This is a genomic window from Streptomyces calvus, assembly GCF_006782915.1.
GTDB lineage: Bacteria > Actinomycetota > Actinomycetes > Streptomycetales > Streptomycetaceae > Streptomyces > Streptomyces calvus.
This window is the reverse complement of the sequence record NZ_VCNP01000010.1, coordinates 1-230,686: the sequence shown is the minus strand read 5'-3', so window position 1 is coordinate 230,686 and position 230,686 is coordinate 1. Positions and strand designations below refer to the sequence as shown.

Below are 230,686 nucleotides of genomic sequence, written 5' to 3'. Positions count from 1 at the left end.
GCCGGGACAGCTGCGGCTGGGATCCGTCGCGGACCCCGTGTGCCAGCCGGACGAGGTGGTTCTCCGCACGGAAGCGGTGTCGATCTGCTCGACGGACGTGTCCTACTTCCGGGGACACCTTTCGTCACAGACCTGGCCCCTCGTACCGGGCCACGAGTACGTCGGCAGGATCGTCGAGGTCGGCAGCCGCCTCGCGGACGTGCTGCGGCCGGGCGACCGGCTGTGCTACTGGGGGCAGACGGACTTCGGCGGCATGGCGGAGTTCCGCGCCATCCGCCCTCTGCTCCCCGGCCAGTCGGAGCGCGAGACCACCTGGTTCACGGAGCGCGGCTTCACCGACGCCGATCAGGCGGCCGCCGTGGTCGTCCCTTCCCATCTGCCGTCCGGACTGGCGACGGCCCTGGAGCCGCTCACCTCGGTCCTGCGCTCCCTGCTGAGCAACCCCCCACGCCCCGGGGACACGTGCGCCGTGCTCGGGTGCGGCCCGAGCTCGGTGCTCGCGGTCCAGGTCCTCCGCCACCACCTGGGCGCCGACGTGATCGTCCTCGACCGGGACGAGAACCGGTTGCGGACGGCCCTGCGCTGCGGCGCCCGCCGCGGGTTCAACCCCGTTCGGCAGGCCGGCGAGATCGCGCAGCTCATCGGCGACACCCAGGGGAAGGTGGTCGACTACGTCTTCGACGCCCTCCCGCACATCGATGCCGGAACGGGCGTCGACGTCCGGGAACTGGCCATGGGCATGCTGCGCCCGGGCGGCACCTACGTGTTGTACGGCGCGAGCGCGCTGCCGCAGCAGATCAGCACCTGGCTGATCCTGGCCAAGGGGCTCGAGCTCCGCGCGGCTCCCTTCGACGTGGCAGCCTTCCCCATGGCCCGGTCGGCGCGCGTGCTCGAACTGGCTGTCAGGCTGGTGACCAGCGGACTCGTGGACGTGCGACCGGTGTTCACCAAGACGGTCGACCTGCGTGACGAAAAGGGCGTCGTCGAGGCGTTCGAACGCTACGGCCGGGACGGCGCGATGAAGACCTCCATGGTCACGTACGCGCAGGAGCCCGCGCTCGAACCTCTCGGTGCCGTCCCGGCCCAGCGCGGGTCGCTGAATGGCGCGGGGGCGCAGGCGGAGGTCCTCGCCTCCCAGGGGTGAACGCGGAACCGCGACGCCTGTCCGTCTCGGTGTTGACTGTATAGACAACCAGCCCGATATCCTTTCGGCGGAAGTCGGGCTGCCGACCGATCCAGGGGGCACTGCATGGACGAACCCGAAATCTGCCTCATCGTGCGCCGCTTCACCATCGGGGGACTGGAGAGAGTCGTACTGCTGCTCGCCAACGAGCTCTCCGCCCGGGGGCGGCGGGTGCACGTGATCATCCTGGACCCCGTCGGCCTCCGAGCCATGATCACCGAGATGGCCCCCGAGGTGACGATCCATGTGCTGAGCGGTAGCTGGGCCGGCCGCCTCGGCCGCCTCCGCGAGCTCACCCGAGGACGCATCGCACACTTCCACCCGGCGGACGGCAGGATCCACCCCACTGTCCGCTGGGCCCTGCGCGGACATCCGGGCGTCTTCGTCACCTACCACAGTGACTACACACCGGTCCGCAACCGGTTGACGAACATGCTGGACCGGGCGATCACCGGCCGTAGCCGCGGAGTCGTGGCCTGCTCGAAGTCCGTCGAGGACTTCTGCCTCAGGGAGGTCCGCCTCCCGGCGGGCCTCGTCACCGTCGTCGACAACGCCGTCCCGGCACCGTCGGCCGGCTCGGTCCGCGTCGAGCGTGACGGCGTGTTCACCCTGGTGGCGGTGGCCACGATGAACCCGCACAAGAACCACGTGGGGCTCCTCCAGGGCTTCGCCCTGGCCAGGAGGCGCGGACACCGCCTCCGGCTGCGGCTCATCGGTGACGGTCCCGCGGTCGCCGAGGCCTTCGGAGCCGCTGCCGAACTCGGCGTCAGTGCGGACGTCGAGTGGTACGGAGGGCTGTGGCAGAGCTCTGTCGTCGGCGCCCTGCTGAGCGCGAGCGACGCCTTCGTGTCGGCCAGCCGCAACGAAGGGCTGCCCATGTCCGTGCTCGAGGCGCTCCAGCACGGGCTGCCGATGGTCCTTTCGGACATCTCCCCGCACCGCGACGCGGCCGCGGACGCGGCCGTCTACTTCGACCCCGACGCCCCGGCGCAGTTCGCCGACCGGCTGGCGGAACTGCTGGACGCGGACGCCCACCGGCGCCACGCCGCGGCGTCCCGCCGCAGGTCCGCCCTGTTCAGCGCGGAAGAGTTCACCGAACGCCATCTGAAGCTGTACGACGCCGTCCGGTTCCCCGAAGGAACTGGTCGTCCCACCGACCGGCGAGCGATGCGCCGTCAGGAGCTGTCATGAAACTACTCGTCACCGGAGGCGCCGGCTATGTGGGCAGCACGGTCGCTGCCCGTCTCGTGGCGGCCGGACACACCGTCGTCGTCCTCGACGACCTCTCCACGGGGCACGCCGACGCGGTGCCGGCCGGGAGCGAACTCGTCGTGGCCAGTCTGCGCAAGGGCGCGGCCGACGTGCTCGCCGACGGATCCTTCGACGCCGTACTGCACTTCGCGGCGAAGTCGGTCACCGGCGAGTCGGTGGCGAGACCCGGCTACTACTGGGACCAGAACCTCGGCGAGTCACTTGCGCTGTTCGACGCGATGCGGCGGGCCGGCGTCGGCCGGATCGTCTTCTCCTCCACCGCGGCAACCTACGGGAACCCCGAGAACACCCCGATCAGGGAAACGGACCCGACCCGCCCCGTCAGCCCCTACGGCGCGACCAAGCTGGCCATCGACACCGCCCTCTCCTCCTACGCGGAGCTCCACGGCTTCGGCGCGGTGAGCCTGCGCTACTTCAACGTGGCGGGGGCCCACGAAGGGCTGGGCGAGCGGCACGAGCCCGAGACGCACCTCATCGCCAACGTCCTGGCCGTCGCGCTGGGCCACAAGAGCGAGGTGTCGCTGTTCGGAACCGACTACCCCACCCCCGACGGCACCTGCGTCCGCGACTACATCCACGTGTCCGACCTGGCCGAGGCCCATCTGCTCGCCCTGAACGCGTGCGAGCCCGGTCGGCACCGCGTGTACAACCTCGGCAGCGGGTCGGGGCACTCGGTGGCGGAGGTGATCGAGGTCTGCCGAAAGGTCACCGGACATCCGATCCCCGTCCGCACGTGCCCCCGGCGGGACGGCGATCCGTCCGTCCTGGTGGCCTCCTCCGAGAAGATCTTCCGCGAGCTCGGCTGGACCGCCGAACGGGACCTGCTCACCATGGTCTCCGACGCCTGGGCCTTCGCCCGCTCCCTCCCGCACCCGGATCAGACCTGATCTGCCCGTTCCCGTTCCCGTTCCAAGGCACCACACGTGCGAATCGAAAGGGAAGCGATCCAGGATGAGTGCGCGATTACCATCCGAGCACGCCGTCGCGGTCGAGCACGCGCTCAAGACGCTGACGCACAACCGGCGTACCGGAAGCATGGACGGCTTCACGTACGACTTCACCTGCCCCTCGCCGAGCAGCTACCCGTTCCAGTGGGCGTGGGACAGCTGCTTCCACGCCATCGCCCTCGCCCGGACGGACACCGCCCGGGCGCGCGCCGAGATCGAGTCCCTCCTGCACGGCGTCGACGTCCACGGTTTCCTGCCCCACATGCTGCTGTGGCAGGAGGATCTGCGGGCGCGCGCCTCCCAGGACTTCCGGATGGCCGTCTGGGACGGCTGGAAGTCCGTTTCCCTGGCTCCTCCGGTGCTGGCCAGAGCGATCGAGCGGATCCACGAGGTCGACGGGGACGAGCAATGGCTGCACCAGGTACTTCCCGTGACCTGCCGTTACTACGACTGGCTGCACAGGACCCGACGCACCGGCACCGGCCTGCTGGCCATCCACCACCCCGACGAGTCCGGACTCGACTCCAGCCCCAAGTACGACACGGCCCTCGGCATCGAGTCCGGCACCGGACCGGAGGTGGCCCGCGCCTGGCACGCCAGGATGAGCGACATCCTCGCCGCCTACAGCCCCGGCCGCAGACCGGACAGCGATCTGAGCCGGCACGGGCGGTTCCACTGGGCCGACGTCCTCTTCAACTCCATCTACGCCGACGGCCTGGCGCGGCTCGCCCGCCTGGTCGCCCGTGCGGCGACCTACGGCCCCGACGCCGGCCGGCGGTTCGCCGAACGGGCCGAACAGGTCTCCGCCGCTTTGATGCGGGAGTGCTGGGACTCCGAGAAGGGCTGCTTCCACGATCTGGACCTCCTCGCCGCCCGCCGTGAGGAGACCCTGACCATCAGCTCCCTGTTCCCCGTCATCGTCGAGCACATCCCCGATCCCGTCGCCCGCCGGGTCATCGACGACCACCTGACCAACACGGACGAGTTCTGGCTGCCCTACCCGCTGCCCAGCGTCGCCGCGAACGAGCCCGCCTTCGATCCCGACTTCACCACCGAAGCGATCTTCCGGGGCTCCAGCTGGGTCAACCTCAACTGGTACCTGTACTGGGGCCTGCGGGCCCGGGGGGCGCGGGAAGCCGCCGGCGTTCTTGCCGCCCGCACCATCGCGGTCGCCGCCTCGGCCGGGATGCGGGAATGCTACGGACCCTACAGCGGACAGGGGCACGGCGCCGTCTCGTTCGGCTGGAGCAGCCTCGTCCTCGACCTCATCGACGCGGAAGCCCGGGAACCCGGAGGTGAGCGATGACCAACTGGGGTTTCCTGGGAGCGGGCTCCATCGCACGCACCAGTCTCGCTCCGGCGGTGCACCGGCATGCAGGATCCGCCCTCCACACGGTCGCCTCCCACAGCCCGGACCGGGCCCGGGCTCTCGGCCCGAAGACCGTCACCCGGGACTACGCCCGCGTCGTCGAGGACGACGCAGTCGACGTGGTCTACATCTGCCTGCACAACAGCGCACACGCGCAGTGGGCGATCCGTGCGCTCGAGGCGGGCAAACACGTCCTCTGCGAGAAGCCGCTGGGCCTCACCGCCGAGGAGACGCACGAGATGGCCCGGACCGCCACCCGGTGCGGGCGGCTCCTCGTGGAGGCGGTGTGGAACCGCTGGCACCCCAGGACCCGGGACGTGGAACGGTTTCTGGCCGAGGGGGTGATCGGTGAGGTACGTGAGGTGATCGCGGAGTTCCACGGTGACGTGCCCGCGGAGGACAACTACCGTTGGGACCCTGCCCTGGGCGGGGGAGCACTGCTCGATGTCGGTTGCTACGCCGTGAGCGCCGCCCTCGCTGCCTTCTCCTGGCAGCCGCCCCGTGCCGTTCACGCCGATCTGTTCGTCGACCGTCCCGGACAGGCGGACGCGCGCGTCGACACTGTGCTGGCGTTCCGCGGCGGTGTGGCCCGGGTCGGCGCCGCCTTCACCCGCCGGCAGCGGCAGCGCCTGGAGATCCGGGGGAGTGAGGGGTGGATCCGGGCGGGTCAAGACGCCTTCACCGCCGGCGCCCGGCCGGTCCAGCTCTGGGTGAACTCTTCGGGAGCGACCCGCAACCACACCTATTCCGCCGTCGATCCCTACCAGCTCATGGTCGCCGAGGTCTCGTCGGCCGTGGCGGGCGACCCGGCATACCTGGTGCCGTTGGAGCAGTCCCTCGCGGTCGCCGAGGCCCTGCAGGGCATCCGCCGGGCCGCGTCCGCAAGTAAGCGCACACAAGACCAGCACCGCCGTACCAGTGACGCGATATCTGATTCGTCGAAGGGAAGTGGCGCATGATCCCGAGCCAGGTGTTCCACACCGCCATCGTTCCTGCCGCAGGGCTGGGGACCCGCTTCCTGCCGGCCACCAAGTCCGTCCCCAAGGAACTGCTGCCCGTCCTGGACACGCCGGGCATCGAACTCGTGGCCGCAGAAGCGGCCGATGCGGGCGTCGAACGGCTGATCATCGTCACAGCGCCCGGCAAGGACGCCGTCGCCCGCCACTTCGAGCGCGACCACGACCTGGAACGGATACTCCACGCACGGAACAAGCCCGCGCTGGCGGCCAAAGTGCAGCGGGCGTCGAACCTGCTCAGGATCGAGACCGCCCTGCAGCACGAACCTCTGGGCCTCGGTCACGCCGTCGCCTGCGCCGAGCCGGCGCTCACCGGACGCGACGAGGCAGTGGCCGTGCTCCTCCCGGACGACCTCGTGTTCCCCTCGGACGTCCTGACGCGCATGGCGGCCGTCCGCCGACGCTACGGCGGCACCGTCCTCTGCGCCTTCACCGCTCCGCGGGAACAGCTGTCGGCCTATGGCGTCTTCGACCTGACCGACACCGATGACGCCCGGGTGAAGAAGGTGCGCGCCATGGTGGAGAAGCCGGACCCGCAGGACGCGCCCTCGACGTTCGCCTGCGCCGGACGCTACCTCCTGGACCGCGCGGTGTTCGAACCCCTCAAACGTCTGCAGCCCGGCATCCGGGGGGAGATCCACCTCACCGACGCCATCAGCGAACTCATCGACGACGGACACCCGGTACACGTCGTCGTGCACACCGGCAGGCGCCACGACGTGGGCAATCCCGCCGGGATGGTGCGCGCCGCCGTGGACCTGCTGCTGGAGGACCCGGACAGCGGAGCGGACTTCAGGGACTGGCTGCGCACCCGCGTGGGTGCAGACCGGTAGACCACCGGCACCAGAAAAGGACAAGCATGATCATTCTTGGGCTCATCGCGGGTGCCTTGACCACGGGCTGTTGGCTGCCCCAGCTCTTCAAGTCCTGGCGCACACGCTCGACCAAGGACTTCTCCTGGCTCTACCTCGCGGTCTTCGGCACCGGCATCCTTCTCTGGATGATCTACGGCGCCATCAAGGGAGACCTGGCCATCACGGTGACCAACAGTCTGACCCTGACACTCACCCTCGCGGTGGTCGGGCTCAAGTTCTGGCTCGACGTTCTGAAGCCCCGTGTCCGAGCGCGTGCCGAACCACCGGCAGGCGGACCCTCGCAGCGGAGTGTGCTCCCGGTCGACGCGCGAGCCGTCGCGGACGGGACGGGCGACCCGGCGCGAGCAGAGATGTGACCTGAGGGGTCAGGCCGGCGGACCGCTCGTCGTACGTCGCCGCACTCGGTAGAAAGGACGCAACGTCATGTTGGTGAACCCCCTGCCCGCGTACGCCGAGCACGCCCGACCTGTGCCGGACGGAAGACACCCGGTGGTCGCGCTGGACATCGGCGGCACCAAGATCGCCGGAGCGCTGGTCGCCCCCGACGGACAGGTGCTGCACAAGGCACGGCGTCCGACACCGGCCAAGGAGGACGAGACGGTTCTCCTGGCCGCACTCGCCGACGTGATACACGATCTCCGGAGCACATCCGTCTGGGAGGAAGTCCGTGCGGTGGGCGTCGGGAGCACGGGGCCCGTGAACACGGCAGCCGGGACCGTCAGCCCGGTGAACATCCCCGGCTGGAGGTCCTTCCCGATCACCGAGGAAGTCAGCCGCCTCACCGGAGGGCTTCCCGTGCGCCTGGTGGGCGACGCGGTGGCGATGGCCATGGGAGAGCACTGGCGTGGTGCCGCACGCGGTGCCGGCAACGCCCTGTGCATGGTCGTGTCCACCGGTGTGGGCGGGGGACTGCTCATCAACGGCCGGATCCATCCGGGACCGACCGGAAATGCCGGCCACATCGGCCACATCAGCGTCGAGACCAGCCAGGAGCGCTGCGCCTGCGGGGCTCGAGGCTGCGTCGAGCAGGCCGCCAGCGGACCGTCCATCACGCGTACCGCCCTCTGCCTGGGCTGGAGGCCACCGCAGGGCGAGGACGCCACTGCCCGAGCGGTGGCGGAATCGGCCGGACGAGGCGACAGGGCAGCCATCGCCGCCTTCGACAGAGGCGCCCGCGCACTGGCCGCGGGAGTAGCGGCAACCGCCCATCTGCTGGAGGTCGATCTCGCCGTCATCGGAGGGGGTGTCGCGGAGGCAGGGCCGGTGCTGTTCGCGCCGTTGCGTTCCTACTTACGGGAGTACGCCACTCTGCCGTTTGCCACCGCCTGCCGGGTCAAGCCGGCAGCCCTGGGCGGAGATGCCGGCCTCGTCGGTGCGGCGGCTGCGGCACTTGCCGTCCATCCGGAGGACGACGTGAAACGGCCGACGGCCCATCCGAGTGGGCTGGTCACGGTCGACTTCCCGCCGGGGGCGGCGCGGACGGGCTCGGGGTGACCTTGGGCCCTACGCCCGATACGCCCCCGCGGCCTTGTGGGAACGCCCGGTTCGCGCGGCCTTCCTCAGTCCCGGTGCTCACGCGCTCTCCGCCGCGCGGTGGAGGAGACCGGTCCCGCGGAACGAGGTGGTGGGGGTGTCACCGGTGCCAGCATGGCCGCATGTTCATGATGAGCGCACTGCCGGACGTGCCGCGCCGGATCGTCCTCGCGGCCCACGCCGTACCGCTGGTGACACTGCCGTCGGCCCTCTGGCGGCTCGCCCTGGCCGCCGGTGTCCCGGTGTCCGAAGTGTCCGTCGACTCCGCCCCGCAGGCGCTGTACATCGTGTGTCTCGCGGTGTTCTCCGAGGTGCTGGCGCTGCTGACGCTGGGCCTGGTCCGGCCCTGGGGCGAGGTCGTTCCGCGCTGGGTCCCGCTGCTGGGGGGCCGGGCGGTCCGCCCGCTCGCGGCGGCCGTCCCGGCCGTGCTGGGCGGGGTGGTGCTGGCCGTGCTGCTCTCCTGGGCGTTCTACCGGCACACCACGGCCGTCGGGCTGGAGGGCACCGGCACCACGGCGCAGTACGCGCTCCTGCTGGTCTGCTACATCCCGCTGCTGGCCTGGCCGCCGCTGCTGATCACGGTGACCGTCGCGTACCACCGGCGCCGCACGGCCGCCACCGCCCGCTTCGGTGGTTCCGCCGCATCCGGCGGGGCTCGCGGCGAACGGGACGGGAACCCCGAGGCAGAACCGGCCGTGCGCCGCCGCCACGCGGTGTCCGGGTAATCCAGAAGCACCATGACGACGAGCACGTCGTGGCTGTCCGCCGCTGGAGGAAATGAGGTGACCTCGGCCGGACGGCCCGGCTAGGGTCGGGCAATGCCCGAGCTGCAGCGGCTGCATCCTGGTCATGCTCCGGCGGTCCTGGCCTTCGAGCTGGCCAACCGCGCCTACTTCGCTGCCGCGGTCCCCGACCGCGGTGACGACTTCTTCGACCGGTTCACCGAGCGGTACGACGCTCTGCTCGCCGAGCAGGAGGCCGGCATCTGCGCCTTCCACGTGCTCGTCGCCGAGGAAGGCCAGGTACTCGGCAGGTTCAACCTGATCGACATCGAGGACCACACCGCGGAACTCGGCTACCGGGTGGCGCAGCACGTCGCCGGCCGAGGCGTGGCGACCGCAACCGTCCGGGAGCTGTGCCGACGGGCGGCGGCCCAGTACCGGTTGCGCACACTGCGGGCGGCCACCGTCCGCCGGAATCTCGCCTCCCAAAAGGTGCTGACCAAAGCCGGGTTCGTCCGCGTCGGCCCCGCCGACCCGGCCCACCTCGGCGGTGAGCCGGGCACCTGGTATCAGCGCGACCTGGTGCACACGGCCTTGCCGGGGGACCGGCTGCCGGAAGGCCGCGGCCACCGCTGATCAACGGTGGTGTGTGAAGACCGACACCGGCTGATGAGCGCCTCGTCGGGTTCCGATCGGGGATCGGCCGTGTCCGTCCGACCGGAACGTAAGGGTTTCGTCATCTGCCGAACGGCCCAGCGCAGCCCGGCTTTCGCATTGAATGGGTGCAGGTCGACGACTGTTCGGAGGGACGCGATGGGAAGTTTGCGAAACGTGTTGGCCAGACCGTGGGTGATCGGTGCGCTGGGCGTGGTCGTGGCCGTGGGCGGTTTCGGGGCCTACTGGTTCCAGCCGTGGAAGCTGTGGCAGGAGGAGACCGTCAACGAGGCGCCGCCCGAGGCCGTTGCCCCACCGCGGCCGTCGGCCGCGGAGCCGACCGGTGGCATCCCTTCCACTTCGGCCCCGTCCGGGCCGGTGACCCTGGCCGGCGGCGGGCTGGTCAGCCACGAGCACGCGACCTCGGGGACAGTGAAACTCCTACGGCTCACCGACGGCTCCCACGTCGTGCGTGTCGAGAACCTCGACACGAGCAACGGCCCCGACCTGCACGTGTGGTTGACCGACGCGCCGGTGAAGCGGGGAACGGCCGGCTGGCACGTGTTCGACGACGGAGAGTACGTCAGTCTCGGCAAGCTCAAGGGGAACAAGGGCAGTCAGAACTACAGGGTCCCGGCCGACGTCGACCCGTCCCGCTACACGAGTGTGACCATCTGGTGCGACCGGTTCGACGTCTCCTTCGGCGCCGCTGAACTCGTCCGCGCCTGACGGTGAGAGCGCCACTCCGAGCAGTGGCAGCCGTCCAACAGCCGGGTTCCGCAAGACAGTCGGCGTGCACGTGGGACTCGACTCGAGCAGGGAGCGACCTCACTCCCGCCATCCAACTGCCGTACCTGGCGTCGTGGTCGGGCGGGGTGGGTGTGGGGCACGTTCGGGGCGAAGCCGTCGCTGTAGCGAACCCCGGCGTCCGGCAGCCGCTGCGCCAGGGCCTCTTGCGGCCTTGCTGTGCGGGTCCGCGGAGAACTTGGTGGCGGGAGTGATCACGTCCTGCGTGGGTGCGGCCTGCGCCTGCGGCGCGGTGAGCGCGGCGCAGGCGGTGAGGCTTCGGCCGCGGCCGGCCGACGCCCGCTCCACGGCCTCCGCGACGACGGTGTGCCGAGCGGCGCCCGGACTACGTGGATTCACGGACGCCTGCAGGTCGGTGAGACGGTCGGGGGAGTGCCCGCCGCCCCGGCGGACTGCCGGTCGCCTGTGCGGGCGGCGGGAGTCCCGGATCAGTAGCCGTAGATCATCTTGTAGGCGACCTCGGGCAGGAACTGGCCGGCCGTGGAGCCGGTTCCGACACCGCAGTTGCCGTCGGACTCGCCCGGCGTCTTGATCCACAGGAGCATCTCGGCGCCTCCGCCCGTCCGGGTGGGCGTGCCGATGCGGCGGCCGGAGGGGTTGCACCACTGGCCGTCGGAGCCGTTGCCGTTGCGGCTGGTGTCCACGACGAACGGCTTGGTGTAGCCGTAGCGGGCGGCCAGTTCGTTGTTGACGGCGTTGCCGTAGGCGGTGTTCTCGGCGGTGGTGATGTAGTTGGAGACGTTGAGCGAGAAGCCGTGGGCCTGTCGGAGGCCGGCTTCGTGGAGGCGCCGGGCCATGGTCGCCGCGTCGGCCCAGCGCGGGTTGCCGGCGTCCATGTAGACCCAGGTGTTGGGGGCTTGGCGGTTGAACTCGGCGAGGGCGCCGGTGAGCATGGCCTCGCGTTCGTCGATCTGGGCCTGGGTCATGCAGCCGTAGTCTCCGAGGGAGTCCGGTTCGAGGATGACGACGGCCGGGCGAGCCGCGATGCCTCCGGCGAACTGAGCTATCCAGTCGGCGTAGGCGGACGGCGAGGCGGCTCCGCCGGCGGAGTGCCCGCCGCAGTAGTCGCGGTGGTAGATGTTGTAGGCGACGAGGATGGGCAGCTTGTCCCGGGCGTCCGCCGCTCCGGCGTAGGCACCTGTCGCGGTGCCGATGGTGCCGCTCCAGGAGCCGAACCAGCGGGCCATCGGCGTGTTGGCGATGGAGGCGTTGATCGCGGCGGCCCGGCCGTCGCCGGGATTGGCGGCCGCCCACCGCCTCGCGCTCGAGTCGGGGTCCACGTAGAACCCGTTGGTCATGGTGGTGGGGTCGGCCGCGTGGGCGGGGGGTGCGGCGGCGAACGCCAGCGGCAGAGCACAGAGCGCTGCCATCAGGGTGCGGAGTCTGCGGCTCAAGACAGTACCTCGGTTTCAGAAGGAGGTGCGCTTTGGGAGCGCTCCCACTGGAAGCGGTCCCAATCGTCTGGGTGGGTGATTGGGGTGTCAATAGCCAGCGCGTCGTTCACTTTCACAGCATGGTGCAGGTCCTGCGGGCCAGTGCACTGGAAGCGGTCCCATGTCCTGCGTCGTGAGCGCTCCCCGCCTGTGAAAGACTCACGAGCCATGGCAGAAGCAGCGCCGCGTCGGCATCCGACGCTCGATGAGGTGGCCGAACGCGCCGGTGTTTCACGCTCCGTGGCCTCCCGCGCCCTCAACAACGCACCGCACGTCAGCCGCGCCAAGCGCGAGGCCGTCGAACGGGCCGTGCGGCAACTCGGTTACGTACCCAATCCGACCGCCCGCGCGCTGGCCACCCGTCAGACGGGAGCGGCGGCCCTGGTCGTCTCGGGAGAGGATCCGTCGATCTTCGCCGATCCGTTCTTCGCCCGGGTGATCGTGGGGGCGTCGGCCGCCCTGGACGAGGCGGACCTGCATCTGATGCTGTGTCTGGCCGCTTCCGACCGGGGTCGCAAACGGGTCGAGGAACTCCTGCGGTGCAGGGGCGCGGACGGTGTGATGCTGATGGCGCTGCGCGAGGACGATCCGCTGATCCGGATGGCCGACGAGGCGCAGCTGCCCGTAGTGTTCGGCGGGCGCCCGGTCGGTCCGGCTCCCCGGTGGTACGTGGACGTGGACAACGTCGGCGGAGCGCGCGAGGCGACCGAGCATCTGGTCTCACTCGGCCGGAGGCGCGTGGCCGTGATCTGCGGGCGTCTGGACACCGAGGCCGGGCGCGCCCGGTACCGCGGCTACCGGGACGCCGTGCTGGGCGCCGGTCTCGATCCGTTCCCGCCGCTGCAGGGGGACTTCACCGAGCGCAGCGGAGCCGCCGCCATGGCCGCGCTGCTGGCGGAACACCCGGACGTGGACGCAGTGTTCGCCGCCAACGACAACATGGCGGCGGGAGCGCTGCGCACCGTGCGGGAGGCCGGTCGGCGGGTGCCCGCCGACGTCGCCGTGGTCGGCTTCGACGACCTGACGGTCGCCCAGGTCGCCGATCCGCCGCTCACCACCGTCCATCAGCCCATCGAGGCTCTCGGACGGGAGATGGCGCGCATGCTCGTCGCGCTCGTCAACGGGCAGGACCCCACCCCGCTGGTCCTCCCCACCCGCCTGACCGTGCGGGCCAGCGCCTGACTCCTCACTGTGCGGGAGGGGCGGGCCCGTACGAACGGGTTGCTCCCGGAGCGGGCGTCCAGGGAGCCGGCCAGGGTGTTCGAGGTCCAGCAGCGGAAGCAGCACCTGCCGTGCGATCCGATGGCCTCTGTCCTCGTTGCAGCCCGCCCCTTCCTCTGCCGATGCCGGTCGCGGTACCGGGTTCATCAGGACGGTCGCGGGACGGCACGCTCAGGACGGATGCCCGGCGAGGACCGAGCTGTTTCAGCGGGCTCATGGTTCTCCTGGTCGGGGCGGGGGCCGGGCGGTGCGGTCGATGGATCGGTTCAGGGTGTGGACACCTCGAACCGCGTGACGCGGACCGCTCCGCCGAGGGCCTGAGTGGCGTGGTTGAAGAGGGCGAACCGGTATCCCATGAAGAACCGCCAGTCGTTGCCCATGGAGAAGGCGGGTCCGAGACGGGTGAACGTGATGCCGTCGGTGCTGTAGGAGAAGGTTCCGGGGCGCGGTGCGCCAGGGCGGATGTCCGGGTTCGCGCGCAGCCAGATGCGGCTGCCGGAGACGGGCGCGCTCGCGATCTCGGTGCCGGTGCCGGTGGTGTTCCAGTTGCTGTCCATGATCAGCCCGGTGACCATCACCACCCGTGTCGCACCGCCGTCGCGCTTGAGGCCGATCCAGGCGGAGGAGTCACGCAGCAGCGCGAGCCCGGCCCGGTCGCCGTCCCGCATCGCGGAGTGGTCGAGCTGGACCGTGGCGGTGGAGGTGGGGCCCTGGATGCGGTGCGTGAGGGTGTTGCGGGCCCAGTAGAGGTCGTGGGTGACGGTCGCGGTCCGCAGCGTCAGGCCGTCGCCGACCGACCACTTGGTGTTGTCGGGGTTGTGGTTCCACTCCCATCTCGGTTTCAAGGTCGTACCGTCGAAGGTGTCGACGCCGGTCATCGGGGTGACCTGGCGGGGCGGAGTGGGCACGGCCGGACTGGGATACGTGGTGCCCCACGCGCCGTTGACGAGCTGTACGACGGGCCAGCCGTCCGCGGTCCAGGTGACCGGTGCCAGGGCGGGCATACGGCCGCCGGGGTAGGCGTCGACGAAGGCCATGTAGTACCAGGCGCCGCTCTGCGTCCGCACCAGCCCGCCCTGGTGGGGTACTCCGCCGCCGGGGATCGGTCCGCGCAGGTCGAGGAGGACCTGCCGCATCGTGTACGGGCCGAAGGGACCGCTCGAGGACCTGAGGATGTACTGGCCGTTCGCGGGGCGGGTCAGGAAGATGTAGTACTGCCCGTTGATCTTGTAGAACCGGGCGCCCTCCAAGGTGCCGACGCTGGACGGTGTCCTGAACACCTCCTGCGTACGGACCTGGTTGCGGCCGTCGGGCGAGAGCTGGGCCACGCTGATGGTGGTGTTGCCGTACGCCACGTAGAGGGTGTCGTCGGTGTCAACGAGCAGGCCGGCGTCGTAGTAGGGGGTGCTGATCGTCGTCAGCCTGTTCCACGGCCCCTCCACCGCGGTGGCGGTGTAGAGGTACGTCCGGGCGAAGTCGATCTGGCCGAGCCAGTAGAAGGTCCTGTTGCTGGGCCGGTAGGCCAGTGACGATGCCCAGATTCCTCTGACATAGCCGCGGGCGCCGTTCAGGTCGTACTTGGCGCCGAAGTCGAGGACGGGTACCGAATGGCCGGCGATCTCCCAGTTCACCAGGTCGTACGACCGCAGAACGGGCGCGCCCGGCGAGTAGTGCATCGTCGAGGCCGAGGCGTAGTAGGTGTCGCCGACGCGAATGATGTCGATGTCCGCGAAGTCCTGCCAGATCACCGGGTTCGTGTACTGCGCCGCGGTCGCGAGGGCGGGCCCAGGGGGGAGGAGGGCGCCGGCGGCCAGGCCGGTGGCGGCCGCGAGCGTGCGGCGACGAGTGAGGGGTTGATGCGACCATGACAGATCCATGGAGGTGTTCACCTCAAGTTCATCGGTCGGAGTGGCTCTGTCGCATTCGAAATATCGAACGTGGTGCGACTTGTCGAGCGTTCTGGATGATAGGAGGTTGGCGCACTCCGTCAACCCTTCTCGCACAAGTCGTGTGCCGCTTCGAAATGTTCGAGGCGGCTGGTGCGGAGTCGGTGCGCCTCGGCCTTGCTCTCCTACTGATCAGGCGACAAATCCCGTTCCTCCAGGAGGTGTTGACATGACCGGTCGCCTCTCTAGTATCCGTGGGGCATCTGAAGTTTCCGAACGCCAATCGAAATTTCGAACTTCTCCTCTCCTCTCTTTTCCTGCCGAAGGAGTCCCGGGTGCCCAGACGATCAGGCGGACGACTGTTCCGCCTCCTCGCGGCCGCCGTGCTGACGGTGACCGCGTCCGTGACGGCCTCAGCGCAGTCCACCGCCACGGCCGCGCCGGGCAGTCCGGCGCTCACCCCACCGCTGGGGTGGAACAGCTGGAACAGCTTCGGGTGCGGAATCACCGAGGCCCAGGTCCGCCAGGCCGCCGACGCGATGGTGTCCTCGGGCATGCGGGACGCCGGCTACCGGTACGTGGTGGTCGACGACTGCTGGTTCGACCCGCAGCGTGACGCGCAGGGCAACCTGCGGGCCAACCCGACGAAGTTCCCGAGCGGGATGAAGGCCCTCGGGGACTACATCCACAGCAAGGGCCTGAAGTTCGGCATCTACCAGGTGCCGGGCGAACGCACCTGCGCGCAGACCGTGGGCACTTACCCGGGCTCAACGGGCAGCAGGGGCCACGAGGTCCAGGACGCCGCCACGTTCGCCACATGGGGGGTCGACTACCTCAAGTACGACTGGTGTTCCTCGAGCGGCACGCGTGACGAGCAGGTCGCGCGGTTCAAGCTGATGCGTGATGCCCTGCGCGCCACCGGTCGGCCGATCGTCTACAGCATCAACCCCAACAGCTTCCACGCCATCACGGGGTCCACGTACAACTGGGGCGAGGTCGCCGACCTGTGGCGGACGACCGAGGACCTGCTCGACATCTGGCAGAACGGCAACACCAACAGCTACCCGATGGGCGTCGGCAACGTCCTGGACGTCAATGCGCCGCTGGCCGCACAGTCCGGCCCGGGGCACTGGAACGACCCCGACATGCTGGTCGTCGGCCGCCCCGGCCTGACGCTGACCGAGTCCCGCTCCCACTTCGCTCTGTGGGCGCTGATGAGTGCCCCGCTGATGGCCGGCAACGACATCCGCACGATGTCCGCCGACGTCAGCGCGATTCTGCGCAACCCGCGCCTGCTGGCGGTGAACCAGGACTCCCAGGGCGCGGGCGGACGCAGGGTGCGCGACGACGGCAACATCGAGGTGTTCGCCAAGCCCCTGGCGGACGGTTCGGTCGCGGTGGGGCTGTTCAACCGGGGCGGGAGCGCAGCGACGGTCACCACGACGGCCGCCCAGATCGGCCTGAGCGGAGGACCGTTCACCCTCACCGACCTGTGGACCGGCGGCACGTCGAGCACGTCCGGGCAGATCTCGGCGAGCGTCCCCGCGCACGGCGTCGCCGCGTACCGGGTGAGTGGCGGCAGCCCGCTGGCCGCCACCACCTCACGCCTGCGGGGCAACGCCTCCGGCCGCTGCGTGGACGTGGACAACGCCTCCACGGCCGCCGGCGCCGCGACTCTGCTGTGGGACTGCCACACGGCCGCCAACCAGTTGTGGACCACATGGGCGGGCGGCGAGCTCCGCGTCTACGGCGACAAGTGCCTGGACGCCTACGACCAGGGCACCACCAACGGCACCCGTGTCATCACCTGGCCCTGCAACGGCCAGAACAACCAGAAGTGGACCGTCGGCTCCGACGGCTCGATCCGCAACGTCCACTCCGGACTGTGCCTCGACGCCAACGGGGCCGGCACCGCCAACGGGACCCCGCTGGTGCTGTGGACCTGCAACGGCCAGACCAACCAGAAGTGGACCCGCGCCTGAGCGACACGGCACCGGGTCATGGCCGGAGCGACAACACCCCGGCCACGGCCTCCCGCACGGCTGCCGCGTCCGCCGGCACGGCCGCCCTCGGCTCCGGCGGGACCCCGGGCGTCGGTACATCGGCTTCCAGGCCGGCCACCCACACCGGCACCCCCTCCCGCCGGTACCTGCACCCTGCACGGCACCGCCTGCGGCTGAGCGCCGTGTCCGCCCGGGAGATCTCCGGGCGGGCACGGTCCCGGCTCAGGACGTCGTGCCCGTCACCGTGGTTCCCGACGCGGTGAGGCAGTGCGTCGTCGAGCAGCCCGCGACCGTCGGCGTAGCGCTCCAACCGCACTCCTGATGCAAGGTGCCGGGACCTGAGGGGTCACTTCTGCTGCCGGCGACGGTGGAGGCGGGATCAGGAGTAGTTGTCCACGTCACGTCGATTCGGCATCAGATGCCGTTGCACGACGCGACGTTGCCGTACCCGTCAGCGAAGGGTGCCCTGCGTACGTACAGCAAGGGTCTCGCGAACGAACTGGCCCCACGAGGCGTGCGAGTAAACGCCGTCAGCCCCGGGGGATTCAGACCGGAGCGTATGCGGGCTTCATCGACCAGCTCGACCTGGAGCCGACCACGGTCTACAACTATCGGGTGACGCTGGATCGTGTACGCGGGAAGCTCGGGCAGGTCCGGCTGCAGGATCTCACGGAGGACCACGTGATGGCGTGGATGCGCTGGGCGCTCCAGGGAGGCCGTGTGCGGGGCGGGAAGGCGGGAACGGGTCTCGGGGTCACCTCGGTTGACATGAGCCTGGCCAGACTGAAAGACGCCCTGAACCGCGCTGTCACACGCGGTCTGGTGACCGTCAACGTAGCCAGCGAGGTGCACATTCCGCTGAAGGCCCGCAAAGCGGAGCGGAAGACCAAGGAGGTCGTCCAGCCATGGAACGCCTCGGAGGTGGGTGCCTTCGTCGTTCCGACGAAGAGTGACCGCCTGTTGGCACCGCTGCTGTTGTCCCTGATGGGACTCCGTCCGGCGGAGGTCTGCGGTCTGCGGTGGTCGGAGATCGACCTGGACGCGGCCACGCTCGGCATCGCCAACACGCGAACCATGATGGGCAACCGCACGGTGGTGGAGAAGGACACGAAGAGCATGGCAGGGGAGCGTGTGCTGCCGCTCCCGAGCCTCGTACGGGAGGCGCTGAAGACGTTCCGCGCCACGCAGGCAGTGGAACGCCTGGCGGCGGGCGAGGGGTACGAGGGCGGCGGGTATGTGCTCGTGGACGAACTCGGGGCGCGCTGAAACGGTCGGCAGCTCCGAACGCGGGCCTACGAAATGATGGACGCAAACGGCCTTCGCAGGGTCCGTCTGTACGATGCTCGGGCGTCTTGCCTCACGTACCCGGCCAACCACGGGGTGGCGGATCACCTGCTCGCCAGGTGGGCCGGGCACACCACCGTGAAGACGACGAAGAAGTGGTACGTGAAGCCGGACGTGGCGGACCTGCTTCCAGCGGCGGAGGCATGGGGCGGTCTCGCAGGGGGCGTGTGACTGACATGACAGATGAAGGTGTGGACCCGTGACCGAAGCCAAGATCGAAACGCTGCAATACCGCTTTGACGGGCCGGAACACCTCCCCGTTCTGATCCTGGGGCCGTCCCTCGGCACCACCTGGCACATGTGGGACCGGCAGGTCCCCGAGCTGACGAAGCAGTGGCGCGTGTTCCGGTTCGATCTGCCGGGACACGGAGGCGCCCCCGCCCACCCCGCGGGCTCCGTCGCCGACCTCACCACGCGTCTGCTCGCCACCCTCGACGGCCTGGGCGTGCAGCGCTTCGGTTACGCGGGTTGCGCGCTCGGCGGCGCCGTTGGCATCGAGCTGGCCCTGCGCCACCCCGAGCGGCTGGCGTCCCTCGCGCTGATCGCCGCCTCGCCCCGCTTCGGCACGGCGGACGAGTTCCGCCAGCGCGGCGTCATCGTGCGTACGAACGGGCTCGACCCGATCGCGCGGTCCGCGCCGGAGCGCTGGTTCACCGGCGGTTTCGCCGCCGCCCAGCCCGCGATCACCGAGTGGGCCGTGCAGATGGTGCGCACCACCGACCCGGGCTGCTACATCGCCGCCTGCGAGGCGCTCGCCTCGTTCGACGTGCGGGCCGAGCTCGCCAGCGTAGGCGTGCCGACCCTGGTGCTGGTCGGCTCCGAGGACCAGGTCACCGGACCGGCCGAGGCGCGCACCCTGGTCGCCGGGATCCCGGACGCCCGGCTCGCCGTCGTACCCGGCGCCTCCCACCTGGTGCCGGTGGAGCAGCCCGCCGCCGTCACCGACCTGCTGGTGCGGCACTTCTCCACCGCCTGGCAGCCCGGCTTCGACACCACCGGGCACACCGCGCTGCCCGCGGCGCTGGTGCGGCCCGCGCCGGCCGCCGCACCGCCGCAGCCGGTCGCCGTCGCCGAGATCGCCCCGCCCGTCGTGCCGCCGCAGCCGCAGGGCCGACCCGACCCGTACGACGCCGGGCTCAAGGTCCGCCGGGAGGTCCTGGGCGACGCGCACGTCGACCGGGTGCTGGCCGGTACGGACGACTTCGCCGGCGACTTCCAGGAGCTCCTCACCCGCTACGCCTGGGGCGAGGTCTGGGACCGGCCCGGACTGGACCGGCGCACCCGCAGCTGCGTCACCCTCACCGCTCTCGTCGCCGGTGGTCATCTGGACGAGCTCGCCGTGCACACCCGGGCCGCCCTGCGTAACGGTCTCAACCCCGACGAGATCAAGGAGGTGCTGCTCCAGGCCGCCGTCTACTGCGGAGTCCCCGCGGCGAACCGCGCCTTCAAGGTGGCCCAGCAGGTCGTGCTGGAGGAGACCACGCCCCAGGAGTGAGCCCCGGGCCGTTCCGCGCCGGGGCGGGCACGGGAGGCAGGATGGACTCATGAAGCTCACGAAGAAGTCGCACTCCTGTGTCCGCCTGGAGAAGGACGGACGGGTCCTCGTCCTCGACCCCGGAGCGTTCAGCGAGGAGGACGCGGCACTCGGCGCGGACGCCGTCCTGGTCACGCACGAGCACCCCGACCACTTCGACGAGGGCCGGCTGCGGGCCGCTCTGGAGGCCGACCCGGCCGTCGAGATCTGGACGCTGAAGTCGGTCGCGGAGCAGATCTCGGCGGCGTTCCCGGGCCGGGTGCACACCGTCGGCCACGGCGACACCTTCACCGCCGCGGGCTTCGACGTGCAGGTGCACGGCGAGCTGCACGCGGTGATCCACCCGGACATCCCGCGCGTCACCAACGTCGGCTACCTCGTCGACGGCGGGAAGCTCTTCCACCCCGGTGACGCGCTCACCGTCCCCGACCACCCGGTCGAGACGCTGATGCTGCCCGTCATGGCCCCCTGGAACAAGATCTCCGAGGTCATCGACTACGTCCGCGAGGTGCGGCCGCGGCGCGCCTACGACATCCACGACGCGCTGCTCACCGACCTCGCCCGCCCGGTCTACGACCGGCAGATCGGCGCCCTCGGCGGCGCGGAACACCTGCGGCTCGCGCCGGGCGGTTCCGCGGAGCTGTGAGCGGCAGGCCGGCGGTCGAGCGTTGTCACAGGTGCCGGGTAGGTTGTGGGACATGCGCATCGCGACCTGGAACGTGAACTCGATCACCGCCCGCCTGCCGAGGCTCCTGGCCTGGCTGGAGAGCAGCGGCACGGACGTGCTCTGCCTTCAGGAGGCCAAGGTCGCCGAGGACCAGTTCCCGGCGGAGCAGCTGCGCGAGCTGGGCTACGAGTCCGCGGTGCACGCCACCGGCCGGTGGAACGGGGTGGCGGTGCTCTCCCGCGTCGGCCTGGAGGACGTTGTCAAGGGCCTGCCCGGCGATCCCGGCTACGACGGCTCGGTGGAGCCCCGCGCGATCTCCGCGACCTGCGGCCCGGTCCGTGTCTGGTCGGTGTACGTGCCGAACGGCCGCGAGGTGGACCACCCGCACTACGCGTACAAGCTCCAGTGGTTCGAGGCGCTGCGCGCCGCCGTGGCCGGTGACGCGGCGGGCAGCCGCCCGTTCGCGGTCCTCGGCGACTACAACGTGGCGCCGACCGACGACGACGTCCACGACCCGGCCGCCTTCGAGGGCTCCACCCACGTCACCCCCGCCGAGCGGGCGGCGCTCGCCTCCCTGCGCGGGGCCGGCCTGACCGATGTCGTGCCGCGCCCGCTGAAGTACGAGCACCCGTTCACCTACTGGGACTACCGCCAGCTCTGCTTCCCCAAGAACCGCGGCATGCGCATCGACCTGGTCTACGGCAACGAGCCCTTCGCGAAGGCGGTCACCGACTCCTACGTCGACCGTGAGGAGCGCAAGGGCAAGGGCGCCTCGGACCACGCGCCGGTCGTGGTCGACCTGGACGTGTAGTCGCCGCCCGGCCTGCCCGCGTCCGGCCCCGCGCGCCTGTGGTGCGCAGGACCGGTACGAATGACAGGCTGGAGGTATGAACATCCCTTTCCTGGGCAACCGGCGCGGGAAGGCCGGGGTTCCCGACCCGGAGGGCATCGCGGAACTCCTGGCCGAGTGCGAGCTGTTGCGCTCCCAGGCGTACCGCGAGGGTGTCCGACTGGACGACTCCCCGGCCTCGTTGGAGGCGCTGGACCAACTGGTGCCGGGCTGGCGGGACGACGAGGAGACGTCGGCCTGGCTGGGCAACGACGCGGGGCTGTACCTCGGCACCGTCATCGTGCGCACCGTGCCGGGGGCCGCCTGGGAGATCCGTGCCGACGGGCAGCCGGTGGTACGGCTCGCCTCCGGGCGGGAGTTCGACGTCGTGGACGCGGGACATCAGTGGGCGGCCAACGGCGTGCCCGAGCTGTCGCAGCTGTACGCGGAGGTCGCGGAGGCGTGAGGCCAGGGCCCACGCACCGACGTAAATACGGCTAATGCCCGAAAAGTGCGTGTCGCATCCTTCTGGTGATCTTGCCTGGATACCTTGCGGCAACCACCACACGGCGGAGAGTTGAGTAGGGGTGGGTATGGCCGTCGAACCGCTGATCGAGTTGCGCAACGTCAACAAGTACTTCGGGGACCTGCATGTCCTTCGGGACATCGACCTCACCGTGGGCAGGGGAGAGGTGGTCGTCGTCATCGGCCCCTCGGGATCGGGGAAATCGACCCTGTGCCGGGCCGTCAACCGGCTGGAGCCCGTCCAGTCCGGGACGATCGTGCTCGACGGGCAACCGCTGCCGGACGAGGGCAAGGCACTGGCCCGCCTGCGCGCCGATGTCGGCATGGTCTTCCAGTCGTTCAACCTCTTCGCGCACAAGACCGTGCTGCAGAACGTCTCACTGGGCCAGGTCAAGGTCCGCGGGCGACGGAAGGAGGACGCCGACCGGCGCTCCCGCGCACTCCTCGACCGCGTCGGCGTCGCCGACCAGGCGGACAAGTACCCGGCGCAGCTCTCCGGCGGCCAGCAGCAGCGCGTCGCGATCGCACGGGCGCTGGCGATGGACCCCAAGGCGATGCTGTTCGACGAACCGACCTCCGCACTCGACCCGGAGATGATCAACGAGGTCCTGGAGGTCATGCGGCAACTGGCCGCCGAGGGCATGACGATGGTCGTGGTCACGCACGAGATGGGCTTCGCCCGCTCGGCCGCCCACCGTGTGGTCTTCATGGCCGACGGCCGCATCGTCGAGGACCGCGCCCCCGACGAGTTCTTCGGCAACCCGAGCAGCGACCGGGCCAGGGACTTCCTGTCGAAGATCCTCAAGCACTGAGCGGGGTGACGCCCCCCGTCCCGTCCCACCGGACCTCGACTAGGATGTTTCCTTCCTCCCGGAGGGGACTTCGCGTCAGGAGCGGGGACGCCACCGCCGGGAGGGGCCCGCCCGTGAGGGTGGCGGTTCACATCGGCCAGTCCCGTCCGGCGGCAGCCGGAGATCACTGCTCGCGCAGCGGAAGGGACCCGTACCACGGGTCGTCCGCCGTGAGGAGAAGGTCAGCTGCGCGCCGGACGGGTTGCGCCTGATGCGGGCGGACGTCAGCTCGCCCGGTGGGTGGCGCGCGACGCCGGAGCCGGCAGCGGGGTCTGCGCGGCCCTGGTGACGTCCGCGACCAGTTCCACCACATCGGGGCCGTACGCCTGCGAGTTGACGACCTTCAGCAGCAGCACGAAGGAGTGGGAGCCGTACTTGCGGGCCAGCCGCTCGTGATGGCGGGCCAGATAGCGGGTGGCGGCCTGGTTGGTGATCGCGCGCTGACCGCAGAACAGGAACACCGGCCGCGTGTCGCGCCGTTCACCGACGGTCAGCCGGGCCAGCAGCACGTACTCGGTGACGCCCGGGTCCATGCGGTAGGGCTCGCCGCCGATCTGGAAGGCGCCACGGTCCGGGCCCGGCTCCGGATCGATGTTGACCCGCACCCCCGGCAGCATCGCCGACATGTGGGCCACCATCCGCCGGTTCGACCCGGGACCGCCGACACAGAACTCCGTCCGCTCACCGAACCCCTGGTGCGCCGTGTCCTGGGTCACCACCTGGACGTGCGCCCCGCAATCCTTGATGAGCGCGGACAACTCCAGCAGCGCGAACACGTCGAAGCGGTGCACCGCCGGTTCCGCCGTCGCCGGATCGCGGTTGACGACGAGCAGCGACTCGGAGTTGTCCGGCAGCCCGAAGAACGCCTGCTTGCGCCGGAGCTTGCGCTTCCACAGGTAGGTACGGGCGAGCCAGCCCAGTGCGGCACTGATGCCCGCGGCCACCACGCCCAGAACGATGTTGCGCACGTCGTCATTCATGGGCGCGCATGCTAGCGGGCCCACGCAAACCCGTGTTCGACGCGCAGGTCGCGGCCGACCCGGTGACGGCGGCGGCGCGCCCCGGCGGCCTCGCTGACGGGAGCATGGCCACGAACTAAGCTGCGCGGACGTCCCTTTACTGGAGGTGCGGATGCGTCGCCCTGTCGTACGGAGTCTCGCAGTCCTGGCGGTCGGTGCCGCCGTGGTGTCGGTGGCGGCGGCCGCGCCGCCCGGCGCACTCGACCGGCCCGCCCCGCACACGGCCAAGGTCCCGGAGGCCGTCGGCCACGGCGGCGCCGTCTCCAGCGTCGACCCCGACGCCTCCGCCGTCGGCATCGAGGTCCTGAGGAAGGGCGGCAACGCCGTCGACGCGGCCGTCGCCACCGCCGCCGCCCTCGGCGTCACCGAGCCCTACTCCGCCGGCATCGGCGGAGGCGGCTACTTCGTCTACTACGACGCCCGGTCCCGCACCGTGCACACCATCGACGGCCGCGAGACCGCCCCGCTCACCGCCGACTCCGGTCTCTTCCTGGAGAACGGCGAGCCGATCCCGTTCGCCGAAGCCGTCAGCAGCGGCCTGAGCGTCGGCACGCCCGGAACACCCGCCACCTGGCAGCGGGTCCTCGACGCATGGGGCAGCAGAAGCCTGGGCTCCGTCCTGGAACCCGCCGAACGCCTCGCCCGCGACGGCTTCACCGTCGACGACACCTTCCGCGCGCAGACCGCCGCCAACGAGACCCGCTTCCGCTACTTCCCCGACACCGCCGAGCTGTTCCTGCCGGGCGGTGAACTCCCCGTCGTCGGCTCCACCTTCAAGAATCCCGACCTGGCCCGCACCTACGCCGAGTTGCGCCGCAAGGGCGTGGACGCCCTGTACCGCGGCGATCTCGCCCGGGACATCGTGAACACGGTCAACAAGCCGCCCGTGGACCCGGATTCCGGGTGGAACGCCCGCCCCGGCGACCTGTCCACCCATGACCTGGCCGCCTACCGCACCAAGTCCCAGCCGCCCACGAAGACCTCGTACCGCGGCCTGGACGTCTACTCCATGGCACCGTCCTCCTCCGGCGGCACCACGGTCGGCGAGGCCCTCAACATCCTGGAGCGCACCGACCTCTCCGACGCGAGCGACGTCCGGTACCTGCACCGCTTCATCGAGGCCAGCCGCATCGCCTTCGCGGACCGGGGCCGCTGGGTCGGCGACCCCGCCTTCGAGGACGTACCGACGAAGGAACTGCTCTCCCAGCGGTTCGCCGACGCGCGGGAATGCCTCATCAAGGACGACGCCGTCCTCACCAGCCCGCTCGCGCCCGGAGACCCGCGCGACCCCGAACCGTGCGCGAGCGGCGGCACGGCCGCCCCGACCACGTACGAGGGCGAGAGCACCACGCACCTCACCACCGCCGACCGGTGGGGCAACGTCGTCGCCTACACCCTCACCATCGAGCAGACCGGCGGCAGCGGCATCACCGTGCCCGGCCGCGGTTTCCTGCTCAACAACGAGCTGACGGACTTCTCCTTCGCCCCGGCCAACCCGGCCGTGCACGACCCGAACCTGCCGGGCCCCGGCAAGCGGCCGCGGTCGTCCATGTCGCCGACCATCGTGCTCGACCGCCACGACCAGCCCGTGGTGGCGCTCGGCTCACCCGGCGGCTCGACCATCATCACCACCGTGCTGCAGACCCTGACCGGCTTCCTCGACCGGGGACTGCCGCTGGTCGACGCGATCGCCGCACCGCGCGCCAGCCAGCGCAACACGGCCCAGACGGAACTCGAACCCGGCCTGTACGACAGCGAGTTGCGGCGGAGCCTGGAAGCCATCGGGCACTCCTTCCGGCAGAACCCGGAGATCGGCGCCACCACCGCCGTCCAGAAACTGTCGGGCGGCAAGTGGCTCGCGGCGGCCGAGAAGGTCCGCCGGGGCGGCGGCTCGGCCATGGTCGTCCACCCGGCCCGCTAGACACGCGCAGGGGGCGCCCCCGTCCGGGGCGCCCCCTCCAGCTCACAGCTCGGGCGCCGGCAGCTCCTGCGTGCGGAACGTCAGGTGCCCGTCCTCGGCGTCCACGGTCACCCGGCCGCCCTCCTGGATCCGGCCGTCGAGCAGCAGCCGGGACAGCTGGTTGTCGACCTCCCGCTGGATGGTGCGGCGCAGCGGCCGGGCGCCGTACTCCGGCTGGTAGCCGCGCTCGACCAGCCAGTCCACGGCCGCGTCGGTGAAGTCGACCGCGACGCCCTGCCCCTTCAGCCCGCGCCGGGTGCTCTCCAGCAGCAGGTCGGTGATCCGCCGCAGCTCCTCGGGGGTCAGCTGGCGGAACACCACGACCTCGTCGATCCGGTTGAGGAACTCAGGCCGGAAGTGCTCCCGCAGCGGCCGCAGGACCTGTTCCCGCCGCGCCTCCTCGTCGGCCTCCGCGCCGCCCGCGGCGAAGCCCAGGGTGGCGCCGCGCCGGGTGACGGCCTCGGAGCCGAGGTTGCTGGTCATCACGATGACGGTGTTGGTGAAGTCCACCGTCCGGCCCTGCGAGTCGGTCAGCCGGCCGTCGTCGAGGACCTGCAGCAGGATGTTGAAGACGTCCGGGTGCGCCTTCTCCACCTCGTCCAGCAGAAGCAGCGAGTACGGGTGCCGGCGCACCACCTCGGTCAGCTGCCCGGCCTCCTCGTGCCCCACGTAACCGGGCGGCGCACCCACCAGCCGGCTGACCGTGTGCCGCTCCTGGTACTCGCTCATGTCGAGCCGCACCATCCGGTCCTCGCTGCCGAACAGCGCCTCCGCGAGCGCCCGCGCCAGCTCCGTCTTGCCGACGCCCGTCGGCCCGAGGAACATGAAGCTGCCGATCGGCCGGTGCGGACTGGCGAGCCCCGCGCGCGAGCGCAGCACGGCGTCCGAGACGACCCGCACCGCCTCGTCCTGGCCGACCACCCGCTGGTGCAGGTGCTGCTCCAGACCCAGCAGCCGGTCCTTCTCGTCCTCGGTGAGACGGCTCACCGGGATGCCCGTCTGCCGGGCCACCACCTCGGCGATCGCCTCGGAGTCCACCCACAGGCTCTGACCCTCGTCGACCTCGCCGTCCCCGCCGGCCTCCGCGATCCGCCGCTTCAGCTCCACGATGCGGTCCCGCAACTGCGTGGCCTGCTCGTACTGCTCGTCGGCGACCGCCTGGTCCTTGTCACAGGTCAGCTGCTCGACCTCACGCTCCAGGGCCCGTACGTCCGTGCCCTTGGTGCGGGCCCGCAGCCGCACCCGGGCGCCGGCCTGGTCGATCAGGTCGATGGCCTTGTCCGGCAGCCGGCGGTCGCTCACATAACGGTCGGACAGGTCCACGGCCTTCACCAGCGCCTCGTCGGTGTAGCGGACCTGGTGGTGGGCCTCGTAGCGGTCGCGCAGACCGCGCAGGATCTCGATCGCGTCGGCGGGCGTCGGCTCCGGCACCATGATCGGCTGGAAGCGGCGGGCCAGCGCGGCGTCCTTCTCGATCCTGCGGAACTCCTCCAGCGTGGTCGCGCCGACGATGTGCAGCTCGCCGCGGGCCAGCGCCGGCTTGAGGATGTTGCCGGCGTCCATCGAGCCGCCCTCGCCGCCGCCTCCGGCGCCGACGACGGTGTGCAGCTCGTCGATGAAGATGATCAGCCGGTCGGAGTGGGAGCGGATCTCCTCGACGATGTTGTTCATCCGCTCCTCGAAGTCGCCGCGGTAGCGGGTCCCGGCGACGACACCCGTCAGGTCCAGGGCCACCACGCGCCGGCCGAGCAGTACGTCGGGCACGTCGCCCTCGGCGATCCGCTGCGCCAGCCCCTCCACCACCGCGGTCTTGCCGACGCCCGCGTCACCGATGAGCACCGGGTTGTTCTTGCCGCGCCGGGAGAGCACCTCCACGGTCTGCTCGATCTCCTCGTCCCGCCCGATCACCGGGTCGATGCGGCCCTCGCGGGCCAGCGCGGTGAGGTCACGGCCGTACTTGTCCAGGGTCGGCGTGCCGGTGGCCGGGCGCGGACGTTCGGGCCGCGCCTGCTGTGCCTCCGGGGCCTCCGGCGGACCGGAGGGAGCGAACCGGGCCGCGTTGAGGATGTGCCCGGCGGCCGAGTCGGGGTTCGCGGCCAGGGCGCTGAGGACGTGCTCCGGGCCGATGTAGCCGGCGCCGCTGGCCCGCGCCATCTCGTGCGCGTCCAGCAGGGCCCGCTTGACGGCCGGCGTCAGGGACAGCGACGTCGGCGGCGGCGCGTCGCCCGGCCCGTGCTGGACCGGCCCGGACCGGTCGTCGATCTGCGACGCCAGCGAGTCAGGGTCGGCGCCCGCCCGGCTCAGCAGGCTCCGGGTCGGCTCGGCGGCCAGGGCGGCGCGCAGCAGGTGCTGGGTGTCCAGGTCGCGGCTGCCGTGCTCGGCGGCGTACTGGGCGGCGCCGCGCACCAGCTCCCGGGCGGGCTGGCTGAGCAGCCGGCCGATGTCGATCTGGCGGGGGCGCTGTCCGCCGAAGAAGCGGGCGAGGAATTCTGCGAAGGGGTCGCCCTCCGGGCCGACGAAACCACTCGTCATCGTCATCCGTTCCTTCGCTGGGTCGACGTGCCGGGGCCGGGTAACCCGGTCCGGGCTCGCTCATGCCACGATGACACGTTCCGTTCCGGCGGGCATGTCAGGAGACGGCGACCGGGCAGGTCGGAGGGCGCGGGCAGGGGTGGTCGCGACGGCCGGACGGGAGGCTTGGGCGGGCCGGTCGGGACGGTCGACGGGACGGCCGTGGGCGGGCCGGTCGTCAGGGCTCCGTGGCGATCGGTCGGAGGGTGGCGGCGGGCACGGCACGAAGATCGCGGGGAGACCGGCGGCGGGCGCGTCATGGAGACCGCGGAGAGCACGCGGCGGCGGGTGGGTCAGGAAGGGTACGGGGTCCGGCTCGTCGGCCGGGCGTCGTCCGGGCGGGTCATCTGGCTCGCGGCCAGTTCCCGGTAGAGCGGGCTGGTGGTCAGCAGCTCCTCGTGCCGGCCCTGTCCGACGGTGCGGCCGCCGTCCAGGACCACGATGTGGTCGGCGTGCCGCACGGTGGACAGGCGGTGGGCGACGACCAGCAGCGCGCACTCCCGGGACACCTCACGCATCACCCGCGTCAGCGCCGCCTCGTTGATCGCGTCCAGGTGCGAGGTGGGCTCGTCCAGCAGCAGCAGCGAGGGGCGCGCGAGCAGGGCCCGGGCCAGCGCCACACGCTGCCGCTCCCCGCCCGACAGGGTGCCTCCGCGCTCACCGACCACCGCGTCCAGCCCGCCGGGCAGCCGCTCCACGACGTCCCGCAGCCCCGCCATGTCCACCACCCGCCACAGCTCCGCCTCCGGTGCGTCGGGCACGGCGTAGGCGATGTTCTCCCGCAGGGTGCCGTGCACGACGTGGGTGTTCTGGTCCACGACGGCGATGCGACGCCGGCACGCGTCCCGGCCGAGCTCGCCGGCCGGACGGCCGTCGAAGAGCAGGACTCCCGCGTCCGGCTCGTAGAAACGGGCGACCAGCGCGAACACCGTGCTCTTGCCTGCGCCCGAGGGGCCCACCAGGGCGACCTGCCGGCGTGGCGGGACGGCGAACGACACCCCGCGCAGCACCGGCCGGTGCGGGTCGTAGCCGAAGTGGACGTCCCGCAGGGTGAGCGCGGGCGGCTCGCCGCCCTCCTCCGGGACCTCGCGGAGGAGCCGGACGGGTGCGGGCGCGGCGGTCGGCCCGGTGTGTTCGACGGGCAGGCGCATCGCCTGCTCGATGCGCCGGTGGGCGCCCATGCCGCGCTGGATCAGGCCCACCGCGTGGAACACCGAGGACAGCGGCAGGACGAGGTACGAGGCGTACAGCAGGAAGGCGACGAGGTCGCCGAGGGAGCCGGACCGGCCGCCCACGCGCAGACCGCCGACGACGAGGACGATGAGGAACGAGCCCTGGACGGCGAGTTCGACGGCGGGGCTCATGACGGACGCCAGCTTCGCGGTGCGCACGCCCGCGTCGTGCGCCTCCTGCACCCGCGCGCCCACCCGGGCCGTCTCCCGGGCCTCGGCGCGGTGCACCCGGACCATGGGCAGCGCGCCCAGTGCCCGCTCCAGGTCGGCGGCGATGGCGCCGACCGCGTCCTGCATGCGTTCCGAGGCGAAGCGGATCGCCTTGAGCAGCGAGGTGACGACACCGGCCGCGACGGCCACGGTCAGTACCACCAGGAGCAGCAGCAGCGGGTCGATCCACGCCATCAGCACGATCGCGCCGGCGGCGACGATGCTTCCGGTGACCAGGTCGGCCAGGGCCTGCGAGACGACCTCGCGCAGCAGCGTGGTGTCGGCGGTGACCCGCGAGACGAGGTCGCCGCCGCGGTGCCGGTCGTGGGCGCGCATCTCCAGCCGCAGCAGCCGGTCCACCAGGCCCAGGCGCAACTGCCGTACGACGCCTTCGCCCATGCGTTCCAGGAGGAACCGGCCGACCGAGCCGGTCACCGCCTCGGCCACGAACAGCGCGCCGAGCAGGGCGAGCAGGGGCCAGACGACCTGACCGTGGCCGCTCGCGTCGACGGCGTCGCGGGCCACGAGCGGCTGCGCGAGACCCAGGGCGGAGCCGGCCAGGGTCAGGACGACGGCCACGGCGACCGCCCGACGGTGTCCGGCGGTGAGGCGGTAGAGCGTGCGCACCGCCGCCCGCGTGGACCTGTCGCCGTCCGGGGGTGCCGGTGCGCCGGGTGCCGGCACACCGGCCGGTGTCTCGTCCCCGGCCGGTGCGCCGGTGCTCGGTTCGGTGGTGGCCGGTTCGGTGGTCATCGGGTGGTCGGTTCGGTCGTGGCCGGCTCGGCGGTCATGCGGCGGTCGGTTCGGCGGTCGTGGGCACGGCGGTCGTGGGCACGGCGGTCATCGCGGCGGCGGGTCATCGGGCCGGCGGACGGGCGGGTGGTTCGACGGCGACCAGACGGGCGAAGTAGCCGGCCGGCACGCCTTCGCCGACCGGGCCGCCCTCCGCCTCGATCCAGGCGTGTGCGGTGAACGGCGGCACGACGCGCACGCCCGCGCACCAGGTCGGCCACCGGCCCCGCAGCCGGCACAGCAGCACCGCGCCCAGGGAGCGCGGCAGGCATCCCTTCGGTCCGGTGCAGCGCAGGCTGACCGCGCACAGGGCGTCCCGGGCGGCCTGCGCCTGCGCGGCGGTGGCGGGTGCCGCACCGCGCCGCAGCAGGCTGAGCACGGCGCGGATGCGGCGCGGCGGCAGCAGGGCGAGCACCACGGCCGGCAGCAGGACCAGCCGGGCCGCCAGGCGCCGCCCGAGCGGCACACCGGTGGGGCGTTCCAGCGCGCTGGGTGTCGTCATGAGGCCAGGCCCGCCTCACGCAGGTCGGCGACGAGCGCCTCCACGTCCCGCAGCGCCTGCTCCCGCTCGATGTCGAACGTGCGGGTCAGCGCGGTGGCCGCGTCGGCCGGCTCGCCACCGTCCAGCAGAGTGCGCACCACCAGCGTGGCGGTCGGGTTCAACTCCCAGTAGGTACCGGCCCGTTCGTCCAGGAGGACGGTGCCGTAGTCGGTCTCGGCCGTGGAGACGTGCGCGTCGAAACGCAGGGGCATGACATCGCCTTTCTGTGCCGCGAGGTGACCCCCGCGGCCCTGGAGGGCTACGGAATACGGGTACAGGTTCTGCTGCCGCTGCGGGCCAGCCCGCGCAGCCACACCTCGGCGGCGATCGTCGAGTAGAGGATGGCGTCGGACAGTCCGGGAGACGCGGGCCGGCGGGCGAGGCGGCGCAGCTCGGCCCCGTCCACCAGGCCGAGCCGTTCCAGCCGGGAGTCCTCCCACAGCGTCAGCAGGTCGCCGCGGTTCTCGCGCAGTCCGTTGGAGGCGTCCATGGAGGCCGTGGCCTTGTTCGTGCGGCGCAGACAGGCCTCGGGGACCACGCCGCTCATCGCGGCGGTCAGCACCGGCTTGTACCGGTACGGCGTGACGCGCTCGGCCGGGCGGACGGCCAGGCACGCCTCGACGACCCGGTCGTCCAGGAACGGCGAGGCCAGCGGCAGGCCGGCGCGGGCCGCCATGTGGTCCCACTGCCGGATGACACGCGTGGTGGAGCGGATCTGCTCCAGGTCCGCGTGCATGCCGCGGTCGGGGTGCAGGGGCACGGCCGTCGCGGCGGCGTCGAGGATCGCCCGCCGGGCCAGCCGCTCGGCGTCCGTGGTCACCCAGTCGAACACCCGCGGCGCCATGCCCCAGCCGAGGGCGGTGGCGACGGAGGGGACGGCCGGTTCGCGCAGCCGGTCGGCCGCGTCGGCGAGCCACCTCCCGTACGGCCGCGTGTCCGCCAGGGCGCGTACGGTGCCGCCGAGCGGCCACTGCCACAGCGCCCGGAAGCCGCGCAGCTGCCGCAGGGCGTGCGTCGGCCGGGTGCGCAGCAGGCGGTGGTAGTACGCCTCGGAGCACCAGGCGACGTGGTCGCCGCCGATGCCGGTCAGATGGACGCGGCTGCCGCGCGCGGCGAGTTCCGGCAGGTGGTGCAGGGCGCGGGAGCGGTCCATGACGCCGATGGTGGGCTCGTCCAGGACGTCGTCGATCGCGAGCAGGTCGTCGTAGACCAGCGGTGAGGCGTCGGCGTCCCAGACCACGTGCTCCACGTCCGGGAGGTGCCGGGCGGCCTGCTCGGCCCAGTACAGGTCGGTGTCCGCCGGGTCGCGTCCGGGCCAGGTGCCGGCCACCACGCGGGCGGGGGAGCGGTCGGCGAGGAAGCAGACGGACGTGGAGTCCAGGCCGCCGGACAGGTCGCAGCTGACCGTGCCGCCGCGCCGGGTGCGCGCGTCGACGGCCTCCTGGAGCGCCTCGCGGACGCCGTCGGCCGCCGCGGCCAGCGGCACCACCGGCTCCGGCGGCGTCCACCAGCGGGTGTGCCGCGCGGTGCGCCCGTCCGCGGCGACGACCACCGCCTCGTGCGGGGGCACGGCGGTGACCGCGGGCCACAGGGAGGTCTCGTACAACGGGTACGGGGCGGGCCACAGGAGCCGAACGGCGAGTTCCGCCGGGTCCGGGTCGAGTCCGCGGGCGTCGGCGAGGATGTCGGCGCGGGTGGCGGCGACCCGGGTGCCGGCGATCTCCGTGTGGAAGACCAGCCGCAGGCCGGAGGCCGTGCCCTGCACGCGGATCCGCCCGTCCAGGGCGGCGACCAGGTGGAAGCTGCCCGGCAGGGAGCGGGCCAGCGCGTCGACCTCGGAGAGGTCGCGCAACTGCTCGGCCCTGCGCCGCAGTTCGTCCGCCTCGACGGGGCAGCAGCCGATGACGGCCAGGGCCGTGTCCCGGGCGCGTACCACGACGGCCTCGTCGTCCTTCCAGTGGCCGACCAGCCAGGGCCGGCCGGAGGGGTGGTTCACGGTGCGGCAGCCGGGCGGGGAGAAGGAGCGGGCCACGGCGGCCGCCTCCTCGCGGTCGGTGAGGACCGCGAAGTGGGCGTCGCCGGGGCCCGTCCCCGCACTTGCGTGCAGTGGTGTCATGACGTCGGGTGGGAACCGTCGTCCGTCAGTTCTTGCTCAGGATCAGGCGGTCGTTGCCGGCCCGGCCCAGGAGACCGGTCTCCTTGCGGAACGTACCGAGGCGGACGAGGGTCGGCGCTTCGTAAGCCTTCTTCACGACTGCTCCTCACTGCTGGTGACTGCCCGCTCCCCGGGGCGAGGAGCGGTGCGGCACTTAGCTAGCGGCAGAACGGTGCGGAAGGGCAAGGAGATACAGAAAAGTAAGACCATATGTGAATGCCGGGTGATGTCGCTTGTCATCCGGTCCGGTTGTGTCGAGTGGCCGGGGCGCGTCCGGTCGTGGGGCGCTCGCGCACTTGTGTGAAGAAACGTCACCACGTCGGCCTTCGTGGCGGCTGCATGGTCGGGCGCGCGGGGGTGCGACTCGGATGCGCGGGGGAGCCGCTGGGGCGCGCTCGCCATGGTCCGCCGCACACCACGCTCGTGGCGGCGCGGAGCCGGCCGCGGACGTCCATGGCGTCGCGTGCCGTCACGGCGTGTGGTGCGGCGGTGGTGAGCGTGGCCGGCACGCCGCGTTTTCGGTTCCCTTGTGCCAATTACTATACCGGTATTAGAATGAGGTCATGGTGCGCACCCCTCTGACCCCCGAAGAGCGCGAACGCGGCGAGCGGCTCGGCCGGCTGCTGCGCGAGGCGCGCGGCGGCCGCAGCATGACCGAGGTCGCGGCGAGCGCCGGGATCTCCGCCGAGACCCTGCGCAAGATCGAGACCGGACGGGCGCCGACCCCGGCGTTCTTCACCGTGGCCGCCGTCGCGGGCGCCCTCGGGCTGTCCATGGACCGACTGGTGGAGAGCTGCGAGCCGAGCGCACCGGTCGCCGCCTGAGCCCCGCGTCCGGGACGCCCGCTCGGCATCCCGCCGGAAAACTCTCCGTAGCGCGTCCGTAACACGGCGGGTGTTACCTACGGAGCTGAGTACTCCGGACGTGGCGGGAGCTGGCTATGGAAGCGGAGCAACTCCCGGTGCCGGTACGGGAGTTCACTGACTGTCTGCGTGATCTGCTGGCGCGCCTGGACGGCACCGGCGGCTGGTGCGCGGTGTTCTGGCGGCGGGACCCCGACGGCATGCGCGCCTGCCTCGACGGCCGCGAGGCGCCACCCTGGGACGTGATGGAGTCACTGCTCCAGGACTTGGCCGCCGCGTACGGTTCCGCCGTCGCCGTGTCCGAGACGGCGAGGGTCCGCACCCTGCACGCGGCCGCGCTGGCCGCGCACGACGCGCGTCCCGGGGCCCGGGAGGCGCTGCGCGACCGGCTCGACGTCATGCTGCGCGAGCAGCGGTACGCGGCGGAACGCCGGGCGCGGCTCACCCGCCGGCTGGCCTCCGCCGCCACCCGCGAGGAGTCCGAGGCCGCCGCCCTCGACCTCGCCTGGGCCGAGGACGACCACCGGCGCGCCACGGCGCGGTGCGCGGAACTCACCGCCCGCGCGACCGCCCTCGCCCGGCACGGCGCCCCACCGGACGGCCCGCTCCCGGCGCCACGGTCCGCCGCCTCCCACGACCCGGGGCACGCCCCGCCCGGTGTGCGGCAGCGGACAGGCGTACCGCGGACCGGACACTCCGGGACCGTACGCCGCGCCGCCCCGGCACCCACGACCCACCTCCCGCCCGCACCCCAACCCACACCGGCGACCCACCTCCCGCCCGCACCCGCACCGGCGACCGCGCCGGGCCCCGAACCCGCCACCACACGCGAACCGGAGCAGCCCGCCCTCGCATTCGAACCCGAGCAGCCGGCCCCCGCATCCGAACCCGAGCAACCCGCCTCCGCCGTCCCCGCCACTCCCGCCACCCCCACCCCGTCCAGGCAGCGCCCCCGGCGGCGGCGCGGCGGGGCGAGGTTCGCCGGGGTGGAGGAGACGGACGTGGCCGCCGTCGTCGTGCCCGCCGCGAGCGCCCCGGAGGTGCCCGTCGCGCGCGGGGCGCGCTTCGCCGGGGCCGCCGGCGCCGTGGGGGAGGGGCGCGAGGAGCGGGCCGAGGTGCACGCCGACCCGGTGGACCGGCAGGAGGCCGCGCGGATCGTCGGGGTGCTCGGGCGGCTGCGGAGCCAGGGACGCAGCGGGGAGGCGCACGCACTGCTGACCGAGGCCGCCCACGGGCCCGCCGCCCGGTATCCGCTGCTCGCCGACGAGTTGCGGCGGGCCCGGCTGGACGCCGACTGGGCGACCCTGCTGTGGGAGGCCGCCTCGCTGCCCGCCGGCCGGCTGGTCGCCGCGGCCGACGCGCTCACCGCGGCCGGCCTGACGGACGACGCGGAACAGGTCCTGCGGCACGGCGTGGTCCGGCCGGCCGACGAGATCGGTCGGGCCGTGCTCGCCCTGACCGCCGAGGACCGCCACCGCGAGGCGCGGGCCCTGCTCGACGCCTGCGTCCGCACACGCACCCCCGAGGACACGGCCCGCACCGCCGCCCCCGACCCGCAGCGCCTCGTCCCCCTCCTGCTCGCCGCCGCCCGGCACGTCTCGGACGAGCGGCACTGGGATCTGCTGCACGCCCTGCGTGTCGCCGGACTGACCGCCTGACCGGCCCCGGCGGCCCGCCCCGCTCACCCACAGGGGTGTCAAACACGATCGACTCCCCGGCCGTGGCGACGATGGTCTTGGCAAGGCCGCCCGAGAGGCTTACGTTCGTCCCTCTACGGCCCTTTTCTACGGGCGTAGAGGCGCTGACGTCGCGTCGAAGGAGCAACGCATGACCCACGTCGTACGTGCCGCTCTGGTCCAGGCCACCTGGACCGGCGACACCGAGTCCATGCTCGCGAAACACGAGGAGCACGCCCGCGAGGCGGCCCGGCGGGGCGCGAAGGTCATCGGGTTCCAGGAAGTGTTCAACTCCCCCTACTTCTGCCAGGTCCAGGACCCCGCGCACTACCGCTGGGCCGAGCCCGTGCCCGACGGACCGACCGTCCGCCGGATGCAGGACCTGGCCCGCGAGACCGGCATGGTGATCGTCGTGCCGGTGTTCGAGATCGAGCAGTCGGGCTACTACTACAACACCGCGGCCGTGATCGACGCCGACGGCACCGTCCTCGGCAAGTACCGCAAGCACCACATCCCGCAGGTCAAGGGCTTCTGGGAGAAGTTCTACTTCCGGCCCGGCAACCTCGGCTGGCCGGTCTTCGACACCGCCGTCGGCAAGGTCGGCGTCTACATCTGCTACGACCGCCACTTCCCCGAGGGCTGGCGGCAACTCGGCATCAACGGCGCCCAGTTGGTCTACAACCCCTCCGCCACCCACCGCGGCCTCTCCTCCCACCTGTGGCGGCTGGAACAGCCGGCGGCCGCCGTCGCCAACGAGTACTTCGTCGCCGCCATCAACCGCGTGGGCGTCGAGGAGTACGGCGACAACGACTTCTACGGCACCTCGTACTTCGTCGACCCGCGCGGACAGTTCGTCGGCGACGTCGCCGGCGACACCGAGGAGGAACTCCTCGTCCGCGACCTCGACTTCGACCTCATCGAAGAGGTGCGGCAGACGTGGGCCTTCTACCGCGACCGCCGCCCCGACGCCTACGAAGGGCTGGTACAGCCGTGACCGACGACCTCCTCGGCCGCCACCGCGGCGTGCTCCCCGACTGGCTCGCCCTCTACTACGAGGAGCCCATCGAGATCACCCACGGCGAGGGCCGCCACGTCTGGGACTCCGCCGGCAACCGCTACCTCGACTTCTTCGGCGGCATCCTCACCACCATGACCGCCCACGCCCTGCCCGAGGTCACCAAGGCGGTGAGCGAACAGGCCGGACGGATCATCCACTCCTCCACCCTCTACCTCAACCGGCAGATGGTCGAACTCGCCGAGCGCATCGCCCAGTTGAGCGGCATCCCGGACGCCCGGGTCTTCTTCACCACCTCCGGCACCGAGGCCAACGACACCGCCCTGCTGCTCGCCACCACCTTCCGGCGCAGCAACACGATCCTGGCGATGCGCAACAGCTACCACGGCCGCTCCTTCGGCGCCGTCGGCATCACCGGCAACCGCGCCTGGTCCCCGACCTCCCTCTCCCCGTTCCAGACGCTGTACGTGCACGGCGGCGTGCGCACCCGCGGCCCGTACGCGGCGCTCGACGACTACGACTTCGTCGCCGCCTGCGTCGACGACCTCAAGGACCTCCTCGGCCACACCCGCCCGCCCGCCGCGCTGATCGCCGAACCGATCCAGGGCGTCGGCGGCTTCACCTCGCCGCCCGACGGCCTGTACGCGGCCTTCCGCGAGGTGCTGCACGAGCGGGGCATCCTGTGGATCTCCGACGAGGTGCAGACCGGCTGGGGCCGCACCGGCGAGCACTTCTGGGGCTGGCAGGCACACGGACGCGGCGGGCCGCCCGACATGCTGACCTTCGCCAAGGGCATCGGCAACGGCATGTCCATCGGCGGCGTCGTCGCCCGCGCCGAGATCATGAACTGCCTGGACGCCAACAGCATCTCCACCTTCGGCGGCACCCAGGTCACCATGGCGGCCGGCCTGGCCAACCTCACCTACCTGCTGGAGCACGACCTGCAGGGCAACGCACGCCGGGTCGGCGGCATGCTCATCGAGCGGCTGCGCGCCGCCGCCGCCCACGTCCCGGCCGTGCGCGAGGTACGCGGACGCGGACTGATGATCGGCATCGAGCTGACCAGGCCCGGCACCGACGAGGCCCACCCCGAGGCGGTGGCCGCGGTCCTGGAGGCGGCCCGCGCGGGCGGACTGCTCATCGGCAAGGGCGGCGGCCACGACACCAGCGCCCTGCGCATCGCCCCGCCGCTGTCCCTCAACGTCGCGGAGGCCGAGGAGGGCGCCGCGATCCTCGAGCAGGCTCTCAGAAGCATCCCGTAGCGGTACACCGAGACAGAAGGACCCCGCCATGACCCCCTGGGAAGCCTCGGCACCGGCCCTGTCGGTCCGGCAGGTCCTCGCGCTGGAGCGGGTCCTCGCCGGGGAGCCCGAGGTGGTCGCCGGCGCCGGCCGCCTCGACCGGCCGGTGCGCTGGGTGCACGTCGCCGAGGCGGCCGACGTCGGCGTGATGCTCAGCGGCGGCGAGATGGTCCTCACCACCGGAGTGCTGCTCGCCGGGGACGAGGACAAGCAGACCGAGTACGTCCGTTCCCTGCACCGTGCGGAGGCCGCCGCCGTGGTCCTCGGACTCGGCCGTGCCTTCCCCGCCCCGCCGGAGGCGATGCGGCGCGCGGCGGAACGCTGCGGACTGCCCCTGGTGGTCCTCCACCGCCCCTTCCCCTTCGCCCAGTTGACCGAGGAGGTCCAGTCCCGGCTGGTGCGGCGCAAGTTCGCCGCCGTCAGCCTCTCCGAGACCGTCCGCACCGACCTCACCGCCCTGATCACCGCCGGCGCCCCGCTGCAACGCCTGCTCGACGAGGTCGCCCGGCACAGCGGCTGCCCCGTCGTCGTCACCAACCTCGCCCACCGGGTCCTCGGCACGGCGGGGGAGCGGCCGGCCGTGGACGACGTACTGCGCGACTGGGACCGCATCGCCCGGCAGGCCGGCGGCGGCGAGGGCGACGGCTGGATCCGCGCCGAACTCGGCGGGCGGGGCGAGCGGTGGGGCCGCATCGTGCTGTGCGGCTACCGCGGCGACAGGGCCACCGGGCGGCTGCTCGCCGACCGCGCCGCCGAGGCGCTCGTGCTGCACCGCATGCTCGGCGGCGGCACCCGCTCCTGGGAGGAGCAGTCCGCGCAGAGCCTGCTGACCGACCTGGTCGGCGGTGCCGTACCGGCCCGGCAGCTGCTGCCCCGGGCCCGCGCGGCCGGACTGCCCGTCAACCGCCGCACCTTCGTGCCGCTCGTCGTGCGCGGCCGGGAAGCGGCCGGACTCGACCGCGTACTGCGCCTGCTGGGCCTGCCCGGCATCGTCGCCGACCTGGCCGGCCCGGTGACCGCCGTCCTGCTCAGCCTCGCCCCCGACCAGGACGCCGACGCGCTCGCCGCGCACTTCGCGGCCCGGCTGCGCGCCGAACCGGACGCCGGCCCGGTCGTGGTGGCGGGCGCCGGCCCGCGCACCTCCTTCGACGAGGTGCCCGCCGGGCTGCGCGAGGCCCGGCACGTCGCGGACGCCGTCGCGGACTGCGCCGCCGCCCTCGACCTGCCGCCCGTGGTCCGGCTCCGGGACGTCCATCTGCGCGGGCTGATCCGGCTGTTGCGGGACGACCCCGAGGTGCAGTCGTTCGCCGAGCGGGAGTTGGACGGCCTGCTGGGCGCACCCGAGGAGGACCTGCTGTCCGTGCTGCGCACCTATCTCGCCACCGGCCGCAACAAGTCCCGCACCGCGCAGCTCCACCACGTCTCCCGGCCCGCCCTGTACCGCCGGCTGGAGGCGATACAGACCCGCCTCGGCGTGGACCTCGACGACTTCGAACAGGCCGCCTCGGTGCACATCGCACTCCTCGCGCACGACGCGCAACAACGCTGAAACAAGCGATTACCTGCGACAACGGCGGTGAAACATGGGCTCGTCGACGGATGACACGGTGACACGCCGCACCCCCGCAGACGTGACACCGTGCACCTCACAGCGCACTCGTCCGCTCCCTAGGCTCGCCGCACACCCAGCGAGCGGAGGTCCCGATGAGCCGAGTGATCCGTGCCGCCGTCTTCCAGACCGCCTGGACCGGCGACAAGGAGTCGATGATCCAGGTGCACGAGCAGGCCGCCCGCGACGCGGCCGCCCAGGGCGCCCAAGTGCTCTGCTTCCAGGAGCTGTTCTACGGACCGTACTTCTGCCAGGTCCAGGACCCGGAGTTCTACGCGTACGCCGAGCGGATCCCGGACGGCCCGATCGTCCAGCGCTTCCGCTTGCTCGCACGGGAACTGGGACTCGTCCTGGTGCTGCCCATGTACGAGGAGGAGCAGCCCGGCGTCCTCTACAACACCGCCGCCGTGATCGACGCGGACGGCACCTACCTCGGCAAGTACCGCAAGACGCACATCCCGCAGGTCAAAGGCTTCTGGGAGAAGTTCTACTTCCGGCCCGGCAACAGCGGCTGGCCCGTCTTCGACACCGCCGTCGGCAAGGTCGGCGTCTACATCTGCTACGACCGCCACTTCCCGGAGGGCTGGCGGGCGCTGGGCCTCGCGGGCGCCGAACTCGTCTTCAACCCCTCGGCCACCTCGCGCGGCCTGTCCGGCTACCTCTGGCAACTGGAACAGCCGGCGGCGGCCGTCGCCAACGAGTACTTCGTCGGCGCCATCAACCGGGTGGGCGCGGAGGAGTACGGGGACAACGACTTCTACGGCACCTCCTACTTCGTCGACCCGGAGGCCCGGTTCGTGGGCGAACCGGCGAGCGACAAGGAGACCGAACTCGTCGTCCGCGACCTCGACCTGGCCAAGCTGCGCGAGGTCCGCGACCGCTGGCAGTTCTACCGCGACCGCGCCCCCGGCGCCTACGGACCGCTGACCGCCCCCTGACAGCACCGAGCACGCGAGGAGAGGGAGCACCATGAGCAGCCGTACCGTCATCCGTGGCGGCCTCGTCGTCACCGCCTCCGACGAGATCCACGCCGACGTCCTGATCGAGGACGGCCGCATCGCCGCCCTCGCCGCCTCCGGCACCCCGGCGGCCGGCGCCTTCACCGCCGACCGCACCATCGACGCCACCGGGAAGTACGTCGTCCCGGGCGGCGTCGACGCCCACACCCACATGGAGCTGCCGTTCGGCGGCACCTTCGCCTCCGACACCTTCGAGACCGGCACCCGGGCCGCCGCCTGGGGCGGCACCACCACCATCGTGGACTTCGCGGTGCAGAGCGTCGGCCGGTCCCTGCGCCACGGCCTGGACACCTGGCACGCCAAGGCCGAGGGCAACTGCGCGATCGACTACGGCTTCCACATGATCGTCTCCGATGTGAACCAGGAGACGCTCAAGGAGATGGACCTGCTGGTCGAGGAAGGCGTGACCAGCTTCAAGCAGTTCATGGCCTACCCGGGGGTGTTCTACTCCGACGACGGCCAGATCCTGCGCGCCATGCAGCGCTCCGCCGAGAACGGCGGACTGATCATGATGCACGCCGAGAACGGCATCGCCATCGACGTCCTGGTGGAACAGGCGCTGGCCCGCGGCGAGACCGACCCCCGCTTCCACGGCGAGGTGCGCAAGGCCCTCCTGGAGGCCGAGGCCACCCACCGCGCCATCCGCCTCGCCCAGGTCGCCGGCGCTCCGCTGTACGTGGTGCACGTGTCCGCCACCGAAGCGGTCGCCGAACTCGCCCGGGCCCGCGACGAGGGCCTGAACGTCTTCGGCGAGACCTGCCCGCAGTACCTGTTCCTGTCCACCGACAACCTCGCCGAGCCGGACTTCGAGGGCGCCAAGTACGTGTGCAGCACACCGCTGCGGCCGAAGGAACACCAGGCCGCGCTGTGGCGCGGCCTGCGCACCAACGACCTCCAGGTGGTCTCCACCGACCACTGCCCCTTCTGCTTCACCGGCCAGAAGGAACTCGGCCGCGGTGACTTCTCCAAGATCCCCAACGGCCTGCCGGGCGTGGAGAACCGCATGGACCTCCTCCACCAGGCCGTCCTCGACGGGCACATCACCCGCCGCCGCTGGATCGAGATCGCCTGCGCCACCCCGGCCCGGATGTTCGGCCTCTACCCGAAGAAGGGCACCATCGCGCCGGGCGCCGACGCCGACGTCGTCATCTACGACCCGCACGCCGAGCAGGTCCTCTCCGCCGACACCCACCACATGAACGTCGACTACTCGGCCTACGAGGGGAAGCGGATCACCGGCCGGGTCGAGACGGTCCTCTCGCGCGGAGTGCCCGTCATCACCGAGCGGGAGTACACCGGGCGCGCCGGACACGGCGCCTACACCCCGCGGTCCACCTGCCAGTACCTCACCTAGGAGCGCCGCCCATGGACTTCGGACTCGTCCTGCAGACCGACCCGCCGGCCTCGCGGGTCGTCAGCCTGATGAAGCGCGCCGAACGCAACGGCTTCACCCACGGCTGGACCTTCGACTCCGCCGTGCTGTGGCAGGAACCCTTCGTCATCTACAGCCAGATCCTCGCCCACACCACGACACTGAAGGTCGGCCCGATGGTCACCAACCCGGGCACCCGCACCTGGGAGGTCACCGCCTCCACCTTCGCCACCCTCAACGACATGTTCGGCAACCGCACCGTCTGCGGCATCGGCCGCGGCGACTCCGCGATGCGCGTCGCCGGCCGCAAACCCAACACGCTGGCCCGGCTCGGCGAGGCGATCGACGCGATCCGCGACCTCGCCGAGGGGCGCGAGAGCGAGGTCGACGGGCAGCCGCTGCGGCTGCCGTGGGTGAGGGACGGGAAGCTGCCCGTCTGGATGGCGGCGTACGGGCCGAAGGCGCTCGCCCTCGCCGGACGGAAGGCCGACGGGTTCATCCTCCAGCTCGCCGACCCGTACCTGACCGAGTGGATGGTGAAGGCCGTCCGCGCGGCGGCCGTGGAGGCGGGTCGTGACCCGGCCTCCGTCACCATCTGCGTCGCCGCCCCGGCGTACGTCGGCGACGACCTGGCGCACGCCCGCGAGCAGTGCCGCTGGTTCGGCGGCATGGTCGGCAACCACGTCGCCGACCTGGTCGCCCGCTACGGCGAGCACTCCGACATGGTCCCCGAGGCGCTGACGGCGTACATCAAGGAACGCCACGGCTACGACTACAGCCACCACGGGCGGGCCGGAAACCCCTCCACTGACTTCGTGCCCGACGAGATCGTCGACCGGTTCTGCCTGCTCGGGCCGGCCGAGGCGCACATCGAGAAGCTGAAGGCACTGCGCGAGCTGGGCGTGGACCAGTTCGCCGTGTACGACATGCACGACGCGCAGGAGACGACGATCGACGCGTACGGCGCGGAGATCATCCCGGCACTCAGCCGCTGACCGGTACCTCCGCCGAAAGGCACGCCCATGACCGCGACCGTCCCGCCCACGCCGTCAGAGCCGTCCGGGCCGTCCGGGCCGTACGCGCATCCCATACCCGACCCGGCGGGACGCGTCGAACTCCCGCCGGGCGTCACCCTCACCGACAGCCGCTTCGTCAACGACGACCTGCTGCCGGTGCCGCTGGCCCGCCGCCGCTGGACGACGTACAACTTCACCGCGCTGTGGGTGGGGATGGCGCACAACATTCCCTCCTGGCTGCTCGCCTCCGGTCTCGTCGCGCTCGGCATGGACTGGAAGCAGGCCGTGTTCACCATCGCGCTCGCCAACGTCATCGTGCTCGCGCCGATGCTGCTGACCGGTCACGCGGGCCCCAAGTACGGCATTCCGTTCCCGGTGCTGGCGCGCGCCTCGTTCGGGCTGCGCGGCGCGAACCTGCCGGCGATGATCCGGGCCGGGGTGGCGTGCGCCTGGTTCGGAATCCAGACCTGGATCGGCGGGCAGGGCATCTTCGTGCTGCTCGGCAAGCTGTTCGGCGGCTGGACCGAGGCGTCGGAGGTCGGGGGCCAGCCGTGGACGCTGTGGGTGTGCTTCGTGCTGTTCTGGGCCCTCGAACTGGCCATCATCTATCGGGGCATGGAGACCCTGCGCCGGTTCGAGAACTGGGCCGCGCCGTTCGTCATCGTGGGCGCGCTGGTGCTGCTGGCCTGGGTCGCGCACAAGGCGGGCGGCCTCGGGCCGCTGCTCGACCAGCCGTCCCGGCTCGGCTGGGGCGCCGACTTCTGGCCGGTGTTCTTCCCGTCCCTGATGGGCATGATCGCCTTCTGGTCGACCCTCAGCCTGAACATCCCCGACTTCACCCGCTTCGGCGCGGGCCAGCGCGCCCAGGTGTGGGGCCAGACCCTCGGACTGCCCACCACCATGACCCTGTTCGCGCTGCTGTCCGTGTTCGTCACGTCCGGCTCGCAGGCGGTGTACGGGGCCCCGGTGTGGGACCCCGTCGCGCTCGCCGCCCGGACCGACAACGTCTTCGGGCTGCTCTTCGCCCTGGTGACGGTGCTCGTCGCCACCATCTCGGTGAACATCGCGGCGAACGTGGTCTCACCGGCGTACGACCTGGCGAACCTGGCGCCGCGCTTCATCGGCTTCCGCACCGGCGCACTGATCACCGGTGTCGTCGGCGTGCTGATCATGCCGTGGAAGCTCACCGAGACACCCGAGCTGTACATCTTCACGTGGCTCGGCCTGGTCGGTGGGCTGCTCGGCACCGTCGCCGGGATCCTCATCGCCGACTACTGGCTGGTCCGCCGCACGGCCCTGGACCTGCCCGGCCTGTACACGCCCGGCGGACGCTACTGGTACACCTCCGGCTGGAACCTGCGCGCCGTCGCCGCCTTCCTGCTCGGCGGAGTGCTCGCGGTGGGCGGCTCCCACTCGGCGCCCGGCAAGGGGCCCTTCCCGCAGGACGGGCTGATCCCCTTCCTGAAGCCCCTCGCGGACTACGGCTGGGCGGTGGGTCTCGCGGCGTCGCTCGTCGTGTACGTCGCGCTGATGGCGGGGCACCGGCGCGCGTGAGCGCACGGCGCCTACCGTGCCGTGCCGAAGTCCTGGGTCCAGTAGCCGGCCGGCTGCGCGAGACCGACGCCGATCTCCTTGAACGCGCAGTTGACGATGTTCTCCCGGTGGCCCGGGCTGGCCATCCAGCCGGCCATCACCTGCTCGGGAGTGGAGTAGCCGTAGGCGACGTTCTCGCCGTACGTGCTCCAGTCGTAGCCGGCGCGGGTGATGCGGTCGCCGGGCGAGGAGCCGTCCGAGCCGGTGTGGGACATGCTGCCGCTCGCCGCCATGTCCTCGCTGTGCTTCTGCGCGGCCTCGGTCAGGGTGGCGTTCACCGTCACCGGGGAGCAGCCGGCCTTGGCGCGTTCGGCGTTGACGAGTTCCACGACCCGGGCGGTGGCCGAGGAGGACTGGGTTCCGCCCGTCGCGGCGGGGCTCGAGGCGGGGGCGCTGGGCTTCGGGGCGGCCGTCGTGGGCTTCGGGGCCGCCGCGGTCGGCTCGGGGGCCGTGGTGGCGGGCCGGGAGGTGGACGCCTCGGGGGCCGTCTTCTTCGGCTTGTGCGACGGCTTCTTCGAGGGCTTCTGCGACGGCTTGCGTGACGGCTTCTGCGACGGCTCGGCGCTGCCGGGACTCGGCGTGCCGGCCGTCGAGGGGCTCGTGCCGGCGGCCGGTGTGTCCGTCGGGGCCGCCGTGGGCTCGCCGTGCTGCTGGCTGCTCCACCGGCTGTACCAGTCGGGGCCCCAGCTGTTCTCGGGCGTCCCCGGGCGGGCGGTGCTCCGCTCCTGCCGTTCCCCGCCGCCGGGCCAGTCGGTGCAGGCCATGGCGACGGAGGGTATGCCTATGACGCCCACGGCGACCGCTGCGACGACCGTCCGCCGGTACTGCTGCTGATGACGATGCCTGCCCATGCGTGACCTCACCCCTGCTGTCCGGAGGCTGGTCATTCTTGGGAGGGTCCGGCGCCGGGCGCAAAGGGCTCCTCTACTACCGCGCCTCGTAGGTCCACAGGGGTCTTGCGGCGGGCGGAGCGGCGTGCAGAGCCGCCCTCGACGGGCCCGGTGAGGTGCCTGCCGCGTCGTCAGAAACCTTGGCGCGGCGACGAGGCCCCGGCCCGCGACTCCCCACCGGATCACCACCCGCCCCGACCCGCTCCCTTTTCACGGCAAGACGGACAAGTCCCCCATGTCGTCGGCGCGGCTTCTACTAAGCGACCCGCACAGATCGGCAGTGCGGTGTGAGGGATGTCACGGAACCATCAATTCCGGATCGGTGCCGGAGGTCGACCGCCCAGGTCGGCCGGGTGCGGGCCGTCGGGTCAGCCCTTCCCGGCCGTCAGGGTCGCGACCGCCTCCTTGGCGGCCTTGATGGCGCCCTTGTTGATCTCGTCCGTGCTCGGCGCCTTCTTCGACTCGAAGTCGCTGCCGTTGTACGTCACGATCACCAGCGCGTTGGCGGCGCGCGCCAGCACCACACCCTCACGGGTCTGCTGCCCGTCCTCGGTGGTCAGGTTCACGACGGAGTACGCGGCGTCACCGAGCCCGGGAACCGCGCCCCCGCCGCTCTTGTCCTCCACCCGCCCCGCGTACGACTGCTCCGCCGCCTCGTCCGACGCCAGCACCTCGAAGGACACGTCGAGCCAGCGGTACTCGTAGCCCTTGAGCGCGTTCCAGGAGCAGGTGCGGCGCAACTCCTCGTCCGTGGACGGGATCTCCTTGCCGCCCGTCTTCGCGCCCGGCACAAGGGACTTGACGGTCTTCTCGGCCACGCTCGAACAGGGCGCGGGCGCGGCCGTGTACGTCTTCGCCGCCTGCGTCCGGGAAGGCGCGGACTCGGACTGCGTCTCCGTCCGGCCGGTCGGCTTCTTCTCGGCGGCCTGCGGCTCGGCCAGCGGACCGGACGTCAGGGCCCAGCCCGCGGCGGCCAGTACGACCACGGGGGACAGACGCGCGGTCAGGGCGATCGGCAGAGGAATGGAACGCACGGCGCACTTCTCGTGGGGGACGGTGCGGAGGGAGTCCGCACTGCGGACGGGACGCCAGTGTCACACGCATCGTGGTGGGGCGGAAGGGGCAACTCGCTCCGTGCCCGCGCGGTGACGCAGACGTGCCCGACGGCTCCCGGGCCGTGCGGTCAGGGCACGCGGGCGGTCCACTCCGGTGCGGTGAACTTCGTCCGCGCCAACGTCTGCGCGCGGTCCAGTTCCTCGTCCGTCACCTTGCCGTCGGTGAGTCCGTACCGGGCGCGGAAGGAGTCGGTCATCCGCTCGATGACGGCCTCCCGCGGCAGACCGGTCTGGCGGCGCAGCGGGTCCACCCGCTTCTTCGCGCTCCTCGTGCCCTTGTCGGACAGCTTCTCCCGCCCGATGCGCAACACCTCGACCATCTTGTCGGCGTCGATGTCGTACGCCATGGTCACGTGGTGGAGCACCGCGCCGGAGGTGCCGTCCGGGCCCACGATCCGCTTCTGGGCGGCGCCGGCGATCTTGCCCTGGTCCGTGGCGATGTCGTTCAGCGGCTGGTACCAGGCCCTGATCCCCATCTCGCCGAGCGCGCCGAGCACCCAGTCGTCGAGATAGGCGTAGCTGTCCTGGAACGACAGGCCCTGGACCAGCGCCTGGGGCACGGACAGCGAGTACGTGATGGTGTTGCCGGGTTCCACGAACATCGCGCCGCCGCCGGAGATCCGGCGCACCACCTCGACGCCGTGCCGCTCGGCGCCCTCGGCGTCGACCTCGTTGCGCAGCGACTGGAAACTGCCGATGATCACCGCCGGGGCGGCCCACTCCCACACCCGCAGCGTCGGCGGACGCCGGCCGGCGGCGACCTCGGCCGTGATCACCTCGTCCAGCGCCATGTGCAGCGCGGGCGACTGCGGGCCCTCGTGGATCAGCTGCCAGTCGTAGTCGGTCCAGTCGGTGGCGTGCGCGAGCGCCCGGCGCACGGCGATGCCGACGCCCTCCGAGGTCAGCCCGTACATCACGGTGCCCTCGGGGAGGGCCGCGTCGATCCGTGCGGCGAGCCCGGCGGCGTCGGTGTCGGCGGGGGCGCCGTCCAGGGCGCGGTTCACGGCGTCCAGTGCCTCGTCCGGTTCGAGGAAGAAGTCGCCCGCCACGCGCGTCCGGCGCAGCACGCCGTCCTCCACGTCGACGTCCACCACGACCAGCTTGCCGCCGGGGACCTTGTACTCACCGTGCACCGTGTCCGCCTCTCCCTCTGCGCCCGGTGCCAACACCGGCGGGGGCGGGGTTTGTTCCCGGCGCCCGGACCGGGTGGCGTCCCGGAGCGGTCAGACGGTGCCGGCGGCCGTCTCCCGCGCGGCCGGCACCGCGGCGCCCGGCTGCGGGTGCACATAGTGCCAGCGGTGACCGTCCGGCCCGTCGGCGGCGGCCGGGAACGCGGCGGCGCACGCGTCGTCCGCCTTCCAGCAGCGGGTGCGGAACGGGCAGCCGGAGGGCGGGTTGGTCGCCGACGGGACGGGGCCGTGCAGCACGATCCGCTCGGGCCGCTCCAGCAGACCGGGCGTGGCCGACAGCAGCGCCTCGGTGTACGGGTGCCGGGAGTCGCCGGTCCCCCGCGCGGCCCCGCCCTCCTCGGCCACCCGGCCCAGGTACCGCACGGCGATGCGGTCGGACAGGTGGCGCACGGTCTGCACGTCGTGCGAGATGAACACCCTCGCCAGGCCCAGCCGGGCGCGCAGATCCACCAGCAGGTTGAGGATCTGGGCGCGCACCGACACGTCCAGGGCGCCGGTGGGCTCGTCGGCGACGATCAGCTCCGGCTCCAGGGCCGGCGCACGGGCGATGGCCACGCGCCGGCGCTGCCCGCCGGAGAGCTGACCGGGCAGCGCCCGCAGGGTGTGGCCGGGCAGGCCGACCAGGTCGAGCAGTTCCTCGACGCGCCGCTCCCGCTCGTCCCGGGTGCCGCGGTCGTGCACGTCCAGCGGGTCGCGCAGGATGGGCGCACCGGAAACCGCGGGTTCAGCCCGCCCCCACCGCGGGCGGGCGGCCCGGTCCCGTCCCGTTCCACCACCGCACCATTCAGGAGGAGCCCCCGCCATGTCCTCGTCCCAGCCCCTGCGCGGTGTCGTACCGCCCGTCTGCACGCCCCTCGACGCGTCGGGCGAGGTCGACACCGCCTCACTCGTCCGGCACGTCGAGCACCTCGTGGGCGGTGGAGTGCACGGACTGTTCGCCCTCGGCTCCAGCAGCGAGGTCGCCTTCCTCACCGACCGGCAGCGGGCCCTGGTCCTGGAGACGGTCGTCGAGGCCGTCGCGGGCCGCGTCCCCGTGCTCGCCGGTGTCATCGACATGACCACACCCCGCGTCCTCGTGCACGCCGAGGCCGCGCGGGCGGCGGGCGCCGACGCCCTGGTGGCCACCGCCCCGTTCTACGCCCGCACCCACCCCGTGGAGATCGCCCGCCACTTCCGCACCCTGCGCGCCCGCGTCGACCTGCCGCTGTACGCCTACGACCTGCCGGTCTCCGTGCACAGCAAGCTCTCCGCCGCTCTGGTCCGCGAACTCGCCGCGGACGGCACGCTCGCGGGCCTGAAGGACAGCAGCGGCGACGAGGGCTCCCTGCGTCGGCTCGTCGTGGCGCTCGGCGGACGGCACGGCCGCGCGGACGGCCCGGCGCCCTCCTTCAGCATCCTCACCGGTTCCGAACTCACCGTGGACACGGCCCTGTTGGTGGGCGCCGACGGTGTGGTGCCCGGCCTCGGCAACGTCGACCCCGCCGGATACGTGCGCCTCTACGAGGCCGTGCGCGGCGGCGACCTCGACCGCGCCGTCGAGGAACAGGAGCGGCTGGTCGAGCTGTTCGGGATGGTCGACGCCGGACCGGAGGACGAGATGGGCCGCAACTCCTCCGCCATCGGCGCGTTCAAGCACGCGCTGCGGCTGCTCGGAGTGTTCGCCACCGGGACCACCGCCGCGCCGCAGATCCAGCTCGGCGACGCCTCGGTCGCCCTCGTCGAGGCGCGGCTGCGCGGCGCCGGACTGCTCCCGGTCCGATGACGGCGGCGCACGCGCGGCCACCGGTGATCGTTCTCGACCTGGGCGGCACGAAGATCGCCGCCGTCCTGGTCGGCGGCGACGGCACCGTCCTGGTCGGCGGCGGCGGCACCGTCCTGGCCCGGCACGCGCGCCCCACCTCGGCGAGGGAAGGGGGGGCGAGGCCGTACTGGACGCGCCGGCCGAGGCCGCCCGGGCGGTCCGGGCACCGGACGCCACGGCGATCGGCGTGGCCGCCGCCGGCGTGATCGACCCCGTCACCGGAACCGTCACCAGCGCCACCGACACGCTCCACGGCTGGGCCGGCACCGCCTGGCCACCGGCCTGGCCGACCGCACCGGCCTCCCGGTGGCCTGCGACAACGACGTACGCGCCACGGCGACGACGGAACTGCCCCAGGAACCGGCCGGGCGCCGGCGCCACGCTGGTGTACGCCGCCGTCGGCACCCGGCGTGGGATGCGCCGTCGCCGTCGGCGGACGCGTGCTGCACGGCGCGGCCGGCGTCGCCGGACACCTCGGGGACCTGCCCGGCCCGGAGGCGGACGGGCTGCCCTGCACCTGCGGCGCCACCGGGCACCTGGAGGCGATCGCGGCGGACCCGCCATCACCGCCCACTGCACGCGGAGGGCGGATCGCGACGCCGGACCAGGCCGCCGAGGCGCCGGCGGCGGGGGCGCACAGTGTCGTCGTGGGCACGGCCATCACCGCGCCGACCGCACTCACCAGGGCTTTCGTGGCGGCCCTGCCCGCTTGAGGGCCGGACTGCCGCGCCGGGCGGTCCGGCCGGGGTGCGTGTGGTGGTGTCGGCTCGGCGGAGGGGCCGGCGCGGGCGGGTGGCTCAGGCCCAGAGGGCGTCGGCGAGACCGGCGCCGGTGAGCGCGGCGCCGAGGCCGGCGACGACGCCGACGACCACGTTGGCGGCGGCGAGGAACCGCGCGCCGGTCTCGGCCAGCCGCACCGTCTCGTAGGAGAAGGTCGAGTAGGTGGTCAGGGCGCCGCAGAACCCGGTGCCGAGCAGCAGCCGCACCGAGTCGGAGGCGGCGCCGTGGGCCACCGCGCCGGTGAGCAGGCCGAGGACCAGGCAGCCGGTCACGTTCACGGCGAGCGTGCCCCACGGGAACCCGGTGTCGTGCCGGGCCTGGACGGCGCGGTCGGTCAGATAGCGCAGCGGCGCGCCCACCATGCCGCCGGCGACGACGAGCAGCCAGTTCACGCCGCGCCCTCCTCGGCCTTTGCCGGGCCGCCGAGGCCCTCGACGCGGACGCGCACCCGGGCCGGCGTCCGCCGCATCCGGGAGGCGAGCCGACGGGTGACCGCCGCACCGCCCCACGCCGCCAGGAGCGCGGCCGGCACGGTCACCGCCAGGTAGACCAGGCCGGTGCGGGCGTGGCCGTCCGCCAGCAGGCTCGTGACGTCCACCGCGTAGGTGGAGAACGTGGTGAAGCCGCCCAGGACGCCGGTGCCGAAGAACGGCCGCAGCAGCCGGTGCACGGTCCACACCTCGGTGACGGCCACCATGAAGGCGCCGATGACCGCGCAGCCGAGCACGTTCACCGCCAGCGTGGTCCAGGGGAAGGCGCCGACGGCGGGCCACAGGAGGGAGGCGGCGTGGCGGGCCGCGGCCCCGAGGGCGCCTCCCACGGCCACCGCGGCGACGACGGGCGCCTGACCGGACGCCGCGCCGGGGGCCCGCGTGCGGCGTCGGGCGGACGGCTGCGGGGAGGCGGACGGCTGCGGGGTGGGCGACTGCGGGGCGGTGCCGGGGTGCGCGGACGGAGCGGCGGCGGGCGCGGCGATCCGGTCGGGTGGTGCGGTCATGACGTACGTCTCCTACTTGTGTCCTCGCCCGGGTGCACGGGCGGGTTCCTTCACCAGTAGGGACTGTCGGCGGCACAGGTGCTGCGGTTCGGGTGCGGCGAGCCCCACCGCCGCGCGGCCGCCCGTTCGGACAGCCGTTCCCCCAGGGTAACCGGGCTGCCGGACACTGCTCCGGCGGGCCCGGGGTGGGGCCGGGGTCTGCGGCCGGGTCCCGTAGCGTCTGCCGGTGTCGAAGTCCGTCAGAGTGCGGCCGCGCCGCCAAAGGAGTGGGCCATGAGCAAGCCGTCGACCGTCGGGGTGCCGGACGAACTGCGCCGGCGGCTCGGGGTGACCGACGCCGTCGTGATCGGTCTGGGCTCGATGATCGGCGCGGGTGTCTTCGCCGCGCTCGCCCCGGCCGCCCGCGCGGCCGGCTCCGGCCTGCTGATCGGGCTGGCCCTGGCCGCCGTCGTCGCGTACTGCAACGCCACCTCCTCGGCCCGCCTCGCAGCACGCTACCCGGCCTCGGGCGGCACCTACGTGTACGGCCGCGAGCGGCTCGGCGCGTTCTGGGGCTACCTCGCCGGGTGGGGTTTCGTCGTCGGCAAGACCGCATCCTGCGCGGCGATGGCGCTGACCGTCGGCTCGTACGTGTGGCCCGGCCAGGCACACGCGGTGGCGGTGGCCGCCGTGGTGGCGCTGACCGCCCTCAACTACACGGGTGTGCAGAAGTCCGCGCTGGTGACGCGGGCGATCGTCGCCGTGGTCCTGGCGGTGCTCGCCGCCGTCGTGGTCGCCGTGCTCAGCTCCGGTTCGACCGAGGCGGAGCACCTGGCCGTCGGCGGCGACACCGGCTTCGGCGGTGTGCTGCAGGCGGCCGGCCTGCTGTTCTTCGCGTTCGCCGGCTACGCGCGGATCGCGACGCTCGGCGAGGAGGTCCGCGACCCCGGGCGCACCATCCCGCGGGCCGTGCCGCTGGCGCTGGGCATCACCCTGGTCGTCTACGCGCTGGTCGCGGTGTCCGTGCTGCTGGCCCTCGGTCCCGCCCGGCTGGCCGACGCCACGGCGCCGCTGTCGGACGCGGTGCGCGCCGCAGGCGCCGGCGGGCTGGAGCCGGTCGTGCGGGTGGGTGCGGCGGTGGCCGCGCTCGGTTCGCTGCTGGCGCTGATCCTCGGGGTGTCGCGGACGACGCTGGCGATGGCCCGGGACCGGCATTTGCCGCACGCCCTGGCCGCCGTCCACCCGAGGTTCCAGGTCCCGCACCGCGCGGAGCTGGCCGTCGGCCTGGTCGTCGCCGTGGCCGCGGCCACGGCGGACCTGCGGGCGGCGATCGGGTTCTCGTCCTTCGGCGTGCTGGCGTACTACGCGATCGCCAACGCCTCCGCCCTCACCCTCACTCCGGAGGAGGGCCGTCCGCCGCGGATCGTGCCGGTCGTCGGTCTGGCGGGCTGCGCCGTGCTGGCGTTCGCGCTGCCCGTCGCGTCGGTGGTCTCCGGCGCGGCGGTGCTGGCGGCGGGCGCCGCCGTGTACGTCGTCCGCCGCCGGGCCGCAGCGCGCGGCTGAGCCAGGGCGCAGGCCGCGTCTCCTCGGCGCCCCGCTGACCGCCGGGTCCGCACCCACCGCACCCACCGCACCGGCGCACGACGGGTCGGCCGCGACGGGCCGGCCGCGACGGGCCGGGGCACGACGGGTCGGCCGCGACGGGACGGGTGCCGCCTCCGGCACGCGCATCGGCGTCCGCCCCGGCGTCCGACCCGGCGTCGGCCGGACGCCCACGAGACGGCGGGCGAGACGGCCCACGCGACGGTCGACGAGGTGGCGTGCGTGACGGGTCCACGAGGTGGCGTGCGTGACGGTCGACGAGACGGTCGACGAGGTGGCGTGCGAGACGGTCCACGAGACGGCGTGCGAGGCGGCCTGGGAGCCGGCGTGCGAGGCGGGCCCGGACCTGGCCGGACTGGCTCGGACGCGACGTCCGGCGAGGTTCCGGCCCCGGTTAGCCTGAGCGCATGCGCGTCACCCGGGATCTGCCGACGCTCGCCGCGGGCGAGGTCGACGTGCCCTTCGTGATCCAGGGATACGAGGAGGTCGTCGACGCCGACACGGCGTGGAACGAGCACTCGCACCCCTGGCACGAACTCCTCTGGAACCAGCACGGCACCTCCACCGCCGTGGTCGGCTCCCGGGTCTGGTGCATCACACCGACCCTGGGCCTGTGGATGCCGGCCGGGCAGCTGCACTCCGCCTCCGCGGTCGCGGGCACCTCCTACCGCGCCCACTTCTTCCGGCACGGCACGCAGTCGGCACTGCCCGACGAACCGGTCGCCGTGGAGATCACCCCGCTGCTGCGGCTGCTTCTGGAGCGGCTGGAGGAGGACGGACTCCCGCCGAGCTCCCGGGCGGTGACCGAGACGATGGTGCTCGACGTCCTGCGTCCCTCGCCCCGCGCGCTGCTGGTGCAGCTGCCCACTTCTCCGCTGCTGCGGCCCATCGTGGACGCGGTGCGCGCCGACCCCGCCGACCAGCGCACACTGACCGGCTGGGCCGCCGCCCTCGGGCGCAGCGAACGCACGCTGACCCGGGCGTTCCGGGCCGAGACCGGCACCAGCTTCGCCCGCTGGGTCGCCTCGGTCCGGGCCCAGCACGCCGTGCAGCTGCTCTCCCTCGGCTTCGAGGTCGACGTGGTGGCCGAGGCGGTCGGCTACCGCTCGGCGAGCGCCTTCGGCGCGGCCTTCCGCCGCACCACCGGCATGACACCCGGCCGGTTCCGGGCACGGTGAACGCCGCGCGGGTCGGCGGACCACCCGCCACCCGGGCGGAGTGTGCCGGTCCGTATGTCCCGATCGCTACATGGGCTGTCGAAAAGGCTCGATTGATCAGTACGCCTCCGCTCCTTACTCTGAGCAGGCAAGCCTTACCTAACTTGCTCAGCGAGTCGGGTGCCCTCCTGCTGCACGACCCACGGTCCGCGATCCGGACGTGCGCGCCCCGGCACCCCGGACCAGAAGTGGAAGACGGGTCGATGAGAACCCCACGCCTCCGTGCGCTCGCCCTCGCGGCGGCCCTCCTGTTCGGACTCACCGCCTGCGGTGGCGGGTCCGGTGACGACCAGGACACCAGCAGCGCCGCCGGCGCCGACGGCACCGGACAGTTCCCGGTGACGATCAAGCACGCGCTCGGCACCACCGTCATCCCCGAGAAGCCCCGCCGCGTCGCCACGGTGAACTGGGCCAACGACGAAGTGCCGCTCGCCCTCGGCGTCGTCCCCGTCGGCATGGCGAAGGCCAACTTCGGCGACGACGACGGCGACGGCGTCCTGCCCTGGGTCGAGAAGCGGCTCGAGGAACTGAACGCCAAGACCCCGGTGCTGTTCGACGAGACCGACGGCATCGACTTCGAAGCCGTCGCCGACACCCGGCCGGACGTCATCCTCGCCTCCTACTCGGGACTGACCGAGCAGGACTACGAGACCCTCAGCCGGATCGCCCCCGTCGTCGCCTACCCGGAGGCCGCCTGGGCGACCCCGTGGCGCGACATCATCCGCCTCAACAGCAAGGCCATCGGCCTGGCCGACGAAGGCGACGAACTGATCGCCGACCTCGAGGGGCGGATCGCCAAGACCGCCGCCAAGTACCCCCAGCTCAAGGGGAAGACGGCGATGTTCATGACGCACGTGTCGTCCAAGAACGTCAGCCAGGTCGGCTTCTACACCACCCACGACACCCGCACCCACTTCTTCACCGACCTCGGCCTGAAGATCCCCGCCAGCGTCTCCGGACCGTCCGCGTCGACGAAGAAGTTCGTCCTCACCAAGAGCGCCGAGCACATCGACGACTTCAACGACGTCGACATCATCACCGGCTACGGCGACGACACGGGCGAACTCCTCAAGGCCCTCAAGAGCGACCCGCTCACCTCCAAGCTGGCCGCCGTGAAGCGGGACTCCCTCTACCTGCTGCCCGGCAGCACCCCACTGGCCACCGCCGCCAACCCGACCCCGCTGTCCATCCCGTACGTCCTGGAGGACTACGTGAAGGCACTCGCCGAGGCCGCGGACAAGGTCGCGTGACCGTCACCGAGATCCCGCACGCGCCGGACACCGTCCCGCTACGGCGTCCGGCGCGCGTGCGCGTCACCTGGCTCCTCGTCGTCGCCGCGGTCCTGCTCACCGCCATGACGGCCTCGCTCGCCCTCGGCTCCCGCGACGTCGCCTGGGCCGACGTGTGGTCGGCGCTCGGCGGGGCGCAGGACACCCTGGAGGAGGCCGCGGTCGCCAACCGCATCCCGCGCACCCTCCTCGCCGTCGTCGTGGGCGCCGCCCTCGGCCTCGCCGGCGCGGTCATGCAGGGCGTCACCCGCAACCCGCTGGCCGACCCCGGCATCCTCGGCGTCAACATGGGCGCCTCGCTCGCCGTCGTCACCGGCATCGCGTACTTCGGCCTCGCCTCCGTGTCCGGGTACATCTGGGCGGCGATGACCGGTGCCGCCCTGACCGCCGGATTCGTGTACGCCGTCGGCTCGCTGGGCCGCGGCGGCGCCACCCCGCTGAAACTGGCCCTCGCCGGCGCCGCCATCTCCGCCGCGCTCGCCTCGCTGGTCAGCGCCGTCGTCCTGCCGCGCAACGACATCTCCGACACCTTCCGGCTGTGGCAGGTCGGCGGAGTGGGCGGCGCCACCTACGCGCAGCTCGGCAGCGTCGTACCGTTCCTCGCCGTCGGCTTCGTCATCTGCCTGGCCTCGGCCCGCGCCCTCAACTCCCTCGCCCTCGGCGACGACCTCGCCGCCGGCCTCGGCGAGCGGGTGGCCCTCGTCCGGGCCGGCGCCGCGCTCGGCGCGGTCGTGCTGTGCGGTGCCTCCACCGCCGTCGCGGGGCCGATCGCCTTCGTCGGCCTCGTCGTACCGCACGCCTGCCGGCTGCTGGCGGGCGTGGACCACCGGTGGCTGCTGCCGTTCTCCGCGCTCAGTGGCGCCGTCCTGCTGACGGTCGCGGACGTGGTGGGACGGGTCGTGGCACGGCCGGCCGAGATCGAGGTGGGCATCGTGACGGCATTCGTCGGCGCCCCCTTCTTCATCCACATCGTCCGCCGCCAGAAGGTCAGATCCCTGTGAGCGCCCCCGTCGTCACCGCCCCGCCCGCACTGCGCGCCGTCAGCCGCGCCCGGGTCCGGCACGCCCGCCGGCGGCTGCTGATCGTCCTGTCCCTGCTGGTGCTCGTCGTCGCCGCCTTCGCCACCACGCTCATGGCCGGACACACCTTCTACCCGGCCTCCGACGTGCTGCGCGTGATCACGGGCGAGCAGGTGCCGGGCGCGTCCTTCACCGTCGGCACGCTGCGGCTGCCACGAGCGGTGCTCGCCCTGACCGCCGGGTTCAGCTTCGGCATGGCCGGCGTCACCTTCCAGACGATGCTCCGCAATCCGCTCGCCAGCCCCGACATCATCGGCATCAGCGCGGGCGCGAGCGCGGCGGCGGCCGTCGCCATCGTCGTCTTCTCGCTGAGCGAGACCGAGGTGTCCGTCCTCGCGATCACCGCCGCGCTCGCGGTGGCACTGCTGGTGTACGTCCTCGCGTTCCGCGACGGGGTCGCCGGCACCCGGCTCATCCTGATCGGCATCGGCATCTCCGCCCTGCTCGACAGCGTCACCTCCTACGTGCTGTCGCGGGCCGGCGACTGGGACCTCCAGGCGGCGATGCGCTGGCTCACCGGCAGCCTCAACGGCACCACCTGGACGGAGACCGTGCCCGCCGTCCTCGCCGTGCTGCTGCTCGGCCCGGTACTGCTGTTCCAGGGCCGCAACCTGAGCGCGCTGAGCCTCGGCGACGACACGGCGTCCGCGCTCGGCGTCCGCGTCGAACGCACCCGCGTCACGGTCATCGTCGCCGCCGTCGGACTCATCGCGTTCGCCACCGCGGCGGCCGGACCGATCGCGTTCGTCGCGTTCCTCTCCGGCCCGATCGCCGCCCGCCTCACCGGAACCGGCGGCTCCCTGCTGATCCCCGCCGGCCTGGTCGGCTCGCTGCTCGTCCTCGTCGCCGACTTCACCGGCCAGTACGCCTTCGACACCCGCTACCCCGTGGGCGTCGTCACCGGCGTCCTCGGCGCGCCCTACCTCGTCCACCTGATCGTCCGCACCAACCGGGCCGGAGGCTCACTGTGACCGCGTCCCACACCCTCGCCACCGACGACCTTACGCTCGGCTACGGCGACCGCACCGTCATCGAGGGCCTGGACCTGACCCTCGCGGCCGGTCGGATCACGGTGATCGTCGGCGCCAACGCCTGCGGCAAGTCCACGCTGCTGCGCTCGATGTCCCGGCTGCTCGTGCCGCGCGCGGGCCGGGTCGTCCTGGACGGCAAGGAGGTCCACCGCACGCCGGCCAAGGAACTCGCCCGTACGCTCGGCCTGTTGCCGCAGTCGCCGGTCACCCCCGACGGCATCACGGTCCTCGACCTCGTCGGCCGCGGCCGCCACCCCCACCAGCGGGCCTTCTCCCGCTGGACGGCGCAGGACGACGCCGCGGTCGCCGCCGCGCTGGAGGCCACCCGGACGACGGAACTGGTGGAGCGGTCGGTCGACGAACTCTCCGGCGGCCAGCGCCAGCGCGTGTGGATCGCGATGGCCCTGGCCCAGCAGAGCGACCTGCTGCTGCTCGACGAGCCCACCACCTTCCTCGACATCAGCCACCAGATCGAGGTCCTGGACCTGCTCACCGACCTCAACCGGTCGCGCGGCACCACCATCGTCATGGTCCTGCACGACCTCAACCTGGCCGCGCGCTACGCGGACCGGCTCGTCGCGCTGGCCGCCGGACGCCTGCACGCCGCCGGCACGCCCGAAGAGGTGATGACCGAGGAGACGGTACGGACCGTGTACGGCATGGACAGCCGCGTCATCGAGGACCCGGTCTCCGGCAAGCCCCTCGTGCTGCCGATCGGCCGCCACCACGCCACCGCGGGCACCGGCGCCGAGCCGGTGGCGTCGTCCGCGCCCGGACAGGCCGGGAGCCGCTGACACATGACCTCCAAGCTCGCCGCGGTCCTGCCCGACCTCGCGCCCTGGCGTTCCTCGAAGGACTTCCGTCTGCTGTGGGTGCAGGGCCTGGTCACCTACCTCGGCAGCGTGATGGCGCTGATCGCGCTGCCGCTCCAGATCAAGGACCTGACCGGCTCACCGCTCGCCGTGGGCGCCATGGGCGCGGTCGAACTGGTGCCGCTGATCGTCTTCGGCCTGTACGGCGGTGCGCTCGCCGACGCGGTGGACCGGCGCAAGGTCATCGTGCTGACCGAGGCCGGACTGGGGGTGCTGGCCGCCGTCCTGCTGGTCAACGCGCTGCTGCCGGAACCGATGCTGTGGCCGCTGTACCTGGTGGCGGCCGGAGTCGCCGCGCTCGCCGGACTCCAGCGTCCCGCGCTGGACGCGATGCTGGCCCGGATCGTCCCGCACGACCAGCTCGCCGCGGCGGCCGCGCTCAACGCCCTGCGCTGGCAGGCCGGCGCGATCGGCGGCCCGGCGCTGGCCGGCCTGGTGGTGGCGTACGCGGGCAACAGCCCCGCCTACGCCATCACGGTCGTCTGCTTCGCCGTGTCGGTCCTGATGTGCCGCCGGCTCTCGCCCGCGCCGCCCGTCGAACACGCGGCCAAGCCGTCACTGCGCGGCATCGCCGAAGGCGCCCGGTACGCCTGGTCCAGGCCGGTGCTCCTCGGCACGTACGCGGTCGACCTGGCGGCCATGTTCTTCGCCTTCCCCAACGCCATCTTCCCCTTCCTCGCCGACGAACTGGACGCCGACTGGTCGCTGGGGCTGATGTACTCGGCGGGCGCCGTCGGGTCGCTGCTGCTCAGCCTGACCAGCGGCTGGGTGTCCCGGACCAGCCGGCACGGGCTGCTGGTGGTGTTCGGGGCCGCCGGCTGGGGCCTGGCGATGGCGGCGGCCGGCTGGACGTCGAACGTCTGGCTGGTGCTGCTCTGCCTCGGCCTGGCGGGCGCCGGGGACATGCTGAGCGGACTGGGCCGCTCCACCATCTGGAACCAGACCGTCCCCGACCGGCTGCGCGGCCGGCTCGCCGGCATCGAGGTCCTCTCCTACAGCGTCGGCCCGCAGCTCGGCCAGGTGCGCGCCGGGGCGATGGCCGGCTGGACCGGCGTCCGCCCGGCCGTCTGGAGCGGCGGCCTCGCCTGCGTCGCCGCGGTGGGCCTGCTCGCCGCCGCGCTGCCCGGACTCGTGCGCTACGACGCCCGCACCGACGAGGACGCCCAGCGACGGCGAACCGGCCAGGACCCGACGGCCGCCACCGGCCCGTGACAGCCCGCCGTCACCCGGCCGGCCCGCCCGAGCCACTGGTCACACCAACGGCCCGCTGCCCGTGCACGACACGGCCGTCCACCGTGCCGGCGTGCCGCTGTGCCGCCGTCCCTCGTGCCGCCGTCCGCCCGGCGGCACCCGGCCGACCCGCTGATCGCACCGGCGGCCCGCTGCCCGTCCACGGCACGGCCGTCCACCGTGCCGGCGTGCCGGCGTGCCGCTGTGCCGCTGTGCCGCCGTCCCTCGTGCCGCCGTCCGCCCGGCGGCACCCGGCCGACCCTCTGATCGCTGATCGCACCGGCGGGCCCGCTTCCCGTCCACCGCACTGCCGTCCACCGTGCCGCCGTCCCTCGTGCCACCGTCCCTCGTGCCGCCGTCCCTCGTGCCACCGTGCCGCTGTGCCACCGTGCCGCCTGCCGCCGTCCGTCTGCCTCGCGCGTCGTGCCGGCCGCGGCGCCTCGTCGTGGCGGACGGGACGCCGGCGAAATTCCTTGGCGCGGTGGCCGGAAGGGCGGAAGACTCGGTCCATGACCGACATGGGGGCGTTCCGGGAAGCGGCCACCGCGTGGGCGGCCGGCGGTCCCGGCGACCTCGCTCGCGAACTGGCCGCGCGGCTTCCCGTCCGCACGGCCGTGCTGCTCGAAGGGCTGAGCGACGCCGCGGCGGTGACCGCGCTGGCCGTCCGCCGCGGCCGGGACCTCGCGGCCGAGGGCGTCTGCGTCCTGCCGATGGGCGGCGCGATGAACATCGGGCGCTTCGCCCGCATCCTCGGCCCGTCCGGCCTGGGCCTGCGGCTCACCGGACTGTGCGACGAACGCGAACGCCCCTACTACAGCCGTGCCCTGGCGCGGACCGACGCGGCACAGGAGGGCTTCTTCGTCTGCGCGGCGGACCTGGAGGACGAACTCATCCGCGCGCTCGGCGTGCCACGGGTGCAAGAACTCGTCCTGGCGGAGGGCGACTCGCGCGCCCTGCGGACCTTCCTGCGCCAGCCCGCCCAGCAGGACCGCACCCCGCAGCAGCAACTGCGCCGCTTCCTCGGCACGAAGAAGGGACGCAAGATCCACTACGGCCGTGTCCTGGTCGAGGCCCTCGAACCCGACCGCGTACCCGCACCGCTCGACGCCCTGCTCGCCGGCCTCCGGCCACCGCCCGCAACCGGAGACGGTGACCCGTCGACCGAGCAGTCCGCTTCCGGATCCCGTCGGCGCCCGCAGACTCCGAGATGACCGCGCGATACTTCGCGACGGCACCCTCCGCGCCAGCACCCTCCGCGCCAGCACCCTCCGCGACGGCACCCTTCGCGACGGCACCCTCCGCGACGGCACCCTCCGCGCCAGCACCCTCCGCGAAGCCCGACTCACCACCACCGAACCTCTCGGTGCCCCGGCAGCCCCGCCCGTGCCACGGCACGGCGCCTCACACGGTGAACTCCCGTATCACCGTGTTCCGGAACACCGCACGGCCGTCGATGGTGAACAGCGCGAGCCGGTCGTCGATGAGGTACGGGAACACCTCGGAGGTGTGCACATACCGGCCGTCGTCCACGAACACCTCCACCGACGTGCGGTCCACCAGGATCCGCAGCCGCACCCGCCGCGCCGACGGATCGAACGGGCTCTTGCTCTCCTGCCAGCGACCCGAGGCGTCCGGGTTGACGGTGGACCTGCGGTTGAGGAAGGCGTAGTCGCGGTACACGCCCGCGTCGACGTGGCGGCCGCCGTCGTTGGAACGGCGCAGTTGCAGACCTGCGCCGGTGAGCTGGTCCCAGGTGATCTCGCAGCTCACCTCGTAGGCGGTGCCGCGGTAGTCGAGCACACGCGTGCCCTCGACCTCCAGGTCGCCGAGTCGCACCGTGCGTGAGACGTACCGGTCCAGGGCGGCGACCGGGCGGGAGGCGAGGTGGTAGGTGCCGGTGGCGGCGCGCTTCAGGGTCACCTCGCGGACGATGGAGTCGGTGCCGTTGAAGCCGTCGGTGTCGATGGTGGGCGTGGTGTTGGCGTAGTCCCAGTTGTTCAGCCAGCCGATGGCGTAGCGGGCGCGCTCGTCGAGGGTGCCGCCGGCGCTCCGCTTCTCGAAGGTGACGGCGCCGTACCAGTCCCAGCCGTGGTCCAGCCACTGCGGGTCGGCCGCGTCGGGCGTGAAGGCGCTGCCGTCGAAGGCGCCGGTCCAGTAGGCGTACGTGTTGGGCAGCCCGGCGCCCTTGGCGTTGGCGCTCACTCCGAGCACCCACTTCACGGTGCCGTCCTCGGCGGTGATCCGGAACAGGTCGGGGCACTCCAGCACGCCGATGCCGTCCTTGACGAAACCGCCGGCGTACCTCCACGCCTTCAGGTCGGCCGAGTGGTAGAAGCCCACCTTGTTGTTCTCGGCGAGCGCCATCACCCACCGGCCGCGTTCCTCGTCGCGGATCACCTTCGGGTCGCGGAAGTCGCGGCCGCCGGGATTGGGCAGGACCGGGTCGGTGCCGTGCGGGCGGAAGGTGCGGCCGCCGTCGGTGGAGTAGTACAGGTACTGGGCCTGCGCACCGCCCGTCGGTTCCATGGTCGCGAGCACGACCACCGCGCCGGCGCCGAAGCCCGCCGTGTCGCGCGTGTCCACGACCGCCGAGCCCGACCACACGTCCCCGTTGGGCGTGGTGTCCTTCGGGACGGCGATGCCGCGGTCGGTGAAGCGGACCAGGTCGGTGCTGGTGACCAGGCGCCAGGCGGTGCCGGCCGTGGTGCCGCCGGCGAAGTAGTCCGGGTTGTACAGGTAGTAGTAGTGGTACTCGCCATCGATCCAGACCGGGCGCTGCGGATCGTTCATCCACTGGTCGGGGACGGTGAAGTGGTACGCCGCCCGGTAACTGGCGCAGGCCGGGGCGGCGTTGCGGGGTTTCGCCGCGGCAGAACCCGCCGTCGGCAGGAGGGCGGCGCCGGCACCGGCGGCGGACCCGGCGAAGAGCGCTCGTCTGGACAGTCCACGCATCACACATCGTTCCTCTCGTTCGAACGAGCCCCGCAGGCGGCGGCTCGGAACGGCGGCTCCTGTGGAACCAGGACTGTAGACCTAACTCGTTAAAGGTCAAGGGGTTCCCGAGTCTTGACAGGGTCGCGGCGATGTTTCCATCATCGTCGGCATCACTTCTGAACTAACACGAGTTAGGCCCGTCCGATGACCGACTCGCACACCCGCCGCAGCCTGCTGCGGTACGGCGCCTACGGCGCGGCGGCCGCCGCGCTGGCCGGCACCGCCGCCTCCTGGGACCGGCTCACCGCGGCCGACATCCCCGGCCGCGACGACGGTTCCCTCGTCGTCGCCACCCTGGGCCCCGCCTACGGCCCGGCCGCCGTGCGCACCCTCACCGAGGGCTTCGCCGAGCAGTACCCCGACATCAAGCTCCGGATCAACGCGGTGCAGGCCGTCGACTGGTCGGACTTCTTCGCCAAGATCCTCACGCAGATCGCCGCGGGCACGGCCCCCGACCTGGTCTACGTCGCGACGGAGGGCGTGCAGTTGTTCGCGCAGCGGCTCGGGCTGCCGCTGGACCGCTGGGTCCGGCGGGACGCCGACGAACTGCGGGAGTACTTCGCCGACGTCCACCCCTCGCTGGTGGAGTCGATGATGTACGAGGGCAGCCTGTACCAGCTGCCCGTGGAGTTCAACGCGGCCGACATGTACCTCAACCGGCAGGTGCTGCGCCGGGCCGGCGCGGACCGCCCGCCGGCCGACTGGACCCGCGACGACTTCACCGCGCTGCTGCGCCGGATGAAGAAGTCGAGCGACTCCCACTTCACGCCGTACTTCTGGACCAACCGGCTGTGGGGCGGCGTGGTGCCCTGGCTCTTCGCCAACGGCACCAATCTGCTGGCCGAGTCCAAGGCGCCAGGCGGCGACTGGCTGTGGGACACCTTCTATCCGGCGGACCAGCGGCAGGGCCGCGGCGGCGGCTTCCGCTGGACCACGCCGCAGGCGACCGGCGCCCGCTTCGAGGAGACGTACGAGTACCTGGCCTCCCTCATCGAGGAGGGCCTGTGCACCCGTCCCGAGGGCGGCAACGGGCAGAACCTGGTCGGTGTGTTCTCCACGGGCCGGGTCGGGGTGACGCCCGCGGGCGGCTTCTGGGCGGGCGGCCTGCACCAGGCGGGGATGCCCGCCGACCGCTACGACGTGCAGTACTTCCCGCGCTGGCGCACCCAGCGCCACCAGTTCGGCGGGGCGGGCTACGCGCTGCTGCGCACCTCCAAGCGGCAGGAGGAGGCGTGGGAGTTCATCAAGTACGCCGCCCGCAAGGACACCCTGACCCGGCTGTTCACCACCAACCAGACCACCCCGGCGCGCCGTTCGATGCTGACCGCCGACCGCTACCGGGAGACCGGCCCCGACCACTGGCGGGTCTTCTACGACACCCTCGACCGGTTCCCCGACACCGGGCCCATCCCGGCGCCGCCGCAGGTCGCCGAGGTGGAGCAGGTGCTGCTGAAGCACACCGGCACCGCCCTGTCCTCCCCGCGCGCGGTGCGTCCGGCGCTGCGCCGGCTGCAGGGCGATCTGGAGAAGGCCATGGAGCGTGACGCATGACGAACACCCAAATTCCGCCGGCCCGGTCGCAGTCGGCGCCCCGGCCGCCCGCGGCCCTGGTCCGTCCCTCCGCGCGGGAGCGCGGCACACGGCTGCTGGCCACCGTGTTCCTGGCGCCGACGATCGTCGGCATCGTCGTCTTCACGGTCGTCCCGATCGTCGGCTCGGTGGTGCTGAGCCTGTTCCACTGGAACGTGATCGACTCCCCGCGGTTCGCCGGGGCCGCCAACTACGGCGAGGTGTTCGGCGACTCGACCGTGCTGGTCTCCTTCCGCAACACGCTGCTCTTCATGGTGCTGGCGGTCGCGCTGCAACTGCTGGTCGCGCTGGTACTGGCGATCACGGTGAACGGGCGGATGCCGCTCTGGCTGCGGTCGGTGTTCCGGTCGGCGTTCTTCTTCCCGCTGGTGCTGTCCGCGGCGTCCATCTCCGTGGTGATGAAGTACCTGTTCAACCAGGACTTCGGGCTGGTGAACTGGCTGCTCGGCCTGGTCGGGATCGCACCGGTGCCCTGGCTGACCTCGGAGAACGGGGCGATGGCGGCGGTGATCCTGGTCTATGTCTGGCAGCAGTTCGGGTTCTCGTTCCTGCTGTTCGTGGGCGGCCTCAACAACATCCCGAAGGAGGTCCACGAGGCCGCCGCCCTGGACGGCGCCACCGGGCTCCGCAAGCACCTGCACGTCACCCTGCCGCTGCTGTCGCCGACGCTGCTGGTGGCGTCCGTGGTCGGCATCATCAACGCGCTCCAGGTCTTCGAGCAGCCGTACGTGCTGACCAACGGCGGTCCCGGCGACTCCACCCGCACCGTCGTGATGGTCATCTACGAGACCGCCTTCGAGCAGCTGCGGTTCGGCACCGCGTCCGCGGTGGGCGTGCTGCTGTTCGTGCTGATCATGGCGGTGACCGCCCTCCAGTTCCGGCTCAGCCGGCGTTTCGTCCACTACCAGTGAGCCGGGTGAGTCCCATGAGCCACACGACCCTGACCACCGGCCGGGTGCGTCACTCCCTCGCGCCGTGGGCGCGGATCGCCGGACTGGCCGTCTGCGCCCTGCTGACCCTCGGTCCGGTCATCTGGACCGTCTCCACCTCACTGCGCACTCCGGCGGAGTCGTTCGACCTGCCGCCGCAGATCGTTCCCTCCGAGCCGACCGTCGAGGCCTACCGCGGCGTGTTCGCACAGATCGACGTCTGGCTGCTCGCCCTCAACTCCACGCTGGTCACGGCGCTGATCGCGGTCGGCCAGATGATCACCGCGGGACTCGCCGGATACGCGTTCGCCCGCCTGGAGTTCCGGTTCAAGAAGCCGCTGTTCGCCCTGGTCCTGGCGACCATGATGGTGCCGTTGCAGGTCACCATCGTGCCGGTGTTCCTGGTGCTGAAGTCGATGGGGCTGACCGACACCCTGCTCGGACTGATCATTCCGGCCTTCCCGACCGCGTTCGGCACCTTCCTGATGCGCCAGTACTTCCTGGGCATGCCGAAGGACCTGGGCGAGGCGGCGATGCTCGACGGGGCGGGCCCGTGGCGGGTGTTCCGCTCGGTGTACGCGCCGCTCGCCGCGCCGGGTCTCGCGATCGTCGGCGTACTGGCCTTCAACTACCACTGGAACGAGTTCTTCCGCCCGCTGATCCTGGAGACGTCCGGCCAGAACTACACGCTGCCGCTGGGGCTGGTCTCCCTCCAGGGCAACCTCGGCACCGGCTCCGTCTCGGTGGTGCTCGCCGGTGTGGTGCTGTCCATGATTCCCGCCGTCGCCGTGTTCGTCGTCGGTCAGCGCCCTCTCCGCGAGGGCATCACCTCCGCAGGAGTCAACCGTTGAGCCTCGACCGCAACGCGCCGCGCTTCCGGGTCCGTCCGCCCGCCCACTGGATCAACGACCCGAACGGTCCGTTCCGTTGGGGCGACCGCTACCACCTCTTCTACCAGCACAACCCGGGCGCGCCGGTGCACGCCGACGTCCACTGGGGCCATGCCTCCAGCCCCGACCTGGCCCGCTGGCAGCACCACCCGATCGCGCTCGCCCCGACGCCCGGCGGGCCCGACGAGGCGGGCTGCTGGTCCGGCTGCGTGGTCGACGACGACGGAGTCCCGACGGCGGTGTACACGGGAATCGACCACCACCACACCGGCCTCGGCGCCATCTGCCTGGCCCGCGCGGCCGACCCGGGCGACCCGGCGCTGACCGAGTGGAAGCCGCTGCCCGTGCCGGTGGTGCCGGGCCCGCCGGCCGGCCTGGACGTGGTGATGTTCCGCGATCCGTTCGTCTTCCGGCACGCCGGCCGCCGCTGGGGCCTGGTCGGCGCGGGCCACGCCGACGGCACGCCCTCCGTCCTGCTGTACGACTGCGACGACCTGACCGACTGGCGGTTCGCCGGTGTGCTGCTGGACGGCGACGACCCGGTGGCCGTGGACGCGTTTGGCGACAAGGCCGTCGGCTGGGAGTGCCCACAGTTGCTGGTGACTCCGGGAGGGGACTGGGTGCTGGTGGTGTCGCTGTGGGACGGCGACCCGAGCGCGACCGGCTACCTGACGGGCAGTCTGGAAACCTCGGCCGACGGAGAGTTGCGGTTCGCGCCGCGCACCGGCGGCGCCCTCGACCACGGCCGTGACTTCTACGCGCCCGCCGTCCTGCAAGAACCGGAGCGGGCGCTGATGTGGGGCTGGTCCTGGGAGTCCCGCGGGCCCGGCGAGGCCGAGCGGGCGGGCTGGGCCGGTGTGCTCACCGCGCCACGCGTCGTCGACGTCCACGCCGACGGCACCCTGCGCGTTCTGCCGGCGCCGGAGTTGGACGCGCTGCGGGCAACGGAGCCGTTCGTCACGGCACCCGTCCCGGGCACACCGCTCCCGGACGCGTACGACCTGACGGTCACCGCCCGAGCGGTCACGACGGTCCGCCTCGGGGAAGGACTGACGCTGCGCATCGACCCCGCCGAGGGCACCCTGACCGTACGGCGGGCCGGGCGGCCCGCGCCGGTGGAGGTGCGGGTGCCGCGCGGCCCGGAGCTGGACGTCCGCGTCCTCGTCGACGGTTCGCTGTACGAGGTGTTCGCGGGCGACCGGGCCACGGTGACCGAGCGGGTCTACCGGGGCCCCGGCGACGCGCCCGAACTGACCGTCACCGGGCCCGAAGCCGCCGTCACGGCATGGGAGTTGTCCGGACCCACCCTGAACTGATCACCATGCGGGCGCAGGACCGCGCCGGACGGGCCGTTCCCGTCCGGCGCGGCACACCGCTGTCCCGGCGCGGCACGGCGTCCCGGGGTGGCCGCCGCCTCGTCACCCGGTCGGTACCGGACCCACCGACGAGCGGGTCACCAGCGGGCAGGCCAGGCGGCGGACGGTGGCCGGCGGGGTGCGGCCGGTGGTGATGGCGTCGAGGACGAGGCGGGTGGCGGCCTCGCCCATCTCGCGGTGGGGGAGGGCGACCGTGGTGAGCGGCGGCGTGAGGAAGGCGGCCATGTGTTCCTGGTCGTCGTACCCGACCAGCGACAGCTCGCCCGGGACGGCGATGCCGAGCCGGGTCGCGGCGTGCAGGGCGCCCGCCGCGACCCGGTCGTTGTAGCAGAAGACGGCGGTGGGTCGGCGGGCCGGATCCACACCGTCGAGCAGCCGCACCGCTCCCTCGTAACCCCCGGCGATCTCTCCGCCGGTGCGCACCACCCAGTCCCTGGGCACGGTGATCCCCTCGGCGCGCAGCGCGTCGCGGAAGCCGCGCAGCCGCTCGACGGACGCGATGTCGTCGAGACCGCCGATGTGGGCGATCCTGCGGTGCCCGTGGTCGAGCAGCAGCCTGGCCGCCGTACGGCCGCCGGCCCGCTCGGCGGGGATGACGGCGGGCAGGGAGTCGTCCTCCGGCAGGCAGTTGGCGAGGACGGAGTGGGTGCGGTGCAGCCCTTCGGGGACGCGGACCCGGCGCAGCGACATGGCGGCGTAGATGATGCCGTCGACCCGCCGGTCGAGGAGTTCGGCGACGGCCGCGTCCTCCTTGGCCGGGTCGCCGCCGGAGTCGATGGTGAGGACGAGGTGTTCGCTCGACCAGGCCGTCTCCATGGCACCGCGCAGCAGCCGCCCCGCGAACGGCGAGGACGCGATCTCGTCGGTGACCAGCCCGATCACGGCCGTACGGCGGCGGCGCAGGCCGCGGGCGACGGGGTCGGGCCGGTAGCCGAGCTGGGCGGCGGCCTGCCGGATGCGTTCCTGGGTGGCGGGGGAGAGGTTGCCCTGGGCGCGGCCGTTGAAGACGAAGGAGACGGCGGTGTGCGACACGCCGGCGAGCCGGGCGACGTCCCGCGAGGTGGGACGCCCGGATCCCGTCGTAGGTCTGCCCTCGGCGCTCGTCATGACATCCGCCGTCCTCTGCTTCCCCGCCCGTACCGTTGATCGTTGTTCAGCCTAACGGGACACGGCCGTCGCCGGCCGCTCCCTCCTCCCGCCCGGCGGCCCGAGCGGGGACGGGGCGTGCCGGAAGCGGGAAGGAAGGGGCGCGGGGCGATCGACAGCCCTCCGGGGAGCGGGAGAAGGAGATCCCCGGCGTACACTCCCCGGATCCCCCCAGGACGTCCCGAGCACCCGTCGTCCCGGCCGATGCACGTAGAACAGTGAGGTGAGAGGCCCTGTGTTCACGACCCGACCGACCCTCCAGGGAACCTTCGGCATGGTGTCCTCCACGCACTGGCTGGCCTCGCAGTCGGCGATGGCCGTGCTGGAGGACGGCGGCAACGCCTACGACGCGGCCGTGGCCGGAGCGTTCGTCCTGCAGGTCGTCGAGCCGCACCTCAACGGCCCGGCCGGCGAGGTGCCGATCCTGATCGCACCGGCGGGCGGTCAGGTGCGGGTGCTGTGCGGGCAGGGCGTCGCACCGGCCGGGGCGAGCGCCGCCCACTACCGCGGCCTCGGCCTGGACCTCGTCCCCGGCACCGGGCCGCTCGCCGCGGCCGTGCCCGGCGCCTTCGACGCCTGGATGCTGCTGCTGCGCGACCACGGCACCAAGACCCTCGCCGACGTCCTGAAGTACGCCATCGGATACGCCGAGGACGGCCACCCGCCCGTCGAGCGCGTCGGCGAGACCGTCGAGACCCTGCGGGAACTGTTCGAAACGGAGTGGACCTCCTCGGCCGAGGTGTACCTGCCCGGCGGCCGCGCACCCCGCCCCGGTGAGCTCTTCCGCAATCCCGCCCTCGCCGCCACCTGGAAGCGGCTGCTCGCCGAGGTCGCCGGAGCGGGGGACCGGGAGGCGCAGATCGAGGCCGCGCGGGAGGTGTGGCGCACCGGCTTCATAGCCGACGCCCTGGTCCGGCAGGCACAGCGGCCCACCCTGGACACCAGCGGCGAGCACCACACCGGCACGCTCACCGCAGCCGACCTCGCCGGCTGGTCCGCGACCTACGAGAGCCCGGCCACGTACGACTTCCGCGGCTGGACCGTGTGCAAGGCCGGCCCCTGGAGCCAGGGCCCGGTGCTGCTCCAGCAGCTCGCGCTGCTCCCGCCGGAACTGCCCGAGTACGGCTCCGCCGACTACCTGCACCTGCTGATCGAGGGCTGCAAGCTCGCCATGGCCGACCGCGAGGCCTGGTACGGCGACGCCGCCGAGGTGCCGCTCGACGACCTGCTGTCCGCCGAGTACAACGCCGAGCGGCGCACCAAGGTCGGCCCGCGCGCCTCCCACGACCTGCGGCCCGGCAGCCCCGGCGGCCGCACCCCCCGGCTGAGCACCCACGCGCGCGACGTGGCCGCGGACGAACCCGGCTCCGGCCCGATGGGCGCCGGCGAGCCCACCGTGGCCAAGAGCCCCACGTCCCCCGTGCCCGGCGAGCCGGACGTCTCCGGCGACGGCCGCACCCGCGGCGACACCTGCCACCTCGACATCGTCGACCGCTGGGGCAACATGATCGCGGCCACGCCCAGCGGGGGCTGGCTCCAGTCCAACCCCGTCGTGCCCGAACTGGGCTTCCCGCTGGGCACCCGGCTGCAGATGACCTGGCTGGAGGACGGCCTGCCCAACACCCTCACCCCCGGCCGCCGCCCCCGGACCACCCTCACCCCGTCGATCGCGCTGCGCGACGGCGTGCCCGTCATGGCGTTCGGCACGCCCGGCGGCGACCAGCAGGACCAGTGGCAGCTGCACTTCTTCCTCGCGGTGGTCCTGCGCGGGCAGGTGCGCGGCGGACTCGACCTCCAGGGCGCCATCGACGCCCCGAACTGGCACAACGACAGCTTCCCGGGCTCCTTCTACCCGCGCGGCATGCGCCCCGGCAGCGTCACCGTCGAGTCCCGCACGGACCCGCGGGTGGTGGACGGGCTGCGGCGCCGCGGCCACCGGGTGACGGTCGGCGAGCCGTGGTCGGAGGGCCGGCTCTGCGCGGTCGCCCGGGACCCCCGCACCGGTGTCCTGTCCGCCGCGGCGAACCCCCGCGGCATGCAGGGCTACGCGGTGGGCCGCTGACCCACGCCCCGAACGGCCCGGCGCTCCGATTTCATGCCGATTCCACCCGGAGTGCACCGGGCCGGTGGGGATTGTCAGTGGCGCGTGCTCTCATGGAGACATGATCGAGGACAACGAAACCATCGACGAGTTTCTCGGCCGGCACGCCCTGGACGTGGAGGAAGCCGTCCGGAAGGCGGCGGCGCAGGAGATCATGCCGCGCTGGCGGCGCCTCGCCGCACACGAAGTGGATCTCAAGACCGGCCCGCACGACCTGGTGACCGACGCCGACCGCAAGGCCGAGCTGTATCTCACGGAGGCCCTGCCCGCCCTGCTGCCCGGCTCGGTCGTGGTCGGCGAGGAGGCGGTGCACGCCAACCCGGCGTCGTACGAGGCGATACAGGGCGACGCGCCGGTCTGGATCGTCGACCCCGTCGACGGCACCCGCCAGTTCGTGCACGGCGACCCCGGCTTCTGCACCCTGGTCGCCCTCGCCCGGCGAGGCGTCGTGTACGCCTCCTGGACCTACGCCCCCGCCCGCGACCAGCTCGCCACGGCCGTCCGGGGACACGGCGCCCGCCTCGACGGCGAGCGGCTGCACGCCGGTTCCCCGGAACCCGGCCGTGACCTCCACGTGGCCACCTCCCACCCGGACTACACGACGGACCAGCAGAAGCGGGCCCTGCTCGGCCTGTGGACGGACGGCGTGGCACCGCGCGCCTGCGGCTCCGCCGGCCTGGAGTACCTGGCCGTCGCCCGCGGCGAGCTGGACGCCACCGCCTTCAGCTGGGAAGCGGCCTGGGACCACGCCGCCGGTGTGCTCCTCGTGGAGGAGGCGGGCGGCAGCCACCTCACCCGCGCGGGCCGGCCCTTCGCCGTCCGCGGCGGCAACACGCTGCCCTTCACCGCGGCCCGGGACGCCGCCACCGCACGCCGGGTGGTGGAGCTGCTGTCGGACGGAGCCTGATCTCCCGGCCACGGGGCCCCGGCATATCCTGATCCTCCAGTGGCCGCCGGCTGACAAAGGAGTCCGAAGGTGCCGTCGATGCTCGATGCGGTCGTGGTGGGGGCGGGGCCGAACGGGCTGACCGCCGCCGTGGAGCTGGCCCGGCGCGGCTTTTCCGTGGCCCTCTTCGAGGCGCACTCCACCGTCGGCGGCGGCGCACGCACCGAGGAACTCACCCTGCCCGGCTTCCGGCACGACCCGTGCTCCGCCGCCCACCCCCTCGCCGTCAGCTCACCCGCCTTCCGCGCCCTCCCGCTGGAGCGCTACGGCCTGCAGTGGCTGCACCCCGAACTCCCCATGGCGCATCCCTTCCGGGACGGCACGGCCGCCGTGCTGTCCCGGTCCGTCGGGGAGACGGCGGCCTCGTTCGGACCGCGCGACGCCGGCGCGTACCGCCGGCTCGTGGAGCCCTTCCTGCCCAGGTGGGACACCCTGGTCCGGGACTTCATGTCCCTGCCGCTGACCGCGCTGCCCCGCGACCCGGTCACCCTCGCCCGCTTCGGCCTGGTCGGCCTGCCCCCGTCGACCTGGCTCACCCGCCGCTTCCGCGACGAGCGGGCCCGCACCCTGTTCGCCGGCCTCGTCGCCCACGTCATGGCACCCCTCGGCGGCCTGGCCACCGGCGCCGTCGGCCTGGTCTTCGCCCTCGCCGCGCACGCCCGCGGCTGGCCCGTCGCCCGCGGCGGCTCCCAGGCCATCTCCGACGCCCTGGCCGCCTACCTGAAGGACCTCGGCGGCAGCATCCACACCGACTACGAGGTCAAGCGCCTCGACGACCTGCCGCCCGCCCGCGCCTACGTCTTCGACACCTCGCCCACCGCCCTGGCCCGCATCGCCGGCTTCGGCAACCACTACGCCCACTACCGCTACGGCCCCGGCGTCTTCAAGATCGACTACGCCCTGGACGGCCCCGTGCCCTGGACCGCCCCGCAGGCCCGCGCCGCCGGCACCGTGCAGATCGGCGCGGACAGCGCCGAGATCGCCGCCGCCCTGCGCGCCGCCTCCCGCGAGCACCGGGCCCCCGACACCCCCTTCCTCATCACCGTCCAGCCCGGCGTCGCCGACCCCACCCGCGCCCCCGCGGGCAAGCACGTCTTCTGGGCCTACGGACACGTCCCCAACGGCTGGACCGGCGACCTCACCGACGCCGTCGAACGCCAACTGGAGCGCTACGCCCCCGGGTTCCGCGACCGCGTCCTGGCCCGCGCCACCGCCGGCCCGCCCGAACTCGCCGCCCGCAACGCCAACTACGTCGGCGGCGACATCGCCACCGGCGCGGTCTCCGGACTCCAGACCCTGCTGCGCCCGCGGCTGTCCCTGTCCCCGTACACCACCCCGCACCCGGCCGTGTTCATCTGCTCGTCGGCCACCCCGCCCGGCCCCGGCGTGCACGGCATGTCGGGGCACAACGCGGCGAAGGCCGTCTGGAGGAGGCTCCGGCAGACATGACCCCCACCATCACGCTCGTCCGGGGCGACATCACGCGGCAGAGCGCCGACGCGATCGTCAACGCGGCCAACTCCTCCCTCCTCGGCGGAGGCGGAGTGGACGGCGCGATCCACCGCCGGGGCGGCCCGGAGATCCTCGCCGCCTGCCGGGACCTGCGCGCCTCCCGTTACGGCAAGGGCCTGCCCACCGGCCGGGCGGTCGCCACCACCGCCGGACGCCTCGACGCCCGCTGGGTGATCCACACCGTCGGCCCGGTGCACCAGGGCCCCGGCAGCGATGCCTCGCTGCTCGCCTCCTGCTACCGCGAGTCGCTCCGGGTGGCCGATGAACTGGGCGCCCGCACCGTGGCGTTCCCGGCCGTCTCGGCCGGCGCCTACGGGTGGCCGATGGACGACGCCGCCCGCATCGCCGTGGAGACGGTGCGGGCCACCGAAACGGCGGTCGAGGAGGTCAGGTTCGTGCTGTTCGACGAGCGGGCCTTCACGGCATTCGCCGCGTACGTCGACGCGAGCCGTTAGAGACGACCGCTCTTTCCGGAGCCCGGTGCGGCACACGACGAGGGCTCCGTCGTACTCGACCGTCCGACGGAGAAACGATCAAAATCGCACACGGATCGACAGAATGATTGCTTCATTTGTGGTCGAGTTCTAGGGTGACGCTGGCTCAGTAGCCGCTCCGTCACCATGCGTCGTCATCCGACATGCCCTCAGTCCGCGCAGCACTCTGTCGTACCGAGGAAGGCCACGGTCATGCCGTACCCGCACGTGTCCCCCGCCGACCGGCCCCACCGCCCCGAACGCCCCCTCGTCAGCCGCCGTCGGCTGCTGGAGTCCGGCGCCGCCGTGCTCGGCGCCCTCGCCCTGTCGTCGTCCGGCGCGGCGCACGCCGCCGGCCGGCCCGCGGCGGCCGGCGAACCACCTCAGTGGAACGACTTCACCGTGTTCCGGCTCGGCACCGAGCCGCCGCACACCACCCTCATGCCGTACGGCGACCTCGACCAGGCCCTCGCCGCCGACCGCACCCGCTCGCCCTACCGGCTGAGCCTCGACGGCACCTGGAAGTTCGCCCACGCCGACCGGCCCGAGGACCGCGACACCGACTTCCACCGCACCGACACCGACGACAGCGGCTGGGAGACCATCCCGGTGCCGTCCGTGTGGCAGCTGCACGGCCACGACCTGCCGGTCTACCTGAACATCACCTACCCGTACTGGGGGCCCAACGGCCGCGGCGAGGACCCGCAGCCGCCCGCCGCACCGACCCGCTACAACCCGGTCGGCCAGTACCGGCGCACCTTCACCGTCCCCCGCCACTGGGCCGGCAGACGGACCTTCCTGCACTTCGAGGGCGTCAAGTCCGCGCACTACGTGTGGATCAACGGCGAACTCGTCGGCTACGACGAGGACTCCTACACGCCCTCCGAGTACGACATCACCGACCACCTGCGGCCCGGCACCAACCAGATCGCCGTCGAGGTGTACCGCTACGCCGACGGCGACTGGCTGGAGGACCAGGACATGATCCGGCTGAGCGGCATCTTCCGCTCGGTCTACCTCTACTCCACCCCGACCGTGCACCTGCGCGACTTCAAGCTGGACACCCCGCTGGACGACACGTACACGCGGGCCGAACTGGCCGTCACCGCGAGCGTCCGGGCGTACGGCGGCGAGGGCGGCGGCCGGTACACCGTCGAGACGCAGCTGTACGACGCGCGCGGCCACGCGGTCTGGTCCCGTCCGCTGCGGGGGACCGCCGACCTCGGCACGGCCGCCGCCGGCACGGACGTCACCGTACGGGCCTCCCGGGCCGTGCCGAGCCCCCGGCTGTGGTCGGCCGAGGACCCGTACCTGTACACGGCCGTCCTCAGGCTCCGCGACCCGGCCGGCAAGGTGGTCGAGACCCTGTCGCACCGTGTCGGCCTGCGCGAGTTCGCGCTGAAGGACGGGCTGATGCGGATCAACGGGCGGCCCGTCTCCTTCCGCGGCACCAACCGGCACGAGATGCACCCGGCCCGCGGCACCGCCCTCACCCGCGCGGACATGGTCGAGGACGTCACGGTCATCAAGCGGATGAACATGAACTCCGTCCGCACCTCGCACTACCCGAACAACCCGCTGTGGTACGAACTCGCCGACGAGTACGGCCTCTACCTCGTCGACGAGACCAACCTCGAGACGCACGCCATCCGTTCCGAGTACCCGGGCGACCACCCCGAGTGGACCGCCGCCTGCGTGGCCCGCGCCCAGAACATGGTGCACCGCGACAAGAACCACGCCTCGGTGGTCATCTGGTCGCTCGGCAACGAGGCCGGCGGCGGCACCACCTTCCACGCCATGCACGACTGGATCCGCTCCTACGACCCCACCCGCGTCATCCAGTACGAGGGCGACGACCGGCCCGGCATCAGCGACATCCGCTCGGAGATGTACGACACCCCGGCACGTGTCGAACAACGGGCCGAGGACACCACCGACACCCGGCCGTACGTGATGATCGAGTACTCCCACGCGATGGGCAACTCCAACGGCAACTTCAAGAAGTACTGGGACCTCGTCCGGCGCCACGACGTCCTCCAGGGCGGCTGGATCTGGGACTTCGCCGACCAGTCGCTGACCTGGCCGGTCCCGCGGCGCATCCTGCTGACCGAGGAGGGCCCTGCCGGGCTGCGCGGCGAGATCCTCGCCGCCTCCGGCACTTTCGAACGCGGCAAGGGCCTGTCCGGCGGCACGGTCTTCGCCCGCGACGAAAGCCTGGACCTCACCGGCTCGCTCACCCTGGAGGCCTGGGTCACCCCGCACTTCACCGGCTACCACCAGCCGATCATCGCCAAGGGCGACACCCAGTACGCCCTGAAGCAGAACAACCGGACCCTGGAGTTCTTCATCCACTCCGGCGGCCAGTGGATCACCGCCACCTGGACCGTGCCCGAGGACTGGACCGGCCGCGAGCACCACATCGCGGGCGTCTTCGACGCGGACGCCGGCACCCTCACCCTGTACGTCGACGGTGAGCGGCGGGCGACCCGCACCACCGACCGGCTGCCCACCGCCAACACGGCCTCCCTGTCCCTGGCCACCGACTCGGACAACCAGATCCGCGAATTCAGCGGCACCATCCGCCGGGCCCGCGTCTACGCCCGCGCCCTGACCGCCGGTGAACTCGCCGACGGCGGCCGGGGACCCGGCGACGACGGCGTGCGCTTCTGGTTCGACGCGGCGACCGCCGAGGCGGAGCGGAAACAGGCGCGGGAGAAGACGTTCTTCGCGTACGGCGGCGACTGGGGCGACAACCCCAACGACGGCAACTTCGTCGCCGACGGCATCGTCACCGCCGACCGCGGCCACACCGGCAAGGCCGCCGAGATCAAACGCGTCTACCAGGCGGTCAACGCCGCACCGGCCGACGGCGGCCCCGGCGCGGTCACCCTCACCAACGAGTACCTGTTCACCCACCTGACCGCGTTCGACGGGCACTGGGCGCTGGTGGCCGACGGCACGGTCGTCCAACGCGGCCGGCTCACCCGCGACCAGCTCGACGTCGCCCCGCTGAGCACCAAGGACATCACCGTGCCGCTCCGGCTGCCGGACGACCCGGCACCCGGCACCGAGTACTTCCTCGAACTCTCCTTCACCACCAAGGAATCCACCCCGTGGGCGAAGGCCGGCTTCGAGGTCGCCCGGCAGCAACTGCCCGTCGACGCCGGCAGCCCCGCCGTCACCCCCGTGCCCCTCGACCGCGTCCCCGGCCTGCGCCACGAGGACACCGCCGGTGATGTCACCGTCACCGGCCGGGATTTCACCGTCACCGTCGACAAGAGCAGCGGCACCATCACCTCCTACGAGGCCGCCGGCGTCCCGCTGATCACCTCGGGCCCCGTGCCCAACTTCTGGCGCGCGCCCACCGACAACGACCTCGGCAACGGCCAGCACGTCCGCAACCGGACCTGGCGCGACGCCGGCGCCCGGCGCAAGGTCACCGACGTGCGGGTCCGCGCCCTGCGCGACCGCGCCGTGGAGATCACCGTCACCGGAACCCTGCCGACCACCGTCGAGTCCCGGTACAGCACCACCTACACCGTCTTCGGCAACGGCGAGATCAGGGTCGACAACACCCTGCACCCGGGCGCCCGGGACCTGCCGTACATCCCGGAGGTCGGCACGCTGCTCCTCCTGCCGCGCCGGCTCGACCGGCTGCACTACTACGGCCGCGGCCCGGAGGAGAACCACTGGGACCGCCGCACCGGCACCGACGTGGGCCGGTACTCCTCGACCGTGGCCGACCTGTGGACGCCGTACATCCGACCGCAGGAGAACGGCAACCGGACCGACGTCCGCTGGGCCGCCCTGACCGACCGCGACGGGCGCGGGCTGCTGGTGTCGGGCGAACCCCTCCTGGAGGTCAACGCCTCGCACTTCACCCCGGAGGACCTGTCCACCGGGGCCCGGCACGACTACCAGCTGACCCCGCGGGACGCGGTCGTCCTGCGGGTCGGCCACCGGCAGATGGGCGTGGGCGGCGACAACAGCTGGGGCGCGCACACCCACGACGAGTTCAAGCTGTTCGCCGACCGCGACTACGCCTACACCTACCGGCTGCGCCCGCTCACCGACGTGGACGAGGCGACGGCGGCCTCGCGCAGGCCCACGGCTTCCGAGTAGGACGCACACTCCCGGGAGCCCGGGGTAACCGGGCTCCCATGGGTGAGGTTCTGGTAGGGGCCTGTTCGTGGACGGACCCGCAGCTCGTGAAGAGCGGCTGGTATCCGCGTGGACGGCGGGACGCCGAGGGACGGCTGCGGCACTACGCGTCGCGGCTGCCCCTCGTCGAGGTGGACTCCGCGTACTACGCGCTGCCGGGCCGGCGCAACAGTGAGCTGTGGGTGGCGCGCACCCCGGACGGGTTCCGTTTCGACGTCAAGGCGTTCTCGCTGCTGACCGGCCATCCCACACGCCCCGGTGCGCTGCCGCCCGACCTCAGGACCCGGCACGCGGACGGGACACGGCGGCGCGAACCGGCGGACCCCGCGCTGCTGGACGAGGTGTGGAGGCGGTTCGCGGAGGGGATCGGGCCGCTGCGCGAGGCCGGGCGGCTGGGCACCGTACTGTTCCAGTTCCCGCCCTGGTTCGCGCCCGGCCCTCGGGCGGAACGCACGCTGGAGGACTGCGTACGGCGCGCGGCGGGCTGGCCGCTCGCCGTCGAGTTCCGGCATCCCGCCTGGTGGGCGGCGGAACGGGCGGACGACACCCGCGCCCTGCTGACCGGGCTGGGCGCGACGGCCGTGGGCGTGGACACGGTCCAGGGCACCACCGGTTCACTGCCGCCCGTCGTGCCCGTCAGCCGCCCCGGCCTCGCCGTCGTGCGCTTCCACGGCCGGAGCGCGGCCTGGGGGAGGGGCAGCAAGGAGGACCGCTTCCACCACGACTACGACGTGACCGAACTCGCCGCCTGGGTGCCCCGGTTGCGGCGTGCGGCACGTCAGACGGACACACTGCACGTGCTGTTCAACAACTGCTGCGCGGACGCCGCCGTACGCGCCGCCGAGAGCATGCGGGAGCTGCTCACTCGGCGGCGTCGCTGAGGCCCAGCCGCAGGTGCTCCACGTGGTAGACGGCCTGGTCCAGCAGTTCGGCGACATGGTGGTCGTGCAGCGCGTACACGACCGAGCGGCCGCGGCGCTCGCCGACCACCAGGCCCAGGTTGCGCAGCAGCCGCAGCTGGTGCGAGCAGGCCGACTGCTCCATGCCCACCTCGGCCGCCAACTCCGTGGCCGGGAGCGGGCCTTCGCGCAGCCGGGCGAGGATCAGCAGGCGTGAGGGTGTGGACAGGGCCTGGAGCGTGGTGGCGACCTTCGCGACGTTGTCCGCGTCCAGGCGGACGCGCTCGGCGTCGTCCTGCGCGGCGATGACGGCTCCATGACCCATGGGGACCATCCTACCCATTGCACATGAACGAATGAATGAGTCTTCATGTGTTCCTGTATGGTGGTCGGGTGTCCGTGACTCTCGCTCCCTCGTCCCCGTCGTCCACCGGCCTGCCGGTGACCCGCCGCCGCACCCGGGTGCTGGCCCTGCCGGAAGCACGGTGGGCGCTCGTCTCCCTCGTGGCCTTCCTGCTCGGCCTCGCCGCGGACCTCGGCGGCGCCTCGCCCTGGATCAGCGGCGTCCTGTACGCCGTCGCCTATGTGTCCGGCGGCTGGGAACCGGCCCTCGAAGGACTGCGCGCGCTGCGCGAGAAGACCCTCGACGTCGACCTGCTGATGATCGTCGCCGCGCTGGGCGCCGCCGCGATCGGGCAGGTCCTCGACGGCGCCCTGCTCATCGTCATCTTCGCCACCTCCGGCGCCCTGGAGGCCCTGGCCACCGCCCGCACCGCCGACTCGGTGCGCGGCCTGCTCGACCTCGCGCCCACCACCGCGACCCGGATGACCGACGGCGGCGAGGAGACCGTGCCCACCGCCGAACTCGCCGTCGGCGACGTCCTCCTGGTCCGCCCGGGTGAGCGCATCGGCGCCGACGGCACCGTCCAGGACGGCGTCAGCGAGGCCGACCAGGCCACCATCACCGGCGAGTCCCTGCCGGTGGTCAAGCGCCCCGGCGACGAGGTCTTCGCCGGCACCCTCAACGGCACCGGCGCCCTGCGCGTCCGCGTCGACCGCGACCCGAAGGACTCGGTGATCGCCCGCATCGTCGCCCTGGTCGAGGAGGCCTCCCGCACCAAGGCGCCCACCCAGCTCTTCATCGAGAAGATCGAGCAGCGCTACGCGGTCGGCGTGGTCGTGGCCACCCTCGCCGTGTTCGGCATCCCGCTCGCCTTCGGCGAGAACCTCACCGACGCCCTGCTGCGCGCCATGACCTTCATGATCGTCGCCTCGCCGTGCGCGGTCGTCCTCGCCACCATGCCGCCGCTGCTGTCCGCCATCGCCAACGCCGGCCGGCACGGCGTCCTGGTCAAGTCGGCGGTCGCCATGGAACGCCTCGGCGAGATCGACGCGGCCGCCCTCGACAAGACCGGCACCCTCACCGAGGGCACCCCCGAGGTCACCGCCGTACGCCCGCTGCCCGGCTCCGGACTCGACGAGGACGCCCTGCTCGCGCTGGCCGCCTCCGCCGAACACCCCAGCGAGCACCCGCTGGCCCGCGCCGTGGTCGCCGCCGCGCAGGCCCGGAACCTGCCGCTGGCGCCCGCCGCGGACTTCACCGCCCTGCCCGGACGCGGCATCACCGCCACCGTCGACGGCCGCGTGGTGACCGTCGGCCGCGCCGAGGCCACCGACACCACCGACGGCGAGACCGTCATCCGCGTCACCCGCGACGGCACCCCCGTGGGCACCCTCGCCCTGACCGACCGCCTCCGCCACGACGCCCCGGCCGCCACGGCCGACCTCACGGCCCTCACCGGCACCGCCCCCGTCCTCCTCACCGGCGACAACGAGCGGGCGGCCGCCCGCGTGGCCACCGCGACCGGCCTCACCGACGTCCGCGCGGGCCTCCTGCCCGAGGACAAGGTGAACGCCGTACGGGACCTGCACACCGACGGCCGCAAGGTCCTCTTCGTCGGCGACGGCGTCAACGACGCGCCCGCCCTCGCCGCCGCCCACGCCGGCATCGCCATGGGCCGCGCCGGCTCCGACCTGGCCCTGGAGACGGCCGACGCCGTCGTCGTGCGCGACGAGCTGGCCGCCGTCCCCGCGGTCGTACGGCTCTCCCGCACCGCCCGCCGCCTGGTGCTGCAGAACCTCGTCATCGCGGGCACGGCCATCACCGTCCTGGTCCTGTGGGACCTCATCGGCCACCTCCCGCTCCCGCTCGGCGTCGCCGGCCACGAGGGATCGACCGTGCTGGTCGGCCTGAACGGACTGCGGCTGCTGCGCGAGTCGGCCTGGCGATCCGGAGGACCGCAGGACACGCAAGGGTGATGTCGGATTCCCGCCAGACCCGGTGCCCTTGCGTGCCCGATCCTTGAGGCATGCAGAAGGGGATGCACATCGACACCGAGCGCTGCGTGCGCGCCGTGCGGTCCAAGGACGCCCGGTTCGACGGCTGGTTCTTCACCGCCGTCCTGACCACCGGCATCTACTGCCGGCCCAGCTGCCCGGTGGTGCCGCCGAAGCCCGAGAACATGGTCTTCCACCCGAGTGCGGCGGCCTGCCAGCAGGCCGGGTTCCGGGCCTGCAAGCGGTGCCGGCCCGACACCAGCCCCGGCTCACCGGAGTGGAACCGGCGGGCCGACGTGGTGGCCCGCGCCATGCGGCTGATCGCGGACGGAGTGGTGGACCGCGAGGGTGTCACCGGGCTCGCCGCCCGGCTCGGCTACAGCAGCCGGCAGGTCGAACGCCAGCTGCTCGCCGAGCTGGGCGCGGGCCCCCTCGCGCTCGCCCGCGCCCAGCGCGCCCAGACCGCCCGGCTGCTCATCGAGACCACGGACCTGCCGATGGCCGAGGTCGCCTTCGCGGCCGGCTTCTCCTCCATCCGCACCTTCAACGACACCGTGCGCGAGGTCTTCGCCCTCGCCCCGAGCGAGCTGCGCACCCGGGCACCGAGGAACGCCTACCGCAGCACCCCCGGCGTGGTGTCCCTGCGGCTGCCGTTCCGCGCCCCGCTCAACCCCGACAACCTCTTCGGCCACCTCGCCGCCACCGCCGTACCCGGCGTGGAGGAATGGCGGGAGGGCGCCTACCGCCGCACGCTGCGCCTGCCGTACGGACACGGCATCGTCTCCCTCGCCCCGCGGCCCGACCACATCGCCTGCCGCCTCACCCTCGGCGACCCGCGCGACCTCACCGTCGCCATCAGCCGCTGCCGGCGCCTGCTCGACCTGGACGCGGACCCGGTCGCCGTCGACGACCAGCTGCGCACCGACCCGATCCTCGCGCCCCTGGTCGACAAGGCGCCCGGCCGGCGCGTCCCGCGCACGGTCGACGAGGCGGAGTTCGCCGTACGGGCCGTCCTCGGCCAGCAGGTCTCCACCGCGGCCGCCCGCACCCACGCCGCCCGCCTGGTCGCCGCGCACGGCGAGGCGGTCGAGGACCCCGAGGGCGGCCTGACGCACCTCTTCCCGTCCGCGGCGGCACTCGCGGAGGTCGACCCCGACACCCTGGCGATGCCCCGCACCCGCCGCACCACGTTCACCACCCTGGTGTCCCACCTGGCCGACGGCTCGCTCAATCCGGGCATCGAGACCGACTGGGCCGAGACCCGCGCACGGCTCCTCGCCCTCCCGGGCTTCGGCCCCTGGACGGTCGACGTGATCGCCATGCGCGCCCTGGGCGACCCGGACGCCTTCCTCCCCACCGACCTCGGCGTCCGCCGCGCCGCCCGGGAACTGGGCCTGCCCTCGACGCCGGCCGCGCTCACCGCCCGCGCGGCGGCCTGGCGGCCCTGGCGGGCGTACGCGGTGCAGTACCTGTGGGCGACGGACAGCCACCCGATCAACTTCCTCCCGGTGTGAGGAAAGGGAGAGCCGAACCGATGAAGCAGCACACCGTGACCGACAGCCCCTACGGCCCGCTGACGCTCGTCGCCGACGACGGCGTCCTGTGCGGCCTCTACATGACCGGCCAGCGTCACCGACCGCCGGAGGAGACCTTCGGCGTCCCCGACGACACGCCCTTCGCCGCGGCGCGGGAACAGCTCACCGCCTACTTCGCGGGCGAGCTGACGGAGTTCACCGTCCCCCTCCGCCTGCACGGCACGCCGTTCCAGCGCCGCGTCTGGGAGGAACTGTCCCGCATCCCGTACGGCGAGACCCGCACCTACGGCCAACTCGCCGACGCCCTCGGCAACCCCAAGGCCTCCCGCGCGGTCGGTCTGGCCAACGGCCGCAACCCGATCGGCATCATCGTGCCCTGCCACCGCGTCATCGGCGCGAGCGGCGGCCTCACCGGCTACGGCGGCGGTCTGGAGCGCAAACAGCGACTGCTGGACTTCGAACGAGGAAGCGTGGGAGCCGTCGAAACCGTGCTGTTCTAGGGTCTGTCGTTTGGATCAGGTCGGCTGGGAGACGCAGCGCTTCTCAGCCCACCCGAGCGGGGCGTGGTGCGTGCAGCTGCAAGGCGGAGGAGGGCGGCGACGCGGAGCGTCGACAACCGACGACAACGCTGCAGATGTGCGTGCCACGCCCCGCGAAACCGACATGATCCAAACGACAGACCCTAGGTTCCGTTCAGGCGGCGATCCGGCGCAGCAGCAGCGGCAGCGCGGTGCCGATCGGCTCGCGGATCACCTCGTCCGCGAGGTCGTCGTACGGCGTCGGCTCGGCGTTGACGACGATCAGCCGGGCGCCGTGGTCCGCGGCCACGCCCGCCAGTCCGGCGGCGGGCTGGACCTGGAGGCTGCTGCCGGCGGCGACGAAGACGCTGCAGGCCTTGCTGATCGCCAGCGCGTCGGACAGCACCACGGGGTCGAGCCGCTCGCCGAACATCACCGTCGCCGACTTCAGGATCCCGCCGCACGCCGGGCACGGCGGATCCGGCTCGCCTGCCTCGACCCGGGCGAGAGCGTCCTCCATCGGGCCCCGCGCGTGGCAGGACGTGCACACCACGCTCCGGGCCGTGCCGTGCAGTTCGAGCACCTTGCGGTCCGGCAGCCCGGCGAGCTGGTGCAGCCCGTCCACGTTCTGCGTGATCACCCGCACCGGCACCCCGGACCGCTCCAGCTCGGCCACGGCACGGTGCGCGGCGTTGGGTGCGGCGCCGAGCGCGTGGGTCCGCAGCCGCATCTGCCAGGAACGGCGGCGGATCTCCGCGTCGCCCATGTAGTACTCGTACGTCACGAGCTTCTCGGCGTCGGGATCACGGCGCCACAGCCCGTTCGGCCCGCGGTAGTCCGGGATGCCGGAATCGGTGCTGACGCCGGCGCCGGTGAGGAGGGCGACGAGGGGCTTGCTCATGCGCCCGAGGGTAGGCCGCCGGCCACCGGACCGGCGAACGAATAAGCACCGGTGCGACGGACGCGTGCGACGGACGCGTGCGACGGGGCCGGTGGGGCCGGCGGGCCGGGCGTGGCCTGGTGGGGCGGGCGCGGACGGCGCCCGGGTGGAGCGGGGCGGACGGGCCTGGCGTGGCCTGGCGGGGTAGGGGTTGGGGGACGGGGGACGGACGGCGCCCGGTGTGGCGCGTGGATCGCGGGCCGCCGCCGGTTCAGCGCACCCGGTAGCCGTCCTCCAGCTCCGCGGTGCCCGAGCCGTCCGCGAGGACGTCCAGACCGGCCAGCACCCGTCGGCCCAGATCACCACGGAGGAAACCGGTCACGTCCTCGCGCGGCACGAGCCGCCACGACAGCAGCTCCGACTCCTGCAGGCGGATCGCCCTCAGCTCCTCCTCGCCGAGCACCCCGCCGTCGTACAGGTACACCACCACCGGAGGACGCGCGCTGCCCCGCACCCAGTCCACCGCCAGCAGCCGGCCCGGCTCCCGGTCCAGCCCGATCTCCTCGGCCGTCTCCCGGCGCGCCGCTTCCCGCGGACTCTCCCCGTCGTCGGACTCGATCGTGCCGCCGGGCAGCACCCAGCCCTCCCGGTAGTTCGGCTCGACGATCAGCACGCGTCCCTCCTCGTCGCGGAAGAGAACGGTGGCTCCGGCGAGGACCCGGGGCAGGGAGGCGATGTAGGCGGCGTAGTCCTGGGTGTCCTGAGTGGTGGTCATGCGGGAAGGGTAACGGCGGCGCGGGGCGCGTTCCGGGGGCCGGCGGCCGCCCGGTCGGGCGCACGGCAGCACACGCCGTCCCGTGACCGCCACCGGGCGGCGCGCACGCCGGGTGCACGGCCGGACGGCCGGATCCGTCAGCCGGCGGCGGCCTTCGGCGGCACCACGCGGATCCCGAAGCCGTAGGAACCGATCGCCTCGGCGACGCCCATGAACAGCAGCGCGTGCAGCTTCCTGGCCCCGGGCCGCCGCGATGCCGCCGAGGTCGAGCAGCGAGTCCGCCGGGGGGCCGAGTCCGCCGGCCGGCCGAGGTCGCCCGGCAGCCGCCGACCGACCGCCTGTTCGAGGGGCGATGGGCCGCCGTGTGGTGCGTGGCCGGCGGATACAACTGATCCATCGCGCGCTGTTCGGCCAGGTCCGATGGCTTTGTGCCATTCGTTGGCAACCCGCCTCCGACATCACCGCGACGCCGCTACACAGGAAAGCCGCAGCGGCATTGAGTCGTCCGTGGAGTGAAGGCCGGTCGGTGGGGGAGGTCGGGCGCGGTTGGTGACCATCAATGTGGCGTGGCAGTGCTGCTCGCAGTCGCAGTCGCAGTCGCAGTCGCAGCCGTCGTCCGGCGGCTGCGGCGGCGTACGGAGGCCCGCAGCCGCTTCGACGAGAAGCCGACCGGCGTCATCGTCCTGGCGCTGGAGTCCTTGTCGCCGCCACCCCGGCCGGTCAGGGGATCGTGAACATCCTGGGGCAGCTTGCGAGCGGCGTCAGCGAGGCCGGCCGGTGACCCCACGCGCACGCACGGGCCGGACGGCGCCCGACGGCGCACCCTGCGGATCACGGACTGCGGGAGCGGGAGCGGGGGAGTGATGGCGGCACGTCGACGGCGCCGGCGCTTGAAGAAGCAGACCCGCAGGCAACTGCGGGTCTGGGGCACGGTGGCGGCGTCGGCCGCAGCGGTGTGGGTCGTCGGGAACTGGTCGACGGTGTGGCCCGTCCTGGCGGTCGTACTCGCCACGGCCGTGTCGGGTGGAGCCGGCTGGGCGCTGTTGCGGGCGCACCGCCGTGCGGTCGGCCAGGACCGCGCGTGGCGGGCACAGGAAGAGGCCCGGGCGCGCGAGTTGTCCATGGCTGAGGTCGACGCCTTGTCGTGGCAGGAGTTCGAGACGTACATCGCGGAGCTGTGCCGACGGGACGGCTGCACGAAGGTCGTCGTCAGCGGCAGGAGCGGCGACCTGGGCGCGGACGTCGTCGGCTACCTCGCCGACGGCCGCAAGCTGGTCGTCCAGTGCAAGAAGTACGCCCCGCACCGGAGCGTGTCCTCGCAGGACATGCAGAAGTTCGTCGGCACCGCCCGGCTCGAGCACGGCGCGGACGTCGCCTTGTTCGTCACCACCTGCCGCACGTTCACGAAGGCCGCGCTGGGCCTGGCACTGCGCCAGGACATCGTGGCCCTGCACCGCGACCTGCTGGGCTCCTGGGTCAAGGGTGCTCACCTGGAGACGCTGATCCCGCTGAACGGCCGCGGCGGCGGCACCAGAGGGCGCCCCTCAGCCTGACCGCAGCGTGGTCCGACGCCGATGGTTCGGCGCCCGGCGTCGAGGCCCGCCGCCGACCGTGCGACGACCGGGCCGGCGGTAGGTCTGCCGTGCGAGCGGCGACGTCGCCGAGCTGATCACCCGCCGCCTCACCACGCTCGCCGGCAGCGGCTCCCGGCTCTCGACGCAGAAACGGTGCAAGCGGTGGTCCGCCAGGCCGACCGCGACATTCCGCACCGCTCGGACCCCGGCGCCCGCCGATGCGCCGGCGGACCCGACCGTCGGCGCGCTGGGCCGCGTCGAACGGTCGCGCGGTGGGGACATATTCCGGTGCGTGTCGTGGGCGGTCCGGTCAGACTGGCGGCATGACAGCGAAGATCAACCGCATCAACCCCGAACGGTTGCACGAGACGCCGGGCTATCACCACGTCACGGTGGTGGAGGCCGGCCGAACGGCATATCTGGCGGGGCAGTGCCCCCTCGACAGAACCGGCTCTCTCGTCGGCCCGGGCTCCCTCGACGTGCAAGTCGACCAGGTCGTCGTGAACGCACTCGCTGCCCTTGCGGCGGTGGCTGCCGAGCCCCAGCACGTGGTGCGTTCGGTGATCTACGTGCGGAGCGACGACAGGGAGGACCTGGGCCTCGCCTGGCACAGGCTTACCGCTTCCGCTCTCGGGCCGGCCTTCACTTCCGCCAGCACGCTCTTGGGGGTCGCGCAGCTGGGCTTCGCAGGACAGCTGGTCGAGGTGGACCTCACCGTGGCGCTGCCCGACTGACCGATCCGCGCCCCTCGCGCACCGCCGCCGCAGCCACTAACCGCCCCATCCCGCATCGGTCGACTGGTCCGCCGACCAGGTCCTCGCCGGCCGCATCGACACCGCAGGCCGTGACTGGGCCAAGGACGATCCGAGCACGTACCTCGGCTACGGCCTGAAGGCCCTGGAGGACGCGGGCTTCAACCCCGGTCCGGCGAACACCGATCCTCTCGCCGAGGAGAACGCCACGTACCTGGGCCCGGGCGGGCCGTCGGCGCCTCGGGCCGCGGCTGTGGGCGTCGTACGCCGTCTGTTCGACGACGTGCGGCCCACGGTTCACGGCCCTCAGTGCTCAGCCCCCGGACCGCGCCAAGCGGACGGTCCGCTCCGCCAGTTCGCTGATCCGTACGCCGTCGAAACCGAAGACGGCGCTGCGCACCGTGTCCCGGAGGGGCTCCTTCCACTGGTCGGGGACGGCCGAGGCGCCGCACAGGACGCCGGCCACCGAGCCCGCCGTCGCGCCGTTGGAGTCGGTGTCCAGGCCGCCGCGCACGGTCAGCGCGACGGTACGGGTGAAGTCGCCGTCGCCGTACAGCAGCCCGGCGGTGAGCACGGCCGCGTTCGGGACGGTGTGGATCCAGTGCAGGCCGGACGTCTCCTCCTCGAGCGTGGCCAGCGTGTCCTCCCAGGGCAGCCCGCTGTCGTGCAGGGAGGCCACCCGGCGCACGGTGCGGGCGAGGCGGCTGCTCGCCGGGACCACGGTCAGCGCCTCGTCCAGCGCGTGCCGCACCGTGGGTGCCGTGAACGCCGCCGCGATCAGCGCCGCCGCCCACATCGCGCCGTACACGCCGTTCCCGGTGTGGGACAGCACCGCGTCCCGGCGGGCCAGCGAGGCGGCGCGGCGCGGCTCGCCGGGGCTGGTCCAGCCGTGGATGTCGGCGCGGATGAGGGCGCCGATCCACTCCTGGTACGGGTTGTCCCGGGTGGCGGTGAGCGGCGGCCGGAGGCCGTTGGCGAGGTTGCGGTAGGCGGCCCGTTCCGCGGTGAACGTCTGGAGGTACGGCAGCCGCAGCAGCCACAGGTCGCCCACCTGCTCGGTGGTGAAGTCGAAACCCCGGGTCTCCAGCAGGTGCAGGCCCAGCACCGCGTAGTCGATGTCGTCGTCGCGGCAGCTGCCGTCGATGCGGCCGCGGACGCACAGCGGCCACTCCGGGCGCAGGTCGAGCGCGTCGCGTTCACCGGCCGGCTCGGGCAGGTAGTCGGTGAGCGGGAGGGCGTCCGCCTGCCGCAGGTAGCGGTCGATGCGTTCCCGCGTCCACACCTCGCCCTGCTCCACCGGCTTGCCGAGCATGTTGCCCGCGATCCGGCCCAGCCAGCCTCCGAGGATGCGGTCGGCGAGTCGTGACCCCGTGCCCACAGCGCTCATGGGACCGGTGTACCCGATTCCGCACCGGGTCGCGCCCCGCCGCGCTGTTCCACGGGCTGGGCAGGGCATGACGGCGACGGCGGCCTGCGGTTAAGGTCACAGCGGCGCGACTGGCCTCGACGCGCGCGCGGGGCCCGGAGAGCGAGGGGAATGCAAGTGGCGGACGCTGCAGTGGGCGGCACTCGTACGACGCAGTCGGCACAGCGGGTGCTCGTCGCCGCGGACAAGTTCAAGGGGTCGCTGACGGCCGTGGAGGTCGCCGAGCGGGTCACGGCCGGGCTGCGCCGGGTCGTACCGGACCTGGTGGTCGAGGCGCTGCCGGTGGCCGACGGCGGCGACGGCACCGTGGCCGCGGCGGTCGCGGCCGGCTTCGAACGGCGCGAGGTCCGGGTCGCCGGTCCTCTCGGGGACGAGGTGACCGCGGCGTACGCGCTGCACGGTGACACCGCCGTCGTGGAGATGGCGGAGGCCAGCGGTCTGCAGCGGCTGCCGGACGGGGTCCTCGCCCCGCTGACGGCGTCGACGTACGGCTCCGGCGAGCTGCTGCGGGCCGCACTGGACGCCGGGGCGCGCACCATCGTGTTCGGGGTGGGCGGCAGCGCCACGACGGACGGCGGCGCGGGCATGCTGTCGGCGCTGGGCGCCCGCTTCCTCAAGGCCGACGGCGAGCCGGTGGCGCCGGGCGGCGGCGGACTCGCCGAACTGGCCACCGCCGACCTGTCCGGCCTCGACCCGCGGCTCGGCCCGGTCGAGTTCGTGCTCGCCAGCGACGTCGACAATCCGCTGACCGGCCCGAAGGGCGCGCCGGCGGTCTACGGCCCGCAGAAGGGCGCGTCGCCGCAGGACGTGGAACGGCTGGACGCGGCGCTCGGGCACTTCGCCGAGGTGCTGGAGGGCGTCCCCGGCATCGGGTCGAAGGCTGCCGAGTACGCCGCCGCCCCGGGCGCGGGCGCGGCGGGCGGCATCGGGTACGGGGCGCTGCTGCTCGGGGCGGTCTTCCGGCCCGGCATCGACGTCATGCTGGACGTGCTGGGCTTCGCGCCGGCGCTGGAGCGGGCCGATCTGGTCATCACCGGTGAGGGATCGCTGGACGAGCAGACGCTGCACGGCAAGGCGCCGGCGGGCGTCGCGGCGGCGGCGCGTGCGGCGGGCAAGGAGGTCGTCGCGGTGTGCGGGCGCCTCGCGCTGCCGCCGGAGGTGCTGGGACGGGCGGGCATCCGCCGGGCGTACGCGCTGACGGACCTCGAACCGGACGTGGCCCGGTGCATCGCGGACGCGGGACCGATCCTGGAGCGCACGGCGGAGCGCATCGCCCGCGACTTCCTGAGCTGAGCTGAGCCGAGCGAGCCGAGCCGAGCGGTACGGGCCGGGCGAGGGGCGGGCGGTTCCGCTTTGCGCCCGGCCCTTTCCGTGCCGAGGCCCGGGGCGCGTGCTTCCGGGCGGGTGCACGCACGCTTCCGGCGGTCCCGACGCCGCCCACGGGCCGTGTCGCCCGGCCGCCGGGTGTGCGCCGGCCGGCCTCCGGCCTCCGGTGGACGTGCGGCCGTCTCCATCGCTCGAGTCGGTCCCGTCCTCGAGGGGCCTGCGGGGCGGCGCACGCGGGCCGGTCGAGCCGCGCCCGTACCCGCCGGGGCCCGGACCGGCCCTGTCCGCGGCCGTGTTGCGGTCTTCCTCACCAGTGGTTCCATGGAAATGAAGGCATACGTGCAGGCGGATGTCCGCGAGACGGACGTACTCGCCACGCGGGGCGGCGTCATCGGGCCCGCGGCGACTTCCCGGTGTTCATGACATTCCGCCGGGAGACGCAGCGCGGAGGGAACGGACTACATGCCCACCAAGGTCATCCGCAATCCGGAGGGGAGGACACGTCCGCACGACGCCGCCTGGCTCACGCTGTATCCGCGGCGCTGGTGGTCCCGGACCCTGGGTGCGGCGGACAAGCGGTGGCGCACGTTCCGGACCGATCGGGAGGCGCGCAAGAGCATCGTCCCGAACCGCAGTTGGCGTCACTGGGGCATCGCCCGCGGCCGCTTCCTTCGCGCATACGCTCTGCTCGGCACCCTCGTCCTGCTCACCTGGATGGGACTGGCCTTCTACGACTCGGCCAACAACGAGGGCTCGTGGTTCCACGGTGTGCGCACGTCGTCGTGGTTCACCACCCTTTTCGGCTTCGTGGGCCCGGTTCTGACGGCCTCCCTCATTCTGGCCGTCTTCCTCTTCTTCTGGTACCGCAAGGTCAAGAAGCCGCTCATCAAGAAGGCGCGCACCAAGCCGCACGAACTCGTGCCCACGGCCGGAACGCTCGTCGACAGGATCGTGGGCCGTCACGAACTGGCCCAAGTGCTGGCCCAGGCACTCCGCAACAGGAGCACGCGCAAGCCCTACCTGCTCGTCGGTGGCGTGGGCGTCGGCAAGACGGCCGTCCTGGTGGAACTGACGCGCATGCTGGCGCAGCAGTCGGCCGTTCCCGTGCCCATACGCCTGCGCGACATGGACGACGGCGAACTCGACTTCGAGACGATGGCACGTCGCCGCTTCGCGGAGGTGACGGACCCGGAAGTGGCGGACCCGGGAGTGGTCGGGAGCGACATCGACAAGGCGTGGCGGCAACTGCGGCTCGACGACAAGGTCGTGGTCGTCGCCGACGGCCTGGAGGAAGCCCTCCTCGACGAGCGTTACCGGGAGGACCGCGACAACATCATCCGCCGTGCCATAGCCCGGGCCGACCGCCAGCGGCTTCCCCTGGTCATCGCCTCCCGCCCGCACGCGCCGCTGGAGGGCACCAGGGCCGCGATCGCCGAACTGGAGCCGCTGAGCGAGGAAGCGGCCCTGGAGTACCTGGTGCGGGAACCCGGCGCGGCGGACGAGCGCCGGCTCGGCTGGGTGGTGGAGACCGCCGAGATCGCGGACTCGCCGATCTACCTGCGGATCGCCCGTCTGCTCCAGCAGCGCGGGCTGCTGGAACACCTGAAGCCGCGTGAGGACCCGGGACGTCTGAACACCCGCAGCAACGACTGCTCCACCATCAGGCTGTGGCTGCTGGACACCTACCGCCAGGCCATGGAGGACGGCCGCATCCTCGACGAACTGGTGATGGACCGCCGGGAGCGCCAGGAGACCGTGTGGGTGGTGTCGGCGCTGGCCTGCCTGGGACTCCTGCAGGACAGCCTGGAGGTGACGTTCGACGACTTCGTCGGCGCCTACCTGGACGACCTGCGGGGGCAGTCCCCGGGGCAGCCCGACGAGCCGGTGAACCAACGGCCGGTGGTGGGCCGGCTGGACTCCGAACCGCAGCAACGCGCCGCGATATGGGGCGTACTGCGCCGTAAGATCGACAAGTCGGCTTCCTGGACCAACCCGCTCGAGTACCCCAACGAGTGCTACGCCGAGCTGGCGAGATACGCCACCAACGGGCAGCTCCTGGGACTGGTGAGGGGCTACGAGAACAAGGTCCGGTTCCCCCACAGCATCATCCAGGCGTATCTGGGACACCGTCTGCTCGGCGAGGTGGACGTCGACCACCTCGGTGCCGTCGTGAAGCCGGCGCTGCGCAGCCCGGGACCGTCCCGGGAACTCCTCATCGCCCTGGTGCTGCTGTCACGTCACCGGGCGGTGACCGGGCCGTCCGTCCGGCCGCCGGACCGGATGGCGGGGACCACGCCCGGGAGATCCGGGGCCACGCCGCCGAAGAGGACGGCCGAACTGCTCTGCGACGCCACGGCGAAGCGGCACGACCCGAAGTACTTCGACCTCTTCGCCGCGGCCCTGGAGATCGACAGTGTCGACCCGGAGCCGCTGCAGGACACGCTGGCGCGGAAGCTGGACGAGGAGTGGGAGGGCCTGCTCGTCAGAGGTGACCAGCGGACCATCGAGGACGCGAAACTGGGGCTGGTGCGGCGCTTCGGAGCCGCTCTGCGTGAACGGGACCGCCGCAGCCGGGGAGACCGTCCGCTCTCGGGCCGGGCATCCGTGGCACCGTCCCTGCCGTACGAGCACCTCTTCCGCATCGGTACGCACGAGCCCTCGCACCCGGTGCGGATGGCGATCGCGCATCAGATCGCCTCCGGTGGCGACGCGGCCTTCCAGGCGCTGCGGCAGTTGTTCCCCCTCGGAACCGATCCCGTGGCGCAGTACCTGGCGCAGACCCGCGAGGCCAAGGAGAAACTCGACCGCGACTACACCGCCTGGCTCGCGGGGGCGGACGCGGACGGCGCCGCCGATCCCGGAGCGGCGGCCGACAGAGCGCAGCAGCACGCCCGGTTCGTGGCGGAGTACGAGCGCAGCCGCACCACGCTCTGGCGCCACTTCGCCCTGCGGGCCTGGCTCGTTCCCATGATCGTCGGATCCGTCTCCGACACGTACCGCAACGAGACCAAGGAGCGGCTGAACCTCTGGCTGCAGCACCTGGCTCCCGCGGACGGCCGGCAGAGCGCCCTCCAGCGGCTCGCCGGGCCCGGTGAGCCGGACCTGCCGATCTCCCTGGAGAACGCCCTGGCCCAGGGCTTCAAGAACGCGGCCAACCGCAGACGCCGGCACCCCAACGCCCATGCGGAGACCCGGGCTCATCTGGTGAAGCAGGCGGAGCGGATGCTCATCTGCAGCCGCTACTGGTATGCGCAGCTCAGCCTGCTCCACGCGCTGTGCCTGTGGGAACTGCCCGACACCTCCGGATACCCGGCCGGCCCCGACGGGGCGGACCCGCGCCCGCCCCGGACCACGCCACCGGGCAGTGGCGGCACGGCGGACGGCTCCACGGTGTCCGGACCTCGCATCGAGCCGGTGCGCGCGGTCACCCGATGGCTCGGCATGGCGGGGAGCGCGCATCACACCGCGGCCGCCGGCGGCCTCCGGGAACGTCACGCCGGCAAGGTGCTCCACCCGTTCGTCGCCGAAGCCGGCGACCTGGTGACGCTGGCCCTGGAGACGGGGCACCCCGAGCGGTTCCTGTGGATCGACGAGCACAGGGCCATCGACAACGTGGGTTCCACCCCGGCCGACCCCGAGCGCTACCGCAAGCACAGCCTGTGGATCGCCCCCTCGGCCGGCTGGAGCGTCCTCCACCCGCGGGCCCAGCGCCTTCTCGCGGACGTCCTGGTCATGCTCAACCTCACCGAACGCGACGGCAGCGCGGACGACATCGAGGAACGTCTGGCTCTCGCGAACCGGAACACCCTTCCGCCGTGCCTCACCCACGACCGCGGCCCGCTCCACCCCGAGCGCAGTGTGGGCCGGGCCGACGGGAGCGAGCCGGGCTCCACCTGCCTGCCGACCTGCAAGTTCCGTCTGTGCCCGTATCCTCCCAAGGCCGGCAAGGCGCAGACGGAGATCGAGGAGCTGTTCTGCCGCCAGCAGCAGGCCCTCCTGCACAGCCGCTCACGCTGGCACACCCCGTCCGTGGTCCGGCGCACCGCGCCGTGGGTGAGCATCCCCGTGAAGGAGCTGCACGCCTTCTGGGAGAAGATGGCCGACCGGAACCGCAAGGCGCCCGGGCAGGACGAGCGGATCGTCTGAACGCGCGTCCACCGCCGGGCCGGGTGTCCGGGAACGCGCAAGGCCCCGGACCCTGCCCGGGTCCGGGGCCCACACACGTGTCTGGCGTTACGGCAGCTGCGCCGCCCGCGCCTCGCGCCGGTTGTCGCGGAAGTTGTTCACCCGCCGCGCCGTGGCGAACAGCGGGATCACCGCTCCCATGACCAGCTGCAGCGCGCAGCCCGTCTGGAGCAGCAGCTGACCGCTCGGCGCGTCGAACGCCCAGGCCGCCAGCAGGCCCATGGACAGCACGATCCACGACAGCATCGCCACCGCGAGGCGTCCCCGCGGCTTCGGGTACTCCACCCGGCTCACCATCAGCCACGCCGTCCCCAGGATCGCCAGCAGCGTCGCCACGAACGGCAGCTCAAGCAGCACGATCGAGACGACGGTCAGCGCGCCGAACGGCGACGGCATGCCCTGGAAGGTGCCGTCCTTCACCGTGACGCAGGAGAATCTCGCCAGCCTGAGCACCACCGCCAGCAGCACCACGATCGCCCCGACCGCGGCCACCCGCTGGTGCGCGTCGTCCGCGACCATGCCGTACACGAGGACGAAGTACGCCGGTGCCAGGCCGAAGCTGATCAGGTCGGAGAGGTTGTCCAGCTCCGCGCCCATCGGCGAGCTGCGCAGCTTGCGCGCCACCAGGCCGTCGAACAGGTCGAAGACCGCCGCGCACAGCATCAGGATCACCGCCGTGGCCGCGCTGTGGCGGGCCATGCCCGTCTCCTGGCTGCCCTGGAGGTGCGGGATCAGGATGCCGGTGGTGGTGAAGTACACCGCCATGAAGCCACAGGTGGCGTTGCCCAGGGTGAGGGTGTCCGCTATCGACAGGCGCAGCGAGAGGGGCATCTCCTCCTCGTCGTCCGCCTCGTCGGCATCCGGCACCCAGCCGGCCTGTGTCTCCGGATCAACCACGGTCAATGCGAGTCACCCCAGCCACGGTCTTCTGGCCGACCTCGACCGCGACCTCCACGCCCTCGGGCAGGTAGAGGTCGACGCGCGAGCCGAACCGGATCAGACCGATGCGCTCACCCTGCTCGACCTTGGTGCCCTGGGGCACGTAGGGGACGATGCGGCGGGCCACCGCGCCGGCGATCTGGATCATCTCGATGTCACCGAGCTCGGTGTCGAAGTGCCACACCACGCGCTCGTTGTTCTCGCTCTCCTTGTTGAAGGCGGGAACGAAGCCACCGGGGACGTGCTCGACCGACGTCACGGTGCCGGCCAGCGGCGCCCGGTTGACGTGCACGTTGAGCGGGCTCATGAAGATCGCGACGCGGGTACGGCCGTCCTTCCACGGCATGATGCTCTGCACCACACCGTCGGCGGGCGAGATGACCCGGCCCTGGGCGATCTCGCGCTCGGGGTCGCGGAAGAACCACAGCATTCCGGCCGCCAGCGCGGTGGCGGGGACGGCGACGGCCTTGGCGGCACCCGAGCGGCGGGCGCGGAGCAGGCTGACGGCTGCGGTGGCGACGGTCGGCAGAAGCCACGGCGATGCTCCGCGCGCGAGGCGTACGCCGGCGAGGCTGTCGCGGTGTGCAGAGGTTTGGCTGTGGGGCATGGATGACCTTCGTAGCGGATGATGCCGCGCACTTGCGGGGGACGGCGGCTTTCCGGCGATCGTAGCGGCTCCGGGCGGCAACTGGGTAAGCCAGGCAGCCGAGTCGACGGCCGAAGAGTGCATACGGGGTGTGATCCTCTTCTCCAAGAAAACACCCCGTATCCGGACATTCAGCCCTGGAATCGATACTCTTCGAGCAGCCGCCTGCCGATGATCATTTTCTGGATTTCGGCGGTGCCTTCACCGATCAGCAGCATCGGCGCCTCCCGGTAGAGGCGTTCGATCTCGTACTCCTTGGAGAAGCCGTACCCGCCGTGGATCCGGAAGGCGTCCTCCACGACCTCTTTGCAGTATTCGCTGGCGAGGTACTTCGCCATCCCTGCCTCAAGGTCGTTTCGTTCCCCGGAGTCCTTTTTGCGTGCAGCGTTCACCATCATCGCATGCGCGGCCTCGACCTTGGTAGCCATCTCCGCGAGTTTGAACTGAATGGCCTGGTGCTGGGCGATCGGCTTGCCGAAGGTGTGCCGCTGCTGGGCGTACCGGACACCCAGCTCGAAGGCACGCTGCGCGACGCCGCAGCCACGCGCCGCGACATTGACGCGGCCGACCTCGACGCCGTCCATCATTTGGTAAAAACCCCGGCCGGTGGTCCCGCCGAGCACCCGGTCGGCGGGAATCCGCAGGTCGTCCATGATGAGCTCGGTGGTGTCGACGCCCTTGTAGCCCATCTTGTCGATCTTCCCGGGGATGGTGAGGCCGGGACGCACCTCGCCGAAGCCGGGCTCCTTCTCCACCAGGAAGGTGGTCATCGACCTGTGGGGCGCCGTCCCCTCGGGGTGACCCTCGTCACTGCGGACCAGGACGGCCACCAGTGACGACGTGCCGCCGTTCGTCAGCCACATCTTCTGGCCGTTGAGGACGTACTCGTCGCCGTCCCTGACCGCCTTCGACGTGATGGCCGACACGTCCGAGCCCAGGCCCGGCTCCGACATCGAGAAGGCGCCGCGGACGTCGCCGGCCGCCATCCTCGGCAGGAAGTGGTCCTTCTGCTCCTGCGTGCCGTGCTGCTTGAGCATGTACGCCACGATGAAGTGCGTGTTGATGATGCCGGACACCGACATCCAGCCGCGGGCGATCTCCTCCACGCACAGCGCGTAGGTGAGGAGCGACTCGCCCAGACCCCCGTACTCCTCGGGAATCATCAGACCGAAGAGGCCGAGTTCCTTCAGGCCGTCGACGATCGCTTGCGGATACTCGTCACGGTGCTCCAGCTCGGTCGCGACCGGGATGATCTCCTTGTCCACGAAGTCCCGGACGGTGGAGAGGATCTCCTGCTGGACGTCCGTGAGACCGGCGGTCTGGGCGAGGCGGGCCATCGCTACTTCCCCTGTTCCTTCAGCTCGGGGCGGCCGGGCTGCTCGCCGCCGCGCTCCTTGATGTACGTCTCGGTCGGCACCATCACCTTGCGGCGGAACACGCACACCAGCGTGCCGTCCTGCTTGTAGCCCTTGGTCTCGACGTACACGATGCCGCGGTCGTCCTTCGACTTCGACGGCCACTTGTCGAGCACCGTCGTCTGGCCGTACACGGTGTCGCCGTGGAAGGTCGGCGCCACGTGCTTCAGCGACTCGATCTCCAGGTTGGCGATCGCCTTGCCGGAGATGTCGGGCACCGACATCCCGAGCAGCAGGGAGTAGACGTAGTTCCCGACCACCACGTTCTTGCCGAAGTCCGTCGTCTTCTCGGCGTAGTTGGTGTCCATGTGGAGCGGGTGGTGGTTCATGGTGAGGAGACAGAACAGGTGGTCGTCGTACTCGGTGACCGTTTTGCCCGGCCAGTGCTTGTACGTCGCCCCGACCTCGAACTCCTCGTAGGTGCGCCCGAACTGCATCGCGCTCAGCGCCTTTCTAGTCGGTGGGGATCTCGAACTTGCTGGTGCGCTGCATGCCGGCGGCGCGTCCCTTGCCGGAGATGACCAGGGCCATCTTGCGGCTGGCCTCGTCGATCATCTCGTCGCCGAGCATCGCCGAGCCCTTCTTGCCGCCCGCCTCGGACGTGTAGTAGTCGTACGCGTCCAGGATCAGCTCGGCGTGGTCGTAGTCCTCCTGCGACGGCGAGAAGATCTCGTTGGACGCCTCGACCTGGCCCGGGTGCAGCACCCACTTGCCGTCGAAGCCGAGGGCGGCGGCCCGCTGCGCGACCTCGCGGTAGCCGTCCACGTTGCGGATCTGGAGGTAGGGGCCGTCGATCGCCTGGAGGTTGTTGGCGCGGGCGGCCATGAGGATCTTCATCAGGATGTAGTGGTAGGCGTCCGCCGGGTAGCCGGGCGGCTGCTCGCCCACGACCAGGGACTTCATGTTGATGGACGCCATGAAGTCGGCCGGGCCGAAGATGATGGTCTCCACGCGCGGGGAGGCCTGCGCGATCTCGTTGACGTTGTTCAGGCCCTGCGCGTTCTCGATCTGCGCCTCGATGCCGATCCGGCCGACCTCGAAGCCCATCGTCTTCTCGATCTGGGTGAGCAGCAGGTCGAGGGCGACGATCTGCTGGGCGTCCTGCACCTTCGGCAGCATGATGCAGTCGAGGTTCTGGCCGGCGCCCTCGACGACCGTGACCACGTCGCGGTACGTCCACTCGGTCGTCCAGTCGTTGACGCGGACCACGCGGGTCTTGCCCGTCCAGTCGCCCTCGTTGAGGAACTTCACGATGGTGTGCCGCGCCTCGGGCTTGGCGAGCGGCGCGCACGCGTCCTCCAGGTCGAGGAAGACCTGGTCGGCGGGGAGGCCCTGGGCCTTCTCCAGGAAGCGGGGGTTGCTTCCCGGCACGGCGAGGCAGGAGCGCCGCGGGCGAAGGCGGTTGACCTGCGGGGCGGGCGTGGTCATGCGGGGACCTCCAGGGGGTCGAGCTTGTTCGCGTTCCGGATCTCGTCGACGATGCGGCCGATGATCCCGGTGATGTCGAAGTCCTTCGGGGTGAAGACCGCGGCCACTCCGGCGGCCCGCAGCTGTTCGGCGTCACCGCTGGGGATGATGCCACCGGCGATCACCGGTATATCTGTGGCACCGGCCACACGGAGCCGTTCGAGCACGTCCGGCACCAGCTCCGCGTGGGAGCCGGAGAGGATGGACAGCCCCACCGCGTGCACGTCCTCGGCCAGTGCGGCGTCCACGATCTGCTCCGGAGTGAGCCGGATGCCCTGGTAGACCACCTCGAACCCGGCGTCGCGGGCCCGCACGGCGATCTGCTCGGCGCCGTTGGAGTGCCCGTCCAGGCCCGGCTTGCCGACCAGGAAGCGCAGCTTGCCGACACCGAGGTCACGGGCGGTCAGCTCCACCTTGCGGCGCACCTCGGCCAGGGCCGAGCCCTCCTCCGCGGTGACCGCCACCGGGGCCGAGGAGACGCCGGTGGGCGCCCGGAACTCGCCGAACACCTCGCGCAGCGCCCCGGCCCACTCGCCGGTCGTGACACCGGCGCGGGCGCACTCCAGGGTGGCCTCCATCAGGTTGTCGGTGCCCTTGGCGGCCTCCTTCAGCTTCTCCAGCGCCTTGCAGGGGCGCGGGTGGTTGAAGGGCGGCTGGTAGCGGGTGTCGCGCCAGGCGCGGAGCGAGGCGACGACGCGGGCCTCCACCGCCGGGTCCACCGTCTGGATCGCGGTGTCCAGGTCGGCGGTCAGCGGGTTCGGCTCGGTGGACTCGAAGGCGTTGACACCGATGATCTTCTCCTCGCCCGACTCGATCCGGGCCCGGCGCGCGGCGTGCGAGGAGACCAGCTGCGACTTGAGGTAGCCGGACTCGACGGCCGCCATCGCGCCGCCCATCTCCTGGATCCGCTCGATCTCCGCGAACGCGTCCGCGACCAGCTGGTCCACCTTCGCCTCGATCACCTTCGAGCCCTCGAAGATGTCGTCGTACTCCAGCAGGTCGCTCTCGTAGGCGAGGACCTGCTGGATGCGCAGCGACCACTGCTGGTCCCAGGGGCGGGGCAGGCCCAGGGCCTCGTTCCAGGCAGGCAGCTGCACGGCACGGGCGCGGGCGTCCTTGGAGAGGGTGACGGCCAGCATCTCGAGGACGATCCGCTGGACGTTGTTCTCCGGCTGCGCCTCGGTCAGTCCCAGGGAGTTGACCTGGACGCCGTAGCGGAACCGGCGGTGCTTGGGGTTCTCGATGCCGTACCGCTCGTGCGTGATGCGGTCCCAGATGCGGTTGAAGGCGCGCATCTTGCACATCTCCTCGACGAAGCGGACGCCCGCGTTCACGAAGAAGGAGATCCGGCCGACGACATCGCCCATGCGTTCCTGCGGCACCTGGCCGCTGTCGCGCACCGCGTCCAGCACGGCGATGGCGGTGGACATCGCGTACGCGATCTCCTGCACCGGCGTGGCGCCCGCCTCCTGCAGGTGGTAGCTGCAGATGTTGATCGGGTTCCACTTCGGCATGTGGGAGACCGTGTACGCGATCATGTCCGTCGTCAGGCGGAGCGAGGGCCCCGGCGGGAACACGTGGGTCCCGCGGGACAGGTACTCCTTGACGATGTCGTTCTGGGTCGTGCCCTGGAGCCGGGTGACGTCCGCGCCCTGCTCCTCGGCGACGACCTGGTAGAGCGCCAGCAGCCACATGGCGGTGGCGTTGATCGTCATCGAGGTGTTCATCTGCTCCAGGGGGATGTCCTGGAACAGCCGGCGCATGTCACCGAGGTGGGCCACCGGCACCCCGACCCGGCCGACCTCGCCGCGGGCGAGGACGTGGTCCGGGTCGTAGCCGGTCTGGGTCGGCAGGTCGAAGGCGACCGACAGACCCGTCTGGCCCTTGGCGAGGTTGCGCCGGTACAGCTCGTTGGACGCCTCGGCCGTGGAGTGGCCGGCGTACGTGCGCATGAGCCACGGCCGGTCCTTCTGACGCTCAGTCATCTATGACCCCGGGTGTCCTCAGATGTTGCGGAAGCGGTTGATGGCGTCGATGTGCTTCGCGCGCTTCTCGTGGTCGCGCACGCCCAGGCCCTCCTCGGGCGCCATGCACAGCACGCCGACCTTGCCCTGGTGCAGGTTGCGGTGGACGTCGTAGGCGGCCTGGCCGGTGTCCTCGAGGGAGTACACCTTCGACAGGGTCGGGTGGATTTTGCCCTTCGCGATGAGCCGGTTGGCCTCCCAGGCCTCGCGGTAGTTGGCGAAGTGCGAGCCGATGATGCGCTTCAGGGACATCCACAGGTAGCGGTTGTCGTACTCGTGCATGTAGCCCGAGGTCGAGGCGCAGGTGGTGATCGTGCCGCCCTTGCGGGTGACGTAGACGCTCGCGCCGAAGGTCTCGCGGCCGGGGTGCTCGAAGACGATGTCGATGTCCTCGCCGCCGGTGAGTTCGCGGATGCGCTTGCCGAAGCGCTTCCACTCCTTCGGGTCCTGGGTGTTCTCGTCCTTCCAGAACTTGTAGCCCTCGGCGTTGCGGTCGATGATTGCCTCGGCGCCCATCGACCGGCAGATGTCCGCCTTCTGCTCGCTGGAGACGACGCAGATCGGGTTGGCGCCGCCGGCCAGCGCGAACTGCGTGGCGTAGGAGCCGAGTCCGCCGCTCGCGCCCCAGATGAGCACGTTGTCACCCTGCTTCATGCCGGCGCCGTTGCGGGAGACCAGCTGCCGGTACGCGGTGGAGTTGACCAGGCCCGGCGCGGCGGCCTCCTCCCAGCTGAGGTGGTCCGGCTTCGGCATCAGCTGGTTGGACTTCACCAGCGCGATCTCCGCGAGGCCGCCGAAGTTGGTCTCGAAGCCCCAGATGCGCTGCTCCGGGTCGAGCATGGTGTCGTTGTGGCCGTCGCTCGACTCCAGCTCGACGGAGAGGCAGTGGGCGACGACCTCGTCACCGGGCCGCCAGGCGTTGACGCCGGGGCCGGTGCGCAGCACGACGCCCGCGAGGTCGGAGCCGATGATGTGGTACGGCAGGTCGTGCCGCTTGGTGAGCTCGCTGAGCCGGCCGTAGCGCTCCAGGAAGCCGAACGTCGACAGCGGCTCGAAGATCGAGGTCCACACGGAGTTGTAGTTGACCGAGGAGGCCATGACGGCCACCAGGGCCTCGCCCGGGCCGAGTTCGGGCAGCGGCACCTCGTCGAGGTGGATCGACTTGCGCGGGTCCTTGTCGCGGGTTTCGAGCCCGGCGAACATCTCCGTCTCGTCCTTGTGCACGGTGATCGCGCGGTACGACTCGGGGAGCGGCAGGGCGGCGAAGTCCTCCGACGTGGAGTCGGGCGACTGGATCGCGTCCAGGATGTCCTTCACGGTCACGGTGTTGCCTCCGGCGATGAGCGCCCCGGGGGAGGGGCGCTGAGGGTTACGTCGGTGTGCTGCTGAGGGTTTGGGGGTGGGTGCCGTCGGTTCGGCGGATGGTGCTTCGGCAGCGCTTTGTGGCGCGGGAGGTTGCCTGTGACGCAGGCGTCCGGACGTACGGGCGGTGAGCCCGCCGGGACAGCCGCCCGGACTCCTTCAACGTATGGCACGCCGTGTCACACGGCAAGGCACTGCGTGCCAGAAGTTCGGCTCAAGTGAAATCTTTACGCATCAGATGAGCGATGATCGATCGAACGGCCCCGGAAAGCGGTGCGAAAAGGGCCCCTGACATGGCAAAACGGCCACCCGGTGGGGTGGCCGTTGTCACATCGGTGCGGGGGCGTCGACGTCCGTTCCGGCGCGGCGGGCGGGGCTGACGGTCCGCCGCTCGGCGCGGGGCTGTGGCTCCGCCGGACTGGCGCGGAATGGGGGGTCTGGAGGGGCGGGGTGTGGACGCGCCAGCCACTGCGGGCGAACATCCCCGCCCGGCCCCTCGCGCCGTACGCGGCAGCCGCGCAGTCGTGCGCGCGCCGGTCCCGTCGCGAGCAGTCGTGCGTCGTTCCCGTATGGGGCCCGGGGGCGCCCCGGCGCGGGCTGTGGATCCGCCGGGGCGCGAGGCGGGGTACGGCGAGGTACGGGGGCGCGGGGACCGTCGGGGCGCCGGGGTGTGGGGCCGGTCAGCGGTCCTTGAGGGCCTGCTCGATGGTCCGCATGACCTCGTCCAGCGGCGCGTCGGTGCGGGCGACGGTCACCAGGACCTCGCCGTGCACGGACGCGGAGGCCGTGGCCGGCTTCGGGGGCGTGGTGCGACGGCCCGCCATGATGCCGCTGCCGAAGGTCTTGCGGACGATCGCGAAGGCGTGGTCGAGCTGCGCCTCGACGTCGCCCTGGCCGCCGGCCCTGAGCCAGCGCCGCAGCACGTGGTTGTGCGCGGTGACCACGGCGGACGCGGCGACCTCCGCCAGCAGCGGGTCGTCGTTGGCGTCGTCGTCGTGCGCGTGCTCGTCGAAGTGGCCGAGGAGATAGCGGGTGAACAGGCGCTCGTAGCGGGCCACCGACGCGATCTCCGCCTCGCGCAGGGTGGGCACCTCGCGCGTCAGCTTGTAGCGGGCGACCGAGATCTCCGGTCGCGCCGCGTACATCTTCATGACCTCCTTGATGCCACGGCACACCGTGTCGAGCGGATGCTCGTGCGCGGGCGCGGCGTTGAGCACCGCCTCCGCGCGGACCAGGGTGTCGTCGTGGTCCGGGAAGATCGCCTCCTCCTTGGAGCGGAAGTGGCGGAAGAAGGTGCGGCGGGCGACCCCGGCGGCGGCCGCGATCTCGTCGACGGTCGTCGCCTCGTACCCCTTGGTCGCGAAGAGCTCCATCGCGGCGGCCGCCAGTTCCCGGCGCATCTTCAGCCGCTGGGCGGCGGCGCGGGAGCCTGCGGCGCTCTCCGGTGGCTCGGTCGTGGCGGACGTACGTACGGACTTGGCGGGCTGGGACATGCCCTGAACGTACTGCATGTGCGCAGCTCGGTGCGCGTGACCGGGGGCTCCCCCGCCCTCGGCGGGCGGGGGAGGGGCACCGGGGACGGGCGGCGGGAACCGGTCGGGGTCCAGCAGCCCGCCCCACTCCGTACCGTCCTGGAACCGGTCGCCGCCGTCCTGGAACCGGTCTCCGGGGCGCGGCTCAGCGCTTGGCATATTCGCGGAAGCCGCGGCCGGTCTTGCGGCCGAGGCAGCCCGCGGCCACCAGGTGCTCCAGCAGCGGCGCCGGGGCCAGACCCGGGTCCCGGAACTCGCGGTGCAGGACCTTCTCGATGGCGAGCGAGACGTCCAGCCCGACGACGTCCAGCAGTTCGAACGGGCCCATCGGATAGCCGCCGCCCAGCTTCATCGCGGCGTCGATGTCGTCGAGGGAGGCGTAGTGCTCCTGCACCATCTTGATCGCGTTGTTGAGGTACGGGAACAGCAGCGCGTTCACGATGAAACCGGCGCGGTCGCCGCAGTCCACGGCGTGCTTGCGGATCGTCCCGCAGACCTCGCGCACCGTCGCGTGCACGTCGTCGGCGGTCAGCACCGTGCGCACCACCTCGACCAGCTTCATGGCCGGGGCGGGGTTGAAGAAGTGCATGCCGATCACGTCCTGCGGGCGCGAGGTGGCGCGGGCGCAGGCGACGACAGGGAGGGAGGAGGTGGTGGTGGCGAGCACCGCGCCCGGCTTGCAGACCTTGTCCAGCGTCGCGAACAGCTGCCTCTTGACCTCCAGGTCCTCGGCGACCGCCTCGACCGCGAGATCGACATCGGCGAAGTCGTCGTAGGTGCCCGTCGGGCGGATCCGCTCCAGGGTCTGCGCGGCGGCCTCGGCGGTCGTACGGCCCTTGTCGACGGAGCGCGCCAGCGACTTGCCGATGCGCGCCTTGGCCACCTGCGCCTTCTCCTCGCTGCGGGCCGCCAGGACCACCGCGTAACCCGCCTTGGCGAACACCTCCGCGATCCCGGACGCCATGGTTCCGGAGCCGGCGACGCCCACCGAGCGCACCGCACGGCCCGCGACGGACGAACCGTCCGCCCGCGGCGTCAGGGCGTCGGGCACCACGGTCCCGCTGCCCGGCGCCTCGTACGTGTAGAAGCCGCGCCCGGCCTTGCGGCCCGTCAGGCCCGCCTCGCTCAGCTGCTTGAGGACGGGGGCCGGTGCGTGCAGCCGGTCGCGGGACTCGGCGTACATGGCCTCCAGCACGGTGCGGGCGGTGTCGATGCCGATCAGGTCCAGCAGCGCCAGCGGGCCCATGGGCAGCCCGCAGCCGAGCCGCATCGCGGCGTCGATGTCCTCCCGGGAGGCGTAGTTGGCCTCGTACATGGCGGCGGCCTGGTTGAGGTAGCCGAACAGCAGCCCGTCGGCGACGAATCCGGGCCGATCGCCGACCGCGACCGGTTCCTTGCCCAGGTCCAGGGCGAGGTTGGTGACCGCGGTGACGGCCGCGGGGGCGGTCAGCACGCTGGAGACGATCTCGACCAGCCTCATCGCCGGGGCCGGGTTGAAGAAGTGCATGCCCAGCACGCGTTCCGGGCGTGCGGAGTCGGCGGCGAGCCGGGTGACCGACAGGGCGTTGGTGCCGGTCGCCAGGATGGTCTCGGGCCGCACGATCCGGTCCAGTTCGCGCAGGATCTGCTGCTTGGTGTCGTACGACTCCGGCGCGACCTCGATCACCAGGTCGGCGTCGGCCGCGGCGGCGAGGTCGGTGGAGGTGGTGACGCGGGCCAGGAGGTCCGCGCGCTGCGACTCGGTCAGCCGGCCGCGTTCCACGGCGCGGGCGGTCGAGGACGCAAGGGCCGCGACGCACCGGGCGGCCTGCGCCTCGCTGATGTCGATGCCGACCACGGTGCGGCCGGCTCCGGCCAGGACCTCGGCGATACCGGTGCCCATGGTGCCGAGGCCGACCACGGCGACGGTCCGGAGCGGGGACAGAGGGGTGTCGGACAGGGGAGTGGCCATCGCGGGACTCCAGGAATGAGGGTGACGACGGGAAACACGCCCGGGTGCGCCGCGAGGGGCGCACCAGGTGCGTGCGTGATGGCGGGTGTTGTCCGGGCTGCGAGCGCACACGCCCGGTGCCGTCGGCGGATCCTCGGCCCGACGGAGAAGCCCCGGGCGGGGAGGGCGCGCACAACGCCCACGACGACGGTGGATCCGACCGGCCCTGTCCCGGGGCCGAGCCGTACTGCGGTGCACAGGGCACCGAACCGACCGCGACTCACAGCGGCCGCGTCACCAGACCGCCGTGAGGAGGTACGCGAGTGGGTAACTCGCTCGTCTGAGCTTAACTCGCGGGTAACGAGCGCGCCAGCCCCCGGCTTTGTGATGTAGGTCCCGAGCGGCGCGCGGCACGCCTAATCTCTGGAGCATGGACGAAGAGTTGCGATCGCTCACGGAGCGCTTACGGTCCGAGTCCGGGAACTCGCCGGCCTACGGCCGCCTCCTGGCCACGGACGACCTCGACACCCTGGCCGGCGTCCTCACCGAACCCGGACAGCCGCTGTGGGCGCGGGAACTCGCCGCCTTCCGGCTCGGGCGCGCGGGGGACCGGCGGGCCTTCGAGGCGCTGGTGCTCCTCCTCAACCACCGTGACCCGCCGCGCTGCGCCTCCGCCGCCCACGCGCTGGCCCGCCTCGGCGACCCGCGCACCGCCCGCGCCGCCGCCGCCCTCGCCACCAACGAACTCCGCGTCGCCTACGCCCTGCACCCGGTCCGTCTCCTGACCGAACTGCGCGCCCCGGAGGCCGTACCGGCGTTGATCACGACGCTGCGCCGGCGGCTGCGCCCGCACGACCCGTACCGGCGGGTGGCACTGGCCTGCGTGGAGGGCCTGGGCGAACTCGGCGACGCGCGCGCCGAACCCGTCCTGACCGAGGCGCTCGCCCACCCCGCGCTCGCCGAGGCCGCCGTCCACGCGCTGGCCCGCATCCCCCGGCAGGGCGGTGCCCGAGGGCGCATCCCGGGACAGCACAGCTAGGGCCTGTCGTTCGGATCATCCCGGGGTCGCGGGGTCCGGCACGCGCATCTGCGGCGTTGTCGTCGGTTGCCGACGCTCCGCGTTGTCGCCCTCCTCCGCCGTGCAACTGCACGCACCGGACCCCGCTCGGGCCGGTCGAAAGGGCACCGCACCTCACAGCCGCGCTGATCCAAACGACAGCCCCTAGCCCGGTCAGCCGGCGAGGTCCCTCACGTACCGCACCTCGGGCACCTCCACCCCGTCCACCTCGAAGGGCTCCTCGGCGCCGTCCGCGGCGAATCCCGCGCGCTCGTAGAAGCGGCGGGCGCCGGTGTTGTCCCTGAGCACCCACAGGTACACGCGCGGATGGCCGACCGCCGCGCAGCGGTGGACGACCTCGGTGAGCAGGGTCCGGCCGAAGCCCCGGCCGATGCGCTCCGGGCGCAGGTACAGGGCGTACAACTCGGCGTCCCCGGTGCGCCGGTCGCCGTCCCGGTACGGGCCGAACGCGGCCCAGCCGGCGAGTTCGCCGCCGTCCGTCTCGGCGACCAGGTTCACCGCGCTGCCGTCGCCCTCCAGCAGCCGGGTGCGGTGCCGCGCGGCGTCCGCGGCGATGTCGAGGCCGTCGAGGTACGACTGCGGGACGAGACCCCGGTAGGCGTGCTGCCAGCCCCGTACCCGGATCTCGGCCACGCGGGCGCAGTCGTCCACGGTCATGGGGCGCAGCCGGCCGGCGGTCACGCGTCCACCACCGCGAGGGCCTCGATCTCCATCAGGAACTCGGGCCGCACCAGGCCCGCGACCCGGACGGCGGACATCGCGGGCAGCCGGTCGTCGGGTATGTGCGCGGCGCGGGCCGCGCGGACGGCCGGCATGTGCGCCATGTCCGTGACGAAGCAGGTGAGTTTCACGACGTCGTCGAAGGTGGCGCCGGCGGCCGCCAGACAGCGCCTCAGGTTCTCGAACACCTGCCGGGCCTGCGCCCCGGCGTCGCCCTCGCCGACGAGCCGGCCGTCCTCGTCCAGGGCGAGTTGCCCGGAGACGGCGACGAGGCGGCCCGTGCCCGTCACCACGTGGGAGTACTGGGCCGCGGGGGCCACGCCGGCGGGGGCGGGGATCCTGGTCAGGTCGCTCATGCGCCCATCATGGACCACGGGTCCGACAGCGCCCTGCTCCGGCGGACGGTCACCCGCTCAGCCGCGGAAGCCCAGCAGGCCGTGCAGCATGGAGCCGCGCGCGGTGGCCGGCGCGGCCTTCGACGTCGGCGGCTTCGGGTCGGGCAGCGCCGGGCACACGGCGTCGGCGTCGCCGTGGTTCCCGCGCGGCACGGTCCCGTCCGCGAGGTAGGCCGCCAGATGCCGGTCCAGGCAGGCGTTCCCGCTGAGCGTGATGCCGTGGTTGCCGCCGCCCGACTCCACCACCAGGCTGGAGCGGTCCAGTTGGCGGTGGACGGTGACGGCGCCCTGGTACGGGGTGGCCGCGTCGTGCGTCGCCTGGAACAGCAGCGCCGGAGGCAGGTCGCTGTTGCGGATGCGCTCCGGCCGCAGGGAGTCGGTCGGCCAGAACGCGCACGGCGCGTTGTACCAGGCGTTGTTCCAGGTCATGAACGGCGCCCGCTCGTACGCCTCCCAGTTGTCCTTGCGCCACTGCTGCCAGTCGCGCGGCCAGCCGGCGTCCCGGCACTCCACGGCGGTGTAGATGCTGTAGCCGTTGTCATCGGCCGCGTCGGCGGCGCCCAGGTTCTCGAACGCCTTGACCAGCGGCCGGGCGTCCCGGTCGTTCACGTACGCCGAGAAGGCCGCCGCGAGATGGGGCCAGTAGCCGTTGTAGTAGCCGCCCGGGATGTAGGTGTCCTCCAGCTCGGCGGCGCCCACCCGGCCGCCGGCCGGTTTCTCCTTCAGGGCCGCGCGCATCGCGTACCACGCGGCCTCGACCCGCTCCGGGTCGGTGCCCAGCCCGTACGTCGTGTCGTGCTTCGCGACCCAGGCCAGGAAGGCGCGGTGACGGTCGTTGAAGGCGTGGTCCTGGTTCAGGTTGGCGTCGTACCAGACCTGTGTGGGATCGACGACCGAGTCCAGGACCAGGCGGCGCACCCGCTGCGGGAACAGCTTGGCGTAGACGGCGCCCAGATAGGTGCCGTAGGAGTAACCGAAGTAGTTGAGGCGTTCCGCGCCCAGGGCCCGCCGCACGACGTCCATGTCGCGCACCGCGCTGCGGGTGTCGATGTACGGCAGCAGGTCCGCGTACTTCTCGGTGCACGCCTCGGCGAAGGACCGTACGCGCGTGAGGTTGGCCTCCTCGACCGCGGGCGTGGTCGGCACGGAGTCCGGGCGCACCGGTGCGAAGTGGTCGGGTGCGCAGTCGAGGGCGGGCCGGCTCGCGCCCACGCCGCGCGGGTCGAAGCCGATGACGTCGTACTGGGCGGCCACCTCGGCGGGCAGCGACGCGGCGACGAACCCGGCCAGGGTCAGACCGCTGCCGCCCGGGCCGCCCGGGTTCACCAGCAGGGGGCCCTGGTAGGTGGCCGAGGTGTGCGGGACGCGGGACAGCGCGAGGGTGATCCGGCGTCCGTCGGGGGCGGCATGGTCGAGGGGTACCTCGACGGACGCGCACTGCAGCGTCGGGTAGTCCTCGGTGCCGCACTTCTTCCACGCGGGGTGCGCGGTGGGGAAGGGTTCCGCGGCGCGCGGTGTGCCGGCCTCGGCGGGCACGGCCGTGAGGCCCGCGGCCACGACGACGGCGGCACCGCACAGCGCGACTGCGCTTCTTCTCATGGGGGGTCCTCCCGGGACGGAGGTGCTGCGGGCCGCGAGGCTCACGGTCCACGCGGCATCGTCCCGACATGGGACCCCTGGTGAACGTCTCTGATCGATTGTTGACCCGATCGGGCCGCTGGATGCGCTCGAATGATCCTAGAGCAGCGTGAGTTGGGTCGGCTCGGTCACCGGGGGCGGCGTGGGGCGGTCCGGGGTGCGGATCCGCCGCGGCATGCCCGCGCGGGCCGGGCCGATGCCGTACTCCTGGGCCAGCTCGTGCACCTGGCGGGTGACGCGGCGCTGGTACCACTTCGGGGCGTAGGCGCCCTCCGCGTACAGCCGCCGGTAGCGGTCGACCAGGTGCGGGCGGTGCCCGGCGAGCCAGGACATGAACCACTCGCGGGCGCCGGGCCGCAGGTGCAGCACCAGCGGAGTGACGGAGGTGGCACCGGCCGCGGCGATCGCCCGCACGGTCTCCCGCAGTTGCTCCGGCCGGTCGCTCAGGAACGGCAGCACCGGCGCCATCAGGACCCCGCAGCCGATGCCGCGCCCGGCGAGCGCGCGGACCACGTCCAGCCGCCGCTCGGGCGCCGGTGTGCCGGGTTCGACCGTGCGCCACAGCTCCTCGTCGGTGAAGCCCACCGAGACCGAGATGCCGACGTCCGTCACCTGCGCGGCCTGCTCGATCAGCTCCAGGTCCCGCAGGATCAGCGTGCCCTTGGTGAGGATCGAGAAGGGGTTGGCGTGGTCGCGCAGGGCGGCGAGGATGCCCGGCATCAGCCGGTAGCGGCCCTCCGCGCGCTGGTAGCAGTCGACGTTCGTGCCCATCGCGATGTGCTCGCCCTGCCAGCTGCGCGAGGACAGCCGGCGGCGCAGCAGCTCGGGCGCGTTCACCTTGACCACGATCTGGCTGTCGAAGCCGAGCCCGGTGTCGAGGTCCAGGTAGCTGTGGGTCTTGCGGGCGAAGCAGTAGACGCACGCGTGCGTGCAGCCGCGGTAGGGGTTCACCGTCCATTCGAACGGCATGCGGGAGGCCCCCGGCACCCGGTTGACGATCGAGCGGGCCCGGATCTCGTGGAAGGTGATGCCGCGGAACTCCGGTGTGTCGAAGGTGCGGGTGGTCACCGCGTCCGCGCCGAACAGCGCGGCGTCGGCCCGGCTGTGTTCGGACTCCGGGCTGAGGTTCTCCCAGCGCATGACGCCTCCTCGGTAGCACTGGCCCACAGAATAGAACACATGTTCCCTTGATTGTGCGGGCGTCATCTTCGGTCACTTACGGAACCCCGATTTGGGTGGCCGGGCACGGGGGTGGTTGGCTTGCCCCGACCCCGAGAACCCATGCCCTGGAGGAAACCGATGGCGCAGGTCGAGGCCACTACGGAGCGGATCGTCGCGGCGGACGCGGAGACGGTGTTCGATACGCTCGCCGACTACAGCGGCACCCGCGCGAAGGTCCTGCCCGAGCAGTTCAGCGAGTACGAGGTCCGCGAGGGCGGCGACGGCGAGGGCACCCTGGTGCACTGGAAGCTCCAGGCCACCAGCAAGCGGGTGCGCGACTGCCTGCTGGAGGTCACCGAGCCCTCCGACGGCGAGCTCGTCGAGAAGGACCGCAACTCCTCCATGGTCACCACCTGGCGGGTCACCCCGGCCGGCGAGGGCCGCTCCCGCGTCGTCGTGACCACCGTCTGGAACGGCGCCGGAGGCATCGGCGGCTTCTTCGAGAAGACCTTCGCGCCCAAGGGCCTCGCCCGCATCTACGACGCCCTGCTGGCCAGGCTGGCCGCCGAGGTCGAGAAGTAGTCCGGCCGCAGGCCGGCCAATCCGCCCGAACCGGCGGGGAGTTGTTTTCCTCACCGGTTCGGGTGATCTCTTTGCGACCCTTCTCTGTCCCGTAACTCGCCGCACGTGCTCGTAGTTGTCGCTTTCACGCGGGAAATGTCCGGCGGTGCGACGAGGGGAGCGGCACGTGGGCGGGATCACTCTGACGCAGGACGAGCCGGTCGCGGCACCACGGACCGAGGGCCCGCCACCCCCGCCACCCGCCCCCGTCCCGAGTCCGCGCCGGGTCCGGCTGGTCTTCCTCGCGCTGATGCTGGCGCTGCTGCTCGCCGCCCTGGAGCAGATGATCGTCGCCACCGCGCTCCCGAAGATCGTCGGTGAGCTGCACGGCCTGGACCGGATGTCCTGGGCGATCACCGCCTATCTGCTCACCGCCACCGTCGGACTGTCGATCTACGGCAAGCTCGGCGACCTCCTCGGCCGCAAGGGCGTCTTCCAGTTCGCCATCCTCGTCTTCGTCGTCGGCTCCGCCCTCGCCGGCCGCGCCTCCACCATGGACCAGCTGATCGCCTACCGCGCCGTGCAGGGCGTCGGCGCGGGCGGCCTGATGATCGGCGTCCAGGCGATCATCGCGGACATCGTGCCCGCACGGCAGCGCGCCCGCTTCATGGGACTCATCGGCGCCGCCTTCGGCCTCGCCTCCGTCGCCGGCCCGCTGCTCGGCGGCTACTTCACCGACCACCACTCCTGGCGCTGGTGCTTCTACATCAACGTGCCCTTCGGCATCGTCACCATGGCCGTCGTCGCCCTCGCGCTGAAACTGCCCAAACCCGGCGCCCGGCCCCGCTTCGACGTCCTCGGCTCCCTGCTGCTCACCGCCGCCTCCACCTGCCTGGTCCTGCTGACCAGCTGGGGCGGCACCGAGTACGCCTGGGACTCCCGCGTCGTCCATGGGCTCGCCGCCGGCGCCGCCGCGACCGGCCTGCTCTTCCTCCTCGTCGAGCGCTTCGCAGCCGAACCCCTCATCCCGCTGCGGCTGTTCCGCGACTCCGTCTTCAACGTCAGCGCACTGGTGGGCCTGGTGATCGGCGTCGCCCTGTTCGGCGCCGCCGGCTACCTGCCGACCTACCTCCAGATGGTCGACGGGGCCACGGCCACCGAGTCCGGACTGCTGATGCTGCCCATGACGGGCGGCATCGTCGGCGCCTCCGTCGTCTCCGGGCAGCTCATCAGCCGCACCGGCCGCTACCGGCGGCACCCCCTCGTCGGCTGCGCCCTCGCCGTGACCGGCATGTGGCTGCTGTCCCGCCTGGAGCCCGGCACACCACGGCTGCACTACGGCCTCTGGACGGCCGTCCTCGGCATCGGCATCGGCATGGTGATGCCGGTGCTGATCCTCGCCGTGCAGAACTCCGTGCGCCCCACCGACCTCGGCACCGCCACCAGCGCCCACAACTACTTCCGGCAGATCGGCGGCAGCGTCGGCGCCGCCGTCTTCGGCACCCTGTTCGCCGACCGCCTCACCGACGCGCTCCGCGCACACCTGCCCGCGCAGGCCGGCGCCGCACCGCACGACGTCGAGTCGATCACCCCGCAGTTCGTGCACGCGCTGCCGCCCGAGCTGCGCGACGCCTACGTCCAGGCCTACGCCGACGCCATGCCGCGCATCTTCCTGTACCTGGTGCCGGTACTCGTCCTCGGCCTGCTCACCGCCTTCTTCCTCAAGGAGAAACCACTGGTGTCCCACCACACCCCCACCGCCGACCCGATGCAGGAAGCACCCCGCTTCGACCCGCGCGTGCCACAGGCCCGCGCGCCGCACACCGGCGGCGTGCCCGTCTGCGGAAGCGTGCAGCATCCCGACGGAACCGCCGTGCCCCGCGCGGCCCTCACCCTCATCGACGTCACCGGCCGGCAGACCGGCCGGGGCGCCAGCGGCGACGACGGGCGGTACGCGCTCGCCACGCCCGGCCCCGGCTCGTACGTGCTGATCGCCGCCGCCGGCGGCCACCAGCCGCAGGCGGTCTCCGTGACCGTCGGCGAACGTCCCGTCGAACTCGACGTCGTCCTCGGCGGTGCCGGGCGGCTCGCCGGCAGCGTCGTCACCGCCGACGGCACACCCGTGCGCGACGCCGCCGTCACCCTCACCAACGTCCACGGGGAGGTCGTGGCGAGCACCCGCAGCGGCCGCGAGGGCGGCTACGTCATCAGTGAACTGGTGGCGGGCGAGTACACCCTCGCCGCCAGCGCCCCCGCCTTCCGCCCGGCCGCCCTGCCCGTCACCGTCCAGGCGGCCCGCGAGACCCGCCAGGACATCGAACTCGCCGGCGGCGCCGTGTTGCGCGGCACGGTGCGGGCCGGCGGCGGACGGCCCGTCGAGGAGGCCCGCGTCACGCTGCTCGACGCGGCGGGCAACGTCGTCGACACCCTCACCACCGGACCCGACGGCACCTTCCGGTTCGTCGACCTGTCGTCCGGCGAGTACACGGTCATCGCCGCCGGCTACCCGCCGGTCGCGACCGTGCTCCAGGTGGCGGGCGGCGGACGGACCGAACGCGACCTCCAGCTGGGGCACGAGGACTGAACCGGCCGGTCACGCGCGGGAGTACACGCCGGTGCGCGCCGACGCGGGCAATTCCCGCAATGACGCACATCGCATCCGACCGTGGCCGTACGGTGGTGACGGCGGTACAGATCTTGCACAGCCGGGGGAGAGAGGGCCTGGGCCATGGACCGTGGCACCGAGCGGGACGCGCCTCCCGATCGCCGCGCCGGGGACGGGGCGGCGGGCGACCCCGGCAGTGCCGGCCGTATCCCGCTCGCCGTCGTCGTGGTCGACCGCGAGGGACTCGTCTCCCACTGGAGCAGGGGCGCGCGCCGCCTGTTCGCACTTCCCAAGGAGGAGGCGCTCGGCCGTCCCGCCGTCGACCTGCTGCCGGTGACCGGCGCCCTGCCCGAGGACGACGAGGACACCCCCTACGGGACGTACCCGGCCCACGACGGACCGGGACCCGGTCTCGGCGGCTCCCTCGGCGGCCAACCGGCCTACCCCGCCGCGGGCCGGGCCCGCCTCGACGCGTCCGGCGCCGGACGCGTCGACGTGCTGTGGTGGGCCTATCCCCTGGTCGGCCCCGGGCGGGAACGGCTGCTGGTACTGGCCGCCGACGCGGAAGCACTGCGCCAGGAGGGATCCGGGACGTCCGAGCGGATCGCACCCGGCTTCGCCCCGCACACCGACTTCCCCGGCTCCGAGGACCTCGCCCGCCGGCTCCCCGAGATCCTCCCCAGCACGAGCGTGGACGACAGCGCCCGCATCGTCTCCCAGGTCCTCGAACTGGGCTATCCCATCCTGGAGTTCAGCCGCAACGACCGGGTGCCGGTCACCCCGCACTGGGGCGTGCCCCGGCGCGCCGAACGCCGACAGCGCCGGGAGCGGGCCGCCCGCGCCCTCGCCGCCGGCGAGCCGGTGCCCGAGGAACTGCGGGACGAGGGCGAGGACCTCGAGTACGCGGCCGTCCGCGAACACCTGGAGTTCCTCAACGAGGTCAGCTCCCGCATCGGCACCTCGCTCGACCTCTCGCGCACCATCGTCGAGGTCAGCAAGGCCGTGGTGCCCCGCTTCACCGACGTCGCCGGCACCTATCTGCGCGAACAGGTCGTCGCCGGTGAGGCGTTCGACGAGGGCGTGCCGGACACCACCACCATGTGGCACCGGGTCGCCCTGGAGCACACCGACGAACCCGGCCGCTGGGACGACGTCGTACCGGTCGGCGAGGCCATGCCCTTCCCGGCGCACACGCCGTTCTTCCAGTGCATGACCACCGGCGAACCCGTCCTCGTGCCGCGCATCAGCGAGGAGACGGGCCACGCCATCGCCTCACAGTTCGACAAGCGCGACATCCGGCCGCTGATCACCGGCCGTTCGATGCTGGTGGTCCCGCTGAAGGCCCGCCACGTCGTCCTCGGCTTCATGATCCTGCTGCGCCACCCGGAGCGGCAGGTCTTCGACGACATGGACCGGGTCACCGGCGCCGAACTCGCCGCCCGCGCGGGCCTGGTGCTCGACAACGCCCGCATGTACACGTACCAGGAGAACGTCGCCGAGACGCTCCAGGACAGCATGCTGCCGCACATCCCGCCGCGCATGGCGGGCTGCGACATCGCCACCCGCTACCTCCCGGGCACCCTGCTCGGCCGGGTCGGCGGCGACTGGTTCGACGCGGTGAAACTGCCCGGCGCCCGCACCGCGTTCGTCGTCGGCGACGTCATGGGACACGGGCTGAACTCCGCCGCGATGATGGGGCAGTTGCGCACCGCCGTGCAGACCATGGCCGGTCTCGACCTGCCGCCCGCGCAACTGCTGCGCAACCTCGACGACCTGGCCCAGCGCCTCGGCGACACCTACCTCGCGACCTGCCTGTACGCCGTCTACGACCCCATCGCGAGCGAACTCCACCTCGCCAACGCCGGTCACATCCCGCCCGTCCTGGTCCGGGCCGCCGACGGGCGCAGCGAACTGCTCGACCTGCCCACGGGCGCGCCCATCGGCGTCGGCGGGGTGCCCTTCGAGGCGGTGCGCGTACCGGTGGAGCCCGGCGACCGGCTGGTGATGTGCACCGACGGACTCGTCGAGGTGCGCGGCGAGGACATCGGGGTCGGGCTCGCCACGCTGTGCGAGTCCGCCGCCCACCCGGCCGCCTCCATGGACGACGCCTGCGACACCATCATCCGGGCCCTGAACACGCGCGGCGGCCGCAAGGACGACGTGGCCCTGCTGATGGCCCGGCTGGGCGGCATCGAGCCGGACGCCGTCGCCGAGTGGCGGATCCGCCCGGAGCCGTCCGAGGTCGGCCGGGCCCGCGCGGCGGTCCGCGAGCAACTGCACGACTGGGGGCTGCCCAAGGCCGCCGACAACGCCGAGCTGATGGTCAGCGAACTCGTCACCAACGCCGTACGGCACTCGCACGCGCGGCCCGTCGCGCTGCGGCTGGTGCGCGGCGACACCCTGCTGTGCGAGGTGGAGGACGACGACCACGAACTGCCGACGCTGCTCAACGCCCGGCCGGCGGACGAGTCCGGCCGCGGACTGCGGGTCGTCAGCACCCTCGCCCGCGAGTGGGGCACCAGCCGGACGGCGGCCGGCAAGAACGTGTGGTTCGAACTGACCCTGCCGCGCCGCTGAGTCCGGGTGGTGCGACGGCGCGTCGCGCGGCGGACGAGCGGTGACGGTGTGCGCCGTGTTCTTGTCCGGGCGCCCGGGGCGCGGTACACCGTACTGGCCCGTCGTACGGGACGGGGCGGCGTCGCACCGTGGGGAGTTGGGCATGAGCGTGACCAGTCGGTACCGGGAGTCCTGGGAGAGCTTCTGGCGGGAGGCGCCGCAGGAGCAGGGGGCGGTGTTCTGGGACGCGGAGCCGGTCCTGGCCGTGGCCCGCCATCTCGCCCTGTTCGAACCGCGTCTGGCCGATCCCGGGCTGCCCCTGGTGGACCTCGGCTGCGGCAACGGCACCCAGACCCGCTTCCTCGCCGACCGCTTCCCGCACGTCCTCGGCGCGGACCTGTGCGCCGCCGCCCTGGACCGCGCCCGCGCCGCCGATCCGGACGGACGGGCGGCCTACCGCCGACTGGACGCCGCCGACCGGGCCGAGATCAAGGCCCTGCACGCCGAGATCGGCGACGCCAACGTCTATGTGCGCGGGGTACTGCACCAGTGCGAGGAAGGTGACCGGCAGGCCCTGGTGGAGGCGATCGCCACGCTGGCCGGGGACCGGGGCCGGGCCTTCCTCGTCGAGCCGTCCGAGGAGGCCGGAGGAGTCCTGCGGGACCTCGCCGCCGGCCCCGCGGGACCGCCGCCCAAACTCGCGCCGGTCCTCCGGCACGGCATGGCCCCCGGCGAGGTCGCCGACGCCGCGGTGCCCGGATTCCTGGCCGCGGCCGGGCTGACCGTTGCGGCGAGCGGCACCCTGCCGCTGACCACCACGGAGTACGGCCCCGACGGCACCCGCATCGAACTGCCGTCCCTGTGGTACGTGGCGGGCCGCGCCACCGACTGAGACGTCGCAGGCCAGGAGGGCCGGGACGACACCGCACGGACCCGTCACTGGTCTGGACCGGTGAGAGTTATCCACAGGCTGGCCGGAATTCGGCGGAAGCACGTAGCGTGTCCCGCATGAAGATCCTCATCAGCGCCGACATGGAGGGCGCCACCGGTGTCACCTGGCCGGCCGACGTCCTGCCGGGGACTCCCCAGTGGGAGCGGTGCCGGTCGATGTTCACCTCGGACGTCAACGCCGCCGTCCAGGGCTTCTTCGACGGCGGCGCCGACGAGGTGCTCATCAACGAGGCCCACTGGACCATGCGCAACCTGCTGCTGGAACAGCTGGACGACCGGGCGCAGATGCTCACCGGCCGGCACAAGTCCCTGTCGATGGTGGAGGGCGTGCAGCACGGCGACGTCGACGGCATCGCCTTCGTCGGCTACCACGCCGGAGCCGGCATGGAGGGCGTCCTCGCCCACACCTTCCTCGCCAACTCCATCACCGGGGTGTGGATCAACGACGTACGGGCCAGCGAAGGACTGCTCAACGCGCACGTGGTCGCCGAGTACGGGGTGCCGGTGATCCTCGTCACAGGAGACGACGTCGCCTGCGAGGACGCCCTCGGTTACGCGCCCGAGGCGCTGAAGGTCGCCGTCAAGGACCACGTGTCCCGGTACGCGGCCGTGTGCCGGACACCGGCCCGCACGGCCGCCGACATCCGCGCCGCGGCCAAGGAGGCGGCCGCGCTCGCGGTGCGCCGGGAGCCGGTCGACGGCGGACCGTTCACCGTGGCGGTGGAGTTCGACGCCGAGCACCTGGCGATGGCCGCCACCGTGGTGCCGGGCGTGACCCGCACCGGTGAGCGGAAGGTCCAGTACACCAGCGGGACCATGTACGACGGGATCCGCACCTTCAAGGCGGTCACCACGATCGCCTCGGCCGCGGTGGAGGAGCAGTATGGCTGACGAGCGGGCCCTGGACGAGGTCGTGACGTTCACGTCGGACCTGATCCGGATCGACACGACCAACCGGGGCGGGGGCGACTGCCGGGAGCGGCCCGCCGCCGAGTACGCCGCCGCGCGGCTCGCCGAGGCCGGCCTGGAACCGGTCCTCCTCGAACGCACCCCCGGCCGCACCAACGTCGTCGCCCGTCTGGAGGGCACCGACCCGTCCGCCGACGCGCTGCTCGTCCACGGCCACCTGGACGTCGTACCGGCCGAGGCCGCCGACTGGAGCGTGCACCCGTTCTCCGGCGAGGTCCGCGACGGCGTCGTCTGGGGACGCGGCGCCGTCGACATGAAGAACATGGACGCGATGATCCTCGCCGTGGTGCGGTCCTGGGCCCGTGAAGGCGTCCGCCCCCGGCGCGACATGGTGATCGCGTTCACCGCCGACGAGGAGGCCAGCGCCGAGGACGGCTCCGGGTTCCTCGCCGACCGGCACGCCCACCTCTTCGAGGGCTGCACCGAAGGCATCAGCGAGTCCGGCGCGTTCACCTTCCACGACGGCGACGGACGGCAGCTCTACCCCATCGCCGCCGGCGAGCGCGGCACCGCCTGGCTGAAGCTCACCGCGCGCGGCCGGGCCGGCCACGGCTCCAAGGTCAACCGGGAGAACGCGGTGACCCGCCTCGCCGCCGCCATCACCCGCATCGGCGAGCACGAATGGCCGCTGCGCCTCACCCCGACCGTGCGGGCCGCACTCGGTGAACTCGCCGCCCTGTACGGCATCGAGACCGACCTGAGCGACGTGGACGCGCTGCTGGACAAGCTGGGCACGGCCGGGAAGCTCGTCGAGGCCACCGTCCGCAACAGCGCCAACCCGACCATGCTGGACGCCGGCTACAAGCTCAACGTGATCCCCGGAGAGGCCGTGGCGCACGTCGACGGCCGCTACCTGTCCGGCGCCGAGGACGAGTTCCGCGCCACCATGGACCGGCTCACAGGACCGGACGTCGACTGGGAGTTCGCGCACCACGAAGTGGCCCTCCAGGCTCCGGTGGACTCGCCGACGTTCGCCCGGATGCGGGCCGCCGTCGAGGAGTTCGCACCCGAGGGACACGTGGTGCCGTACTGCATGTCGGGCGGCACGGACGCCAAGCAGTTCTCCCGGCTCGGCATCACCGGCTACGGCTTCGCCCCGCTGAAGCTGCCCGAGGGCTTCGACTACCAGGCCCTCTTCCACGGGGTCGACGAGCGCGTCCCGGTCGAGGCGCTCCACTTCGGCGTCCATGTCCTCGACCGGTTCCTGCGGACCGCCTGAACGAGTGGGGGAGACAGTGCAGACCCTGGCGTACGGCGAGTGGCCCTCGCCCATCGACGCGGCCACCGCCGCGGCCCACGACGGCAGCCCCGAGTTCGTGGGCTTCGTCGGGGACGAGGTGTGGTGGACCGAGCCCCGGCCCGCCGAGGCGGGCCGGCGCGCCCTGGTGCGGCGGCACGCCGACGGCACCGAGGAGTCCGTCCTCCCGGCGCCGTGGAACGTGCGCAGCCGCGTCATCGAGTACGGCGGCCGGCCCTGGGCCGGCACCGTCGGCGACGACGGCAGCCCGCTCGTGGTGTTCGTGCACTTCGCCGACCAGCGCCTGTACCGGTTCGAGCCGGGCGGCGAGCCGCGCCCGCTCACTCCTGTGTCGCCGGTCGGGCAGGGGCTGCGCTGGGCCGAGCCCGTCCTGCTGCCGGAGCGCGGCGAGGTGTGGTGCGTCCTGGAGGAGTTCACCGGCGACGGCCCAGGCGACGTGCGCCGCGTCCTGGCCGCTGTACCGCTGGACGGCTCCGCCGCCGAGGACCGCGGCGCGGTGCGCGAACTGAGCGACGGACGGCACCGGTTCGTCACCGGGCCGCGCCTCGCGCCGGACGGGCGGCGCGCCGCCTGGATCGCCTGGGACCACCCGCGCATGCCGTGGGACGGCACCGAACTCCTCGTCGCCGACGTCACCCCCGACGGCACCCTGGGCGAGGCCCGTACGGTGGCCGGCGGACCCGAGGAGTCCGTCGCCCAGGCCGACTGGAGCCACGACGGCCGGCTGCTGTACGCGAGTGACCGCACCGGCTGGTGGAACCTCTACCGCGACGGGGAGCCGCTCTGCCCGCGCGAGGAGGAGTTCGGCGGCCCGCTGTGGAAGCTCGGACACCGCTGGTTCGCCCCGCTGGACGGCGGCCTGGTCGCCGTCCTGCACGGCAAGGGCGCCCTCGCGCTCGGCATACTCGACCCCGAGACCGGTGAGGTGGTCGACGCGGCAGGCCCGTGGAGCGAGTTCGCGGCCTGTCTCGCGGCACACGGCGAACGGGTCGTCGCCGTCGGGGCCGGCCCGCGCACCGCCCACGAGGTGGTGGAGCTGGACACCCGGACGGGACGGGCGCGCGTGATCGGCGCCGCGCACCGGGACGCCGTGGACCCCGCCTACTACCCCGAGCCGCAGGTCCGCACGTTCACCGGACCGGACGGCCGCGAGATCCACGCCCACCTTCACCCGCCGCGCAACCCGGACTGCACCGGCCCCGCCGGTGAGCTGCCCCCGTACGTGATCTGGGCGCACGGCGGACCCACCGGCCGGGTGCCGCTCGTGCTCGACCTGGAGATCGCCTACTTCACCTCGCGCGGCATCGGCGTCGCCGAGGTCAACTACGGCGGCTCCACCGGCTACGGGCGCGCCTACCGCAACCGGCTGCGCGGACAGTGGGGCGTCGTCGACGTCGAGGACTGCGCCGCCGTCGCGCTGGCCCTCGCCGACGAGGGCACCGCCGACCGGAACCGGCTCGCCGTCCGGGGCGGCAGCGCAGGCGGCTGGACCACGGCCGCCTCGCTCACCACGACCGACGTCTACGCCTGCGGCACCATCATCTACCCGGTGCTCGACCTCACCGGCTGGAGCAGCGGCGAGACCCACGACTTCGAGTCGCAGTACCTCGAGACCCTGATCGGCCCGCTCGCCGAAGTCCCCGAGCGGTACGCGGAACGCTCGCCCACCACGCACGCCGACCGCCTCTCCGTACCGTTCCTGCTGCTCCAGGGGCTGGACGACGTGATCTGCCCGCCCGTGCAGTGCGAGCGGTTCCTGAACCGGCTGGCCGGCCGGGGCGTACCGCACGCCTACCTCACCTTCGCAGGCGAGGGGCACGGCTTCCGGCGGGCGGAGACGATGGTGCGCGCCCTGGAGGCCGAACTCTCCCTGTACGCCCAGGTGTTCGGCTTGAAGGTGCCCGGCGTCCCGGTCCTGGAGCTGGGCACGTGAGCGGGGCACGACCGCTGCGCCGCCCGGCCCGGCTGGCCCCCGGCGCCCGCGTGGCCGTCGTCGCGCCCAGCGGCCCGGTGCCCGAGGAGCGGCTCCAGACCGGGCTGGACGTGCTGCGCGGCTGGGACCTCGACCCGGTGGTGGCTCCCCATGTGCTGGACCGGCACGGCGAGTTCGACTACCTGGCGGGCAGCGACGCCGACCGGGCCGCCGACCTGCAGTCCGCCTGGTGCGACCCGGCCGTCGACGCGGTGATCTGCGCCCGCGGCGGCTACGGCGCGCAGCGCATGGTCGACCTGCTGGACTGGGAGGCGATGCGGGCGGCCGGGCCGAAGGTGTTCGTCGGCTTCAGCGACATCACCGCGCTGCACGAGGCGTTCGCGGTGCGGCTCGGCCTGGTCACACTGCACGGGCCGATGGCGGCGGGCGTGGACTTCGCCAAGAGCGCGCGGGCCCAGGACCACCTCCGAGCCACGCTGTTCGCGCCCGAGACGGTCCGCACCGTCCGCTCCGACGGCACCGCGCTGGTGCCGGGACGGGCGCGCGGGGTCACGCTCGGCGGCTGCCTCTCGCTGCTCGCCGCCGACCTCGGCACTCCGCACGCCCGGCCCTCGGCGGACGGCGGGCTGCTGTGCCTGGAGGACGTGGGGGAGGAGCCGTACCGGATCGACCGCTACCTCACGCAGCTGCTGCGGTCCGGCTGGCTGGACGGGGTACGCGGGCTGCTGCTCGGGTCCTGGGCGCAGTGCGAGCCGTACGACGGGGTGCGGGCGATGCTCGCCGACCGGCTCGGCGGGCTCGGGGTGCCGGTGGCCGAGGAGTTCGGGTTCGGCCACTGCGACGACGCGCTCACCGTTCCCTTCGGTGTGACGGCCGAACTCGACGCCGACGCGGGCACGTTGACGCTGGACGAACCGGCGCTGGACTGAGCCGTCCGAGGCCGCGCGCGGTGGGCCGCGGTGCCGTGCGCCGGGACCACCGGGCATCGCGCGACCCGAGGGCCCGTCGTAGGCTGGCAGGATGCCGCACACCGCTTCCCGCTACCTCGCCGAAGGCCGCCGCGTGGGGCTGCGCCACTTCACGTACGCGGACGGTGCCGAGTTCACCGCCCGCGTCCGGGAGAGCAAGGACCTCCACCACCCGTGGCTGTTCCCGCCGGACAGCGCCGACGCGTACACCAGCTACGCGGGACGGCTCATCGAGGACCCCACCAAGGCGGGGTTCCTCGTCTGCGAGAAGGAGGCGGACGGCGCCCTCGCCGGGTTCATCAACATCAACAACATCGTCGAGGGCGGCTTCCGGTGCGGGGCGCTCGGTTACGGCGCCTTCGCCCACGCGGCGGGACGCGGACTCATGCGCGAAGCGCTGGACCTGGTGGTGCGCCACGCCTTCGGGCCGATGCGGCTGCACCGGCTGGAGATCAACGTGCAGCCGGGCAACACCGCCTCCATCGCGCTGGCCCGCGCCTGCGGTTTCCGCCTGGAGGGCTTCTCACCGAAGATGCTGTTCATCGACGGGGCCTGGCGCGACCACCAACGGTGGGCCATCACCAGTGAGATGACCGGGACGACACCGCCCTCGACCTGACCGCCCCCGCGTCCACGGGTCGTGCCCGCCGCGCCGTGCAAAGTCGTTGAATACCGAACTCCCTGTGGGTGAGGATGATCGGCATGCGGAACATCGTCGTGGTGGACGCCCCCTCCAACCTGGGGCTGCGCCCGCCCGCTCCCGGCACCGTGCCCGGCTGCCACAAGCTGGCCGGAGCCCTGCGCGAACAGCGGATCGTCCAGCGGCTGAACGCGGCGGAGGGCGGGGTGGTGGTGCCGCCGCGCTACGACCGGGGCGACTGGCAGGAGGGCGACGGCGTCTTCAACGCGGCCGCCCTCGCCGCCTACACCCGCAAGCTCGCCGACCGGATCGAGCACCATGTGCGCGCCGGTGATCTGACCGTCGTCCTCGGCGGCGACTGCTCCGTCCAGCTCGGTGCCTCGCTCGCGCTGCGCCGCCTGGGACGGTACGGGCTGGTCGCCGTGGACGCCTCCCCGGACTTCCGCCATCCCGGCAACTCGGACCGTGTCGGCGCGGCCGGCGGCGAGGAGGTCGCCCTGGCCACCGGGCGCGGCCAGCGGGACCTCACCGACCTGGAGGGGCTCAGGCCGTATCTGCGGGACGAGGACGTGCGGTTCCTCGGCATCCGCGACTACTTCGAGGAGGAACGCGCCGAACTCGCCGCGCTGAAGATCCCCGTCGTCACCGTCGGGGACCTGCGCGAGTGGGGCGCCGACGCGATGGCCGGCGCCACCGTGCGGTCCTATGCGGCGCCGGGACTCGACGGCTTTTGGGTGCACCTGGACGCCGACGTCCTCGACCCGTCCGTCATGCCCGCCGTCGACAGCCCCGACCCGGACGGCCTCCAGCCGGACGAACTCCTCGCACTGCTGCGCCCGTTGCTCACCGCGCCGCAGTGCGTCGGCCTCACCGTCACCATCTACGACCCCGACCTCGACCCCGACGCGACGGCCGGTGCGCTCCTGACCGACACCGTGGTGTCGGCCTTCACCTGAAGTTTCGGCGGGCCGGGGGCGGCCTCCACGGAACCCCGGCCGCAACCGCTGCGCGCCGGCCGGCTTCCGGATGCCGCCCCGTGCCCCGACCGCGCCGTCAGGAGCGGCGGTCGGCGTACTCGTAGACCGCGCCGTCCGGGTGCCGGGCGATGAGGTTGCGGCCCACCGGTGTGGGGACCGGGCCCGCGATGATGTCGGCGCCCATCTCCGCGAGCACCCGGCCGGCCTCCTCGACGTCCTGCACCGCGATGGTCGCCGCGACGCGGCGCAGCACGTCCAGCTCGGCCGCCGGACCGCTCATCAACAGGAAACAGCCCACCGCGGCGACCTCGACGCCGCCCCGTTCGAACCGCAGCGCTCTGCCGCCGGCCAGCCGCTCGTAGAACGGGATGGCGGTCTCGATGTCGTCGACGCAGACGCGCAGTGTGGCACCCAGAATCTCCATGGGGAGGAGCCTAGTTGGGAGCGCCGGGAGCGGGCATCTGGGCCCCGGGCCCCGCAGGACCGGGGCGTCGCGGGTGACGTTCGACCGGTCCTCAGCCGACCCGGTACTGCGCGACCTCCTCCGTGCGCAGGGTCAGACCGTGGCCGAGGCCCGCGCCGGGGGCGACGGTGCCGCCGGTGGGGTCCAGCGCGCCGTCGAAGAGCATGTCCTCGACCCGGACGTGGTCGTGGAACCACTCGATGTGCCGCAGGTTCACAACGGCGGCCGCCACGGCGGCGTGGGCGTGCGGCGCCCCGTGCGCCGAGATCTCCAGACCATGGGCCTCCGCGAGCGCCGCCGCCCGCAGGAACCCGGTGAGACCGCCGCAGCGCGTCGCGTCCGCCTGGAGGCAGTCCACCGCACCGGAGGTGATCAGACGCGCGAAGTACGGCAGGTCGTACCCGTACTCCCCGGCCGTCACGTCGCTGACCACGGCGTCGCGGACCAGCCGCAGCCCGTCCAGGTCGTCGGAGGACACCGGCTCCTGGAACCAGCCCACCCCGTGCTCCGCGAACGCGTGACCGACCCGCACGGCCTGCTTGCGGGTGTACGCCCCGTTCGCGTCGACGTACAGCTCGGCGTGGTCGCCGATGACGTGCCGGGCGGAGCGCACCCGGTGCAGATCGCGGGCCACCTCCCGCCCCCACTCCGCACCGACCTTGATCTTGACGCGCGGGATGTGCTGGCCGTGCACCCAGCCGTTGAGCTGTGCGGCCATGTGCGTGTCGTGGTACGTCGTGAAGCCGCCGCTGCCGTACACCGGCACCCGCTCCCGGCACGCCCCGAGCAGCCCCACCAGCGGCAGTTCCAGCAGCCTGGCCTTGAGGTCCCACAGGGCGACGTCCAGCGCCGAGATCGCGCACGAGGCGATGCCGGGGCGGCCCGTGTCGCGGACCGAGTGGCACAGGGCGTCGTGCACGGCCGGGATGTCCAGCGCGCTCCTGCCCTCCACCAGGGGTGCCAGCCGTTCGGTCAGGAAGTCGCCGACCGCCACCGGACCGTACGTCCAGCCGGTGCCGGTGGCATCACCGGCAGACACCTCGACGACCACCACCGTGGTGGTTTCCCAGGCCAGGGTGCCGTCCGCCTCGGGGGCGTCGGTCGGCACGGTGTAGACGGAGACGCCCGGTCGGTGCAGTTGCATGCTCGGACCGTCCTCCCTGCAGTCAGCCGGCCTGCTGGAGCTGCGGCAGCACCTTCGTGCGGTAGAAGTCGAAGAAGCCGCGCAGGTCGGGGCCGATCTGGTTGACGTAGATCCGGTCGAAGCCGGCGTCGGCGAACCGGCGCAGCTCGGCGACGTGCTCGTCCACGTCGTCCCCGCACACCCGGTTGCCTCCCACCATGTCCTCGGTGACCAGGCTCTGCGCCTGCTCGAAGTGCTTGGGCGAGGGCAGCACCTGGCCCAGTTCGCCGGGCAGCAGCTCGTTCGCCCACAGCCGGTGCACGGTGCGTACGCAGTCGTCGCGGTCGGTGCCGTAGCAGACTTTCGTGCCACCGCTGACCGGCTTCCCGCCGCCCCCGCCCTTGCGGTACTGCTCGACCATGGAGGCGTCCGGCATCATCGTGATGTAGCCGTCCCCGACGCGTGCCGCGAGTTTGGTCGCCGCCGGGCCGAAGCCGGAGATGTCGATCGGGACGGGCCCGTCCGGCACCGTGTACAGGCGGGCGTTCTCCACCGTGTAGTGCGTGCCGTGGTGGTTGACCTCCTCGCCCGTGAACAGCCGGCGCATCACCTGGATGGCCTCCTCCAGCATCCCCAGCCGTATGTGCGCGGGCGGCCAGGGGTCGCCGAGGATGTGCTCGTTCAGCGCCTCGCCCGTTCCCACGCCCAGCCGGAACTCCTCCGGCGACATCACCGCGGCGGTCGCCGCCGCCTGCGCCACCACCGCCGGGTGGACGCGCACCGTCGGACAGGTCACCGCCGTCCCCACCGGCAGGGACACCGCCTCCGACAGCGCGCCGAGCACCGACCACACGAAGGGACTCTGTCCCTGCGCGTCGCTCCACGGGTGGTAGTGGTCCGAGATCCACAGGGCCTGGAAGCCGGCCTGCTCGGCCATCCGCGCCTGCTCGATCAGCTCGGCGGGACCGTACTGCTCGCACGAGAGGAAATAGCCGTACTGGGGCATGGGGCCTGCCTCCGCGACATGGGCGGTTCGGGTCCGGGTCCGGGTACCCGGGCGGCCCGGCGGCAACCGGCGCACGTTTGGCGGCCCCGCCCGGGGGGACGCGGAAGTCTCCCGACGTACGCGACAGCGCCGGAGGCGAACCGTGAGTCGACCCCGCACAGTGATCGTCGGTGCCGGCTTCGCCGGTTACCGCACGGCCCGGACCCTGTCCCGGCTGGCCCGGGGCCGGGCCGAGATCGTCCTGCTCAACCCGACCGACTACTTCCTGTACCTGCCGCTGCTGCCGCAGGTGGCCGCCGGTGTGCTGGAGCCGCGCCGCGTCACGATCTCCCTCTCCGGCACGCTGCCGCAGGTGCGGCTGGTGCTGGGGGAGGCCGACCGCATCGACCTCGACGGGCGGCAGGTGCACTACACCGGCCCCGAGGGCGACGAGGGCACCCTGTCGTACGACCGGCTGGTGCTCGCGGCCGGCAGCGTCAACAAGCTGCTGCCGATCCCCGGGGTCGCCGAGCACGCACACGGCTTCCGCGGCCTGCCCGAGGCGCTGTACCTGCGCGACCACGTCACCCGGCAGGTGGAGCTGGCCGCCGCCACCGACGATCCCGGGCGGTGCGCCGCCCGGTGCACGTTCGTCGTGGTGGGCGCCGGCTACACCGGCACCGAAGTCGCCGCGCACGGGCAGCTGTTCACCGACGCGCAGGTGAGCCGGCACCCCCTGCGGAGCGGTATGCGGCCGCGTTGGATGCTCCTCGACATCGCCGACCGGGTCCTGCCCGAGCTGGACGAACGGCTCTCCCGCACCGCCGACACGGTGCTGCGCGAGCGGGGCGTGGACGTGCGGATGGGCACCTCCGTCAAGGAGGCCACGCGCGACGGGGTGCTGCTGACCGACGGGGAGTTCGTCCGGACGAACACCCTGGTGTGGTGCGTGGGCGTGCGGCCCGACCCGCTGGCCGAGTCGCTCGGGCTGCCCATGGAACGCGGCCGCCTGCTCGTCGACCCGCACCTTCAGGTGCCGGGCCGGCCGGAGGTGTTCGCCTGCGGTGACGCGGCGGCGGTGCCCGACCTGGAGAAGCCCGGCCAGTACACCCCGATGACCGCGCAGCACGCCTGGCGGCAGGGCAAGCTGTGCGCGCACAACGTCGCCGCGTCGTTCGGTGACGGTGAGCGGCGCGCCTACCGCCACAAGGACATGGGGTTCGTGGTCGACCTCGGCGGCGTCAAGGCGGCCGCGAACCCGCTGGGCGTGAACCTCTCCGGCGTGGCGGCGGGCGCGGTCACCCGCGGCTACCACCTGGCGGCGATGCCGGGCAACCGGGTACGGGTCGCGGCCGACTGGCTCCTCGACGCGGTACTGCCGCGCCAGGCCGTCCAGTTGGGGCTCGTACGGTCCTGGTCGGTGCCCCTGGACACGGCGTCGCCGGAACTGGCCCGGGTGCCGGGCGGAGGGGGCGGCGAGCCCGCGAGGCAGCAGTCGGGTGGCGCGTCGGCGACGAAGCGGCCGGGCGGCGGATCCGGGGAGCAGCCGTCGGGCGGTGAGCCCGCGAAGAACCAGCCGGGCGGTGAGCCCGCGAAGAACCAGCCGGGCGGTGAGCCTGCCAAGAACCAGCCGGGCGGTGAGCCCGCCAGGAGCCGGCCCGCCGTCAGCCCGCCGCCCGGTCAGCCGCCACCCGGACCCGACGTCGCGCCCGGCCCCGTCAAGCGCACCGATCACCCCGCCGAAGGAGACTCATGAACACCGGTGAACTCACCGAACTCGGGCAGCAGTTGAGGGTGGACAGCGTCCGCGCGGCGGCCGCCGCCGGCTCCGGGCACCCCACGTCGTCGATGTCCGCGGCGGACCTCATGGCCGTCCTGTTCGCCCATCACTTCCGCTACGACTTCGCACGCCCCGACCATCCCGCCAACGACCGCTTCGTCCTCTCCAAGGGCCACGCCTCGCCCCTGATGTACGCCACCTACAAGGCCGTCGGCGCCATCGACGACGAGGAGCTGCTCACCTTCCGCAAGAGCGGCAGCCGCCTCGAAGGACACCCCACCCCGCGGCAGTTGCCCTGGATCGAGACGGCCACCGGCTCGCTCGGCCAGGGCCTGCCCGTCGGTGTCGGCATCGCGCTGGCCGGGAAGCGGCTGGAGCACGCCGAGTACCGCGTGTGGGTGCTGTGCGGGGACAGCGAACTGGCCGAGGGGTCGGTGTGGGAGGCCGCCGAGCACGCCGCCTACGAGCACCTGGACAACCTCACGGTGATCGTGGACGTCAACCGGCTCGGCCAGCGCGGCCCCACCCGGCACGGTCACGACCTCGACGCCTACGCCCGCCGCTTCCAGGCCTTCGGCTGGCACACCGTCGAGGTCGACGGCCACGACGTGGACGCCGTCGACCGCGCCTACGGCGAGGCCGACTCCACCAAGGGCCAGCCCACCGCGATCCTCGCCCGCACCCTCAAGGGCAAGGGCGTCGCCGCGGTGCAGGACCGCGAGGGCCTGCACGGCAAGCCGCTGCCCGAGGCCGAGGAGGCCGTCGCCGAGCTCGGCGGCCCGCGCGACCTGCACGTCCGGGTGCGGCAGCCGTCCGCCGCCGGGTCACCGCCCGCCCGGGCCGCCGGGCACCTCGAACTGCCGCGGTGGGACAAGGGCGAGGAGGTGGCCACCCGCAACGCCTTCGGCGAGGCGCTGGCCGCGCTGGGCACCGCACGCGGCGACGTCGTGGCCCTCGACGGGGAGGTCGGGGACTCCACCCGCGCCGAGTTCTTCGCCAAGGCACACCCCGAGCGCTACGTCGAGTGCTACATCGCCGAACAGCAGATGGTCGCGACGGCCGTCGGTGTCGCGGCGCGCGGCTGGACGCCGTACGCCTCCACTTTCGCGGCCTTCCTCACCCGCGCCCACGACTTCGTCCGCATGGCGTCGATCAGCGGCTCCGGCCTCGCCCTCGTCGGCTCGCACGCGGGCGTCGCCATCGGCCAGGACGGCCCCAGCCAGATGGGCCTGGAGGACCTGGCGATGATGCGGTCGGTGCACGGCTCGACCGTGCTGTACCCGTGCGACGCCAACCAGACGGCCCGGCTGGTCGCCGCGATGGCCGACCTCGACGGGATCCGCTACCTGCGCACCTCGCGCGGCGAGAGCCCGGTGCTGTACGGGCCCGACGAGGACTTCCCGGTCGGCGGCAGCAAGGTGCTGCGCTCCTCCGACCACGACCGGTTCACCCTCGTCGCGGCGGGTGTCACCGTGCCGGAGGCGCTGGCGGCCGCGGACGCGCTGGAGGGCGAGGGCATCGCCGTACGGGTGATCGACCTGTACTCGGTGAAGCCGGTCGACCGGGAGACCCTGCGCGCGGCCGCCGAGGAGACGGGCTGCCTGGTGACGGTGGAGGACCACCGTCCGGAGGGCGGCCTGGGGGACGCGGTGCTGGACGCCTTTGCCGACGGGCGTCCGGTACCGCGTCTGGTGCGGCTGGCCGTGCGCAACATGCCCGGCTCCGCGTCCCCGGACGAGCAGCTGCACGCCGCCGGCATCGACGCCGAGTCGATCGCGGCGGCCGGCCGGCTGCTGGTGGGGGAGGCGATCGTGTCGTGAGCGACGGCGGTGCGCGCACCGTACGGGCCGGCCGCCGCTCCGTGCAGATCCACCGCCCGGACAAGGTGCTCTTCCCGGGCGGCGCGGACGCCGCGGCGTACACCAAGGGCGACCTCGTCGACTACCACCGGGCGGTCGCCCCGTACATGCTGCCGCACCTGCGGGGCCGTCCGCTGATGCTGGACCGCCGCCCGGACGGCGTCGACGGGCCGGCGTTCATGCAGAAGAACACCCCGGACGCCTACCCCGACTGGATCACCCGCGCCGAGGTCGCCAAGGAGGGCGGCACCGTCACGCACACCGTGTGCGACGACACCGCCACCCTTCTCCATCTGGTCGACCAGGCGAGCATCACCCTGCACCGCTGGCTGTCCCGCACCCGCCGGATCGACCGGCCGGACCGGCTGGTCTTCGACCTCGACCCGCAGGGCGACGACTTCGAGGCCGTGCGGGAGGCGGCGCGGCTGCTCGGCGGGCTGCTGGACGAGCTGAGGCTGCCCTCGGCCCCGATGACCACCGGCTCCCGCGGACTGCACATCGTGGTGCCGCTGAGCGGGGAGCACGACTTCGACGACGTGCGGGCCTTCGCCCGCGACGTCGCCGAGACGCTCGCCGCGGCCCACCCCGACCGGCTCACCACGGCCGCCCGCAAGAAGGACCGCGGCGACCGGCTCTACCTCGACGTGCAGCGCAACGCCTACGCGCAGACCGCCGTCGCCCCCTACACCGTCCGCGCCCTGCCCGGCGCGCCCGTCGCCACCCCGTTCCCCTGGGACCGGCTGGACGATCCGGACCTGCACGCCCGGCGGTGGACCGTCGCCGACGCCGTCGAGCAGGCGCGCAGCGACCCGTGGGCGGCCCTGCCGCGCCGCGGACGCGCCCTGGGGCCCGCGCGCCGTCGGCTGGCGGCGCTGCGCGGCTGAGCAGGCGGAGGTTTGGCGAACAGACTTGCGGCCACACGGAGGGGGAGGTGGCCATGTCGAACACGAAGAACACCGAAGAGCCACAGAGTGCACAGAAAACCCGCGACCCCGAGGGATCCGACGACTTGACGGACAACAGCGACCGCACCGAACGGCCCGGCCCGATGGAGCTGCTGCGTCTGGCACGCGGACAGCTCGCGGAACTCACCGGGAGGGAGGTCGAGTCCGTGTCGTCCTTCGAGCAGAACGAGGAGGGCTGGGCGTTCGAGGTCGAGGTGGTGGAACTGGAGCGAGTGCCCGACACGATGAGCCTGCTGGCGAGTTACCGCGTGCAGCTGGACCCCGAGGGCCGGCTCACCGGCTATCGGCGGGTCCGCCGCTACGAACGAGGCCGGGCCGACGCGCACCGGCCCGGCGGCCGCTAGACCGGCCGGTACCGCACCGGTACCCGGGGCGGCTCCGCGCCGGTCCTCGTGGCCGTACGCGTGACGGAGCGGGTTCCGCGGTCGTCCGGCAGCGGTGGTCCAGCCGTTCCGGAGCGGATCCACGGCCCCACGAGAAGTGCTCCGCGGGTCGCACGGACCGGGTCGCGGCCGTACGAACCGGGTCGCGGCCGTACGGACCGGGTCGCGGCCGTACGGGCCGGGTCGCGGTCGCACACAACAGGCGCACGACACCGCAGACAACAGCCCGCAGAGACCCACGAACCCGCACACAACACGGCACGCAACGCGACGGCACACAACACCGCACACAACACCGCACACAACACCGCACACAACCCTAGGAGGAATCAGCGGCATGACAGTCGTACCGGCACAACAGACCGGCGGTGGGGGCGGCAGCAGTGGCCTCTACGACGTGCTCGAACTCGTCCTGGACAGGGGGCTCGTCATCGACGCGTTCGTGCGCGTGTCCCTGGTCGGGATCGAGATCCTGAAGATAGACGTGCGGGTCGTCGTGGCCAGCGTCGACACGTATCTCCGCTTCGCCGAGGCGTGCAACCGGCTCGACCTGGAGGCCGGGCCGCGCAAGAGTCCGGGCCTGCCCGACGTCGTCGGCCAGGTCACCGAGTCCGGCGCCCGCGGCAAGTCCAAGGGAGTCCTGGCCGGCGCCGCCGAAAGCGTCTCCGACGCCTTCAGGTCGGTGCGCGAGGGCGGTTCGGACTCCGAGGAGGAGTCCCGTCCGCGGGCCCGCAAGAGCACCTCGGCCCGCCGGAAGGAGGAGCAGGAGTGAGCACCTACGTCTACGGCATCACGGCGGCGTCGCACCCCTCGCTCCCCGAGAACATGGGCGGTGTCGGCGAACCGGCGCGCCCGGTCCGCGTCCTGCGGGCGGGCGACCTGGCGGCCGTGGTCAGCGACGCCCCCGACGACCTGCGGCCCAAGCGCCGGGAACTGCTCGCCCACCAGAACGTGCTCGCCGAGGCCGGCGCGGGCGGCTGTGTGCTGCCCATGCGCTTCGGCAGCGTCGCCCCGGACGACGAGGCCGTCACCGGTGTCCTCGTCGAGCGCGCCGACCACTACGCGGAGCGGCTGCGGGCGCTGGACGGCCGGGTCGAGTACAACGTCAAGGCCCACCACGTGGAAGAGGCCGTACTGCACCACGTGATGGCCGGAAACCCGGAGATCCGCGCCCTCGCCGAAGCCAACCGCCTCTCCGGCGGCGGCAGTTACGAGCAGAAGATCCAGCTCGGTGAGATGGTCGCCGCGGCGGTCAAGGACAAGGAGGCCGAGGACGCGCAGGTACTGGAGCGCACCCTGGAGCCGGCCGCCGACGCGGTGAGCGTGGGCCCGGAGTCCACCGGCTGGCTCGCCAACGTGTCCTACCTGGTCGAGCGGGCGAGGGCGGAGGAGTTCCTGGCCGCCGTGGAACGGGCCCGCACGGACATGCCGCACCTCGAACTGCGGGTGAACGGCCCGCTGCCCCCGTACAGCTTCGTCGAGCCCGGCCCGGCCCAGCCGGCGGGCACCGCGGCCGGCGGGGCGGACGCCGGGGCGGAGTGACGACATGGGCCTGATCTCGGAACTGGCGCTGCTGCCGTTCGCCCCGGTGCGCGGCAGCGCCTGGGTCGTCCGGCAGGTGCTCCAGGAGGCGGAACGCCTGTACTACGACCCGGCGACGATACGGACCGAGCTGGCCCGGCTCGAAGAACTGCTGGAGGCCGGTGAGATCACCGAGGAGGAGTTCGACCGCCAGGAGGACGCCCTCCTCGACCGGCTGGAGACCGCGACCCGCACCGGCGCGGGCACCGGGGACGGGGGCCGCCGATGACCACCCCCAGCCGGCTCCCCGAGCCGTACGGACAGGGCGGCGGCGCCAACCTCGCCGACATCCTGGAAAGGGTGCTGGACAAGGGCGTCGTCATCGCGGGCGACATCCGCATCAACCTGCTCGACATCGAACTCCTCACCATCAAGCTGCGCCTCGTCGTCGCCTCCGTCGACAAGGCGAAGGAGATGGGCATCGACTGGTGGGAGTCCGACCCGGCGCTGTCCTCGCGCGCCCGCAGCGACGAACTGGCGAAGGAGAACGCCGAGTTGCGTGAACGGCTGGCCCGGCTGGAGGCACTGGAGCCGCGCCGCGCACAGGAGGAGGCCCCATGACCGGACTGCGGTACGTCTACGCGGTCTGCCGGCCCTTCGGCACACCGCTCCAGGCGCAGCTGACCGGGGTCGGGGGCGACCCGCCCCGGCTGCTGCCGCACCACGACCTGGTGGCCGTGGTCAGCCACGTCCCCGAGGCGGACTTCGCCGAGGAACCGCTCCGGGCCCACCTGGAGGACCTCGACTGGCTGACCGCGGTCGCCCGCGCCCACCAGGGCGTGATCGACGCGCTCACCACCGTCACCACTCCGCTGCCGCTGCGGCTCGGCACCGTCTTCCGCGACGACAGCGGGGTACGGACGATGATCGAGGCGCGGGAGGAGAGCTTCCGGCGCACCCTGGACCGGCTGGAGGGCCGGGTCGAGTGGGGCGTGAAGGTGTACGTGGAGTCCGGACCGGAGGAGCGGGCGCCCGCCCCGCCCGCTCCCCGGCCCGCCTCCGGCCGGGACTACCTGCGGCAGCGGCGGACGGCGAGCCGCGCGCAGGACGACCTGTGGCGGCGGGCCGAGAATTTCGCGACCCGGCTGCACGAGACCCTTTCCGAATGCGCCGAGGACTCCCGGATCCACGCCCCGCAGAACCCCGCGCTCTCCGGCGCCTCCGGCCGCAATGTGCTCAATGCCGCCTATCTGGTGCCCCGCACGCAGTCCGAGGAATTCGTGGAAAGGGTGGACCGGACGAAGGACGGCGAGCCCGGAATACGCGTGGAACTCACCGGGCCCTGGGCGGCCTATTCGTTCGCCGGTGAGGAAACGTCCGGGGAGGAGGAGCGGTGACCGTCGTCGAACGCCGCGAGATCGCGCTGGTGGACCTGCTCGACCGGCTCCTCGCCGGTGGCGTCGTCATCACCGGCGACATCACCCTGCGCATCGCGGACGTCGATCTGGTGCGCATCGACCTCAACGCGCTCATCAGCTCGGTGAACGCGCAGGTGCCCTCGCCGTTCGAGGAGGTGTCGCGTTGACCACCCGACCCGACGACCGCCGCGTCGAGCCGCACGACGGCCGGCGCAAGCGGCTGGAGCTGGAGCCGGACACCGTCGAACGCGACCTGGTGAAACTGGTCCTCACGGTCGTGGAACTGCTGCGCCAGCTCATGGAGCGCCAGGCGCTGCGCCGCTTCGACGAAGGGGGCCTGACCGAGGAGCAGGAGGAACGGATCGGGCTCACCCTCATGCTGCTCGAGGACCGCATGGCGGAACTGCGGGACCGCTACGGACTGCGGCCCGAGGACCTGAACCTGGACCTCGGGCCGCTCGGACCACTGCTTCCGCGGGACTGAACCCGCCGCGCCACGCCACACCGTTCCAGGGACCCGGGTCCGCATCCACTGCGGAGCCGGGTCCGCGGCGTCTGCGGGTCCGGGTCGGCGGCGTCTGCGCGGCCGGGTCCGCGCACGCTCGCGCGGCGCCAGGTCCGCGGACGCCGCCGAAAACGACGGCGACCCGGTTCCGGGAAAATCCCGGAACCGGGTCGCCTAGACGCCCGTCAGATCACCAACGGTACCAGCGGCCCCTGCCCCCGCCTGCCGTCGTACTGCGCATGAAGAATCCCAGCAGCCATACGATCAGGACCGCCAGAGCGATCCACCAGAGAACCTTTACGGCGAATCCGGCACCGAAAAGGATCAGCGCCAGCAGCAGAACAAGAAGAATGGGAACCATAGTGTCAACCTCCTGACCCTCTGGTTGCCCGTAAAAAGCGATTCAGGCTTCCTTCCGGCAGAGAATTTCGCCGTGCAGCACGCTGAACCACCCGTCGTCCGCCTCGCCCCAGGCGCGCCAGGCCCCGGCGATCTCCCGCAGCTGCTCCCGGGTGGCGTGACCGCCCTCCACGGCCCGGTCGGCGTACGCCGACGCCTCGGTGCGCTCGGCCCACAGACCGCTCCACCAGGACCGTTCACCGGCGGTCGCGAAGGTCCAGGTGCCCGACGTGGCGGTGATGTCCGTGCAACCCGCGGCCAGCGCCCAGGACTTCAGCCGCCGCCCGGCGTCCGGCTCGCCGCCGTTGGCGCGGGCCACCCGCCGGTACAGGTCGAGCCAGCGGTCCAGGCCCGGCGACAGCGGATACCAGGTCATCGCCGCGTAGTCCGAGTCCCGGACGGCCACGTAACCGCCCGGCCGGGTCACCCGCAGCATCTCGCGCAGCGCCCGCACCGGATCCCCGACGTGCTGGAGCACCTGGTGGGCGTGGACCACGCAGAACGTGTCGTCCGGGAAGTCCAGCGCGTGCACGTCCCCGACCGCGAAGTCGGTGTTCGTCAGCCCCCGCTCGCCGGCCACCGCCCGGGCCCGCTGAAGGATCCCCGGCTCCCGGTCGACTCCGGTGACGTGGCCCTCGGGCACGAGACCGGCCAGGTCGGCGGTGATCGTCCCGGGCCCGCACCCGATGTCCAGGATCCGCATGTGCGGCTGGAGCACCCCGAGGAGGTACGCCGCCGAGTTCTCGGCGGTCCGCCATGTGTGCGACCGCAGTACCGACTCGTGGTGACCGTGCGTGTAGACGGCCGTCTCCCGCGCCTCGGGCATGACGGGCCCACCCCTTCCACTTCGTTGGCGATCACTCGGTAGGAGATCGCTCGGTAGGAGATCACTCACGCTACGCGCACAGGCCGAATAATGAGACCCGCGTATCGCATGCTGGATGAGATGCAGGTCCGAAACCCGTTTGCCCCTCGCGCCGGCCACCCCGCAGAATCCCCCCATGGGCCATCTGGAAGCAGCACACCTGGAGTACTACCTCCCCGACGGGAGGGCCCTCCTGGGCGACGTGTCCTTCCGGGTGGGGGAGGGCGCCGTGACGGCCCTGGTCGGGCCCAACGGCGCGGGCAAGACGACGCTGCTCCGCCTCCTCGCCGGCGAGCTGAAGCCGCACGGCGGATCCGTCACCGTCACCGGCGGGCTCGGCGTCATGCGCCAGTTCGTCGGCTCCGTGCGCGACGAGACGACCGTGCGCGACCTCCTCGTCTCCGTCGCGCCGCCCCGCATCCGGGAGGCGGCGCGCGCCGTCGACCGGGCCGAGCACGCCGTCATGACGGTCGACGACGAGGCCGCGCAGCTGTCGTACGCGCAGGCGCTCGCCGACTGGGCCGAGGTGCGCGGCTACGAGGCCGAGACGCTGTGGGACATGTGCACCACGGCCGCGCTGGGCGTGCCGTACGAGAAGGCGCAGTGGCGCGAGGTGCGCACCCTCTCCGGCGGCGAGCAGAAACGCCTCGTCCTGGAGGCGCTCCTGCGCGGCACCGACCAGGTGCTCCTGCTCGACGAACCCGACAACTACCTCGACGTACCCGGCAAACGCTGGCTGGAGGAACGGCTCGCGGAAACCCGCAAGACCGTCCTGTTCGTCTCCCACGACCGCGAACTCCTCGCCCGCGCCGCCGAACGCATCGTCTCCCTGGAGCCGGGTCCCGCCGGCGCCGACGCCTGGGTGCACGGCGGCGGCTTCGCCACCTACCACGAGGCACGCCGTGAACGCTTCGCCCGCTTCGAGGAGTTGCGCAGGCGCTGGGACGAGAAGCACGCCCAGCTCAAGAAACTCGTACTGAACCTGCGGCAGGCCGCGTCCGTCAGCCACGAGATGGCCTCCCGCTACCAGGCGGCCCAGACCAGGCTCCGCAAGTTCGAGGAGGCCGGCCCTCCGCCGGAGCCGCCGCGCGAGCAGAACATCACGATGCGGCTGAAGGGCGGCCGCACCGGAGTGCGCGCGGTCATGTGCGAGCAGCTCGAACTCACCGGCCTGATGAAGCCGTTCGACCTGGAGGTGTTCTACGGCGAACGGGTCGCCGTGCTCGGCTCCAACGGCTCCGGCAAGTCGCACTTCCTGCGCCTGCTCGCCGGCGACGACGTGACGCACACCGGCGGATGGCGGCTCGGTGCCCGTGTCGTCCCCGGCCACTTCGCGCAGACCCACGCGCACCCGGAACTCGAGGGCCGCACGCTGCTGGACATCCTGTGGACCGACCACGCCCAGGACCGCGGCGCCGCCATGTCGCGGCTGCGCCGCTACGAGCTGACCGGCCAGGCCGAGCAGACCTTCGAACGGCTCTCCGGCGGCCAGCAGGCCCGCTTCCAGATCCTGCTGCTCGAACTCCAGGGCGTCACGGCGCTGTTGCTCGACGAGCCGACGGACAACCTCGACCTGGAGTCCGCCGAGGCGCTTCAGGAGGGCCTGGAGGCCTTCGAGGGCACCGTCCTCGCGGTCACCCACGACCGCTGGTTCGCCCGCTCCTTCGACCGCTTCCTCGTCTTCGGCAGCGACGGCAGGGTCAGGGAAACGCCGGAACCGGTGTGGGACGAACGCCGGGTGGAGCGCGCGCGGTAGACGCGCCGCCCCCGCACGCCCACCTGGTCACATCGCCGGTCATCCGTCCGGTGGCGGCGGCCACCGGGTCGGCGGGGCCTGGGTCCGGGCCACCCGTCCCGACACCAACACCGACACCAACACCATGGGGCTTCCCTCTTTGAACGTGCGCGACGGTCCGCGATCGTGCGCGCCGGTCTTTGCACGTGCGCGCAGGTCACTTCCAGCGCAGCAGCGCCCCCAGCCCGCCGACCGGCGCGTCCCGCGGCGCGTCCGGCGCGAGGCTCACCGCCAGCGCGGGCGCGTCGGTGGCGACCGCCGAGCGGATCAGCGCGTCGTCCGCGCGGGCCGACCACGAGTTCTGCTCACCGAGCACCTTCAGATCCGTACGCCGCACCGCCACCTGGTCCGGGTCCTCACCGATCCACACCTCACGGTGCGCGTCCGGCCCGTCGGGGCGGATCAGCAGTTCGTCGATGCGGTGCTCGCGGGCGGCTTCGACCAGCGCGGGAACGCCTTCCACGGCACCGGCCCGGCCCTCGTCGTCGGGGCTGCGGGCGGCGAGGAACCGCTCCACCTCGGCGGCCGCGCGCTCACCGATGTGGTCGGCGCGGATCCGCTCGACGTCCTCGTCGAGCAGCCTGCTGCCGGCACCGCGTGACGCCTCGACCACCATGTCGTGCAGCCGCTGCGGCAGCCGCTCGTGAACGGAGCGCTGCTCACGGTCCTCACCGACCAGGATCAGCAGGTCGGCGCCGGTCTCCTCCTGGCAGACGGCGAGCGCGTCGGCGATCTCCGCGGCGTTGTGCTCCCAGGTGTTCTCCACCCGCAGCTGGAAGTGGCGCTCCGACCAGTCGACCGACCCGGTCCGGTGCAGCGGCCACTGCCGCCCGGTGACCGAGCCGACGTCGTCCCGGCCGAGGGCGCTGCGCAACTCGAAGTCCGCACCCTTGCGGTCCACGTAGGCGACCACGCACACCGGGTCCTCACCGGCGAGCTCCAGCAGCGGCGCGACCCGGGGCAGCGGCGCCCACTCGGCCCAGTCACGGCCCGGCGACCGGGCCAGCGGCGGATCGAGAACCACCTCGCCGTCCCGCGCGAACAGGGCGCGCCCGTGCGGCTCGGTGGAGTGCCGCAGCTCCTCCAGCGCGTGGCGCACCGCCTGGCACGTCGCCTCGTCGGCGCCCTGGACGGCCAGCTCCCGGGCCATCGCCTGGGCCGTCAGCTGCCGCTCCTGAGGGGTGGTCTCCGTGTGCCGGGAGGTGTCGACGTAGACGGAGGCCCAGGGGCCGGGGCGTTCGTAGAGTGGATGCAGGAAAGCGAGTTCCATGGTCCCTCCCGGTTGCTGCTCCGATGGTGCCTGTGCGGACCGGGCGGGTACCCGGACGGCATGAACGCACACGACGAGCGGGGCACCACGATGACCGGAGTCGAGCCCGACCGCCTGGACGACCAGCAGCTCATGAAGGAACTGGAGACCATCCACCGCACGCGGCACGACACGCTGCTGTACGGCTCCAACGACGCGCTGCGCGCCCACAACGAGCGCATGGCCCAGCTGGAGGGCGAGTACCTGCGCCGCAACCCGCGCCGCCCGGTGGCGGCGGGCCGCACCCGCGAGGGAGCCCGTGAACGCGGCTCCGCCGACACGACGACGCCCACGACACCCGGCACCTGACACCTCACGGCCCCGGGCGCACGCCCCGACCAGGCATGCCCCTGGACCGGGACACGCGCCGGACACACGCCCGGGAGACAGGCTGAGGACAGACACGCTCCCGGAACCACGCCCCGGACAGGCACGCCTCCGCACCCGCACGCGCGTCCCGGACGCACGCCCAGGCCGAGCACGCCCCGGACTCGCGCCGGACGCACGCCCGGGAGACAGGCCCAGGACAGACACGCTCCCGGAACCACGCCCCGGGCGCACGCCCCGAACGCACGCCCCGGACAAGCGACCGGGGCTCGCCGAGAAGCGAGCCCCGGTGCAGGCGGCCTGATGCGGGCGGCCGTCAGGCCGGTGGTCGCCGGTGACACCGGCCGTAGCGGCCGTGCGGCGTCAGGCCGGTGTCAGGCCGGTGTCAGGCGTGCTGCGCCGCCCCTTCCTTCGCGAACACCTCCAGATACGTGGCGCAGAACGCCTTCAGGTCGTCCGGCTTGCGACTCGTGACCAGCTTGTTCGACCCGTGGTCGCAGACCTTCACCTGCTCGTCGACCCAGGTCCCGCCCGCGTTGCGGATGTCCGTCCGCAGGCTCCGCCAGCTGGTCAGCTCGCGCCCCCGGACCACATCGGCCTCGACCAGGGTCCACGAGGCGTGGCAGATCGCGGCGACCGGCCGGCCCTGCTGGAAGAAGTCCCGCACGAACGCGACGGCCTTCTCGTCCATGCGCAGGAAGTCCGGGTTGGCCACCCCGCCCGGCAGCACCAGCCCGTCGAAGGAGTCCGCCGACGTGTCGCCGACCACCTCCTGCACGGGGAAGGTGTCCGCCTTGTCGAGGTGGTGGAACGCCTGGATCTTCCCGGGCCGCGTCGACACCAGCACGGCCTCGTGACCGGCGTCCACGGCGGCCTTCCACGGCTCGGTCAGCTCGACCTGTTCGACGCCCTCGGGCGCGGTCAGAAATGCGATGCGCATGGTGGTCCTACATCCCTTCGTCTGCTTTCGGCGGCTCGCTGCGCGCTGTGCCGCTCTCGTCCGGCTCCGCACGGCTGATGTCGGCCAGTGCCGAGCCGGGATCCTGCGCCTCGGCCAGATCGCCGAGACTGACCAGCCCGACCGGCAGTCCGCCCTCGATCACCGGAATCCGCCGAATGGCGTGCTCCCGCATCAGGGCGACGGCCCTCGGCACCGGGTCGTCCGGCGCCAGCGTCACCGGGTTCGGGGTGCACACCGAGCCGGCGCTCACCCCGAGCGGGTCCGCGCCCTCGGCGACCGCCCGGACGGTGATGTCCCGGTCGGTGAGCACGCCGACGACCCGCTGCCCGTCGGCCACCACGACGTCGCCGATGTGCTGCGCGCGCATCAGCTGCGCCGCCTCGACGATCGAGGCGTCCGGACGCACGGCGACCACGCCCGGCGTCATCACGTCCTTGACGAACTCGGCCATGGCTCACGGCCCTTCCTCCGGCACCGGCCGACGGGGCTCGCGTCCGCCCGTCCGCCGCGGGCGCGTCCGGACGCGGAACCGCCGTGGCCGGCCGGTCACGCGTTCTCCGTCTCCCGGTACCGGGTCAGCGCCTCGGCCAGCTCCTGGACGCTGCCGTAACGGGCCTGCCGCGGCAGCCGCTCCAGCGCCTCGATGAGCGCGTCGGGCGCGTGCCGCCGGTCCAGGGCCCGCATCAGCTCCCGGGGACCCGCGGGGAACGCCCCGCGGCCCAGGATCCTGGCCAGCTCCAGTCGCACCGACTCCAGTGACGTCGGGCCCCGGCTCGGTGTCACCGGTCCGCGCGCGACCTCCGGGTCGTCGTCGGCGTACGGCTCCGGGTCGTGCCACTCCTCGGTGCGGGTGGGGTGCCCGGACCGCAGCAGGCCCTGCAGTTCGTGCTTCATCTCGTCGTCGCGGTGGACGCTGAGCCGGTCACTGCCTCGCTGCATGTCTCCCTCCAGATCCTTCGGGGGTGGGCTCCGCGTACCCGGCAGGCGCGGGCCGACACGGGCTCTCGCGACCGGATCGGCACGGGCTCTCGCGACTGGATCGGACGGGTTCACGCGACTGGATCGGCACGGGCTCTCGCGACCGGATCGGCACGGGCCGGGTTTGGCCGCCGGGCACGGGGAGACCCGACACCGCACGCCCCCCGCGCCTCCTGGAAAGGACCGGCCATGGCGGTGCTCGCCGTGCTCATCCCCCTGTCCATGCTCGGCGTGATCCTAGTGCTGGGCCGCTACGAAGAGCTTCTGCTGCCGTCCCCGCGGACCGATGTGGAGCCCGCTGAGAACGGGGTGGGACGTTTGGGGCGGTGACGTGCGGGCAGGCGGACTCGCAGTGCTTCGGACAGAAGGCACGCCCGTGGCGGCGGCACACGACCGCTCCGGGCGCACCCGTCCCCGAGCAGTGCGCCCGCCACGGTGACCGTCCGTCCCCGCCCCAGGGAGCTGCGACGCACCATGCCGACCACAGCCACCGCGAAGCGCCACCCGCACGACGACGCCCCCGACACCGCGGAGGCCTTCCGCAGGCTCGCGGCACTGCCGCCGGGCGAAGAACGCGACGAACTGCGTGACCGGATCGTCGAGGCGTGGCTGCCCATGGCCGACCGTCTCGCCGGACGTTTCCGCAGCCGCGGCGAGAGCCTCGACGACCTGCGCCAGGTCGCCGCTCTCGGCCTGGTGAAGGCGGTCGACCGGTACGACCCCGCGCTCGGCAACGCCTTCGAGAGCTACGCCGTGCCGACCGTCACCGGCGAGATCAAGCGGCACTTCCGCGACCACATGTGGACCGTGCACGTACCGCGGCGCGTCCAGGAACTGCGCAACCGCGTCCGGCGCGCCTCCCAGGACCTCGCCGCCACCACATCAGGCCGCCCGCCCACCGTGACCGAGATCGCCGAGCACAGCGCGCTGAGCGAGGACGACGTCCGCACCGGGCAGCAGGCCCTGGACAGCTTCTCCGCCCTGTCCCTGGACGCCCAACTGCCCGGCAGCGACGACGGCTTCTCGCTCGCCGACGCCCTCGGCGCGCCCGACCCCGCGCTGGACACCGTCGTCGACCGCGAGGCCGTCAAGGAACGGCTCGCGGCACTGCCGGAACGCGAGCGGGCCATCCTCTACATGCGGTTCTTCGGCGACATGACGCAGAGCAGCATCGCCGAGGAACTGGGCATCTCCCAGATGCACGTCTCCCGCCTGATCAGCCGCTCCTGCGGGCGGGTGCGGGAGCAGGTGATGGGCGACGCCGAGGCGTAGCCGCCGCTTCACCCACTCGGGCGTGCCCGGTCCCGCCAATGGCGTGCGAACGCGCGCGGCGGGCCGACGGGCGGGCTGTGATGGCGGGGGAGCGCGACCCACCGCCGCGCCCCGCCCGTCGCTCGAAGGAGCCCGCACCATGCGCCGCACCGCCCGTGCCCTGACCCTCGCCGCCGTCGCCGGCACCGCGCTCGGCGCGCTCGCGCCGGCCGCGTCCGCGGGAACCGTCCCGGGCAGCGGACCCTCGTGGGGCACCGCCACCCACGCACCGTGCCCGACCCCTCAGGGACAGCAGTGGGAGGGGTACGTGCCGAAGGGCGGCGAAACGGGGGCGGCCGAACCGGACGCCCTCGAACCCGACGCCGCGGCGCCGGAAGCGGCCGTACCGGACGGCACGGCCTTCGACGAACTGATCCCGGACCCGGGCGAGGACGTTCCGGCCGAGGAGGTCCCGGCGGAGGAGGTCCCGGCCGAGGACGGTGCGCAGATCCCCGCACCCCCCGGCGGCGCGTCCCCCGCCGCCGGGGCCGCGGCCGCCCCGAGCGCCCCGCAGCACACCGGCACGGCGCACACCGGCACGGCGCACACCGGCACGGCGCACACCGGGCCGACGACCGCCCCGCCGAAGCCGACGACCGCCCCTCCGAAGCCGACGCCGCCCGGGAAGACCCCGTCGAAGGAGCCCGACCCGAAGGAGACCCACTGCGCCGACGCCCCGGTGCACCGGGGCGTCCACGCGGGCGAGGGCGGCACCTTCACCGATTCCGTGCCCGCCCTGGCCGCAGGCGGCCTGCTGATCGCGGGCGCCCTCGGCGCCGCCGCGCACCGCCTGTACCGGGACCGGACCGGCCGCCCGGACGCCTGACGTCCGCCGCGCTTCCCGCAACCGCCGTACCGCCGTGAACCGCGCGACCCGAACCGGCCCCCATGGCTCGCGGCACGATGGGTACTGACTCCGGGGGCACCAGGAAGGTGCCGGGGCGGCACCAGGGACTGCGGAGGTAGGGATGCGGCGGACGGACCCGGAGAGCCACGGCCCCGTCCGCTTCGGGCCGCCGGTCCCCGACGACGGGCTGCCCGTCCTGCCCGAGCTGACGGCCGTCCTCGCCGCCGCGGCCTCCCGCGCCGACGCCGAGCCGGTCGGCGGCGGCCCCGCGCTCCTGGACGCCGCCCGCGGCTTCGGCGAACGGCGCGGACTGCCCGCCGGCCGCACCGCCGTCGCCCCCGGCGCCCCCGCCCTGCTGGTGGCGCTGACCGCCGCCATCGGCGGCGACGTACTGGTGCCCAGACCCTGCGCAGCCTGGTGGGCGCCCTACGCCCGCCTGCTCGGCCGGCCCGCCTTCCACGTGCCGACTCCGGCCGAGAGCGGCGGCGTCCCGGACCCGTACGCCCTGCTGGAGACCGTCCGACGGGTGCGCGACGAGGGCGGCGACCCGCGCCTGCTGGTGCTCTCCGTCGCCGACGACCCCACCGCCACCGTCGCCCCGCCCGAACTCCTCCACGAGACCCTGGAGGCCGCCACCGGCGAAGGGCTGCACCTGGTCAGCGACGAGACCTGGCGCGACACCCTGCACGACCCGCACGGCACCGTGCTGCTCAGCCCCGCCGAGATGCTGCCCGACCGGGTCACCGTCGTCACCGACCTGGCCGGCGCGCTGCTCCCGCCGGGCTGGCCGGTCGCGGTGGCCCGCTTCCCGGCGGGCGCCGGCGGAGCGGCGCTGCACGCGCGTGCGCTCGACGTGCTCACCGCACTCGACGCACGGGTCCCCGGTCCCGTCGCCGCTGCGGCCGCCTACGCGCTGTCCGAGCCGGAACCGGTCACCGCGCGCGTCGCCGCCACGGTGCGCCTGCACGCGCGCGTGGCCGCCGCCGCGCACCGGGCCGTGGTCGCCGCGGGCGCCCTGGCCCGGCCCCCGTCCTGCGGCCGCCACCTGTACCTCGACCTCAGCCCGCTGGCCCCCGCGCTCACCGCCCGCGGCATCGGCGACGCCCAGGAACTGGAGGACTTCCTCACCGCCCGGCTCGGCATGCCCGCGCCGGGCGGTCACCGCTTCGGCGACGGCCTGGAGGTGCCGCGCGTGCGCCTGTGCACCGCGCCGCTGCTGGGCGACACCGCCGAACAGCGCGCGCAGGCACTGCACGCACCCGCACCCCTGGAACTGCCGCAGGTGCGAGCCGCGCTCGCCCACCTGACATCGGTCTTCGACGATCTTTCGTGACGACGCTCGGCGATGGGAGTCTCCTCGATGACGCAGCGGCCCGAGTCGACCACCGGCACGGCCACCCCGGAACCACCGGCCGTCCCCTCCCCCCTGGCCCCCGCGCACCCCCCACTGGCCGAACCCCGCCCGCTCGCCGAACGCCGGGTGTGGCCGCGCACCTTCCACGACCGGCTCACCGCCCCCCTGCCCGGCCTGAAGGCCATGGCCCGCTTCGCCCGCGAAGGCTCCGTACGGCCCACCCGGGACGGCCTCGCCGACATCCCCCGACTGCCCTGCGCCCCCGCCCCGCTGCCCCGTGCGGACGCCCGCACCGTCGCCGTCACCTGGGCCGGGCACGCCAGCTGGGTGGTGCGGATCGGCGGACTCACCGTCCTCACCGACCCGGTGTGGTCCCGCCGGATCCTCGGCACCCCGGCCCGCATCACGCCCGTCGGAGTCGCCTGGGAGGACCTGCCGCGCATCGACGCGGTCGTCATCAGCCACAACCACTACGACCACCTCGACGCCCCCACCGTGCGCCGACTCCCGCGCGACACCCCGGTGTTCGTGCCCGCCGGGCTCGCCCGCTGGTTCCACCGCCGCCGGTTCACCCGCGTCACCGAACTGGACTGGTGGGAGGCCGCCGAACTGCGTCCGGAGGGCAGTGGCGGGCGACGGCCGGGAGTGCGGTTCGACTTCGTGCCGGCCCACCACTGGTCCAAGCGCTCCCTCACCGACACCTGCCGCTCCCTGTGGGGCGGCTGGGTGCTCACCGACCCCGACGGGCGGCGCGTGTACTTCGCCGGTGACACCGGCTACGGCCACTGGTTCTCCCGCATCGGCCGCCGCCACCCGGGCATCGACCTCGCGCTGCTGCCCATCGGCGCCTACGACCCCCGCTGGTGGCTGGCCGACGTGCACTGCGACCCGGAGGAGGCGGTGCGCGCCTGCCAGGACCTCGGCGCGCGCCGCATGGCACCCATGCACTGGGGCACGTTCGTCCTCTCCGCGGAACCCGTCCTGGAACCGCTCACCCGGGTACGCGCCGCCTGGGAGAAGGCGGGCCTGCCCCGCGAGGACCTGTGGGACCTGCCGGTGGGCGCCTCCCGCGTCCTTGAGTGACCGGCGGAAGGGACGGCGGCGTCACTCCGCCGCCGTCCCCCGCAGCCGCCGCCACACACTCGGCACGGCGCTGATCAGCACGGTCAGCACGACCGCCGCGAGCACGCCCTCCCACGGCTCGGCGAACAGCGAGCCGCCGAGCACACCGATCAACTGGTACGTCACCGCCCAGGCCAGACAGGCCGGCAGATTGCCGCGGACGAAGCGGCGCAGCGGCCACTGCGCGAGCAGACAGGCCAGCATCACCGGGAGGCGCCCGGCCGGCATCAGCCGGGACAGCACCAGCACCGCCACCCCGTGGTCGGCGAGTTTGCGTTGCGCCTGCGCCAGCCGGTCCTCCGGGGCACGCGACCGGATCGCCTCCAGCCAGCGCGAGCCGTTCCTCGACCGCATCCCGCGCCGGCCCAGCCAGTACAGGGCCACGTCCCCGAGGAACGCGGCCAGCGACGCCGTCACGAACACCAGCGCCATCGAGAACGGCGCCGTCTGGTGGACGGCGACCACGGCCGCCGAACTCACCAGCGCGCCCGTCGGAACGACCGGCACCAGCGCCCCGATCAGCACCAGCAGGAACAGCGAGGGATAGCCGATCGCCTGCTGGGTCGACTCCGGCGCCACGGCCGGCACGACCGCCAGCGCGGCCGCCGACGACAGGGACGCGCCGGCCGCGGGCCCCGGGGCGGCGGGCAGGATCACCGCGCGACCTCCAGGCGCACGCTCTCTCCGTGCCCGAGCCGGTGCACCGTCGCGCCGGGCGCGTACCGGGCCGCCAGTCGCTCGAACTCCTGGCCCGGCGCGTGGAATTCGTGCGGGCGCACGGCGTCCATCCCGATCGGCCAGTACGTGCCGTAGTGCACCGGCACCGCGCTGGGCGCCCCCAGCCGGGCCAGTGCCTCGGCCGCGCGCCCCGCGTCCAGATGCCCCTCGCCGAGGTACGGACCCCAGCCGCCGACCGGGAGCAGCGCCACGTCGACCGGTCCGACCTCCTTGGCCATCGCGTCGAACAGACCGGTGTCCCCGGCGAAGTACGTCCGCGCCTCACCTTCCAGGACGTAGCCGAGGGCGGGGGAGCGGTGCGGTCCGACCGGCAGCCGCCGCCCGTCGTGCCGCGCGGGCACGGCCCGTACCGCCAGGCGGCCGACCGTCGTCACCTCGCCGGGCGCCACCTCCGTCACGTCGAGATGCCGGAGCCGGCGCAGCCCCGGCACCGCGCGTCGTGCGCCCCGGGGCACGAGCAGGCGCGTGCCCGGGGCGAGCCGGGCCAGCGACGGCACGTGCAGATGGTCCGCGTGCAGGTGGGAGACGAGGGCCACGTCCGCGTGCCGGGCCTCGTCGGGCGGCACCGCGCCGCGCCGGCGCCGCAGGTGCGCGAGCCGGCGGGCGAACAGCGGGTCGGTGAGCACGCGGGTGTGCGAGTCCTGCACCGTGCAGGTGGCGTGCCCCCACCAGGTGATGTCCACCGGCACTTCACCGCCTCCTTCGCGCGACTCCCCGAAGCCTACGTGCAGGAGTAGGGTCGGCGACGAAACCGGAGGTGAGGGGGCGCCATGGGGCCGGTGCGGGTGACGGCGATCGCGAGTCTGACGCCGCTGGTGGAACTCGACGCGGAGCCCTTCCTCGTGGACTCCCGCAGCCAGCACGCCATGTGCGCCCGCTGGGCCGCCGAGCACGGCTACGTGGTGGTCCGCGAACTCCTGGTACGGGGACTGCGCGCCGACCACTGCGTGCTGTGGGAGGGCGTGCGTCCCGGCACCGACCTGTTCGTCGCGCCCAGCCTGCGGGTGCTGGAACGCGCCCTGGCCTCCGTCGAGGAGTTCACCGAGGAGTGCGCGCGGCGCGGGGTGCGCGTGGAGACCGTGGGCCGCGCCGAACCGTCGTACGACGCGGCGATGAAGGCGTGTGTGCACCGCAGGCTGTCCATGCCCACCGCCGGCTACGACGGCCGCTGAGCCGCCGCGGTCCGCACGGTCGGGGACAAAACGGCTCTTCCGGTCGTTGTGGCAGGGTGGGGGCGGGCCAGAGCTCCGTCAGGGTGACGGACGGACCGGGACGTGAGGTGTGCGGGGCGTGGGTGGCGGGCGTTGGCGACGGGTCGCCAGTCAGATCGGGCGGAGCGTCGCCGTGTGGGCGGTCTCCACGCTCACCATGCTGCTGCTCGCCGGGATCCTGCCGGACTTCCGGCTGCGCTCGGCGGACGGCGACAGCGCCACCGACATCGCCGTCACCGCCGCCCTCGGCGCCGGCGCCTTCGGTCTGCTCTCCGCGCTGGTCTGGCCGCTGCTGGTGCGCCTGTTGCTGCTCGTGCCGGCGCTCGTCCTCGGCCTGCTGGTGTTCTTCCTCAACGGCGCCCTGCTCTGGCTGGCCCTGCGCGTCAACCCGGTCGAACGCGGCGCGGCCGCACCGGAGACGGCGGTCGTGGTCGCCGCGGTCATGTCCGCGGTCGCCTCGGCCACCGGTGCCGCTCTCGCCGTCCGCGACGACGACGCCTACCGCCGCCGCCTCTACCGCCTCGCCGACCGCAGACGGCGCTCCACCCCGCCCTGCCCGGCCACGCCCGGCACGGTCTTCCTGCAACTCGACGGCGTCGGCCACGACGTGCTGCTGGACGCGGTCGGCAAGGGGCTGATGCCGACCGTGGCGCGCTGGCTCGGCACCGGCAGCGGCGGCGACCGCCCCTCCCACCGCCTCACGCCCTGGCGCACCGACTGGTCCAGCCAGACCGGCGCCAGCCAGCTCGGCATCCTGCACGGCAGCAACCACGACGTCCCCGCCTTCCGCTGGTACGAGAAGGCCCGCCGCGAGGTGATGGTCTGCAACCGGCCCACCAGCGCCGCCGAACTCCAGGCCCGCGCCATCGAGTACTCCGGGCACGCCGGGCTCCTCGCCCACGACGGCGCAAGCCGCGGCAACCTGTTCGGCGGCGGCGCCGCCGAACAGGCCCTGGTGCTGTCCATCGCCACCCGCCGCCGCGGCCCCGCGGCCCGCTCCCGCGCGGGCTACTTCGCCTACTTCTCCGACCCCGCCAACGCCGTGCGCACCGCCCTGTCCTTCGTCGCGGAGGTGTGCCGCGAGGTCGGCCAGTCCACGCGGTCCCGGTTCCGGGGGCAGCGGCCGCGCGTCTCGCGCGGCGGGCTCTACCCGTTCGTCCGCGCCTTCGCGACCGTCGTCGAACGGGACGTGGTGGTGGCGGCCGTGACGGGCGACCTGCTCGCCGGCCGCACCGCCGTCTACGCCGACCTGGTCGCCTACGACGAGGTCGCCCACCACTCCGGCCCGGCGAGCAGGGACGCCGAGAAGGTCCTCCAGCGTCTGGACCGCTCCCTCGCCCTGATCGAGAACGTCGCCGAGCACGCCCCGCGCCCCTACCGCATCGTCGTCCTCTCCGACCACGGGCAGAGCCCCGGCGAGACCTTCCGCTCCCGCTACGGCCTCACCCTCGGCGACCTGGTGCGCGCCGGCTGCGGACTGCCCGTGCCGCGCCGCGCCGGGCGCACCCACAGCGGCGCCGAGGCCCGCGCGGCCGTCCGGGCGGCACTGCGCCGGCCCGTCGAGGAGGGGGCCGAGCACTACCGGCCCACGCGTGGTTCGGAACCCGTCGTGCTGGCCTCCGGCAACCTGGGCCTGGTCTCCTTCCCGGACGTGCCGCACCGCATGACCAAGGAGGAGATCGACGCCCGCCACCCCGCGCTGCTGCCGACCCTCGCCAACCACCCCGGCATCGGTTTCCTCCTGGTCCGCAGCGAACGGCACGGCGGGGTCGTGCTCGGCGCGTACGGCGCGGAGATCCCGCTGGACCGACTGGACGACCAGCCGGGCCCGCTGGCCGCGTTCGGGCCCGGTGCCGCCGACGTGGTGCGCCGCACCCACACCTTCCCGCACACCGCCGACATCATGGTCAACTCCTTCCACGACCCGGCCGACGGCGAGGTCCTCGCCTTCGAGGAGCAGATCGGCTCCCACGGCGGTCTCGGCGGTGCCCAGTCCCGCCCCTTCCTGCTCTCCCCGCTCGCCCTGTCCGCCCCGGTCGCCGACGGCACCGAACTCGCCGGTGCCGAGCGGATCCACGAGGTACTGCGCCGCTGGCTGACCGAGTCGGGCGCGGCGGCGGCGCCGGCTCCCGGCGACCGGGAACGCGCGGCCTGACCCGCGGCGCCGCCCGGCTCCCGTCCCGCGGGGACCCGCCGGACACGCGCCCGCCGTTCACCGTTCACCGCGGAGGGGCCCGTCTTCCGGGTCCGTCGAGCCGTGATGTGATCGTATGGGGCGGGAACCCGGGGGCAGCGGCTCCCGGGCCGGTACCGCCGGACACACGGCCGGACTTTTTTCGAAAGGATGCGTCATGGCAGCCACGCGCTCCGCACACACCGTTTGGGAAGGCAACCTATTCCAGGGGAGCGGGGTCGTCTCCTTCGACTCCTCCGGTTCCATCGCCGAGCAGCCGGTCACCTGGGCGTCGCGGGCCGAGGAGGCGAACGGGAGGACCAGCCCGGAGGAGCTGATCGCCGCCGCCCACTCCAGCTGCTTCTCGATGGCCCTCTCCAACGGTCTCGACAAGGCCGGCACCCCGCCGACCAGGCTGACCACCTCCGCCGACGTGACCTTCGTGCCGGGCCAGGGCATCACCGGCATCCACCTCACCGTCGAGGGCACCGTGCCCGGCCTGGACGAGGCCGGTTTCGTCGCCGCGGCCGAGGACGCCAAGGTGAACTGCCCGGTCAGCCAGGCGCTGAAGGCCACCAACATCACCCTGACGGCGAAGCTGGCCTGACCGGCCCTGCGCACCGAAGGACCGAGAAGCCGCAGGCCGCCCCGACCCGGGCGGCCTGCGGCACACCCCTCCGGGAGTGACCGCCCATGACGTCACGGCCCGCCGTCTCCGCCCACCAGGGAGGCTCCGAACGCGCCGCCCCGGCCACCCTGGACGCCTACCGGGACGCGCTGCGCTGCGGCGCCGAGTACGTCGAGTTCGACGTCCGGCGCACCGCCGACGGCGTCTTCGTCGTCCACCACGACCCCCGCGTCGGCCACACCGGCCCGCCGCTGTCCACGCTCACCCACGCGGAGCTGAACGAGCGCGCCGGGTACCCGGTGCCCGCCGTGGAGCAGGTCATGGAACTGATCGCCGGCCGGGTCCTCGGCCATCTGGACCTGAAGGAGACGGGCCACGAGCGGGAGTTGATCGACCTCGCGGTCGACCTGCTCGGCGAGGACGGATTCGTCGCCACCACCCTGGAGGACCGTTCCGTCGCTGCCATCACTGCCTCCCACCCGCGCGTGCGCACCGCGCTGTCCCTCGGCCGGAACGGCAGTGACCTCGGCCGGGGCCGGCTGGTGGCGACGCGGATCGGCGAGCTGCTGCCCATGCGCCGGGTGCGCGCCTGCGGCGCCCGCGGAGTCGCCGTGCACTGGCGGCTGGCCCGCGCCACCGTGCTGCGCGAGGCGGCCCGCAACAGACTGTTCTCCATGGTGTGGACCGTCAACGAGGACGCGGCGCTGCGCGGCTTCCTCGACGACCCGCGCGTCGACGTGCTGATCACCGACCGGCCCCGGCGCGCCGTGGAACTGCGCGACGGGACGGACCCGCGACCCCGTCGTTGACAACCACCCACTCAACCTATTGACAAGCGGCCGCTCAAGTTTTGTGCTGGAATTCCGGAGAGGTGCCCTGCGGAAGGGGACAGCGATGGGACGCGCCGTCGGAATCGACCTGGGAACCACGAACTCGGTGGTGGCCGTGCTGGAGGCCGGCGAGCCCACCGTGATCGCCAACGCGGAGGGCGCGCGCACCACGCCGTCCGTCGTCGCCTTCGCCAAGAACGGCGAGGTGCTGGTCGGCGAGGTCGCCAAGCGGCAGGCCGTCACCAACGTCGACCGCACCGCCCGCTCGGTCAAGCGGCACATGGGCGATGCCCAGTGGCGCTTCCCCGGGCAGGGGTCCGTCGACGGCACCCGCTACCGGGCGCAGGAACTGTCCGCCCGGGTCCTGCAGAAGCTGAAGCGCGACGCGGAGTCCTACCTCGGCGAGGACGTCACCGACGCGGTCGTCACCGTACCGGCGTACTTCGACGACACCCAGCGGCAGGCCACCAAGGAGGCCGGGGAGATCGCCGGCCTGAACGTCCTGCGGATCATCAACGAGCCCACCGCGGCGGCCCTGGCGTACGGACTGGACAAGGAGAACGACCAGACCGTCCTCGTCTTCGACCTCGGCGGCGGCACCTTCGACGTGTCGCTGCTGGAGATGGGCGAGGGCGTCATCGAGGTGAAGGCCACCAACGGCGACACGCACCTGGGCGGCGACGACTGGGACCAGCGCGTCGTCGAGTACCTCGCCAAGCGGTTCAAGGGCCAGTACGGCATCGACCTGATCCAGGACAGGATGGCGGTGCAGCGGCTGCGGGAGGCCGCCGAGAAGGCGAAGATCGAGCTGTCGTCCTCCTCGGAGACCACCGTCAACCTGCCCTACGTCACCGCCTCCGCCGAAGGCCCCCTCCACCTCGACGAGAAACTGACCCGCGCCCAGTTCCAGGAGCTCACCGAGGACCTGCTGGAGCGCTGCAAGAAGCCCTTCCACCAGGCCGTCAAGGACGCCGGCGTGCAGCTCTCCGCGATCGACCACGTCATCCTCGTCGGCGGCTCCACCCGGATGCCCGCCGTCACCGACCTGGTCCGCGAACTCACCGGCAAGGACCCGCACAAGGGCGTCAACCCGGACGAGGTGGTGGCCGTCGGCGCGGCCCTCCAGGCGGGCGTCATCCGCGGCGACGTCAAGGACGTGCTGCTGCTCGACGTCACCCCGCTGTCCCTGGGCATCGAGACCAAGGGCGGCATCATGACCAAGCTGATCGAGCGCAACACCACGATCCCCACCCGCCGTTCGGAGATCTTCACCACCGCGACCGACAACCAGCCCTCGGTCGGCATCCAGGTCTACCAGGGCGAACGCGAGATCGCCGCCTACAACAAGAAGCTCGGCGTCTTCGACCTGACCGGCCTGCCCCCGGCCCCGCGCGGCGTCCCGCAGATCGAGGTGGCCTTCGACATCGACGCCAACGGCATCATGCACGTCTCCGCCAAGGACCTCGCCACCGGCCGGGAGCAGAAGATGACCGTCACCGGCGGCTCGGCGCTGCCCAAGGACGACATCGACCGCATGATGCGGGAGGCCGAGCAGTACGCCGAGGAGGACCGCAGGCGCCGCGAGGCCGCCGAGACCCGCAACCAGGCCGAACAACTCGTCTACCAGACCGAGCGGTTCCTGCGGGACAACAGCGACCGCATCCCCGACGACACCCGCTCCGAGGTCGACTCGGCCGTCACGGAGGTGAAGCAGCTGCTCGAGCGGGAGGCCACCGAGACCGCCGAGCTGCGCGCCGGCTTCGACAAACTCGCCGCGGTCAGCCAGAAGATGGGCCAGGCGATGTACGCGCAGACCGCGCAGTCCGCGCAGCCGGGCTCCGAGGACACCGGCCGGCACACCTCACCGCCGGACGAGGAGGGCGTCGTGGACGCGGAGATCGTCGACGACGACAGGGACACCGGCGGCACCGGGGACCGCAAGGACGGAGCCGCCTGACCCGCCCCGCGGCCCCGCCGCTCACGGTTTGCGGGCGACCCCCGCGTACACCGGCACGATGCCCTCCGCCTGCGCCGCCACGTCCTCCGGGTCCGGACGCCACCCGTGCACCGGGATGACGCCCGGGCCCAGCAGCTCCAGCCCGTCGAAGAAACGGGAGAACGCGGCCAGCGACCGCGGGTGGAACGGCGTGCCGCCGCGCCGGAAGTGCTCCGCCGCCTGACCGACGGCCCCCGGGCTCAGATCCGCGGTGACCTGGGACAGGATCAGATGACTGCCCGGGGCGAGCGCGGCCGTGTACCGCCGGAGCAGCCCGTACACGTCGTCGCCGTCCGGGTCGTCGTCCAGGTAGTGGGTCAGCGCCACCAGCGACAGCGCCACCGGCCGGTCCAGGTCCAGCGACTCGGCCGCCCGGCCGAGCAGCGTGTCCACGTCCCGCACGTCCGCGTGCACGTACGCGGTGCTGCCCTCCGCCGTGCCGCGCAGCAGCGCCTCCGCGTGCCGCAGCACGATCGGGTCGTTGTCCGCGTAGACCACCCGGGACTCCGCCGCCACGCCCTGCGCCACCTGGTGCAGGTTCGGCTCCGTGGGAATGCCCGTGCCGATGTCGAGGAACTGGCGCGTCCCCTCCCGGGCGACGGTGCGCACCGCCCGCTGCATGAACCGGCGGTTGGCCCGCGCCCCGCGCAGCACCGTGGGGTCCGACGCGAGGATCCTGCGCGCCAGTTCCTCGTCCACCGGATAGTTGTCCTTGCCGCCGAGCCACCAGTCGTAGACCCGCGCCGGATGCGGCCGGCCGGTGTCGACGGCCGGCGGCGCGATGTCGGAATCGGTCATGGGCAGTCCCCTCCTCGTCGGTTCGACGTGCTGCGCCGGCGTTCCCGCCCGCTCAGTAGCGCTCCCGGAACTCCCGCAGCAGCTTCTGCGTGCGCTGCGTGGAGGCCGCCCGCGCCGTCATGTGGTCCAGGACCTCCAGATGGGCCGAGACCTCCCGGCGCGAGTCCAGGTACAGGGCGCCCGTCAGATACTCGGTGAACACCATGTCCGGCAGCTCCGGCTCGGCGAACCGGAACAGCGAGAACGGCGCGTACGTCCCCGGGTGCGGCCCGTCGGCGAACTCGGCGATCTGCAGTGTGATCCGGTCCTGCGCGGACCAGTCGAGCAGCTTGTCGAGCTGGTCGCGCATCACCCGGCCGTCGACGCTCACCGGGCGCCGCAGCACCGTCTCCTCCATCAGCACCCACAGGTGCGGCGGATCGGGGCGCTCCAGCAGCCGCTGACGCTCCATGCGCAGCGACACGTGCCGCTCGACCGCGTCGCCCCCGGCGTTCCCGATGGTCCCGGCCTCCAGGACGGCCCGCGCGTAGTCCTCGGTCTGCAGCAGTCCCGGCACGAAGTGCGGCTCGTAGGAGCGGATGATCCGCGCGGCGCCCTCCAGGCTCACGTACAGGCTGAACCAGTCGGGCAGCACGTCGTGGTACCGCTGCCACCAGCCCGGCAGGTTCGCCTCCTCGGCGAGGTCGACGAACGCGAGCGCCTCGCTCTCGGGCACCCCGTACGCGGCCAGCAGCATCTGCACGTACGGGATCTTCAGCGCGACCTCGGCCGTCTCCATCCGCCGCACGGTCGCCGGCGCGACCCGCAGGATGCGGGCGGCCTCCTCCCGTGAGAGGCCCGCGGCCTCCCGAAGTTCCTGCAGCCGCCTTCCCAGGACCACTTGTCCCACGGTGGGTGCGGCCCGCCGCTCACTCACGCCACGCCTCCCCAACGCGCCCGGGCATGCGCTCAGTCTGTCATGTCCCCCCGACCCTCTCACGCGCGGCCGGAAACCGCCCATGTTCCCGCCGTCATTACCCCGCTGGTAATCGACCCCGCCGCGGCCCCCGGGGGATCGTGAACGCACCGGGTCCCGGGGCGGCGCACTCCGCTCCGGGGCCCGGCACCGGCCGCCGCAATCCGAACCCGACGGAGGGATCCACCATGTCCGCGACCCAGCTTGCCGCGTTCGCCCGCACCGTGGAGCCGCAGCGGATGCTGCGCCGCTTCCTGGCCCTCGACGCCGTGGTGACCGGCGCCAACGCCCTCGCCTACCTGGCCCTGTCCGGTCCGCTCGGGCGGCTGTTCGGCGCCGGCTCCGGGCTGCTGCTCGGGCTCGGCGCGTTCCTCGCGGTGTACGCGGCCGGCGTCGGCCTGCTGGCCGCCCGCCCGCACCCGCCGACGCTCGCGGTCCGGGTCGTCGTCGAGGCCAACCTCGCCTGGACGGCGGTCAGCCTGGCCGCCCTCGCGCTGTGGCTGACGCCCACCGCGGCGGGCGCCGTGTGGACGGTCCTCCAGGCACTGGCCGTGGCCGGTTTCGCCCTCCTCCAGCACCTGGCGCTGAAAGAGCGTCAGCTCAACCAGGAGTGAAGGTACTTGGCCGTCGCCGGGTCCGCCGGGAGCAGGGTCTCCACGGCCAGCTCGGCGACGGTGACGTCCATCGGCGTGTTGAAGGTGGAGATCGACGAGACGAAGGACAGCCTGCGCCCCTCGTGCTCGATCACCATCGGCAGCGCGAAGTACGCGACCGGCGTGTCCGGTTCCGTCACGCGCCCCTCGCCGGTGTCCGGCACCGGGAACGCCGCGACCTCCTCGTACAGCGCGCGCAGCGGCTCCGAGCGGCGCAGCGCGATCTGCCGTTCCATCTGCTCCAGCAGATGGCCGCGCCACTCCCGCAGATTGCGGATCCGCGGCGCCAGCCCCTGCGGGTGCAGGGTGAGCCGGACTGCGTTCAGCGGCGGCTCCAGCAGCGACTCGGGAACCCCGTCGAACAGCATCATCACGCCCCGGTTGGCGGCGACCACGTCGTACATCGCGTCCACCACCAGCGCCGGATACGGCTCGAAGCCGCCGATCAGCCGCTCGATGCCGTCCCGCAGCGCGTCCAGCGCGGGATCGTCCAGCGGGGTGTGCGGGTACCGGGGCGCGTAACCGGCGGCCAGCAGCAGCGCGTTGCGCTCCCGCACCGGGACGTCCAGGTGCTCGGCCAGCCGCAGCACCATCTCCTCGCTGGGCCGGGCCCGGCCCGTCTCGATGAAGCTGATGTGCCGGGCGGAGGAGTCGGCGCGCAGGGCCAGCTCCAGCTGGCTGACCCGTCGCTGCTCCCGCCAGGCCCGCAGCAGCGGGCCGACGCCGTCGGTGGCGGACGCGGTACCGGACGGTGCAGTGGTCATGTCAGGACCGTAGTCGAGAAACGGCCCTACCGGGGAGCCGGGCGCCGGCCGGCGGGTCCGCGGCAGCCATCTGTGGCAGCCTGTGAACGGGCCCTGGAGCAGATCCGAACCGGCGAAGGAGCACAGCCCATGTCCGTCGAACCGCTGTCGCAGAAGGAGATCGAGGACCGGCTGGCCGAGCTGCCGGGCTGGACCCTCGACGGGGACCGCCTCACCCGCTCCTACCGGCTCGACTCGCACTTCGCGGCGGCGGCGATGGTCGTGCACGTCGCCCGGACGCAGGAGGAGCTCGACCACCACTCCGACCTCACCCTCGGCTACCACACCGTGTCGCTGGCCGTGCACACCCACAGCGCGGGCGGCGCGGTCACCGAGAAGGACTTCGAGCTGGCCCGAAAGGTGGAGGCCCTGGCACCCGGCCACGGTGCACACTGAGGTGCGTGCTGGACTACGACGAGGAAGCGGAACGGTACGACGCCCTACGCGGCGGTGAACCCCGGGCCGCGGCCGCCGCGGCCGCCGTGCTGAGCCTCGTACCGGGGCGGGCGCGGGACCTGCTGGACGTGGCCTGCGGCACCGGCATCGTGACCCGGCGGTTCACCGACCGTGCCGGTCTGCGGGTGACCGGTGTCGACCGGGCCGCGTCGATGACGCGGCGGGCCGCCGCCCGCCTGCCGGGCGCCGTGGTCCGCGCCGACAGCCGCCGGTTGCCCTTCGCGGACGCCCGCTTCGACGCCGTCGTCAGCGTGTGGCTGCTGCACCTGCTGTCCGGCCCGCAGGACGTGCGGGCCGTGGTCGCGGAGTGCGCCCGCGTGCTGCGGCCCGGCGGTGTCTACATCACCACCGTCCACAAGGGCGCCTCCCACAACGTCGGCAGCGACATCGACGCGATCCTCGCCGCCCGCCCGCCCAGTCCGGTGCCGGACGACCCCGCCGAGGTCGAGACGTGGGCCGCCGGTCACGGCCTCCTGCCCGCGGGGCGGGCCCGCTTCCGGGGGCACGGCCAGGGCCGCAGTCCCCGGCGCACCATCGAGGACCTGCGGCGCGGCTGGTTCGTCACGCTGCCGCCCGGTGAACCCCTCGCGGAGCGGTTCGCCGCCCGGCTGGCCGAACTCCCCGACCAGGACCGCCCCCGCCCCGACCCCGTGTTCAGCCTCCGCGCGTACCGGAAACCGGAGCACGGCAACCCGGCGGGCGCCGGCGGCGACTGAGAGGCGGAACACTTCCGTCCTCCCAGGAGGCCCCCGTGAAGCACCCGCACCGGCACGGCAGACGCCGTGTCCTGCTGCCCGCGGCACTCGTCGCGGCGGCGCTGGCCGGCACCGGCCCGACCGCGCTGTCGCCGTCGTCCGCCGACGCCGCCGCCCTCCCCCGAGTTCTCGACTCCGCTCGAACAGGGGAGACCCACATGGTCGAGGCCCTCGACCGGGGCGTGGTCAGCGTCCACACCGGCACCGGCAACCTGGTGAGCTGGCGCTGGCTCGGCACCGACCCGGACGACGTCGCCTTCAACGTCTACCGGGCCGGCACCAAGGTCAACTCCACTCCCGTCACCCGCTCCACCACCTACTTCCACTCCGGTGCGCCGTCCCACGCCGACTACACCGTCCGCGCGGTCGTGGACGGCGTGGAGCAGGGCGACTCGGTCCACGCGATCCAGTTCCGCAGCGGCTACAAGGACGTACCGATCAGCCCACCGGCCGGCGGCACCACCCCCGACGGCGTCTCCTACACCTACGAGGCCAACGACGCCTCCGTCGGCGACCTCGACGGCGACGGCGCCCTCGACCTCGTCCTCAAGTGGCAGCCCACCAACGCCAAGGACAACTCCCAGTCCGGGTACACCGGCAACACGATCGTCGACGGCATCAAGCTGGACGGCACCCGGCTGTGGCGCATCGACCTGGGCCGCAACATCCGCTCCGGCGCCCACTACACGCAGTTCCAGGTGTACGACTACGACGGCGACGGCGAGGCCGAGGTCGCCATGAAGACCGCCGACGGCACCAGGGACGGCACCGGCGCGGTCATCGGCAGCGCGTCGGCCGACCACCGCAACTCCGGCGGGTACATCCTCTCCGGCCCCGAGTACCTGACGATGTTCAACGGCCGCACGGGCCGTGCCATGGGCACCGTGGACTACGTGCCGGCCCGCGGCACCGTCTCCAACTGGGGCGACTCCTACGGCAACCGCGTCGACCGCTTCCTCGCCGGCACCGCCTACCTGGACGGCACCCGACCCTCCCTGATCATGGCCCGCGGCTACTACACCCGCACGGTCATCGCGGCCTGGGACTGGCGGAACGGCTCCTTCACCCGCCGCTGGACCTTCGACACCAACTCCTCCACCAACAGCGGCAAGGGCTACGACGGTCAGGGCTCCCACAGCCTCTCCGTCGGGGACGTCGACAACGACGGCCGGGACGAGATCGTCTACGGCTCGATGGCCGTCGACGACAACGGCAACGGCCTGTGGACCGCGAAGACCGGCCACGGCGACGCCCAGCACCTCGGCGACCTCGACCCGTCGACCGCCGGCCTGGAGTACTACAAGGTCTCCGAGTCCACCGGCCAGCCCGCCGCGCTGTACCTCGACCCGGCGAACGGCGCGGTCCGCTGGAAGCTCGCCGCCTGCTGCGACAACGGGCGCGGCGTCGCGGCGGACATCTGGTCGGGCAACTCCGGCCCGGAGATGTGGTCCTCCGCCGACGCCTCCGTCCGTGACGAGGGCGGCGCCACCAAGGGCCGCAAGCCGTCCTCCGCCAACTTCCTGTCCTGGTGGGACGGGGACCCGGTCCGTGAACTCCTCGACGGCACCCGCATCGACAAGTACGGCACCTCCTCCGACACCCGCCTGCTGACCGGCACGGGCGTGTCGTCCAACAACGGCACCAAGGCCACCCCGGTGCTGTCCGGCGACATCCTCGGCGACTGGCGGGAGGAGGTCGTCTGGCGCACCAGCGACAACACGGCCCTGCGCATCCACTCTACCCCCCACGACACCGACCGCAGGATCACCACGCTCCTGCACGACCGCCTGTACCGCACGTCCCTGGCCTGGCAGAATTCCGGCTACAACCAGCCCCCGCACACCGGCTTCTTCATCGGCTCCGGCATGCCCACCCCACCCCGCCCGGCGGTGTACACACCCTGACCCGGCCTACGCGCAGCTCTCCGCGGCCTTCACCACCTCGAAGACCACCGGGTACGCGGTGATCTGCTCGTTGGGACCGGGGCGGGAGTCGCAGATCTTCCACTCGGCGGGGTCGTCCACCGGACGGCTCCGCCCGCTCGTGTCCTCGAAGACCATCTCGAGTCCGGGGTCCATCTGCTCCTGCGCGCGGCCGGCATTGCCGCCGATGACATCGGGCATGGTGGCGGTGACCGGTGTGGCGTCCGCCGAAGGGCGCGTCTCCGCGGTGGCCGCGCCGGTCGCCGCAGCCGCCGGGGTCTTCGGCTCGGACGACGCACCGCAGGCGGTGGCCGATGCCAGCACCGCGACGGCGAGGGCGGGTCTCAAGAAGTCGATCACAGTCGTGTCCTTCCGGCGGTCTCACCACTTCGGCCCGCCCGTACCGGAGCACGGGCGGGCCGAGGTGCACTGGGGTCAACCTACCGTGCAGGTTCTCCCGCCCAACTGGAAAGCGGTGGGCCCGGTGTTGGCCGCCGACCTGCCGGCCGTGAAGCCGAAGCTCACCGAGGAGCCCGCCGCCACGGCGGCGTTCCAGTCGGTGTTGCGGACCGTCACGTCCGGTCCCGACTGGGTGTGGGACGCGTTCCAGAGCTGGGAGATCTTCTGGCCGTCCGGGAAGGACCAGGTCAGGGACCAGCCGTTCCAGCCGGTCGAACCCGTGTTGGTGAGCCGGACGTCGGCCTGGAAACCGTCGGCCCACTGATTGGTGATCCGGTAGGTCACCTGGCAGGCGCCGGCCGGGCCGGGGCCCGTGCCGCCGCCGGTGTCCGCGGTGTCGCCGTAGACGACGCCGCGGCCGTTGGTCGCCACGTAGACCCGGCCGTAGACCCGCGGGTCACCGGTGATCGCCGCGCCGGTCCAGCCCCACTGGTGGGCGTCGTCGTTGATCCGCGTCCAGCTCGCGCCCTTGTCCGTGGAGCGGAAGATGCCGCGCACGCCGTCGATCTCCGCGCTGGTGAACAGGGTCTGGTACGAGGCGCCCGGTGCCGCCTTGCCGAAGCCGACGGTGTCGGCCTCCTGGACGTTCGGCAGCTTGGTGAACGTCGCCCCCGCGTCCGTCGAGTGCCACAGCCCGTACGCCCCGTCGCCCGCCCCGCCCGCCAGCCAGATGTCGCCCTTCGCGCCGGGCAGCGCCTTGAAGCGCACGCTGTCGCCGCCGGGCAGACCGGACGCGGACGACGCCGTGAACGTCGCGCCGCCGTCCGTACTGACGTAGAACTTCCCGGACTTGAAGCCGTAGAACGTCTTCGGGTCGACCCGGTCGGACTCCACGACCGCTCCGGCCGGGATGCCGCTCGACGCCGACCACGACGTGCCGAAGCCGGTCGCGTAGTGCACGCCCGCGCCCTCGGGGCTCCACACGAACCGGCTGCCGTCGGCCGCCGCCGCGACCGTACCGCCGCCGCTGACGCCCGAGGGGTCGGTGCCCGCGAACCAGTTGGCGCCGTTGTCGGTGGAGAACGCGATGTGCGGGCCGGAGTCCAGGTTGCCGGAGCGCACCACCGTGTCCGGCTTCGACTCGGCGAAGTCCAGGCTGGTCGTCGTGGTGAAGTTCGGCTGCGTGAACATCATCGACGGCACCTCGGTCAGGTCCGTGTGCCGGAAGCCGCCGATGTCACCGAGCGCGCTGATCAGCGGGGCGCCGGACGGCGGGGAGACGAGGTCGTTGACGGCCGTCTCCTCCAGGCCGCGCACCATCGGGGTGATGGTGAACCTCGATCCGGAGTCCCAGTTCGTCAGGTTCTCCGTGCCGTAGACCGTCGCGCCCGTGCCGTACATCATCCGGTCGGAGTCGAACGGGTCGATCTCCAGCGCCTCCGTCATCCAGCCCAGCTTCGGCGTCTGTTCCGGAGGTGACGGGTTCGCGCCCCAGGTCAGCCAGGGGGAGGAGGACACGTCCATCGTGTAGCGGTTCTCGCGGTTCGGGTACGAGGTGTAGCTCCACGCCTGGGTCCAGGTGCCGCCGCTGTCCTTCGAGCGGAAGATCTGCGTGTCCGGCCACCAGGAGCTGTACGCCGTCGCCATCACCGTGCCCGGGTTCTGCCGGTCCACGGTCAGCCCGCTGAAGCCGTAGTAGGTGTCGGCCTCGGCGGCCGGGCTGATGTCGGTCCAGGTGCCGGTCGCCGTCGCGTACCGGTACAGGCGGCCCTTGCCGCCGTCGTAGGGCCCGCCGGTGTCGCTGTACGCGAGGTACAGGTAACCGTTCTCCGCGTCCAGGACGCCCTTGTGGGCCAGATAGCCCGTGGGCTGACCGGCCAGCCGCTCCCAGGTCGCGCCGGCGTCCGTGGACCGGTACACGGCGTTGTCCTTGTCGGCGACACCGACGTAGACCGTCCTCGTCGCGCTGCCGGGCGTGCCCGTCGACTCGTCGAAGGTGACCCAGACGATGCCCTGGTTGTCGGAGGCGTAACCGGACGTGTCGCTCGGGTCCTGCGCGTAGTTGCCGACGTTGGGGAAGTTCGTCACCTGCGACCAGCTCGCGCCCGAGTCGGTCGACCGCCACAGGCCCTTGCCGCTGGGCGCGCCCAGGTACAGCACGCTGTTGCGGTGCGGGTCGACGGCCAGGCGCTCGCCCATGCCCCGGCCCGGCATGTTCCCGCCCAGCTTGAACGGCAGCGAAGCCTTCCGCCAGGTCGCGCCCCGGTCGGTGGAGCGCAGCACCGCGCCGTTGCCCGGGTCCCAGTCGTTGGTGTACGTGCCGACCGCCGCGTACACCCGGTCCGGGTCGACGGAGTCGGAGGCGAGGCTCACCACACCGGTGTGCCCCCAGTCGTCCCAGCCCACCGAGTCCAGCAGCGGGGTCCAGGTCTTCGTCGCCTCCTGCCACCGGTAGGCGCCGCCGATGTCGGTGCGGGCATAGGCGAGGTCCTTCTCGCTGCGGTTGAAGACGATGCCGGGCACGAAGCCGCCACCGTCGATGCGCGCGTTCTTCCAGGTGTAGGTGTCGGCGGCGAGGGTGGTGGCCGCGGCCGGTTCCGGGCGGTCGCCGGCGGCCAGGGCGGGCGGGCCGCCCGCGAGCAGACCGGCCGCCAGCGCGAGCACGGCGGTGAGGATGCGGGTTCTTCGCACGGTGCGTTCCTTCCTCATGGGGGGAGGGGAGGCTGGGGAGCGTGCGAGGGCCGGGCGGCCTCCCGTGCGCGAGAAGGCCGCCCGGCCCGGTGTGGCCCCGGCGTCAGGTGCCGGGGCCGGTACGCGGAGCGTCGGCGGGGGCTATTCGAGAAGCTCCGCGTACGAGCCCATGGCCAGGGCGATGTCGGCCTGGGCCCAGAACCGGTGGTACGTGAACGTCGGCGCGGCGCCGCCCGCGAGATAGCTCTCGATCTTCGACCAGGCCGGGTCGTCCTGGTAGAAGGACCGGATCGACTCGAAGGTCGACGACGAGTTGATCGCGTCGCCGTTCGGCATGGTGCCGCTCCAGCCGCTCGGCACGTACACCGGGTCGTCGAAGCGGTTGTAGTCGGCGCGGGTCTCCGGGACGGCGATGCCGAGCGCGTCCTGGTTGTTCTCCCACATGCCGTCGAGCAGCGCCTTCGCCGTGGCCGCCGCCTCGGTGTCACCGGAGCGGTCGGCGTAGTACGTCAGCGTCTTGGCGTACGCCGCGGCCACACCGACGTCGTTGGTGTAGTCGGCGACACTGACGTGCAGCCCGCTGTTGGCGCCGGGCGAGGACGGGTTCCAGGTGTCCGGCTTGCCCGACCACTGCAGCGTCGACGGGATCCGGAAGGAGCCGTCGGGGTTGACGGTGGTCTCCGACAGCGCCCAGTCGACCCACTTGTCGAGCACCGACTTGGCGAGCGCGTTGCCGGTCTGCTGGTACAGCTCGGCGACCCGCTCCATCGACCACGCCTGGAAGCCGAACCACTGGTTCGACGGCGGGTCGTGGTAGACCGGCTTCTCGTCGTAGTGCATGCCGTAGAAGGTCGGCGTGCCGGCCGGCGGGGCCGTGTAGCGGCCCGCCCAGCTGTTGGTCGCGCCGCCCGCGATGCCGCCCTCGTCGGACTGCAGCCAGCGGTAGAACTCCAGCTGCCGCTGCAGCGACTTGGACCAGTCGTCCGCGCCCGTCGCCGACTTCGGCTTCAGCGGCGCGTAGTTGCTCAGCGCGTACGCGGCGAGCGGGTTCTGGTAGCCGCCGTGGGCGTGGCTGGAGCCGATGCGCCAGGCCCAGCCCGCCGAGGTGTCGGTGGCACCGCCCCAGGCGTAGTACCAGGACAGCAGGTAGTGCGAGGCGTCCTTGCCGGTGCCGGCCGGGCAGGACGGGCTGGTGCAGTTGCCGATCTTCTTGAAGTACTTGTCGAACATCGCGTAGCGCAGGTAGTCACCCATCTTCGCGGCCTTGGCGACGGTCGCGGAGACGTCGGAGCCCTTGCCCTGTTCCTTGGCCCACAGGTCGGCCCAGTACGCGGCCTGCACGGCGCGCGCGTCGGCGTCCGGGGCGTTGGTGAACTTCCACTGCTTGGCGTAGGACGCGTCCTTGGTGAACAGGTCCAGGTAGCCGTTCCGCCCACCGTACTTGAAGGCGTCGCAGGTGGGCTGCGGGACGGTCTCCCACACCGACTCCTGCGGGCCGCGCTGGAAGGTGTTGATGTACGACGGTCCGGTGTCCGCCGGGCCCGCCTCGCACTTGCCCGGCGAGTTGCCGTAGCCGTAGACGTTGTCGACGTCCTGGATCCAGTGCATGCCGTAGACGTCGTCCGTGCCGTAGGCGGACTTCAGCTCGCCCGCGATCGGGTCGGGGCCGACCGAGACGCCCGAGTCGAGCGCGGAGGGGTACTCGTTCGGAGTGTCGTGCTCGGGCGCGTACGTCGCCGGCTTCGAGGCGTTGTAGAAGGAGTTGGTCGGCTGGTCGGCGTGCGTGGGGATCATGTACTTCTCCATGATCTCCCAGGCGCCGTTGAACTTCGACCAGTCACCGGTGACCTTGCCGTACATCGCCTGGAGCCACAGCAGGTAGCTGTACGCCTCCGAGGTGGTCTCGTGACCGTGGTCCGGAGCCTCGACGATCAGCGTCTCCACCGAGTGGTACGGGATGCCCTCGGGCGAGAAGTAGCCGTTCGCCGGGTCGGTGATCTTGCCGTACAGGTCCAGGAACCGCGCGTCGTAGGCCTTCGTCGCCCCCAGCTGGGTCACCGTGACCGCCGCCTTGGCGTGGCCCGGTGCCGAGGACTCGAAGACGGCGGATCCGGTGCCGGACGAGTCGGCGGCGACCGTCACCTTCTGCGCGGTGTTCCAGTTCGAGGGCGTGAAGGTCAGCGAGGCGCCGGCGGAGACCGACAGCCCGGAGTTGCCGCTCGCGCGGGTCGTCGTGACGGTCACGTTGGCGCTCGGCTGCTTGGACAGCTTCACCTCGAACGTGCCCGACTCACCGGACTTCACGCCGAGCTGGGACGGCGTGGCCACCACGGCGGGGCCCGAGGCGACGGTGATGCCGACCGGGGTGGAGCTGGCGGAGGCGTTCATGCTGTCGTACGCCTTGGCCACCAGCGAATGACTGCCCACGGTCAAGCCGGCGACGGAGAGCGTGAACGGCGCGCTGCTGTCCGAGCCCAGCAGTTCGGTGTCGTCGTAGAACTCCACCTTGGTGATCGTGGCGTCGTCGGCCGCCGCCGCGGTGGCCGCGAGCGGAACCGTCTCGCCCTGCGTGTAGACGGCGCCGGCCTGCGGGCTGGTCAGCACCGTGATCGGCGGCTGGTGGGCCCCGTTGCAGGGAGTGCCGTTGATCGCGAAGGACGTGGGAGCGGCGTTGCTGCCGCTGTAGGAGAACTGGGCGCCGGTCGTGACGGCGCCGCCGGCGGCGATCTTGGCGTTGTGTCCGGCGTTCTTCACGGTCACGGTCTTCCCGGACTGCGACCAGCTGCCGTTCCAGCCGTTCACGAGCTTCTGGTTGCCCGCGTAGTCGTAGGTCAGGGTCCAGCCGTCGACCGCGTCCGTACCGCGGTTGGTGACCGTCAGGTCCGCGGTGAAGCCGGAACCCCAGTCGTTGGTGCGGTAGTCGACACTGCACTGGACAGCCGCCGCCTGGGCGGGAGTCGAGCCGGTCGAGAGCATCGTCAGCGGGAGCGCGAGCGCCGCCGCGGCGGCCGTCCACAGCCGCCGGACGCCTCTGCGTCTCCTGGGTGGGGGATGCATGGTGCTGGTTCCTCCTGCGACTCGGTCATCAAGGCTTGAACCAGTGGGAGCGCTCCCATAGTGAGGACGGTGCCCGGAGCGGTCAAGGCTTGTGGAGAGTCGAAAAGATTCGACGGCCCGGAGTTGAGGGAATGTCAGCAACCCCCTGTTCTTCGCCGTCGGTTGGCGCTAGCTTCAAAAGCACCAGTGGGAGCGGTTCCACCAGTCGACGCGTTCGTCACGGCGCGTCCGACCTGCAAGGAGTCGCTTCATGCGCCACCCCCCGCGTTCAGTACTTTTAGCCATCCCCGCGTCCGTGTGGATCACCTGACGCGGGTCTGCGCACTCTCGTGGGACACCGCGCCGTTCCGTGCTGCCCGGACCCTTCCCGGACCGCACCGAGGACCCGTCCCGACCGGGTCACGACGGCACACCCACCCCGTACGGCACCACGGTGTGCGACCGCGTCGCGCGCCGCTGAAGGACAGCCCCCTACGGATAGGAAACCCGCACTCATGAGTCGCACCAGAACCGCGCTCCTCGCCGCCATGGCGCTGGTCGCCGGTGCCTCCGGCACGGCGTTCGCCGTCGTCCCCGGCGACACCGGCGCGGCCGCAGTTCCCTGCACCGTGGACTACAAGGTGCAGAACCAGTGGGCCACCGGCTTCACCGCGTCCGTGACGGTCACCAACAACAGCGCCGCCAAGTCGTCCTGGTCGCTGAAGTGGACCTATGCCGGCAACCAGAAGGTCACCAGCGGCTGGAACGCCAAGGTCACCCAGTCCGGTGCCAACGTCACCGCCACCAACGAGGCCTACAACGGCACGCTGTCCACCGGAGGTTCGGCCACCTTCGGCTTCCAGGGCTCCTACAGCGGGACCAACGCCGTCCCCGCCACCTTCACCCTCGACGGCGTGACCTGCAACGTCGACAGCGGCGGACCGACCGACCCGCCGGACCCGACCGACCCGCCCGCGCCGGGCAACCGGGTCGACAACCCCTACAGCGGCGCCAAGGTCTACGTGAACCCCGAGTGGTCCGAGAAGGCCGCCGCCGAGCCGGGCGGCAGCCGCATCGCCAACCAGCCCACCGGTGTCTGGCTGGACCGCACCGCCGCCATCAACGGCGTCAACGGCGGCATGGGCCTGCGCGACCACCTCGACGAGGCGCTCACGCAGAAGGGATCCGGCGAGCTCGTCGTCCAGCTCGTCATCTACAACCTGCCGGGCCGCGACTGCGCCGCCCTCGCCTCCAACGGCGAGCTCGGCCCGACGGAGATCGACCGCTACAAGACCCAGTACATCGACCCGATCGCGGAGATCCTCGCCGACCCGAAGTACGCCTCGCTGCGGATCGTCACCACGGTCGAGATCGACTCCCTGCCCAACCTGGTCACCAACGTGTCGCCGCGGCCCACCGCCACGCCCAACTGCGACACCATGAAGGCCAACGGCAACTACGTGAAGGGCGTCGGCTACGCCCTGAACAAGCTGGGCGACGTGCCCAACGTCTACAACTACGTGGACGCCGGACACCACGGCTGGCTCGGCTGGGACGACAACTTCGGCGCCTCCGCCGAGATGTTCAAGCAGGCCGCGACCGCCGAGGGCGCGACCGTCGCCGACGTGCACGGCTTCATCGCCAACACGGCCAACTACAGCGCGCTGAAGGAGGACCACTTCTCCATCGGCGACACCGTGGCGGGCAAGTCGGTGCGCGAGTCGAAGTGGGTCAGCTGGAACCGCTACGTCGACGAGCTGTCGTACGCCCAGGCCCTGCGCCAGAAGCTGGTCTCGCTCGGCTTCGACTCGGGGATCGGCATGCTGATCGACACCTCCCGCAACGGCTGGGGCGGGGCGAACCGGCCCACCGGACCGGGGGCCACGACCAGCGTGGACACCTACGTCGACGGCGGCCGCTACGACCGCCGCTTCAACACCGGCAACTGGTGCAACCAGTCGGGGGCCGGCCTCGGTGAGCGGCCGCAGGCCTCCCCGGAGCCCGGAATCGACGCCTACGTCTGGATGAAGCCCCCGGGTGAGTCCGACGGTGCGAGCGAGCCCATCGACAACGACGAGGGCAAGGGCTTCGACCGGATGTGCGACCCGACGTACACCGGCAACCCGCGCAACGACAACAACATGTCGGGTGCGCTGGGCAACGCCCCGATCTCCGGGCACTGGTTCTCCGCCCAGTTCCAGGAGCTGATGAAGAACGCCTACCCGCCGCTGTCGTGACGGGCTGACCGGTGTTCCGCCGGGTCGGGGCCGGCCGGCCCCGACCCGGCGGAACACTTTCTCCTCGGCATCCTTTTTGCGGGAGCGGCAACTTCGTTTGCGTCCGTGCGGTGCGTCGTCGCACCCTGACGGCATCCGAGCGGAGAGGCTGATCCCATGGCGCACGACCACGAACCACACGACCACGAACACCACGAGCACGGGCACGGGCACGGGCACACGCACGGCCACGACCACGGCGACATCGACTGGGCCGAGATGGCACCCCTGCTCGAAGCGGAGGCGGAACTGTTCACCCCGCTGTACGAGCGGGCCCTGGGATGGCTGGCGAAGGAGGTGACCGAGCCGGGCCTGGTCGTGGACGCGGGCAGCGGTCCCGGTGTGATCTCGTGCCTGTTCGCCGAGACCTTCCCGGGCGCCCGGATCGTGGCCGTCGACGGGTCGGAACCGCTGCTGGAGCGGGCCCGCGCGCGGGCCGCACGCAAGGGCGTCGCCGACCGCTTCGGCACTCTCGCCGGTGAACTGCCCGGCGCGCTCGGCGAACTGGACTACCCTGCGGACCTGCTGTGGGCCAGCCGCAGCGTGCACCACCTGGGCGACCAGGGCGCGGCGCTCGCCGCGTGCGCGGAGCGGCTCGCGCCCGGCGGCACCCTCGCGGTCATGGAGGGCGGCCTGCCCGTCCGGTTCCTGCCCCGCGACATCGGGTTCGGCCGGCCCGGCCTCCAGGCGCGGATCGACGTGGCCCTGGAGGACAGGTTCAGCCGGATGCGGGCCGAACTGCCCGGATCGGTCGAGCAGGTCGAGGACTGGCCGGCCCTGCTGGCCTCGGCGGGCCTGCACCACGCCCGCTCGCGCACCTTCCTCCTGGACCTCCCCGCCCCGGTCACGGACCGCACCCGCGCCTATGTCGTCACCGCCCTCACGCGCATCCGCGAGGGCGTCGCCGAGGACCTGGACGCCGACGACCGCGCCACCGTGGACCGGCTCCTCGACCCGGCCGACCCGGCGAGCGTCCACCACCGCCCGGACGTGTTCGTGCTGGCGGCCCACACCGTCCACACGGCGGTACGGCCCGTGTGACCCCTCGGCCCGGTCGGTCCCGCGGGCCCCGCGTTGCCGGGCCGCCGACGGACGACGGACGACGAGCGGCTGCCCGCCGCCACGACGGACGGCGCCGAAGCAACGCGAGGTGCGCCGCCGCAACGGGACGGCGCCGACGCACGACGGCCTCCCCCCGGGCCGGGGGGAGGCCGTCACGCGTACCGGCTCAGCCGGCGTTGAACTCCGCGGGGTGCGAACCCAGCCTCCGGTCCTCGTTGAGCGCGCTGATCGCGGCGAGGTCCTCGGCGTCCAGGCTGAACCCGAAGACGTCGATGTTCTCCTCGATCCGGGACGGCGTCACCGACTTCGGGATGACGACGTTGCCGAGCTGGAGGTGCCAGCGCAGCACGACCTGCGCCGGGGTGCGGCCGTGCTTCTGCGCGATCGCCACGATCGCCGGGATCTCCAGGATGCCCTTGCCGGAACCGAGCGGCGACCAGGCCTCCGTCGCGATGCCCTGCTCCGCGTGGTACTCGCGCGCTTCGTGCTGCTGAAGGTGCGGGTGCAGCTCGATCTGGTTGACCGCGGGGACGACCGACGTCTCGCCGATCAGCCGCTCCAGGTGCTCCGGCAGGAAGTTCGACACGCCGATGGCCCGGATCCGGCCGTCCGCGTGCAGCTTCTCGAACGCCTTGTACGTCTCGACGTACAGGTCCCGCTTCGGCGTCGGCCAGTGGATCAGGTACAGGTCCACGTAGTCGAGACCGAGCTTCGCCAGGGACGTGTCGAAGGAGCGCAGCGTCGAGTCGTACCCCTGCTCGCTGTTCCAGAGCTTGGTGGTGACGAAGAGGTCCTCGCGGGCGACGCCGGACCGCGCGATGGCCCTGCCGGTGCCTTCCTCGTTGCCGTAGATCGCCGCGGTGTCGATGCTGCGGTAGCCGGCCTCCAGCGCCGTCGCGACCGCGGTCTCGGCCTCGTCGTCCGGCACCTGCCAGACGCCGAAGCCCAGCTGGGGCATCTCGACGCCGTTGTTCAGGGTGATCGGGGGGACCTTGCTCACGAGCTCTCGATCCTTAGGTTGTGGTCAGGTGGTACGTCCATGCTCAACGATCACGGCCCCCAGCGCATTCCTGACCGCGGAATTCACGCGTGGTAGAGCGCTTCGACCTCACGCTCGTAGGCCTTCTCGATCGCCTTCCGCTTCAGCTTCAGCGACGGGGTGAGCAGCCCCTGCTCCTCGGTGAACGGCTGCGCCAGGATGCGGAAGGTGCGGATGGACTCGGCCTGCGAGACCAGCGTGTTGGCCGCGACCACCGCGCGCCGCACCTCCGTCTCCAGATCGGTGTCCCGCACCAGCTGGGCCGGAGACATCGACGGTTTGTCGCGCATCGCCAGCCAGTGCTCGACGGCCTCCTGGTCGAGGGTGACCAGCGCGGCGATGTAGGGCCGGTCGTTGCCGACCACGATGCACTGGCTGACCAGCGGATGGTCGCGCACCCGCTCCTCCAGCGGCCCGGGCGAGACGCTCTTGCCGCCCGAGGTCACCAGGATCTCCTTCTTGCGCCCGGTGATGGTCAGATAGCCGTCCTCGTCCAGGGCACCGAGGTCACCGGTGGCCAGCCAGCCGTCGCGCAGGGCCTCACCGGTGGCCTTGGGGTTGTTGAGGTAGCCCTGGAAGACGTTGTCGCCGCGCAGCCAGATCTCGCCGTCCTCCGCGATGTGCACGGTGACGCCCGGGATGGGCCGGCCGACCGTGCCGTAGCGGGTGCGCTCGGGCGGGTTGGCGGTGGCCGCCGCCGTCGTCTCCGTGAGCCCGTACCCCTCGTAGATGTGGACGCCCGCGCCCGCGAAGAACAGCCCGAGCCGCCGGTCCATCGCGGAACCGCCCGACATGGCCTGCCGGATCCTGCCGCCCATCGCCGCGCGGATCTTGGAGTAGACGAGCTTGTCGAAGAACTGGTGCTGCATCCGCAGCGCCGCGGACGGTCCCGGCCCGATGCCCCAGGCCTTGGACTCCATCGCGTCGGCGTACCGGATGGCCACCTCGACGGCCTTCTCGAACGCCCCCGAGCGGCCCTCGCGCTCCGCCTTGCGCCGCGCCGAGTTGAACACCTTCTCGAAGATGTACGGCACGGCCAGGAAGAACGTCGGCCGGAACGCGGCCAGGTCGGGCAGCAGCGCCGCCGCGTTCAGTTGCGGCTGGTGGCCGAACTTCACCTTCCCGCGGATCCCGGCGACCTGCACCATCCGCCCGAAGACATGGGCGAGCGGCAGGAACAGCAGGGTCGCCGCCTGATCGCCCCTGCGGGAGTGGAACACCGGCTCCCAGCGCTCGATGACCGTGTCCGCCTCGTACATGAAGTTGCCGTGCGAGATCACACAGCCCTTGGGGCGGCCGGTGGTGCCCGAGGTGTAGATGACCGTGGCCACCGAATCGGGCGTGACGGCCTGCCGGTGCCGGTGCACCACCTCGTCGTCCAGGTGCGCGCCCGCGTCGTACAGCTCCTGGAGCGCGCCCGCGTCGAGCTGCCACAGCCGGCGCATGCCCGGCAGCCGGTCGATGACCGTGGCGATGGTCATCGCGTGGTCCTCGTGCTCCACGACCGCGGCCGTCACCTCGGCGTCGTGCAGCATCCAGAAGCACTGCTCGGCGGAGGACGTGGGGTAGACGGGGACCACGACCGCGCCGATCGTCCACAGCGCGAAGTCGAACAGCGTCCACTCGTACCGGGTGCGGGACATGATGGCGACCCGGTCGCCGAACCGGACCCCGCCGGCGAGCAGGCCCTTGGCGAGGGCGAGCACCTCGTCGCGGAACTCGGCGCTGGTCACGTCGCGCCACCGGCCGGTGTCGTCCTTGCGCCCGAGCGCGATGTGCGAGGGGTCCTCCTCCGCATACCGGAAGACCACGTCGGCCAGACCGCCCACCGGAGGCGCCAACGCCAACGGAGGGTTGGTGAACTCGCGCAATCCCGCTCCCCGCTTCTCAGCGCTCGGATCGGTGCGGTGACGGCGTCGTCCCGCACAGCGCCGTGAAAGCTACCCCACGCGGACGGAGGGCGGGAGGGGGGCGAGCGGCGCGTGGCGCTTCCGTTCGCGCTGGTCAGTGAAGGAAAAAAGGCGCAGACGGGGAGGGGGCGGACAGAATACTGACGGCGGAGTAAGTTTCGGGACCGTAATCTCCACCGAATCTGTACGACCGCATGATCACCCGATGGAGTGACGGCAGCGCCCACTCCTCTCAGCGTGCGCCCGGCCCGAAACGTCACTCCCGGCCGCCGCGGTGCAGCCGGTCGCCGCCCGCGAGGATCGCCGCCGCCAGGGCGTCGGCCGCACCCTGGGCGGACGGGCGGCGCCGGCCGTGCACCACCACGAAGTCCACCTCGCCCGGCTCCGGCAGTCCCGCCCGCTCCGGCATCCGCACCAGTCCCGGCGGTATCAGCCGGCGCGCGTGCACCATCACGCCGAGCCCGGCGCGGGCCGCCGCGAGCAGGCCGTTCAGGCTGCCGCTGGTGCACGCCACCCGCCACTGCCGGCCCTGCCGCTCCAGCGCCCGCAGCGCGAGGTCCCGGGTGATGCCCGGCGGCGGATAGACGATCAGCGGCACCGGACGGTTCGGGTCCAGCCGCAGCCCCGGCGGGCCGATCCACACCAGTTCGTCGTGCCACACCAGCCGGTGCGGGTCGGGGCGCGGGTCCTCCGGCCGCCGCTTGGCGAGCACCAGGTCGAGGCGGCCGGCGGCCAGCTGCTCGTGCAGGGTGCCCGACAGTTCGACCGTCAGCTCCAGGTCGACCTCGGGGTGCTCGTGCCGGAACCGTTCGAGGATCTCCGGCAGCCGGGTCAGCACGAAGTCCTCCGACGCGCCGAAGCGCAGCCGGCCGCGCAGCCGGGTGCCGGTGAAGAACTGCGTCGCCTGCTCGTGGACGTCCAGGATGCGCCGCGCGAAGCCGAGCATCGCCTCGCCGTCCTCGGTCAGCTCCACCGAGTGGGTGTCCCGGGTGAACAGCTGCCGCCCGGTGGCCTCCTCGAGCCGCCGCACGTGCTGGCTCACGGTCGACTGGCGCAGGCCCAGCCGCCGCGCCGCCTGCGTGAAGCTCAGCGTCTGCGCCACCGACAGGAACGTCCGCAGCTGCGTCGGGTCGTACATGCTCGGCAGACTACCCCGGTCATCGCGGAGCGTGATGACAGTCAGAGCGGTATACCGGATTCCCGATCACGGGAGGAGGGAGCAGGATGGAGAGGGGACCCCTCGACCTTTGTGGAGCACTGTGAAACGCCTGCGCCGACCGGTTCGGATGCCGATCGACCCCTACATCCTGCTCCTGCTCGGGACGGTGGGCCTCGCCGCGCTGCTCCCCGCCCGCGGGACCGGCGCCGACATCGCCTCCGGCGCCTCCACGGCCGCCGTGGCGCTCCTCTTCTTCCTCTACGGAGCCCGGCTGTCCACCCGTGAGGCGCTGGACGGACTGAAGCACTGGCGACTCCACGTCACCGTGCTGGCCTGCACCTTCGTCGTCTTCCCGGTGCTCGGCCTGGCCGCCCGCGGACTGGTCCCGGTGTTCCTGACCGACCCGCTCTACCAGGGCCTGCTCTTCCTCACCCTGGTGCCGTCCACCATCCAGTCGTCGATCGCGTTCACCTCGATCGCCCGCGGCAACGTGCCCGCCGCGATCTGCGCCGGCTCCTTCTCCTCACTGGTCGGCATCGTCGCCACTCCGCTGCTCGCGGCCACGCTCCTCGGCGGCAGCGGCAGCGGCGGCGGGTTCTCCGCCGACTCGGTGGTGAAGATCGTGCTGCAGCTGCTGGCGCCGTTCGTCGCCGGACAGCTGCTGCGCCGCTGGATCGGCTCCTTCGTCGCCCGGCACCGGAAGGCGCTGGGGCTGGTCGACCGGGGTTCGATCCTGCTCGTCGTCTACACGGCGTTCAGCGCGGGCGTGGTGCAGGGTGTCTGGCACCAGGTGAGCCCGGCCCGGCTCGGCGGGCTGCTCGCCGTCGAGGCCGTCCTGCTCGCCGTGATGCTCCTGCTGACCTGGTACGGCGCGAAGGCGCTGCGGTTCGGCCGGGAGGACCGGATCGCGATCCAGTTCGCGGGCTCCAAGAAGTCGCTGGCCGCCGGGCTGCCCATGGCGAGCGTGCTGTTCGGCGCCCACGCCTCGCTCGCCGTGCTGCCGCTGATGCTGTTCCACCAGATGCAGCTGATGGTGTGCGCGGTGATCGCCAAGCGCCGCTCCCACGACCCGGCCGAGGACGTCACCCCACCGGAAGGGTCCGGACGGCCGGGAAGCGAGGTCGGCGCGGGGACGCGTTCCGGCTGAGCGTCGGCCGGCGGGTTGAGCGTCGGTCGGCGGGGCGGATGCAGGCTGTCACGGCGAGCGTGGGTCGTCGGGTCGGGTGGCGGCCGTCGGGGGTCGGGTGGCGGACGGGGTGCGTCGTGCGTTCGACGGGTCGGGGCCACGGCCCGGTGTTCGTTGACGGGTTCGTTCCCGCGTTCGCGGTCCCTGAGTGCGGGCCGAGGCGGGGCCCCGCGGCGCAGGGGGCGCTCCCCGCCGGCTGGGGCCCCGCCGCCGTGCAGCGAGGGGACCGGTCAGCCCGGGGCGGCCGCGGCCCGCAGGGCGATGCGGTCCTCACCCGCGTACACGTTCATGGAGCTGCCCCGCAGGAAGCCCACCAGCGTCAGCCCCGTCTCCGCCGCCAGGTCGACGGCCAGCGAGGACGGCGCCGAGACCGCCGCCAGCATCGGGATGCCCGCCATGACCGCCTTCTGCGCCAGCTCGAACGAGGCCCGTCCGGAGACCAGCAGGATCGTCCGCGACAGCGGCAGGTTCCCGCTCTGCAGGGCACGGCCGACCAGCTTGTCGACCGCGTTGTGCCGACCCACGTCCTCCCGGACGTCCAGAAGTTCGCCGTCCTCGTCGAACAGGGCCGCCGCGTGCAGGCCGCCCGTGCGGTCGAAGACCCGCTGGGCGGCGCGCAGCCGGTCGGGCAGGCTCGCCAGCAGCTCCGGCTCGACGCGCAGCCGGGGAGTGTCGGCGATGGGGTGCCGGGCCGTGGTGCGCACCGCGTCGAGGCTGGCCTTGCCGCACAGCCCGCAGGAGGAGGTGGTGTACACGTTGCGTTCGAGCGTGAGGTCCGGGATCACCACGCCGGGCGCGGTCGTCACGTCCACCACGTTGTAGGTGTTGGACCCGTCGGCCGTGGCCCCGGCGCAGTAGACGATGTTCCGCAGGTCGGACGCGGCGGCCAGCACTCCCTCGCTCACCAGGAAGCCGGCCGCCAGCGCGAAGTCGTCGCCCGCTGTGCGCATGGTGATCGCCAGCGGTCTGCCGTTCAGCCGGATCTCCAGGGGTTCCTCGGCGACGAGCGTGTCGGGACGGCTGGAGACCGCCCCGTCCCGGATGCGGAGCACCTTGCGTCGTTCCGTGACTCGTCCCATGTGTCCTTCAGCCCCGATCAGTCCCGGTTCTGTACGTGCTGGTAGCCGAAGCGGCCCTTGATGCACAGGTTGCCGTGGGTCACCGGGTTGTCGTGCGGCGAGGTGACCTTCACGATCTCATTGTCCTGCACATGGAGCGTGAGGTTGCAGCCCACTCCGCAGTACGCGCAGACCGTCGTCGTCCGCGTCTGCCGCGACTCGTCCCAGGTGCCCGCCGCCCGCATGTCGAACTCCGACTTGAACGACAGGGCCCCGGTGGGACACACCTCGATGCAGTTGCCGCAGTACACGCACGCCGAGTCGGTGAGCGGGGCGTCGTGCTCGACGGCGATCCGCGCGTCGAAGCCGCGGCCGGCGACCGAGATCGCGAAGGTGTTCTGCCACTGGTCGCCGCAGGCGTCCACGCACTTGTAGCAGAGGATGCACTTGTCGTAGTCGCGGACGTAGAGGTCGTTGTCGACCTTCGGCTCCTCGTTGACGCGGGCCGCGTCCGGGCCGAAGCGGTCCGGCTTCGCCTCGTACTCCTTGAGCCATTCGGCGACCCGGGGCGTGGTCGACAGGTCGACGGAGGACGCCAGGAGTTCCAGGACGACCTTGCGGCTGTGCCGGGCCCGCTCGGTGCCGGTGCGCACCTGCATGCCCGGCTCGGCGCGGCGCGAGCAGGCGGGCACGAGGGTGCGGGAGCCCTCGACCTCCACCACGCAGACCCGGCAGGCGTTCTTCGGCGTCAGCGTGTCGCCCTCGCACAGCGTCGGGACGTCCTTCCCGGCGGCCCGGCAGGCGTCCAGGATCGTCGACCCCTCGGGCGCCCTGACCGGCTCCCCGTCGAGGGTGAACTCCAGCAGCCGGCGGGGAATCCCCAGCGGTGTCACGGTCATTCGTACGCCCCCAGACGGTCGATGGCGGATTCCACGGCGTTCCACGCGGTCTGTCCCAGACCGCAGATCGAGGCGTCCCGCATCGCGCGGCCGACCTCGCGCAGCAGGGCGACGTCCCCGGCGGCGTCGGCGCCGGTGCGGTCCACGATCCGGCGCAGCGCCTCCTCCTGGCGGACCGTGCCGACCCGGCAGGGCACGCACTGGCCGCACGACTCGTCCCGGAAGAACTCCGCGATGCGCAGCAGCAGGCGGGGGAGCGGCACGGTGTCGTCGAACGCCATGACGACGCCGGAGCCGAGGGTGGTGCCGGCCTCCCGGGTGCCTTCGAAGGTGAGCGGGAGGTCCAGCTCGTCGGGGCGTACGAAGCCGCCGGCGGCGCCGCCGAGGAGGACCGCCCGCAGGTTGTCCCGCACACCGGCGAGCGTGAGGAGTTCGCCGAGCGTCGCGCCGAAGGGGAGTTCGTAGACGCCGGGGCGGGTCACGCTGCCGGAGACGCAGAACAGCTTGGGTCCGGTGGACCTCTCCGTGCCGATCGCCGCGTAGGCCGGGGCGCCCATGGTCAGGATCGGCAGGACGTTGACCAGGGTCTCCACGTTGTTCTCCACGGTCGGCTTGCCGAACAGGCCCTTCTCGACCGGGAACGGGGGCTTGGAGCGCGGCTCGCCACGGCGGCCCTCGATGGAGTTGAACAGTGCCGTCTCCTCGCCGCAGATGTAGGCGCCCGCGCCGCGCCGGATCTCGATGTCGAAGGAGTAGCCCTGGCCGAGGATGTCGTCGCCGAGCAGGCCGCGGGCGCGGGCCCGGCCGATGGCGTGCTCCATGCGGTGCAGGGCCCTCGGGTATTCGCCGCGCAGGTAGAGGTGGCCCCGGTGGGCGCCGGTCGCGTACGCCGCGATCGTCATCGCCTCCACCAGCGCGTACGGGTCGCCCTCCATCAGGACGCGGTCCTTGAAGGTGCCCGGTTCGGACTCGTCGGCGTTGCAGACGAGGTAGTGCGGGTGGTCCGGCTGGGAGGCGGTGGCCTGCCACTTGCGGCCGGTGGGGAAGGCGGCGCCGCCGCGGCCCAGCAGCCCGGAGTCGGTGACCTCGCGGATCACGCCGGCGGGGCCGAGGGCGAAGGCGCGGCGCAGTGCGGTGTAGCCGCCGTTCGCCCGGTAGTCGTCGAGGGACGCGGGATCGGTGGTGCCGATGCGGTGGAGGAGCATGAGCGCGGGGTCGCCGGCCTGGGGGACCGCGGCGGCGGGCGGGGGTTCGGCGGGGGCGTTCTCCGGGGCGGTGGCGGCGGAGACGGTGGCGTCGACGGCGGCGGGGGCGCAGACGGCGGTGGCCCTCGGAATGTCCCGCCCCGGCCGCCCCGTGTCTCCGTCCCTCCCGGCTCCGTCCGACCGGAAGGGACCCCCACCGGCCCCGAGGACCGTGCGCCCGGACACCCCGTCGGCCCCGTCGGCCCCGTCGGCCCCGACGGCCTCGTCCGCCGACGCCCAACGGGCCGGGCCGACCCCGGCCCGGATCACCAGGGCTGCCGGTGCCCGTTCGCACAGACCCAGGCAGGGGCTGCGTTCGACCTGTACGCCGCCGCCCGGGCCCAGACGTGCCTCGACGCCCGCGCACAGCGCGGCCGCCCCGGCCGCCGTGCACGCCAGGTCCGTGCACACGTGCAGGACGGTCGCCGGGCGCGGGCGCACGGAGAACATCGCGTAGAACGTGGCGACGCCGTACGCCTCGGCCGGGGGCACGGTCAGACGGCGGCACAGGTAGTCCAGGGCGCCCTCGCTGATCCAGCCGACCCGGTCGTTGAGGGCGTGCAGCCCCGGCAGCAGCAGGTCGCGGCGGTCGCGGGCCTCCCGGCCGCCGCGGGCCCACCGGAGGTCCGCGGCGGACCGGTCGGCGCCCTCCCAGGAGGACTCGGGCGGCCCGAGCAGCGCGTCGACCGCCGCCCGTTCCTCGTCGGTGGGTTTGCTGTCACCGAAGTGCAGATCCACTGGTCCTCACCTCACGTGTGTCGGAGCCGGGAGCTTGTCGATCCGGATCGCCGACGCCTTGAACTCCGCCGTCCCGGCGATCGGGCAGTTCGCCTCGATGGTCAGCCGGTTGGTGTCCACCTCGTCGGGAAAGTGGAACGTCATGAACGCCAGGCCCGGCCGCAGCGCGGTGTCGACCCACACCGGCGCCAGCACCGACCCGCGCCGCGAGGTCACCCGCACCTGCTCGCCGACCACGACGCCGTACCGCTCGGCGTCCTCCGGGCTCAGCTCGACGGACTCGCCGCGCCGCAGCGGGGAGGCGTAACCGCCGCTCTGCACACCCGTGTTGTAGGAGTCGAGGCGCCGGCCCGTGGTCAGCCGGATCGGGTACTCCTCGTCGGTGAGGTCCACCGGCGGGTCGTGCTGCACGATCCCGAACGGCGCGGGCCTGCCCCGCACCGCCGGGTCCGGATCCCACAACCGGCCGTGCAGGAACGGCGGTTCGAGCGCGTCGGTGCTCGGGCAGGGCCACTGGATGCCCTGGTGCTCCTCCAGGCGTTCGTACGTCATGCCGTGGTGGTCCGGGGAGACGGAGCGCAGCTCGTTCCAGACGGCCTCGGCGTCGGCGTACTTCCAGTCGTGGCCGAGACGGGCGGCGAGGTCGCAGAGGATGTCGATGTCCTCGCGCGCCTCGCCGGGCGGCACCACCGCCCGGCGGACCCGCTGCACGCGTCGCTCGCTGTTGGTGGTGGTGCCCTCCGTCTCCGCCCAGCCGGCGGTCGCGGGCAGCACGACGTCCGCGAGTTCGGCGGTCTTCGTCAGGAAGATGTCCTGCACCACCAGGAAGTCCAGCTGCCGCAGCCGGCGCACCGCCTGCTCGGCGTCCGCCTCCGACTGCGCCGGGTTCTCGCCGATGCAGTAGACCGCCCGCAGCGAACCGTCCTCCATCGCCTCGAACATCTCCGTCAGGTTCAGCCCGTAGCGCGGCCGGATGACCGTGTTCCAGGCGGACTCGAACTTCGCCCGGACACCGGTGTCGAGGATGTCCTGGAAGCCCGGCAGACGGTTGGGGATGGCGCCCATGTCGCCGCCGCCCTGCACGTTGTTCTGGCCGCGCAGCGGCTGCAGCCCCGAGCCGTAGCGGCCGACGTGGCCGGTGAGCAGGGAGAGGTTGATCAGGGCGCGGACGTTGTCGGTGCCGTTGTGGTGCTCGGTGATGCCGAGGGTCCAGCACAGCTGGGCGCGCTCGGCGCGCGCGTAGGCGTGCGCCAGCTCCCGTACGGCGGCGGCCGGTACGCCCGTCACCTTTTCGGCGAGGGACGGCGTCCACGGCTCGACGAGCGCCCGGTACTCCTCGAAGCCGGTGGTCGCCCGCCGTACGAACTCTTCGTTGACCAGGCCCGCGTGGATGATCTCGCGGCCGATCGCGTGCGCCATCGGGATGTCGGTGCCGACGTTCAGGCCCAGCCAGCTCTCCGCCCACTCGGCCGTGGACGTCCGGCGCGGGTCGACGGCGTACAGGCGGGCGCCGTTGCGGACGCCCTTCAGCACGTGCTGGAAGAAGATCGGGTGCGCGAAGCGGGCGTTGGAGCCCCACATGACGATGACGTCGGTGTGCTCGATCTCCTCGTACGACGACGTCCCGCCGCCCGAGCCGAACGCCGCCGACAGGCCGGCCACGGACGGGGCGTGGCAGGTGCGGTTGCAGGAGTCGACGTTGTTGGTGCCCATGACGACCCGGGCGAATTTCTGGGCCACGTAGTTCATCTCGTTGGTGGCGCGGGCGCAGGAGAACATCCCGAACGCGCCCTGTGCCGCCCGGAATCCCCGGGCGGCCCGGTCCAGTGCCTCGTCCCACGTCGCCCGGCGCAGCGGCGCGTCGCGTGCGTCCCGGACCAGGGGGTGGGTGAGGCGGGTGTACGTCTTCGGGCTCCCGTCGCGTTGCTGCTGCTTGCGCTGTTCCGGGCTGCGTGGCCTCCGTTCCCGTTGTTCGGGATCGCGGCGGTACGGATCGCGTCGGTTCGGATCGCGTTCGCTCATGCGGCGCTCCTCAGGGCGAGCAGGTCCGACAGGGCGTGCACGGTGCGCAGGGTGGGCACCGGGACGCCGGTGATCTCCGCCAGCTCGACGACGGCCGCGAGCAGCACGTCGAGCTCCAGCGGCTTGCCTCGCTCCAGGTCCTGGAGCGTGGAGGTGCGGTGGTCGCCGACCCGTTCGGCGCCCGCGAGCCGGCGTTCGATGGAGACGCCCGACTCGCAGCCCAGGGCCGATGCGACCGTCAGCGTCTCGGTCATCATCGTCTCGATGACCTGGCGGGTGCCGCCGTGCCGGCACATCTGCCGCATGGTGGCGCGCGAGAGAGCGCTGATCGGGTTGAAGGAGATGTTGCCGAGCAGCTTCAGCCAGATGTCGTTGCGCAGGTCGGGCTCGACCGGGCACTTCAGACCGCCCGCCCGCATCGCCTCGCTCAGGGCCAGACAGCGCGCGGAGACGCTGCGGTCGGGTTCGCCGATGGAGAAGCGGGTGCCCTCCACGTGCCGGACGACGCCCGGCTGTGCGAGTTCGGTGGCCGCGTAGACGACGCAGCCGACGGCCCGTTCGGGCGCGAGCACCGCACTGACCGCGCCGTCGGGGTCGACACTCTCCAGGCGGCGGCCGTCGTGCGGCCCGCCGTGCCGGTGGAAGTACCACCAGGGGATGCCGTTCTGGGCGGCCACCACGGCCGTGGAGCCGTGCAGCAGCGGCTCGATCAGCGGCCCGCACGCCGCGTACGAGTTGGCCTTCAGGCCCAGGAAGACGTAGTCGGCCGGGCCCACCTCGGCCGGGTCGTCGGTGGCATGGGGATGGGCGGTGAAGTCACCGCGCGGGCTGCGCACCTGCACTCCGTACTGCCTCATGGCCGCCAGATGCGGTCCACGGGCGATGAGATGCACGTCGGCGCCCGCACGGTGGAGCGCGGCGCCGACGTAGGCGCCGATCGCTCCGGCGCCGAGGACTGCGACTTTCATGACGTGGGGCGCTCCGTCCGGTCGAGGGATACCGAGGAACCGAGAGGAATGAGGAATCGATAGGCACCTGAGGAAAGGAGGGAACCAGGGGGAACCAGGCGAACCGAGGGAAGACGCGAGCTGCCGCATCTCTGTCGACGAAATATTGTCTACAGTATGGGGGTTGCCCCAGCAAGGCTTTGTGCAGCACCAGTGGTTGTCTGCTCAACTGCCTTCTCAAGGGACTCTCCGCTCCCTACGGTTGGGGACTCATGAGTCCCCCCGTCGCGCCCCCGGGCTGGAGCCGCTGGCTCGTTCCGCCCGCCGCGCTCTCCGTTCACCTCTCCATCGGCCAGGCCTACGCGTGGAGCGTGTTCAAACCGCCGCTGGAGTCCGCGCTCGGCCTCAGCGGCACCCAGAGCGCGCTGCCCTTCCAGCTCGGCATCGTCATGCTCGGCCTGTCCGCCGCGTTCGGCGGCACCCTCGTCGAACGCCGGGGCCCGCGCTGGGCGATGACCGTCGCCCTGGTCTGCTTCTCCTCCGGCTTCCTGCTCTCCGCGCTGGGCGCGGCCACCGAGCAGTACTGGCTGATCGTCTTCGGCTACGGCTTCGTCGGCGGCATCGGTCTGGGCATCGGCTACATCTCGCCCGTCTCCACGCTGATCAAGTGGTTCCCCGACCGGCCCGGCATGGCCACCGGCATCGCCATCATGGGCTTCGGCGGCGGCGCGCTGATCGCCTCGCCCTGGTCGGCGCAGATGCTCGACTCTTTCGGCACCGGCAACACCGGCATCGCGCTCGCCTTCCTCGTGCACGGAGTGACGTACGCCGTGTTCATGCTGCTCGGCGTGCTGCTGGTGCGGGTGCCGCGCACCGAGGGCCCGGCGGCCGGCGCTCCCGCCGCGGTCACCGGACCGCAGGTCTCGGCCCGCTCCGCCGTGCGCACCCCGCAGTTCTGGCTGCTGTGGATCGTGCTGACCATGAACGTCACCGCGGGCATCGGCATCCTCGAGAAGGCCGCCCCGATGATCACCGACTTCTTCGCCGACACCTCCGCACCGGTGTCCGCGACGGCCGCCGCCGGGTTCGTCGCGCTGCTGTCCGCGGCGAACATGGCGGGCCGCATCGGCTGGTCGACCACCTCCGACCTCATCGGCCGCAAGAACATCTACCGGGTCTACCTCGGCGTCGGAGCGCTGATGTACGCGCTCATCGCGCTGCTGGGCGACTCCTCCAAGCCGCTGTTCGTGCTGTGCGCGCTGGTGATCCTCTCCTTCTACGGCGGCGGCTTCGCCACCGTCCCGGCGTATCTGAAGGACCTCTTCGGCACCTACCAGGTGGGCGCCATCCACGGCCGGCTGCTCACCGCCTGGTCCACGGCCGGCGTCCTCGGACCGCTGATCGTGAACTGGGTCGCCGACCGGCAGGAGGAGGCGGGCCGGCACGGCTCGTCCCTGTACGGGACGTCCCTGATGATCATGATCGGGCTGCTCGTCGTCGGCTTCGTCGCCAACGAACTCGTCCGGCCGGTCCACCCCCGCCACCACGTCCCCGGCACCGACACACCGCAGGAGGCCGCCGATGACCGGCGAGAACAGCCAGAGTCCGCCTAGCCCCGGCCGCCGCGGACTGATCACCTTCGCCTGGCTGTGGGTGGGGGTGCCGCTCGGCTACGGGCTGTACGAGCTGGTGCGCAAGGCGACCCAGCTGTTCACCGGGTGAGGCCCCGTCCCCGGCGGTGCCCGAGGGTCTGACGGAAGCCGACAAGCCCGGCGACCGTTTCCTGTCGCATCACCTGCCGTCGTACCGGTGAGTCACTGATCAGACTGGTGCATCCCGCAACCGAACCACGAGGGGGATCACCCATGATCGGCTCGCGCATCGCCGCCGTCGGCCACTACCAGCCCGCCCGGGTCCTCACCAACGAGGACCTGGCGGGCATGGTCGACACCAGCGACGCGTGGATCACCAGCCGGGTGGGTATCCGCACCCGTCACATCGCCGGCCCCGACGAGCCGGTCGACGAGCTGGCCGCGTACGCCGCCGCCAAGGCGCTGGCCGCAGCGGGCCGGACCCCCGCCGAGATCGACCTGGTCCTGGTCGCCACCTCCACCGCGATCGACCGCTCGCCCAACATGGCCGCCCGGGTCGCGGCCCGGCTCGGCATGCCCGGGCCCGCCGTCATGGACATCAACGTCGTCTGCGCCGGATTCACCCACGCCCTCGCCACCGCCGACCACGCCGTGCGCGCGGGCGGCGCGAACCGGGTGCTGGTCGTCGGCGCCGACAAGATGTCCGAGGTGACCGACTGGACCGACCGCTCCACCTGCGTCCTCGTCGGCGACGGTGCGGGCGCCGCCGTGGTGGAGGCCTGCGCGCCGGAGGGGGAGGCGGGCATCGGGCCGGTGCTGTGGGGCTCGGTGCCCACCATGGGGCACGCGGTGCGGATCGAGGGGACGCCGCCGCGGTTCGCGCAGGAGGGGCAGAGCGTCTACCGCTGGGCGACCACCCAGCTGCCGGTCGTCGCCCGCCGGGCCTGCGAGCAGGCCGGACTCGCGCCCGCGGACCTCGCCGCGGTCGTGCTGCACCAGGCCAACCTGCGGATCATCGAGCCCCTCGCACAGCGGATCGGCGCCGTCAACGCCGTCGTCGCCCGCGATGTCACCGAGTCGGGCAACACCTCGGCCGCGAGTATTCCGCTGGCCTTCTCCAAGCTCGTCGAACGAGGTGACGTGACCAGCGGCGACCCCGTGCTGCTGTTCGGCTTCGGCGGCAATCTCTCGTACGCGGGCCAGGTCGTGCGCTGCCCCTGAGCGGCCCGCGCAACCCTCCGGCACGGTGTGACGAGGTAGACGTGTCGACCCACTTGGCACCTGCGCACCGTAGACTGTAGACGAAAGACAATCACTGCCGGTGCGGCGGTGGCACCGGCGTGCGTGCGGGTGCACGGCGCTTTCCGAAGAGGGGAACCGCGATGTTGTCGACAGGACTGCCGCAGGGGGCGGTGCCCAGGCTCGAACGGCCCGGCCCGCTGCGCGACCGCGTCTACGAGGCGCTGCTCGAACTCATCACCACCCGCGCCCTCCAGCCGGGCCAGCACCTCGTCGAAAGCGAACTCGCCGGACACCTCGGCGTCTCGCGCCAGCCGGTGCGCGAGGCGCTGCAGCGGCTCAACACCGAGGGCTGGGTGGACCTGCGGCCCGCGCAGGGCGCCTTCGTGCACGAGCCGACGGAGGAGGAGGCCGACCAACTCCTCACCGTGCGCACGCTGTTGGAGGCCGAGGCGGCCCGGCTCGCCGCGGGCAACGCCGACAGCGCGGGCATCCAGGTCCTGGAGGACATCCTGGCCGAAGGGCTGCGGGCCGTCGAGGCCGACGACGTGGACGCCGCCGTCGCCCTCAACGCCCGCTTCCATGCCAAGATCATGGAGCTGGCCGGCAACGCCGTGCTCGCCGAACTCGCCGCCCAGGTCGACCGGCGCGTGCGCTGGTACTACACGCCGGTGGCCCGGCAGCGCGGCGAGCAGTCCTGGGTCGAGCACCGCGAGATGATCGCCGCCATCGCCGCCCGCGACGAGCAACTGGCCACCCGCCTCATGCGGGAACACACCGAGCACACCCGGCGCTCGTACCACGCCCGCGCCACGTCCTGACGCCGACCGGACCTGCGTTTCCGACCCCTTTGTCGTCCTTCGCGGCGTTCCTGCGCGCGCCTTTGTCCTGTGAGTGGAAAAAGTAGGGGCCAATTCCTGCGCGACTTCTTCCCACGTCCGGCAGGCGCTGCTACTTTCCCATCCGAAAGCACGCCACACACGTGGCCGGAAACCGGCGCGCACAGGCCGATTGAGGCGGGGAGGGGTTCGTGAGACGTATGACAGCGCGACCCGCCAACGCTCACCAGGCCCGACTGCTCAGGCTCCTGCGCGACGGTGGCCCCAACTCCCGTGCCCAGCTGGGCGACCAGGTCGACCTCTCCCGGTCGAAACTGGCCGTGGAGGTGGACCGGCTGCTGGAGACGGAACTCGTCGTGGCCGACGGACTCGCCGCCTCGCGCGGCGGCCGGCGCTCCCACAACATCCGGCTCAACCCGCACCTGCGGTTCCTCGGCGTCGACATCGGCGCGACCTCGGTCGACGTCGCCGTCACCAACGCCGAACTGGAGATCCTGGGCCACATCAACCAGCCCATGGACGTACGCGAGGGACCCGTCGCGGTCTTCGAGCAGGTGCTGTCCATGGCGGCGAAGCTCCGGGCCTCAGGGCTCGCGGAGGGGTTCGACGGCGCCGGCATCGGCGTCCCGGGCCCGGTCCGCTTCCCCGAGGGCATCCCGGTCGCTCCGCCGATCATGCCGGGCTGGGACGGCTTCCCCGTGCGGGAGGCACTCAGCCAGGACCTCGGCTGCCCGGTCATGGTCGACAACGACGTGAACCTGATGGCCATGGGCGAGCAGCACGCGGGCGTCGCCCGCACCGTGCACGACTTCCTCGTCGTCAAGATCGGTACCGGCATCGGCTGCGGCATCGTCGTCGGCGGAGAGGTCTACCGCGGTACGACGGGCAGCGCGGGCGACATCGGGCACATCCAGGCCGTGCCCGACGGACGTCCGTGCGCCTGCGGCAACCGGGGCTGCCTGGAGGCACACTTCTCCGGCGCGGCCCTCGCCCGGGACGCGACGGAGGCGGCCGAACAGCGGCTGTCCCCCGAACTCGCGAGCCGCCTGGAGGCGAACGGCACGCTCGGCGCCGCCGACGTGGCCGCAGCCGCCGCGGCCGGCGACGCCACCGCCCTCGAGCTGATCCGCGAGGGCGGCAACCGCACCGGCCAGGTCATCGCCGGCCTGGTCAGCTTCTTCAACCCCGGCCTGGTGGTGATCGGCGGTGGTGTGACCGGACTCGGCCACACCCTGCTCGCCGCCATCCGCACCCAGGTCTACCGCCAGTCGCTGCCCCTGGCCACCGGCAACCTGCCGATCGTCCTGGGCGAACTGGGACCCACCGCCGGAGTCATCGGCGCGGCCCGGCTCATCAGCGACCACCTGTTCTCACCCGCGTAAGCAGTTCGTCGCACGGCACCGCCCCACCCGCTCCACCGCACGGCACCGCCCCACCTGCTCCACCGCACCGGAACAGCACACCGGCACCACCCCGCACCGCCACCGCACCACCCGGCCCTGCCCGGCACCCGCCGTCACGGCACGGAACCGCACACCGCACCCGCACCGCCACCGCCCTACCCCGCCCTGCCTGAAAGCGCTTGCCCCCGCGAGGGGACCGCCCTGACACCGGCCCGAACGCCCGCCGAGGGGAAATTCGCATGGCACCAGAACCACCGCTGCTCAGCATGTCCGGCATCACCAAGTCCTTCCCCGGAGTCCGGGCCCTGGACGGCGTCGACCTCGACGTCCAGGCCGGCGAGGTGCACTGCCTGCTCGGCCAGAACGGCGCCGGGAAGTCCACCCTGATCAAGGTCCTGGCCGGCGCCCACCAGCCCGACACGGGCACCATCCGCTGGCGCTCGGACGAGGTCGTGCTCCGCTCGCCGATCGCCGCCATGCGCCTCGGCATCGCCACCATCTACCAGGAACTCGACCTGGTGGAGCACCTGTCGGTCGCCGAGAACGTCCACCTCGGCCACGAACCCACGACCGCCGGGTTCGTCGTACGGGGCAAGGCCGCCCGGGAGTCGACGGCCCAGCTCCTCAAGCGCCTCGGACACCCGGAGATCGACCCCGGCCGGCTGGTCGGCGACCTGTCGGCGGCGCACCAGCAGATCGTGTCCATGGCACGGGCGCTCTCCCACGACGTACGGCTCATCGTGATGGACGAACCCTCCGCCGCCCTCGACCCGGACGAGGTCGACAACCTCTTCCGCATCGTCGAGGACCTCACCGCCGACGGAGTCGCCGTCGTCTACATCTCGCACCGCCTGGAGGAGATCCGGCGCATCGGCGACCGGGTCACCGTCCTCAAGGACGGCCGCGCCGTGGCCCGCGGACTGCCCGCCAAGTCGACGCCCACCAGCGAGGTCGTCGCACTGATGACGGGACGCAACGTCGAGTACGTCTTCCCGGAACGGCCCGCCGCCGCACCGCAGGGCGAACCCGTGCTGACCGTCGAAGGACTGTCCCGCGCGGGCGAGTTCGCCCCGCTCGACCTCCAGGTGCGCCCCGGTGAGATCGTCGGGCTCGCCGGACTCGTCGGCTCCGGACGCTCCGAGATCCTGGAGACCGTCTACGGCGCCCGCAAGCCCGACACCGGCCGGGTCCTCGTCGACGGCAAGCCCCTGAAGCCCGGCAGCGTGCGCGCCGCCGTGGCCGCCGGCCTGGGACTCGCCCCCGAGGAACGCAAGGCGCAGGCCCTGCTCATGCTGGAGTCCGTCACCCGCAACGTGTCGGTGTCCTCCATGTCCCGCTTCGCGACGGCCGGCTGGATCGACCGCGGGGCGGAGTCGGGCGCGGCGCGTGCCGCCGTGCGCGAACTGTCCCTGCGGCCCGACAACCCGGACGTGCCCGTGCGCACCCTGTCCGGCGGAAACCAGCAGAAGGCCGTGCTCGCACGCTGGCTGCTGCGCGGCTGCCGGGTGCTGCTCCTCGACGAACCCACCCGCGGCGTCGACGTCGGCGCCCGCGCCGAACTCTACGCGGTCGTCCGCCGGCTGGCGGACGAAGGCCTCGCCGTCCTGCTGGTCTCCAGCGAGGTGCCCGAGGTGCTCGGCCTCGCCGACCGCGTCCTGGTCCTGCGCGAGGGCACCGTCGTCCACACGGCGCCCGCCCGCGAACTCGACGAACACCGTGTACTCGACCTGGTCATGGAAGGAAGCCCGGCGTCATGACGCAACACGCATCCCCGCCGCGGGACAGCACCGACAAGGTGCCGTCGGCCGCCGAAACGCCCGCCTGGCGCGCCGTGTTGTTCCGCGCCGACGTCCGCACACTGTCGCTGCTCGGCGTGCTCGCCGTGCTGATCCTCATCGGCGGCGTCACCAAACCGGACGAGTTCCTCGACACCCGCAACCTGCAACTCGTCCTCACCCAGGCCTCGGTCATCGGCGTCGTCACCGTCGGCATGACCTTCGTCATCATCTCCGGCGGCATCGACCTGTCGGTCGGCGCGATCGTCGCCCTCGCCTCGGTGTGGGCGACCACCGTCGCCACCCAGGAGTTCGGCTTCGGCGGCATCCTGTTCACCGCCGTCGCCGTCGGAGTGGGCTGCGGCCTGGTCAACGGGGTGCTCATCGCCTACGGCGGAATGGTGCCGTTCATCGCCACCCTCGCCATGCTCGCCTCGGCCCGCGGACTCGCCCTGCAGATCACCGACGGCCGTACCCAGGTCGTCACCGTCGACGGGGTCCTCGACCTCGGCGAGCGCGACTCCTACATCCTCGGCATCCCGCCGCTGGTGCTGGTGTTCGCCGCGGTCACCCTCATCGGCTGGCTGGTCCTCAACCGGACCACCTTCGGCCGCCGCACCGTCGCCGTCGGCGGCAACGCGGAGGCCGCCCGCCTGGCCGGCATCGACGTGCGCCGCCAGCGGCTCTACCTGTACCTGCTGTCCGGGCTGTGCTGCGGCATCGCCGCCTTCCTGCTGATCGTCCTGGCCGGCTCCGGCCAGAACACCAACGGCAACCTCTACGAACTCGACGCCATCGCCGCCGCCATCATCGGCGGCACCCTGCTCACCGGCGGCCGCGGCACCATCGTCGGCTCCGTCCTCGGCGTCCTGATCTTCACCACCATCACCAACATCTTCGCCCTGAACAACCTGCAGAGCGACGTCCAGCAGATCGCCAAGGGCGCGATCATCGTCGCCGCCGTGCTGGTCCAGCGCCGTACCGCGAGCACGACCTGAGGAAAGGTTCACCGCCATGCCAGAGCCGACGTTCACCAGCCGCAGAGGACTGCTCTTCGGAGCGGCCGCCGTCTCCGCCGGCGTCCTCGTCACCGGGTGCACGAGCAACGAGTCCAGCGACGACGAGCCGGCCGCCGACAACCAGCCGGCCGCCGACGACAAGCCCGGCAAGCCGGTCACCATCGGCTTCGCCGGACCGCAGGCCGACCACGGCTGGCTCAACGCCATCAACGACAACGCCAAGAAGCGGGCCGAGAAGTACTCCGACGTCACCCTGGAGATCACCGAGGGCTCCAACGACACCGCCCAGCAGATCGGCCAGATCGAGACCCTCATCAACAAGAAGGTCGACGTCCTGGTGGTCCTGCCCGCCGACGGCAAGGCCCTCACCCAGGTCGGACTGAAGGCGATGCGGGCCGGAATCCCCGTCGTCAACCTCGACCGCATCTTCAACAGCCCGCAGGCCTACCGCTGCTGGGTCGGCGGCGACAACTACGGCATGGGCCTGAACGCCGGCCACTACATCGGCGAGAAGCTCAAGGACAAGCCGAACGCCCGGGTCATCGAACTCGCCGGACTGGACAACCTCGAACTGACCCAGCAGCGCACCCAGGGCTTCGACGACGCGCTGAAGAACTACCCCAACATCAAGAAGGTGGCCCGGCAGGCCGCCGAGTTCACCGTCGAGTCCGGCCAGGCCAAGATGGCCCAACTGCTCCAGGCCCAGTCGAAGTTCGACGCCCTGTGGAACCACGACGACGACCAGGGCGTGGGCGCGCTGCGCGCCATCGAACAGGCCGGCCGGGACGACTTCCTGATGGTCGGCGGCGCCGGCGCACTGTCCGCCTTCGAGGCCATCAAGGCCGACAGCGGTGTCCTCAAGGCCACCGTCCTGTACCCGCCGACCATGGCCGCCTCCGCCATCGACCTCGCCCGCGCCCTCGGCCAGGGCAAGGGCGTCAGCGGCCTCGCCGAGTTCGAGATCCCCTCGACGGTGACCTGCTACTCGGCCGTCGTCGACAAGGACAACGTCGACCAGTACATGCCCACCGGCTTCAAGTGAGCAGCCCCGCCGCACGGGCCTGACCAGCCCACCGGGCGGGGCCACCCCCGCCCGCCACCACCACGAGGAGGACATTCGTATGGCACAGCCGCAGCAGTCCGAAGGGGCAGGAACGGGGAAGCCACCGCTGCGCGTCGGCATGGTCGGTTACGCCTTCATGGGTGCCGCCCACTCCCAGGGATGGCGCACCGCGGGCCGCGTCTTCGACCTGCCGCTGCGCCCCGAACTGGCCGTGATCTGCGGCCGCGACGCCGCCGCCGTGCGCGCGGCGGCCGACCGGCACGGCTGGTCGGACACCGAGACCGACTGGCGCGCCCTGATCGAACGGGACGACGTCGACCTCGTCGACATCTGCACCCCGGGCGACAGCCACGCCGAGATCGCGCTCGCCGCGCTCGCCGCGGGCAAGCACGTGCTGTGCGAAAAGCCCCTCGCCAACACCGTCGAGGAGGCCGAGGCGATGACCCGCGCGGCCGAAGAGGCCGGCGAGCGCGGCCAGCTGGCGATGGTCGGCTTCAACTACCGCCGGGTCCCGGCGACCGCGCTGGCCCGGCGGATGGTGGCGGAGGGTCGGATCGGCAGGCTGCGGCACGTCCGCGTGGCGTACCTCCAGGACTGGCTGGTGGACCCCGAGTTCCCGCTGACCTGGCGGCTGCGCCGGGAACAGGCGGGCTCCGGCTCGCTCGGCGACCTCGGCGCCCACATCGTCGACCTGGCGCAGTACCTGGCGGGGGAGCGGCTGGCCGGCGTCTCCGCGCTCACCGAGACGTTCGTACGGGAACGGCCGCTGCCCAGCGCGCCGAGCAGCGGCCTGGCCGCCGTCTCCGCCGCCGGCACCGGAGAGGTCACCGTCGACGACGCCGCCCTGTTCACCGGCCGCTTCACCTCCGGCGCCATCGCCTCCTTCGAGGCCACCCGGTACGCCACCGGACGCAAGAACGCCCTGCGCATCGAACTCAACGGCGAGCGCGGCTCGCTCGCCTTCGACCTGGAGCGGCTCAACGAGCTGTCGTTCCACGACGGCACCGAGCCGGGCACGCACGCCGGCTTCCGCCGCATCCTCGTCACCGAACCCGACCACCCCTACCTCGAGGGCTGGTGGCCGCCGGGCCACGGCCTCGGCTACGAGCACACCTTCGTGCACCAGGCCCGCGACCTGGTCCACGCCGTCGCCGAGGGCCGCACCCCCGAACCCTCCTTCGCCGACGGGCTGCAGGTGCAGCGCGTGCTCGCGGCGGTGGAGGAGAGCGCCGAGAAGAACTCCGTCTACACACCGATCGCCGCCTGAGGAGGACGGATACGGATGCCGCGCAACTTCACGCTGTTCACCGGCCAGTGGGCGGACCTGCCCCTGGAGGAGGTCTGCCGACTCGCCCGCGACTTCGGCTACGACGGCCTCGAACTCGCCTGCTGGGGCGACCACTTCGAAGTGGAGAAGGCCCTCGCCGACCCCTCCTACGTGGCCTCCCGCCACCAGCTGCTCGACAAGTACGGCCTGAAGTGCTGGGCCATCTCCAACCACCTGGTCGGGCAGGCGGTGTGCGACGCCATCATCGACGAACGCCACCGGGCGATCCTGCCCGCCCGCATCTGGGGCGACGGCGAAGCCGAGGGCGTACGGCAGCGCGCCGCGGCCGAGATCAAGGACACCGCGCGCGCCGCGGCCCTCCTCGGCGTCGACACCGTCATCGGCTTCACCGGCTCCGCCATCTGGCACCTGGTCGCGATGTTCCCGCCCGCGCCCGAGTCGATGATCGAGCGCGGCTACGAGGACTTCGCCGAGCGGTGGAACCCGATCCTGGACGTCTTCGACGCCGAGGGCGTGCGGTTCGCGCACGAGGTCCACCCCAGCGAGATCGCCTACGACTACTGGACCACCGTCCGCGCCCTGGAGGCGGTCGACCGCCGGCCGGCCTTCGGCCTCAACTTCGACCCCTCGCACTTCGTGTGGCAGGACCTCGACCCGGTCGGCTTCCTGTGGGACTTCCGCGACAGGATCTACCACGTCGACTGCAAGGAGGCCCGCAAGCGCCTCGACGGACGCAACGGCCGGCTCGGCTCCCACCTGCCCTGGGGCGACCCCCGGCGCGGCTGGGACTTCGTCTCCGCCGGCCACGGCGACGTCCCCTGGGAGGACGTCTTCCGGATGCTGCGCTCGATCGGCTACCAGGGCCCCGTCTCCGTCGAGTGGGAGGACGCCGGCATGGACCGGCTCCAGGGCGCCCCCGAGGCGCTGACCCGCCTGAAGGCATACGACTTCGAGCCGCCGACCGCCTCCTTCGACGCCGCATTCGGCAACTGAGGCGACCGGCACACCCCCCACGGCCCGATGGCACGAGAACGACGTCGCACACCGGGGTGACGGCGCACCCCGGCGCAACGTACCCGCCCCGTACAACCCGCTTCTGTCTGGAGGCATTCGTGCACGGGAACGCACACACCACCCGCACTCGCAGAACCGACGGCCGTAACCGCCGCCCCTCCTTCCGCAAGGCCGTGGCCCTGCTCAGCGGGGCGCTGCTGGCGGGCGCCTCGCTCACGCTGGCCGCACCCCAGGCCGGCGCGGCCGACGCCGAACCGTCCGCCGCCGCGGCGGAGGACTTCCAGCAGGTCACCCTCGCCAAGGGCGAACCGGAGGTCGGCGAGCCGATGTCGCTCGCCGTCCTCCCGGACCGCTCCGTCCTGCACACCTCACGCGACGGCGAACTGCGCCTGACCGACGCCGCCGGCAACACCAGGCTGGCCGGCAAGCTCGACGTGTACAGCCACGACGAGGAGGGCCTGCAGGGCGTCGGCGTCGACCCCGGATTCGCAGAGAACCGTTTCATCTACCTGTACTACGCGCCCCCGATGAACACCCCCGCCGGTGACGCGCCCGAGACCGGCACCGCCGCCGACTTCGCGCCCTTCGACGGCGTCAACCGCCTCTCGCGGTTCGTGCTCAACACCGACGGCACCCTCGACACCGCCAGCGAGAAGAAGATCCTCGACATCCCCGCCACCCGCGGCCTGTGCTGCCACGTCGGCGGTGACATCGACTTCGACGCGGCCGGCAACCTGTACCTGTCGACCGGCGACGACACCAACCCGTTCCAGTCGGACGGCTACACGCCCATCGACGAGCGGTCGAACCGCAACCCGGGATTCGACGCCCAGCGCACCTCCGGCAACACCAACGACCTGCGCGGCAAGATCCTGCGCATCAAGGTCAACGACGACGGCTCGTACTCCATCCCGGAGGGCAACCTCTTCGCGCCCGGCACGGACAGGACGCGGCCCGAGATCTACGCCATGGGCTTCCGCAACCCGTTCCGGTTCAGCGTCGACAAGGAGACCGGCATCCTCTACGTCGGTGACTACGGTCCCGACGCCGGCACCGCCGACCCCTCCCGCGGACCCGCCGGACAGGTCGAGTTCGCCCGCGTCACCGGCCCCGGCAACTTCGGCTGGCCGTACTGCACCGGCGACAACGACGCCTACGTCGACTACGACTTCGCCACCCAAGCCTCCGGCGAGTCCTTCGACTGCGCCGCCCCGAAGAACACCTCGCCGAACAACACCGGCCTGACCGACCTGCCCCCGGCCCAGACCGCATGGATCCCCTACGACGGCGGCTCCGTCCCCGAGTTCGGCAGCGGCTCCGAGTCCCCGATGGGCGGCCCGGTCTACCACTACGACCCCGCGCTCGACTCGCCCGTCAAGTTCCCCGAGGCGTACGACGGCGACTTCTTCGCCGGTGAGTTCGGCCGCCGCTGGATCAAGCGGATCACCAGCGACGCCGACGGCACCGTCCAGTCCGTCAACGACGTGCCCTGGAGCGGCACCCAGGTGATGGACATGGCCTTCGGCCCCGACGGCGCGCTCTACGTCCTCGACTACGGTCTCGCCTGGTTCGGCGGCGACGAGAACTCCGCCCTGTACCGCATCGAGAACGCCACCGACGGCCACTCGCCCGTCGCGCAGGCCGCCGCCACCAAGACCTCCGGGCAGGCACCGCTGCGGGTGGGCTTCTCCTCCGCCGGCAGCAGCGACCAGGACGGCGACGCCCTCACCTACAGCTGGGACTTCGGCGACGGAAACACCTCCACCGCCGCCAACCCCACGCACCGCTACCGCAAGAACGGCACCTACACCGCCACCCTGACGGCCAAGGACACCTCCGGCCGCACCGGCAGCGCCAGCGTGCAGATCGTCGTCGGCAACACCGCGCCCACCGTGGTCCTCGAAACCCCCGGGGACGGGCAGCTGTTCAGCTTCGGCGACGCCGTCCCGTTCACGGTGAAGGTCACCGACCCCGAGGACGGCAGGGCGATCGACTGCTCCAAGGTCAAGGTCAGCTTCATCCTCGGCCACGACTCCCACGGCCACCCGCTCACCTCCGCCAACGGCTGCTCCGGCACCATCCAGACCAGCGCCGACGGCGGCCACGACGACGACGCCAACATCTTCGGCGTCTTCGACGCCGAGTACACCGACAACGGTGGCGGCGGCCAGGAACCGCTCACCACGCACGACCAGAACGTCACCCAGCCCAAGCACCGCCAGGCCGAGCACTACGGCGACAGCGCCGGCGTCTCCGTCATCACCAAGGAGGCCGCGCACGGCGGCCGCACCGTCGGTGACATCGACAACGGCGACTGGATCTCCTTCACGCCGTACCGCCTGAGCAACGCCCAGAAGATCACCGCACGCGTCTCCTCCGGCGGCGCCGGCGGCACCCTCGAGGTTCGCGCGGGCTCGCCCACGGGCACGCTGCTCGGCAAGGCGACCGTGCCGGTGACCGGCGGCTGGGAGACCTTCCAGGACGTCGAGGCGCAACTGTCGCGGGCACCCCGTGGCACCACCACGCTGTACCTGGTGTTCAAGGGCGGCACCGGAGCCCTGTTCGACGTGGACGACTTCACCTTCACCACCGGCTGAGAGGAGGCTGCGATGCGAACCAAGGCACGACTGATAACCGGCGTCGTCGGCACCACCCTGCTGCTCGGCTGCGTGTCGGCCCCGGCCGTCTCACAGCCCGGCCAGGACGGGAAGCGGGTGCTGGTCTTCTCCAAGACGGCCGGCTTCCGCCACGACTCCATCCCCGAAGGCGTCGCCGCCGTGAAGGCGCTCGGCGAGCGCGGCGGGTTCACCGTCGACGCCACCGAGGACGCCAAGGCGTTCACCTCGGCCAACCTGCGCCGCTACGACGCCGTGGTGTTCCTGTCCACCACTGGCGACGTGCTCGACGCCCGCCAGCAGCGGGCCTTCGAGAGCTACATCAACCGCGGCGGCGCCTACGTCGGCATCCACGCCGCCGCCGACACCGAGTACGACTGGGAGTTCTACGGCGGCCTGGCCGGCGCCTACTTCCACTCGCACCCGGCGATCCAGCCCGCCACCGTCGAGGTCGAGGACCGCGCCCACCCGGCCACCTCGGGACTCGCCCGCACCTGGGAACGCACCGACGAGTGGTACAACTACCGCTCCAACCCGCGGGAACACGCACACGTCCTCGCCTCGCTCGACGAGGAGTCGTACACGGGCGGCACCATGAACGGCGACCACCCGATCGCCTGGTGCCGGAACTACGAAGGCGGCCGCGCCTTCTACACCGGCGGCGGCCACACCAAGGAGTCCTTCGCCGACCCGGCCTTCCGCGACCACCTGCTCGGCGGGATCCGCTGGGCGGTGGGCGACGCCCAGGCCGACTGCCGGCCCGAGAACGGCTACCGGCCGCTGCTCGACGGCACGTCCCTGGACGGCTGGCGGCAGGCGGGGCCCGGCTCCTTCACCCTGTCCGACGACGGCACGCTCACCACGAGCGGCGGCATGGGGATGCTCTGGTACGACCGGCAGAGCTTCGGGTCCTACTCCCTGAAGCTCGACTGGAAGATGGCCAGCGCCTCCGGGGACGACAACTCCGGTGTGTTCGTGGGCTTCCCGCCCTCGGACGACCCCTGGTCGGCCGTCGACAACGGCTACGAGATCCAGATCGACGCCACCGACGTGCCCGAGAAGACCACGGGTTCCGTCTACGGATTCCAGTCCGCCGACCTCGAACGGCGCGACCGGGCGCTGAACCCGCCGGGGGAGTGGAACACCTACGAGATCCGCGTGGAGGGCGAACGCCTGCGCGTGTTCCTCAACGGCGTGCAGATCAACGATTTCACCAACACCGATCCGGCGCGCAGCCTTCGGGACGGACACATCGGCATCCAGAACCACGGTGCCGAGGACCAGGTGTCCTTCCGTGACGTCCGGATCAAGGAACTGCCCGCGACCGCCGACGCCGTGACGGCGCCGGCGGGCCCGCAGGGCGAATGAACGGCGGCGGGCGGGAGACGCCGGACTCCCGCCCGCCGTCATCCACCGGTCCTTCTTCCGTCCGACCGTACGGGGTCCGCTCGGCCCGTCACCCGACGGCAACCGAACGAGCAGTGCGCTGAGCAGTCCGATGAGGAATTCGATGAGGAGGCCGTCCATGCCCGAGTCCCGTCCCGACGCCCGTGTGGGAGTGTGGCTGGTCGGAGCACGCGGCTCCGTCGCCACCACCGTGGTGGCGGGGTGTGCCGCCGTGACCGCCGGGCTGCATCCACCGACGGGCATGGTGACCGAGAGCCCCGTCTTCGCCGACTCCGGCCTGCCGGCCCTGTCGTCCCTCGTCTTCGGCGGGCACGACACCGTCGACTGCCCGCTGCCCAAGCGGGCGGAGGCGCTCGCCGCCGGCGGTGTGCTGCCGCCCGGTCTGCCGTCCGCCGTCGCGGCCGAACTCGCCGCCGCCGACCGGGAGATCCGGCCCGGCGGCCCGGCCGCCGGGGACACCCGCGTCGATGCGGAACTCATCGCCGCCTTCGCCTCCGACATCCGCGACTTCATCACGCGGTGCGGCCTGGAGCGGGCGGTGGTGGTCAACGTCGCCTCCACCGAACCGGCGCCCGTCGGCTCCGCGCTGCCCGCCAGCTCCCTGTACGCGGCGGCCGCCCTCCACGCCGGCTGCCCCTACGTCAACTTCACCCCCTCCACGGGACTGCACCACCCGGCGCTTGCCCCGCTCGTCGAGTCCTCCGGGCTGCCCTACGCGGGCCGCGACGGCAAGACCGGCCAGACCCTGCTGCGCGCCGTGCTCGGCCCGATGTTCGCCCAGCGGGCGCTGACCGTGCGCGCCTGGTCCGGCACGAACCTGCTGGGCGGCGGTGACGGCGCGGCGCTGGCCGACCCGGCCGCCGCGGCGGCGAAGAACGCCGGCAAGGAGCGCGTCCTCGCCGACACCCTCGGCACCGTCCCCGAGGGCGAGGTGCACATCGACGACGTGCCGGCCCTCGGCGACTGGAAGACCGCCTGGGACCACATCGCCTTCGACGGGTTCCTCGGCACCCGCATGATCCTCCAGACCATCTGGCAGGGCTGCGACTCCTCCCTGGCGGCTCCGCTGGTCCTGGACCTGGCCCGCCTGACGGCGCGGGCCCACCAGGCCGGCCTGTCCGGCCCGCTCGCCGAACTCGGCTTCTTCTTCAAGGACCCGGTGGGGGAGGGGCCGGCCGGTCTGGCGGAGCAGTACGCGGAACTGACGGGCCTCGCGCGGCGCCTGCGGGACGCCGACGGCCCCTCCGGCGCGGCGCACGGCAGCGAGGGGGCGCAGTGAGTCCGGTGGAACAGCCGAAGCCCGACAGGGCGACGGACGGCCGGGGGCAGGGAGAAGACGCGTACGGGTCTTCTCCGGCCGCCCCGGCCGCGGACGGGTCGGGCACGGGCGGTCCGGCCGCGAACGGGCAGGGCACGGATGCGTCGGGCACGGACGGGATGGCCGCGCACAGGACGGCATCCGCGGTCGGCCCGGGCGCCGGTCGGCCGGCGCCCGGTGGCCGGGACCGCCGGCGGGCCTGGGCGGAGCTGCTGCGCCTGCCCGCCCTCTTCACCGTCCCCGGTGACGCCCTCGCCGGGGCCGCGGCGGCCGGGATGCGCCCCAACGCCCGTACGCTGCTCGCCATAGGATCCTCCGTCTGCCTCTACGAGGCCGGCATGGCCCTCAACGACTGGGCGGACCGCGCGGAGGACGCCGCCGAACGCCCGCACCGCCCGATCCCCTCCGGCCGCATCCGCCCCGCCGCCGCGTTCACCGCCGCCTGTGCCCTGACCGGAGCGGGACTGGCCCTCGCGGCGCGCGCCGGCCGCCCCGCCCTCACCGTCGCCGCGCCCCTCGCGGCCACCGTCTGGGCGTACGACCTCACGCTCAAGCACACGCCCGCCGGGCCGGCGGCGATGGCCGGCGCCCGTGCGCTGGACCTCCTCCTCGGCGCCGCGGCCACCGGCGGGAGCACCCGGGAGGCGCTGCCCTCCGCGGCCCTCCTCGGCACCCACACCCTCGCCGTCACCACGGTGTCCCGCCAGGAGACCCAGGGCGGTTCCTCCCTGGCGCCGCTCGCGGCCCTGGCCACGACCGGCCTGCTCACCCGGCTGGTCACCAGGCGCGGCCACCGGGCACGGCCGTCGGCCGGCCCGGACCGGGTCCGGACGTCCCACGGGGGCACGCGGCGCCCCGGCCCCGACGCGACCGGCCGCACCCCGTCCTCCCGCACGGAACCGGCCCCGCGCGCCGAGCCGGGCCGCGACCTCGTCACCGGTCTCACCACCGCCCTCGGCGCCGTCTACGCCGCGACCGCCGCACGCCCCTACCTCCACGCCGCCCTCAACCCCTCACCTCCGCTCACCCAACGAGCCGTCGGCGCCGGCATCCGCGCCACCATCCCCCTCCAGGCCGGCCTCGGCGCCCGCACCGGCGCCATCGTCCCCGCCCTGCTGACCGCCGCACTCGCCCCGCTCGGAGCGAGGTTCGCGAGGAAGGTGAGCGTGACATGAAGTCGCCCGACGCCCGCACGTCCGCACCCGCCGCCCTCCGCTTCGGCTACGGCACCAACGGCCTCGCCGACCTCCGGCTCGACGACGCCCTCGCCGTCCTCGCCGACCTCGGCTACGACGGTGTCGGACTCACCCTCGACCACATGCACCTCGACCCGCTCGCCCCGGACCTCGCTGCCCGCACCCGCCGGGTGGCCGGGCGGCTGGACGAGCTCGGCCTGGGCGTCACCGTGGAGACCGGCGCGCGCTATGTGCTCGACCCCCGCCGCAAGCACGGCCCGTCGCTGCTCGACCCGGACCCCGACGACCGCGCCCGCCGCGTCGACCTGCTCGTCCGGGCGGTGCGCGTCGCCGCCGACCTCGGCGCGCACGCCGTGCACTGCTTCAGCGGCATCGTCCCCGACGGCACCGACGAGGACACCGCCTGGAAACGCCTCGCCGAGACCCTCACCCCCGTCCTGGACGCCGCGGCCACCGCCGGCGTGCCGCTCGCCGTCGAACCCGAGCCCGGTCACCTCCTCGCCACCCTCGCCGACTTCCACCACCTGCGCCGCACGCTCGGCGACCCCGGGCCGCTCGGCCTCACCCTGGACATCGGCCACTGCCAGTGCCTGGAACCTCTCCCTCCCGCGGACTGCGTGCGCGACGCCGGCCCCTGGCTGCGCCACGTCCAGATCGAGGACATGCGGCGAGGCGTCCACGAACACCTCCCCTTCGGAGACGGCGAGATCGACTTCCCGCCCGTCCTCGCGGCCCTCGCGGCCACCGGATACCAGGGACTGACCGTCGTCGAACTGCCCCGCCACTCCCACGCGGGCCCGCACTTCGCCGCACACTCCCTGCCCTTCCTGCGCCGTGCCGCCGAGGCCGCGTCGACCACCGCACCGGCCTCCGAGGTCTCCCGCGCCTCCCGCCCCGCCGCCTCGCCCGGTGATCCCTCCGCCACACCCGAAGGGAGAAACACCCCATGACGCGCCCCCGTCCCACTCCGGCCACCCCGGACGCCGACACACCCCGTGAGACCGCCCGCACCCCGGAAGCGGAGGCAGGGGCAGCCGGCGGTCCCGCCCCCGCGCCGCCCGCCGAACTGCGCCGACGGCTCACCGAACGGCTGGACGACACCGCCAGCGCCTGGCTCGACCAGGCCCTGGACGAGGCATCCGCCCATCCCGGCACCCACGGGCCCATCTCCGTGTGGGAGCTGCGCCTGGCCGAGGCCGGCCGCCGCTGCGGCCCCGCCCACGCCGACGCCGCCCGCGTCCTCATCCTGCACGCGGCCCGCGCCGACACCGAGGCGCTCACCCGGGTCTACTTCCAGGGCACCGCCGACGAACGCCGCGCCGTCCTGCACGCCCTGCCGCACCTCGTGACCGGCCCCGACGCCCTCCCCCTCGTCGAGGACGCCCTGCGCACCAACGACACCCGGCTCGTCGCCGCCGCCCTCGGCCCCTACGGCGCCCGCCACCTGGACGCCCACGCCTGGCGGCACGCCGTACTGAAGTGCCTGTTCACCGGCGTCGCTCTCGACCAGGTGGCGGACCTGGCCCGGCGCGCCCGGGGCGACGGCGAACTCGCCCGCATGCTCGGCGACTTCGCCGAGGAGCGCACCGCCGCAGGCCGTCCCGTCCCGGACGACCTGCGCCGGGCGCTGGCCCTCACCGAGTCCGCCACCGGGCCGCACGACACGGACGACCCCCACGGCAAGGAGTCCTGATGCGCATCTTCGACCCCCACATCCACATGACGTCGCGCACCACCGACGACTACGAGGCCATGTACGCCGCGGGCGTCCGCGCCGTCGTCGAGCCGGCCTTCTGGCTCGGCCAGCCCCGCACCTCCCCGGCCTCCTTCCTCGACTACTTCGACTCCCTCCTCGGCTGGGAACCCTTCCGCGCCGCCCAGTACGGCATCGCCCACCACTGCACGCTCGCCCTCAACCCCAAAGAGGCCAACGACCCGCGCTGCACCCCCGTCCTCGACGAACTGCCCCGGTACCTCGTCAAGGACAACGTGGTGGCCGTCGGCGAGATCGGCTACGACTCCATGACCCCGGCCGAGGACACCGCCCTCGCCACCCAGCTCCAGCTCGCCGCCGACCACGGCCTGCCCGCGCTGGTGCACACCCCGCACCGCGACAAGCTCGCCGGGCTGCGCCGCACCCTCGACGTCGTCCGCGAGTCCGCGCTGCCCATGGACCGCGTGCTCGTCGACCACCTCAACGAGACCACCGTCAAGGAGGCCAAGGACAGCGGCTGCTGGCTCGGCTTCTCCGTCTATCCGGACACCAAGATGGACGAGGAGCGGATGGTCGCGATCCTGCGCGACCACGGCCCCGAGAAGGTGCTGGTGAACTCCGCCGCCGACTGGGGCAGGAGCGACCCCCTCAAGACCCGCAAGGTGGGCGACCTGATGCTCGCCGAGGGCTTCACCGAGGACGACGTCGACCAGGTGCTGTGGCGCAACCCCGTCGCCTTCTACGGCCTCAGTGGCCGCCTCGACCTGGGCGTCCCCGCCACGGACGCCACCCACGAGGGCAACTCCATCCTGCGCGGCGGGGCGTGAGCCATGCGCTTCCGCCACCCCGACGGCTCCACCGTCCACCTCGCCTACTGCACCAACGTCCACCCCGCCGAGACCCTCGACGGCGTCCTCGCCCAGCTCCGCGACCACTGCGAGCCCGTCCGCCGCCGGCTCGGCCGGGACAGGCTCGGCATCGGCCTGTGGCTCGCCAAGGACGCCGCCCGCGCCCTGGTCACCGACCCGTCCGCGCTGCGCGCACTGCGCTGCGCACTCGAACAGCGCGGCCTCGAGGTCGTCACCCTCAACGGCTTCCCCTACGAGGGCTTCGGCGCCGAGAAGGTCAAGTACCGTGTGTACAAGCCGGACTGGGCCGACCCCGAACGCCTGGAGCACACCACCGCCCTCGCCCGCGTCCTCGCCGGACTCCTTCCCGACGACGTCACCGAGGGCAGCATCTCCACCCTGCCGCTGGCCTGGCGCACCGCCTGCGACGAGCAGCGCGCGGAGACCGCCCGCACCGCCCTGCGCACCCTCGGCGACCGCCTCGACGCGCTCCAGGAACTGACCGGACGCTCCATCCGCATCGCCCTGGAACCGGAACCCGGCTGTGTCGTCGAGACCACCCGGGACGCCATCGCCCCGCTCACCGGGATCGGCCACCACCGCGTCGGCATCTGCGTCGACACCTGCCATCTCGCCACCTCCTTCGAAGATCCGGACACCGCCCTGGACGACCTCGCCCGGGCCGGTGTGCCCGTGGTCAAGTCCCAGCTCTCCGCCGCCCTGCACGCCGAACAACCCCACCTCCCCGACGTCCGCGAGGCACTCGCCGCGTTCGCCGAGCCCCGCTTCCTGCACCAGACCCGCACGGCCACCGCGGCCGGACTGCGCGGCACCGACGACCTCGACGAGGCCCTGGCCGGCGACACCCTGCCCGACGCGGCACCCTGGCGCGCCCACTTCCACGTCCCGCTGCACGCGGACCCCACCGCGCCCCTCACCTCCACGCTGCCCGTCCTGAAGTCCGCCCTGAGCAGGCTCGTCGGCGGCCCGCACCCGCTCACCCGTCACCTCGAGGTCGAGACCTACACCTGGGAGGCGCTGCCGCCCGAGCTGCGCCCGCGCGGCCGCGGCCGGCTCGCCGACGGCATCGCCGCCGAACTCACCCTCGCCCGCGACCTCCTGACGGACCTCGGCCTGAAGGAACTGCCATGAACACCCCCGAGCCCGCCACCGGCGCCCCCGAGAGCACCACGGCACCCACCCCTCTCCTCGTCCTCGACGTCGTGGGACTCACCCCCCGCCTCCTCGACCACATGCCGCGCCTCAAGGCGCTCGGCCGGTCCGGCTCCCGCGCCCCGCTCGGCACCGTCCTGCCCGCCGTCACCTGCGCCGCCCAGTCCACCTTCCTCACCGGCACCATGCCGTCGGAGCACGGCATCGTCGGCAACGGCTGGTACTTCCGCGAACTCGGCGACGTCCTGCTGTGGCGGCAGCACAACGGCCTGGTCTCCGGCGACAAGCTGTGGGACGCCGCCCGCCGCGCGCACCCCGGCTACACCGTCGCCAACATCTGCTGGTGGTACGCGATGGGCGCCGACACCGACATCACCGTCACCCCCCGCCCGGTCTACTACGCCGACGGCCGCAAGGAACCCGACTGCTACACCCGGCCGGCCGCGCTGCACGACGAACTCACCGAGAAACTCGGCACGTTCCCGCTGTTCCACTTCTGGGGACCCGGCGCCGACCTGGTCTCCAGCCAGTGGATCATCGACGCCACCCGTCACATCATGCGCACCCGGCACCCCGACCTGACGCTCTGCTACCTCCCTCATCTCGACTACGACCTGCAGCGCTTCGGCCCCGACGACCCGCGCTCCCTGAAGGCGGCCGCCGACCTGGACGCCGCGATGGCCCCGCTCCTGGACGACGCCCTGGCCGAGGGCCGTACCGTCGTCGCCCTGTCCGAGTACGGCATCACCCCGGTGAACCGGCCCGTGGACATCAACCGCGCCCTGCGCCGCGCCGGCCTCCTCGAGGTGCACACCCAGGACGGCATGGAGTACCTCGACCCGATGGCCTCCCGCGCCTTCGCGGTCGCCGACCACCAGATCGCCCATGTCTACGTGCGCCGCCCCGAGGACCTCGACGCCACCCGCGCGGCCCTCGAAGGACTGCCGGGCATCGAGACGCTCCTCGACGACGAGGGCAAGAAGACCCACCACCTCGACCACCCGCGCGCCGGCGAACTGGTCGCCGTCGCCGAACCCGACGCCTGGTTCACGTACTACTACTGGCTCGACGACGCCCACGCGCCCGACTTCGCGCAGCTCGTCGAGATCCACCGCAAACCCGGCTACGACCCGGTCGAACTGTTCATGGATCCCCTCGACCCCTACGTCAAGGTCAAGGCGGCCACCGCACTGGCGCGCAAGAAGCTCGGCATGCGCTACCGCATGGCGGTCGTGCCCCTGGATCCGTCACCTATTCGAGGCAGCCACGGCCGCCTCCCTGCGAGCGACGACGACGGTCCGCTCCTCATCTGCTCCACCCCCCGCGCTGTCGGCGACCGCGTCGCGGCCACCGATGTCAAACAACTCCTGCTCCACCTCGCCGGACTCGACTGACGCACCACCGCCCGCCGAGATCCGACTACTGAGAGTGAAACACACGGCACTGACAACGGCCGGTCCCGGCGCCACCGGAACCCGCCACGACCGAGAAGGCAGGCACCCGTGACCCTGTTCTCCGACCCCTCCCGCACCGAGGCGGCCACCGCCTCCGCCGCCCCGGACGAGGGACTGCGCCGCACCCTCGGCGTGAACCGGCGCCGCTTCCTCAGCACCTGCACCGCCGTCGCGGCCGGGGCCGTCGCGGCCCCCGTCTTCGGCGCCCCGCCCGCCCTGGCCCAGGAACAGGGCAGAGACCACGACCACGAGCGCGGCGGCCAGGTGCTGGTCCCTCCGCACAAGCGCGGCATCATCCTCTACACCGTGCGCGACGCCACCGGCCGCGACCCGCTCGCCACCGACCTGCCCTCCGGCTTCCGCGAGGTGTTCAAGCAGCTGGCCCGGCACGGCTACAGCCAGGTGGAGTTCGCCGGCTACCGCCAGCACGCGAACGCGCCCGGCGGCGCCGACCTGGAGACCGTCGAGGGCGCCAAGCTGCTGCGCTCCTGGCTCGACGAGTACGGGCTGCGCGCACAGGGCAACCACGGCTTCATCCCGCCGTCCTGGCCGCTGACCACGGCGGACCTGGACACCTTCAAGAAGCACCTGGAGATCGCCAACATCCTCGGCATGGCGCACATGGGCACCGGCGGCGACCCCACCGGCAGCTCCTACCGCGAGGACTGGGACAGGGCCGCGGAGAAGTGGAACGCCATGGGCGCGATCGCCCGGAGCGCGGGCATCAAGCTCTACACCCACAACCACGACGGCGCCTACGGCTTCCTGCTCGACGGCGGCCCCCTGGACGACCAGGGCCGGCCCACCCGCAGCTCCGGCATCCGCAAGCTGGAGTACTTCCTGGAGGTCACCGACCCGAAGCTCGTCTGGCTGGAGATGGACATCTTCTGGGCGCACGTCGCCCAGTACAAGTTCCGCACGTACACGGCGCACGACGGCTCCACCCGCGAGAACGTCTTCGACCCGGCCGGTCTGGTCTTCCGCAACAACCGGCGCTACCCGCTGTTCCACGCCAAGGACGGCGTCGTCAGCACCACCAACGGCATGGGCTACGAGATGGTGCCCTTCGGAACCGGCGTCATCGACTACACGACGTTCTTCTCACGCGTCGGGCAGCGCAACTACCACAACCCGATGATCGAGGACGACAACTCCCCGAGCGCCACCGACCCCGCGCAGTCGCTGCGCGAGGCCAAGATCAGCTACGACAACCTGGCGGCCCTGCGCAAGCGGCGCCACTGACCCCTACCACGGACCGGGCGGCCCTTTCCCGCGGGGTGCGGGAGGGGCCGCCCGGTCCGTGCCAGGGAAGCTCGTGGTGCGGTGGTTCGACGGCAGGGACGGTGTGCGGCGCCCGGGTTCGCGGGGTCAGGTCGTCTCGTCGCCGAGCGGCTGGGGGTTGGGAGTGATGCGCTTGGTCCTCGACCGCCCCGGCGGGTGCAGGAACAGGGCCATGAAGCCGGCGAAGATCGAGATGGAGCCCGCCAGGCTGAAGGCGCCGTTGTAGCCCCAGGCGCCGACGACCACGGAACCCATGCCCGCGCCCAGACCGGAGACCAGCTTGGAGCTGTAGACCATCCCGTAGTTGGTGGCGTTGTTGTTCTCGCCGAAGTAGTCCGCCGTCAGCGCCGCGAACATCGGGAAGATGGCACCGCCGCCGAAGCCGGAGACGGCGGAGAAGACCAGGAACAGCGGCAGGTTCTTGATCTCGGCCGCCCAGATGATGCCGAACTGGGCGAGGCCCAGGATGGCGCACACGTAGAGCAGGCACTGCTTGCGGCCGTAGAGGTCGGAGAGCCAGCCGATGACGCCGCGCCCGGTGCCGTTGACGATCGCCTTCAGCGACATCGCCGTGGCCACGATCCCGGCCGCGAAACCCGCTTCCTCACCGATGTCGACCTGGAAGGCGATGCCGAAGATGTTCACGCCGGAGGTGCAGGCGAGACAGAACCACATCAGCGCCACCCGGCCGGTCCTCCAGGCCTCCATCGGGGAGTACTGCTTGACGGCCGGCGGGTTCTTCGCCAGCGAACGCCGGGCCCGCGGGTCGTCCGGCGGGTTCAGCGGGTCGACGGACGCCGGCCACCAGTTCTTCGGCGGGTCCCGGAAGTAGAAGCCGGCGACGGCCACCGTCGCGGCGAGGAAGACGCCCGCCGAGACCAGCACCCAGCGGAAGTTGGAGCCGTCCATGTAGCCGTGGAAGATGAAGACGAACGGCACCGAGCCGTAGGCGAAACCGCCGTTGACGAAGCCGGTCTTGCCGCCCCGGCGCTCCGGGTACCACTTGCCGACCATGTTGACGCAGGTGGCGTACACCATGCCCGCGCCCATGCCGCTGAACATGCCGAACCCGATGAAGGCGACCACGACATGCGGCGCGAACGCCAGCGACAGATAGCCGAGCAGCGTGCCGAGCGAGCCCAGCATCATCGCCCAGCGCGCCGGCAGCTTGCCGTTCTCACGCAGCCGTCCCGCCGGAAAAGCGACCGCGGCCTGGCAGAACACCCAGACGGTCATCATCCAGTAGATGCTGCCGCTGGACCAGTGGTGCGCCTCGTGGAGCGTGTCCTCGGCGGACGCGAACGCGTACTCGGCGGAGGAGATGCCCATCATGCCGATCCAGGGCAGGATCACCATCCACTTGCGCTTGCGCCCCATGATGTCGATGTCGGACTCACCGACGCGGTAGACGCGTCCGTTCTTGTCGGTCACCTCCCGATAGGCGGCGACCCGTGTAACGTCAGTGGTTGTCACGTTGTTGCACCCCTTGCGTCGAAAGTTCTGGCCAGCGCCCCCTGTCCAATGCCTTTCGTGCGCGCTCGGGTCCCGGGGCCGGCCGGCGCGCACCGCCGCCCGGCCCCCGGTCGCTCACCTCATGAACCGCCCCCCATCAGCCCGGCCGAGCGCGCCCAGCGGTACTTCGCGCCGAGCACGGCCACCGGCTTCTCGGTCGTGTACGGGTACGCCACGACACCGCGTTCGAAGAGGTACTGGCACGCCTCCTCGACCTCCACGTCACCGGCCAGCGACGCCACCACCGGCTTGGCGATCCCCCGCTCGCGGAACTCGGCCACCACGCGCGCGGTGAGTTCGGCGAACACCATGGGCGGCGTGACGATCGTGTGCCAGTAGCCGAGCACCAGCGCGTGGATCCGCGGGTCCTCCAGCCCGAGCCGGATCGTCGCCTCGTACGTCGACGGCGGCTCCCCGCCGGTGATGTCCACCGGATTGCCCGCGGCCCCGAACGGCGGGATGAACTCCCGGAACGCCGCGTCCAGGTCGGCCGGGATCTCCATCAGCGACAGCCCGTTGTCCGTCACCGCGTCCGACAGCAGCACCCCGCTGCCGCCCGCCCCGGTGATGATCACGACGTTGTCGCCCTGCGGGGTGGGCAGCACCGGCAGCGCACGCGCGTACTCCAGCATGTCGTTCAGCCCCGGCGCCCGGATGACGCCGGCCTGCCTGAGGATGTCGTCGTACACGGCGTCGTCGCCGGCCAGGGCGCCGGTGTGCGAGCCGGCGGCCTTCGCACCCGCCGCCGTACGCCCCGCCTTCAGCACCACGACCGGCTTCTTCGGCACGGTCGCCCGCGCGGCCTCGACGAAGGCGCGGCCGTCCTTGAGGTCCTCCAGGTGCATCGCGATGCACTCGGTGTGCGGGTCCTCGCCGAACCAGGTCAGCAGGTCGTCCTCGTCCAGGTCCGACTTGTTGCCCAGCCCGACGATCGCCGAGACACCCGTCTTCGTGGTCCGCGCGAACCCCAGGATCGCCATCCCGATGCCGCCCGACTGACTGGTCAGCGCCACCCCGCCCTTGACGTCGTAGGGCGTGCAGAACGTGGCGCACAGGTCCTGCCACGTCGAGTAGTAGCCGTAGATGTTGGGTCCCAGCAACCGGGTGCCGTGCCGCTCGGCGATCTCCACGATCTCCGCCTGGAGTTCGTGCTCACCGGTCTCCGCGAACCCGGAGGGAATGAGCACGGCGTTCGGGATCCGCTTGCGCCCCACCTCCTCGAGCGCCGAGGCCACGAACCTGGCGGGTATCGCGAAGACCGCCACATCCACCTCACCGGGAACGTCGGTGACACTCTTGTACGCCTTGCGGCCCAGAATGTCATCGGCCTTGGGGTTCACCGGGTGGATCTCCCCGGCGAAGCCGCCGTCGAGGAGGTTGCGCATCACCGAGTTGCCGATCTTGCCGGTCTCGTTCGACGCGCCGATCACCGCGACCGAACGCGGCTGCATCAGCCGTCGCATGGAGGCGAGGATCTCCTCGCGCGCGTAGCGGCGCCGCTCCTTTCTCTTCTCCGTGGAGAGGATCACGCGGATGTCGGCCGCGACGGCTCCGTCCGCCGTCGCGATCACCGGGTTGAGGTCCACGTCGGCGATCTCCGGGAAGTCCGCGACGAGTTGCGACACACGGCGGATCTGCTCGGCGAGTGCCCACCGGTCCACGCCCCGCTGCCCGCGCACACCCCGCAGGACCTCGGCCGCCCGGACGGAGTCCAGCATCGACAGCGCCTCGTCGGCGTCCACCGGCGCCAGCCGGAACGTGACGTCCTTCAGCACCTCGACCAGCACCCCGCCGAGCCCGAACGCCACCACCTTCCCGAACGTCGGGTCGGTCACCGCGCCGACGATGACCTCCTGCCCCTTCGGCAGCAGCTCCTGCACCTGCACACCGTCGATGCGCGCCTGCGGTGCGTAGGCCCGCGCGTTCTCCACGATCCGGCAGAACGCCGCCCGTACCTCCCCGGCGCCCTCCACGCCGACGACCACACCACCGGCGTCGGTCTTGTGCAGGATGTCCGGCGACACGATCTTCATCACGACGGGCCCGCCGAACCGCGCCGCGCACGCCACGGCCTCGTCGACGTCGGTCGCCAACTCCTCGCCCGGTACGGCGATTCCGTACGCGTCGGCGATCACCTTGCCCTCGGGCGCGGTCAGGGCGGTCCGCCCCTCGGCGCGCACCGCGTCCAGCAGCGCGCGCACCCTGAGCGTGCGGTCCTCGGCCATCACGTCAGATCACTCCGTTCGACTTGAGCAGGCGCAGCTCCTCGTCCCCGAGGCCGAGTTCGCCGACGTAGACCTCTTCGTTGTGCTCGCCGAGCAGCGGGGAGGCGGTCACGTCCACGGGCGAGTCGGAGAGCTTCAGCGGGCTGCCGACGGTGACGAACTCACCGCGCTCGGGATGCGGGACGGTGACCACCATCTCGTTGGCGACCAGCGAGGAGTCCTCGATGATCTCCTTGGTGGACAGGATCGGCCCGCACGGGATGTTGTGCGCGTTCAGCCGCTCCAGCACCTCCCACTTGGGCAGCGTCGAGGACCACTCCTCGATCAGCTGGAACATCTTGTTCAGCTTGGGCAGCCGCGCCTCCGGCGTCGCCCACTCCGGGTCGTCGGCCAGCTCGGGCCGGCCGATGAGTTCGCTGATCGGCTTCCAGCCGACGGGCTGCACGATGACGTACACGTAGTCGTTCGGGCCGCCCGGCGCGCACTGGACGGCCCAGCCGGGCTGGCCGCCGCCGGAGGCGTTCCCGGACCGGGGAACCTCGTCGCCGAAGTCCTCGTTGGGATATTCGGCGAGTGGGCCATGGGTCAGGCGCTGCTGGTCGCGCAGCTTCACCCGGCAGAGGTTGAGCACCGCGTGCTGCATGGCCACGTTCACCCGCTGCCCGCGCCCGGTGCGCTCCCGCTGGAAGAGGGCGGCGAGAATGCCGGCCACCGCGTGCACACCCGTGCCCGAGTCCCCGATCTGGGCGCCCGTCGCCAGCGGCGGCCCGTCCTCGAAGCCGGTGGTCGACATCGACCCGCCCATGGCCTGCGCGACGACCTCGTACGCCTTGAAGTTGGTGTACGGGCCCTCGCCGAACCCCTTGATGGAGGCGTAGACGATCCGTGGATTGATCTCCTGGATGCGGTCCCAGGTGAAGCCCATCCGGTCGACCGCGCCGGGACCGAAGTTCTCGACCATGACGTCCGAACGCCGGATCAGCTCGGTGAGGATCTCCTTGCCGCGGTCTGTCTTGGTGTTGAGGGTGATGCTGCGCTTGTTGCAGTTGAGCATCGTGAAGTAGAGCGAGTCGACGTCCGGCAGGTCGCGCAGCTGCTTGCGCGTGATGTCGCCGGTCGGCGCCTCCAGCTTGACGACGTCCGCGCCGAGCCAGGCCAGCAGCTGGGTCGCGGAGGGACCGGACTGGACATGCGTCATGTCCAGGACGCGGATGCCCTCAAGTGCCTTGGCGGTGCGCGTGTTCGTGGCGGTCTCGGTGGTCACCCAGGTCACCTCACTTGTACATGGTCTGGTTCATGGTTCCGGGGGCGTACGCGTCGGGGTCCACCCAGACGTTGATCAGCGACGGCTTGCCGGATTCGCGGGCGCGGCGCAGCGCGGGGCCGATGTCGGCGGGGTCGCGGACCTCCTCGCCGTGACCGCCCAGCATCCGCGCGAACTCGTCGTACCGGACGTCGCCGAGGGTGTTGCCGACCCGTTCGCGCTCCTTGCCGTACTTGGCGGCCTGGCCGTAACGGATCTGGTTCATCGAGGAGTTGTTGCCGACGATGCCGACGAACGGCAGGTCGTAGCGGACCAGGGTCTCGAAGTCCCAGCCGGTGAGCGAGAAGGCGCCGTCGCCGAAGAGCGCGACGACCTCCTTGTCGGGCCGTGCCTGCTTGGCGGCCAGCACGAAGGGGATACCGACGCCGAGGGTGCCGAGCGGTCCCGGGTCCATCCAGTGGCCCGGCGACTTGGGCTGCACGACCTGCCCGGAGAAGGTGACGATGTCGCCGCCGTCGCCGATGTAGATCGAGTCCTCGGTGAGGAAGTCGTTGATCTCGCTGACCAGCCGGTACGGGTGGATCGGTGAGGCGTCCGACCTGAGCTGCGGCAGCCGCTTCTCCAGCGCGGTCTGCTCGGCCGCGCGCAGCTCGTCCAGCCACTCCTTGCGCCGGGACGCGCCGCCGTTGACCCGCCCGGAGGCCGCCTCGGTCACCGACTTCAGCACCAGCCCGGCGTCGCCGACGATGCCGAGGTCGATGTCGCGGTTCTTGCCGACGGTGCGGTAGTCGAGGTCGATCTGCACGACGGTCGCGTCGGGGGAGAGCCGCTTGCCGTAGCCCATGCGGAAGTCGAAGGGCGTACCGACGATCACGATGACGTCGGCGCCCGAGAAGGCGTACCGGCGCGACAGCTGGAAGTGGTGCGGGTCGCCGGGCGGCAGCGTGCCGCGTCCCGCGCCGTTCATGTACGCGGGGACGTCGAGGGTGCGCACCAGCTCGATGGCCGCCTCGGTGCCGCGGGTCGTCCACACCTGGCTGCCGAGCAGGATCGCCGGCTTCTCGGCGTGCACCAGCAGGTCGGCGAGCTTCTCGATCGCCTCGGGGTCGCCGGGCGAGCGGGTGGAGGCCCGGTAGGCGCCCTGCTGCGGCACGCGCGCCCTGGACACGGGCACCTTCGCGTCGAGCACGTCGCGCGGGATCTCCAGGAAGGAGGGTCCCGGGGCGCCGTGGTAGCACTCGCGGAACGCCATCGACACCATGTCCGCCGCGCGCGCCGTGTCCGGCACGCTCGCCGCGAACTTGGTGATGGGGTTCATCATGTCGACGTGCGGCAGGTCCTGCAGCGACCCCATCTTGTGCTGCGTCAGCGCCCCCTGACCGCCGATCAGCAGCATCGGGGACTCCGCGCGGAAGGCGTTGGCGACGCCGGTGACGGCGTCGGTCGTCCCCGGTCCCGCGGTGACGACCGCGCAGCCGGGCTTGCCGGTGACCCGCGCGTAACCGTCGGCGGCATGGGCGGCCACCTGTTCGTGCCGTACGTCGACGACCTCGATGCCCTCGTCGACGCAGCCGTCGTAGATGTCGATGATGTGGCCGCCGCACAGCGTGTAGATGCGGTCGACGCCCTCGGCCTTGAGGGCCTTGGCGACGAGGTGACCGCCGGAGATGACGTCCTGGGTGTCGTCGGGCATGGCGAAGTCCTTGTCCCTTCCTAGGGGGCGGGGAACGCTTTCGCAGTACATTGCATACAGTCGACGAATACTGTATGAAGCTTGTTATCCCGCATCCGATGGGTGGTGTCCAGGGGGTGCGCGGCATTTTCGGTCGTCGGACTCCGGCCACTCGCGGACCTTCCGGCGACTTCCAGACAGGAGCCGAGATGGACCTGTACGAACACCAGGCAAGGGAACTCTTCGAGGAACACGGCATCGTGGTGCCGCGGGCCGAGGTCACCGACTCGCCCCGGCAGGCCCGCGAGATCGCCCGCCGGCTCGGCGGCCGCGTCGTCGTCAAAGCCCAGGTCAGGACCGGCGGCCGCGGCAAGGCGGGCGGCGTCGGGCTCGCCGCCGACCCGGCCGCGGCGGAACTGACGGCACGCCGGATCCTCGGCATGGACATCAAGGGCCACACGGTCGGCACGGTGATGCTGGCCCAGCCCGTCGACATCGAGGAGGAGTTCTACGTCTCCTACGTCCTCGACCGCGCGGCCGGCTGCTTCCTCGCGATCGCCTCCGCCGAGGGCGGCATGGACATCGAGGAGGTCGCCGCGACCCGCCCCGAGGCCGTGGCCCGCGTCCCCGTCGACCCGGCCGAGGGCGTCACCTCGGCGACCGCGGCCCGTATCGCCGAGGCCGCCGGACTGCCACCGCAGACCGTCGACGTCCTCGTCCGGCTGTGGGAGGTCCTCGTCCGGGAGGACGCCCTGCTCGTCGAGGTCAACCCCCTCGCCCGCACCCGCGACGGCCGCATCACGGCCCTCGACGGCAAGGTCACCCTGGACGACAACGCGACCTTCCGCCAGGCGCGTTGGGGAACCGGGCACAGCACCCACCACGACCCGCTGGAGGCCGCCGCGGCCGCCAAGGGCATCGACTACGTCAAGCTCGACGGCGAGGTCGGCATCATCGGCAACGGCGCCGGACTCGTCATGTCGACGCTCGACGTGGTCGCCGGCTGCGGAGCCCGCCCCGCCAACTTCCTCGACATCGGCGGCGGCGCCTCGGCGCAGGTCATGGCGGACGGCCTGTCGGTCGTCCTCTCCGACCCGTCCGTGAAGTCCGTCCTCGTCAACGTCTTCGGCGGCATCACCGCCTGCGACGCGGTCGCCGACGGCATCGTCCGCGCCCTGGACACCGTCCGCCTCACCAAACCGCTCGTCGTACGCCTCGACGGCAACAACGCGGCCCGGGGACGGGCCGTCCTCGACGCGTACGCGCACCCGCTCGTCGAACAGGCCACCACCATGGACGGCGCCGCCGAACGGGCCGCCCGACTCGCCACCACACCCTGAGGAGAGCGGACGACATGGCCATCCACCTCACCAAGGAGAGCAAGGTCCTCGTGCAGGGCATGACCGGCGGCGAGGGCATGAAGCACACCCGGCGGATGCTCGCCGCCGGCACCGACGTCGTCGGCGGCGTCAACCCGCGCAAGGCCGGCCGCAGCGTCGACTTCGACGACCGCCGGGTGCCCGTCTTCGGCTCGGTCGCCGAGGGCATGGACGCGACGGGAGCCGACGTCACCGTCGTCTTCGTGCCGCCCGCCTTCGCCAAGTACGCCGTCACCGAGGCCGCCGACGCCGGCATCGGCCTCGCGGTCGTCATCACCGAGGGCATCCCCGTCCACGACTCCGTCGCCTTCATCGCCCACGCCCGGACCCGGGGCACCCGCGTCATCGGCCCCAACTGCCCCGGCCTGATCAGCCCCGGACAGTCCAACGCCGGCATCATCCCGGCCGACATCACCAAGCCCGGCCGCATCGGCCTGGTCTCCAAGTCCGGCACCCTCACCTACCAACTCATGTACGAGCTGCGGGACACCGGCTTCTCCACCTGCGTCGGCATCGGCGGCGACCCCGTCGTCGGCACCACCCACATCGACTGCCTGGCCGCCTTCCAGGACGACCCCGACACCGACCTGATCGTCCTCATCGGCGAGATCGGCGGCGACGCCGAGGAACGCGCGGCCGCCTACGTCCGCGACCACGTCACCAAGCCCGTCGTCGGCTACATCGCCGGATTCACCGCACCCGAGGGCCGCACCATGGGCCACGCCGGCGCGATCGTCTCCGGATCCTCCGGTACGGCGCAGGCGAAGAAGGAAGCGCTGGAGGCGGCCGGAGTCAGAGTCGGCGACACGCCCACGGAGACGGCACGACAGGTCCTCGCCGTACTGAACGCAAGCCGCTGACCCCACCCGGCCCCTTTGACGGGCACCCCTTGTCTCTCGACCGTGCACCGAGAGCGGAGCGACCGCATGCCACCACCCACCCTCACCCACAAATCCGGCACCTCCTGGACCGACGCCTGGCAGCGCTGCCTCGCCGTCGCCCCCGAGGCCTTCCGGGACGACCGCGTCCTCAACCTCTGGAACGCCACCTGGCAGGCCGACGGCCGGACCCTGCCCGCCGTCAGCCCCGTCGACGGCACCCCCGTGGCGGGCCCGCCACGCCTGGACCGGGCCACCGCCCGGCAGGCCGTGCGCGCCGCGCTCGACCAGCACCGCGCCTGGCGGCACATCCCGCTGCCGGAGCGCCGGGCCCGCGTCGCGGCCACCCTCGACGCCCTCACCCAGCACCGGCACCTGCTCGCCCTCCTCCTCGTCTGGGAGATCGGCAAGCCCTGGCGGCTCGCCCAGGCGGACGTCGACCGCGCCATCGACGGCGTGCGCTGGTACGTCGACGGCATCGACGACATGCTCGACGGCCGGGCCCCGCTCGACGGACCCGTCTCCAACATCGCCAGCTGGAACTACCCGATGAGCGTGCTGGTCCACGCCATGCTGGTACAGGCACTGGCGGGCAACGCGGTCATCGCCAAGACACCGACCGACGGCGGCGTCGCCTGCCTCACCCTGGCCTCGGCGCTCGCCGCCCGCGAGGGCATCCCCGTCACCCTCGTCAGCGGCGGCGGAGGCGAACTGTCCGAGGCGCTGGTGCGGGCACCCGAGATCGGCTGCGTCTCCTTCGTCGGCGGCCGCGACACCGGCGCCGCAGTCGCCACCGCGGTCGCCGACCTCGGCAAGCGGCACATCCTCGAACAGGAAGGCCTCAACACCTGGGGCATCTGGAACCACTCCGACTGGGACGCGCTCGCCGCGGTGATCCCGAAACTCTTCGACTACGGCAAACAGCGCTGCACGGCCTACCCGCGCTTCGTCGTCCAACGCAGCCTCTTCGACGCGTTCCTCGCCGCCTACCTCCCCGCCGTCCGCACGCTCCGCGTCGGACACCCCCTCGCCGTCGAACACCCCGACGACCCGTACCCGGCCCTGGACTTCGGCCCGGTGATCAACGCGGCCAAGGCGAAGGAACTGCACGACCAGGTCGCCGAGGCCGTCGACCGGGGCGCCGTCCCGCTGCACCGGGGCACCCCGGCCGACGCCCGCTTCCTGCCCGGCCAGGACACCTCGGCGTACGTCCAGCCCGTCACCCTGCTCAACCCGCCCCGCTCCTCCCCGCTGCACCACGCGGAACCGTTCGGCCCGGTCGACACCATCGTCCTGGTCGACACCGAGGCGGAACTGCTGGCCGCCATGAACGCGTCCAACGGCGCCCTGGTGGCCACCCTGTCCACGGACGACCGGGCCACCTACGAGCGGCTGGCCCCGCACATCCGCGCCTTCAAGGTCGGCCACGGCGTGCCCCGCTCCCGCGGCGACCGCGACGAACTGTTCGGCGGCTTCGGCGCGTCCTGGCGCGGCGCGTTCGTCGGCGGCGAACTACTGGTCCGCGCCGTCACCCGCGGCCCGGCGGGGGAGCGGCTTCCGGGCAACTTCCCGGAGTACCACCTCATGCCGTGACCGCCACTTCCCGTGTCCGGCCGGCCCGGCATCCGGCCGGACACGGCATCCGGCCGGTCCCTGCCTCCCGGAACCCTGGCCTCCGGCCCGGCTTCGCGTGTCCGGTCCCCTGGCCTCCGGCCCGGCTTCCCGTGTCCGGCCCCTTGCCTCCGGCTCCGGCCCGGCCTTCCGTGTCCAGCCGGACACGTACCGTGCCCCCCGGACGGTCCGGAGCCCACCGGCTCCGGACCGCCACCCGGGGCACGGAAACGCAGGTGAAAGGCACTGCGAAAGCTTGGTATGGTTGTCCATGTCGCCGCGGGGAACACCCCGCCAAGGCGGCGAACACCTTGTCCGGGTGGCGGAATGGCAGACGCGCTAGCTTGAGGTGCTAGTGCCCTTTATCGGGCGTGGGGGTTCAAGTCCCCCCTCGGACACTCACCGCAGTGGTACGGAAACCGGGCTTCGACTTCACCGTCGAGGCCCTTTTCGTATGCCCAGGTCCACAGCCCGCCTCCGAGCCCCAGGCCCAGCTCCCGCCTCCGCGCCCCGGGCCCGCCGCCCGCCTCCAAGCCTCGGGCCCGCCGCCCGCCTCCGAGCCCCGGGCCCGCCGCCCGCCTCCGCGTCCGGTCACCGGTCAACGTTCGCGGGACGCACCGCGGCCCCTTCCCCGAGTGAGGGAAAGGGGCCGCCATGGGACGCCGGACGGTTCAGGAAGACGCCTTCGCGGTCGCGCTCTCGTCCGCGCCGGAGCCGTCCGCGGTCTCGCCCTCGTCGAGCGCGACGCCCTTCGTCTCCTTGCCGAGCAGCAGCGCGACCAGGGTCAGCAGCGCCATCGCCGACAGATAGACACCGACCAGCCACGGCGAGCCGTCGCCGGCCTCCCACAGGGCCACCGCGATGAACGGGGCGACGGCCGCGCCGAGGATCGAGCTGACGTTGTACGAGATGCCGGAGCCCGTGTAGCGCACGCTCGTCGGGAAGAGCTCCGGCAGCAGCGCGCCCATCGGGCCGAAGGTCATGCCCATCAGCGTGAAGCCGAGCACCAGCCACAGCACCACGCCCAGCGTGCCCAGACCGATCAGCGGCACCCACACCAGACCGAAGACCAGGATGCCGGCGGTGACCAGGATCAGCGTGCCGCGCCGGCCGTACTTGTCGGCGAGCGGACCGGAGACCAGCGTGAACACGGCGAAGAACAGCACACCGAAGATCATCATCAGGACGAAGGTGGTGTAGCTGTACCCGAGGCCCGGCACGGCGGCGTCCTCGGGCGTCCGGCCGTAGCTCAGCGAGAACGTCGTCATCAGGTAGAACAGCACGTACGTCGCCAGCATGAAGAAGGTGCCGAGGACCAGCTGCTTCCAGTGGCTGCGGAAGACGGTGGCCAGCGGCAGCTTCCGCACCAGACCGGCCTCGCGGGTCTTGGCGAAGACCGTCGACTCGACCAGGCGCATCCGCACCCACAGGCCGATCGCCACCATCACCGCGGAGAACAGGAACGGCACCCGCCAGCCCCAGTCCAGGAAGGCCTGCGAGGGCTGCGACGGGTCGGCGCCCGCCGCGGACGGCAGCAGCGCGCCGATGAGCAGGAACAGGCCGTTGCCGATGATGAAGCCGAGCGGCGCGCCCAGCTGCGGGAAGGTGCCGTACAGGGCCCGCTTGTCGCTCGGCGCGTTCTCGGTGGCGACCAGGGCCGCGCCGCTCCACTCGCCGCCGAGCGCGAAGCCCTGCGCCAGCCGCATCAGCACCAGCAGCGCGGTGGCGATCCAGCCGGCCTGCTCGTAGGTGGGCAGCACGCCGATGAGGAACGTGGCGATGCCCATGGTGAGGAGCGAGGCGACCAGCGTGCCCTTGCGTCCGAGCCGGTCGCCGAGGTGTCCGAAGACGACGGCGCCGATCGGCCGGGCCACCATCGCGGCGCCGAACACCGCGAAGGACGACAGCAGCGCCGTGGTCGGGTCGCTGCTCGGGAAGAAGAGCGTGGGGAAGACCAGGACCGCGGCGGTGGCGTAGATGTAGAAGTCGTAGAACTCGATCGTCGTGCCGATGAGGCTCGCGATGAGCACGCGGGACCGCGAGTTGACGGGTGCCGGGGCCGGGCTGGTGGTTGGTGCGGGCATTTCACGGTCTTTCCGGGGGAGAACGGTCGCCGACGGCGGGCGCCGACGGCCCGCGAGGCGCCACGCGTCCCACTCAGGAGAGGCCGCGCGAACGGTGCGGGCACCCAGACGATCTCAAACATCTCAATTCTCAGGAACTCCATCCCACAATGTGAGAAGAGGGTGGAGGGTCTCGCGCAGGCACGTGGCCTCAGAAAATGCCTGGCTCCGACCTCCGGCCCGCGCCTACACTCGGCGACCAGCAGCAGCGCGGCCCGCCAGTCGGCCGCGCCTTCGAGACCAGTGGGGGGAGTCGGACCGTGCGTGACCACGCCGCCGTCGCCGCTCCCCGGACCCGGTCCGCACGCTCCGAGGTGATCCTGGTGTCCCGGGCCGTCCGGTGCCCGCTGCGCGGCCGGCACCGGATGCCCACGACGCACGCCTGATAACCCGATCCCGCACCCCCTGCAGGGCAGGGGCGTGCGCCGTCGTGCGCCGGGGAAATCGCGCCGCCCTTCTCCACACCTTCCGAAAGGCCACGGGCCATGCGCGCCAACCCGCTTGCCACCGTCCGCAACCTCGGCATCCTCGCCCACGTCGACGCCGGCAAGACCACCGTCACCGAGCGGATCCTGTACGCCACCGGCACCACGCACAAGCGCGGCGAGGTGCACGACGGCACCACCGTCACCGACTACGACCCGCAGGAACGCGACCGGGGCATCACCATCTTCGCCGCCGCCGTCAGCTGCTCCTGGAACGGCCACCGCGTCAACCTCATCGACACGCCCGGCCACGTCGACTTCGCCGACGAGGTGGAGCGCTCCCTGCGCGTCCTCGACGGCGCCGTCGCCGTGTTCGACGCGGTCGCCGGGGTGGAACCGCAGAGCGAGTCGGTGTGGCGGCAGGCCGACCGGCACGGCGTACCGCGCATCGCGTTCGTCAACAAGATGGACCGGGCCGGCGCCGACCTGGACGCCGCCGTCGCCTCCGTCCGCGAACGGCTGCACCCCGCGCCGCTGGCGGTGCAGTTGCCGATCGGCGCGCAGGACACCTTCACCGGCGTCGTCGACCTCGTCCGCATGCGCGCCCTGACCTGGAGCGACGCGGGCGAGGCCGCCGACCCGGCACCGGTGCCGGACGCCCTGCGCGAGGAGGCTGCACGGCGGCGCCGGATGCTGGAGGAGTCCGTCGCCGAACTCCACCCGGGCGCCCTGGAGGAGTTCTGCGACACCGGCTCGCTCGGCGACGCCACGCTCGGCTCCGCCCTGCGGGACCTGACCCGCGGTGGTGACGCCGTCGTCGTCCTGTGCGGCTCCGCCTACCGCAACCGCGGCATCGAGCCACTGCTGGACGCCGTGCTCGCCTACCTGCCCTCGCCGCTCGACGTGCCGCCGGTGCGCGGCACCCGCGACGACGGCAGCGAGCAGGAACGGGCCGCCGACCCGGCGGCACCGCTGACCGCGCTCGCCTTCAAGGTGAACGCCACACCGACCGGGCGCCTGACCTACCTCCGCATCTACTCCGGCACGATCGAGAAGGGAGACACCGTGTGGGACGCGACCGGGCGGCGCGCCGAGCGCATCGGCCGCATCCTGCGGGTCCGGGCCGACCGGCACGCCCCGCTGGACCGCGCGACCGCCGGGGACATCGTCGCCGTGGTCGGACTGAAGTCCGCCCGCGCCGGCGCCACCCTGTGCGCACCGGACGCCCCGCTGCTCCTGGAACCCCCGGGTGCCGCCGAACCGGTCGTCTCCGTCGCGGTCGAGGCACTGAAGGGCACCGACACCGGGCGTCTGGCGGCGGCGCTGGCACGGCTCGCCGAGGAGGACCCCTCACTGGTCGTGCGCACCGACGCCGAGACCGGTCAGACGGTGCTGTCCGGCATGGGCGAGCTGCACCTGGAGGTCGCGGTGGAGAAGATCCGGCGCGAGCACGCACTGGGCGTCAACGTCGGCCGGCCCCGGGTCAGTCACCGGGAGACCGTCGGCCGCGGTGTGTCCGGCTTCGTGTTCCGGCACGTCAAACAGGACGGCGGCGCGGGCCAGTTCGCGCATGTCGTGCTCGACGTCGAGCCGCTCGCGTCGCCGGAGTCCGGGTTCGAGTTCCGCTCGGTGGTCGTCGGCGGGCGCGTGCCGCAGGAGTACGTCCGCGCGGTCGAGGCCGGCTGCCGGGACGCCCTGGCCGAGGGACCGCTCGGCGGGCATCCGGTGACCGGGCTGCGGGTCACGCTCACCGACGGGTCGACCCACGTAAAGGACTCCTCGGACACCGCCTTCCGCACCGCCGGCCGGCTCGGGCTGCGGGACGCCCTGCGGGCCTGCGCGATGGTGCTGCTGGAGCCGGTCGCCGAGGTCACGGTCACCGTGCCGGAGGACGCGGTGGGCGGCGTGCTCGGCGATCTCGCCGCGCGGCGCGGCCGGGTGACCGGATCGTCCGGGCGGGCGGGCGCGGCGGTCGTCACCGCGACCGTTCCGCTGGCCGAACTGTTCGGCTACGCGACCCGGTTGCGCAGCCGCACCCAGGGCCGCGGCACCTTCACCGCCCGGCCCACCGGCTACGCACCGGCCGCCGCCGAGGTCTGCGCGCGGTGAACCACGGCGGCCCCTCCCGCACTCGGCCGGGAGGGGCCGCCACCGGCACCGCACGGGCACGTCCGGCCGCCGGCGCCGGCCCGACGTGCCCGCGGCACCGTGCTCAGGGGAAGGACACCACCGTGGACGGCACGGTGTCGGTGCCCGACGTGGGCGATCCGGTGTCGTTGATGACGCACTCGTACTGCCCGTTGCCGCTCAGCGACACCACCGACAGGCTGTGGAAGCGCACCCCGTCCCGCTCGGGAGCGGCGAAGCCGTGGTGCTGCACGATGCTCGGGTTGACGTTGTAGTAGCAGTAACTGCCCATGCCCCAGCCCTCGTGGGTGGTGACGTGGTCGCCGACCTTGTAGGCGGCGTAGCCCTTGATCGAGCCGTTCTGGATGGCGGCCTGGTCGGGGGCGTCGTACGCCTTCTCGTTCTGGAAGAAGATCGTGCGGCCCCGCTCGCCGTTCCACTGCACGTCGTACTTGTTGAAGTGCTCGACGAACAGGCCGGTGGCGAGGACGTCGTCGCCGTTGACGACGACGCCGTAGTCGCAGCGGTTGGTCTCCCAGCCGACGCCGTCGCCGTGGTCGGCACGCCAGACCCAGGTGTGGTCGACGATGGTGTGCCGGGCGTTGATCACCATGCTGGTGGTCGCCTTGCCGGGGCCCGCGCCGCCGATCCGGATGAACACGTCCTGCACGGTGACGGGGTTGGCGGAGTGGTCCTTGGCGGCGCCCTCCGGTCCGACCTCCAGCAGCACCGGGGAGTTGACCGGACCGGCGTCGATGAGGAAGGCGGCCAGCCGCACGCCGTCGACGTCGGCGACGCGCAGCGCGGTGACACCGTTGTCGGGGATCAGCGTCGCGTAGCCCAGACCGAGGACGACCGTGTCCGGCCGGTTCACCTCGACCGGCTGGTCGACGTGGTAGATGCCCGGCGTGAGCAGCAGGTTGAGGCCCTGTTCGAGCGCCTGGTTGAGGGTGGCCGCCGAGTCGCCGGGCTTGGCGACGTAGAAGCGGTCCAGCGGCAGGGAGGTGCCGCGCGGGGTGCCGCTGCCCCAGGTGACGCCGCGGGAGTCGGTCCGCAGCGCGGGCAGGAAGACGTGGTACTGGTCGCCGTCGAGGTACAGGAACGGCTTCTCGCGGGAGACCGGCGTCGTCTGGAGGGTGGTGTACGGCGGGTTCGGGAAGCCCTGCGCGGGGGCGCCGTCGACACCGGAGAACACCATGTTCCACACGCCGTTGGTCCAGCCGCCGACCGAGCTGTCGCGGGTGTACCACTGCTGCTGCGAGTACGGGCCGACGGTGCCGTCGACGCGGCTGTCGGCGATGTAGCCGCCGCTCGCCCAGCCGTACCCGTCGGGCGCCAGGTTGAGGCCGCCGCGGACGTGCATCCGGCGGAACGGAGCGGCCTGCGCGACCGCCCAGCGGTTGGTGCCGTTGACCGGCACGAGGGCCAGGTTCTCCGCCGAACGCCAGAAGTTCTGGGTGGCGTTGCCCTCGAACCAGCCGGCGTCGACCGTCACGTCACCGTTGATGGTGGTGTCGTCGGGGGACAGGCCGAGGCCGGAGATGGAGGTGTAGAAGCCGATCTGCGCGTTGAGCCCGTTGTACGTGCCCGGCTTGAACAGCAGTTGGTAGCGGCCGGGGCCGAACTGGGCCGACTCCTGCTGCCGGAAGATCTCGTCCAGCCGGGCCTGGATGTCCGGGGTGGACGGGTCGAAGACGATCACGTTGGGGCCGAGATCACCGCCGGCCTCCAGGCGGCGCGGCTTCTTGCGTCCCGCGGACGGGGCGGCGGAGGCCGTCCCGTGCAGGCCGGCCAGGACCGGGGCGGCCGCGGCGGCACCGAGGAGGGCCCGTCGCCGTACGCCGGAGGGTTCGGGCGTGGCGGAGTTCGTGGGGGAGGTGGGCATGGGGCGGCTCTCTCCTTGTTCGGAACATGAACGCAGTGGGGGTGTGGGAGCGCTCTCTGGATGTGCATGCTTCATCCGTGTGCTGGACACGTCAAGTGTTACGTCAGTTTCACCTGCGACGTCTTCAACAAGTGTGAGCGCGGGGCACCTTGATCCTTGCGCCGGATCCCTTGACACCCTCCCGTACCGAGCTCAACACTCCGTCGGTGGGAGAGCGCTCTCCGAGATGTCCCCCAATCCTCTCAGGAGGTCTCCATGCCACGGAGATCACGAGTTCTGTCCGGCACCCTGATGGCGGTCGCGTTACTGCTGACCCCGGTCGGCGTCGGCACGGTCGCGGCAGGCGCCGACACCGCCACCGCTGCCGCCCCGGCCGCGCACACCGGCCATGCCGCGTCCGCCTCGACCGCCGTGTCGCCCGAGGACCCCGACGGCGACGGCTACATCCCCGCGAACCCCCCGGTCACCGGCGTCACCCCGTCCACGAAGGAGCCGCCGCGCCGCTACTTCCACGAGTTCCAGGCCAACTGCTCCGTCACGCACACCGCGCCCGACGACCCGATCGTGTACCCGCAGCAGCCGGGCGCGTCGCACGACCACACGTTCATGGGCAACACCACGACCGACGCGCACAGCACCACCGCGTCGCTCCGGGCGGGCACCACGACCTGTCTCGCTCCCGGCGACCGGTCGGCGTACTGGATGCCGACCCTGTACGACGGCGACCGGCCGGTGCTGCCGGTGGGCCCGCAGGTCATCTACTACAAGTCCGGCGTCACCGACTACACCAGCGTGCGGCCCTTCCCCGCGGGCCTGCGGTACGTCGTCGGCAGCCCCGTGCAGAGCGCCCAGCAGTTCCGCGACCACCCGGGCTTCGTCGAGGGCTGGGAGTGCGGCGACAGCTTCTTCAACGTCGACTTCCCGGCCGACTGCCCCGAGCGTCCGGACGTCCAGGTCAACATTCGTTTCCAGGCGCCGAGTTGCTGGGACGGCCGCCACCTGGACACACCGGACCACCAGAGCCACATGGCCTACCCGGTGGTCAACCCCGGCACCAACAACGACATCTGCCCGGCGAGCCACCCGGTCGCCCTGCCGATGATCGAGTTCAAGATGGCCTTCCCGGTCAACGGTGACCTCTCCCGGGTACGGCTGGCGAGCGGAGCGAGCTACTCGTTCCACTACGACTTCTTCAACGCCTGGGACGAGCCGACCCTGAAGGCGCTCGTCGACCACTGCATCGTCGGCGGCCTCCAGTGCAACGCGCGCGGCTACGACGAGACCCACCCGGAGGCCGGGGCGGCCCTGAACGAGGACTACGAACTGCCCTGACCCGCCCGCGCATTCGATCACCGATCACCGGCCGCTGATGCCCGACGACCGACGACCGACGACCGGCGACCGGCGACCGATGACCGATGACTGATGGCCGATCACCGGCCACTGACCACCGGCCACTCGTCACCGACCGGCCCGGCCGCCCCTGCCCCGCCCCGGCCGGGCCGCCCCCCACCCCCCACCCGGGAGACCCCCATGAGCCGACCACACCCCCGCGCCCGCGGCATCGCCACCTCCCTGACCGCCGCCCTGCTCACCGCCGGCGCCCTCACCGCCCTGCCCGCCCACGAGGCGGCCGCCGCCGGCAGCACCGTGAAGGTCACCGGCGGACAGGGCGCCTGGCAACTGACCGTCGACGGCAGCCCTTACCAGATCAAGGGCCTCACCTGGGGCCCCTTGGCCGCCGATGCCGAGCGGTACATGCCCGACCTGGCGTCCATGGGCGTCAACACCATCCGCACCTGGGGCACCGACGCGAGCAGCAGACCCCTGTTCGACTCCGCCGCCGCGCACGGCATCAAGGTCATCGCCGGGTTCTGGCTCCAGCCCGGCGGCGGACCCGGCAGTGGCGGCTGCGTGAACTACGTGACGGACACGGCGTACAAGGACCGGATGCTCGCCGAGTTCCCGCGCTGGGTGGAGGAGTACAGGGACCACCCGGGCGTCCTGATGTGGAACGTGGGCAACGAGTCGGTCCTCGGCCTGCAGAACTGCTACAGCGGCGACGAACTCGAGCGGCAGCGCGACGCCTACACCACCTTCGTCAACGACGTCACGAAGAAGATCCACGCCGTCGACCCCGACCACCCGGTCACCTCCACCGACGCCTGGGTCGGCGCCTGGCCCTACTACCGGAAGAACGCCCCCGACCTCGACCTGTACGCCGTCAACGCCTACAACGCCGTCTGCGACGTGCGCGCCGCGTGGGAACAGGGCGGCTACACCAAGCCGTACATCGTCACCGAGTCCGGCCCGGCCGGCGAGTGGGAGGTCCCCGACGACACCAACGGCGTACCGCAGGAACCCACCGACCGGGCCAAGGCCGAGGGCTACACCAAGGCGTGGAACTGCGTCACCGGGCACCGCGGCGTCGCCCTGGGCGCGACCCTGTTCCACTACGGCACCGAGTACGACTTCGGCGGCATCTGGTTCAACCTCCTCCCGGCGGGCCAGAAGCGGCTGTCGTACTACGCCGTGAAGCGGGCGTACGGCGGCGACACCTCCGGCGACAACACGCCACCGGTCGTCTCCGGCTTCGGCGTCGAGGGAGACGCGGGCCGGGTGCAGGCCGGCAAGGACCTGGTGCTCACCGTGCGGGCCACCGACCCCGACGGCGACCCGGTCACCCACGAGGTGCTCGCCAGCAGCAACTACATCGACCAGAGCAAGCAGTTGACCCCGTTGCCGCACACCGACCTGGGCGGCGGACGCCTGAAGGTCACCGCACCCGACCGGCCCGGGGTGTGGAAGCTGTACGTCAAGGCCACCGACGGCCGGGGCAACGTCGGCGTGGAGACCGTCTCCGCCCGCGTCGTGCCGCCCGCCGTGGACGGAACCGACGTCGCCCTGGGCAAGCCGGCCACGGCCTCCTCCTTCCAGGCGAGCCACGGCGACTGCCCCTGCCCCGCCGCCCACGCCGTCGACGGCAACCCGAACACCCGCTGGGCGAGCGACTGGAGCGACCCGCAGTGGCTGCGGATCGACCTCGGCACCCGCACCACGTTCCGGCACGTGCAGCTGCACTGGGAGACGTCGTACGCCAGGGCGTACACCGTGCAGACCTCCGACGACGGGGAGAACTGGCAGACGGTGCGCACGGTCACCGACGGCAACGGCGGCGTCGACGACCTCGAGGTGACGGGCACCGGCCGCTACGTCCGCATCAACGGCACGGCACGCGGCACCGGTTACGGCTACTCGCTGTACGAGGTCGGCGTCTACAGCTGACGCCGCACCGGAACCGGACGAGGACGAGAGAGGATGCGGGTGGGGACGAGCGAGGACGACATCGACCGGCTGCTGGGCACACTGACACCGCGCGCCCGCGCGCTGCTGCTCCACGGCGCCACGACCTGGCGCACCCGCGCCGAACCGGCCGTGGGGCTGCGGGAACTGGTGATGTCCGACGGGCCGGCGGGCGTACGCGGCCAGTCGTGGGACGAACGCAGCACCTCCGTGCTGCTGCCGTGCGCCACCGCGCTCGCCGCCACCTGGGACGAGGCCCTCGTGGAACGCCTCGGTGGCCTCCTCGCCGCCGAGGCACGGCGCAAGGGCGTGCACGTCCTGCTCGCCCCCACCCTCAACCTCCACCGCACCCCGCTGGGCGGCCGGCACTTCGAGTGCTTCTCCGAGGACCCCGAACTGACCGGCCGCATCGGCGCCGCACTGATCCGCGGCATCCAGGCGGGCGGGGTGGCCGCGACCGCCAAGCACTACGTCGCCAACGACTCCGAGACCGACCGGCTCACCGTCGACGTACGCGTCGGCGAACGGGCCCTGCGGGAGGTGTACCTCGCGCCCTTCGAGGCCGCGGTCGCCGCCGGGGTGCGGCTGGTCATGGCCGGCTACAACGCCGTCGACGGCACCACCATGACCGCCAGCGACCTGCTCACCGGCCCGCTGAAGGACGAGTGGGGCTTCGACGGCGTCGTCGTCTCCGACTGGGGCGCCGTGCGCGACACCGTGCCCACCGCGCGCGCGGGGCTGGACCTCGCCATGCCCGGGCCGGACGGCCCCTGGGGCGAGGCCCTCGCCGACGCGGTGGCCGACGGCAGCGTGCCCGGGGCCGCCGTCGACGACAAGGCACGGCGCCTGCTGCGGCTCGCCGCCCGCTGCGGCGCCCTCGGCGACGCACCACCGCCCGCCCCCGTCCCGGCGCGCGCCCGCGACACGCGCGCGCCGGCCCGGCGGGCGGTCGCCGCGGGAGCGGTCCTGCTGAGCAACCGGGACGTGCTGCCCCTGGACCCCGACCGCCTCGGCACGGTCGCCGTGATCGGCGCGCACGCCGCCCGCACCCGCACCCAGGGCGGCGGCAGCGCGGGCGTCTTCCCGCGGCACGAGGTGTCCGTCCTGGACGGCCTCCGGGCCGCGCTGCGCGGCCGGGCCCGCGTCGTCCACGTCCCCGGACCCCGCCCGGACGGCCCGCCGCCCCCACTGGACACCGCACTGTGCACCGACCCGCGCTCCGGCCGGCCCGGAGTGCTGCTGCGCCTGCTGGACGCCACCGGCGCCGAACTGTACGCCGAACACCGCACCACCGGACGCCTGCTGGAGCCCCGCCTGGTGCCCGGTGCCCACACCGTCGAGATCAGCGCCCTGCTGCGCCCGCGCACCGGTGGCCACTGGACGCTCGGCGTCGCCGGTTTCGGACGGATGGGTCTGAGCCTGGACGGGCGCCCGCTCCTGGACGGCGTGTTCCCGCCGGCCACCGACGACCCGGCGGTCGTCCACGTCAACCCGCCCGCCCAGTACGTCACCGCCGGCCTGACGGCCGGCCGCGACACCCTGCTGGTGGCCCGCCGCGAACTGGCGCCCGGCACCGGCCGCGCCACCGTCGTCGGCGCCGCTCCGCCCGCCCCGGACGTCGCCGCGTCGACGGCCGAGGCGGCCCGCGCGGCACGGGCCGCGGACGCGGCGGTCGTGGTGGTCGGCACCACCGAGCACGGTGAGTGCGAGGGACACGACCGCACGGACCTCGCCCTCGGCGACGGCCAGGACGCGCTGGTCCACGCGGTCGCCGCCGCCAACCCGCGCACGGTCGTCGTGGTCAACAGCGGCGGACCCGTCGAGATGCCGTGGCGCGAGGCGGCCGGCGCGGTCCTGCTCGCCTGGTTCCCCGGGCAGGAGGCCGGGGGAGGGATCGCCGACGTGCTCCTCGGCCGCGCCGAACCGGGAGGACGGCTGCCCACCACCTGGCCGGCCGCCCTCGCCGACGCCCCGGTCACCCGCACCCGCCCGGTCGACGGCCGCCTCGTCTACGACGAGGGCCTGCACATCGGCTACCGCGGCTGGCTGCGCGAACACCGCACCCCTGCCTACTGGTTCGGCCACGGACTGGGCTACACGACGTGGAACTACGAGGAGTTGAGCGTCCCGGACGCCACGCGGGCCGGCGAGGACCTGACGGTGTGCGTGCGCGTCCGCAACACCGGTGCGCGGGCGGGCCGGGAGGTCGTCCAGGTGTACCTGGCCCGGCCGCCCGGACCGGTCGACCGCCCCTCGCGATGGCTCGCCGGGTACGCGGCCGTGCACGCCGGGCCGGGGGAGCCGGTGACGGCACGGGTGCGGATCCCGGCGCGGGCACTGCGCCACTGGTCAAAGGAGGAACACGCCTGGCGCACGGATCCGGGGCCCTGCCGGGTGCTGGCCGGACGGTCGGCGGGCGACCTGCCGCTGACGGCGCACGTGGAGGTCGTTCCGGCGCGGTGACGGCCCCGGGCCGACGGCGGGAGAGCGCTCTACCGTGCGGGCGGCCCCGCCGGCTAGGGTGCCGCCATGAGCAGACAGGCCCCGACCCTGGAGGACGTGGCACGGGAGGCCGGCGTCTCGCGGGCCACCGTCTCCAGGGTGGTCAACGGCGTCCGCAACGTGGACCCGGCCATCCAGGACCTGGTCCGCCGCGCCATCGAACGCACCGGCTACGCCCCCAACCAGGCCGCCCGCCAACTGGTCACCCGGCGCACCACGACGGTGGCCCTGGTGGTCTCCGGCGCGGGGGACGGCAGTGAGGCGGGCGACGGGAGCGGGGCGGCAGCCGGCAGTGGGGTGGGAGCCGGCGGTGGGGCGGGGGACGGGCGTTGGGCGGTCGGCGAGGCGCCGGTCGGAGAGGCGGGAGACGGAGAGACGGCGGTCGCGAGGCCGGTCGGGGGTTCGACGGCCGGGCGTGCGGTGGAGGGGCCGCGGCGGGACCGGGAGCAGCCGGGCGGTGACCGGCCGGACCCGGAGCAGCCGGCCAGGGACCGTGCGAACCGGGAGCAGATCGCCTTCGCCACGCGCGTGTTCGCGGACCCGTTCTTCGGCCGCGTGGTCGGCGGCGTCGTCGGCCACCTGCGGCCGCGCTCCATGCACCCGGTGCTGATGTTCGCCGAGACCCCCGAGGCCCGGCAGGAGGTCGTGACGTACCTGCGGCAGGGCGGTGCGGACGGTGCGCTCGTCGTGTCCACCCACCCCGACGACCCGCTGCCCGCGCTGCTCGCCGAGGCCCGGCTGCCGGCGGTGCTGTTCGCCCGGCCCGGCCGTCCGGTGCCGCTGAGCCACGTCGACCTCGCCCACCGCGAGGGCGGCCGGCTCGCCGCCGAGCACCTGCTGGCGCGCGGCTGCCGCCGGATCGTCACCGTCGCCGGTCCGCTCGCCGTCACCGCGAGCCAGGAACGCCTGGCCGGATTCCGGGACACCCTGGCCCGGCACGGCATCGCCCACGTGCCGGTGGCCGAGGGTGGCTTCACGGCCGACAGCGGCATCACGGCGATGGCGTCCCTGCTCGCCGAACACCCCTATCTGGACGGCGTGTTCACCGCCAACGACCTGATGGCGCAGGGTGCGGTCCAGGCGCTGCGCGAGCACGGCCGCCGGGTGCCGCAGGACGTGGCGGTCGTCGGCTTCGACGACTCCAGCGTGGCCGTCACCTGCCGACCCCGCCTGACCACCGTCCGGCAGCCGGTGGAGGACATGGCGGCCACCATGTGTGCCCTCCTCGACGACCACATCAGAGGCAGGCTGAGCGAGCCCGCGTCGGTGATCTTCGATCCGGAGCTGGTGGTCCGGGACTCCGCGTAGCCCGCCGTCGCCTCCGGTCCGGGTGGTGACGGCGGGCCGGACCTCCTCCGCTCGGCACCCGCGACAGCACGAACTCCGCGACCGGGCCGGGTTCGAGGGCGGTCGTGTCGACGACCTCGGCCTCACGGCGCAGCCACGGCAGCGCCCGCTCGTACGCGTCGAGGTGGTCGAGCCGCCACTGCCGGGCGGCGACACTCTCCGGCTCGACGTCGGTCCGGATGCGCCGGACGAGGGTGTCCCGGTCGGTGTGCAGGAGGAAGTGGTGCACCGGGATGCCCGCGGCCGTCAGACCCGTGCGGATCTCCCGCCAGTACTCCTCGACCAGCACGGTCTGCGTCACCACCAGGGTCCCGCCCACGTACGCGAGCACCTGGCGGGCGCTCTCCACGACCAGCCCGCGCCACGGCGGGAAGTCCTGGAAGTCCCGCTCCGGCACGCCGAGGACGTGCCAGAGCATCTCGCCCACCTTCTCCGCGTCGAACAGCCGGGCACCGGGCAGCCGGGCCGTCAGCTCCCGTGCGGTGGTGGTCTTGCCGGCGCCGAACGTCCCGTTCAGCCAGATGATCACTCGCCGTGCCCTCTCGTCGTCGCTCCCGTCCCCGCCATCCTGCCGCCGAGCGCCGCCCCCCACGCCCGGCCCGGC

189 protein-coding genes, 1 tRNA gene and 4 pseudogenes (1 of these 194 cut by a window edge) are annotated in these 230,686 nt (G+C 72.5%); 128 read left to right on the top strand and 66 right to left on the bottom strand.

The features are described from left to right. The 11 genes from FGW31_RS05290 to FGW31_RS05240 all read left to right on the top strand — a co-directional run. A protein-coding gene (locus FGW31_RS05290) for a zinc-dependent alcohol dehydrogenase (protein WP_220450337.1) crosses the window boundary here: on the top strand, positions 1-1,144 show its 3' portion. The gene continues 8 nt to the left of window position 1, outside the view; the window shows 1,144 of its 1,152 coding nt (coding positions 9-1,152); the start codon falls outside the window, past its left edge; the stop codon is at positions 1,142-1,144. Positions 1,145-1,249: 105 nt separating this feature from the next. Next, the gene (locus FGW31_RS05285; RefSeq protein ID WP_142192159.1) at positions 1,250-2,374 is read left to right on the top strand and encodes a glycosyltransferase family 4 protein; all 1,125 of its coding nucleotides are present in this window, start codon (positions 1,250-1,252) and stop codon (positions 2,372-2,374) included. Next, positions 2,371-3,342 carry a UDP-glucose 4-epimerase GalE gene (gene galE / locus FGW31_RS05280; RefSeq protein WP_142192158.1) on the top strand — a complete coding sequence of 324 codons (972 nt, stop codon included), beginning with the start codon at positions 2,371-2,373 and terminating at the stop codon, positions 3,340-3,342. Before FGW31_RS05285 ends, galE begins: the two co-directional genes overlap by 4 nt. Before the next feature lie 64 nt (positions 3,343-3,406). Further along, on the top strand, positions 3,407-4,708 hold the full coding sequence (locus tag FGW31_RS05275; protein WP_142192157.1) for an amylo-alpha-1,6-glucosidase: 1,302 nt from the start codon (positions 3,407-3,409) through the stop codon (positions 4,706-4,708). Further along, positions 4,705-5,730 (top strand): Gfo/Idh/MocA family protein, encoded by a 1,026-nt coding sequence (locus FGW31_RS05270; RefSeq protein WP_142192156.1) that lies wholly within the window; start codon positions 4,705-4,707, stop codon positions 5,728-5,730. Before FGW31_RS05275 ends, FGW31_RS05270 begins: the two co-directional genes overlap by 4 nt. Then, positions 5,727-6,620: a UTP--glucose-1-phosphate uridylyltransferase gene (locus FGW31_RS05265; RefSeq protein ID WP_142192155.1), complete on the top strand. Its 894-nt coding sequence runs from the start codon at positions 5,727-5,729 to the stop codon at positions 6,618-6,620. The genes FGW31_RS05270 and FGW31_RS05265 overlap by 4 nt, the downstream gene beginning before the upstream one ends. A gap of 26 nt (positions 6,621-6,646) precedes the next feature. Beyond that, positions 6,647-7,018: a SemiSWEET family sugar transporter gene (locus FGW31_RS05260; RefSeq protein WP_142192154.1), complete on the top strand. Its 372-nt coding sequence runs from the start codon at positions 6,647-6,649 to the stop codon at positions 7,016-7,018. Positions 7,019-7,085: 67 nt separating this feature from the next. Next, the gene (locus FGW31_RS05255; protein ID WP_142192153.1) at positions 7,086-8,156 is read left to right on the top strand and encodes an ROK family protein; all 1,071 of its coding nucleotides are present in this window, start codon (positions 7,086-7,088) and stop codon (positions 8,154-8,156) included. Between the two features lie 161 nt (positions 8,157-8,317). After that, positions 8,318-8,920 (top strand): hypothetical protein, encoded by a 603-nt coding sequence (locus tag FGW31_RS05250; protein ID WP_182674471.1) that lies wholly within the window; start codon positions 8,318-8,320, stop codon positions 8,918-8,920. A 93-nt stretch (positions 8,921-9,013) separates the two neighbouring features. Beyond that, the gene (locus tag FGW31_RS05245) at positions 9,014-9,553 is read left to right on the top strand and encodes a GNAT family N-acetyltransferase (RefSeq protein ID WP_142192152.1); all 540 of its coding nucleotides are present in this window, start codon (positions 9,014-9,016) and stop codon (positions 9,551-9,553) included. Between the two features lie 177 nt (positions 9,554-9,730). Further along, positions 9,731-10,300 carry a DM13 domain-containing protein gene (locus FGW31_RS05240; RefSeq protein WP_142192151.1) on the top strand — a complete coding sequence of 190 codons (570 nt, stop codon included), beginning with the start codon at positions 9,731-9,733 and terminating at the stop codon, positions 10,298-10,300. Positions 10,301-10,806: 506 nt separating this feature from the next. Here the strand turns inward: FGW31_RS05240 and FGW31_RS05230 are convergent. Then, positions 10,807-11,772, bottom strand: a complete 966-nt coding sequence (locus tag FGW31_RS05230) for a glycoside hydrolase family 6 protein (RefSeq protein WP_142192150.1) — start codon at positions 11,770-11,772, stop codon at positions 10,807-10,809. A 207-nt stretch (positions 11,773-11,979) separates the two neighbouring features. Here FGW31_RS05230 and FGW31_RS05225 point away from each other — a divergent pair, with 207 nt between their 5' ends. Further along, the gene (locus FGW31_RS05225) at positions 11,980-12,993 is read left to right on the top strand and encodes a LacI family DNA-binding transcriptional regulator (protein ID WP_182674469.1); all 1,014 of its coding nucleotides are present in this window, start codon (positions 11,980-11,982) and stop codon (positions 12,991-12,993) included. A 305-nt stretch (positions 12,994-13,298) separates the two neighbouring features. Here FGW31_RS05225 and FGW31_RS05220 read toward each other — a convergent pair whose 3' ends face one another. Beyond that, on the bottom strand, positions 13,299-14,909 hold the full coding sequence (locus tag FGW31_RS05220; protein ID WP_142192149.1) for a glycoside hydrolase family 43 protein: 1,611 nt from the start codon (positions 14,907-14,909) through the stop codon (positions 13,299-13,301). A 344-nt stretch (positions 14,910-15,253) separates the two neighbouring features. On the opposite strand from FGW31_RS05220, the gene FGW31_RS05215 reads away from it, so the two are divergent. The 8 genes and pseudogenes from FGW31_RS05215 to FGW31_RS05180 all read left to right on the top strand — a co-directional run bounded on the left by FGW31_RS05215 (position 15,254) and on the right by FGW31_RS05180 (position 22,632). After that, the gene (locus tag FGW31_RS05215) at positions 15,254-16,900 is read left to right on the top strand and encodes a glycoside hydrolase family 27 protein (RefSeq protein ID WP_142192148.1); all 1,647 of its coding nucleotides are present in this window, start codon (positions 15,254-15,256) and stop codon (positions 16,898-16,900) included. Positions 16,901-17,273: 373 nt separating this feature from the next. Continuing rightward, positions 17,274-17,471, top strand: a pseudogene (locus FGW31_RS35495) (SDR family NAD(P)-dependent oxidoreductase); the annotation flags it as partial. A 272-nt stretch (positions 17,472-17,743) separates the two neighbouring features. Next, complete coding sequence (locus tag FGW31_RS35490) at positions 17,744-18,187, top strand: site-specific integrase (RefSeq protein ID WP_233452396.1); 444 nt, start codon at positions 17,744-17,746, stop codon at positions 18,185-18,187. A gap of 277 nt (positions 18,188-18,464) precedes the next feature. Then, the gene (gene pcaDC, locus FGW31_RS05200) at positions 18,465-19,760 is read left to right on the top strand and encodes a bifunctional 3-oxoadipate enol-lactonase/4-carboxymuconolactone decarboxylase PcaDC (protein ID WP_142192146.1); all 1,296 of its coding nucleotides are present in this window, start codon (positions 18,465-18,467) and stop codon (positions 19,758-19,760) included. Positions 19,761-19,809: 49 nt separating this feature from the next. Then, positions 19,810-20,445, top strand: coding sequence for an MBL fold metallo-hydrolase (locus FGW31_RS05195; protein WP_142192145.1), 636 nt, complete (start codon positions 19,810-19,812; stop codon positions 20,443-20,445). Between the two features lie 52 nt (positions 20,446-20,497). Then, entirely contained in the window at positions 20,498-21,277 is a 780-nt protein-coding gene (locus FGW31_RS05190; protein ID WP_142192144.1) for an exodeoxyribonuclease III, read from the top strand. A 76-nt stretch (positions 21,278-21,353) separates the two neighbouring features. After that, entirely contained in the window at positions 21,354-21,761 is a 408-nt protein-coding gene (locus tag FGW31_RS05185) for a DUF6278 family protein (RefSeq protein ID WP_142192143.1), read from the top strand. A 127-nt stretch (positions 21,762-21,888) separates the two neighbouring features. Next, entirely contained in the window at positions 21,889-22,632 is a 744-nt protein-coding gene (locus tag FGW31_RS05180; RefSeq protein ID WP_142192142.1) for an amino acid ABC transporter ATP-binding protein, read from the top strand. Positions 22,633-22,895: 263 nt separating this feature from the next. Here the strand turns inward: FGW31_RS05180 and FGW31_RS05175 are convergent, their stop codons facing one another. Further along, a complete protein-coding gene (locus FGW31_RS05175) occupies positions 22,896-23,651 on the bottom strand; it encodes a hypothetical protein (RefSeq protein WP_142192141.1) in 756 nt (251 codons plus the stop codon). A 151-nt stretch (positions 23,652-23,802) separates the two neighbouring features. Between FGW31_RS05175 and ggt the strand changes: the two genes are divergently transcribed. Beyond that, entirely contained in the window at positions 23,803-25,611 is a 1,809-nt protein-coding gene (gene ggt, locus FGW31_RS05170) for a gamma-glutamyltransferase (RefSeq protein ID WP_142192140.1), read from the top strand. A 42-nt stretch (positions 25,612-25,653) separates the two neighbouring features. On the opposite strand, the gene FGW31_RS05165 is transcribed toward ggt, so the two are convergent. From FGW31_RS05165 to FGW31_RS05140, 6 genes are all read right to left on the bottom strand, one after another. Continuing rightward, entirely contained in the window at positions 25,654-28,182 is a 2,529-nt protein-coding gene (locus tag FGW31_RS05165) for an ATP-dependent Clp protease ATP-binding subunit (RefSeq protein ID WP_142192139.1), read from the bottom strand. 332 nt (positions 28,183-28,514) lie between these two features. Further along, the gene (locus tag FGW31_RS05160) at positions 28,515-30,416 is read right to left on the bottom strand and encodes an ABC transporter ATP-binding protein (protein ID WP_142192138.1); all 1,902 of its coding nucleotides are present in this window, start codon (positions 30,414-30,416) and stop codon (positions 28,515-28,517) included. A 103-nt stretch (positions 30,417-30,519) separates the two neighbouring features. Beyond that, on the bottom strand, positions 30,520-30,957 hold the full coding sequence (locus tag FGW31_RS05155; RefSeq protein WP_142192137.1) for a lasso peptide biosynthesis B2 protein: 438 nt from the start codon (positions 30,955-30,957) through the stop codon (positions 30,520-30,522). Continuing rightward, the gene (locus tag FGW31_RS05150; protein ID WP_142192136.1) at positions 30,954-31,208 is read right to left on the bottom strand and encodes a lasso peptide biosynthesis PqqD family chaperone; all 255 of its coding nucleotides are present in this window, start codon (positions 31,206-31,208) and stop codon (positions 30,954-30,956) included. Before FGW31_RS05150 ends, FGW31_RS05155 begins: the two co-directional genes overlap by 4 nt. A gap of 47 nt (positions 31,209-31,255) precedes the next feature. Further along, positions 31,256-33,112, bottom strand: a complete 1,857-nt coding sequence (locus FGW31_RS05145; RefSeq protein WP_142192135.1) for a lasso peptide isopeptide bond-forming cyclase — start codon at positions 33,110-33,112, stop codon at positions 31,256-31,258. Between the two features lie 25 nt (positions 33,113-33,137). After that, positions 33,138-33,248: a keywimysin-related RiPP gene (locus FGW31_RS05140; protein WP_107056101.1), complete on the bottom strand. Its 111-nt coding sequence runs from the start codon at positions 33,246-33,248 to the stop codon at positions 33,138-33,140. Between the two features lie 466 nt (positions 33,249-33,714). On the opposite strand from FGW31_RS05140, the gene FGW31_RS05135 reads away from it, so the two are divergent. From FGW31_RS05135 to FGW31_RS05095, 9 genes are all read left to right on the top strand, one after another. Beyond that, on the top strand, positions 33,715-33,975 hold the full coding sequence (locus FGW31_RS05135; protein ID WP_142192134.1) for a helix-turn-helix domain-containing protein: 261 nt from the start codon (positions 33,715-33,717) through the stop codon (positions 33,973-33,975). Between the two features lie 116 nt (positions 33,976-34,091). Further along, positions 34,092-35,672 (top strand): hypothetical protein, encoded by a 1,581-nt coding sequence (locus tag FGW31_RS05130; protein WP_142192133.1) that lies wholly within the window; start codon positions 34,092-34,094, stop codon positions 35,670-35,672. A gap of 169 nt (positions 35,673-35,841) precedes the next feature. Beyond that, positions 35,842-36,684 carry a nitrilase-related carbon-nitrogen hydrolase gene (locus FGW31_RS05125; RefSeq protein WP_142192132.1) on the top strand — a complete coding sequence of 281 codons (843 nt, stop codon included), beginning with the start codon at positions 35,842-35,844 and terminating at the stop codon, positions 36,682-36,684. Further along, on the top strand, positions 36,681-37,967 hold the full coding sequence (locus FGW31_RS05120; protein WP_142192131.1) for an aspartate aminotransferase family protein: 1,287 nt from the start codon (positions 36,681-36,683) through the stop codon (positions 37,965-37,967). Before FGW31_RS05125 ends, FGW31_RS05120 begins: the two co-directional genes overlap by 4 nt. Positions 37,968-37,995: 28 nt before the next feature. Further along, on the top strand, positions 37,996-39,555 hold the full coding sequence (locus FGW31_RS05115) for a PucR family transcriptional regulator (RefSeq protein WP_142192130.1): 1,560 nt from the start codon (positions 37,996-37,998) through the stop codon (positions 39,553-39,555). Between the two features lie 155 nt (positions 39,556-39,710). Further along, positions 39,711-40,553, top strand: a complete 843-nt coding sequence (locus tag FGW31_RS05110; RefSeq protein ID WP_142192129.1) for a nitrilase-related carbon-nitrogen hydrolase — start codon at positions 39,711-39,713, stop codon at positions 40,551-40,553. Positions 40,554-40,584: 31 nt separating this feature from the next. Beyond that, positions 40,585-41,988: a dihydropyrimidinase gene (gene hydA / locus FGW31_RS05105; RefSeq protein WP_142192128.1), complete on the top strand. Its 1,404-nt coding sequence runs from the start codon at positions 40,585-40,587 to the stop codon at positions 41,986-41,988. An 11-nt stretch (positions 41,989-41,999) separates the two neighbouring features. Continuing rightward, positions 42,000-43,001 (top strand): TIGR03842 family LLM class F420-dependent oxidoreductase, encoded by a 1,002-nt coding sequence (locus FGW31_RS05100; RefSeq protein ID WP_142192127.1) that lies wholly within the window; start codon positions 42,000-42,002, stop codon positions 42,999-43,001. A 27-nt stretch (positions 43,002-43,028) separates the two neighbouring features. Next, on the top strand, positions 43,029-44,576 hold the full coding sequence (locus FGW31_RS05095) for an NCS1 family nucleobase:cation symporter-1 (RefSeq protein ID WP_142192126.1): 1,548 nt from the start codon (positions 43,029-43,031) through the stop codon (positions 44,574-44,576). An 11-nt stretch (positions 44,577-44,587) separates the two neighbouring features. Here FGW31_RS05095 and FGW31_RS05090 read toward each other — a convergent pair whose 3' ends face one another. The 4 genes and pseudogenes from FGW31_RS05090 to FGW31_RS05075 all read right to left on the bottom strand — a co-directional run. Beyond that, the gene (locus FGW31_RS05090; protein ID WP_142192125.1) at positions 44,588-45,466 is read right to left on the bottom strand and encodes a CAP domain-containing protein; all 879 of its coding nucleotides are present in this window, start codon (positions 45,464-45,466) and stop codon (positions 44,588-44,590) included. Positions 45,467-45,873: 407 nt separating this feature from the next. Then, entirely contained in the window at positions 45,874-46,539 is a 666-nt protein-coding gene (locus FGW31_RS05085) for a hypothetical protein (protein ID WP_142192124.1), read from the bottom strand. Between the two features lie 149 nt (positions 46,540-46,688). Continuing rightward, positions 46,689-47,753: a lipoate--protein ligase family protein gene (locus FGW31_RS05080; RefSeq protein ID WP_142192123.1), complete on the bottom strand. Its 1,065-nt coding sequence runs from the start codon at positions 47,751-47,753 to the stop codon at positions 46,689-46,691. A 90-nt stretch (positions 47,754-47,843) separates the two neighbouring features. Then, positions 47,844-48,538, bottom strand: a pseudogene (locus tag FGW31_RS05075) (oligopeptide/dipeptide ABC transporter ATP-binding protein); the annotation flags it as partial. 74 nt (positions 48,539-48,612) lie between these two features. On the opposite strand from FGW31_RS05075, the gene FGW31_RS05070 reads away from it, so the two are divergent. Both FGW31_RS05070 and FGW31_RS36185 read left to right on the top strand, forming a co-directional pair. Then, positions 48,613-49,572 (top strand): dihydrodipicolinate synthase family protein, encoded by a 960-nt coding sequence (locus tag FGW31_RS05070; protein ID WP_142192122.1) that lies wholly within the window; start codon positions 48,613-48,615, stop codon positions 49,570-49,572. Positions 49,573-50,021: 449 nt separating this feature from the next. Further along, the gene (locus tag FGW31_RS36185) at positions 50,022-50,324 is read left to right on the top strand and encodes an ROK family protein (RefSeq protein ID WP_373303384.1); all 303 of its coding nucleotides are present in this window, start codon (positions 50,022-50,024) and stop codon (positions 50,322-50,324) included. An 84-nt stretch (positions 50,325-50,408) separates the two neighbouring features. On the opposite strand, the gene crcB is transcribed toward FGW31_RS36185, so the two are convergent. Continuing rightward, positions 50,409-50,783 (bottom strand): fluoride efflux transporter CrcB, encoded by a 375-nt coding sequence (gene crcB / locus FGW31_RS05060; protein WP_142192121.1) that lies wholly within the window; start codon positions 50,781-50,783, stop codon positions 50,409-50,411. Continuing rightward, complete coding sequence (locus FGW31_RS05055) at positions 50,780-51,388, bottom strand: fluoride efflux transporter FluC (RefSeq protein WP_142192120.1); 609 nt, start codon at positions 51,386-51,388, stop codon at positions 50,780-50,782. Before FGW31_RS05055 ends, crcB begins: the two co-directional genes overlap by 4 nt. Before the next feature lie 273 nt (positions 51,389-51,661). Between FGW31_RS05055 and FGW31_RS05050 the strand changes: the two genes are divergently transcribed. From FGW31_RS05050 to FGW31_RS05015, 8 genes are all read left to right on the top strand, one after another. Further along, the gene (locus FGW31_RS05050) at positions 51,662-52,930 is read left to right on the top strand and encodes an APC family permease (protein WP_142192119.1); all 1,269 of its coding nucleotides are present in this window, start codon (positions 51,662-51,664) and stop codon (positions 52,928-52,930) included. A gap of 446 nt (positions 52,931-53,376) precedes the next feature. Beyond that, entirely contained in the window at positions 53,377-54,147 is a 771-nt protein-coding gene (locus FGW31_RS05045) for a helix-turn-helix transcriptional regulator (RefSeq protein WP_142192118.1), read from the top strand. Between the two features lie 242 nt (positions 54,148-54,389). Further along, positions 54,390-55,436 (top strand): iron-siderophore ABC transporter substrate-binding protein, encoded by a 1,047-nt coding sequence (locus FGW31_RS05040; RefSeq protein ID WP_142192117.1) that lies wholly within the window; start codon positions 54,390-54,392, stop codon positions 55,434-55,436. Further along, entirely contained in the window at positions 55,433-56,476 is a 1,044-nt protein-coding gene (locus FGW31_RS05035) for a FecCD family ABC transporter permease (protein WP_373303385.1), read from the top strand. The genes FGW31_RS05040 and FGW31_RS05035 overlap by 4 nt, the downstream gene beginning before the upstream one ends. Continuing rightward, positions 56,473-57,525 carry a FecCD family ABC transporter permease gene (locus FGW31_RS05030; protein WP_142192116.1) on the top strand — a complete coding sequence of 351 codons (1,053 nt, stop codon included), beginning with the start codon at positions 56,473-56,475 and terminating at the stop codon, positions 57,523-57,525. Before FGW31_RS05035 ends, FGW31_RS05030 begins: the two co-directional genes overlap by 4 nt. Next, positions 57,522-58,379 carry an ABC transporter ATP-binding protein gene (locus tag FGW31_RS05025; RefSeq protein ID WP_142192115.1) on the top strand — a complete coding sequence of 286 codons (858 nt, stop codon included), beginning with the start codon at positions 57,522-57,524 and terminating at the stop codon, positions 58,377-58,379. The genes FGW31_RS05030 and FGW31_RS05025 overlap by 4 nt, the downstream gene beginning before the upstream one ends. Before the next feature lie 3 nt (positions 58,380-58,382). Next, positions 58,383-59,669 carry an MFS transporter gene (locus tag FGW31_RS05020; RefSeq protein WP_142192114.1) on the top strand — a complete coding sequence of 429 codons (1,287 nt, stop codon included), beginning with the start codon at positions 58,383-58,385 and terminating at the stop codon, positions 59,667-59,669. 527 nt (positions 59,670-60,196) lie between these two features. After that, positions 60,197-60,898, top strand: a complete 702-nt coding sequence (locus FGW31_RS05015) for a TOPRIM nucleotidyl transferase/hydrolase domain-containing protein (protein ID WP_233452394.1) — start codon at positions 60,197-60,199, stop codon at positions 60,896-60,898. Positions 60,899-61,088: 190 nt separating this feature from the next. On the opposite strand, the gene FGW31_RS05010 is transcribed toward FGW31_RS05015, so the two are convergent. Further along, on the bottom strand, positions 61,089-62,639 hold the full coding sequence (locus tag FGW31_RS05010; RefSeq protein ID WP_142192113.1) for a glycoside hydrolase family 32 protein: 1,551 nt from the start codon (positions 62,637-62,639) through the stop codon (positions 61,089-61,091). 186 nt (positions 62,640-62,825) lie between these two features. Here FGW31_RS05010 and FGW31_RS05005 point away from each other — a divergent pair, with 186 nt between their 5' ends. Genes FGW31_RS05005 through FGW31_RS04990 form a run of 4 tightly spaced genes read left to right on the top strand, consistent with a single transcriptional unit; the run spans position 62,826 to position 67,406 of the window. Further along, positions 62,826-64,232 carry an extracellular solute-binding protein gene (locus FGW31_RS05005; protein WP_142192112.1) on the top strand — a complete coding sequence of 469 codons (1,407 nt, stop codon included), beginning with the start codon at positions 62,826-62,828 and terminating at the stop codon, positions 64,230-64,232. Beyond that, positions 64,229-65,182: a carbohydrate ABC transporter permease gene (locus FGW31_RS05000; protein ID WP_142192111.1), complete on the top strand. Its 954-nt coding sequence runs from the start codon at positions 64,229-64,231 to the stop codon at positions 65,180-65,182. Before FGW31_RS05005 ends, FGW31_RS05000 begins: the two co-directional genes overlap by 4 nt. Positions 65,183-65,196: 14 nt before the next feature. After that, complete coding sequence (locus FGW31_RS04995; protein WP_142192110.1) at positions 65,197-66,051, top strand: carbohydrate ABC transporter permease; 855 nt, start codon at positions 65,197-65,199, stop codon at positions 66,049-66,051. Continuing rightward, the gene (locus FGW31_RS04990; protein WP_142192109.1) at positions 66,048-67,406 is read left to right on the top strand and encodes a glycoside hydrolase family 32 protein; all 1,359 of its coding nucleotides are present in this window, start codon (positions 66,048-66,050) and stop codon (positions 67,404-67,406) included. Before FGW31_RS04995 ends, FGW31_RS04990 begins: the two co-directional genes overlap by 4 nt. 102 nt (positions 67,407-67,508) lie before the next feature. Here FGW31_RS04990 and FGW31_RS04985 read toward each other — a convergent pair whose 3' ends face one another. Continuing rightward, on the bottom strand, positions 67,509-68,573 hold the full coding sequence (locus FGW31_RS04985; RefSeq protein ID WP_142192108.1) for a LacI family DNA-binding transcriptional regulator: 1,065 nt from the start codon (positions 68,571-68,573) through the stop codon (positions 67,509-67,511). A 274-nt stretch (positions 68,574-68,847) separates the two neighbouring features. On the opposite strand from FGW31_RS04985, the gene FGW31_RS04980 reads away from it, so the two are divergent. From FGW31_RS04980 to FGW31_RS04955, 6 genes are all read left to right on the top strand, one after another. After that, positions 68,848-70,674, top strand: coding sequence for a gamma-glutamyltransferase family protein (locus tag FGW31_RS04980; RefSeq protein ID WP_142192107.1), 1,827 nt, complete (start codon positions 68,848-68,850; stop codon positions 70,672-70,674). Between the two features lie 100 nt (positions 70,675-70,774). Then, on the top strand, positions 70,775-71,620 hold the full coding sequence (locus tag FGW31_RS04975; RefSeq protein ID WP_142192106.1) for an inositol monophosphatase family protein: 846 nt from the start codon (positions 70,775-70,777) through the stop codon (positions 71,618-71,620). 78 nt (positions 71,621-71,698) lie between these two features. After that, positions 71,699-73,108 carry a phytoene desaturase family protein gene (locus tag FGW31_RS04970; RefSeq protein WP_142192105.1) on the top strand — a complete coding sequence of 470 codons (1,410 nt, stop codon included), beginning with the start codon at positions 71,699-71,701 and terminating at the stop codon, positions 73,106-73,108. Continuing rightward, positions 73,105-73,626 carry an O-acetyl-ADP-ribose deacetylase gene (locus FGW31_RS04965; protein ID WP_142192104.1) on the top strand — a complete coding sequence of 174 codons (522 nt, stop codon included), beginning with the start codon at positions 73,105-73,107 and terminating at the stop codon, positions 73,624-73,626. Before FGW31_RS04970 ends, FGW31_RS04965 begins: the two co-directional genes overlap by 4 nt. Positions 73,627-73,857: 231 nt before the next feature. Next, positions 73,858-77,766 (top strand): glycoside hydrolase family 2 TIM barrel-domain containing protein, encoded by a 3,909-nt coding sequence (locus FGW31_RS04960; protein WP_142192103.1) that lies wholly within the window; start codon positions 73,858-73,860, stop codon positions 77,764-77,766. 38 nt (positions 77,767-77,804) lie between these two features. Further along, a complete protein-coding gene (locus FGW31_RS04955; RefSeq protein WP_142192102.1) occupies positions 77,805-78,686 on the top strand; it encodes a DUF72 domain-containing protein in 882 nt (293 codons plus the stop codon). Here the strand turns inward: FGW31_RS04955 and FGW31_RS04950 are convergent. Beyond that, positions 78,667-79,029, bottom strand: coding sequence for an ArsR/SmtB family transcription factor (locus tag FGW31_RS04950; protein ID WP_142192101.1), 363 nt, complete (start codon positions 79,027-79,029; stop codon positions 78,667-78,669). The two genes, FGW31_RS04955 and FGW31_RS04950, sit on opposite strands and share 20 nt — an antisense overlap. 35 nt (positions 79,030-79,064) lie before the next feature. Here FGW31_RS04950 and FGW31_RS04945 point away from each other — a divergent pair, with 35 nt between their 5' ends. The 3 genes from FGW31_RS04945 (at position 79,065) to FGW31_RS04935 (ending at position 83,076) form a co-directional block, all read left to right on the top strand. Next, positions 79,065-81,023, top strand: coding sequence for a heavy metal translocating P-type ATPase (locus FGW31_RS04945; RefSeq protein WP_142192100.1), 1,959 nt, complete (start codon positions 79,065-79,067; stop codon positions 81,021-81,023). Between the two features lie 62 nt (positions 81,024-81,085). Then, positions 81,086-82,555, top strand: a complete 1,470-nt coding sequence (locus FGW31_RS04940) for an AlkA N-terminal domain-containing protein (RefSeq protein ID WP_142192358.1) — start codon at positions 81,086-81,088, stop codon at positions 82,553-82,555. A gap of 20 nt (positions 82,556-82,575) precedes the next feature. Then, positions 82,576-83,076 carry a methylated-DNA--[protein]-cysteine S-methyltransferase gene (locus tag FGW31_RS04935; protein ID WP_142192099.1) on the top strand — a complete coding sequence of 167 codons (501 nt, stop codon included), beginning with the start codon at positions 82,576-82,578 and terminating at the stop codon, positions 83,074-83,076. 193 nt (positions 83,077-83,269) lie between these two features. On the opposite strand, the gene FGW31_RS04930 is transcribed toward FGW31_RS04935, so the two are convergent. Together FGW31_RS04930 and FGW31_RS04925 are read right to left on the bottom strand one after the other, a co-directional pair. Further along, the gene (locus tag FGW31_RS04930; protein WP_142192098.1) at positions 83,270-83,995 is read right to left on the bottom strand and encodes an SIR2 family NAD-dependent protein deacylase; all 726 of its coding nucleotides are present in this window, start codon (positions 83,993-83,995) and stop codon (positions 83,270-83,272) included. Between the two features lie 250 nt (positions 83,996-84,245). Then, positions 84,246-84,749, bottom strand: coding sequence for an NUDIX domain-containing protein (locus FGW31_RS04925; RefSeq protein WP_142192097.1), 504 nt, complete (start codon positions 84,747-84,749; stop codon positions 84,246-84,248). Positions 84,750-85,612: 863 nt separating this feature from the next. On the opposite strand from FGW31_RS04925, the gene FGW31_RS04910 reads away from it, so the two are divergent. Further along, positions 85,613-86,302, top strand: coding sequence for a restriction endonuclease (locus tag FGW31_RS04910; RefSeq protein WP_202432519.1), 690 nt, complete (start codon positions 85,613-85,615; stop codon positions 86,300-86,302). Positions 86,303-86,646: 344 nt separating this feature from the next. After that, positions 86,647-87,057, top strand: coding sequence for a Rid family hydrolase (locus tag FGW31_RS04905; RefSeq protein WP_142192096.1), 411 nt, complete (start codon positions 86,647-86,649; stop codon positions 87,055-87,057). A 331-nt stretch (positions 87,058-87,388) separates the two neighbouring features. Here FGW31_RS04905 and FGW31_RS04895 read toward each other — a convergent pair whose 3' ends face one another. Next, positions 87,389-88,462, bottom strand: coding sequence for an ADP-ribosylglycohydrolase family protein (locus FGW31_RS04895; protein ID WP_142192095.1), 1,074 nt, complete (start codon positions 88,460-88,462; stop codon positions 87,389-87,391). Positions 88,463-88,612: 150 nt separating this feature from the next. Between FGW31_RS04895 and FGW31_RS04890 the strand changes: the two genes are divergently transcribed. Further along, positions 88,613-89,794, top strand: coding sequence for a glycerate kinase (locus FGW31_RS04890; protein WP_142192094.1), 1,182 nt, complete (start codon positions 88,613-88,615; stop codon positions 89,792-89,794). A 495-nt stretch (positions 89,795-90,289) separates the two neighbouring features. Then, a complete protein-coding gene (locus FGW31_RS04885) occupies positions 90,290-93,973 on the top strand; it encodes an ATP-binding protein (protein ID WP_142192093.1) in 3,684 nt (1,227 codons plus the stop codon). An 87-nt stretch (positions 93,974-94,060) separates the two neighbouring features. Here the strand turns inward: FGW31_RS04885 and pssA are convergent, their stop codons facing one another. The 9 genes from pssA to FGW31_RS04840 all read right to left on the bottom strand — a co-directional run bounded on the left by pssA (position 94,061) and on the right by FGW31_RS04840 (position 105,348). After that, a complete protein-coding gene (pssA, locus tag FGW31_RS04880; RefSeq protein WP_142192356.1) occupies positions 94,061-94,879 on the bottom strand; it encodes a CDP-diacylglycerol--serine O-phosphatidyltransferase in 819 nt (272 codons plus the stop codon). A gap of 22 nt (positions 94,880-94,901) precedes the next feature. Further along, a complete protein-coding gene (locus tag FGW31_RS04875; protein ID WP_142192092.1) occupies positions 94,902-95,558 on the bottom strand; it encodes a phosphatidylserine decarboxylase in 657 nt (218 codons plus the stop codon). A 170-nt stretch (positions 95,559-95,728) separates the two neighbouring features. Further along, on the bottom strand, positions 95,729-96,934 hold the full coding sequence (locus FGW31_RS04870; protein WP_142192091.1) for an acyl-CoA dehydrogenase family protein: 1,206 nt from the start codon (positions 96,932-96,934) through the stop codon (positions 95,729-95,731). A gap of 2 nt (positions 96,935-96,936) precedes the next feature. Further along, entirely contained in the window at positions 96,937-97,449 is a 513-nt protein-coding gene (locus FGW31_RS04865; RefSeq protein ID WP_142192090.1) for a MaoC family dehydratase, read from the bottom strand. A 16-nt stretch (positions 97,450-97,465) separates the two neighbouring features. Then, positions 97,466-98,440: an HpcH/HpaI aldolase/citrate lyase family protein gene (locus FGW31_RS04860; protein ID WP_142192089.1), complete on the bottom strand. Its 975-nt coding sequence runs from the start codon at positions 98,438-98,440 to the stop codon at positions 97,466-97,468. Continuing rightward, on the bottom strand, positions 98,437-100,464 hold the full coding sequence (locus FGW31_RS04855) for a protein meaA (protein WP_142192088.1): 2,028 nt from the start codon (positions 100,462-100,464) through the stop codon (positions 98,437-98,439). The genes FGW31_RS04860 and FGW31_RS04855 overlap by 4 nt, the downstream gene beginning before the upstream one ends. Positions 100,465-100,482: 18 nt before the next feature. Beyond that, positions 100,483-101,826 carry a crotonyl-CoA carboxylase/reductase gene (gene ccrA, locus FGW31_RS04850; RefSeq protein ID WP_142192087.1) on the bottom strand — a complete coding sequence of 448 codons (1,344 nt, stop codon included), beginning with the start codon at positions 101,824-101,826 and terminating at the stop codon, positions 100,483-100,485. Positions 101,827-102,545: 719 nt separating this feature from the next. After that, positions 102,546-103,358, bottom strand: a complete 813-nt coding sequence (locus FGW31_RS04845; RefSeq protein WP_182674467.1) for a TetR family transcriptional regulator — start codon at positions 103,356-103,358, stop codon at positions 102,546-102,548. A 184-nt stretch (positions 103,359-103,542) separates the two neighbouring features. Then, positions 103,543-105,348, bottom strand: coding sequence for a 3-hydroxyacyl-CoA dehydrogenase family protein (locus FGW31_RS04840; protein WP_142192085.1), 1,806 nt, complete (start codon positions 105,346-105,348; stop codon positions 103,543-103,545). 409 nt (positions 105,349-105,757) lie between these two features. Between FGW31_RS04840 and FGW31_RS04835 the strand changes: the two genes are divergently transcribed. After that, positions 105,758-106,366, top strand: coding sequence for an adenylosuccinate lyase (locus FGW31_RS04835; protein WP_142192084.1), 609 nt, complete (start codon positions 105,758-105,760; stop codon positions 106,364-106,366). Positions 106,367-106,558: 192 nt separating this feature from the next. Here FGW31_RS04835 and FGW31_RS04825 read toward each other — a convergent pair whose 3' ends face one another. From FGW31_RS04825 to FGW31_RS04810, 4 genes are all read right to left on the bottom strand, one after another. Beyond that, a complete protein-coding gene (locus tag FGW31_RS04825; protein WP_142192355.1) occupies positions 106,559-107,062 on the bottom strand; it encodes a GNAT family N-acetyltransferase in 504 nt (167 codons plus the stop codon). A gap of 20 nt (positions 107,063-107,082) precedes the next feature. Then, positions 107,083-107,481, bottom strand: coding sequence for a RidA family protein (locus FGW31_RS04820; RefSeq protein WP_142192083.1), 399 nt, complete (start codon positions 107,479-107,481; stop codon positions 107,083-107,085). 57 nt (positions 107,482-107,538) lie between these two features. Then, positions 107,539-109,119 carry an alpha/beta hydrolase gene (locus FGW31_RS04815; RefSeq protein WP_142192082.1) on the bottom strand — a complete coding sequence of 527 codons (1,581 nt, stop codon included), beginning with the start codon at positions 109,117-109,119 and terminating at the stop codon, positions 107,539-107,541. A gap of 138 nt (positions 109,120-109,257) precedes the next feature. Continuing rightward, on the bottom strand, positions 109,258-110,298 hold the full coding sequence (locus FGW31_RS04810) for an Rv2578c family radical SAM protein (protein ID WP_142192081.1): 1,041 nt from the start codon (positions 110,296-110,298) through the stop codon (positions 109,258-109,260). Between the two features lie 159 nt (positions 110,299-110,457). On the opposite strand from FGW31_RS04810, the gene FGW31_RS04805 reads away from it, so the two are divergent. From FGW31_RS04805 to FGW31_RS04760, 10 genes are all read left to right on the top strand, one after another. Then, positions 110,458-110,901 (top strand): SRPBCC family protein, encoded by a 444-nt coding sequence (locus FGW31_RS04805; RefSeq protein WP_142192080.1) that lies wholly within the window; start codon positions 110,458-110,460, stop codon positions 110,899-110,901. A gap of 166 nt (positions 110,902-111,067) precedes the next feature. Next, complete coding sequence (locus FGW31_RS04800) at positions 111,068-113,464, top strand: MFS transporter (protein WP_142192079.1); 2,397 nt, start codon at positions 111,068-111,070, stop codon at positions 113,462-113,464. Between the two features lie 144 nt (positions 113,465-113,608). Beyond that, positions 113,609-116,062: an ATP-binding SpoIIE family protein phosphatase gene (locus FGW31_RS04795; protein WP_142192078.1), complete on the top strand. Its 2,454-nt coding sequence runs from the start codon at positions 113,609-113,611 to the stop codon at positions 116,060-116,062. A gap of 142 nt (positions 116,063-116,204) precedes the next feature. After that, entirely contained in the window at positions 116,205-116,933 is a 729-nt protein-coding gene (locus FGW31_RS04790; protein ID WP_142192077.1) for a class I SAM-dependent methyltransferase, read from the top strand. A 116-nt stretch (positions 116,934-117,049) separates the two neighbouring features. After that, entirely contained in the window at positions 117,050-117,883 is an 834-nt protein-coding gene (locus FGW31_RS04785; protein WP_142192076.1) for a M55 family metallopeptidase, read from the top strand. Continuing rightward, positions 117,876-119,180, top strand: coding sequence for a M20/M25/M40 family metallo-hydrolase (locus tag FGW31_RS04780; protein ID WP_142192075.1), 1,305 nt, complete (start codon positions 117,876-117,878; stop codon positions 119,178-119,180). Before FGW31_RS04785 ends, FGW31_RS04780 begins: the two co-directional genes overlap by 8 nt. Beyond that, on the top strand, positions 119,149-121,152 hold the full coding sequence (locus FGW31_RS04775) for a S9 family peptidase (protein ID WP_220510644.1): 2,004 nt from the start codon (positions 119,149-119,151) through the stop codon (positions 121,150-121,152). Before FGW31_RS04780 ends, FGW31_RS04775 begins: the two co-directional genes overlap by 32 nt. Beyond that, positions 121,149-122,081, top strand: a complete 933-nt coding sequence (locus FGW31_RS04770) for a S66 peptidase family protein (RefSeq protein WP_142192073.1) — start codon at positions 121,149-121,151, stop codon at positions 122,079-122,081. The genes FGW31_RS04775 and FGW31_RS04770 overlap by 4 nt, the downstream gene beginning before the upstream one ends. 91 nt (positions 122,082-122,172) lie before the next feature. Beyond that, positions 122,173-122,739 (top strand): GNAT family N-acetyltransferase, encoded by a 567-nt coding sequence (locus tag FGW31_RS04765; protein ID WP_142192072.1) that lies wholly within the window; start codon positions 122,173-122,175, stop codon positions 122,737-122,739. 83 nt (positions 122,740-122,822) lie between these two features. Further along, positions 122,823-123,716: an arginase family protein gene (locus FGW31_RS04760; protein WP_142192071.1), complete on the top strand. Its 894-nt coding sequence runs from the start codon at positions 122,823-122,825 to the stop codon at positions 123,714-123,716. A gap of 97 nt (positions 123,717-123,813) precedes the next feature. Here the strand turns inward: FGW31_RS04760 and FGW31_RS04755 are convergent, their stop codons facing one another. The 3 genes from FGW31_RS04755 to FGW31_RS04745 all read right to left on the bottom strand — a co-directional run bounded on the left by FGW31_RS04755 (position 123,814) and on the right by FGW31_RS04745 (position 126,329). After that, complete coding sequence (locus FGW31_RS04755) at positions 123,814-124,161, bottom strand: VOC family protein (protein WP_142192070.1); 348 nt, start codon at positions 124,159-124,161, stop codon at positions 123,814-123,816. Positions 124,162-124,252: 91 nt separating this feature from the next. Beyond that, on the bottom strand, positions 124,253-125,344 hold the full coding sequence (locus FGW31_RS04750) for an enolase C-terminal domain-like protein (RefSeq protein ID WP_142192069.1): 1,092 nt from the start codon (positions 125,342-125,344) through the stop codon (positions 124,253-124,255). A 22-nt stretch (positions 125,345-125,366) separates the two neighbouring features. Beyond that, on the bottom strand, positions 125,367-126,329 hold the full coding sequence (locus tag FGW31_RS04745; protein WP_142192068.1) for a TIGR03557 family F420-dependent LLM class oxidoreductase: 963 nt from the start codon (positions 126,327-126,329) through the stop codon (positions 125,367-125,369). Positions 126,330-126,471: 142 nt separating this feature from the next. On the opposite strand from FGW31_RS04745, the gene FGW31_RS04740 reads away from it, so the two are divergent. From FGW31_RS04740 to FGW31_RS04690, 11 genes are all read left to right on the top strand, one after another. Then, positions 126,472-128,064 carry an NAD(P)/FAD-dependent oxidoreductase gene (locus FGW31_RS04740; protein ID WP_142192067.1) on the top strand — a complete coding sequence of 531 codons (1,593 nt, stop codon included), beginning with the start codon at positions 126,472-126,474 and terminating at the stop codon, positions 128,062-128,064. Then, positions 128,061-129,908, top strand: a complete 1,848-nt coding sequence (locus FGW31_RS04735; RefSeq protein ID WP_142192066.1) for a transketolase — start codon at positions 128,061-128,063, stop codon at positions 129,906-129,908. Before FGW31_RS04740 ends, FGW31_RS04735 begins: the two co-directional genes overlap by 4 nt. After that, a complete protein-coding gene (ligD, locus tag FGW31_RS04730; RefSeq protein ID WP_142192065.1) occupies positions 129,905-130,831 on the top strand; it encodes a non-homologous end-joining DNA ligase in 927 nt (308 codons plus the stop codon). Before FGW31_RS04735 ends, ligD begins: the two co-directional genes overlap by 4 nt. 53 nt (positions 130,832-130,884) lie before the next feature. Next, a complete protein-coding gene (gene gvpO, locus FGW31_RS04725; protein WP_142192064.1) occupies positions 130,885-131,256 on the top strand; it encodes a gas vesicle protein GvpO in 372 nt (123 codons plus the stop codon). 376 nt (positions 131,257-131,632) lie between these two features. Continuing rightward, on the top strand, positions 131,633-132,067 hold the full coding sequence (locus tag FGW31_RS04720; protein WP_142192063.1) for a gas vesicle structural protein GvpA: 435 nt from the start codon (positions 131,633-131,635) through the stop codon (positions 132,065-132,067). Next, positions 132,064-132,837, top strand: a complete 774-nt coding sequence (locus FGW31_RS04715) for a GvpL/GvpF family gas vesicle protein (protein ID WP_142192062.1) — start codon at positions 132,064-132,066, stop codon at positions 132,835-132,837. The genes FGW31_RS04720 and FGW31_RS04715 overlap by 4 nt, the downstream gene beginning before the upstream one ends. Positions 132,838-132,841: 4 nt before the next feature. Further along, positions 132,842-133,105 carry a gas vesicle protein GvpG gene (locus FGW31_RS04710; protein WP_142192061.1) on the top strand — a complete coding sequence of 88 codons (264 nt, stop codon included), beginning with the start codon at positions 132,842-132,844 and terminating at the stop codon, positions 133,103-133,105. After that, the gene (locus FGW31_RS04705) at positions 133,102-133,437 is read left to right on the top strand and encodes a gas vesicle protein (protein WP_142192060.1); all 336 of its coding nucleotides are present in this window, start codon (positions 133,102-133,104) and stop codon (positions 133,435-133,437) included. The genes FGW31_RS04710 and FGW31_RS04705 overlap by 4 nt, the downstream gene beginning before the upstream one ends. Then, positions 133,434-134,213, top strand: a complete 780-nt coding sequence (locus FGW31_RS04700; protein WP_142192059.1) for a GvpL/GvpF family gas vesicle protein — start codon at positions 133,434-133,436, stop codon at positions 134,211-134,213. The genes FGW31_RS04705 and FGW31_RS04700 overlap by 4 nt, the downstream gene beginning before the upstream one ends. Further along, positions 134,210-134,401 (top strand): gas vesicle protein, encoded by a 192-nt coding sequence (locus tag FGW31_RS04695; RefSeq protein WP_142192058.1) that lies wholly within the window; start codon positions 134,210-134,212, stop codon positions 134,399-134,401. The genes FGW31_RS04700 and FGW31_RS04695 overlap by 4 nt, the downstream gene beginning before the upstream one ends. Continuing rightward, the gene (locus FGW31_RS04690; RefSeq protein ID WP_142192057.1) at positions 134,398-134,718 is read left to right on the top strand and encodes a gas vesicle protein K; all 321 of its coding nucleotides are present in this window, start codon (positions 134,398-134,400) and stop codon (positions 134,716-134,718) included. The genes FGW31_RS04695 and FGW31_RS04690 overlap by 4 nt, the downstream gene beginning before the upstream one ends. Before the next feature lie 211 nt (positions 134,719-134,929). On the opposite strand, the gene FGW31_RS04685 is transcribed toward FGW31_RS04690, so the two are convergent. Together FGW31_RS04685 and FGW31_RS04680 are read right to left on the bottom strand one after the other, a co-directional pair. Then, entirely contained in the window at positions 134,930-135,100 is a 171-nt protein-coding gene (locus tag FGW31_RS04685; RefSeq protein ID WP_142192056.1) for a hydrophobic protein, read from the bottom strand. A gap of 42 nt (positions 135,101-135,142) precedes the next feature. Further along, positions 135,143-135,964 (bottom strand): methyltransferase domain-containing protein, encoded by an 822-nt coding sequence (locus FGW31_RS04680; protein WP_142192055.1) that lies wholly within the window; start codon positions 135,962-135,964, stop codon positions 135,143-135,145. Positions 135,965-136,139: 175 nt separating this feature from the next. On the opposite strand from FGW31_RS04680, the gene FGW31_RS04675 reads away from it, so the two are divergent. Then, positions 136,140-137,759, top strand: a complete 1,620-nt coding sequence (locus FGW31_RS04675) for an ABC-F family ATP-binding cassette domain-containing protein (protein ID WP_142192054.1) — start codon at positions 136,140-136,142, stop codon at positions 137,757-137,759. Positions 137,760-137,955: 196 nt separating this feature from the next. On the opposite strand, the gene FGW31_RS04670 is transcribed toward FGW31_RS04675, so the two are convergent. Then, positions 137,956-139,068 (bottom strand): baeRF2 domain-containing protein, encoded by a 1,113-nt coding sequence (locus tag FGW31_RS04670; RefSeq protein WP_142192053.1) that lies wholly within the window; start codon positions 139,066-139,068, stop codon positions 137,956-137,958. A gap of 60 nt (positions 139,069-139,128) precedes the next feature. On the opposite strand from FGW31_RS04670, the gene FGW31_RS04665 reads away from it, so the two are divergent. Continuing rightward, a complete protein-coding gene (locus tag FGW31_RS04665) occupies positions 139,129-139,416 on the top strand; it encodes a DUF6158 family protein (RefSeq protein ID WP_142192052.1) in 288 nt (95 codons plus the stop codon). 403 nt (positions 139,417-139,819) lie between these two features. Here the strand turns inward: FGW31_RS04665 and FGW31_RS04660 are convergent, their stop codons facing one another. The 3 genes from FGW31_RS04660 to FGW31_RS04650 form a co-directional block, all read right to left on the bottom strand. Next, on the bottom strand, positions 139,820-140,374 hold the full coding sequence (locus FGW31_RS04660) for a type 1 glutamine amidotransferase domain-containing protein (RefSeq protein WP_142192051.1): 555 nt from the start codon (positions 140,372-140,374) through the stop codon (positions 139,820-139,822). Positions 140,375-140,381: 7 nt separating this feature from the next. Beyond that, on the bottom strand, positions 140,382-140,846 hold the full coding sequence (locus FGW31_RS04655) for a CBS domain-containing protein (RefSeq protein WP_142192050.1): 465 nt from the start codon (positions 140,844-140,846) through the stop codon (positions 140,382-140,384). 95 nt (positions 140,847-140,941) lie between these two features. Continuing rightward, complete coding sequence (locus FGW31_RS04650; protein ID WP_142192049.1) at positions 140,942-141,334, bottom strand: DUF2795 domain-containing protein; 393 nt, start codon at positions 141,332-141,334, stop codon at positions 140,942-140,944. A 228-nt stretch (positions 141,335-141,562) separates the two neighbouring features. Between FGW31_RS04650 and FGW31_RS34920 the strand changes: the two genes are divergently transcribed. The 5 genes and pseudogenes from FGW31_RS34920 to FGW31_RS04630 all read left to right on the top strand — a co-directional run bounded on the left by FGW31_RS34920 (position 141,563) and on the right by FGW31_RS04630 (position 145,968). Then, a complete protein-coding gene (locus FGW31_RS34920) occupies positions 141,563-141,703 on the top strand; it encodes a hypothetical protein (protein WP_182674466.1) in 141 nt (46 codons plus the stop codon). Between the two features lie 144 nt (positions 141,704-141,847). Next, entirely contained in the window at positions 141,848-142,645 is a 798-nt protein-coding gene (locus tag FGW31_RS04645) for an RNA polymerase sigma factor SigF (RefSeq protein WP_142192048.1), read from the top strand. Positions 142,646-142,784: 139 nt separating this feature from the next. Further along, positions 142,785-143,510 (top strand): hypothetical protein, encoded by a 726-nt coding sequence (locus FGW31_RS04640; protein ID WP_142192047.1) that lies wholly within the window; start codon positions 142,785-142,787, stop codon positions 143,508-143,510. 142 nt (positions 143,511-143,652) lie between these two features. Then, positions 143,653-144,895, top strand: a pseudogene (locus FGW31_RS04635) (aminotransferase class I/II-fold pyridoxal phosphate-dependent enzyme). Continuing rightward, complete coding sequence (locus tag FGW31_RS04630; RefSeq protein WP_142192045.1) at positions 144,892-145,968, top strand: MBL fold metallo-hydrolase; 1,077 nt, start codon at positions 144,892-144,894, stop codon at positions 145,966-145,968. The pseudogene FGW31_RS04635 and the gene FGW31_RS04630 overlap by 4 nt, the downstream one beginning before the upstream one ends. A 21-nt stretch (positions 145,969-145,989) precedes the next feature. On the opposite strand, the gene FGW31_RS04625 is transcribed toward FGW31_RS04630, so the two are convergent. Both FGW31_RS04625 and FGW31_RS04620 read right to left on the bottom strand, forming a co-directional pair. After that, the gene (locus FGW31_RS04625; protein WP_142192354.1) at positions 145,990-146,622 is read right to left on the bottom strand and encodes a DedA family protein; all 633 of its coding nucleotides are present in this window, start codon (positions 146,620-146,622) and stop codon (positions 145,990-145,992) included. Positions 146,623-146,660: 38 nt separating this feature from the next. Next, positions 146,661-147,434, bottom strand: a complete 774-nt coding sequence (locus tag FGW31_RS04620; protein WP_142192044.1) for an MBL fold metallo-hydrolase — start codon at positions 147,432-147,434, stop codon at positions 146,661-146,663. 81 nt (positions 147,435-147,515) lie between these two features. Here FGW31_RS04620 and FGW31_RS04615 point away from each other — a divergent pair, with 81 nt between their 5' ends. From FGW31_RS04615 to dnaK, 5 genes are all read left to right on the top strand, one after another. Beyond that, a complete protein-coding gene (locus FGW31_RS04615; RefSeq protein WP_142192043.1) occupies positions 147,516-147,917 on the top strand; it encodes a hypothetical protein in 402 nt (133 codons plus the stop codon). 109 nt (positions 147,918-148,026) lie between these two features. Further along, positions 148,027-150,111: a phage holin family protein gene (locus tag FGW31_RS04610; protein ID WP_142192042.1), complete on the top strand. Its 2,085-nt coding sequence runs from the start codon at positions 148,027-148,029 to the stop codon at positions 150,109-150,111. A gap of 196 nt (positions 150,112-150,307) precedes the next feature. After that, the gene (locus FGW31_RS04605; RefSeq protein WP_142192041.1) at positions 150,308-150,736 is read left to right on the top strand and encodes an OsmC family protein; all 429 of its coding nucleotides are present in this window, start codon (positions 150,308-150,310) and stop codon (positions 150,734-150,736) included. A gap of 86 nt (positions 150,737-150,822) precedes the next feature. Further along, positions 150,823-151,566 carry a glycerophosphodiester phosphodiesterase family protein gene (locus FGW31_RS04600; RefSeq protein WP_142192040.1) on the top strand — a complete coding sequence of 248 codons (744 nt, stop codon included), beginning with the start codon at positions 150,823-150,825 and terminating at the stop codon, positions 151,564-151,566. Positions 151,567-151,651: 85 nt separating this feature from the next. Then, a complete protein-coding gene (dnaK, locus tag FGW31_RS04595) occupies positions 151,652-153,544 on the top strand; it encodes a molecular chaperone DnaK (protein ID WP_142192039.1) in 1,893 nt (630 codons plus the stop codon). Between the two features lie 21 nt (positions 153,545-153,565). Here dnaK and FGW31_RS04590 read toward each other — a convergent pair whose 3' ends face one another. Beyond that, positions 153,566-154,381 carry an SAM-dependent methyltransferase gene (locus FGW31_RS04590; RefSeq protein WP_142192038.1) on the bottom strand — a complete coding sequence of 272 codons (816 nt, stop codon included), beginning with the start codon at positions 154,379-154,381 and terminating at the stop codon, positions 153,566-153,568. A 52-nt stretch (positions 154,382-154,433) separates the two neighbouring features. After that, positions 154,434-155,297: a helix-turn-helix domain-containing protein gene (locus FGW31_RS04585; RefSeq protein WP_142192037.1), complete on the bottom strand. Its 864-nt coding sequence runs from the start codon at positions 155,295-155,297 to the stop codon at positions 154,434-154,436. Positions 155,298-155,524: 227 nt separating this feature from the next. On the opposite strand from FGW31_RS04585, the gene FGW31_RS04580 reads away from it, so the two are divergent. Beyond that, positions 155,525-155,950 carry a hypothetical protein gene (locus tag FGW31_RS04580; RefSeq protein ID WP_142192036.1) on the top strand — a complete coding sequence of 142 codons (426 nt, stop codon included), beginning with the start codon at positions 155,525-155,527 and terminating at the stop codon, positions 155,948-155,950. On the opposite strand, the gene FGW31_RS04575 is transcribed toward FGW31_RS04580, so the two are convergent. Then, positions 155,932-156,753 carry a helix-turn-helix domain-containing protein gene (locus tag FGW31_RS04575; protein ID WP_142192035.1) on the bottom strand — a complete coding sequence of 274 codons (822 nt, stop codon included), beginning with the start codon at positions 156,751-156,753 and terminating at the stop codon, positions 155,932-155,934. The two genes, FGW31_RS04580 and FGW31_RS04575, sit on opposite strands and share 19 nt — an antisense overlap. Positions 156,754-156,882: 129 nt before the next feature. Here FGW31_RS04575 and FGW31_RS04570 point away from each other — a divergent pair, with 129 nt between their 5' ends. From FGW31_RS04570 to FGW31_RS04560, 3 genes are read left to right on the top strand one after another with little or no spacing between them, the layout of a single operon-like run. Then, positions 156,883-157,188 carry a 4a-hydroxytetrahydrobiopterin dehydratase gene (locus FGW31_RS04570; protein ID WP_142192034.1) on the top strand — a complete coding sequence of 102 codons (306 nt, stop codon included), beginning with the start codon at positions 156,883-156,885 and terminating at the stop codon, positions 157,186-157,188. Between the two features lie 5 nt (positions 157,189-157,193). Then, positions 157,194-157,964, top strand: coding sequence for a class I SAM-dependent methyltransferase (locus FGW31_RS04565; protein WP_142192033.1), 771 nt, complete (start codon positions 157,194-157,196; stop codon positions 157,962-157,964). 35 nt (positions 157,965-157,999) lie between these two features. After that, entirely contained in the window at positions 158,000-159,907 is a 1,908-nt protein-coding gene (locus FGW31_RS04560) for a rhamnogalacturonan lyase (protein ID WP_142192032.1), read from the top strand. A 6-nt stretch (positions 159,908-159,913) separates the two neighbouring features. Here FGW31_RS04560 and FGW31_RS04555 read toward each other — a convergent pair whose 3' ends face one another. The 3 genes from FGW31_RS04555 to FGW31_RS04545 all read right to left on the bottom strand — a co-directional run bounded on the left by FGW31_RS04555 (position 159,914) and on the right by FGW31_RS04545 (position 166,072). Next, a complete protein-coding gene (locus FGW31_RS04555; RefSeq protein ID WP_142192031.1) occupies positions 159,914-160,285 on the bottom strand; it encodes a hypothetical protein in 372 nt (123 codons plus the stop codon). A gap of 75 nt (positions 160,286-160,360) precedes the next feature. Then, the gene (locus FGW31_RS04550; protein WP_142192030.1) at positions 160,361-163,015 is read right to left on the bottom strand and encodes a cellulose binding domain-containing protein; all 2,655 of its coding nucleotides are present in this window, start codon (positions 163,013-163,015) and stop codon (positions 160,361-160,363) included. Between the two features lie 141 nt (positions 163,016-163,156). Beyond that, positions 163,157-166,072: a glycoside hydrolase family 48 protein gene (locus tag FGW31_RS04545; protein WP_142192029.1), complete on the bottom strand. Its 2,916-nt coding sequence runs from the start codon at positions 166,070-166,072 to the stop codon at positions 163,157-163,159. A gap of 494 nt (positions 166,073-166,566) precedes the next feature. Between FGW31_RS04545 and FGW31_RS04540 the strand changes: the two genes are divergently transcribed. Continuing rightward, complete coding sequence (locus tag FGW31_RS04540) at positions 166,567-168,288, top strand: glycoside hydrolase family 6 protein (RefSeq protein ID WP_142192028.1); 1,722 nt, start codon at positions 166,567-166,569, stop codon at positions 168,286-168,288. Between the two features lie 156 nt (positions 168,289-168,444). After that, positions 168,445-169,368 carry a class I SAM-dependent methyltransferase gene (locus FGW31_RS04535; RefSeq protein ID WP_142192027.1) on the top strand — a complete coding sequence of 308 codons (924 nt, stop codon included), beginning with the start codon at positions 168,445-168,447 and terminating at the stop codon, positions 169,366-169,368. Positions 169,369-169,555: 187 nt separating this feature from the next. Here the strand turns inward: FGW31_RS04535 and FGW31_RS04530 are convergent, their stop codons facing one another. The 3 genes from FGW31_RS04530 to FGW31_RS04520 all read right to left on the bottom strand — a co-directional run bounded on the left by FGW31_RS04530 (position 169,556) and on the right by FGW31_RS04520 (position 173,476). Then, positions 169,556-170,347 carry an aldo/keto reductase gene (locus FGW31_RS04530; protein WP_142192353.1) on the bottom strand — a complete coding sequence of 264 codons (792 nt, stop codon included), beginning with the start codon at positions 170,345-170,347 and terminating at the stop codon, positions 169,556-169,558. A 125-nt stretch (positions 170,348-170,472) separates the two neighbouring features. Next, positions 170,473-172,299: an AMP-dependent synthetase/ligase gene (locus tag FGW31_RS04525; RefSeq protein ID WP_142192026.1), complete on the bottom strand. Its 1,827-nt coding sequence runs from the start codon at positions 172,297-172,299 to the stop codon at positions 170,473-170,475. A 295-nt stretch (positions 172,300-172,594) separates the two neighbouring features. Then, on the bottom strand, positions 172,595-173,476 hold the full coding sequence (locus tag FGW31_RS04520) for a LysR family transcriptional regulator (protein WP_142192025.1): 882 nt from the start codon (positions 173,474-173,476) through the stop codon (positions 172,595-172,597). A 148-nt stretch (positions 173,477-173,624) separates the two neighbouring features. Between FGW31_RS04520 and FGW31_RS04515 the strand changes: the two genes are divergently transcribed. Continuing rightward, positions 173,625-174,644: a bile acid:sodium symporter family protein gene (locus FGW31_RS04515; RefSeq protein ID WP_182674464.1), complete on the top strand. Its 1,020-nt coding sequence runs from the start codon at positions 173,625-173,627 to the stop codon at positions 174,642-174,644. Positions 174,645-174,913: 269 nt separating this feature from the next. Here FGW31_RS04515 and fdhD read toward each other — a convergent pair whose 3' ends face one another. From fdhD to FGW31_RS04490, 5 genes are read right to left on the bottom strand one after another with little or no spacing between them, the layout of a single operon-like run. Further along, the gene (gene fdhD / locus FGW31_RS04510) at positions 174,914-175,762 is read right to left on the bottom strand and encodes a formate dehydrogenase accessory sulfurtransferase FdhD (RefSeq protein ID WP_142192023.1); all 849 of its coding nucleotides are present in this window, start codon (positions 175,760-175,762) and stop codon (positions 174,914-174,916) included. Positions 175,763-175,779: 17 nt separating this feature from the next. Continuing rightward, on the bottom strand, positions 175,780-176,640 hold the full coding sequence (locus FGW31_RS04505; protein WP_142192022.1) for a 2Fe-2S iron-sulfur cluster-binding protein: 861 nt from the start codon (positions 176,638-176,640) through the stop codon (positions 175,780-175,782). Beyond that, entirely contained in the window at positions 176,637-178,622 is a 1,986-nt protein-coding gene (locus FGW31_RS04500; RefSeq protein ID WP_142192021.1) for an NAD(P)H-dependent oxidoreductase subunit E, read from the bottom strand. Before FGW31_RS04500 ends, FGW31_RS04505 begins: the two co-directional genes overlap by 4 nt. A 6-nt stretch (positions 178,623-178,628) precedes the next feature. Further along, complete coding sequence (locus FGW31_RS04495; RefSeq protein WP_233452392.1) at positions 178,629-180,644, bottom strand: molybdopterin oxidoreductase family protein; 2,016 nt, start codon at positions 180,642-180,644, stop codon at positions 178,629-178,631. Then, positions 180,641-181,612, bottom strand: a complete 972-nt coding sequence (locus tag FGW31_RS04490; RefSeq protein WP_142192020.1) for a 2-dehydropantoate 2-reductase — start codon at positions 181,610-181,612, stop codon at positions 180,641-180,643. Before FGW31_RS04490 ends, FGW31_RS04495 begins: the two co-directional genes overlap by 4 nt. Positions 181,613-181,863: 251 nt before the next feature. Between FGW31_RS04490 and FGW31_RS04485 the strand changes: the two genes are divergently transcribed. From FGW31_RS04485 to FGW31_RS04400, 20 genes are all read left to right on the top strand, one after another. Then, positions 181,864-183,204 (top strand): OFA family MFS transporter, encoded by a 1,341-nt coding sequence (locus tag FGW31_RS04485; RefSeq protein WP_142192019.1) that lies wholly within the window; start codon positions 181,864-181,866, stop codon positions 183,202-183,204. Continuing rightward, on the top strand, positions 183,173-183,313 hold the full coding sequence (locus tag FGW31_RS34915; protein WP_182674462.1) for an MFS transporter small subunit: 141 nt from the start codon (positions 183,173-183,175) through the stop codon (positions 183,311-183,313). The genes FGW31_RS04485 and FGW31_RS34915 overlap by 32 nt, the downstream gene beginning before the upstream one ends. A 143-nt stretch (positions 183,314-183,456) precedes the next feature. Further along, the gene (locus FGW31_RS04480; RefSeq protein WP_142192018.1) at positions 183,457-184,404 is read left to right on the top strand and encodes a beta-ketoacyl-ACP synthase III; all 948 of its coding nucleotides are present in this window, start codon (positions 183,457-183,459) and stop codon (positions 184,402-184,404) included. 161 nt (positions 184,405-184,565) lie between these two features. Beyond that, positions 184,566-185,243, top strand: a complete 678-nt coding sequence (locus FGW31_RS04475; RefSeq protein WP_142192017.1) for a GntR family transcriptional regulator — start codon at positions 184,566-184,568, stop codon at positions 185,241-185,243. A 218-nt stretch (positions 185,244-185,461) separates the two neighbouring features. Beyond that, positions 185,462-186,643 carry an ROK family protein gene (locus tag FGW31_RS04470; RefSeq protein ID WP_142192351.1) on the top strand — a complete coding sequence of 394 codons (1,182 nt, stop codon included), beginning with the start codon at positions 185,462-185,464 and terminating at the stop codon, positions 186,641-186,643. Positions 186,644-186,903: 260 nt separating this feature from the next. Beyond that, the gene (locus tag FGW31_RS04465; RefSeq protein ID WP_142192016.1) at positions 186,904-188,421 is read left to right on the top strand and encodes a sugar ABC transporter ATP-binding protein; all 1,518 of its coding nucleotides are present in this window, start codon (positions 186,904-186,906) and stop codon (positions 188,419-188,421) included. Further along, entirely contained in the window at positions 188,418-189,437 is a 1,020-nt protein-coding gene (locus FGW31_RS04460; RefSeq protein WP_142192015.1) for an ABC transporter permease, read from the top strand. Before FGW31_RS04465 ends, FGW31_RS04460 begins: the two co-directional genes overlap by 4 nt. Before the next feature lie 16 nt (positions 189,438-189,453). Further along, complete coding sequence (locus FGW31_RS04455; protein WP_142192014.1) at positions 189,454-190,500, top strand: substrate-binding domain-containing protein; 1,047 nt, start codon at positions 189,454-189,456, stop codon at positions 190,498-190,500. Positions 190,501-190,579: 79 nt separating this feature from the next. Beyond that, the gene (locus FGW31_RS04450) at positions 190,580-191,788 is read left to right on the top strand and encodes a Gfo/Idh/MocA family protein (protein ID WP_142192013.1); all 1,209 of its coding nucleotides are present in this window, start codon (positions 190,580-190,582) and stop codon (positions 191,786-191,788) included. Positions 191,789-191,803: 15 nt separating this feature from the next. After that, positions 191,804-192,802: a sugar phosphate isomerase/epimerase family protein gene (locus tag FGW31_RS04445; RefSeq protein ID WP_142192012.1), complete on the top strand. Its 999-nt coding sequence runs from the start codon at positions 191,804-191,806 to the stop codon at positions 192,800-192,802. 119 nt (positions 192,803-192,921) lie between these two features. Then, a complete protein-coding gene (locus FGW31_RS34910; protein WP_233452390.1) occupies positions 192,922-195,420 on the top strand; it encodes a PQQ-dependent sugar dehydrogenase in 2,499 nt (832 codons plus the stop codon). A gap of 12 nt (positions 195,421-195,432) precedes the next feature. Beyond that, positions 195,433-196,806 (top strand): ThuA domain-containing protein, encoded by a 1,374-nt coding sequence (locus FGW31_RS34905; protein ID WP_161175297.1) that lies wholly within the window; start codon positions 195,433-195,435, stop codon positions 196,804-196,806. A 157-nt stretch (positions 196,807-196,963) separates the two neighbouring features. After that, entirely contained in the window at positions 196,964-198,124 is a 1,161-nt protein-coding gene (locus tag FGW31_RS04435) for an inositol-3-phosphate synthase (protein ID WP_142192011.1), read from the top strand. A 158-nt stretch (positions 198,125-198,282) separates the two neighbouring features. Further along, the gene (locus FGW31_RS04430) at positions 198,283-199,338 is read left to right on the top strand and encodes an SCO3242 family prenyltransferase (RefSeq protein ID WP_142192010.1); all 1,056 of its coding nucleotides are present in this window, start codon (positions 198,283-198,285) and stop codon (positions 199,336-199,338) included. After that, positions 199,335-200,309: a sugar phosphate isomerase/epimerase family protein gene (locus tag FGW31_RS04425; RefSeq protein WP_142192009.1), complete on the top strand. Its 975-nt coding sequence runs from the start codon at positions 199,335-199,337 to the stop codon at positions 200,307-200,309. Before FGW31_RS04430 ends, FGW31_RS04425 begins: the two co-directional genes overlap by 4 nt. Continuing rightward, on the top strand, positions 200,306-201,052 hold the full coding sequence (locus FGW31_RS04420; RefSeq protein WP_142192008.1) for an EboA domain-containing protein: 747 nt from the start codon (positions 200,306-200,308) through the stop codon (positions 201,050-201,052). Before FGW31_RS04425 ends, FGW31_RS04420 begins: the two co-directional genes overlap by 4 nt. After that, positions 201,052-201,900, top strand: coding sequence for a TatD family hydrolase (locus FGW31_RS04415; protein ID WP_142192007.1), 849 nt, complete (start codon positions 201,052-201,054; stop codon positions 201,898-201,900). The genes FGW31_RS04420 and FGW31_RS04415 overlap by 1 nt, the downstream gene beginning before the upstream one ends. A 3-nt stretch (positions 201,901-201,903) precedes the next feature. Further along, positions 201,904-203,073, top strand: a complete 1,170-nt coding sequence (eboE, locus tag FGW31_RS04410) for a metabolite traffic protein EboE (RefSeq protein WP_142192006.1) — start codon at positions 201,904-201,906, stop codon at positions 203,071-203,073. Continuing rightward, entirely contained in the window at positions 203,070-204,488 is a 1,419-nt protein-coding gene (locus tag FGW31_RS04405; protein ID WP_142192005.1) for a nucleotide pyrophosphatase/phosphodiesterase family protein, read from the top strand. The genes eboE and FGW31_RS04405 overlap by 4 nt, the downstream gene beginning before the upstream one ends. Positions 204,489-204,596: 108 nt before the next feature. Continuing rightward, positions 204,597-205,790, top strand: coding sequence for a sugar phosphate isomerase/epimerase family protein (locus tag FGW31_RS04400; protein WP_142192004.1), 1,194 nt, complete (start codon positions 204,597-204,599; stop codon positions 205,788-205,790). A 126-nt stretch (positions 205,791-205,916) separates the two neighbouring features. Here the strand turns inward: FGW31_RS04400 and FGW31_RS04395 are convergent, their stop codons facing one another. From FGW31_RS04395 to FGW31_RS04380, 4 genes are all read right to left on the bottom strand, one after another. Then, on the bottom strand, positions 205,917-207,302 hold the full coding sequence (locus tag FGW31_RS04395) for an OFA family MFS transporter (protein WP_142192003.1): 1,386 nt from the start codon (positions 207,300-207,302) through the stop codon (positions 205,917-205,919). A gap of 119 nt (positions 207,303-207,421) precedes the next feature. Next, on the bottom strand, positions 207,422-209,566 hold the full coding sequence (locus FGW31_RS04390; RefSeq protein ID WP_142192002.1) for an acetate--CoA ligase family protein: 2,145 nt from the start codon (positions 209,564-209,566) through the stop codon (positions 207,422-207,424). A gap of 4 nt (positions 209,567-209,570) precedes the next feature. After that, positions 209,571-210,839: a formyl-CoA transferase gene (gene frc, locus FGW31_RS04385; protein ID WP_373303387.1), complete on the bottom strand. Its 1,269-nt coding sequence runs from the start codon at positions 210,837-210,839 to the stop codon at positions 209,571-209,573. Position 210,840: 1 nt separating this feature from the next. Next, positions 210,841-212,523 carry a thiamine pyrophosphate-binding protein gene (locus FGW31_RS04380; protein WP_142192000.1) on the bottom strand — a complete coding sequence of 561 codons (1,683 nt, stop codon included), beginning with the start codon at positions 212,521-212,523 and terminating at the stop codon, positions 210,841-210,843. A 188-nt stretch (positions 212,524-212,711) separates the two neighbouring features. Here FGW31_RS04380 and sucC point away from each other — a divergent pair, with 188 nt between their 5' ends. From sucC to FGW31_RS04360, 4 genes are all read left to right on the top strand, one after another. Next, on the top strand, positions 212,712-213,842 hold the full coding sequence (gene sucC / locus FGW31_RS04375) for an ADP-forming succinate--CoA ligase subunit beta (RefSeq protein ID WP_142191999.1): 1,131 nt from the start codon (positions 212,712-212,714) through the stop codon (positions 213,840-213,842). 14 nt (positions 213,843-213,856) lie between these two features. Beyond that, a complete protein-coding gene (gene sucD / locus FGW31_RS04370; protein ID WP_142191998.1) occupies positions 213,857-214,741 on the top strand; it encodes a succinate--CoA ligase subunit alpha in 885 nt (294 codons plus the stop codon). A gap of 66 nt (positions 214,742-214,807) precedes the next feature. Beyond that, the gene (locus FGW31_RS04365; RefSeq protein WP_142191997.1) at positions 214,808-216,352 is read left to right on the top strand and encodes an aldehyde dehydrogenase family protein; all 1,545 of its coding nucleotides are present in this window, start codon (positions 214,808-214,810) and stop codon (positions 216,350-216,352) included. A gap of 331 nt (positions 216,353-216,683) precedes the next feature. Beyond that, positions 216,684-216,768 (top strand) — tRNA-Leu (locus FGW31_RS04360). A gap of 273 nt (positions 216,769-217,041) precedes the next feature. Here the strand turns inward: FGW31_RS04360 and FGW31_RS04355 are convergent. Further along, positions 217,042-218,454, bottom strand: coding sequence for an MFS transporter (locus FGW31_RS04355; protein ID WP_142191996.1), 1,413 nt, complete (start codon positions 218,452-218,454; stop codon positions 217,042-217,044). Between the two features lie 299 nt (positions 218,455-218,753). Here FGW31_RS04355 and FGW31_RS35915 point away from each other — a divergent pair, with 299 nt between their 5' ends. Then, on the top strand, positions 218,754-218,879 hold the full coding sequence (locus FGW31_RS35915) for a hypothetical protein (RefSeq protein ID WP_259396323.1): 126 nt from the start codon (positions 218,754-218,756) through the stop codon (positions 218,877-218,879). Between the two features lie 99 nt (positions 218,880-218,978). Further along, entirely contained in the window at positions 218,979-221,027 is a 2,049-nt protein-coding gene (gene fusA / locus FGW31_RS04350; protein ID WP_142191995.1) for an elongation factor G, read from the top strand. A 103-nt stretch (positions 221,028-221,130) separates the two neighbouring features. Here the strand turns inward: fusA and FGW31_RS04345 are convergent, their stop codons facing one another. Then, on the bottom strand, positions 221,131-222,930 hold the full coding sequence (locus tag FGW31_RS04345) for a coagulation factor 5/8 type domain-containing protein (protein WP_142191994.1): 1,800 nt from the start codon (positions 222,928-222,930) through the stop codon (positions 221,131-221,133). 255 nt (positions 222,931-223,185) lie between these two features. On the opposite strand from FGW31_RS04345, the gene FGW31_RS04340 reads away from it, so the two are divergent. The 4 genes from FGW31_RS04340 (at position 223,186) to FGW31_RS04325 (ending at position 230,043) form a co-directional block, all read left to right on the top strand. Continuing rightward, complete coding sequence (locus FGW31_RS04340) at positions 223,186-224,262, top strand: DUF1996 domain-containing protein (protein ID WP_142191993.1); 1,077 nt, start codon at positions 223,186-223,188, stop codon at positions 224,260-224,262. 201 nt (positions 224,263-224,463) lie between these two features. After that, positions 224,464-226,215, top strand: a complete 1,752-nt coding sequence (locus FGW31_RS04335) for a discoidin domain-containing protein (RefSeq protein ID WP_142191992.1) — start codon at positions 224,464-224,466, stop codon at positions 226,213-226,215. A 33-nt stretch (positions 226,216-226,248) separates the two neighbouring features. Next, positions 226,249-228,696: a glycoside hydrolase family 3 C-terminal domain-containing protein gene (locus FGW31_RS04330; protein WP_182674458.1), complete on the top strand. Its 2,448-nt coding sequence runs from the start codon at positions 226,249-226,251 to the stop codon at positions 228,694-228,696. A 66-nt stretch (positions 228,697-228,762) separates the two neighbouring features. Then, positions 228,763-230,043, top strand: coding sequence for a LacI family DNA-binding transcriptional regulator (locus tag FGW31_RS04325; RefSeq protein WP_142191990.1), 1,281 nt, complete (start codon positions 228,763-228,765; stop codon positions 230,041-230,043). Positions 230,044-230,089: 46 nt separating this feature from the next. On the opposite strand, the pseudogene FGW31_RS04320 reads toward FGW31_RS04325, so the two are convergent. Then, positions 230,090-230,611 (bottom strand): annotated as a pseudogene (locus FGW31_RS04320) (AAA family ATPase); the annotation flags it as partial. Positions 230,612-230,686: the final 75 nt, after the last annotated feature.

What these genes read in the sequence shown, in the direction of transcription:
- FGW31_RS05285 (WP_142192159.1), top strand. Translation starts at nt 1,250, where the DNA reads ATGGACGAACCCGAAATCTGCCTCATCGTGCGCCGCTTCACCATCGGG.
- galE (WP_142192158.1), top strand. Translation starts at nt 2,371, where the DNA reads ATGAAACTACTCGTCACCGGAGGCGCCGGCTATGTGGGCAGCACGGTC.
- FGW31_RS05275 (WP_142192157.1), top strand. Translation starts at nt 3,407, where the DNA reads ATGAGTGCGCGATTACCATCCGAGCACGCCGTCGCGGTCGAGCACGCG.
- FGW31_RS05270 (WP_142192156.1), top strand. Translation starts at nt 4,705, where the DNA reads ATGACCAACTGGGGTTTCCTGGGAGCGGGCTCCATCGCACGCACCAGT.
- FGW31_RS05265 (WP_142192155.1), top strand. Translation starts at nt 5,727, where the DNA reads ATGATCCCGAGCCAGGTGTTCCACACCGCCATCGTTCCTGCCGCAGGG.
- FGW31_RS05260 (WP_142192154.1), top strand. Translation starts at nt 6,647, where the DNA reads ATGATCATTCTTGGGCTCATCGCGGGTGCCTTGACCACGGGCTGTTGG.
- FGW31_RS05255 (WP_142192153.1), top strand. Translation starts at nt 7,086, where the DNA reads ATGTTGGTGAACCCCCTGCCCGCGTACGCCGAGCACGCCCGACCTGTG.
- FGW31_RS05250 (WP_182674471.1), top strand. Translation starts at nt 8,318, where the DNA reads ATGTTCATGATGAGCGCACTGCCGGACGTGCCGCGCCGGATCGTCCTC.
- FGW31_RS05245 (WP_142192152.1), top strand. Translation starts at nt 9,014, where the DNA reads ATGCCCGAGCTGCAGCGGCTGCATCCTGGTCATGCTCCGGCGGTCCTG.
- FGW31_RS05240 (WP_142192151.1), top strand. Translation starts at nt 9,731, where the DNA reads ATGGGAAGTTTGCGAAACGTGTTGGCCAGACCGTGGGTGATCGGTGCG.
- FGW31_RS05225 (WP_182674469.1), top strand. Translation starts at nt 11,980, where the DNA reads ATGGCAGAAGCAGCGCCGCGTCGGCATCCGACGCTCGATGAGGTGGCC.
- FGW31_RS05220 (WP_142192149.1), bottom strand. Translation starts at nt 14,909, where the DNA reads ATGGATCTGTCATGGTCGCATCAACCCCTCACTCGTCGCCGCACGCTC.
- FGW31_RS05195 (WP_142192145.1), top strand. Translation starts at nt 19,810, where the DNA reads ATGAAGCTCACGAAGAAGTCGCACTCCTGTGTCCGCCTGGAGAAGGAC.
- FGW31_RS05190 (WP_142192144.1), top strand. Translation starts at nt 20,498, where the DNA reads ATGCGCATCGCGACCTGGAACGTGAACTCGATCACCGCCCGCCTGCCG.
- FGW31_RS05185 (WP_142192143.1), top strand. Translation starts at nt 21,354, where the DNA reads ATGAACATCCCTTTCCTGGGCAACCGGCGCGGGAAGGCCGGGGTTCCC.
- FGW31_RS05180 (WP_142192142.1), top strand. Translation starts at nt 21,889, where the DNA reads ATGGCCGTCGAACCGCTGATCGAGTTGCGCAACGTCAACAAGTACTTC.
- FGW31_RS05175 (WP_142192141.1), bottom strand. Translation starts at nt 23,651, where the DNA reads ATGAATGACGACGTGCGCAACATCGTTCTGGGCGTGGTGGCCGCGGGC.
- ggt (WP_142192140.1), top strand. Translation starts at nt 23,803, where the DNA reads ATGCGTCGCCCTGTCGTACGGAGTCTCGCAGTCCTGGCGGTCGGTGCC.
- FGW31_RS05165 (WP_142192139.1), bottom strand. Translation starts at nt 28,182, where the DNA reads ATGACGAGTGGTTTCGTCGGCCCGGAGGGCGACCCCTTCGCAGAATTC.
- FGW31_RS05160 (WP_142192138.1), bottom strand. Translation starts at nt 30,416, where the DNA reads ATGACCACCGAACCGGCCACCACCGAACCGAGCACCGGCGCACCGGCC.
- FGW31_RS05155 (WP_142192137.1), bottom strand. Translation starts at nt 30,957, where the DNA reads ATGACGACACCCAGCGCGCTGGAACGCCCCACCGGTGTGCCGCTCGGG.
- FGW31_RS05150 (WP_142192136.1), bottom strand. Translation starts at nt 31,208, where the DNA reads ATGCCCCTGCGTTTCGACGCGCACGTCTCCACGGCCGAGACCGACTAC.
- FGW31_RS05145 (WP_142192135.1), bottom strand. Translation starts at nt 33,112, where the DNA reads ATGACACCACTGCACGCAAGTGCGGGGACGGGCCCCGGCGACGCCCAC.
- FGW31_RS05135 (WP_142192134.1), top strand. Translation starts at nt 33,715, where the DNA reads ATGGTGCGCACCCCTCTGACCCCCGAAGAGCGCGAACGCGGCGAGCGG.
- FGW31_RS05130 (WP_142192133.1), top strand. Translation starts at nt 34,092, where the DNA reads ATGGAAGCGGAGCAACTCCCGGTGCCGGTACGGGAGTTCACTGACTGT.
- FGW31_RS05125 (WP_142192132.1), top strand. Translation starts at nt 35,842, where the DNA reads ATGACCCACGTCGTACGTGCCGCTCTGGTCCAGGCCACCTGGACCGGC.
- FGW31_RS05115 (WP_142192130.1), top strand. Translation starts at nt 37,996, where the DNA reads ATGACCCCCTGGGAAGCCTCGGCACCGGCCCTGTCGGTCCGGCAGGTC.
- FGW31_RS05110 (WP_142192129.1), top strand. Translation starts at nt 39,711, where the DNA reads ATGAGCCGAGTGATCCGTGCCGCCGTCTTCCAGACCGCCTGGACCGGC.
- hydA (WP_142192128.1), top strand. Translation starts at nt 40,585, where the DNA reads ATGAGCAGCCGTACCGTCATCCGTGGCGGCCTCGTCGTCACCGCCTCC.
- FGW31_RS05100 (WP_142192127.1), top strand. Translation starts at nt 42,000, where the DNA reads ATGGACTTCGGACTCGTCCTGCAGACCGACCCGCCGGCCTCGCGGGTC.
- FGW31_RS05095 (WP_142192126.1), top strand. Translation starts at nt 43,029, where the DNA reads ATGACCGCGACCGTCCCGCCCACGCCGTCAGAGCCGTCCGGGCCGTCC.
- FGW31_RS05090 (WP_142192125.1), bottom strand. Translation starts at nt 45,466, where the DNA reads ATGGGCAGGCATCGTCATCAGCAGCAGTACCGGCGGACGGTCGTCGCA.
- FGW31_RS05070 (WP_142192122.1), top strand. Translation starts at nt 48,613, where the DNA reads ATGTCCTCGTCCCAGCCCCTGCGCGGTGTCGTACCGCCCGTCTGCACG.
- FGW31_RS05055 (WP_142192120.1), bottom strand. Translation starts at nt 51,388, where the DNA reads ATGACCGCACCACCCGACCGGATCGCCGCGCCCGCCGCCGCTCCGTCC.
- FGW31_RS05050 (WP_142192119.1), top strand. Translation starts at nt 51,662, where the DNA reads ATGAGCAAGCCGTCGACCGTCGGGGTGCCGGACGAACTGCGCCGGCGG.
- FGW31_RS05045 (WP_142192118.1), top strand. Translation starts at nt 53,377, where the DNA reads ATGCGCGTCACCCGGGATCTGCCGACGCTCGCCGCGGGCGAGGTCGAC.
- FGW31_RS05040 (WP_142192117.1), top strand. Translation starts at nt 54,390, where the DNA reads ATGAGAACCCCACGCCTCCGTGCGCTCGCCCTCGCGGCGGCCCTCCTG.
- FGW31_RS05020 (WP_142192114.1), top strand. Translation starts at nt 58,383, where the DNA reads ATGACCTCCAAGCTCGCCGCGGTCCTGCCCGACCTCGCGCCCTGGCGT.
- FGW31_RS05015 (WP_233452394.1), top strand. Translation starts at nt 60,197, where the DNA reads ATGACCGACATGGGGGCGTTCCGGGAAGCGGCCACCGCGTGGGCGGCC.
- FGW31_RS05010 (WP_142192113.1), bottom strand. Translation starts at nt 62,639, where the DNA reads ATGCGTGGACTGTCCAGACGAGCGCTCTTCGCCGGGTCCGCCGCCGGT.
- FGW31_RS05005 (WP_142192112.1), top strand. Translation starts at nt 62,826, where the DNA reads ATGACCGACTCGCACACCCGCCGCAGCCTGCTGCGGTACGGCGCCTAC.
- FGW31_RS05000 (WP_142192111.1), top strand. Translation starts at nt 64,229, where the DNA reads ATGACGAACACCCAAATTCCGCCGGCCCGGTCGCAGTCGGCGCCCCGG.
- FGW31_RS04995 (WP_142192110.1), top strand. Translation starts at nt 65,197, where the DNA reads ATGAGCCACACGACCCTGACCACCGGCCGGGTGCGTCACTCCCTCGCG.
- FGW31_RS04985 (WP_142192108.1), bottom strand. Translation starts at nt 68,573, where the DNA reads ATGACGAGCGCCGAGGGCAGACCTACGACGGGATCCGGGCGTCCCACC.
- FGW31_RS04975 (WP_142192106.1), top strand. Translation starts at nt 70,775, where the DNA reads ATGATCGAGGACAACGAAACCATCGACGAGTTTCTCGGCCGGCACGCC.
- FGW31_RS04970 (WP_142192105.1), top strand. Translation starts at nt 71,699, where the DNA reads ATGCTCGATGCGGTCGTGGTGGGGGCGGGGCCGAACGGGCTGACCGCC.
- FGW31_RS04965 (WP_142192104.1), top strand. Translation starts at nt 73,105, where the DNA reads ATGACCCCCACCATCACGCTCGTCCGGGGCGACATCACGCGGCAGAGC.
- FGW31_RS04960 (WP_142192103.1), top strand. Translation starts at nt 73,858, where the DNA reads ATGCCGTACCCGCACGTGTCCCCCGCCGACCGGCCCCACCGCCCCGAA.
- FGW31_RS04955 (WP_142192102.1), top strand. Translation starts at nt 77,805, where the DNA reads ATGGGTGAGGTTCTGGTAGGGGCCTGTTCGTGGACGGACCCGCAGCTC.
- FGW31_RS04950 (WP_142192101.1), bottom strand. Translation starts at nt 79,029, where the DNA reads ATGGGTCATGGAGCCGTCATCGCCGCGCAGGACGACGCCGAGCGCGTC.
- FGW31_RS04945 (WP_142192100.1), top strand. Translation starts at nt 79,065, where the DNA reads ATGAGTCTTCATGTGTTCCTGTATGGTGGTCGGGTGTCCGTGACTCTC.
- FGW31_RS04940 (WP_142192358.1), top strand. Translation starts at nt 81,086, where the DNA reads ATGCACATCGACACCGAGCGCTGCGTGCGCGCCGTGCGGTCCAAGGAC.
- FGW31_RS04935 (WP_142192099.1), top strand. Translation starts at nt 82,576, where the DNA reads ATGAAGCAGCACACCGTGACCGACAGCCCCTACGGCCCGCTGACGCTC.
- FGW31_RS04930 (WP_142192098.1), bottom strand. Translation starts at nt 83,995, where the DNA reads ATGAGCAAGCCCCTCGTCGCCCTCCTCACCGGCGCCGGCGTCAGCACC.
- FGW31_RS04925 (WP_142192097.1), bottom strand. Translation starts at nt 84,749, where the DNA reads ATGACCACCACTCAGGACACCCAGGACTACGCCGCCTACATCGCCTCC.
- FGW31_RS04910 (WP_202432519.1), top strand. Translation starts at nt 85,613, where the DNA reads ATGGCGGCACGTCGACGGCGCCGGCGCTTGAAGAAGCAGACCCGCAGG.
- FGW31_RS04905 (WP_142192096.1), top strand. Translation starts at nt 86,647, where the DNA reads ATGACAGCGAAGATCAACCGCATCAACCCCGAACGGTTGCACGAGACG.
- FGW31_RS04895 (WP_142192095.1), bottom strand. Translation starts at nt 88,462, where the DNA reads ATGAGCGCTGTGGGCACGGGGTCACGACTCGCCGACCGCATCCTCGGA.
- FGW31_RS04890 (WP_142192094.1), top strand. Translation starts at nt 88,613, where the DNA reads ATGCAAGTGGCGGACGCTGCAGTGGGCGGCACTCGTACGACGCAGTCG.
- FGW31_RS04885 (WP_142192093.1), top strand. Translation starts at nt 90,290, where the DNA reads ATGCCCACCAAGGTCATCCGCAATCCGGAGGGGAGGACACGTCCGCAC.
- FGW31_RS04875 (WP_142192092.1), bottom strand. Translation starts at nt 95,558, where the DNA reads ATGCCCCACAGCCAAACCTCTGCACACCGCGACAGCCTCGCCGGCGTA.
- FGW31_RS04870 (WP_142192091.1), bottom strand. Translation starts at nt 96,934, where the DNA reads ATGGCCCGCCTCGCCCAGACCGCCGGTCTCACGGACGTCCAGCAGGAG.
- FGW31_RS04865 (WP_142192090.1), bottom strand. Translation starts at nt 97,449, where the DNA reads ATGCAGTTCGGGCGCACCTACGAGGAGTTCGAGGTCGGGGCGACGTAC.
- FGW31_RS04860 (WP_142192089.1), bottom strand. Translation starts at nt 98,440, where the DNA reads ATGACCACGCCCGCCCCGCAGGTCAACCGCCTTCGCCCGCGGCGCTCC.
- FGW31_RS04855 (WP_142192088.1), bottom strand. Translation starts at nt 100,464, where the DNA reads ATGACTGAGCGTCAGAAGGACCGGCCGTGGCTCATGCGCACGTACGCC.
- FGW31_RS04845 (WP_182674467.1), bottom strand. Translation starts at nt 103,358, where the DNA reads ATGTCCCAGCCCGCCAAGTCCGTACGTACGTCCGCCACGACCGAGCCA.
- FGW31_RS04840 (WP_142192085.1), bottom strand. Translation starts at nt 105,348, where the DNA reads ATGGCCACTCCCCTGTCCGACACCCCTCTGTCCCCGCTCCGGACCGTC.
- FGW31_RS04835 (WP_142192084.1), top strand. Translation starts at nt 105,758, where the DNA reads ATGGACGAAGAGTTGCGATCGCTCACGGAGCGCTTACGGTCCGAGTCC.
- FGW31_RS04825 (WP_142192355.1), bottom strand. Translation starts at nt 107,062, where the DNA reads ATGACCGTGGACGACTGCGCCCGCGTGGCCGAGATCCGGGTACGGGGC.
- FGW31_RS04820 (WP_142192083.1), bottom strand. Translation starts at nt 107,481, where the DNA reads ATGAGCGACCTGACCAGGATCCCCGCCCCCGCCGGCGTGGCCCCCGCG.
- FGW31_RS04815 (WP_142192082.1), bottom strand. Translation starts at nt 109,119, where the DNA reads ATGAGAAGAAGCGCAGTCGCGCTGTGCGGTGCCGCCGTCGTCGTGGCC.
- FGW31_RS04810 (WP_142192081.1), bottom strand. Translation starts at nt 110,298, where the DNA reads ATGCGCTGGGAGAACCTCAGCCCGGAGTCCGAACACAGCCGGGCCGAC.
- FGW31_RS04805 (WP_142192080.1), top strand. Translation starts at nt 110,458, where the DNA reads ATGGCGCAGGTCGAGGCCACTACGGAGCGGATCGTCGCGGCGGACGCG.
- FGW31_RS04795 (WP_142192078.1), top strand. Translation starts at nt 113,609, where the DNA reads ATGGACCGTGGCACCGAGCGGGACGCGCCTCCCGATCGCCGCGCCGGG.
- FGW31_RS04790 (WP_142192077.1), top strand. Translation starts at nt 116,205, where the DNA reads ATGAGCGTGACCAGTCGGTACCGGGAGTCCTGGGAGAGCTTCTGGCGG.
- FGW31_RS04785 (WP_142192076.1), top strand. Translation starts at nt 117,050, where the DNA reads ATGAAGATCCTCATCAGCGCCGACATGGAGGGCGCCACCGGTGTCACC.
- FGW31_RS04780 (WP_142192075.1), top strand. Translation starts at nt 117,876, where the DNA reads ATGGCTGACGAGCGGGCCCTGGACGAGGTCGTGACGTTCACGTCGGAC.
- FGW31_RS04775 (WP_220510644.1), top strand. Translation starts at nt 119,149, where the DNA reads ATGTCCTCGACCGGTTCCTGCGGACCGCCTGAACGAGTGGGGGAGACA.
- FGW31_RS04765 (WP_142192072.1), top strand. Translation starts at nt 122,173, where the DNA reads ATGCCGCACACCGCTTCCCGCTACCTCGCCGAAGGCCGCCGCGTGGGG.
- FGW31_RS04760 (WP_142192071.1), top strand. Translation starts at nt 122,823, where the DNA reads ATGCGGAACATCGTCGTGGTGGACGCCCCCTCCAACCTGGGGCTGCGC.
- FGW31_RS04755 (WP_142192070.1), bottom strand. Translation starts at nt 124,161, where the DNA reads ATGGAGATTCTGGGTGCCACACTGCGCGTCTGCGTCGACGACATCGAG.
- FGW31_RS04750 (WP_142192069.1), bottom strand. Translation starts at nt 125,344, where the DNA reads ATGCAACTGCACCGACCGGGCGTCTCCGTCTACACCGTGCCGACCGAC.
- FGW31_RS04745 (WP_142192068.1), bottom strand. Translation starts at nt 126,329, where the DNA reads ATGCCCCAGTACGGCTATTTCCTCTCGTGCGAGCAGTACGGTCCCGCC.
- FGW31_RS04735 (WP_142192066.1), top strand. Translation starts at nt 128,061, where the DNA reads ATGAACACCGGTGAACTCACCGAACTCGGGCAGCAGTTGAGGGTGGAC.
- gvpO (WP_142192064.1), top strand. Translation starts at nt 130,885, where the DNA reads ATGTCGAACACGAAGAACACCGAAGAGCCACAGAGTGCACAGAAAACC.
- FGW31_RS04720 (WP_142192063.1), top strand. Translation starts at nt 131,633, where the DNA reads ATGACAGTCGTACCGGCACAACAGACCGGCGGTGGGGGCGGCAGCAGT.
- FGW31_RS04710 (WP_142192061.1), top strand. Translation starts at nt 132,842, where the DNA reads ATGGGCCTGATCTCGGAACTGGCGCTGCTGCCGTTCGCCCCGGTGCGC.
- FGW31_RS04705 (WP_142192060.1), top strand. Translation starts at nt 133,102, where the DNA reads ATGACCACCCCCAGCCGGCTCCCCGAGCCGTACGGACAGGGCGGCGGC.
- FGW31_RS04700 (WP_142192059.1), top strand. Translation starts at nt 133,434, where the DNA reads ATGACCGGACTGCGGTACGTCTACGCGGTCTGCCGGCCCTTCGGCACA.
- FGW31_RS04685 (WP_142192056.1), bottom strand. Translation starts at nt 135,100, where the DNA reads ATGGTTCCCATTCTTCTTGTTCTGCTGCTGGCGCTGATCCTTTTCGGT.
- FGW31_RS04680 (WP_142192055.1), bottom strand. Translation starts at nt 135,964, where the DNA reads ATGCCCGAGGCGCGGGAGACGGCCGTCTACACGCACGGTCACCACGAG.
- FGW31_RS04675 (WP_142192054.1), top strand. Translation starts at nt 136,140, where the DNA reads ATGGGCCATCTGGAAGCAGCACACCTGGAGTACTACCTCCCCGACGGG.
- FGW31_RS04670 (WP_142192053.1), bottom strand. Translation starts at nt 139,068, where the DNA reads ATGGAACTCGCTTTCCTGCATCCACTCTACGAACGCCCCGGCCCCTGG.
- FGW31_RS04665 (WP_142192052.1), top strand. Translation starts at nt 139,129, where the DNA reads ATGAACGCACACGACGAGCGGGGCACCACGATGACCGGAGTCGAGCCC.
- FGW31_RS04660 (WP_142192051.1), bottom strand. Translation starts at nt 140,374, where the DNA reads ATGCGCATCGCATTTCTGACCGCGCCCGAGGGCGTCGAACAGGTCGAG.
- FGW31_RS04655 (WP_142192050.1), bottom strand. Translation starts at nt 140,846, where the DNA reads ATGGCCGAGTTCGTCAAGGACGTGATGACGCCGGGCGTGGTCGCCGTG.
- FGW31_RS04650 (WP_142192049.1), bottom strand. Translation starts at nt 141,334, where the DNA reads ATGCAGCGAGGCAGTGACCGGCTCAGCGTCCACCGCGACGACGAGATG.
- FGW31_RS34920 (WP_182674466.1), top strand. Translation starts at nt 141,563, where the DNA reads ATGGCGGTGCTCGCCGTGCTCATCCCCCTGTCCATGCTCGGCGTGATC.
- FGW31_RS04645 (WP_142192048.1), top strand. Translation starts at nt 141,848, where the DNA reads ATGCCGACCACAGCCACCGCGAAGCGCCACCCGCACGACGACGCCCCC.
- FGW31_RS04640 (WP_142192047.1), top strand. Translation starts at nt 142,785, where the DNA reads ATGCGCCGCACCGCCCGTGCCCTGACCCTCGCCGCCGTCGCCGGCACC.
- FGW31_RS04630 (WP_142192045.1), top strand. Translation starts at nt 144,892, where the DNA reads ATGACGCAGCGGCCCGAGTCGACCACCGGCACGGCCACCCCGGAACCA.
- FGW31_RS04615 (WP_142192043.1), top strand. Translation starts at nt 147,516, where the DNA reads ATGGGGCCGGTGCGGGTGACGGCGATCGCGAGTCTGACGCCGCTGGTG.
- FGW31_RS04605 (WP_142192041.1), top strand. Translation starts at nt 150,308, where the DNA reads ATGGCAGCCACGCGCTCCGCACACACCGTTTGGGAAGGCAACCTATTC.
- FGW31_RS04600 (WP_142192040.1), top strand. Translation starts at nt 150,823, where the DNA reads ATGACGTCACGGCCCGCCGTCTCCGCCCACCAGGGAGGCTCCGAACGC.
- dnaK (WP_142192039.1), top strand. Translation starts at nt 151,652, where the DNA reads ATGGGACGCGCCGTCGGAATCGACCTGGGAACCACGAACTCGGTGGTG.
- FGW31_RS04590 (WP_142192038.1), bottom strand. Translation starts at nt 154,381, where the DNA reads ATGACCGATTCCGACATCGCGCCGCCGGCCGTCGACACCGGCCGGCCG.
- FGW31_RS04580 (WP_142192036.1), top strand. Translation starts at nt 155,525, where the DNA reads ATGTCCGCGACCCAGCTTGCCGCGTTCGCCCGCACCGTGGAGCCGCAG.
- FGW31_RS04575 (WP_142192035.1), bottom strand. Translation starts at nt 156,753, where the DNA reads ATGACCACTGCACCGTCCGGTACCGCGTCCGCCACCGACGGCGTCGGC.
- FGW31_RS04570 (WP_142192034.1), top strand. Translation starts at nt 156,883, where the DNA reads ATGTCCGTCGAACCGCTGTCGCAGAAGGAGATCGAGGACCGGCTGGCC.
- FGW31_RS04545 (WP_142192029.1), bottom strand. Translation starts at nt 166,072, where the DNA reads ATGCATCCCCCACCCAGGAGACGCAGAGGCGTCCGGCGGCTGTGGACG.
- FGW31_RS04540 (WP_142192028.1), top strand. Translation starts at nt 166,567, where the DNA reads ATGAGTCGCACCAGAACCGCGCTCCTCGCCGCCATGGCGCTGGTCGCC.
- FGW31_RS04535 (WP_142192027.1), top strand. Translation starts at nt 168,445, where the DNA reads ATGGCGCACGACCACGAACCACACGACCACGAACACCACGAGCACGGG.
- FGW31_RS04530 (WP_142192353.1), bottom strand. Translation starts at nt 170,347, where the DNA reads ATGCCCCAGCTGGGCTTCGGCGTCTGGCAGGTGCCGGACGACGAGGCC.
- FGW31_RS04520 (WP_142192025.1), bottom strand. Translation starts at nt 173,476, where the DNA reads ATGTACGACCCGACGCAGCTGCGGACGTTCCTGTCGGTGGCGCAGACG.
- FGW31_RS04515 (WP_182674464.1), top strand. Translation starts at nt 173,625, where the DNA reads ATGCCGATCGACCCCTACATCCTGCTCCTGCTCGGGACGGTGGGCCTC.
- fdhD (WP_142192023.1), bottom strand. Translation starts at nt 175,762, where the DNA reads ATGGGACGAGTCACGGAACGACGCAAGGTGCTCCGCATCCGGGACGGG.
- FGW31_RS04505 (WP_142192022.1), bottom strand. Translation starts at nt 176,640, where the DNA reads ATGACCGTGACACCGCTGGGGATTCCCCGCCGGCTGCTGGAGTTCACC.
- FGW31_RS04495 (WP_233452392.1), bottom strand. Translation starts at nt 180,644, where the DNA reads ATGAGCGAACGCGATCCGAACCGACGCGATCCGTACCGCCGCGATCCC.
- FGW31_RS04490 (WP_142192020.1), bottom strand. Translation starts at nt 181,612, where the DNA reads ATGAAAGTCGCAGTCCTCGGCGCCGGAGCGATCGGCGCCTACGTCGGC.
- FGW31_RS04485 (WP_142192019.1), top strand. Translation starts at nt 181,864, where the DNA reads ATGAGTCCCCCCGTCGCGCCCCCGGGCTGGAGCCGCTGGCTCGTTCCG.
- FGW31_RS34915 (WP_182674462.1), top strand. Translation starts at nt 183,173, where the DNA reads ATGACCGGCGAGAACAGCCAGAGTCCGCCTAGCCCCGGCCGCCGCGGA.
- FGW31_RS04480 (WP_142192018.1), top strand. Translation starts at nt 183,457, where the DNA reads ATGATCGGCTCGCGCATCGCCGCCGTCGGCCACTACCAGCCCGCCCGG.
- FGW31_RS04475 (WP_142192017.1), top strand. Translation starts at nt 184,566, where the DNA reads ATGTTGTCGACAGGACTGCCGCAGGGGGCGGTGCCCAGGCTCGAACGG.
- FGW31_RS04470 (WP_142192351.1), top strand. Translation starts at nt 185,462, where the DNA reads ATGACAGCGCGACCCGCCAACGCTCACCAGGCCCGACTGCTCAGGCTC.
- FGW31_RS04465 (WP_142192016.1), top strand. Translation starts at nt 186,904, where the DNA reads ATGGCACCAGAACCACCGCTGCTCAGCATGTCCGGCATCACCAAGTCC.
- FGW31_RS04460 (WP_142192015.1), top strand. Translation starts at nt 188,418, where the DNA reads ATGACGCAACACGCATCCCCGCCGCGGGACAGCACCGACAAGGTGCCG.
- FGW31_RS04455 (WP_142192014.1), top strand. Translation starts at nt 189,454, where the DNA reads ATGCCAGAGCCGACGTTCACCAGCCGCAGAGGACTGCTCTTCGGAGCG.
- FGW31_RS04450 (WP_142192013.1), top strand. Translation starts at nt 190,580, where the DNA reads ATGGCACAGCCGCAGCAGTCCGAAGGGGCAGGAACGGGGAAGCCACCG.
- FGW31_RS04445 (WP_142192012.1), top strand. Translation starts at nt 191,804, where the DNA reads ATGCCGCGCAACTTCACGCTGTTCACCGGCCAGTGGGCGGACCTGCCC.
- FGW31_RS34905 (WP_161175297.1), top strand. Translation starts at nt 195,433, where the DNA reads ATGCGAACCAAGGCACGACTGATAACCGGCGTCGTCGGCACCACCCTG.
- FGW31_RS04435 (WP_142192011.1), top strand. Translation starts at nt 196,964, where the DNA reads ATGCCCGAGTCCCGTCCCGACGCCCGTGTGGGAGTGTGGCTGGTCGGA.
- FGW31_RS04430 (WP_142192010.1), top strand. Translation starts at nt 198,283, where the DNA reads ATGGCCGCGCACAGGACGGCATCCGCGGTCGGCCCGGGCGCCGGTCGG.
- FGW31_RS04425 (WP_142192009.1), top strand. Translation starts at nt 199,335, where the DNA reads ATGAAGTCGCCCGACGCCCGCACGTCCGCACCCGCCGCCCTCCGCTTC.
- FGW31_RS04420 (WP_142192008.1), top strand. Translation starts at nt 200,306, where the DNA reads ATGACGCGCCCCCGTCCCACTCCGGCCACCCCGGACGCCGACACACCC.
- FGW31_RS04415 (WP_142192007.1), top strand. Translation starts at nt 201,052, where the DNA reads ATGCGCATCTTCGACCCCCACATCCACATGACGTCGCGCACCACCGAC.
- eboE (WP_142192006.1), top strand. Translation starts at nt 201,904, where the DNA reads ATGCGCTTCCGCCACCCCGACGGCTCCACCGTCCACCTCGCCTACTGC.
- FGW31_RS04405 (WP_142192005.1), top strand. Translation starts at nt 203,070, where the DNA reads ATGAACACCCCCGAGCCCGCCACCGGCGCCCCCGAGAGCACCACGGCA.
- FGW31_RS04390 (WP_142192002.1), bottom strand. Translation starts at nt 209,566, where the DNA reads ATGGCCGAGGACCGCACGCTCAGGGTGCGCGCGCTGCTGGACGCGGTG.
- FGW31_RS04380 (WP_142192000.1), bottom strand. Translation starts at nt 212,523, where the DNA reads ATGCCCGACGACACCCAGGACGTCATCTCCGGCGGTCACCTCGTCGCC.
- sucC (WP_142191999.1), top strand. Translation starts at nt 212,712, where the DNA reads ATGGACCTGTACGAACACCAGGCAAGGGAACTCTTCGAGGAACACGGC.
- sucD (WP_142191998.1), top strand. Translation starts at nt 213,857, where the DNA reads ATGGCCATCCACCTCACCAAGGAGAGCAAGGTCCTCGTGCAGGGCATG.
- FGW31_RS04365 (WP_142191997.1), top strand. Translation starts at nt 214,808, where the DNA reads ATGCCACCACCCACCCTCACCCACAAATCCGGCACCTCCTGGACCGAC.
- FGW31_RS04355 (WP_142191996.1), bottom strand. Translation starts at nt 218,454, where the DNA reads ATGCCCGCACCAACCACCAGCCCGGCCCCGGCACCCGTCAACTCGCGG.
- fusA (WP_142191995.1), top strand. Translation starts at nt 218,979, where the DNA reads ATGCGCGCCAACCCGCTTGCCACCGTCCGCAACCTCGGCATCCTCGCC.
- FGW31_RS04345 (WP_142191994.1), bottom strand. Translation starts at nt 222,930, where the DNA reads ATGCCCACCTCCCCCACGAACTCCGCCACGCCCGAACCCTCCGGCGTA.
- FGW31_RS04340 (WP_142191993.1), top strand. Translation starts at nt 223,186, where the DNA reads ATGCCACGGAGATCACGAGTTCTGTCCGGCACCCTGATGGCGGTCGCG.
- FGW31_RS04335 (WP_142191992.1), top strand. Translation starts at nt 224,464, where the DNA reads ATGAGCCGACCACACCCCCGCGCCCGCGGCATCGCCACCTCCCTGACC.
- FGW31_RS04330 (WP_182674458.1), top strand. Translation starts at nt 226,249, where the DNA reads ATGCGGGTGGGGACGAGCGAGGACGACATCGACCGGCTGCTGGGCACA.
- FGW31_RS04325 (WP_142191990.1), top strand. Translation starts at nt 228,763, where the DNA reads ATGAGCAGACAGGCCCCGACCCTGGAGGACGTGGCACGGGAGGCCGGC.